Source organism: Streptomyces sp. NPDC019224 (assembly GCF_040632605.1).
In the GTDB taxonomy this organism is placed as follows: domain Bacteria; phylum Actinomycetota; class Actinomycetes; order Streptomycetales; family Streptomycetaceae; genus Streptomyces.
The window spans coordinates 1-208,557 of sequence record NZ_JBEYCF010000003.1; the positions used below are offsets into that span (position 1 = coordinate 1).

General features: G+C 72.1%; 181 protein-coding genes, 1 pseudogene and 2 riboswitches. Of the genes and pseudogenes, 111 read left to right on the forward strand and 71 right to left on the reverse strand.

Going from position 1 to position 208,557, the window contains the following annotated elements:
- Positions 1-114: 114 nt before the first annotated feature.
- The 4 genes from ABZ564_RS02665 to lipB form a co-directional block, all read right to left on the reverse strand.
- Positions 115-834, reverse strand: a complete 720-nt coding sequence (locus ABZ564_RS02665) for a DUF4191 domain-containing protein (RefSeq protein WP_360848311.1) — start codon at positions 832-834, stop codon at positions 115-117.
- Positions 835-844: 10 nt separating this feature from the next.
- The gene (locus tag ABZ564_RS02670) at positions 845-1,060 is read right to left on the reverse strand and encodes a hypothetical protein (RefSeq protein ID WP_360848314.1); all 216 of its coding nucleotides are present in this window, start codon (positions 1,058-1,060) and stop codon (positions 845-847) included.
- A 303-nt stretch (positions 1,061-1,363) separates the two neighbouring features.
- A complete protein-coding gene (gene lipA / locus ABZ564_RS02675; protein ID WP_360848871.1) occupies positions 1,364-2,299 on the reverse strand; it encodes a lipoyl synthase in 936 nt (311 codons plus the stop codon).
- A gap of 159 nt (positions 2,300-2,458) precedes the next feature.
- The gene (gene lipB / locus ABZ564_RS02680) at positions 2,459-3,271 is read right to left on the reverse strand and encodes a lipoyl(octanoyl) transferase LipB (RefSeq protein WP_360848317.1); all 813 of its coding nucleotides are present in this window, start codon (positions 3,269-3,271) and stop codon (positions 2,459-2,461) included.
- Positions 3,272-3,545: 274 nt separating this feature from the next.
- Between lipB and ABZ564_RS02685 the strand changes: the two genes are divergently transcribed.
- On the forward strand, positions 3,546-5,150 hold the full coding sequence (locus ABZ564_RS02685) for a regulator (RefSeq protein ID WP_360848320.1): 1,605 nt from the start codon (positions 3,546-3,548) through the stop codon (positions 5,148-5,150).
- A 44-nt stretch (positions 5,151-5,194) separates the two neighbouring features.
- On the opposite strand, the gene ABZ564_RS02690 is transcribed toward ABZ564_RS02685, so the two are convergent.
- Complete coding sequence (locus ABZ564_RS02690) at positions 5,195-6,541, reverse strand: NAD(P)/FAD-dependent oxidoreductase (RefSeq protein ID WP_360848323.1); 1,347 nt, start codon at positions 6,539-6,541, stop codon at positions 5,195-5,197.
- A gap of 181 nt (positions 6,542-6,722) precedes the next feature.
- Positions 6,723-7,622: a TIGR01777 family oxidoreductase gene (locus ABZ564_RS02695; RefSeq protein ID WP_360848326.1), complete on the reverse strand. Its 900-nt coding sequence runs from the start codon at positions 7,620-7,622 to the stop codon at positions 6,723-6,725.
- Positions 7,623-7,678: 56 nt separating this feature from the next.
- Here ABZ564_RS02695 and ABZ564_RS02700 point away from each other — a divergent pair, with 56 nt between their 5' ends.
- Positions 7,679-8,206: a GNAT family N-acetyltransferase gene (locus tag ABZ564_RS02700; RefSeq protein WP_360848329.1), complete on the forward strand. Its 528-nt coding sequence runs from the start codon at positions 7,679-7,681 to the stop codon at positions 8,204-8,206.
- 12 nt (positions 8,207-8,218) lie between these two features.
- Here ABZ564_RS02700 and ABZ564_RS02705 read toward each other — a convergent pair whose 3' ends face one another.
- The 7 genes from ABZ564_RS02705 to ABZ564_RS02735 form a co-directional block, all read right to left on the reverse strand.
- A complete protein-coding gene (locus ABZ564_RS02705; RefSeq protein ID WP_360848874.1) occupies positions 8,219-8,740 on the reverse strand; it encodes a DUF4240 domain-containing protein in 522 nt (173 codons plus the stop codon).
- A gap of 61 nt (positions 8,741-8,801) precedes the next feature.
- Positions 8,802-9,782 (reverse strand): WYL domain-containing protein, encoded by a 981-nt coding sequence (locus ABZ564_RS02710; protein WP_360848332.1) that lies wholly within the window; start codon positions 9,780-9,782, stop codon positions 8,802-8,804.
- 76 nt (positions 9,783-9,858) lie between these two features.
- A complete protein-coding gene (gene aceE, locus ABZ564_RS02715; RefSeq protein ID WP_360848335.1) occupies positions 9,859-12,528 on the reverse strand; it encodes a pyruvate dehydrogenase (acetyl-transferring), homodimeric type in 2,670 nt (889 codons plus the stop codon).
- A 266-nt stretch (positions 12,529-12,794) separates the two neighbouring features.
- Positions 12,795-13,418, reverse strand: a complete 624-nt coding sequence (locus tag ABZ564_RS02720) for a GntR family transcriptional regulator (protein WP_360848338.1) — start codon at positions 13,416-13,418, stop codon at positions 12,795-12,797.
- A gap of 131 nt (positions 13,419-13,549) precedes the next feature.
- Positions 13,550-15,319 carry a 2-oxoglutarate dehydrogenase, E2 component, dihydrolipoamide succinyltransferase gene (sucB, locus tag ABZ564_RS02725; RefSeq protein WP_360848341.1) on the reverse strand — a complete coding sequence of 590 codons (1,770 nt, stop codon included), beginning with the start codon at positions 15,317-15,319 and terminating at the stop codon, positions 13,550-13,552.
- Between the two features lie 60 nt (positions 15,320-15,379).
- Positions 15,380-16,768 carry a dihydrolipoyl dehydrogenase gene (lpdA, locus tag ABZ564_RS02730; RefSeq protein ID WP_360848344.1) on the reverse strand — a complete coding sequence of 463 codons (1,389 nt, stop codon included), beginning with the start codon at positions 16,766-16,768 and terminating at the stop codon, positions 15,380-15,382.
- A gap of 319 nt (positions 16,769-17,087) precedes the next feature.
- Positions 17,088-18,641, reverse strand: a complete 1,554-nt coding sequence (locus tag ABZ564_RS02735) for a leucyl aminopeptidase (protein WP_360848347.1) — start codon at positions 18,639-18,641, stop codon at positions 17,088-17,090.
- 257 nt (positions 18,642-18,898) lie between these two features.
- Here ABZ564_RS02735 and ABZ564_RS02740 point away from each other — a divergent pair, with 257 nt between their 5' ends.
- A complete protein-coding gene (locus ABZ564_RS02740; RefSeq protein ID WP_360848350.1) occupies positions 18,899-19,762 on the forward strand; it encodes an endo alpha-1,4 polygalactosaminidase in 864 nt (287 codons plus the stop codon).
- Positions 19,763-19,833: 71 nt separating this feature from the next.
- On the opposite strand, the gene ABZ564_RS02745 is transcribed toward ABZ564_RS02740, so the two are convergent.
- A complete protein-coding gene (locus ABZ564_RS02745; protein ID WP_360848353.1) occupies positions 19,834-20,613 on the reverse strand; it encodes an adenosylcobinamide-GDP ribazoletransferase in 780 nt (259 codons plus the stop codon).
- Between the two features lie 88 nt (positions 20,614-20,701).
- Here ABZ564_RS02745 and ABZ564_RS02750 point away from each other — a divergent pair, with 88 nt between their 5' ends.
- Entirely contained in the window at positions 20,702-21,463 is a 762-nt protein-coding gene (locus ABZ564_RS02750) for a hypothetical protein (RefSeq protein WP_360848356.1), read from the forward strand.
- Between the two features lie 39 nt (positions 21,464-21,502).
- Here the strand turns inward: ABZ564_RS02750 and ABZ564_RS02755 are convergent, their stop codons facing one another.
- Together ABZ564_RS02755 and ABZ564_RS02760 are read right to left on the reverse strand one after the other, a co-directional pair.
- Entirely contained in the window at positions 21,503-22,591 is a 1,089-nt protein-coding gene (locus tag ABZ564_RS02755; RefSeq protein ID WP_360848359.1) for a nicotinate-nucleotide--dimethylbenzimidazole phosphoribosyltransferase, read from the reverse strand.
- A gap of 142 nt (positions 22,592-22,733) precedes the next feature.
- Complete coding sequence (locus ABZ564_RS02760) at positions 22,734-23,936, reverse strand: bifunctional adenosylcobinamide kinase/adenosylcobinamide-phosphate guanylyltransferase (protein WP_360848362.1); 1,203 nt, start codon at positions 23,934-23,936, stop codon at positions 22,734-22,736.
- 115 nt (positions 23,937-24,051) lie between these two features.
- Here ABZ564_RS02760 and ABZ564_RS02765 point away from each other — a divergent pair, with 115 nt between their 5' ends.
- Positions 24,052-24,264 (forward strand): hypothetical protein, encoded by a 213-nt coding sequence (locus tag ABZ564_RS02765; protein WP_360848365.1) that lies wholly within the window; start codon positions 24,052-24,054, stop codon positions 24,262-24,264.
- A 158-nt stretch (positions 24,265-24,422) separates the two neighbouring features.
- Here the strand turns inward: ABZ564_RS02765 and ABZ564_RS02770 are convergent, their stop codons facing one another.
- The 3 genes from ABZ564_RS02770 to ABZ564_RS02780 form a co-directional block, all read right to left on the reverse strand.
- Positions 24,423-25,514: a trypsin-like peptidase domain-containing protein gene (locus ABZ564_RS02770; RefSeq protein WP_360848368.1), complete on the reverse strand. Its 1,092-nt coding sequence runs from the start codon at positions 25,512-25,514 to the stop codon at positions 24,423-24,425.
- Between the two features lie 59 nt (positions 25,515-25,573).
- The gene (locus tag ABZ564_RS02775) at positions 25,574-26,296 is read right to left on the reverse strand and encodes a methyltransferase domain-containing protein (RefSeq protein WP_360848371.1); all 723 of its coding nucleotides are present in this window, start codon (positions 26,294-26,296) and stop codon (positions 25,574-25,576) included.
- 119 nt (positions 26,297-26,415) lie between these two features.
- The gene (locus tag ABZ564_RS02780) at positions 26,416-27,015 is read right to left on the reverse strand and encodes a DUF3043 domain-containing protein (RefSeq protein ID WP_360848374.1); all 600 of its coding nucleotides are present in this window, start codon (positions 27,013-27,015) and stop codon (positions 26,416-26,418) included.
- Positions 27,016-27,289: 274 nt separating this feature from the next.
- Between ABZ564_RS02780 and ABZ564_RS02785 the strand changes: the two genes are divergently transcribed.
- From ABZ564_RS02785 to ABZ564_RS02805, 5 genes are all read left to right on the forward strand, one after another.
- Positions 27,290-28,066, forward strand: coding sequence for a PspA/IM30 family protein (locus ABZ564_RS02785; protein ID WP_360848377.1), 777 nt, complete (start codon positions 27,290-27,292; stop codon positions 28,064-28,066).
- Positions 28,067-28,075: 9 nt separating this feature from the next.
- Positions 28,076-28,354, forward strand: a complete 279-nt coding sequence (locus ABZ564_RS02790) for a hypothetical protein (protein ID WP_360848380.1) — start codon at positions 28,076-28,078, stop codon at positions 28,352-28,354.
- Positions 28,355-28,487: 133 nt separating this feature from the next.
- Complete coding sequence (locus ABZ564_RS02795) at positions 28,488-29,759, forward strand: sensor histidine kinase (protein ID WP_360848383.1); 1,272 nt, start codon at positions 28,488-28,490, stop codon at positions 29,757-29,759.
- Positions 29,756-30,451, forward strand: a complete 696-nt coding sequence (locus ABZ564_RS02800) for a response regulator transcription factor (protein WP_360848386.1) — start codon at positions 29,756-29,758, stop codon at positions 30,449-30,451. The genes ABZ564_RS02795 and ABZ564_RS02800 overlap by 4 nt, the downstream gene beginning before the upstream one ends.
- A 163-nt stretch (positions 30,452-30,614) precedes the next feature.
- Positions 30,615-33,770: an efflux RND transporter permease subunit gene (locus ABZ564_RS02805; RefSeq protein WP_360848389.1), complete on the forward strand. Its 3,156-nt coding sequence runs from the start codon at positions 30,615-30,617 to the stop codon at positions 33,768-33,770.
- A gap of 76 nt (positions 33,771-33,846) precedes the next feature.
- Here ABZ564_RS02805 and nadA read toward each other — a convergent pair whose 3' ends face one another.
- Positions 33,847-35,034, reverse strand: coding sequence for a quinolinate synthase NadA (nadA, locus tag ABZ564_RS02810; protein ID WP_360848392.1), 1,188 nt, complete (start codon positions 35,032-35,034; stop codon positions 33,847-33,849).
- Between the two features lie 243 nt (positions 35,035-35,277).
- Here nadA and ABZ564_RS02815 point away from each other — a divergent pair, with 243 nt between their 5' ends.
- Complete coding sequence (locus ABZ564_RS02815; RefSeq protein ID WP_018103583.1) at positions 35,278-35,634, forward strand: iron-sulfur cluster assembly accessory protein; 357 nt, start codon at positions 35,278-35,280, stop codon at positions 35,632-35,634.
- Between the two features lie 85 nt (positions 35,635-35,719).
- Here the strand turns inward: ABZ564_RS02815 and ABZ564_RS02820 are convergent, their stop codons facing one another.
- Together ABZ564_RS02820 and ABZ564_RS02825 are read right to left on the reverse strand one after the other, a co-directional pair.
- Positions 35,720-37,168 (reverse strand): hypothetical protein, encoded by a 1,449-nt coding sequence (locus ABZ564_RS02820; RefSeq protein ID WP_360848395.1) that lies wholly within the window; start codon positions 37,166-37,168, stop codon positions 35,720-35,722.
- Positions 37,169-37,295: 127 nt separating this feature from the next.
- Positions 37,296-37,493, reverse strand: a complete 198-nt coding sequence (locus tag ABZ564_RS02825) for a hypothetical protein (protein WP_360848398.1) — start codon at positions 37,491-37,493, stop codon at positions 37,296-37,298.
- A 157-nt stretch (positions 37,494-37,650) separates the two neighbouring features.
- Here ABZ564_RS02825 and ABZ564_RS02830 point away from each other — a divergent pair, with 157 nt between their 5' ends.
- Complete coding sequence (locus ABZ564_RS02830; protein WP_360848401.1) at positions 37,651-38,625, forward strand: carbohydrate kinase family protein; 975 nt, start codon at positions 37,651-37,653, stop codon at positions 38,623-38,625.
- A gap of 67 nt (positions 38,626-38,692) precedes the next feature.
- Here the strand turns inward: ABZ564_RS02830 and ABZ564_RS02835 are convergent, their stop codons facing one another.
- A complete protein-coding gene (locus ABZ564_RS02835) occupies positions 38,693-40,075 on the reverse strand; it encodes an aminotransferase class V-fold PLP-dependent enzyme (protein WP_360848404.1) in 1,383 nt (460 codons plus the stop codon).
- A 270-nt stretch (positions 40,076-40,345) separates the two neighbouring features.
- Here ABZ564_RS02835 and coxB point away from each other — a divergent pair, with 270 nt between their 5' ends.
- From coxB to ABZ564_RS02855, 4 genes are all read left to right on the forward strand, one after another.
- Positions 40,346-41,308, forward strand: coding sequence for a cytochrome c oxidase subunit II (gene coxB, locus ABZ564_RS02840; protein WP_360848407.1), 963 nt, complete (start codon positions 40,346-40,348; stop codon positions 41,306-41,308).
- The gene (ctaD, locus tag ABZ564_RS02845) at positions 41,305-43,041 is read left to right on the forward strand and encodes a cytochrome c oxidase subunit I (RefSeq protein WP_360848410.1); all 1,737 of its coding nucleotides are present in this window, start codon (positions 41,305-41,307) and stop codon (positions 43,039-43,041) included. The genes coxB and ctaD overlap by 4 nt, the downstream gene beginning before the upstream one ends.
- Positions 43,038-43,436: a cytochrome c oxidase subunit 4 gene (locus ABZ564_RS02850; protein WP_360848413.1), complete on the forward strand. Its 399-nt coding sequence runs from the start codon at positions 43,038-43,040 to the stop codon at positions 43,434-43,436. The genes ctaD and ABZ564_RS02850 overlap by 4 nt, the downstream gene beginning before the upstream one ends.
- Positions 43,437-43,559: 123 nt before the next feature.
- Positions 43,560-44,816, forward strand: a complete 1,257-nt coding sequence (locus ABZ564_RS02855; protein ID WP_360848415.1) for an Ig-like domain-containing protein — start codon at positions 43,560-43,562, stop codon at positions 44,814-44,816.
- A 47-nt stretch (positions 44,817-44,863) separates the two neighbouring features.
- Here ABZ564_RS02855 and ABZ564_RS02860 read toward each other — a convergent pair whose 3' ends face one another.
- Complete coding sequence (locus ABZ564_RS02860; RefSeq protein WP_360848418.1) at positions 44,864-45,265, reverse strand: hypothetical protein; 402 nt, start codon at positions 45,263-45,265, stop codon at positions 44,864-44,866.
- A gap of 202 nt (positions 45,266-45,467) precedes the next feature.
- Here ABZ564_RS02860 and ABZ564_RS02865 point away from each other — a divergent pair, with 202 nt between their 5' ends.
- From ABZ564_RS02865 to ABZ564_RS02890, 6 genes are all read left to right on the forward strand, one after another.
- Positions 45,468-46,088 carry a heme-copper oxidase subunit III gene (locus ABZ564_RS02865; RefSeq protein ID WP_164399455.1) on the forward strand — a complete coding sequence of 207 codons (621 nt, stop codon included), beginning with the start codon at positions 45,468-45,470 and terminating at the stop codon, positions 46,086-46,088.
- A 62-nt stretch (positions 46,089-46,150) separates the two neighbouring features.
- Complete coding sequence (locus ABZ564_RS02870; RefSeq protein ID WP_360848422.1) at positions 46,151-46,960, forward strand: c-type cytochrome; 810 nt, start codon at positions 46,151-46,153, stop codon at positions 46,958-46,960.
- Positions 46,957-48,012, forward strand: coding sequence for a Rieske 2Fe-2S domain-containing protein (locus ABZ564_RS02875; RefSeq protein WP_360848425.1), 1,056 nt, complete (start codon positions 46,957-46,959; stop codon positions 48,010-48,012). The genes ABZ564_RS02870 and ABZ564_RS02875 overlap by 4 nt, the downstream gene beginning before the upstream one ends.
- Positions 48,009-49,655 carry a ubiquinol-cytochrome c reductase cytochrome b subunit gene (locus ABZ564_RS02880; RefSeq protein WP_360848428.1) on the forward strand — a complete coding sequence of 549 codons (1,647 nt, stop codon included), beginning with the start codon at positions 48,009-48,011 and terminating at the stop codon, positions 49,653-49,655. Before ABZ564_RS02875 ends, ABZ564_RS02880 begins: the two co-directional genes overlap by 4 nt.
- Positions 49,656-49,777: 122 nt before the next feature.
- A complete protein-coding gene (gene trpD, locus ABZ564_RS02885) occupies positions 49,778-50,842 on the forward strand; it encodes an anthranilate phosphoribosyltransferase (protein WP_360848431.1) in 1,065 nt (354 codons plus the stop codon).
- 82 nt (positions 50,843-50,924) lie between these two features.
- Positions 50,925-51,042: riboswitch (SAM riboswitch) on the forward strand.
- Positions 51,043-51,216: 174 nt separating this feature from the next.
- The gene (locus ABZ564_RS02890; RefSeq protein WP_360848434.1) at positions 51,217-52,596 is read left to right on the forward strand and encodes an aminotransferase class V-fold PLP-dependent enzyme; all 1,380 of its coding nucleotides are present in this window, start codon (positions 51,217-51,219) and stop codon (positions 52,594-52,596) included.
- Between the two features lie 55 nt (positions 52,597-52,651).
- Here the strand turns inward: ABZ564_RS02890 and ABZ564_RS02895 are convergent, their stop codons facing one another.
- Both ABZ564_RS02895 and ABZ564_RS02900 read right to left on the reverse strand, forming a co-directional pair.
- A complete protein-coding gene (locus ABZ564_RS02895; RefSeq protein ID WP_360848437.1) occupies positions 52,652-52,933 on the reverse strand; it encodes an Lrp/AsnC ligand binding domain-containing protein in 282 nt (93 codons plus the stop codon).
- Positions 52,930-53,676: a rhomboid family intramembrane serine protease gene (locus ABZ564_RS02900; RefSeq protein WP_360848438.1), complete on the reverse strand. Its 747-nt coding sequence runs from the start codon at positions 53,674-53,676 to the stop codon at positions 52,930-52,932. Before ABZ564_RS02900 ends, ABZ564_RS02895 begins: the two co-directional genes overlap by 4 nt.
- A gap of 160 nt (positions 53,677-53,836) precedes the next feature.
- Between ABZ564_RS02900 and ABZ564_RS02905 the strand changes: the two genes are divergently transcribed.
- From ABZ564_RS02905 to ABZ564_RS02925, 5 genes are all read left to right on the forward strand, one after another.
- The gene (locus ABZ564_RS02905) at positions 53,837-54,079 is read left to right on the forward strand and encodes a hypothetical protein (RefSeq protein WP_111332536.1); all 243 of its coding nucleotides are present in this window, start codon (positions 53,837-53,839) and stop codon (positions 54,077-54,079) included.
- Between the two features lie 37 nt (positions 54,080-54,116).
- Complete coding sequence (locus tag ABZ564_RS02910) at positions 54,117-55,478, forward strand: NYN domain-containing protein (protein ID WP_360848877.1); 1,362 nt, start codon at positions 54,117-54,119, stop codon at positions 55,476-55,478.
- 287 nt (positions 55,479-55,765) lie between these two features.
- On the forward strand, positions 55,766-56,791 hold the full coding sequence (locus ABZ564_RS02915) for an NlpC/P60 family protein (protein WP_360848441.1): 1,026 nt from the start codon (positions 55,766-55,768) through the stop codon (positions 56,789-56,791).
- 236 nt (positions 56,792-57,027) lie between these two features.
- Entirely contained in the window at positions 57,028-58,059 is a 1,032-nt protein-coding gene (locus ABZ564_RS02920) for an NlpC/P60 family protein (protein ID WP_360848444.1), read from the forward strand.
- Between the two features lie 15 nt (positions 58,060-58,074).
- Positions 58,075-59,316, forward strand: a complete 1,242-nt coding sequence (locus ABZ564_RS02925; RefSeq protein WP_360848445.1) for a hypothetical protein — start codon at positions 58,075-58,077, stop codon at positions 59,314-59,316.
- Here the strand turns inward: ABZ564_RS02925 and ABZ564_RS02930 are convergent.
- Positions 59,273-60,541, reverse strand: coding sequence for a glycosyltransferase family 87 protein (locus ABZ564_RS02930; RefSeq protein ID WP_360848447.1), 1,269 nt, complete (start codon positions 60,539-60,541; stop codon positions 59,273-59,275). The genes ABZ564_RS02925 and ABZ564_RS02930 overlap by 44 nt on opposite strands.
- A gap of 108 nt (positions 60,542-60,649) precedes the next feature.
- Between ABZ564_RS02930 and ABZ564_RS02935 the strand changes: the two genes are divergently transcribed.
- On the forward strand, positions 60,650-61,792 hold the full coding sequence (locus ABZ564_RS02935; RefSeq protein ID WP_360848450.1) for a glycosyltransferase family 4 protein: 1,143 nt from the start codon (positions 60,650-60,652) through the stop codon (positions 61,790-61,792).
- Positions 61,793-61,860: 68 nt separating this feature from the next.
- Here the strand turns inward: ABZ564_RS02935 and ABZ564_RS02940 are convergent, their stop codons facing one another.
- Entirely contained in the window at positions 61,861-63,657 is a 1,797-nt protein-coding gene (locus tag ABZ564_RS02940) for an AMP-binding protein (protein ID WP_360848453.1), read from the reverse strand.
- Between the two features lie 277 nt (positions 63,658-63,934).
- Here ABZ564_RS02940 and ABZ564_RS02945 point away from each other — a divergent pair, with 277 nt between their 5' ends.
- From ABZ564_RS02945 to ABZ564_RS02970, 6 genes are all read left to right on the forward strand, one after another.
- Positions 63,935-64,741 carry a metallophosphoesterase gene (locus tag ABZ564_RS02945; protein ID WP_360848456.1) on the forward strand — a complete coding sequence of 269 codons (807 nt, stop codon included), beginning with the start codon at positions 63,935-63,937 and terminating at the stop codon, positions 64,739-64,741.
- A 117-nt stretch (positions 64,742-64,858) separates the two neighbouring features.
- The gene (locus tag ABZ564_RS02950) at positions 64,859-65,308 is read left to right on the forward strand and encodes an SRPBCC family protein (protein WP_093709185.1); all 450 of its coding nucleotides are present in this window, start codon (positions 64,859-64,861) and stop codon (positions 65,306-65,308) included.
- A gap of 4 nt (positions 65,309-65,312) precedes the next feature.
- Positions 65,313-66,512 (forward strand): ArsA-related P-loop ATPase, encoded by a 1,200-nt coding sequence (locus tag ABZ564_RS02955; protein WP_360848459.1) that lies wholly within the window; start codon positions 65,313-65,315, stop codon positions 66,510-66,512.
- A gap of 82 nt (positions 66,513-66,594) precedes the next feature.
- On the forward strand, positions 66,595-67,053 hold the full coding sequence (locus ABZ564_RS02960; protein ID WP_360848462.1) for a DUF5304 domain-containing protein: 459 nt from the start codon (positions 66,595-66,597) through the stop codon (positions 67,051-67,053).
- 73 nt (positions 67,054-67,126) lie between these two features.
- The gene (locus tag ABZ564_RS02965; RefSeq protein WP_360848465.1) at positions 67,127-68,068 is read left to right on the forward strand and encodes an ROK family glucokinase; all 942 of its coding nucleotides are present in this window, start codon (positions 67,127-67,129) and stop codon (positions 68,066-68,068) included.
- 78 nt (positions 68,069-68,146) lie between these two features.
- Positions 68,147-68,908 carry an endonuclease/exonuclease/phosphatase family protein gene (locus tag ABZ564_RS02970; RefSeq protein WP_360848468.1) on the forward strand — a complete coding sequence of 254 codons (762 nt, stop codon included), beginning with the start codon at positions 68,147-68,149 and terminating at the stop codon, positions 68,906-68,908.
- Between the two features lie 10 nt (positions 68,909-68,918).
- Here ABZ564_RS02970 and ABZ564_RS02975 read toward each other — a convergent pair whose 3' ends face one another.
- Together ABZ564_RS02975 and ABZ564_RS02980 are read right to left on the reverse strand one after the other, a co-directional pair.
- Positions 68,919-69,608 (reverse strand): hypothetical protein, encoded by a 690-nt coding sequence (locus tag ABZ564_RS02975; RefSeq protein ID WP_360848471.1) that lies wholly within the window; start codon positions 69,606-69,608, stop codon positions 68,919-68,921.
- Entirely contained in the window at positions 69,601-70,389 is a 789-nt protein-coding gene (locus ABZ564_RS02980; RefSeq protein WP_360848474.1) for an alpha/beta fold hydrolase, read from the reverse strand. The genes ABZ564_RS02975 and ABZ564_RS02980 overlap by 8 nt, the downstream gene beginning before the upstream one ends.
- Positions 70,390-70,605: 216 nt before the next feature.
- Between ABZ564_RS02980 and ABZ564_RS02985 the strand changes: the two genes are divergently transcribed.
- From ABZ564_RS02985 to ABZ564_RS03000, 4 genes are all read left to right on the forward strand, one after another.
- On the forward strand, positions 70,606-71,358 hold the full coding sequence (locus ABZ564_RS02985; RefSeq protein WP_360848477.1) for a lysophospholipid acyltransferase family protein: 753 nt from the start codon (positions 70,606-70,608) through the stop codon (positions 71,356-71,358).
- 38 nt (positions 71,359-71,396) lie between these two features.
- Positions 71,397-72,629 (forward strand): DUF5931 domain-containing protein, encoded by a 1,233-nt coding sequence (locus ABZ564_RS02990; RefSeq protein WP_360848479.1) that lies wholly within the window; start codon positions 71,397-71,399, stop codon positions 72,627-72,629.
- Positions 72,626-73,318: a response regulator transcription factor gene (locus ABZ564_RS02995; protein WP_360848482.1), complete on the forward strand. Its 693-nt coding sequence runs from the start codon at positions 72,626-72,628 to the stop codon at positions 73,316-73,318. The genes ABZ564_RS02990 and ABZ564_RS02995 overlap by 4 nt, the downstream gene beginning before the upstream one ends.
- Before the next feature lie 136 nt (positions 73,319-73,454).
- The gene (locus ABZ564_RS03000) at positions 73,455-74,459 is read left to right on the forward strand and encodes a 2-hydroxyacid dehydrogenase (protein WP_360848485.1); all 1,005 of its coding nucleotides are present in this window, start codon (positions 73,455-73,457) and stop codon (positions 74,457-74,459) included.
- Positions 74,460-74,483: 24 nt separating this feature from the next.
- On the opposite strand, the gene ABZ564_RS03005 is transcribed toward ABZ564_RS03000, so the two are convergent.
- From ABZ564_RS03005 to ABZ564_RS03015, 3 genes are all read right to left on the reverse strand, one after another.
- On the reverse strand, positions 74,484-76,352 hold the full coding sequence (locus tag ABZ564_RS03005; protein WP_360848488.1) for an anthranilate synthase family protein: 1,869 nt from the start codon (positions 76,350-76,352) through the stop codon (positions 74,484-74,486).
- Between the two features lie 100 nt (positions 76,353-76,452).
- Positions 76,453-76,587 (reverse strand): trp operon leader peptide, encoded by a 135-nt coding sequence (locus ABZ564_RS03010; protein WP_360848491.1) that lies wholly within the window; start codon positions 76,585-76,587, stop codon positions 76,453-76,455.
- A 15-nt stretch (positions 76,588-76,602) separates the two neighbouring features.
- Entirely contained in the window at positions 76,603-79,431 is a 2,829-nt protein-coding gene (locus tag ABZ564_RS03015; protein WP_360848494.1) for an N-acetylmuramoyl-L-alanine amidase, read from the reverse strand.
- Positions 79,432-79,599: 168 nt separating this feature from the next.
- On the opposite strand from ABZ564_RS03015, the gene ABZ564_RS03020 reads away from it, so the two are divergent.
- Positions 79,600-80,946, forward strand: coding sequence for a class II 3-deoxy-7-phosphoheptulonate synthase (locus ABZ564_RS03020; RefSeq protein ID WP_360848497.1), 1,347 nt, complete (start codon positions 79,600-79,602; stop codon positions 80,944-80,946).
- 169 nt (positions 80,947-81,115) lie between these two features.
- Positions 81,116-81,343, forward strand: coding sequence for a (2Fe-2S)-binding protein (locus tag ABZ564_RS03025; protein WP_360848500.1), 228 nt, complete (start codon positions 81,116-81,118; stop codon positions 81,341-81,343).
- A gap of 10 nt (positions 81,344-81,353) precedes the next feature.
- Here ABZ564_RS03025 and bfr read toward each other — a convergent pair whose 3' ends face one another.
- Positions 81,354-81,833, reverse strand: a complete 480-nt coding sequence (gene bfr / locus ABZ564_RS03030) for a bacterioferritin (protein WP_360848502.1) — start codon at positions 81,831-81,833, stop codon at positions 81,354-81,356.
- Positions 81,834-81,987: 154 nt separating this feature from the next.
- Here bfr and ABZ564_RS03035 point away from each other — a divergent pair, with 154 nt between their 5' ends.
- The gene (locus ABZ564_RS03035) at positions 81,988-82,620 is read left to right on the forward strand and encodes a sulfite oxidase-like oxidoreductase (RefSeq protein ID WP_360848505.1); all 633 of its coding nucleotides are present in this window, start codon (positions 81,988-81,990) and stop codon (positions 82,618-82,620) included.
- A gap of 30 nt (positions 82,621-82,650) precedes the next feature.
- On the opposite strand, the gene ABZ564_RS03040 is transcribed toward ABZ564_RS03035, so the two are convergent.
- Together ABZ564_RS03040 and tnpA are read right to left on the reverse strand one after the other, a co-directional pair.
- Complete coding sequence (locus ABZ564_RS03040; RefSeq protein WP_360848508.1) at positions 82,651-83,508, reverse strand: deoxyribonuclease IV; 858 nt, start codon at positions 83,506-83,508, stop codon at positions 82,651-82,653.
- Between the two features lie 111 nt (positions 83,509-83,619).
- Positions 83,620-84,051, reverse strand: a complete 432-nt coding sequence (tnpA, locus tag ABZ564_RS03045) for an IS200/IS605 family transposase (protein ID WP_360848510.1) — start codon at positions 84,049-84,051, stop codon at positions 83,620-83,622.
- Between the two features lie 24 nt (positions 84,052-84,075).
- Between tnpA and ABZ564_RS03050 the strand changes: the two are divergent.
- A pseudogene (locus ABZ564_RS03050) lies at positions 84,076-85,060 on the forward strand (RNA-guided endonuclease TnpB family protein).
- A gap of 13 nt (positions 85,061-85,073) precedes the next feature.
- Here the strand turns inward: ABZ564_RS03050 and pknB are convergent.
- The 4 genes from pknB to thiO form a co-directional block, all read right to left on the reverse strand.
- Positions 85,074-87,029, reverse strand: a complete 1,956-nt coding sequence (gene pknB / locus ABZ564_RS03055) for a Stk1 family PASTA domain-containing Ser/Thr kinase (RefSeq protein WP_360848880.1) — start codon at positions 87,027-87,029, stop codon at positions 85,074-85,076.
- A 184-nt stretch (positions 87,030-87,213) separates the two neighbouring features.
- Positions 87,214-88,008 carry a thiazole synthase gene (locus tag ABZ564_RS03060; protein WP_360848513.1) on the reverse strand — a complete coding sequence of 265 codons (795 nt, stop codon included), beginning with the start codon at positions 88,006-88,008 and terminating at the stop codon, positions 87,214-87,216.
- A 2-nt stretch (positions 88,009-88,010) separates the two neighbouring features.
- Positions 88,011-88,229 (reverse strand): sulfur carrier protein ThiS, encoded by a 219-nt coding sequence (gene thiS, locus ABZ564_RS03065; protein ID WP_360848516.1) that lies wholly within the window; start codon positions 88,227-88,229, stop codon positions 88,011-88,013.
- On the reverse strand, positions 88,226-89,401 hold the full coding sequence (gene thiO, locus ABZ564_RS03070) for a glycine oxidase ThiO (RefSeq protein ID WP_360848519.1): 1,176 nt from the start codon (positions 89,399-89,401) through the stop codon (positions 88,226-88,228). Before thiO ends, thiS begins: the two co-directional genes overlap by 4 nt.
- Positions 89,399-89,510: riboswitch (TPP riboswitch) on the reverse strand. Its footprint overlaps the gene before it by 3 nt.
- Positions 89,511-89,609: 99 nt before the next feature.
- Between thiO and ABZ564_RS03075 the strand changes: the two genes are divergently transcribed.
- From ABZ564_RS03075 to ABZ564_RS03095, 5 genes are all read left to right on the forward strand, one after another.
- A complete protein-coding gene (locus ABZ564_RS03075; RefSeq protein WP_360848522.1) occupies positions 89,610-90,845 on the forward strand; it encodes an FAD-dependent oxidoreductase in 1,236 nt (411 codons plus the stop codon).
- 66 nt (positions 90,846-90,911) lie between these two features.
- On the forward strand, positions 90,912-91,277 hold the full coding sequence (locus ABZ564_RS03080; protein WP_360848525.1) for an Rv2175c family DNA-binding protein: 366 nt from the start codon (positions 90,912-90,914) through the stop codon (positions 91,275-91,277).
- 109 nt (positions 91,278-91,386) lie between these two features.
- Entirely contained in the window at positions 91,387-92,040 is a 654-nt protein-coding gene (gene thiE, locus ABZ564_RS03085) for a thiamine phosphate synthase (RefSeq protein ID WP_360848528.1), read from the forward strand.
- Positions 92,041-92,168: 128 nt separating this feature from the next.
- The gene (gene metF, locus ABZ564_RS03090; RefSeq protein WP_360848531.1) at positions 92,169-93,086 is read left to right on the forward strand and encodes a methylenetetrahydrofolate reductase [NAD(P)H]; all 918 of its coding nucleotides are present in this window, start codon (positions 92,169-92,171) and stop codon (positions 93,084-93,086) included.
- Between the two features lie 50 nt (positions 93,087-93,136).
- Positions 93,137-93,967: a hypothetical protein gene (locus ABZ564_RS03095; protein WP_360848534.1), complete on the forward strand. Its 831-nt coding sequence runs from the start codon at positions 93,137-93,139 to the stop codon at positions 93,965-93,967.
- Positions 93,968-93,983: 16 nt separating this feature from the next.
- Here the strand turns inward: ABZ564_RS03095 and ABZ564_RS03100 are convergent, their stop codons facing one another.
- The 5 genes from ABZ564_RS03100 to ABZ564_RS03120 form a co-directional block, all read right to left on the reverse strand.
- Positions 93,984-95,495: an NAD(P)/FAD-dependent oxidoreductase gene (locus ABZ564_RS03100; RefSeq protein WP_360848537.1), complete on the reverse strand. Its 1,512-nt coding sequence runs from the start codon at positions 95,493-95,495 to the stop codon at positions 93,984-93,986.
- 38 nt (positions 95,496-95,533) lie between these two features.
- Positions 95,534-96,151 (reverse strand): DUF4126 domain-containing protein, encoded by a 618-nt coding sequence (locus tag ABZ564_RS03105; RefSeq protein ID WP_360848540.1) that lies wholly within the window; start codon positions 96,149-96,151, stop codon positions 95,534-95,536.
- Between the two features lie 385 nt (positions 96,152-96,536).
- On the reverse strand, positions 96,537-97,148 hold the full coding sequence (locus ABZ564_RS03110; RefSeq protein ID WP_360848543.1) for a TetR/AcrR family transcriptional regulator: 612 nt from the start codon (positions 97,146-97,148) through the stop codon (positions 96,537-96,539).
- 29 nt (positions 97,149-97,177) lie between these two features.
- Positions 97,178-99,265 (reverse strand): YhgE/Pip domain-containing protein, encoded by a 2,088-nt coding sequence (locus ABZ564_RS03115; protein ID WP_360848546.1) that lies wholly within the window; start codon positions 99,263-99,265, stop codon positions 97,178-97,180.
- Positions 99,237-100,037, reverse strand: a complete 801-nt coding sequence (locus ABZ564_RS03120; protein ID WP_360848549.1) for an ATP-binding cassette domain-containing protein — start codon at positions 100,035-100,037, stop codon at positions 99,237-99,239. The genes ABZ564_RS03115 and ABZ564_RS03120 overlap by 29 nt, the downstream gene beginning before the upstream one ends.
- Positions 100,038-100,200: 163 nt before the next feature.
- Here ABZ564_RS03120 and ABZ564_RS03125 point away from each other — a divergent pair, with 163 nt between their 5' ends.
- From ABZ564_RS03125 to ABZ564_RS03135, 3 genes are all read left to right on the forward strand, one after another.
- Positions 100,201-100,728, forward strand: coding sequence for an SAV_6107 family HEPN domain-containing protein (locus tag ABZ564_RS03125; RefSeq protein WP_360848552.1), 528 nt, complete (start codon positions 100,201-100,203; stop codon positions 100,726-100,728).
- Positions 100,729-100,828: 100 nt separating this feature from the next.
- Positions 100,829-101,587: a methyltransferase gene (locus ABZ564_RS03130; RefSeq protein WP_360848555.1), complete on the forward strand. Its 759-nt coding sequence runs from the start codon at positions 100,829-100,831 to the stop codon at positions 101,585-101,587.
- 284 nt (positions 101,588-101,871) lie between these two features.
- The gene (locus ABZ564_RS03135) at positions 101,872-102,270 is read left to right on the forward strand and encodes a DUF3040 domain-containing protein (protein ID WP_360848558.1); all 399 of its coding nucleotides are present in this window, start codon (positions 101,872-101,874) and stop codon (positions 102,268-102,270) included.
- 219 nt (positions 102,271-102,489) lie between these two features.
- Here the strand turns inward: ABZ564_RS03135 and ABZ564_RS03140 are convergent, their stop codons facing one another.
- The 4 genes from ABZ564_RS03140 to ABZ564_RS03155 all read right to left on the reverse strand — a co-directional run bounded on the left by ABZ564_RS03140 (position 102,490) and on the right by ABZ564_RS03155 (position 108,259).
- The gene (locus ABZ564_RS03140) at positions 102,490-104,901 is read right to left on the reverse strand and encodes a DUF3488 and transglutaminase-like domain-containing protein (RefSeq protein ID WP_360848561.1); all 2,412 of its coding nucleotides are present in this window, start codon (positions 104,899-104,901) and stop codon (positions 102,490-102,492) included.
- A gap of 39 nt (positions 104,902-104,940) precedes the next feature.
- A complete protein-coding gene (locus ABZ564_RS03145) occupies positions 104,941-106,314 on the reverse strand; it encodes a DUF58 domain-containing protein (protein WP_360848564.1) in 1,374 nt (457 codons plus the stop codon).
- A complete protein-coding gene (locus tag ABZ564_RS03150; protein ID WP_360848567.1) occupies positions 106,314-107,360 on the reverse strand; it encodes a MoxR family ATPase in 1,047 nt (348 codons plus the stop codon). The genes ABZ564_RS03145 and ABZ564_RS03150 overlap by 1 nt, the downstream gene beginning before the upstream one ends.
- 365 nt (positions 107,361-107,725) lie before the next feature.
- Positions 107,726-108,259: a carbonic anhydrase gene (locus tag ABZ564_RS03155; protein WP_360848570.1), complete on the reverse strand. Its 534-nt coding sequence runs from the start codon at positions 108,257-108,259 to the stop codon at positions 107,726-107,728.
- 378 nt (positions 108,260-108,637) lie between these two features.
- Between ABZ564_RS03155 and rsmH the strand changes: the two genes are divergently transcribed.
- The 16 genes from rsmH (at position 108,638) to ABZ564_RS03235 (ending at position 126,479) form a co-directional block, all read left to right on the forward strand.
- Positions 108,638-109,603 carry a 16S rRNA (cytosine(1402)-N(4))-methyltransferase RsmH gene (gene rsmH / locus ABZ564_RS03160; protein WP_360848573.1) on the forward strand — a complete coding sequence of 322 codons (966 nt, stop codon included), beginning with the start codon at positions 108,638-108,640 and terminating at the stop codon, positions 109,601-109,603.
- Positions 109,604-109,700: 97 nt separating this feature from the next.
- Positions 109,701-110,198, forward strand: a complete 498-nt coding sequence (locus ABZ564_RS03165) for a cell division protein FtsL (protein WP_360848883.1) — start codon at positions 109,701-109,703, stop codon at positions 110,196-110,198.
- A gap of 6 nt (positions 110,199-110,204) precedes the next feature.
- On the forward strand, positions 110,205-112,190 hold the full coding sequence (locus ABZ564_RS03170; protein ID WP_360848576.1) for a penicillin-binding protein 2: 1,986 nt from the start codon (positions 110,205-110,207) through the stop codon (positions 112,188-112,190).
- Positions 112,191-112,354: 164 nt separating this feature from the next.
- On the forward strand, positions 112,355-113,926 hold the full coding sequence (locus tag ABZ564_RS03175) for a UDP-N-acetylmuramoyl-L-alanyl-D-glutamate--2,6-diaminopimelate ligase (protein WP_360848579.1): 1,572 nt from the start codon (positions 112,355-112,357) through the stop codon (positions 113,924-113,926).
- 4 nt (positions 113,927-113,930) lie between these two features.
- Positions 113,931-115,337, forward strand: coding sequence for a UDP-N-acetylmuramoyl-tripeptide--D-alanyl-D-alanine ligase (gene murF, locus ABZ564_RS03180; RefSeq protein WP_360848582.1), 1,407 nt, complete (start codon positions 113,931-113,933; stop codon positions 115,335-115,337).
- Positions 115,334-116,404 carry a phospho-N-acetylmuramoyl-pentapeptide-transferase gene (gene mraY, locus ABZ564_RS03185; protein WP_360848585.1) on the forward strand — a complete coding sequence of 357 codons (1,071 nt, stop codon included), beginning with the start codon at positions 115,334-115,336 and terminating at the stop codon, positions 116,402-116,404. The genes murF and mraY overlap by 4 nt, the downstream gene beginning before the upstream one ends.
- Positions 116,401-117,828: a UDP-N-acetylmuramoyl-L-alanine--D-glutamate ligase gene (murD, locus tag ABZ564_RS03190; protein WP_360848886.1), complete on the forward strand. Its 1,428-nt coding sequence runs from the start codon at positions 116,401-116,403 to the stop codon at positions 117,826-117,828. The genes mraY and murD overlap by 4 nt, the downstream gene beginning before the upstream one ends.
- Before the next feature lie 112 nt (positions 117,829-117,940).
- Positions 117,941-119,275 carry a putative lipid II flippase FtsW gene (gene ftsW, locus ABZ564_RS03195; RefSeq protein ID WP_360848588.1) on the forward strand — a complete coding sequence of 445 codons (1,335 nt, stop codon included), beginning with the start codon at positions 117,941-117,943 and terminating at the stop codon, positions 119,273-119,275.
- Positions 119,276-119,281: 6 nt separating this feature from the next.
- Entirely contained in the window at positions 119,282-120,376 is a 1,095-nt protein-coding gene (gene murG, locus ABZ564_RS03200) for an undecaprenyldiphospho-muramoylpentapeptide beta-N-acetylglucosaminyltransferase (RefSeq protein WP_143622508.1), read from the forward strand.
- A 51-nt stretch (positions 120,377-120,427) separates the two neighbouring features.
- A complete protein-coding gene (locus tag ABZ564_RS03205; RefSeq protein ID WP_360848592.1) occupies positions 120,428-121,222 on the forward strand; it encodes an FtsQ-type POTRA domain-containing protein in 795 nt (264 codons plus the stop codon).
- 276 nt (positions 121,223-121,498) lie between these two features.
- The gene (ftsZ, locus tag ABZ564_RS03210; protein ID WP_360848595.1) at positions 121,499-122,722 is read left to right on the forward strand and encodes a cell division protein FtsZ; all 1,224 of its coding nucleotides are present in this window, start codon (positions 121,499-121,501) and stop codon (positions 122,720-122,722) included.
- Positions 122,723-122,739: 17 nt separating this feature from the next.
- Complete coding sequence (gene pgeF / locus ABZ564_RS03215; protein WP_360848598.1) at positions 122,740-123,477, forward strand: peptidoglycan editing factor PgeF; 738 nt, start codon at positions 122,740-122,742, stop codon at positions 123,475-123,477.
- A 6-nt stretch (positions 123,478-123,483) separates the two neighbouring features.
- The gene (locus ABZ564_RS03220) at positions 123,484-124,203 is read left to right on the forward strand and encodes a YggS family pyridoxal phosphate-dependent enzyme (protein ID WP_360848601.1); all 720 of its coding nucleotides are present in this window, start codon (positions 123,484-123,486) and stop codon (positions 124,201-124,203) included.
- Between the two features lie 125 nt (positions 124,204-124,328).
- Positions 124,329-124,946, forward strand: coding sequence for a cell division protein SepF (sepF, locus tag ABZ564_RS03225; protein ID WP_136206845.1), 618 nt, complete (start codon positions 124,329-124,331; stop codon positions 124,944-124,946).
- A 71-nt stretch (positions 124,947-125,017) separates the two neighbouring features.
- A complete protein-coding gene (locus ABZ564_RS03230; RefSeq protein WP_360848604.1) occupies positions 125,018-125,302 on the forward strand; it encodes a YggT family protein in 285 nt (94 codons plus the stop codon).
- Between the two features lie 49 nt (positions 125,303-125,351).
- Positions 125,352-126,479 carry a DivIVA domain-containing protein gene (locus ABZ564_RS03235; RefSeq protein ID WP_360848607.1) on the forward strand — a complete coding sequence of 376 codons (1,128 nt, stop codon included), beginning with the start codon at positions 125,352-125,354 and terminating at the stop codon, positions 126,477-126,479.
- A 168-nt stretch (positions 126,480-126,647) separates the two neighbouring features.
- On the opposite strand, the gene ileS is transcribed toward ABZ564_RS03235, so the two are convergent.
- Positions 126,648-129,830 carry an isoleucine--tRNA ligase gene (gene ileS, locus ABZ564_RS03240; protein ID WP_360848610.1) on the reverse strand — a complete coding sequence of 1,061 codons (3,183 nt, stop codon included), beginning with the start codon at positions 129,828-129,830 and terminating at the stop codon, positions 126,648-126,650.
- 575 nt (positions 129,831-130,405) lie between these two features.
- Between ileS and ABZ564_RS03245 the strand changes: the two genes are divergently transcribed.
- From ABZ564_RS03245 to ABZ564_RS03265, 5 genes are all read left to right on the forward strand, one after another.
- Positions 130,406-131,125: a TraR/DksA C4-type zinc finger protein gene (locus ABZ564_RS03245; protein ID WP_360848613.1), complete on the forward strand. Its 720-nt coding sequence runs from the start codon at positions 130,406-130,408 to the stop codon at positions 131,123-131,125.
- A 57-nt stretch (positions 131,126-131,182) separates the two neighbouring features.
- Complete coding sequence (gene lspA, locus ABZ564_RS03250; RefSeq protein WP_360848617.1) at positions 131,183-131,836, forward strand: signal peptidase II; 654 nt, start codon at positions 131,183-131,185, stop codon at positions 131,834-131,836.
- Between the two features lie 211 nt (positions 131,837-132,047).
- Positions 132,048-132,989, forward strand: a complete 942-nt coding sequence (locus ABZ564_RS03255) for an RluA family pseudouridine synthase (protein ID WP_360848620.1) — start codon at positions 132,048-132,050, stop codon at positions 132,987-132,989.
- The gene (locus ABZ564_RS03260) at positions 132,989-133,462 is read left to right on the forward strand and encodes a GNAT family N-acetyltransferase (RefSeq protein ID WP_360848623.1); all 474 of its coding nucleotides are present in this window, start codon (positions 132,989-132,991) and stop codon (positions 133,460-133,462) included. The genes ABZ564_RS03255 and ABZ564_RS03260 overlap by 1 nt, the downstream gene beginning before the upstream one ends.
- A 107-nt stretch (positions 133,463-133,569) precedes the next feature.
- Positions 133,570-135,156: a Na+/H+ antiporter gene (locus tag ABZ564_RS03265; RefSeq protein WP_360848626.1), complete on the forward strand. Its 1,587-nt coding sequence runs from the start codon at positions 133,570-133,572 to the stop codon at positions 135,154-135,156.
- A 12-nt stretch (positions 135,157-135,168) separates the two neighbouring features.
- Here the strand turns inward: ABZ564_RS03265 and ABZ564_RS03270 are convergent, their stop codons facing one another.
- The gene (locus ABZ564_RS03270) at positions 135,169-136,299 is read right to left on the reverse strand and encodes a mechanosensitive ion channel domain-containing protein (protein WP_360848629.1); all 1,131 of its coding nucleotides are present in this window, start codon (positions 136,297-136,299) and stop codon (positions 135,169-135,171) included.
- Positions 136,300-136,336: 37 nt separating this feature from the next.
- Here ABZ564_RS03270 and ABZ564_RS03275 point away from each other — a divergent pair, with 37 nt between their 5' ends.
- A complete protein-coding gene (locus ABZ564_RS03275; RefSeq protein WP_360848889.1) occupies positions 136,337-136,915 on the forward strand; it encodes a dienelactone hydrolase family protein in 579 nt (192 codons plus the stop codon).
- Positions 136,916-136,973: 58 nt separating this feature from the next.
- On the opposite strand, the gene ABZ564_RS03280 is transcribed toward ABZ564_RS03275, so the two are convergent.
- The 4 genes from ABZ564_RS03280 to ABZ564_RS03295 form a co-directional block, all read right to left on the reverse strand.
- A complete protein-coding gene (locus ABZ564_RS03280; RefSeq protein ID WP_360848632.1) occupies positions 136,974-137,936 on the reverse strand; it encodes a zinc metalloprotease in 963 nt (320 codons plus the stop codon).
- Between the two features lie 383 nt (positions 137,937-138,319).
- The gene (locus ABZ564_RS03285; protein WP_360848635.1) at positions 138,320-139,174 is read right to left on the reverse strand and encodes a thioredoxin domain-containing protein; all 855 of its coding nucleotides are present in this window, start codon (positions 139,172-139,174) and stop codon (positions 138,320-138,322) included.
- A 51-nt stretch (positions 139,175-139,225) separates the two neighbouring features.
- Positions 139,226-139,945 carry a hypothetical protein gene (locus ABZ564_RS03290; protein ID WP_360848638.1) on the reverse strand — a complete coding sequence of 240 codons (720 nt, stop codon included), beginning with the start codon at positions 139,943-139,945 and terminating at the stop codon, positions 139,226-139,228.
- A gap of 58 nt (positions 139,946-140,003) precedes the next feature.
- Positions 140,004-141,329, reverse strand: a complete 1,326-nt coding sequence (locus ABZ564_RS03295) for a DUF2252 domain-containing protein (RefSeq protein ID WP_360848641.1) — start codon at positions 141,327-141,329, stop codon at positions 140,004-140,006.
- A gap of 225 nt (positions 141,330-141,554) precedes the next feature.
- Between ABZ564_RS03295 and dnaE the strand changes: the two genes are divergently transcribed.
- The 5 genes from dnaE (at position 141,555) to glmM (ending at position 149,619) form a co-directional block, all read left to right on the forward strand.
- Positions 141,555-145,091: a DNA polymerase III subunit alpha gene (gene dnaE, locus ABZ564_RS03300; protein WP_360848644.1), complete on the forward strand. Its 3,537-nt coding sequence runs from the start codon at positions 141,555-141,557 to the stop codon at positions 145,089-145,091.
- A gap of 139 nt (positions 145,092-145,230) precedes the next feature.
- Positions 145,231-146,859: an ATP-binding cassette domain-containing protein gene (locus ABZ564_RS03305; protein ID WP_360848647.1), complete on the forward strand. Its 1,629-nt coding sequence runs from the start codon at positions 145,231-145,233 to the stop codon at positions 146,857-146,859.
- A 223-nt stretch (positions 146,860-147,082) separates the two neighbouring features.
- On the forward strand, positions 147,083-147,526 hold the full coding sequence (gene rplM / locus ABZ564_RS03310) for a 50S ribosomal protein L13 (RefSeq protein WP_328901797.1): 444 nt from the start codon (positions 147,083-147,085) through the stop codon (positions 147,524-147,526).
- Between the two features lie 105 nt (positions 147,527-147,631).
- The gene (gene rpsI / locus ABZ564_RS03315; RefSeq protein WP_360848892.1) at positions 147,632-148,096 is read left to right on the forward strand and encodes a 30S ribosomal protein S9; all 465 of its coding nucleotides are present in this window, start codon (positions 147,632-147,634) and stop codon (positions 148,094-148,096) included.
- Between the two features lie 164 nt (positions 148,097-148,260).
- Positions 148,261-149,619: a phosphoglucosamine mutase gene (gene glmM, locus ABZ564_RS03320; RefSeq protein ID WP_360848650.1), complete on the forward strand. Its 1,359-nt coding sequence runs from the start codon at positions 148,261-148,263 to the stop codon at positions 149,617-149,619.
- 36 nt (positions 149,620-149,655) lie between these two features.
- Here the strand turns inward: glmM and ABZ564_RS03325 are convergent, their stop codons facing one another.
- Positions 149,656-150,630 carry a DUF389 domain-containing protein gene (locus ABZ564_RS03325; RefSeq protein WP_360848653.1) on the reverse strand — a complete coding sequence of 325 codons (975 nt, stop codon included), beginning with the start codon at positions 150,628-150,630 and terminating at the stop codon, positions 149,656-149,658.
- An 18-nt stretch (positions 150,631-150,648) separates the two neighbouring features.
- Positions 150,649-151,644, reverse strand: a complete 996-nt coding sequence (gene coaA, locus ABZ564_RS03330) for a type I pantothenate kinase (RefSeq protein ID WP_360848656.1) — start codon at positions 151,642-151,644, stop codon at positions 150,649-150,651.
- Between the two features lie 175 nt (positions 151,645-151,819).
- Here coaA and ABZ564_RS03335 point away from each other — a divergent pair, with 175 nt between their 5' ends.
- Entirely contained in the window at positions 151,820-152,677 is an 858-nt protein-coding gene (locus ABZ564_RS03335) for a hypothetical protein (RefSeq protein WP_360848659.1), read from the forward strand.
- Positions 152,678-152,800: 123 nt separating this feature from the next.
- Here the strand turns inward: ABZ564_RS03335 and argG are convergent, their stop codons facing one another.
- Both argG and ABZ564_RS03345 read right to left on the reverse strand, forming a co-directional pair.
- Entirely contained in the window at positions 152,801-154,246 is a 1,446-nt protein-coding gene (argG, locus tag ABZ564_RS03340) for an argininosuccinate synthase (protein WP_360848662.1), read from the reverse strand.
- Positions 154,247-154,319: 73 nt separating this feature from the next.
- Positions 154,320-154,964 (reverse strand): dihydrofolate reductase family protein, encoded by a 645-nt coding sequence (locus ABZ564_RS03345; RefSeq protein ID WP_360848665.1) that lies wholly within the window; start codon positions 154,962-154,964, stop codon positions 154,320-154,322.
- A 312-nt stretch (positions 154,965-155,276) separates the two neighbouring features.
- Between ABZ564_RS03345 and glmS the strand changes: the two genes are divergently transcribed.
- The 8 genes from glmS (at position 155,277) to ABZ564_RS03385 (ending at position 162,974) form a co-directional block, all read left to right on the forward strand.
- A complete protein-coding gene (gene glmS, locus ABZ564_RS03350; protein ID WP_360848668.1) occupies positions 155,277-157,124 on the forward strand; it encodes a glutamine--fructose-6-phosphate transaminase (isomerizing) in 1,848 nt (615 codons plus the stop codon).
- 28 nt (positions 157,125-157,152) lie between these two features.
- Positions 157,153-157,524 carry a holo-ACP synthase gene (locus ABZ564_RS03355; RefSeq protein ID WP_360848671.1) on the forward strand — a complete coding sequence of 124 codons (372 nt, stop codon included), beginning with the start codon at positions 157,153-157,155 and terminating at the stop codon, positions 157,522-157,524.
- Positions 157,525-157,669: 145 nt separating this feature from the next.
- Positions 157,670-159,136 carry an NAD(P)H-hydrate dehydratase gene (locus ABZ564_RS03360; protein ID WP_360848674.1) on the forward strand — a complete coding sequence of 489 codons (1,467 nt, stop codon included), beginning with the start codon at positions 157,670-157,672 and terminating at the stop codon, positions 159,134-159,136.
- Positions 159,137-159,179: 43 nt separating this feature from the next.
- Entirely contained in the window at positions 159,180-159,566 is a 387-nt protein-coding gene (locus tag ABZ564_RS03365; RefSeq protein ID WP_360848677.1) for a DUF488 family protein, read from the forward strand.
- 52 nt (positions 159,567-159,618) lie between these two features.
- Positions 159,619-160,788, forward strand: coding sequence for an alanine racemase (gene alr, locus ABZ564_RS03370; protein ID WP_360848680.1), 1,170 nt, complete (start codon positions 159,619-159,621; stop codon positions 160,786-160,788).
- A gap of 99 nt (positions 160,789-160,887) precedes the next feature.
- On the forward strand, positions 160,888-162,129 hold the full coding sequence (locus tag ABZ564_RS03375) for an alpha/beta hydrolase (protein WP_360848683.1): 1,242 nt from the start codon (positions 160,888-160,890) through the stop codon (positions 162,127-162,129).
- A complete protein-coding gene (tsaE, locus tag ABZ564_RS03380; protein ID WP_360848686.1) occupies positions 162,098-162,649 on the forward strand; it encodes a tRNA (adenosine(37)-N6)-threonylcarbamoyltransferase complex ATPase subunit type 1 TsaE in 552 nt (183 codons plus the stop codon). Before ABZ564_RS03375 ends, tsaE begins: the two co-directional genes overlap by 32 nt.
- A 118-nt stretch (positions 162,650-162,767) precedes the next feature.
- Positions 162,768-162,974, forward strand: a complete 207-nt coding sequence (locus ABZ564_RS03385; RefSeq protein WP_360848689.1) for a hypothetical protein — start codon at positions 162,768-162,770, stop codon at positions 162,972-162,974.
- 192 nt (positions 162,975-163,166) lie between these two features.
- Here the strand turns inward: ABZ564_RS03385 and ABZ564_RS03390 are convergent, their stop codons facing one another.
- Positions 163,167-163,706 carry a hypothetical protein gene (locus ABZ564_RS03390; RefSeq protein ID WP_360848894.1) on the reverse strand — a complete coding sequence of 180 codons (540 nt, stop codon included), beginning with the start codon at positions 163,704-163,706 and terminating at the stop codon, positions 163,167-163,169.
- 206 nt (positions 163,707-163,912) lie between these two features.
- On the opposite strand from ABZ564_RS03390, the gene tsaB reads away from it, so the two are divergent.
- From tsaB to ABZ564_RS03420, 6 genes are all read left to right on the forward strand, one after another.
- Positions 163,913-164,560, forward strand: coding sequence for a tRNA (adenosine(37)-N6)-threonylcarbamoyltransferase complex dimerization subunit type 1 TsaB (tsaB, locus tag ABZ564_RS03395; RefSeq protein WP_360848897.1), 648 nt, complete (start codon positions 163,913-163,915; stop codon positions 164,558-164,560).
- Positions 164,557-165,060 carry a ribosomal protein S18-alanine N-acetyltransferase gene (gene rimI, locus ABZ564_RS03400; RefSeq protein ID WP_360848693.1) on the forward strand — a complete coding sequence of 168 codons (504 nt, stop codon included), beginning with the start codon at positions 164,557-164,559 and terminating at the stop codon, positions 165,058-165,060. Before tsaB ends, rimI begins: the two co-directional genes overlap by 4 nt.
- Complete coding sequence (gene tsaD, locus ABZ564_RS03405; protein ID WP_360848696.1) at positions 165,060-166,166, forward strand: tRNA (adenosine(37)-N6)-threonylcarbamoyltransferase complex transferase subunit TsaD; 1,107 nt, start codon at positions 165,060-165,062, stop codon at positions 166,164-166,166. Before rimI ends, tsaD begins: the two co-directional genes overlap by 1 nt.
- Positions 166,163-166,435 carry a hypothetical protein gene (locus ABZ564_RS03410; protein WP_360848699.1) on the forward strand — a complete coding sequence of 91 codons (273 nt, stop codon included), beginning with the start codon at positions 166,163-166,165 and terminating at the stop codon, positions 166,433-166,435. Before tsaD ends, ABZ564_RS03410 begins: the two co-directional genes overlap by 4 nt.
- An 83-nt stretch (positions 166,436-166,518) precedes the next feature.
- Positions 166,519-166,989: a VOC family protein gene (locus ABZ564_RS03415; RefSeq protein ID WP_360848702.1), complete on the forward strand. Its 471-nt coding sequence runs from the start codon at positions 166,519-166,521 to the stop codon at positions 166,987-166,989.
- 170 nt (positions 166,990-167,159) lie between these two features.
- On the forward strand, positions 167,160-168,119 hold the full coding sequence (locus ABZ564_RS03420; RefSeq protein WP_360848899.1) for a polysaccharide deacetylase family protein: 960 nt from the start codon (positions 167,160-167,162) through the stop codon (positions 168,117-168,119).
- On the opposite strand, the gene ABZ564_RS03425 is transcribed toward ABZ564_RS03420, so the two are convergent.
- Positions 168,110-168,565, reverse strand: a complete 456-nt coding sequence (locus tag ABZ564_RS03425; RefSeq protein ID WP_360848705.1) for a DUF6234 family protein — start codon at positions 168,563-168,565, stop codon at positions 168,110-168,112. The genes ABZ564_RS03420 and ABZ564_RS03425 overlap by 10 nt on opposite strands.
- Before the next feature lie 307 nt (positions 168,566-168,872).
- Between ABZ564_RS03425 and groES the strand changes: the two genes are divergently transcribed.
- Positions 168,873-169,181: a co-chaperone GroES gene (groES, locus tag ABZ564_RS03430; protein WP_018101172.1), complete on the forward strand. Its 309-nt coding sequence runs from the start codon at positions 168,873-168,875 to the stop codon at positions 169,179-169,181.
- Between the two features lie 103 nt (positions 169,182-169,284).
- Entirely contained in the window at positions 169,285-170,910 is a 1,626-nt protein-coding gene (groL, locus tag ABZ564_RS03435) for a chaperonin GroEL (protein WP_360848708.1), read from the forward strand.
- Positions 170,911-170,985: 75 nt separating this feature from the next.
- Here groL and ABZ564_RS03440 read toward each other — a convergent pair whose 3' ends face one another.
- From ABZ564_RS03440 to ABZ564_RS03460, 5 genes are all read right to left on the reverse strand, one after another.
- Positions 170,986-172,014, reverse strand: coding sequence for a hydroxyacid dehydrogenase (locus ABZ564_RS03440; protein ID WP_360848711.1), 1,029 nt, complete (start codon positions 172,012-172,014; stop codon positions 170,986-170,988).
- 27 nt (positions 172,015-172,041) lie between these two features.
- Positions 172,042-172,896 (reverse strand): carbohydrate ABC transporter permease, encoded by an 855-nt coding sequence (locus ABZ564_RS03445; RefSeq protein WP_360848714.1) that lies wholly within the window; start codon positions 172,894-172,896, stop codon positions 172,042-172,044.
- Entirely contained in the window at positions 172,893-173,780 is an 888-nt protein-coding gene (locus ABZ564_RS03450; RefSeq protein ID WP_360848717.1) for a sugar ABC transporter permease, read from the reverse strand. The genes ABZ564_RS03445 and ABZ564_RS03450 overlap by 4 nt, the downstream gene beginning before the upstream one ends.
- Before the next feature lie 4 nt (positions 173,781-173,784).
- Positions 173,785-175,113 (reverse strand): sugar ABC transporter substrate-binding protein, encoded by a 1,329-nt coding sequence (locus ABZ564_RS03455; protein ID WP_360848720.1) that lies wholly within the window; start codon positions 175,111-175,113, stop codon positions 173,785-173,787.
- A gap of 108 nt (positions 175,114-175,221) precedes the next feature.
- Positions 175,222-176,301 carry a substrate-binding domain-containing protein gene (locus ABZ564_RS03460; protein ID WP_360848723.1) on the reverse strand — a complete coding sequence of 360 codons (1,080 nt, stop codon included), beginning with the start codon at positions 176,299-176,301 and terminating at the stop codon, positions 175,222-175,224.
- Positions 176,302-176,529: 228 nt separating this feature from the next.
- Between ABZ564_RS03460 and ABZ564_RS03465 the strand changes: the two genes are divergently transcribed.
- Positions 176,530-178,314: a DUF2264 domain-containing protein gene (locus ABZ564_RS03465; protein ID WP_360848726.1), complete on the forward strand. Its 1,785-nt coding sequence runs from the start codon at positions 176,530-176,532 to the stop codon at positions 178,312-178,314.
- On the forward strand, positions 178,311-179,843 hold the full coding sequence (locus ABZ564_RS03470) for a right-handed parallel beta-helix repeat-containing protein (protein WP_360848729.1): 1,533 nt from the start codon (positions 178,311-178,313) through the stop codon (positions 179,841-179,843). Before ABZ564_RS03465 ends, ABZ564_RS03470 begins: the two co-directional genes overlap by 4 nt.
- 12 nt (positions 179,844-179,855) lie before the next feature.
- On the opposite strand, the gene ABZ564_RS03475 is transcribed toward ABZ564_RS03470, so the two are convergent.
- On the reverse strand, positions 179,856-180,629 hold the full coding sequence (locus ABZ564_RS03475; RefSeq protein ID WP_360848732.1) for an SDR family oxidoreductase: 774 nt from the start codon (positions 180,627-180,629) through the stop codon (positions 179,856-179,858).
- A 101-nt stretch (positions 180,630-180,730) separates the two neighbouring features.
- Here ABZ564_RS03475 and ABZ564_RS03480 point away from each other — a divergent pair, with 101 nt between their 5' ends.
- Entirely contained in the window at positions 180,731-181,621 is an 891-nt protein-coding gene (locus tag ABZ564_RS03480; RefSeq protein WP_360848734.1) for a LysR family transcriptional regulator, read from the forward strand.
- A 78-nt stretch (positions 181,622-181,699) separates the two neighbouring features.
- Here the strand turns inward: ABZ564_RS03480 and ABZ564_RS03485 are convergent, their stop codons facing one another.
- Positions 181,700-182,026 (reverse strand): WhiB family transcriptional regulator, encoded by a 327-nt coding sequence (locus ABZ564_RS03485; RefSeq protein WP_018101161.1) that lies wholly within the window; start codon positions 182,024-182,026, stop codon positions 181,700-181,702.
- A 457-nt stretch (positions 182,027-182,483) separates the two neighbouring features.
- On the opposite strand from ABZ564_RS03485, the gene ABZ564_RS03490 reads away from it, so the two are divergent.
- The 4 genes from ABZ564_RS03490 (at position 182,484) to ABZ564_RS03505 (ending at position 186,807) form a co-directional block, all read left to right on the forward strand.
- Complete coding sequence (locus ABZ564_RS03490) at positions 182,484-183,095, forward strand: response regulator transcription factor (protein ID WP_003948568.1); 612 nt, start codon at positions 182,484-182,486, stop codon at positions 183,093-183,095.
- Positions 183,096-183,372: 277 nt separating this feature from the next.
- A complete protein-coding gene (locus tag ABZ564_RS03495; RefSeq protein ID WP_018101160.1) occupies positions 183,373-183,948 on the forward strand; it encodes a sigma-70 family RNA polymerase sigma factor in 576 nt (191 codons plus the stop codon).
- 127 nt (positions 183,949-184,075) lie between these two features.
- The gene (gene guaB, locus ABZ564_RS03500) at positions 184,076-185,578 is read left to right on the forward strand and encodes an IMP dehydrogenase (RefSeq protein WP_360848739.1); all 1,503 of its coding nucleotides are present in this window, start codon (positions 184,076-184,078) and stop codon (positions 185,576-185,578) included.
- A 104-nt stretch (positions 185,579-185,682) separates the two neighbouring features.
- Complete coding sequence (locus tag ABZ564_RS03505) at positions 185,683-186,807, forward strand: GuaB3 family IMP dehydrogenase-related protein (protein WP_007453079.1); 1,125 nt, start codon at positions 185,683-185,685, stop codon at positions 186,805-186,807.
- A gap of 80 nt (positions 186,808-186,887) precedes the next feature.
- On the opposite strand, the gene ABZ564_RS03510 is transcribed toward ABZ564_RS03505, so the two are convergent.
- Both ABZ564_RS03510 and ABZ564_RS03515 read right to left on the reverse strand, forming a co-directional pair.
- Complete coding sequence (locus tag ABZ564_RS03510; protein WP_360848742.1) at positions 186,888-187,418, reverse strand: hypothetical protein; 531 nt, start codon at positions 187,416-187,418, stop codon at positions 186,888-186,890.
- A gap of 124 nt (positions 187,419-187,542) precedes the next feature.
- Positions 187,543-188,805 (reverse strand): nucleotide sugar dehydrogenase, encoded by a 1,263-nt coding sequence (locus ABZ564_RS03515; RefSeq protein ID WP_360848745.1) that lies wholly within the window; start codon positions 188,803-188,805, stop codon positions 187,543-187,545.
- A 246-nt stretch (positions 188,806-189,051) separates the two neighbouring features.
- Here ABZ564_RS03515 and ABZ564_RS03520 point away from each other — a divergent pair, with 246 nt between their 5' ends.
- From ABZ564_RS03520 to ABZ564_RS03550, 7 genes are all read left to right on the forward strand, one after another.
- Complete coding sequence (locus ABZ564_RS03520) at positions 189,052-190,758, forward strand: glycerol-3-phosphate dehydrogenase/oxidase (protein WP_360848748.1); 1,707 nt, start codon at positions 189,052-189,054, stop codon at positions 190,756-190,758.
- A gap of 110 nt (positions 190,759-190,868) precedes the next feature.
- Positions 190,869-192,794, forward strand: coding sequence for a serine/threonine-protein kinase (locus ABZ564_RS03525; protein WP_360848751.1), 1,926 nt, complete (start codon positions 190,869-190,871; stop codon positions 192,792-192,794).
- 203 nt (positions 192,795-192,997) lie between these two features.
- The gene (locus tag ABZ564_RS03530; protein WP_360848754.1) at positions 192,998-195,865 is read left to right on the forward strand and encodes a protein kinase; all 2,868 of its coding nucleotides are present in this window, start codon (positions 192,998-193,000) and stop codon (positions 195,863-195,865) included.
- A 106-nt stretch (positions 195,866-195,971) separates the two neighbouring features.
- Positions 195,972-197,612 (forward strand): serine/threonine-protein kinase, encoded by a 1,641-nt coding sequence (locus ABZ564_RS03535; RefSeq protein ID WP_360848757.1) that lies wholly within the window; start codon positions 195,972-195,974, stop codon positions 197,610-197,612.
- A gap of 133 nt (positions 197,613-197,745) precedes the next feature.
- The gene (locus ABZ564_RS03540) at positions 197,746-199,374 is read left to right on the forward strand and encodes a succinic semialdehyde dehydrogenase (protein WP_360848760.1); all 1,629 of its coding nucleotides are present in this window, start codon (positions 197,746-197,748) and stop codon (positions 199,372-199,374) included.
- 55 nt (positions 199,375-199,429) lie between these two features.
- Positions 199,430-201,268, forward strand: a complete 1,839-nt coding sequence (locus ABZ564_RS03545; protein WP_360848763.1) for a GMC family oxidoreductase — start codon at positions 199,430-199,432, stop codon at positions 201,266-201,268.
- 363 nt (positions 201,269-201,631) lie between these two features.
- Positions 201,632-203,350 (forward strand): peptidase, encoded by a 1,719-nt coding sequence (locus tag ABZ564_RS03550; protein ID WP_360848902.1) that lies wholly within the window; start codon positions 201,632-201,634, stop codon positions 203,348-203,350.
- 382 nt (positions 203,351-203,732) lie between these two features.
- Here ABZ564_RS03550 and ABZ564_RS03555 read toward each other — a convergent pair whose 3' ends face one another.
- Positions 203,733-204,041 carry a chorismate mutase gene (locus ABZ564_RS03555; RefSeq protein ID WP_360848766.1) on the reverse strand — a complete coding sequence of 103 codons (309 nt, stop codon included), beginning with the start codon at positions 204,039-204,041 and terminating at the stop codon, positions 203,733-203,735.
- 375 nt (positions 204,042-204,416) lie between these two features.
- Here ABZ564_RS03555 and guaA point away from each other — a divergent pair, with 375 nt between their 5' ends.
- The 3 genes from guaA (at position 204,417) to ABZ564_RS03570 (ending at position 208,401) form a co-directional block, all read left to right on the forward strand.
- Positions 204,417-206,003, forward strand: coding sequence for a glutamine-hydrolyzing GMP synthase (gene guaA, locus ABZ564_RS03560; RefSeq protein WP_360848768.1), 1,587 nt, complete (start codon positions 204,417-204,419; stop codon positions 206,001-206,003).
- Positions 206,004-206,232: 229 nt separating this feature from the next.
- Positions 206,233-206,988 (forward strand): class I SAM-dependent methyltransferase, encoded by a 756-nt coding sequence (locus ABZ564_RS03565; RefSeq protein WP_360848771.1) that lies wholly within the window; start codon positions 206,233-206,235, stop codon positions 206,986-206,988.
- Between the two features lie 147 nt (positions 206,989-207,135).
- The gene (locus ABZ564_RS03570) at positions 207,136-208,401 is read left to right on the forward strand and encodes a hypothetical protein (RefSeq protein WP_360848774.1); all 1,266 of its coding nucleotides are present in this window, start codon (positions 207,136-207,138) and stop codon (positions 208,399-208,401) included.
- Positions 208,402-208,557: the final 156 nt, after the last annotated feature.

A 208,557-nucleotide genomic window follows, 5' to 3' on the forward strand; every position in this document is an offset into this window, starting at 1 on the left:
CTCCCGCCTTTCTTCCCCTACGGGCGGCTCCGCGGCCTCTCTCCGCGGTTCGGGGGGGGGCTTTAAACCACGTGGTTCACGGCCCGCCCTCTTCGCGCTTCGAACGCGGTCCGGTCAGCGCATCTTGCCGCCGCGCGGCGGGCGGCCGGCGCCGCCGCGGCCGGGGATGGGCCCCTTCGGGAGGGGCATGTTGCTCATGAGGTCGCCCATCGCGCGGAGACGGTCGTTGGCGGCCGTGACCTGGGGACCGGTCAGGACGCGGGGCATCTTCAGCATCTTGGTGCGGACCTTCTTCAGGGGCACCTGGCCCTCGCCGTTGCCGACGATGATGTCGTGGACGGGGACGTCGACCACGATGCGGGCCATCTTCTTCTTCTCGGCCGCGAGGAGGCTCTTCACCCGGTTCGGGTTGCCCTCGGCGACCAGCACGATGCCCGCCTTGCCCACGGCGCGGTGGACCACGTCCTGGCTGCGGTTCATCGCGACCGCCGGGGTCGTCGTCCAGCCGCGGCCCACACGGTCCAGCACCGCGGCCGCGGCGCCCGGCTGGCCCTCCATCTGCCCGAAGGCGGCGCGCTCGGCGCGGCGTCCGAAGACGATCGCCATCGCGAGGAGGGCGAGCACGAAGCCCAGGATGCCCAGGTAGATCGGGTGATCGATCAGGAAACCGATCGCGAGGATGACACCGAAGGTGACGATTCCCACACCCGCGACCACAAGACCGATCTTGGAGTCGGTCCGCTTGGTCATCTTGTAGGTCAGAGCGATCTGCTTGAGCCGCCCCGCGTTCTCGGCGCTGTCCGCGCCTTCAGTGGTGTTTGCCTTCCTCGCCATGCAATGAAGTTTACGTGGCCCGTGAACGGCGGGCGGCCACGGCCTCCCGTTCCAGCAGGTGGTAGGACTCGGCCCGGTCCCTGGCCCGGCGGCGGTCCTCCAGGACGGCCGTCCAGGCGTTGCGGCGGGCGGTGCGCTGGCCGCCGCCGAGCAGCAGCGACTCGACGGCGCGGAGGGCATCGGTGACGGACGGGATGACGGTGGCGCGTACCGGCGCGGCCTGCATCGTGGAAGTCCCCTCGGAACGATGTGCGTGTGCTGCGCGGACTGGAGACGGGGCGCAGGGGAGGCGGTGGCGGTCGGAGTCACCGCGACACCGCGCTGCGCTTTCATCCAGGGTCACTGTTCGGTGTTACCAGCGCATGACCGGTCGGTCAAACACCAATGAAACCTTGATGCGGGCGCCGCGCACGCCGACGCGGTCCGTCCGCGCCCCGGTGGCCTCTCGGACCTGCGGGGAGCGGACGGACCGCGTCGGGGCGGGCGTCACCCGTGGGCGGCCGCTCGCGTGGGATTCACCCGGACCGCGTCACGCGGACGGCGCCGGCACCTGCGCCTCGCGCCGGTCCATCGCCTGCTGGAACAGCCGGCCCGCGCGGTACGAGGAGCGGACGAGCGGTCCGGACATGACGCCCGAGTAACCGATGGCGTCGGCCTCGTCCTTCAGCTCGACGAACTCGTGGGGCTTCACCCAGCGCTCGACGGGGTGGTGGCGCACCGACGGCCGCAGGTACTGCGTGATGGTGATGAGCTCGCAGCCGGCGTCGTACAGGTCCTGGAGCGCCTCGCTGACCTCTTCGCGGGTCTCGCCCATACCGAGGATCAGGTTCGACTTGGTCACCAGGCCGGCCTCGCGGGCGCGGGTGATGACCTCCAGGGACCGCTCGTAGCGGAAGCCCGGGCGGATGCGCTTGAAGATGCGCGGCACCGTCTCCACGTTGTGCGCCAGCACCTCGGGGCGCGAGGAGAAGACCTCCGCGAGCTGCCCGGGCTCGGCGTTGAAGTCGGGGATCAGCAGCTCGACCTTGGTGCGGCCGGCCTCCCGGTCCGCGGTGAGCGCGTGGATCTGGCGCACGGTCTCCGCGTACAGCCAGGCGCCGCCGTCCTCCAGGTCGTCGCGGGCGACGCCGGTGATGGTGGCGTAGTTCAGGTCCATGGTGACGACGGACTCGCCGACGCGGCGGGGCTCGTCCCGGTCCAGCGCCTGCGGCTTGCCCGTGTCGATCTGGCAGAAGTCACAGCGCCGGGTGCACTGGTCGCCGCCGATGAGGAACGTGGCCTCGCGGTCCTCCCAGCACTCGAAGATGTTGGGGCAGCCGGCCTCCTGGCACACCGTGTGCAGGCCCTCGCTCTTGACGAGTTTCTGCAGCTGGTTGTACTCGGGGCCCATCTTCGCCCGGGTCTTGATCCACTCGGGCTTGCGCTCGATGGGGGTCTGGCTGTTCCGGACCTCAAGGCGCAGCATCTTGCGCCCGTCAGGTGCGACAGACACTCCGGCACTCCCCTTTGCTTTCACTGCATTGGATTCTTCGGCGAACACCAGGGTACGCCCGTAGTTCATTCGGCTTTACGTCTGCCCAACCTGGGGCAGGTGGGGCCTATTCCCGGGGGCGTGTTCCGTGGGTCATGCCGTGGCCACGGCGTCCTCGGTGCGCCCGATCGCACGGGGGGCGAGTTCGGCGTTCTCCAGGATGTCCCGCAGGTGCTTCTCGACGACGGGGAGGACCTCGTCGATGGTGACGTCGCGGCCGAGTTCGTAGCTGAGCGAGGTGACGCCGGCGTCCCGGATGCCGCAGGGGACGATCCGGTCGAACCAGGTGTTGTCGGGGTTCACGTTGAACGAGAAGCCGTGCATGGTGACGCCCTTGGCGACGCGGATGCCGATCGCGGCGAGCTTGCGGTCCTCGCGGCGCTGGCCGGCGTTGGAGGGGGCGTACTCCGGGCCGTTGAGCCGGGGGTCGAACTCGTCGTCCTGCAGGCGCGGGTCGAAGTCGAGCGTGAGGCCGCCGGGGGCGGGGCGCTGTTCGACGGGGTCGCCCAGGACCCAGACGCCGCTGCGGCCCTCGACCCGGGTGGTCTCGACGCCGAACTCGGCGGCGGTGCGGATCAGCGCCTCCTCCAGCCGGCGCACATGGGCGACGACGTCCACGGGGCGCGGGAGCTTCTGGATCGGGTAGCCGACGAGCTGGCCGGGGCCGTGCCAGGTGATCTTGCCGCCGCGGTCCACGTCGATGACGGGGGTGCCGTCGAGGGGGCGCTCGCTGTCCTCCGTGCGCCTGCCCGCCGTGTAGACGGGCGGGTGTTCCAGGAGCAGGCAGGTGTCGGGGACGGTGTCCTCGAACCGTGCCGCGTGCACCTCGCGCTGCTTCTGCCAGGCCTCCCGGTAGTCGACGGCGTTCTCGCCGAATCCCATGCGGACGAACCGGAGCTCAGTCACGGCAGCAGCCTCTCTCCTCGCGGCGCCGTGGTCCCGGGGTCCCCCGGTACCGCGTCACCCTGCACGAATCGCGCCCCGGCCACTTTACGACCGGCGCCGACGCGGGGGCCCGGCAGGTCTTCCTGTCAGCGCCGCCCACAATCCTCACACGATCGGATGAATGTGGAGCGAAGGGGGCTGTGTCCGCCCCGCAGGCAGCTAAATTCGCGCCGTTCGTCAGAGGAGGCCCTGAGGGCTGCCCGCCCGGCCCCGAAGGCAGGAGATCCCACAGCTGATGTCGGAACGACCTCCGCAGCGCACGCCCAACCGGCGGCTCGCCGCGCTCATCACCGAGGCCGGTTTCTCCAACGCCGGTCTCGCCCGCCGGGTGGACCAGCTCGGCCTCGAACACGGCCTCGACCTGCGGTACGACAAGACCTCCGTGACCCGCTGGCTGCGCGGCCAGCAGCCCCGGGGCACCACCCCCGCCCTGATCGCCGAGGTCTTCACCCGGCGCCTCGGCCGCCGGCTCTCCGCCCAGGACCTGGGCCTGGACGCCTGCGCCCCGGTCTACGCGGGCCTGGAGTTCGCCGCCACCCCGGCCGAGGCGGTCGACATCGTCAGCGGGCTGTGGCGCAAGGACTCCGGCAGCCACACCGAGCTGCGGAAGATCGCCTTCACCCCGGCCGGTCTCGTCGTCCCCAGCCGGGACTGGCTGATCGGCCGGGCGGACGAGTGGGTCGGCAGGCCCGCCCCGGGCGGACCGGTCAGGGCCGGCGCCGCGAGGCACCCGGCCGGCGCCCAGATCCCCGCCGGCCCCTCCTCGTACGCGGCGCACGGCACCCTCCCCGCCATGCCCGAGCAGGCCGGGGCCCCGGGCGGGCGGCACAGCGTGCGGGGGCCCGGCCCGTCGCGGCCCGGCGGGGCGACCGCGCCGCCCGGGGCCCCGGCCGCCGCCGGGGTGCCCCGGCAGCGGCAGTCCGAGCGGGGGTCGGGGCTGCGGGTCGGCGAGGGGGACGTCGCCGCGCTGCGTTCGGTCGCCGAGCTCTTCCGTACCCTCGACCACGCCTACGGCGGCGGCCACGCCCGGCAGGCCCTCGTGCGGTACCTGGAGCACGAGACGGAGCCGATGCTGCGCGGCACGTACGGGGAGGCGACCGGCCGGCGGCTGTTCGCGGCCGCCGCCGATCTGACCAGGCTGGCCGGCTGGACCTCCTACGACATCGCGGCGCACGGCCTCGCACAGCGCTATTTCGTGCAGGCGCTGCGGCTCTCGCAGGCGGCGGGCGACCGGGCCTACGGCAGTTACGTGCTGATCACCATGAGCCGTCAGGCGGTCTACCTCACGCACGGCCGGGAAGCGGTCCAGCTGGCCCGGGTGGCCCAGCAGGGCATCGGCTCGGCCGCGCCGCACACCGTCATGGCCATGCTGCACGCGGTGGAGGCGCGCGGGCACGCGGTGCTCGGGGACGCCAAGACGTGCACGGCCTCGCTGGCGCGGGCGGAACACGCGCTGGAGGCCGCCCGGCCCGGTGACGAGGTGCCGCACTGGGCGCGCCACTTCGACGAGGCGCAGCTCGCCGACGAGTTCGGGCACTGCCACCGCGACCTCCAGCAGTACCGGGCCGCCGCGCAGTACGCGGAGCGCGCGCTCCAGTTGCGCGCCCCCGCGTACGCCCGGAGCAGGCTGTTCTGCCGGGTGGTGCTGGCGTCCGCCCGGCTCGGGCTCGGAGAGCTGGACCAGGCGTGCCGGCTGGGGGCGGAGGCCGCCCAGCAGGCGGCCGAGATGCGCTCGGTGCGCGCCACGGAGTACGTGCGGGACTTCGAGCGGCGGCTGGAGCCCTTCCGGGACGCCGCTGCCGTCCGCGGCTATCGCGAGCGGGTGGCCGCGCTGGGCTGAGCCGGCCTTTGCCCCCGGGGCCCGCCCGGACGGGCGCCAAGCCCTCAGGCCGCCTCGGGGAGTGCCGGTGCGTCCCCGGTGGCCCGGCGTACGCCGAGGTCGTCGAGGATCGAGGCGGCGGCGCGGTGGCCCGAGGCCAGCGCGCCCTGGACGGTGCCGGTGTCGCGGTGGTCGCCGCACACGTAGAGGCCCGCGAGGAGCCGGACGGGCCGGTGCGGGTCGTGCGGGGCGGGCATCGCGGGCACCGCCTCGGGGTCGTGGTGGGCGGCCAGCAGCTCCCAGTCGTCGGTGGGCATGCCGTAGAGGACGGCCAGGTGGGCGCGGACCGCGCGGTCCAGGTCGTCGGGCGGGGTGCCGAGCACCGTGGAACTGATCAGGGTCCGGCCGTGCGGGGCGCGGGCCGGGTCGACCGCGCTCATCACGGCGGTGTGGGACACGGGGCCCGACCGGTCGGCGTCCAGGAGGAGCGAGGCACCGGTGGGCGGGGGAGCGGGGGCGGTGTGGTGGAGCACCGTCACGGGGTGGAAGGACGGCAGGCGCAGGCCCGGCAGCAGTTCGGCGGCGGCACCCGCGCCGGTGGCCACCAGCAGGGAGCGGCAGCCCAGTTCGCCGTGTTCCTTGGTGCGTACGGAGGTGATGCCGGCGGAGGTGACGTGCACTCCGGTGCGTACGGTGCCGGGCGGCAGGGAAGCGGCGAGGAGCGCGGGCAGCGTGGCCGCACCGCCTTCCGGTACGCACAGCCGGCCGCTCGCGTACGTGCGCAGGGCGAGGTCGGCGCACCGGCTGGAGGTGGTGAGGCCCGGGTCGCCGAGCAGTGCGGTGAGCAGGGGGCGTACGAAGCCGTTGAGCGTACGGGCGGACAGGCGGCCGGAGAGGGCGTCGAGCGCGGCGCGTTCGGGCCGGGCGAGGAGGCGGGCCGGGGGTGTGGCGGCGAGGCGGGCCAGCGCCACGCCGAGCCGGGCGTGGTCGATCGCGCCGCCCACGGCTCCGGTGAGGGCGCCCGCCCGGGGCGGCCGGGGGGCGCTCGCGAGGGCGCGCGCCGCCTTGAACGCGCCCCGTGCGCTGCGTGCGCCCTGTGCGCCGCGGATCTCCCCGGTCCGGGTGCGGCGGCCCTCGCTGTGGACGAGGACCCCGGGATCGAAGGCGCGCAGGACGAGTCCGTCGAGCCCCGGCGTGGTGCGGAGCTCCGGATACGCGGTGTTGAGCAGCGGGCCGACGCGGTCCAGCCGGAAGCCGTCCACCTCGTCGGTGGCCATCCGGCCGCCGACGCCGGGACCGGCCTCCAGGACGCTGACACTGACCCCGGCGCTGGTCAGTCGGTGGGCCGCCGACAGGCCGGCGATCCCGGCCCCGATGATGACGACGTCCGCGTGGTGTGCCGTGCTGAGCACGTGCCCTCCCCGATTCGGCGCAAGTGGTGGGGGGCTCATGCCCTCAACAGCCCACCGGAATGCGTGAGTTCGTCAGGAGGCTAGGAGGGCCGCCCGAGCGTGCGCAGGCGCGCGCGGACCGGTGCACCGATGCACGGGGTCGCACACCCGTCCGAACGGTGCGTCGGCGGGGGCGGGACGATCAGCGCAGGGCCGCGCGGACGGCGGCGTCGATGCCGGGGAAGGCGAACGAGAAGCCGGAGTCCAGCAGCCGTGCGGGCAGCACCCGCTGACTGCCCAGCACGTCCCCGGCGAACTCGCCCAACGCGATCCGCAGCGCCGGTGCGGGCACCGGGAAAAGGGCCGGCCGCCGCAGCACGCGGCCCATCGCGGCGGTCACCTCGGCGTTGGTGACGGGCGAGGGACCGGTCAGGTTGACCGGTCCGGACAGCTCCGGGGTGTCCAGGATGTGCCGCAGCGCCGCGATGTGGTCGTGCAGCGCGATGAAACTCCAGTACTGCCGCCCGTCGCCCAGCCGGCCGCCGAGCCCCGCCCGGAACAGCGGGAAGAGCCGACCCCAGGCGCCGCCCTCCCGGGCGACCACCAGACCGGTGCGGGCGTGCACCGTACGCACCCCGGCCTCCTCGGCCGCCGCGGTGGCCTCCTCCCACTCCACGCACACCGACGGCAGGAACCCGTCACCGGGCGGGGTGTCCTCGTCGACCGGACGGTCCCCGGTGTCCCCGTAGAAGCCGATCGCGGAACCGGAAAGCAGCACGGCGGGCGGGGTGTCGAGCGAGGCGACGGCGTCCGCGATCGCGGCGGTGCCCAGCACCCGGCTGTCCCGGATCTCCTTCTTGTACGCCTCGGTCCAGCGGTGGTCGCCGACCCCGGCCCCGGCGAGGTGGACGACCGCGTCGCAGCCCACCAGGCCGGCCACGTCCACGTACTCGCGCTTCGGATCCCACTCCACCTCGTCGCCGTCCCGCGCGGGGCGGCGCACCAGGCGGACCACCTCGTGCCCGTCGGCCCGCAGCGAGCGCACCAGCGCCGCTCCGATGAGTCCGGTCGATCCGGTGACGGCGATACGGGAGTGCGGCATGGCACCCATCCTGCCCCACCCGGGCCGGCGTACACGGTCGTGGCACAGTGGCGGCCATGACCGAATCCGCCGTACCCGAAGCCCCCGTCGTCCGCCGCGCCGTTCTCGCGGACGAGCCCGCGCTCGGCGAGCTGGACCGCGCCACCTGGTCGACGCTGCACGCGGTCCAGCCGCGCCCGCAGCCGCCGTACGCGCCGTTCTTCGACGAGCGGCACCCGCCCCGGGACATCCTGGTGGCGGAAGCGGCGAACGAGGCGGGGGAGCGGGTGCCGGCCGGTTACATACGCGTGGTGCCGCCCACCCCGTTGGCCTGCAACGCGCATGTCCGGCAGATCCAGGGCCTCGCCGTGGCCCACTGGGCGCGTGGCCGGGGCGTCGGACGCGCCCTGGTCCGGGCGGCCTGCGTCGCGGCACGCGGCGAGGGGGCGAACCGGATCACCCTGCGGGTCCTCGGCCACAACGCGCCCGCCCGCGCGCTGTACGAGGCGGAGGGCTTCACCGTCGAGGGCGTGCTGCCGGGCGAGTTCTTCCTGAACGGGCGGTACGTGGACGACGTGATGATGGGCCGTTCGCTCGCCCCGTGAGGAGCGCGGGCCTCATTCCGGGCCGAACCGCTCCCAGAGCGCGGGCAGCCGGGCCGCGAGGGCCGCGTCGTCGTCCGGGTCCAGCGGGGTGCCCTCCGGTTCACCGGCCTGCGGCGGCAGCCCGAGGTCCGGGGCGACGACGCCGGTGAGCTGTTCGTACGCCTCGTCGGCCGCGTACCCCAGCTCCTCGCCGTCGCCGTCCAGCTCCTCGTCGAAGGAGTCGAGCAGCTCGGCCAGGCTGTCCGGGTCGTGCACGGCGCCCTCGAAGACCTCCCGGCCCCGGCCGATCAGCCAGCAGCGGAAGTAGTCGAAGGCGTCGTCGTCCGCGCCGCCGAGCAGCACGGCGGCGGCGCCCCACAGGTCCCAGCGGTAGGCGCGGTTGAAGCGGGCCTCGAAGTGCCGGGCGAAGTCCAGCACGGCTTCGGGGTCGAGCTCCACCAGCCGTTCGACCAGCAGGTCGGCATGGTCCTCGGGGTCGCCGTCGGCGGCCTCGCGCGTGCTGTCGATCAGCTCCCAGAACTCGGTCTCGTCCATCACGGGTCCAGCATCTGCCCTGGGGGCGGCCGACGCACGCCCAGACATCGATACGAAGCCGTCAGGGAGCGCCCCCGTAGAGGGCGTGCAGGCGGGCGGCGGCCCTCGCGAACCTCTCCCGCAGGGCGGCCGGCTCCAGGACCTCCAACTCCGGCCCGAGCCCCAGCAGCTGGCCGTAGGCGACCTCCAGGGACTCGACCGGCAGGGTGACCGTGACCCGGCCGTCGGCACCGGGCGGTCCGGCCGCCTCCAGCGCCTCCGCGGCGGCGGCCCGGTCCGTGAGGTGCGGCAGTCTCCGCACGGCCGTCTCCGAGAGCCGCAGCGTCACCTCCGTACGCAGCAGGGAGCGGGCGAACGCGGCGGAGCGCTCCTCCCAGAAGCCGGGCAGGTCGAAACCCTCGTCCCGGACGAAAGGGGTGTCCGTGACGGTCACGGCGGTGAACCGGTCGACGCGGTACACCCGGACGTCCTCGCCCGCGCGGGCGCAGAGGTACCAGACGCCCGCCTTCAGGACGAGGCCGTACGGGGCCAGCTCCCGTTCCGCGCCGATGTCCCGGCCGGCCCTGCGGTAGCGGGCGAGGACCGTGCGGTCGCGCCACACGGCGTCGGCCACGACGGGCAGCAGCCCGGGGGTGACCGGCTCCTGGTACCACCCGGGCGCGTCCAGGTGGAAGCGCCGGCCGGCCCCGGCCGGGGCGTCCCGCAGCGCGGGGGTCAGGGCCGCCGAGACCTTGAGCCGGGCGGCGGACGCGGCGTCCGCGAGCCCCATCTCGCGCAGCGCCGAGGGCAGGCCGGACAGGAACAGCGCCTCGGCCTCGTCACGGGCGAGCCCGGTCAGGCCGGTGCGGTAGCCGCCGACGAGCCGGTAGCCGCCGGCCCGGCCCCGCTCCGCGTACACCGGGATCCCGGCCTCGGAGAGGGCCTGGGCGTCCCGGGTGACGGTCCGTTCGGACACCTCCAGCTCCCGGGAGAGCTCGGCGGCGGTCATGCCGGGGCGGGCCTGCAGGAGCAGCACCATTCGGATCAGCCGGGCAGCGCGCATGCGGCCATTGTGGCCAAAGAACAAGCCCGTCCGGCGATCGAGGACGGAACCTCGAGCCGGACGGGCCTGATCACGCTCAGAGACCGTACCGGTCCCGGGCCTCCTTGACGGCCGTCGCGGGCACCTCGCCGCGGCGGGCCAGCTGGGCCAGCGTCGCGACCACGACGGACTGGGCGTCGACGCCGAAGTGGCGGCGGGCCGCGTCACGGGTGTCGGAGAGACCGAAGCCGTCCGTGCCGAGCGAGGTCCAGTCCTGCTCGACCCACTGGCTGATCTGGTCCGGCACCGCGCGCATCCAGTCGCTGACCGCGACGACCGGACCCGGTGCGCCCTCCAGCACCTGCGTCACGTACGGCACCCGCTGCTCACCGCGGAGCAGCGCCTCGTCGCACTCCAGCGCCTCGCGGCGCAGCTCGCCCCAGGAGGTGGCGGACCAGACGTCGGCCGTGACACCCCACTCGGCGGCCAGCAGCTCCTGGGCCTCCAGGGCCCAGTGGATCGCCGTACCGGAGGCCAGCAGCTGGGCGCGCGGGGCGTCCGCCGTGGCGGGCGTGCCCTCCTTGAAGCGGTACAGGCCCTTGACGATGCCCTCCTCGACGCCTTCCGGCATCGCGGGCTGCTGCTTCGGCTCGTTGTAGACCGTCAGGTAGTAGAAGACGTCCTCGGCGTCGGGGCCGTACATCCGCCGCAGACCGTCCTTGACGATGACCGCGATCTCGTAGGCGAACGCCGGGTCGTAGTTGAGCGACGCCGGGTTCGTGGCCGCGATCAGGTGCGAGTGGCCGTCCGCGTGCTGCAGGCCCTCGCCCGTCAGGGTCGTACGGCCGGCGGTCGCGCCGACGATGAAGCCCTTGCCGAGCTGGTCGGCGAGCTGCCACATCTGGTCGCCGGTCCGCTGCCAGCCGAACATCGAGTAGAAGATGTAGAACGGGATCATCGCCTCGCCGTGCGTCGCGTACGACGTCGAGGCGGCGATGAAGTCGGCCATGGACCCGGCCTCGGTGATCCCCTCGTTGAGGATCTGGCCGTCCTTGGCCTCCTTGTAGTACATCAGCTGGTCGCGGTCGACCGGCTCGTACGTCTGGCCCAGCGGCGAGTAGATGCCGGCCGAGGGGAACAGCGACTCCATGCCGAAGGTGCGGGCCTCGTCCGGGACGATCGGCACCCAGCGCCTGCCGGTCTGCTTGTCCCGCATCAGGTCCTTGACCAGGCGGACGAAGGCCATGGTGGTGGCCATCTCCTGCTTGCCGGAGCCCTTCTTCAGCGCCGCGAACGCGCGCTCCTCGGGCTCGGGCAGCGCCACCGCGTGCACCCGGCGGGCCGGGGCGGGGCCGCCGAGGGCTGCGCGGCGCTCCTGGAGGTAGCGGACCTCGGGGGAGTCGGCGCCCGGGTGGGCGTAGGGCACCAGGCCGTCGGCGAAGGCGCTGTCCGGGATCGGGAGGCCGAGCAGCTCGCGCATGCTCTTGAACTCGTCGATCGACAGCTTCTTCATCTGGTGGTTGGCGTTCTTGGACTCGAAGCCCTTGCCGAGCGTGTAGCCCTTCACCGTCTGGGCGAGGATCACGGTCGGCGCGCCCTTGTGCTCGACGGCCGCGCGGTACGCCGCGTACACCTTGCGGGCCTCGTGGCCGCCGCGGGAGGTGTAGAAGCACTCGGCGATCTTCGCGTCCGTGAGCAGCTTCGCCAGCTCGGCGAGCGCGGGCTCGGCGCCGAAGAAGTGCTCGCGGATGTACGCGACGTCGCGGGTGGCGTACGTCTGGAACTGCGCGTCCGGGACCTCGCGGAGCCGGCGGACCAGCGCGCCTGTGGTGTCGAGCTGGAACAGCTCGTCCCAGGCGTTGCCCCAGAGCGTCTTGATGACGTTCCAGCCGGCGCCGCGGAAGGCGCCCTCCAGCTCCTGCACGACGCGGAAGTTGGCGCGGACCGGACCGTCGAGGCGCTGCAGGTTGCAGTTGATGACGAAGGTCAGGTTGTCGAGCTTCTCGCGGGCCGCCAGCGCGAGGGCGGCGGTCGACTCGGGCTCGTCCATCTCGCCGTCGCCCAGGAAGGCCCAGACGTGCGAGTTCGACGTGTCCTTGATGTTGCGGTTGGCGAGGTAGCGGTTGAAGCGCGCCTGGTAGATCGCCGAGAGCGGGCCGAGACCCATCGAGACGGTGGGGAACTCCCACAGCCAGGGCAGCCGCCGCGGGTGCGGGTAGGAGGGCAGACCGTTGCCGCCCGCCTCCTGGCGGAAGTTGTCGAGCTGCTGCTCGCTGAGCCGGCCGTCGAGGAAGGCGCGGGCGTAGATGCCGGGGGAGGCGTGGCCCTGCACGTACAGCTGGTCGCCGGAGCCGTCCCCCTCCTTGCCGCGGAAGAAGTGGTTGAAGCCGGTCTCGTACAGCCAGGCGGCCGAGGCGAAGGTGGCGATGTGGCCGCCGACGCCGAAGCGCGCGCCGCGGGTGACCATCGCGGCCGCGTTCCAGCGGTTCCACGCGGTGATCTTCGACTCCATCTCCAGGTCACCGGCGAAGTCGGGCTCCGCGGCGGTCGGGATGGAGTTGACATAGTCGGTCTCCAGCAGCTTGGGCAGCGCGAGACCGGCGCCCTCGGCGTGCTGGAGCGAGCGCCGCATCAGGTACGCGGCACGGTGCGGGCCCGCGGCCTTGGTGACGGCGTCCAGGGAGGCCGCCCATTCAGCGGTCTCCTCCGGGTCGCGGTCCGGGAGCTGGTCGAGCTCGCTCGGAAGCTTTCCTACGGGGTCGGTCATGATCGCCGCCTTCCGGTGAGGAGGGGGGTGGAGAAGTCCCTGACTGGCAGGACAGGGCGATGGGGCCGGTGGGCCCGCGGAGTGAACTGTAAATCGCCGATCGATGATCGATCAAAGGATGAAAGGGAAAACTTCTCGATATGAAGAAAGTGGCATGCGGTGCCATGAAACGGGGCACCGAGTGACGGGATTTAACCGTCAAAACGGGCGTCACCTTGCACAGGTGAGCGATCCTGGCGACAGATGTGCGGTGACCGGAATCGTGCTCAGGCGCGCGGCGCGCACCCCAGGACGTGAGCCTTGACCAGTGTGCCGATGTCCGGGTCCTTGCGCAGGAACGCGTCGATGAGTGCCTCGTGCTCCTCGGCGTACGACTTCTGCACCGTCCCCAGCCAGCGGATCGACAGCGCCGTGAACACCTCGATGCCGAGCCCCTCCCAGGTGTGCAGCAGTACCGCGTTGCCCGCCGCCCGCACCAGCTCGCGGTGGAAACCGACCGTGTGCCTGACCTGGGCCTCGCCGTCCGCCCGCCGGTCCGCCTCGTACAGCGCCGCCACGTGCGGCGCCAGCAGCGAGCAGTCCTCGCCGAGCCCGGGGGCCGCCAGCTCGGCCGCGATCTGCTCCAGGCCCGCCCGTACGGGGTAGCTCTCCTCCAGGTCCGCGGCGGTGAGGTTGCGGACCCGGACGCCCTTGTTGGGCGCCGACTCGATCAGCCGCAGCGTCTCCAGCTCCCGCAGCGCCTCGCGCACGGGCGTCTGGCTGACCTCCAGCTCGGTGGCGATGCGCCGCTCCACGATCCGCTCGCCCGGCTTCCAGCGCCCGCTGACGATCCCCTCCACGATGTGCTCGCGGATCTGTTCGCGCAGCGAGTGGACGACGGGCGGGGTCATGACGGGCTCCTTCGGACAGACCGGTACGCCTGCACCGGGCACGGTGGCCGGGGCGACCGGTGGTGTCTAGACAATACGGCGGCGCCCCCGCCCGGGAGTGTCCCGGACGGGGGCGCCGCTCGTGAGGCTGGTTACAGGCCGAGCTCGACCTCGAACTCGCCGGCCTCCAGGATCGCCTTGACCGCGGTCAGGTAGCGGGCGGCGTCCGCGCCGTCCACCAGACGGTGGTCGTAGGAGAGCGACAGGTACGTCATGTCGCGGATACCGATGACGGTGCCCTCCTCGGTCTCGATGACCGCGGGACGCTTCACGGTGGCGCCGATGCCCAGGATGGCTGCCTGGTTCGGCGGCACGATGACGGTGTCGAACAGCGCACCGCGCGAGCCGGTGTTGCTGATGGTGAAGGTGGCACCGGACATGTCGTCCGGGGTCAGGCCGCCACCGCGGGCCTTGCCGGCCAGCTCGGCGGTCTTCTTCGAGATGCCGGCGATGTTGAGGTCGCCCGCGCCCTTGATGACCGGGGTCATCAGGCCCTTCTCGGCGTCCACGGCGATGCCGATGTTCTCCGAGTCGAAGTACGTGATGGTGCCTTCGTCCTCGTTGATCCGGGCGTTGATGACCGGGTGGGCCTTCAGCGCCTGGGCGGCGGCCTTGACGTAGAACGGCATCGGGGAGAGCTTGACGCCCTCACGGGCCGCGAAGCCGTCCTTCGCACGGGCGCGGAGCTTCATCAGCTTGGTGACGTCGACCTCGACGACCGACGTCAGCTGGGCCTGCGAGTGCAGCGCCTTCATCATGTTGTCGCCGATGACCTTGCGCATGCGGGTCATCTTGACCGTCTGACCGCGCAGCGGGGACGCCTCCAGCTTCGGCGCCTTGGAGGCGGCGGCCGGAGCGGCGGCGGGCGCCGGGGCAGCGGCGGCGGCCTTGGCGGCCTCCGCGGCGGCGACGACGTCCTGCTTGCGGATGCGGCCACCGACGCCGGTGCCCTTGACCGAGCCCAGGTCGACGCCGTTCTCGGTGGCGAGCTTGCGGACCAGCGGCGTGACGTACGCGCCGTCGTCACCGGAGGTCGCGACCGGGGCCGGGGCGGAGGCCGGAGCCTGGGCCGGGGCGGCCGGCGCGGGCGCCGGGGCAGCGGCGGGAGCCGGAGCAGCCGGAGCCGGGGCCGGAGCAGCGGCGGGCGTGGCAGGGGCCGGAGCCGGAGCAGCCGGGGCCGGAGCCGCGGCGGGGGCCGGGGCAGCCGGGGCCGGAGCCGCGGCCGGGGCGGCGCCGGGGGCACCGATGACGGCGAGCTTGGCGCCGACCTCGGCGGTCTCGTCCTCACCGACCACGATCTCCAGCAGCACACCGGCGACCGGGGCGGGGATCTCGGTGTCGACCTTGTCCGTGGAGACCTCGAGCAGCGGCTCGTCCTCCGCGACCTCCTCGCCGACCTCCTTCAGCCAGCGGGTGACGGTGCCCTCGGTGACGCTCTCGCCGAGCGCCGGAAGGGTGACGTCGGTGCCGGACGCGGAGGACGCGCCGGTGGTGGCCTCGGCGCTCGGCGCCTGGGCCGGGGCCTGCGTCTCGGTCGACGGGGCGGCCGGCGCCTCGGCTGCGGCCGGGGCGGGAACCGCGGCCGGCTCGGCGGCCGGGGCGGACTCGGCGGCCGGGGCGCCCGAGCCGTCGTCGATGACGGCCAGCTCGGCGCCGACCTCGACGGTCTCGTCCTCGGCGACCTTGATGGACGACAGGATGCCGGAGGCGGGGGCGGGGATCTCGGTGTCGACCTTGTCGGTCGAGACCTCGAGCAGCGGCTCGTCGGCCTCGACGCGCTCGCCCTCGGCCTTCAGCCAACGGGTGACAGTGCCCTCGGTGACGCTCTCGCCGAGCGCCGGAAGGGTTACGGAAACCGACATGGTTTCAGTTGCTCCTAACGAAAATGCGGAAGTGGTCGGTCGTCGCGCCCGGTCGACTGGTCAGTCGTGGGAGTGCAGGGGCTTGCCGGCCAGGGCCAGGTGGGCCTCGCCGAGCGCCTCGCTCTGGGTCGGGTGGGCGTGGATGAGCTGGGCGACCTCGGCCGGCAGCGCCTCCCAGTTGTAGATCAGCTGGGCTTCGCCGACCTGCTCGCCCATACGGTCACCGACCATGTGGACGCCGACCACGGCACCGTCCTTGACCTGGACGAGCTTGATCTCGCCCGCGGTCTTGAGGATCTTGCTCTTGCCGTTGCCCGCCAGGTTGTACTTCAGTGCGACGACCTTGTCCGCGCCGTAGAGCTCCTTGGCCTTGGCCTCGGTGATGCCGACGGAGGCGACCTCGGGGTGGCAGTACGTCACCCGGGGGACACCGTCGTAGTCGATCGGGACGGTCTTGAGACCGGCCAGCCGCTCCGCGACGAGGATGCCCTCGGCGAAGCCGACGTGCGCCAGCTGGAGCGTCGGGACCAGGTCGCCCACGGCCGAGATCGTCTCCACGTTGGTCCGCATGTACTCGTCGACCAGGACGTAGCCGCGGTCCATGGCGACCCCGGCCTCCTCGTAGCCCAGGCCCTGCGAGACCGGGCCGCGGCCGATCGCGACCAGCAGCACCTCCGCCTCGAAGGTCTTGCCGTCGGCGAGGGTCACGCGGACGCCGTCCTGCGTGTACTCGGCGCTCTGGAAGAACGTGCCGAGGTTGAACTTGATGCCGCGCTTGCGGAACGCGCGCTCAAGAAGCTTCGAGCTGTTCTCGTCCTCGACCGGGACGAGGTGCTTCAGACCCTCGATGATCGTCACGTCGGTGCCGAAGGAGGTCCACGCCGAGGCGAACTCGACGCCGATGACACCGCCGCCCAGCACGATCGCGGACTTCGGGACGCGGTCCAGCTTCAGCGCGTGGTCCGAGGAGATGATCCGGTTGCCGTCGATCTCCAGGCCCGGGAGCGACTTCGGCACCGAGCCGGTCGCCAGGAGCACGTGCCGGCCCTGGACGCGCTGGCCGTTCACGTCCACCGAGGTGGGGGAGGAGAGCCTGCCCTCACCCTCGATGTAGTGCACCTTGCGGGAGGCGACGAGACCCTGCAGACCCTTGTACAGGCCCGAGATCACGTCGTCCTTGTACTTGTGGACGGCCGCCATGTCGATGCCCTCGAAGGTGGCCTTGACACCGAACTGCTCGGCTTCGCGGGCCTGGTCCGCGATCTCGCCGGCGTGCAGCAGGGCCTTCGTGGGAATGCAACCGTTGTGCAGGCAGGTGCCGCCGACCTTGCCCTTCTCGATCAGAGCGACGTCCAGGCCCAGCTGCGCTCCGCGCAGGGCCGCGGCGTACCCGCCGCTGCCACCGCCGAGGATCACTAGGTCGAAAACGGTGCTGGCGTCGTTCGCCACGTCACGTCCTCCATGCATGTGCGCCGTACGCCGGGCCCCGTCCTCGGGGTGTGACCGGCCGGTCGGCTGGTGTGCGGCCGCTTTAGTCTTCGGCCCTGTGGTGGGGGCCCTGTCCTGCCGAGAACCCATCTTCGCACTTGTTGACGGTGGGCGGGACGCGGGGCCCGTGTCCGGGACGGATGATCGTCCGTCCCGGGGGATTACCGCTGCGTAGTGGACAGGTGATTTCGTCGAGAGCGAAACCGCCCGCCCCGGCCGCGGTGCCGTGGGTCAAACACATACGGCCCCGGACGTATGCCCGGGGCCGTATCGAGGCCGGTCAGCCGAGGTCGCCGGCGGCGGTGCGCTCCGCCAGCTTCACCAGCGTGCGGACCGCGGAGCCGGTTCCGCCCTTCGGCGTGTAGCCGTACGGCGCGCCCTCGTGGAAGGCCGGGCCCGCGATGTCCAGGTGGGCCCAGGCGATGCCCTCGCCCACGAACTCCTTCAGGAACAGACCGGCCACCAGGCCGCCGCCCATCCGCTCGCCCATGTTGGCGATGTCGGCGGTCGAGGAGTCCATGCCCTTGCGCAGGTCCGCCGGGAGCGGCATCGGCCAGGACGCCTCGCCGACCTCCTCCGCGATCTCGTGGATCGAGGTACGGAAGGCCTCGTCGTTGGACATGATGCCGAAGGTGCGGTTGCCCAGGGCCAGCACCATCGCGCCGGTCAGGGTCGCCACGTCGACGATCGCGTCCGGGTTCTCCTCCGAGGCGCGGGTCAGCGCGTCGGCCATGACGAGCCGGCCCTCGGCGTCGGTGTTGAGGACCTCGACGGTCTTGCCGCTGTACATGCGCAGGACGTCACCCGGGCGGGTGGCGCTGCCCGACGGCATGTTCTCGGCGAGCGCCAGCCAGGCGGTGACGTTGACGCGCAGGCCCAGACGGGCGGCCGAGACGACGGTCGCGAACACGGCGGCGGCGCCGGCCATGTCGCACTTCATCGTCTCGTTGTGACCGGCCGGCTTCAGCGAGATGCCGCCCGAGTCGTAGGTGATGCCCTTGCCGACGAGGGCCAGGGTCTTCTCCGCCTTCGGGTGCGTGTAGGCGAGCTTCACCAGGCGCGGGCCGCGGGCCGCGCCCTGGCCGACGCCGAGGATGCCGCCGTAGCCGCCCTTGACGAGCGCCTTCTCGTCGAGCACCTGCACCTTGATGCCGTGCTCCTTGCCGGCGGCCGTGGCCACGGCGGCGAAGGACTCGGGGTACAGGTCGTTGGGCGGGGTGTTGACCAGGTCGCGGGCGCGGTTGATCTCCTCGGCGAGGGCGATCGCGCGCTCGGCGGCGGCCTTGTACGCCTTGTCGCGCGGCTTGGCGCCGAGCACGGCGACCTCGGCCAGCGCCTGCTTCGCACCGGCGGCCTTCGCGTCCTTGGGGGCCAGCTTGTTCTCGCCGGCCTGGTAGGCGGTGAAGGCGTACGCGCCGAGCAGGGCGCCCTCCGCGACGGCCTCGGCGTCCTCGACGGAGCCGATGGGCAGTGCGAAGCCGGCCTTCTTCGAGCCGGCCAGCGAGCGGGCGGCCGCACCGGCGGCCCGGCGCAGCGCCTCGGCGTCGTACGCGCCGTTCTTCTCGGGGGCCGCGCCGAGGCCGACCGCGATGACGACCGGGGCCTTCAGGCCCTCGGGGGCGGGGACCTTCGTCAGCTCGCCCTCGGCACCAGAGGCGCCCAGGGTCGCCAGGACGGCGGCGAGCTTCCCGCCGAACGCCTTGTCCACGGCCTCGGCGCCCGGTGCGAGGACGAGGTCCCCAGGCTTGGATCCAGCGCCCTTGGCGACGCCCACGACGAGGGCGTCGGCGCGCAGCGTCGCCGCACCGGCAGTGCTGAGAGTGAGAGCAGTCACGGTGGTGAAATCTCGCTTCCGTTGAGTTCTTTTCCGGTCTGTGCTGGTCGAGGGGGTGGCCGACCGTGCCCGGCGCATCGTAGACGCCGCCGCGATACGCCGGGAATGAGCCTACGCGCGCCTTTGGCGACCGATCACGGCGGCGGGCCGTAGGCGGGGGGCGGCCGCCGTACGGTGGTGGCCCCGGGAAGACCGTCCCGGCGGAACGGGCCCGGGACACAACGGTGTTGACGGGGACCGGTGGACATGGGGGAACGATGCGCGACCGGACGGCCGCACGGGTGAGCGGGGCGCGCGGCGCTCTCGCCGTCACCGCACTGATGGTGCTCACGACGCTCACGGGCTGCTCCCCGGGGCATGAGAAGGCCCCGGCGGGGAAGGCGGGCGCCTCCGCGCGGCCCTCGCACACGCGCTGGCGGCCGGAGCCCGGCACGGACTGGCAGTGGCAGCTGTCGGGGAGGCCCGACACGTCGGCCGACGCCCCGGTGTACGACATCGACGGCTTCGACCGGACGGCGGCCGAGGTCGCCGCGCTGCACCGCAAGGGGCGCAAGGTCATCTGCTACCTGTCCACCGGCGCCTGGGAGGACTTCCGCCCGGACGCGGCCCGTTTCCCCACCGCCGTCCTCGGGAAGGGCAACGGCTGGAAGGGCGAGCGCTGGCTCGACATCCGGCGCACCGACGTCCTGGAGCCGCTGATGGAGTCCCGCATCGCGATGTGCGCGAAGAAGGGCTTCGACGCGGTCGAGCCGGACAACATGGACGGCTACCGCAACAGGAGCGGCTTCCCGCTGACCGCCGCCGACCAGCTGCGCTACAACCGCCTCATCGCCCGCACGGTCCACCGCCACGGCATGGCCGCCGGCCTGAAGAACGACCTGCCGCAGATCCCCGAACTGGTCGGGGACTTCGACTTCGCGGTCAACGAGCAGTGCGCCCAGTACGAGGAGTGCGAGGAGCTGATCCCGTTCGTGAAGGCGGGCAAGGCGGTCTTCCACGTGGAGTACGAGCTGCCCGCCGCACGGTTCTGCGCCCGGTCCCGGAAGCTGGGGCTCAGCTCGCTGCGCAAGGAGTACGGGTTGGGGGCGTGGCGCGAGTCCTGCGCAGCGGACCGGGGCTGACGGTCCGCAGGGCACCGGGGCCGACCGTCCGCCGGGGAACGCGGCTCACGGTCCGCCGGACGGGGAACGCCTCAGCCCAGCGCCAGGCACACCAGCGTCACCGTCGCCGCCGTCTCCGCCAGCGCCCCGAACACGTCCCCGGTCACCCCGCCGAACCGCCGCACGCAGTGCCGTAGCAGCAGTTCGGCCACCACCGGCGCGGCCACGGCCGCGAGGGCGTAGCGCAGCGCCCCGTACCCGCCGAACAGCGCGCCCGCGCCCGCGCAGGCGGCCACCACCAGAAGCGCGGCCGCCCCGGCGCCGGCCACCGGGACCGTGCCGGCGACGGCCGCGCCGAGACCCTCCGGCCGGGCCGCGGGGACACCGCGCCGGGAGGCCAGGGTCAGCGCGAGCCGGGCGACGACGGCGGAGGCGACGGCCGCCACCGCGCCGTGCGCCCAGCCCCGCGCGTACAGCTGCTGAAGGACCGCCACCTGGGCCAGCAGGACGAACAGCAGGGTGATCACGCCGAAGGGGCCGATGTCCGACCGCTTCATGACGCGCAGCGCGTCATCGGCCGGTCTGCCGCTGCCCAGGCCGTCGGCGGTGTCCGCGAGACCGTCCAGGTGCAGTCCCCGGGTGAGGGCGGCGGGCACCGCGGCCGAGGCGACCGCGGCGAGCAGCGGCCCCGCACCGCCCCACAGCAGCAGGCAGCCCGGGGCCGCCGCGAACACGCCGACGACGAGCCCGGCCGACGGCGCGCACAGCATCCCGGCCCGCGCGGCCCCCCGGTCCCAGCGGGTCACGCGGACAGGGAGCACGGTCAGGGTGCCGAAGGCGAAACGCAGGCCATGGCTGTTCAGAGAGATCACGGCGCGCAGGCTAATCGGTACGCACGCCCGCTAGATTGTCCGAAATACCGCACAACGGGGCAGAAGCGGATGACCGGGAGTGAGTGGCATGGGTCACTGGTTCGATCACAACTTCGTCGAGCCGGGGAAGCTCCCCCTGCTCCTGGCCCTGACCGCCTTCGTGCTGACCTTCGCGGTGACCCGGATCATCACCCGGATGATCCGGGCCGGGAAGGGGCCGTTCCGCAACATCACGCCGGGCGGCGTCCACGTCCACCACGTCGTCCCCGGCGTGGTGCTGAGCATCGTCGGCGGGTTCGGCGCGGTGGCCAGCGGGCGGCACGGCGGCACGGCCGCCGTCTGCGCGGTCGTCTTCGGCATGGGGGCGGGCCTGGTACTGGACGAATTCGCCCTGATCCTGCACCTGGACGACGTGTACTGGACCGAGGAGGGGCGCCGGAGCGTGGAGGTCGTCGTGCTCACGGCGGCCCTGGTGCTGCTGGTGCTCGGCGGGTTCTCCCCGCTGGGCGTCGACGACCTGAACGACGATCAGGAGCAGGGGCGGCTCGGGGCCGTGCTCACCGTCGTCGTCAACTTCTGCTTCGTGCTGATCGCCCTGTTCAAGGGCAAGGCGCGGATGGCGGTGGTCGGCACACTGGTCCCGTTCGTGGCCCTGATCGCGGCGGTGCGGCTGGCCCGGCCGACCTCGATGTGGGCCAGGCGGTTCTACCGCAACCGGCACCGCGCCCGCTCCCGTGCGGTGCTGCGGGCCTACCACCACGACGTCCGCTGGGCCGGGCCGCGCCGCAGGTTCCAGGACCTCATCGGCGGGGCACCGGACCGGGTTCCGGCCCCGCCGTCCAAGCCCTGACCCTCCGTCGCCTCCCGTACGGGACGGGACCCGTCGCCGTCAGTCCGTCGCGTCGGCCTTCTCGTCGTCCACGCCGTCCTCCTCCGCCTCCGGTTCGCGCTCGGGCAGCTCCGCCGCGAGCGCGGCCGCGGCCTGGACGAAGGGGAGGGCGAGCAGCGCCCCGCACCCCTCGCCGACGGTGATGCCGTGGTCGAGCACCGGGTTGAGCGCCATCCGGTCGAACGCCTTGGCCTGCGCCGGCTCACCGCTCAGCTGACCCGCCAGCCACCAGTCCGGTGCCCGGAACGCGGCACGCTGGCCGACCAGCGCCGCCGCCGCGCCGACCACGCCGTCCAGGACCACGGGGAGCCGGCGCACCGCGCACTGCAGCAGAAAGCCGGTCATCGCGGCCAGGTCCGCGCCGCCCACCGTCGCGAGCAGCTCCAGCTGGTCGCCCAGCACCGGCCGGGCCCGGCGCAGCGCGTCCCGCACCGCCGCGCACTTGCGCATCCACGCCAGGTCGTCGATCCCCGCACCGCCGCGCCCGGTCACCACCGAGGCGTCCGTGCCGCACAGCGCCGCGATCAGCGTGGCCGCGGCCGTCGTACCGCCCACGCTCAGGTCGCCGAGCACCACCAAGTCGGTGCCCGAGTCGGCCTCCTCGTCGGCCACCGCGATGCCGAGCCGCACCGCGGCCCCGGCCTCCTCGGCCGTCAGCGCGTCCTCGATGTCGATCCGGCCGCTGCCGCGCCGCACCCTGGTCCGCACGACCGCTTCCGGCAGCAGCTCCGGGTCGCAGTCGAGACCGGCGTCCACGATCCGCACCGGCACGGAGAACCGGCGGGCCAGGATCGCCAGCGGGGTCGACCCGTCCAGCGTGGCCCGCACCAGCTCGTGCGCGGTGCCGGCCGCCCGGCCGGACACGTCGAGTCCGGCCACCCCGTGGTCACCCGCGAACAGCACGACGCGCGGCTGCTCGACGGTCCGCACCGGCGAGGCCTGCTGCGCGGTGGACAGCCACTCGCCCAGCTCGTCCAGACGCCCGAGGGCGCCCGGGGGCACGCTGAACCGCTCCCGGCGTTCCTCGGCGTCGCGCCGGACACCCCCGTCGGGGCGTTCGATCAGGTCGGAGAAGTCGTCCAGATTCACGGGGGTCTGCCTCGCGGGTCGATACGTGGAGTGGGCCGGGGAGCCCGCCGACGGGCTCACTGCGGAACAGTACCCGCCAGGTTTTCGGGGGCCGCGCGAGCGGGTGACCCGGGCCGCCACCGCGCCCCCGGACCTGCGTGGTTCAGCCGCGCAGAGGCAGCACCTGCCCCGCCACCACCAGCAGTACCTGCTCGCACTCCCCGGCCACCGCCGCGTTCAGCCGGCCCAGCTCGTCGCGGAAACGCCGGCCGGCCGCGGTCGCGGGGACCACGCCGGAGCCGGTCTCGTTGGTCACCAGGACGACCGTGCGCCGCGTCCCGCGCACCGCCGCGACCAGCTCCGCGGTCCTCGCGCGCAGCGCGCGCTCGGCGCCCTCGGCCCACGCGGCGTCGTCCCAGGCGCCCACCCGGTCCATCAGGTCCGTCAGCCACAGGGACAGGCAGTCGATGAGCAGCGGCGGCCCGTCCGACGACAGCAGCTCCGCCAGCTCGCACGTCTCCTCGGTGCGCCAGGCGGCCGGCCTGCGCTCCCGGTGCAGCCCGACCCGGGCCGCCCACTCCGCGTCGCCCTCCCGGGCGCCGCCGGTCGCCACGTACACGACCTCCGGGTACGTCTCCAGACGGCGTTCCGCCTCGACGGACTTGCCGGAGCGCGCGCCACCGGTGACCAGGGTGCGCCGGGGGATCGCGGCCGGGGCGCGGTGGCCGCCGACCGCCAGCGTCGTGCCGTCCGGTACGGCCCGGGCCCCGGCGGCGGCGAGCCGGCGGTCCAGCTCGGGGCCGGGCGGCGCGTCGTGGTCCAGGTGGACGGCGATCAGCTCGGTGGCGGGTCCGATCGCCTCGACGGCCCGCAGCCGCGCCACCGCGTCGGGCCGCCCGACGACGTCCCCGGCGACCAGGTCGTACGGCTGCGCCACCGGGTCCGTCAGGCCGGCCGGTGCGCCGCCCGGCGGCAGGTAGAGCAGACGGGTGCCCTCCGGCGAGGTCACCTCGTACCCCGTACCGGGGGCGTCCATCGGCACGGCCCGCACCCGGTGTCCGCTGATCAGCGTCAGCACCCGCCCGTCCGGCACCCGGCCCGCCGGGGGCAGCCCGGCGGGCAGTTCGACGGCGGGCCCGTCGTGCGGGTGGGTCAGCAGTACCTGGCGTACGCCGGTGAGCGAGCGGCCCGCGCGGGCGGCGGCGAACACCGCCCCGGGCGTGAGGTCGAGCAGCAGCGCGGCGTCGATCAGGAGAGCGGTCGCGGCCCGGCTGCCGGCGCCGCGGGCGAGGGCGCACGCGGCGCAGGGGCAGTCGGGCCGCGGCAGCCCGTCGGGGGCTCCGGTGCCGAGCAGAGTCAGTTCCACGTTCCGATCCTCCCGTGTCCCCGCCCGGGTACGCGACATGGGTGCGCGACAGGGGCGAACCTTGGCTGCCGCGGCACTAGGCTGCCGAGCGGAACGACACAACCAGGAGGCGGACATGGCGTGGACGTGGCGGTTCGAGAAGTCCGACGGTACGGAGACGGAGCCGGCCCGGCAGCCGGAGGAGTTCACGACACAGGGCGACGCGGAGTCCTGGATCGGTGAGTACTGGAAGGAGCTCCTGGACGGCGGGGCGGACCAGGTCACGCTCTTCGAGGACGCGACGAAGATCTACGGCCCGATGAGCCTCCAGGCCGACGCGGCCGGCTGACGACGGCTTTCGGAACACGACGGCCGGCTGACGACGGCTTTCGGAACACGACGGCCGCCGGGGAGCCCTCACGGGCCGCCCGGCGGCCGTCGCCGCGTCGCGCGTCGCGCGTCGCGCGTCGCTCGGATCCCGCCGAGCAGTCGGATCCCGCCGAGCGCTCAGATCTCGCCGAGGGTGGCCTCGGCCGTCCTCTCCGCGTTCCCCCGCGTGTACGTCACGGTCACCTTCTGGCCCGGTTCGTCGCCGGCCAGGGCCTCGGCGAGGGACGTGATCGTGGTGACCTTCGAGTCGCCGACCTTCGTGATGATGTCGCCGACCCGCAGCCCCGCCTCGTCGGCCGCGCCGCCGTTCTGCACGCTGACGATCGCGACGCCCGCCGGCCGGTACTCGTCGTTGACGACCGTGCGGCCGGTGATGTCGAGCGCCGCCCGGCCCGAGTCGGTCACCTTGCCGTTCTCGATGATCTGGTCCGCGACCGTCTGCACCATCGAGGCCGGGATGGCGAAGCCGATCCCGGGGGCCGCGCTGTCACCCATCTCCGGGTCGGACGCGGCGAGCGTCGGGATGCCGATGACCTGGCTGTCCAGGTTCACCAGGGCGCCGCCGCTGTTGCCCGGGTTGATCGCCGCCGAGGTCTGCACCATGTTCGCGATGGTCGCGCCGGTGCCCCCGCCCGAGCGGCCCTCGCTCACGGTCCGGCCGAGCGCCGAGACGATGCCCTGGGTGACGCTGCTGGACAGGCCCAGCGGCGAGCCCATCGCGAGGACGATCTGCCCCACCGCGACCTTGTTCGAGTCGCCGAACTTCGCGGGCCGCAGCCCGTCGGGCACGTCGTCGAGCTTGATGACGGCCAGGTCCTGGTCGGGGTAGGCGGCGACGAGCGAGGCGTTCAGCACCCGCTCACCGGTGGCCACCGTGACCTTGAACGTCTTCTCGTCGCCGACGACGTGGGCGTTGGTGACGATGTGGCCCTCGGTGTCGTAGACGACCCCGGAGCCCAGGCTCTCGGAGGCGTCGATCTGCACGACCGACGGCAGCACGTTGTTGATGGCGGACTGGTACTGGCTCTGCAGATCACCGGTCGCCTTCGAGGCCGGGCCCGGCTGGGCGGAGCCGGACGCCGTCGCGTCCGGCTCCGATGAAGGGGTGTTCGAGTCGGAGCAACCGCTCACCAGCGCGATCGCGCAGACACCCGCGGACAGGGGCAGCAGCAGCCGGCGCACACGGCGGCGGGAGTGAATGGCATCCATGTCCGGATTATTGCTTTTGCCCACCCGGGTGGCCCGTCGAGCGCATCCACCGGGGGTGCCTACCCCCGCACCCCACACAGATGCAGCAGCGCCGCCACCCCGCGGTACGGGTCCGTCCGCCCGGCCCGGTCCTCCGCCGCGAGCACCTGCTCCAGCTCCGCGGCCGACGGCAGCTCCACGTCGTTGCTCACGTTGTCCGTGAAGATCCGCACCCCGTACCAGGCGTGCAGCGGCGCCGCGATCGAGGCGAGCGTCGCTGTGAGGGCGTCGAGCCGGTCCGCGCGCACGGACAGGCCGAGCCGGTTGGTGTACCGGTCGGTGTCGAACGCCGCGAGGGCCCCGTCCCAGTCCCCGGCCATGCCCGGCCGCATCGCCAGCGCGTCCGCGTTCCGTACGAGCAGGGACAGCAGCCCGCCCGGCGCCAGCATCCTGGCCAGGCCCGCCACCATGGCGTCCGGCTCCTGGACGTACATCAGCACGCCGTGGCAGAGCACCACGTCGAAGCTCCCGGGCAGGAAGTGGACGCCGGTGTCCTGGCCGTTGCCCTCGATGAGCCGCACCCGCTCACGGATGCCGGCCGGCTCGCCGCCCAGCGCCTCACGGGCGAGGCGCAGCATCTCCGGGTCGGACTCCAGGCCCGTCACGGTGTGGCCGGCCCGGGCCAGACGCAGCGCCTGGGTGCCCTGGCCCATGCCGACGTCCAGGATGCGCAGCCGCTGCCCGACCGGGAAGCGGGCCGCTATCTGCTCGTCCAGCTGCCGGGCGACCAGCTCCTGGCGCACGGTGTTGCGCAGTCCCGCGAGCCCCTTGGCCCAAACCGCCGAGGCCCCCGCGAAACCGGAGACCGCACTGGCCGGCCCGTGGGCGGACCCACCGTCGGCCGGGCCGGACGGCTCCGTACTCAGGGCCGCTCCCCGCGCTTGACCTGCGGCTTCGGCAGACGAAGCCGGCGCATCTGGAGCGTGCGCATCAGGCCGTAGGCGACCGCGCCGCGCTTCGGGGTGTCCGGGAACCGGGTGTTCAGCTGCTTGCGCAGGCGGAACGCGAGCCCGACCGAGTCGATCACGATGAGCACGATCACGACCAGCCACAGCAGCAGCGAGATGTTCTGGATGCCCTGCACCTGGATCACGCTGAGGATCAGGATGACCACGGCGAGCGGCAGGAAGTACTCCGCGATGCAGAAGCGCGAGTCCACGAAGTCGCGGACGAAGCGGCGCACCGGCCCCTTGTCGCGCGCCGGCAGATAGCGCTCGTCACCGTTGGCGAGCGCCTCCCGCTGCTTGGCCATGTCCACGCGCCGCGCTTCGCGCTGGCGCTTCATGGCCTCCTTGCGGTCGAGCGGCGCGCCGCTGGAGGCACGACGGCGCTGCGTCTGGGCCTCGCTGCGCTTGGGGGTGGGGCGACCCTTGGGAGCCTGCGGGTCGCGGGGCGTCTTGGAGAGGTCCGCCGTCACCTTGTCGGTGGGGGCCTTCTCTTCCTTGGAACGGCTACGGAACACAAGGCCCAAGGGTACGGGGTCGATCGCGGATACCCGCAGGCCGGCCGGGAACGATCCGGCAACGGCCCGCGTCCCAGGAGGTGCATGAGCGGACGATACGGGCGCCACCTACTCCCTGGGCCGGAGTGGGCCCGGCGCACAGTCGTCCTTGGGGAGGACCCCATCCATGTTCGAACAGTGCGGTAATGGAGACAGGGCCCGTACTGTGGGTTCTGTTGGAGTGCTGGAGCCCAGTTGAGTCAGAAGGGGGCGCGCGAAGCCCATGAGCGGTGTCATGAAGCGTATGGGGATGATCTTCCGCGCGAAGGCAAACAAGGCCCTTGACCGGGCCGAGGATCCGCGCGAGACCCTCGATTACTCGTACCAGAAGCAGCTGGAGCTGCTTCAGAAGGTACGTCGCGGTGTCGCCGATGTGGCGACCTCGCGCAAGCGGCTCGAACTGCAGCTGAACCAGTTGCAGGGCCAGTCCGCCAAGCTGGAGGACCAGGGCCGCAAGGCGCTCGCGCTCGGCCGCGAGGACCTGGCGCGCGAGGCGCTGTCGCGCCGCGCCGCCCTCCAGCAGCAGGTCACCGACCTGGAGACGCAGCACACCACGCTGCAGGGCGAGGAGGAGAAGCTCACCCTCGCGGCCCAGCGGCTCCAGGCCAAGGTGGACGCCTTCCGCACGAAGAAGGAGACCATCAAGGCCACCTACACGGCGGCCCAGGCGCAGACCCGGATCGGGGAGGCCTTCTCGGGCATCTCCGAGGAGATGGGCGACGTCGGCCTGGCGATCCAGCGCGCCGAGGACAAGACGCAGCAGCTCCAGGCCCGCGCGGGCGCGATCGACGAACTGCTCGCCTCCGGCGCCCTCGACGACCCGACCGGCACGGCGAAGGACGACATCGCCGCCGAGCTGGACCGGATCTCCGGCGGTACGGACGTGGAGCTGGAGCTCCAGCGCATGAAGGCCGAACTGGCCGGCGGCTCCTCCTCGCAGCAGGCGATCGAGGGCGGCCGGCAGGACGCCCAGCAGCAGAGCGACCAGTCGCACAAATTCGACAAGAACTAAGGCAGCGTCATGATCGTACGGATCATGGGGGAGGGCCAGGCAGTCCTGGCCGACAGTCATCTCGCCGAGCTCAACAAGCTCGACGACGCCCTGCTGGCCGAGATGGAGAGCGGTGACGGACAGGGTTTCCGCACCACGCTCCACGCGCTCCTGGCCCGCGTGCGCGAACTCGGCACACCCTTGCCGGACGACTCCCTGGAGCCGTCCGAACTGATCCTGCCGTCGCCGGACGCGACCCTCGAAGAGGTGCGCGCCATGCTCAGCGACGACGGCCTGATCCCCGGCTGACGCCGGCGGCTCTCCGGCACCCGCACCCTGTGCCCCGCGCCCGCCCCCCGGCGGACGCGGGGCACAGGGACGTCCGGGCCCGCTGCTCCCGGCCGGACCTGTCCGCGCGTGCCACGCCGTAACGTAGCTGGACGTGACCACCCTCGGAACCGGGGTCCTGCGCATCCGCCACTGGCTGCGCGGCCATCCCCTCGCGCTGGACGGCGCGCTCGCCCTGGCCGTGCTCGTGGCCATGATCATCGGGTCGTTCGTCGACCCGGGCGGGCCCGAGGGGCCCGCCTTCGGCGCCCGCACGCCCGCCGCGAGCAGCCTGCTGCTGATGGTGCTGAGCGCCCTCGCCCTGGTCGGACGGCGCCGCGATCCGATGGCGGTGCTCGCGGTCACCGGTGCGCTGGCCTTCCTCGAACTGGTCACGGCCGACCCCCCGGCCCCCGTGGTGATGAGCGCGGTCATCGCGCTGTACACCGTCGCCGCCCGCACCGACCGGCCCACCACCTGGCGGGTCGGGCTGCTCACGATGGCCGCGCTCACCGCCGCCGCCATGTTCTTCGGCTCGCCGCCCTGGTACAGCCAGGAGAACCTGGGCATCTTCGCCTGGACCGGGATGGCCGGCGCGGCGGGCGACGCGGTCCGCTCCCGGCGTGCGTTCGTCGACGCGATCAGGGAGCGCGCCGAACGGGCCGAACGGACCCGCGAGGAGGAGGCCCGCCGCCGGGTGGCGGAGGAACGGCTGCGCATCGCCCGCGACCTGCACGACGTCGTCGCCCACCACATCGCCCTGGTCAACGTCCAGGCCGGGGTCGCCGCCCACGTCATGGACAAGCGCCCCGACCAGGCCAAACAGGCCCTGGCGCACGTCCGGGAGGCGAGCCGCTCGGCGCTCGACGAGCTACGGGCCACCGTCGGCCTGCTGCGCCAGTCCGGCGACCCGAAAGCGCCCACCGAACCGGCCCCCGGCCTCGCGGTCCTCGGTGAACTCGTGGAGAGCGTGCGCCAGGCGGGTCTGTCCGTCGAGGTGGCCTGCGCGGCGGGGGACGGCCCGCCGCTGCCCTCGGCCGTCGACCTGGCCGCGTACCGGGTGATCCAGGAGGCCCTGACCAACGTCCGCAAGCACGCCGGCCCGGGCGCCAGGGCCGAGGTGAGCGTCGTACGGGTCGGAGCCACCGCCGAGGTCATGGTCCTGGACAACGGCCGGGGGAACGCCGGCGGCACGGAGGCCGCGGCGCCCGGCGGCGGTCACGGTCTGCTCGGGATGCGCGAACGCGTCACCGCGCTGGGCGGCACCCTCACCGCCGGTCCCCGCTACGGGGGCGGGTTCCGCGTCCATGCGATCCTGCCTCTCGAGGCCCGTGCGCAGGAGCCCGGCCGGCCGGGCACGGCGGGCCGGACGGGGGGGAACACATGACACCGGCCATCAAGGTCCTGCTCGTCGACGACCAGGCGCTGCTGCGCAGCGCGTTCCGGGTGCTGGTCGACTCGGAGCCGGACATGCGGGTGGTGGGCGAGGCGGCGGACGGGGCACAGGCCGTGGAGGTGGCCCGCGCCGAGCGGCCCGACGTGGTGCTGATGGACATCAGGATGCCCGGCACGGACGGTCTTGCCGCCACCCGGATGATCAGCGCCGACCCGGATCTCGCGGAGGTCCGCGTGGTCATGCTCACCACCTTCGAGGTGGACGAGTACGTGGTGCAGTCGCTGCGGGCCGGGGCGTCGGGCTTCCTCGGCAAGGGCGCCGAACCGGACGAACTCCTCAGCGCGATCCGGATCGCCGCGGGGGGCGAGGCGCTGCTCTCGCCCGCCGCGACCAAGGGCCTGATCGCCACGTTCCTCGCGCAGGGCGGCGGCGGGGCCGGTGAGGGGCCGGGCGCGGCCGAGTACGCGGAGCGGCTGTCGGCCCTCACCACACGGGAGCGCGAGGTGCTGGTCCTGGTCGCGGGCGGACTGTCCAACGACGAGATCGCCGAGCGCCTGGTCGTCAGCCCACTCACCGTCAAGACCCATGTGAACAGGGCGATGGCGAAGCTGGGCGCCCGGGACCGCGCACAACTCGTGGTAATAGCGTACGAATCGGGCCTGGTGCGTCCACGGGTGGAGTGAGGGTGCAGCCGGGGCGTACTCCAGCTGCGGTATGCGCGGCGCGGGAAAGCGACCCAGGGGCCGAGGACTTTCGTCCCGGGGATCGGCGATCGTATAGGTGGGCGGGTCTGTCCCCCGCGAACCCGCCCACCTGCCGCGTAAGCCACAGAAGAGAGACCCACCCATGTCCTGGCTGTCCAGATTCAGCCTCGCGCAAAGGGCCCTGATCGGGCTGATCTCGATCGTCGCGCTCGTCTTCGGAGCGATCGCGATCCCGCAGCTCAAGCAGCAGTTGCTGCCCACCATCGAACTCCCGATGGTGTCGGTGCTCGCGCCCTACCAGGGTGCGTCCCCCGACGTGGTCGAGAAGCAGGTCGTCGAACCGCTCGAGAACTCCATCAAGGCCGTCGACGGGGTCACCGGCATCACGTCGACCGCCAGCGAGGGCAACGCCGTCATCATGGCGTCCTTCGACTTCGGTGACGAGGGCACCAAGCAGCTCGTCGCCGACATCCAGCAGGCCGTGAACCGGGCCCGTATCCAGCTGCCCGAGGACGTCGACCCGCAGGTCATCGCCGGCTCGACGGACGACATCCCGACCGTCGTCCTCGCCGTCACCTCGGACAAGGACCAGCAGGCGCTCGCCGACCAGCTGGACCGCACCGTCGTCCCCGCCCTGGAGGACATCGACGGCGTCGGCCAGGTATCCGTCGACGGCGTGCGGGACCTCCAGATCTCCGTCACCCCGGACGACAGGAAGCTGGCCGCCGCCGGACTGAACGCGGCCTCGCTCTCCCAGGTGCTCCAGGCGGGCGGCGCGACCGTACCCGCGGGCGCCTTCTCTGAGTCCGGCAAGAGCCGCACCATCCAGGTGGGCGGGGCCTTCACCTCGCTGAAGCAGATCGAGGACCTGCGGGTCACCGGACAGAACCCGGCCTCGGGCAAGCCCGCCAAGCCGGTCCGCCTCGGTGACATCGCGAGGGTGGAGCAGGAGGCCGCCACCGCGAACTCCCTCACCCGCACCAACGGCCGGCCGAGCCTCGCCGTCATGGCGACGATGGACAAGGACGGCAGTGCCGTCGCCATCTCGGAGGCCGTCGAGGACAAGCTCCCGGACCTCCGTCAGGACCTCGGTTCCGGCGCCGAGCTGACGGTGGTCTCCGACCAGGGCCCGGCCGTCTCCAAGGCGATCTCCGGCCTGACGACCGAAGGCGCGCTCGGCCTGCTCTTCGCGGTCATCGTGATCCTGGTCTTCCTGGCCTCGCTGCGCTCGACCCTGGTCACCGCGGTCTCCATCCCGCTCTCCGTGGTCCTCGCGCTGATCGTGCTCTGGACCCGCGACCTGTCGCTCAACATGCTGACCCTGGGCGCGCTCACCATCGCGATCGGCCGGGTCGTCGACGACTCGATCGTCGTCCTGGAGAACATCAAGCGGCACCTCGGCTACGGCGAGGAGCGCCAGTCGGCGATCATCGCCGCGGTCAAGGAGGTGGCCGGCGCGGTCACCTCCTCGACCCTCACCACCGTCGCCGTCTTCCTGCCGATCGGCCTCGTCGGCGGCATGGTCGGACAGCTCTTCGGCCCGTTCTCGCTGACCGTCACCGCGGCCCTGCTGGCCTCGCTGCTGGTCTCGCTGACCGTGGTTCCCGTCCTGTCGTACTGGTTCCTGCGCGCTCCCAAGGGCACCGCCGAGGACCCGGACAAGGCGCGCCGCGAGGCCGAGGAGAAGGAGGCCCGCAGCCGCCTGCAGAAGATGTACGTGCCAGTGCTGCGGTTCGCCACCCGGCGCCGCGTCGTCAGCCTCCTCATCGCCGTCGTCGTGCTGGTCGGCACCTTCGGCATGGCTCCGCTGCTGAAGTTCACCTTCTTCGACCAGGGGGAGCAGGAAGTCCTGTCCATCAAGCAGGAGCTGGCCCCGGGCACCAGCCTGGAGGCTGCGGACCAGGCGGCCAGGAAGGTCGAAAAGGTCCTCACCGACGACAAGGGCGTCAAGGACTACCAAGTCACCGTCGGCTCCTCCGGCTTCATGGCCGCCTTCGGCGGTGGTACGGGAGCCAACCAGGCCAGCTACCAGATCACGCTGAAGGACGCCTCCGACTTCGAGGACGCCCAGGACCGCATCGAGAGCGCCCTCGCCGAGCTCGACGGCATCGGTGACACCACCATCTCGGCGGGCGACGGCTTCGGCAGCCAGAACCTGAGCGTCGTGGTCAAGGCCTCCGACGCGGACACGTTGAAGAAGGCGTCGGAGGCCGTACGGGCCGAGATGTCGAAGCTCAAGGAGGCCACGGACGTCGAGAGCGACCTGGCCGAGAGCGTCAAGCGCATCTCCGTCACGGCCAACGCCAAGGCCGCCGACGCCGGTTACACCCAGGCCGCACTGGGCGCGGCCGTCGCCGCGGCGGTGAAGGGCACCCCCGCCGGCAAGGCGATCATGGACGACACCGAGCGTGACGTCGTCGTCAGGTCCGCCCACCCGGCCACCACCATGGAGGAGCTGAAGAACCTCTCGCTGGGCCGCGTGAAGCTGGGCACCATCGCCGACGTGAAGCTGGTCCCCGGACCGGTCTCCACGACGCGGATCGACGGCCAGCGCGCCGCGACGATCACCGCCAGGCCCACGGGCGACAACACCGGTGACGTCAGCAAGGAGCTCAAGAAGAAGATCGACGCCCTCAAGCTCCCGGCCGGCGCCACCGCCACCATCGGCGGCGTCTCCGAGGACCAGCAGGACGCCCTGATCAAGCTCAGCCTGGCCATGCTGGCGGCCATCGCGATCGTCTTCATGCTGCTGGTCGCCACCTTCCGGTCGCTGATCCAGCCGTTGATCCTGCTGGTCTCCATCCCGTTCGCCGCCACCGGCGCGATCGGTCTGCTCGTCGTCACCGGCACCCCGATGGGCGTCGCGGCGATGATCGGCATGCTGATGCTGATCGGCATCGTGGTCACCAACGCGATCGTGCTGATCGACCTCATCAACCAGTACCGGGCGCAGGGCATGGGCGTCGTCGAAGCGGTCGTCGAGGGTGGCCGCCACCGTCTGCGCCCGATCCTCATGACGGCCCTGGCGACGATCTTCGCGCTGCTCCCGATGGCGCTCGGCGTCACCGGCGAGGGCGGCTTCATCTCGCAGCCACTGGCCGTCGTCGTCATCGGCGGTCTGATCACCTCGACGCTGCTGACACTGCTCCTGGTGCCGACGCTGTACGCGATGGTGGAGCTCCGCAAGGAACGCCGCAGGAACAAGAAGGCCGCGAAGCGGGCCGACAAGGCCGGCATCCCGGCCCCGGCCGATTCGAAGGACCCCTCCTCCGACGAACCGGAACCGGCGAAGGCCTGACACCCGAAGCGAAGGGGCTCCGACACCACGGTGTCGGAGCCCCTTCGGCGTGCCGGGAACCAGGCCCGCCGTACCCCTACGGGAGCGCGAGCATCCGTTCCAGCGCCAGCTTCGCGTACTTCTCCGTCTCCGGGTCCACCACGATCCGGTTCACCTGCTTGCCCTCGGCCAGGGATTCCAGGGCCCACACCAGGTGCGGCAGGTCGATGCGGTTCATCGTCGAGCAGAAGCACACCGTCTTGTCGAGGAAGACGATCTCCTTGCCCTCGGGGGCGAAACGGTTCGCCAGGCGGCGTACGAGGTTCAGCTCGGTGCCGATCGCCCACTTCGAGCCGGCCGGAGCCGCCTCCAGGGCCTTGATGATGTACTCCGTCGAGCCGACGTAGTCCGCCGCGGCCACGACCTCGTGCTTGCACTCGGGGTGCACCAGCACGTTGACGCCGGGAATCCGGGCGCGCACGTCGTTCACGGACTCCACCGAGAAGCGGCCGTGCACCGAGCAGTGCCCGCGCCACAGGATCATCTTCGCGTTCCGCAGCTCCTCGGCGGTCAGGCCGCCGTTCGGCTTGTGCGGGTTGTAGAGGACGCAGTCCTCCAGGGACATGCCCATGTCCCGCACGGCGGTGTTGCGGCCCAGGTGCTGGTCGGGCAGGAAGAGGACCTTCTCGCCCTGCTCGAAGGCCCACTCCAACGCGCGCTTGGCATTGGACGAGGTGCAGATCGTGCCGCCGTGCCGGCCGGTGAAGGCCTTGATGTCGGCGGAGGAGTTCATGTACGAGACGGGCACGACCTGGTCGGCGACACCCGCCTCGGTCAGTACGTCCCAGCACTCCGCGACCTGCTCGGCGGTGGCCATGTCGGCCATCGAGCAGCCCGCCGCCAGGTCCGGCAGCACGACCTTCTGGTCGTCGGTGGTCAGGATGTCCGCCGACTCGGCCATGAAGTGCACACCGCAGAAGACGATGTACTCCGCCTCCGGGCGGGCCGCGGCGTCCCGGGCGAGCTTGAAGGAGTCGCCGGTCACGTCCGCGAACTGGATGACCTCGTCGCGCTGGTAGTGGTGCCCCAGAACGAAGACCTTCTCGCCCAGCTTCTCCTTCGCCGCGCGGGCGCGCTCCACCAGGTCCGGGTCGGACGGGGAGGGCAGGTCGCCGGGACACTCGACACCGCGCTCGCTCCTGGGGTCGGCGTCGCGGCCGAGCAGGAGCAGGGCCAGGGGCGTCGGCTGGACATCGAGATCCTGGACGGGGTGGGCCGTGGTCACGTCACGCACCCTTTCTTCTGCGGACTTCTCTGTGGAGAAAGCCTTTTCGTCTAATTGACGCTATCTATCATAGCCGCTTCACGTCACTTTGACGATGCCGAAAGTGTCAATGTGACGCATCCGCCCGCAGGACGGGTGTGCGAGCATGAAGGGAACAGGCAAGCGCTCGGCCCGGAATGAATCCGCGGCCCCGACGGTTGCAACGTCGGCAAGCAGTCTCCGTACAACCCGGGAGAGAAGCAGATGTCCGTATCGGACGAGACCACCACCGTGAGCGACGGCATCCTCCTGTCCGACGCCGCCGCAGCCAAGGTCAAGGCCCTGCTGGAGCAGGAGGGCCGTGACGACCTGGCGCTTCGCGTCGCCGTCCAGCCCGGCGGCTGCTCGGGCCTGCGCTACCAGCTCTTCTTCGACGAGCGCTCCCTCGACGGTGACGTCGTCAAGGACTTCGACGGCGTCAAGGTCGTCACCGACCGCATGAGCGCCCCGTACCTGGGTGGTGCCTCGGTCGACTTCGTCGACACCATCGAGAAGCAGGGCTTCACCATCGACAACCCGAACGCCACGGGTTCCTGCGCCTGCGGCGACTCCTTCAGCTGAGCCACCGGCCACAGCCTCACCACGGCGGCCCCGGGACGAAAGCCCCGGGGCCGCCGTGGTCGTGTCCCTGGGTGTACGGGAAGGCTCAGGCGCGCGGCACCACGGACCCCGAGGCCGTGTCGACCACCTGCCGCCCGTCCAGCGGCCGCTCCAGCGCGACCGTACGGGTCAGCTCCTTCGCGATCATCACGCAGACCTTGTCCGGGTCCTTCGTCTCCCGAACGGTCACCCGGACCGTCTCGCCGTCCTCACGCGCGCTCGCCGTGTACGTACTGCACACGCCGCCCCAGAACGTCACCGACAGGGCCCGCCCGCTCGCGCTGTACGACTGGACGGCGCGGGGCTTCGTCGTACGGTCGCCGTCCGGGGGCGTGCTCGGCGACGGCTCCCGCGTCAGATACTCCGGGTCCACCGCCACCTGCGTGACCGTCTCACCCGCACCACCGGCCGGCTGCACCGAGAAGATCCAGGACGGTACGAGCAGCTGCTCGCCGCCCGCGGAGTGGGCCGCGAGGCCGAAGACCGCCTTCTTCACCGTCACCGTCGTCGCCGGCCGCTCCGCACCGGTCGGGGCGCCGCAGCCGACCCCGGACGAGTTCGTGCCGTTCTCCAGCGGGGCCGGCGAGGCGCATCCGCCGATCTCACCGCCCGCCGGCGGCTGCGCCGCGTTGAGCCGCTTCAGCGCCTCGGCCGCGCCGATCACCGGATAGGCGGCCCCCTTCTCCAGGGCCTTCAGCTTCCCGGCGCCGCCGGTCACCTGCCCGTCCGGTCCCACCTGGATCCCGGTCGCCCAGCCGTACGTGGGCAGCCCGTCCACCACCGGATCGGCGTTCACCACCCGGGCCGAGCCCATGAGCTGACGGGCGTCGAGCGCCGCGTCGTCCTGGCCGGCCGCCTTCAGCACCGGCGTGGCGGCGGCCTTCGCGGCCTTCTCGTCGACGGGCTGCCCGGAGCCGCCCGGCGCCACCGAGCAGACGGGCCCCTTCTTGCAGTTGTCCGTGCCGCCGGTGCCGTACCGGGTGAAGGTCCAGGCCCCGGGGGCCTGCTTGTTCACCCGCAGCACCGGACCCGTGCCGTCCCCGTCGGAGCCCACCTTCCAGGACGTGGCCTCGGACCGCGGGCTGCCCGTCAGCCCCAGCGCCTTCGCCAACCGGGACACCTCGGCGGCCGTGACCGGTCCCCCGGCGCGCTGGACGGAGGCCTTGTCCGGGCCGTCCGGGAGCTTGCCGGAGGCGCGGTAGACCAGCCGGCCGCCGTGCGGATCGGGCTCGCCGGGCGCGATGCCCTCGGGCGGGCCGGAGGGGGTGGGCGAGGGCACGGCCGAGGTGCCCGCGTCGTCCAGGACGAGGGGCGGGGGAGTGCCGTCACCGTCGGCCGCGGCGCTCCGCGTACCGCCGCCGCCGTCCGCCGCGGTCGCGGCCCAGTACGCGCCGCCGCCACCGGCCAGCAGTACGGCCGCCGCCACCGAGGTCGCGACCAGCGGGGAACGCCGCCGGGTGGTGGTCACGTCGTTGTCGGGTCGCTCGGTGCTCACCGGATCGCTCCTTCGCCTGCATCGCCGTCGTATGCCCGGCCGGCACACGGCCCGCCACGTCGGGCGGACACGGCTGGGACGGGGCAGCGGGGCGCCCGGTTCCCCGGGGACGCTGCGGGGGCGGCCGTCAGTCCCCGTACTCCGCCGTCGCGTCGATCAGCCGTGCGGACGCGGGCGGCACGGTCACCCCGTGGATCAGGGCGGGCGTGACGCGGGGAGGGGCGGTCTTCGCGGGGACCACCCAGTGCGGAGCCATCCGCGCGCAGTCTCCGCGCAGCTCGGCCAGCCCGGTCTCGGACTCGCTCGGGACGATGTGGTTCGACATAACGGAACCGTAGGCACCACAGAGCCCGGGAAGAAAGCCCTACTATCGGGTAGTTTTTCCGCTTCGGGGCGAGCGGGAGCGGGTAGCGTGAACTGTCACGTCACCCCTGGGACGCGGACATCCGTTCCCCCTCGACCTCCGCAGGAGACGTCTCCCCGTGCGTATCGCAGTCACCGGCTCCATCGCCACCGACCACCTCATGACCTTCCCCGGCCGCTTCGCCGACCAGCTGGTCGCCGACCAGCTGCACACGGTCTCGCTCTCCTTCCTGGTCGACAACCTGGACGTGCGCCGGGGAGGGGTCGCCGCCAACATCTGCTTCGGCATGGGGCTGCTCGGCACCCGGCCGATCCTGGTCGGAGCGGCCGGCTCCGACTTCGACGAGTACCGGGCCTGGCTCGACCGGCACGGCGTCGACACCGGCTCGGTGCGGATCTCCGAGGTCCTGCACACCGCCCGCTTCGTCTGCACGACGGACGCCGACCACAACCAGATCGGCTCCTTCTACACCGGCGCCATGAGCGAGGCCCGGCTGATCGAGCTGAAGGCCGTCGCCGACCGGGTGGGCGGCCTCGACCTCGTCTCCATCGGCGCGGACGACCCGGAGGGCATGCTCCGCCACACCGAGGAGTGCCGTACGCGCGGCATCCCGTTCGCGGCGGACTTCTCGCAGCAGATCGCCCGCATGGACGGCGACGAGATCCGCATCCTCCTCGAAGGCGCCACGTACCTCTTCTCCAACGAGTACGAGAAGGGGCTCATCGAGTCCAAGACCGGCTGGACCGACGAGGAGATCCTGGGCAAGGTCGGGCACCGGGTCACCACGCTCGGCGCCCGTGGCGTGCGCATCGAGCGGGCCGGCGAGGAGCCGATCGAGGTCGGCTGCCCCGAGGAGAACGTCAAGGCCGACCCGACCGGCGTCGGCGACGCCTTCCGGGCCGGTTTCCTCTCCGGTCTCGCCTGGGGCGTCGGCCTGGAGCGGGCCGCCCAGGTCGGCTGCATGCTCGCCACGCTCGTCATCGAGACCGTCGGCACCCAGGAGTACACCCTGCACCGCACCCACTTCATGGACCGCTTCACCAAGGCGTACGGCCACGAGGCCGCCGCCGAGGTCCGCACGCACCTCGCCTGACACACGCCGTCGGGAAGGACGCGGGCCCGCGCGGACACGGGCCCGCGTCGGCAGGCATACGCGCCTCTCAGGAGAGCCGGCGGACCATATAGGCCGCGCCCCGGTCCGCCGGCTCCTCGCCCACGTACTCCTGCTCACGCATCGCGCACCAGGCCGGGATGTCGAGCCGGGCCGCCTCGTCGTCGGAGAGCACGGTCACCGTCCCGCCCACGGGCACCCCTTCGATCGCCTTTGCGAGTTCGATCACGGGAACGGGGCACCGCCTGCCGAGCGTGTCGAGCACCAGGGAGCCGGCCGGGGCGGGGGAGGGGGCCGAGGGCGCCGGTGCGTCCAGCTGCTCGCGGACGCCGGCGACCAGGCCCGGCAGTACCGCCAGGAAGCGGTCGACCTCCTCGTCCGTGGTGCCCCGTGGCAGCGAAACGCGGACGTTGCCCTCCGAGAGCACCCCCATCGCCTTGAGCACATGGCTCGGCATCAGCGTGCTGCTCGTGCAGGACGAACCGGATGACACGGAGAAACCGGACCGGTCCAGCTCCCGGAGCAAGGTCTCCCCGTCGACATAGAGACAGGAGAAGGTCACCAGATGCGGCAGCCGCCGCACCGGGTCGCCCACCACCTCCACATCGGGTACCAGTGCGGGCACCCGGGTCCGGATCCGGTCCACCAGCGCCCGCAGCCGCACCGACTCCGCGTCCGCCTCCGCCCGCACCGCCCGCAGGGACGCCGCCGCCGCGACGATCGCCGGCAGGTTCTCGAAGCCCGGCGCCCGCCCCGACTCCCGTTCGTCGGCCGGGCCTTGGGGGGCGAACCGGACGCCCTTGCGCACCGCGAGCAGCCCGACCCCGGCCGGCCCGCCCCACTTGTGTGCGCTGCCCGTCACCAGCGACCACCCCTCCGGTGCCGGGCCCCAGGCCAGCGACTGCGCGGCGTCCACCAGGAGGGGCACCCCCGCCGCCCGGCAGGCTCCGGCCACCTCGGCCACCGGCTGCTCGGTGCCGACCTCGTGGCTGGCGGACTGCAGACAGGCCAGCGCGGTGTCCTCGCGCAGCGCCTGCCCGAACGTCCGCGCGTCCACCGCGCCGGTCCGCTCCACCGGCACCCGGGAGACCGTCCCGTCCCGGTCCTCGTGGTCCGCCGCCGAGTGGAGCACCGACGAGTGTTCGACCGCCGACACCACCAGATGGCGGCCGACACGCCGACGCCCGGCGAGCGCGCCGGAAATTCCGGAATGCACCGCCCGGGTGCCCGACGGGGTGAAGGTCAGCTCGTCGGGGCGGCACCCGACGGCCTCGGCGGCCGTCTCCCGCGCGGCGTCCAGCAGCAGCCGGGCGCGGCGCCCCTCGCGGTACAGCCGGGCCGGATCGGCCCAGCCCTCGTCCAGCGCGGCAAGCAGCGCCTGGCGGGCGACGGGATGCAGGGGGGCGGCGGACGCCGCGTCGAAGTAGGGCACCCGGCCACGCTAGCCCGGCGGGTGCCGCGGCCCGGGACCGACCGGCGCCGGGGACCGGGAGAGGGGGCGTCAGATAACGGCCGGAGGCGCGAATTCCACCCCTTCGGGGAGTCGGGCGGCGCGTTGGGCACCCTCCCCGCGCGACCCCAAATAGCGTCCAGTAGGGTTTGGTCCGCATAAACATCCAAACCCCTGCCCGTACAGGGCCGGCGACCGACCAGCGAGACGGCCGCGCCGACCGTGCGGGCGAGACTCTCGGGAAGGCGCTACGTGAGTCCCAACGGCTCCGACCGCTCGTCGCGGCGCCCGATGCGGCGGAAGCTGCCGCAGGTGCTGACTGCGGGCCTGATCCTGGCGACCGCCACCGGTTGCACGTACAAGGACTTCCCCCGCCTTGGTATGCCTACGCCGGTAACGGAAGAGGCCCCACGGATCCTTTCCCTCTGGCAGGGCTCGTGGGCGGCAGCGCTCGCCACGGGCGTGCTGGTCTGGGGCCTGATCCTGTGGAGCGTCATCTTCCACCGGCGCAGCCGCACCAAGGTGGAGGTACCTCCGCAGACCCGGTACAACATGCCCATCGAGGCGCTGTACACCGTGGTCCCCCTGATCATCGTCTCGGTGTTGTTCTACTTCACCGCACGGGACGAGACGAAGCTCCTCACGCTCTCCGAGAAGCCGGCCCACACCATCAACGTGGTCGGCTACCAGTGGAGCTGGGGCTTCAACTACATCGAGAACGTGGACGGCTCCGCCACCACGGGCAACGAGGTCCCCAAGGAGCTCGACGCCATCCCGAACAGGTTCCGTGACGCCTTCCCCAAGGGTGCGGACGGTGTCTACGACGCCGGCATCCCGGGGGACCGGAACCCGCAGACGGGCAACCCCGGCCCGACCCTGTGGCTGCCCAAGGGTGAGAAGGTCCGTTTCATCCTGACTTCGCGTGACGTCATCCACTCCTTCTGGGTGGTGCCGTTCCTCATGAAGCAGGACGTCATTCCGGGCCACACCAACGCCTTCGAGGTGACTCCCAACCAGGAGGGCACCTTCCTGGGCAAGTGCGCCGAGCTCTGCGGCGTCGACCACTCCCGGATGCTCTTCAACGTCAAGGTCGTCTCCCCGGAGCGCTACCAGGCGCACCTCAAGGAACTGGCGAAGAAGGGCCAGACGGGCTACGTGCCGGCCGGCATCGAGCAGACTGACCCGGCCAGGAATGCGGAGACGAACAAACTGTGAGCATCCTCAACGAACCTCAGGGTGCCGCGGCAGCAGACGACTCGTACGAGGACGAGCTGCCGGTCCGGCGCAAGCAGCCGGGAAACGTCGTCATCAAGTGGCTGACCACCACTGACCACAAGACGATCGGCACGATGTACCTGGTCACATCGTTCGCCTTCTTCTGCATCGGCGGTCTGATGGCGCTCTTCATGCGCGCCGAGCTGGCCCGACCGGGCACGCAGATCATGTCGAACGAGCAGTTCAACCAGGCGTTCACGATGCACGGCACGATCATGCTGCTGATGTTCGCGACGCCGCTGTTCGCCGGATTCGCGAACTGGATCATGCCGCTGCAGATCGGCGCGCCCGACGTGGCGTTCCCGCGGCTGAACATGTTCGCGTACTGGCTGTACCTCTTCGGCTCGCTCATCGCGGTGGCCGGCTTCCTCACCCCCCAGGGTGCGGCCGACTTCGGGTGGTTCGCCTACTCCCCGCTCTCGGACGCCGTCCGTTCGCCGGGTGTCGGCGCCGACATGTGGATCATGGGTCTGGCCTTCTCCGGCTTCGGCACGATCCTTGGTTCGGTCAACTTCATCACCACGATCATCTGCATGCGCGCCCCCGGCATGACGATGTTCCGCATGCCGATCTTCGTCTGGAACGTCCTGCTGACCGGTGTGCTGGTCCTGCTGGCCTTCCCGGTCCTGGCGGCCGCGCTGTTCGCCCTGGAGGCGGACCGCAAGTTCGGTGCCCATGTATTCGACGCGGCCAATGGCGGCGCTTTGCTGTGGCAACACCTCTTCTGGTTCTTCGGCCATCCAGAGGTGTACATCATCGCCCTGCCGTTCTTCGGGATCATTTCCGAAGTGATCCCGGTATTCAGCCGCAAGCCGATGTTCGGATACATCGGCCTGGTGGCCGCGACGATTTCCATCGCCGGCCTCTCGGTGACCGTGTGGGCCCACCACATGTACGTCACCGGCGGTGTACTCCTGCCGTTCTTCTCCTTCATGACGTTCCTCATCGCGGTGCCCACCGGGGTGAAGTTCTTCAACTGGATCGGCACGATGTGGAAGGGCTCGCTGTCCTTCGAGACCCCGATGCTCTGGGCGATCGGCTTCCTGATCACCTTCACCTTCGGCGGGCTGACCGGCGTCATCCTGGCCTCGCCGCCGATGGACTTCCACGTCTCCGACTCGTACTTCGTGGTCGCGCACTTCCACTACGTCGTCTTCGGCACCGTGGTGTTCGCGATGTTCTCCGGCTTCCACTTCTGGTGGCCGAAGTTCACCGGCAAGATGCTGGACGAGCGGCTCGGCAAGATCACCTTCTGGACGCTCTTCACGGGCTTCCACGGCACGTTCCTGGTGCAGCACTGGCTGGGTGCGGAGGGCATGCCGCGGCGTTACGCGGACTACCTCGCCGCGGACGGCTTCACCGCGCTGAACACGATCTCGACGATCTCCTCGTTCCTGCTGGGCCTGTCGATCCTGCCGTTCTTCTACAACGTGTGGAAGACCGCCAAGTACGGCAAGAAGATCGAGGTCGACGACCCGTGGGGCTACGGCCGTTCGCTGGAATGGGCGACCTCCTGCCCGCCGCCGCGGCACAACTTCCTCACGCTGCCCCGTATCCGCTCCGAATCCCCGGCGTTCGACCTGCACCACCCGGAGATCACCGCGCTGGAGCAGCTGGACCACGTCTCCGAGGGTGACAAGGCCCTCGCCGGTGGCAAGGAGGCGGGCAAGTGAAGATCCAGGGCAAGATGTTCCTCGGCCTGGCGCTGTTCATCCTCGTCATGGCCATCACGTACGGCGTGTGGTCGAAGGAGCCCGTCGGCACCACCGCGCTGCTCCTGGCGTTCGGCCTGAGCATGATGATCGGCTTCTACCTGGCCTTCACGGCCCGGCGGGTCGACGCGATGGCGCAGGACAACAAGGAAGCCGACGTGGCGGACGAGGCCGGCGAGGTGGGGTTCTTCTCCCCGCACAGCTGGCAGCCGCTCTCGCTGGCGATCGGCGGTGCCTTCGCCTTCATGGGCGTCGTCTTCGGCTGGTGGCTGCTGTACTTCTCGGCACCGCTCCTCCTGGTCGGCCTCTTCGGCTGGGTGTTCGAGTACTACCGCGGTGAGAACCGCACCCAGTGAGACCGGTCCGCCGGTAGCACACCGCTCCACCTGACGGGGGCCGCCACTTCCATCGCGAAGTGGCGGCCCCCGTTTGCAGTCGCCCCGCGCGCTGAAACGGACGAATGTTCTTAGCGTGATTCCATGAGCCACACGCTGCGCATCCGTCCCGTAGTGAGCTGCACTCTGCTGGCCGCGACACTGGTCGCCGGGGCGGCAGCCTGCGGGGACTCCGAGAGCCACCCCCTCTCGGCCCAGCCGTTCGACGCGGCCGACGAGATCTCCTTCAACACGCCCGACGGCGGCAAGAAGGTGGACCCCGACAGGCCCCTGGAGGTCCGGGTCGACGCCGACGAGGGCCGGATCACCGACGTATCGGCCGTGGACGCCGCAGGACGCCATCTGGCGGGCGAACTCGACGCCGACGGCCACCGGTGGCACTCCACCGCCCCGCTGGCCGCAGGGACCCGTTACACCGTCAAGGTCCGCATGGAGAACGGCGACGGGGCCCCGGGCACCCGCACGATGTCCTTCGACACCGCCAAGGCGACCAAGGTCCTCAACGTCACCTTCGGCCCCCAGGCGGGCACCTACGGCGTCGGGCAGCCCCTCACGGCCCAGCTCAGCGCCCCGGTCACCGACAACGCCTCCCGCGCCACCGTCGAGCGCGGCCTGAGGGTGCGCTCGACGCCCGCGGTCACCGGCTCCTGGTACTGGGTCGACGACAAGACGCTGCACTACCGGCCCAAGGAGTACTGGCCGGCGAAGGCCAGCATCGAGGTCAGCAGCACGCTGACCGGCATCAAGGTGACCGACGCGCTCTACGGGGCACCCGCCAAGACGCTGAAGATCGCCACCGGCGACCGCGTCGAGGCCGTCACCGACGCCGCCGAGCACTCCATGACGGTGCTGCGCAACGGCGAAGTGATCAAGACCATTCCGGTGACCACCGGCAAGCCCGGCTTCGAGACGCGCAACGGCGTCAAGGTCGTGCTGGGCAAGGAGTACTACGTACGTATGCGCGGGGAATCCATCGGGATCGCCGCGGGCTCCGCGGACTCCTACGACCTCGACGTCTACTACGCGACCCGGCTCACCTGGAGCGGCGAATACGTGCACGCGGCCCCCTGGTCCACGGGATCACAGGGGTCCGCGAACGTCAGCCACGGCTGCACGGGCATGAGCACCAGCGAGGCCGAGTGGTTCTTCAACACCGTGCGCGAGGGCGACATCGTCAGCGTCGTCGGCAGCGAGGGCGAGACGATGACGCCCTTCGACAACGGCTACGGCGACTGGAACCTGTCCTGGGCCAAGTGGCAGAAGGGCAGCGCGCTGCACAACGACACCACCGCGCCGCGCGTCGACAAGGTCCGGGCGGCGCGGCTGCGCCCCGAGGTCTGACGGCGGGGGTGCGCCGCCCCCGCCCGGACGCGTCACGCGAAGGGGGCTCAGGCCCCCACGGAGAGCCGCGTACGCAGCAGAGCGGCCAGGGAGCCGGCGAACTCCACCGGCTCCACCGGCAGCGTCACCGCGGCGTCCGCACGGCTCCAGGTGGCCAGCCAGGCGTCCTGCGGGCGCCCGATGAGGACCAGCACGGGCGGGCAGCGGAAGATCTCGTCCTTGATCTGCCGGCAGACGCCCATGCCGCCCGCCGGGGCGGTCTCGCCGTCCAGCACGCAGACGTCGACGCCCCCGCGGTCCAGGGCCTCCAGGACGGCCGGCAGGGTGGCGCACTCCAGGAACTCCACCGGCGGCACGTCCGCCGCGGGCCTGCGCCCTGCTGCCAGCCTCACCTGCTCACGGGTGTGCGCGTTGTCGCTGTAGACCAGGACCGTGGCGGTCGGCTGCATTGTTCCTCCGTGACATCCGTGTCTTCGGGGCACTCGGGGCACTCGGTGGACGAGAGCGGTCCGATGCGCGGATCGTACTCCGCCCGACAACCTGTCAGCACCGGTCCGGACGGTGCGTCCCTGGGCCGTTCGGGCAGGACACACCCCTCTGACACACCGAACGGCACCCCCCGGAGTGAGGGCGGGATAAGCGCCCGACATAATGTCGGTCGTGGCGACAGCAACGACAGTAGAAACCGGGCACGCGCACCCGTCGGTCAATCGGCCGAACCTCACCAGCGTCGGAACCATCATCTGGTTGAGCTCCGAGCTGATGTTCTTCGCGGCCCTCTTCGCGATGTACTTCACCCTGCGATCGGTGACCGGACCGGATCACTGGAAGGAAATGGCGTCCGCCCTGAACTTCCCGTTCTCGGCGACGAACACCACGATCCTGGTGCTCTCCTCACTCACCTGCCAGCTCGGCGTGTTCGCCGCGGAGCGGGGCGATGTGAAGAAGCTCCGTGCCTGGTTCGTGATCACTTTCGTGATGGGTTCGATCTTCATCGGAGGCCAGGTCTTCGAGTACACCGAGCTGGTGAAGAAGGACGGCCTCTCGCTGTCCTCCGACCCGTACGGTTCGGTGTTCTACCTGACGACCGGCTTCCACGGTCTGCATGTGACAGGCGGTCTCATCGCCTTCCTGCTCGTTCTGGGCAGGACATACGCGGCCAAGAGGTTCACCCATGAACAGGCGACCGCCGCCATCGTCGTGTCCTATTACTGGCACTTCGTCGATGTCGTGTGGATCGGCCTCTTCGCCACGATCTACATGATCAAGTAACCGGGCCCGAGCCCGAACCACATCCAGCATCGACGCAGAAGATCCTGACACCGGGGTAATCCGTGAAAAAGCTCTCCGCACGACGACGCCATCCGTTGGCGGCGGTCGTCGTACTACTCCTCGCGCTGGCGGCCACCGGGGGGCTGTACGCCGCGTTTGCGCCTGCGAGTAAGGCGCAGGCCGACGACACCGCCCAGTCCCTCGCCATCGACGAGGGCAAGAAGCTGTACTCCGTCGGTTGCGCCAGCTGCCACGGAACCGGCGGTCAGGGCACCTCCGACGGGCCGTCGCTTGTCGGCGTGGGTTCCGCCGCCGTGGACTTCCAGGTCGGTACCGGCCGCATGCCCGCGCAGCAGCCGGGCGCCCAGGTACCGAAGAAGAAGGTCATCTACAGCCAGGCCGAGATCGACCAGCTCGCGGCCTACGTCGCGTCGCTCGGCGCCGGCCCGGCCGTCCCGACCAAGAGCCAGGTCAGCCCGGAGGGTGCGGACATCGCCAAGGGTGGCGACCTGTTCCGTACCAACTGCGCGCAGTGCCACAACTTCACCGGCAAGGGTGGCGCACTGACGAACGGCAAGTACGCGCCGGACCTGGACGGCGTGGACCCGAAGCACATCTACGAGGCCATGCTGACCGGCCCGCAGAACATGCCGTCCTTCCCGGACTCGACGATGCCCGAGAAGCAGAAGCGGGAGATCATCGCCTACGTCAAGACCGTCAACGGCTCCGAAGCCGAGTCGCCCGGCGGCCTCAGCCTCGGTGGCCTGGGTCCGGTCAGCGAGGGCCTGTTCGGCTGGATCTTCGGTCTGGGCGGTCTGATCGCAGTTGCCATTTGGGTCGCGGCCCACACCGCTAAGGCCAAGAAGTCATGAGTAGCCAAGAGATTCCAGAAGAGAACCTGCCCGAAGAGCAGGCCGCCGCGCACGACGCGGTAGACAAGGCGCACGCCGACCCGTTCGCCGACCCGGGGCTGCCGGCCCACAAGCCGCGCATCCAGGACCTCGACGAGCGGGCCGCGAAGCGCTCCGAGCGCACCGTCGCGACCATGTTCCTGTTGTCCATGCTGGCGACGGTGGGCTTCATCGCCTCCTACGTCATCTTCCCGGTCGACAAGATCGTCTTCATCTTCCCGTTCGGTCATGTCAGCGCGCTCAACTTCTCCCTGGGTCTGACCCTGGGGCTGGCGCTCTTCCTGATCGGCGCGGGCGCCGTCCACTGGGCGCGCACCCTGATGTCCGACGTCGAGGTCGCCGACGACCGGCACCCGATCGAGGCGACGCCCGAGGTCAAGGCCAAGGTTCTGGCCGACTTCGCGGACGGTGCCCGGGAGTCCGCGCTCGGCCGGCGCAAGCTGATCCGCAACACCATGTTCGGCGCACTGGCCCTGGTGCCGCTGTCCGGTGTGGTGCTGCTGCGCGACCTGGGCCCGCTGCCGGAGAAGAAGCTCCGCAAGACCCTGTGGGCCGAGGGCAAGCAGCTCGTCAACATGAACACCATGGAGCCGCTGCGTCCCGAGGACGTCGTCGTCGGTTCGCTGACCTTCGCCATGCCCGAGGGCCTGGAGGAGCACGACGAGGACTTCCAGACGCAGATCGCCAAGGCCGCCCTGATGATCATCCGCATCGAGCCGGACGACATCAAGGACAAGCGCGAGCGCGAGTGGGCCCACGAGGGCATCGTGGCCTTCTCGAAGATCTGCACGCACGTCGGCTGCCCGATCAGCCTCTACGAGCAGCAGACGCACCACGTGCTCTGCCCGTGCCACCAGTCCACCTTCGACCTCTCCGACGGCGCCCGCGTCATCTTCGGTCCGGCCGGTCACGCCCTCCCGCAGCTGCGGATCGGCGTGAACAGCGAGGGCAACCTCCAGGCGCTCGGTGACTTCGAAGAGCCCGTCGGTCCTGCATTCTGGGAGCGCGGATGAGTACTGCGACGAACACACCCGGTGCCGCCGCGCCCGGAAACCGCAAGGCGCCCGCCGGCGAGCGGGTGGCCGACTGGGCGGACGGCCGGCTGGGGATCTACTCCCTCGCCAAGTCGAACATGCGGAAGATCTTCCCGGACCACTGGTCCTTCATGCTCGGTGAGATCTGCCTCTACAGCTTCATCATCATCATCCTCACGGGTGTGTACCTGACGCTGTTCTTCCACCCGAGCATGAACGAGGTCGTCTACCACGGCCCGTACGAGCCCATGCAGGGCATCCGGATGTCCGAGGCGTACGCCTCGACGCTGGACATCAGCTTCGACGTCCGCGGTGGTCTGCTGGTCCGGCAGATCCACCACTGGGCCGCGGTCATCTTCCTGGCCGGCATGTTCGTGCACATGTTCCGGGTGTTCTTCACCGGTGCGTACCGCAAGCCGCGCGAGATCAACTGGCTGTTCGGCTTCCTGCTGTTCGTCCTCGGCATGTTCACCGGCTTCACCGGTTACTCGCTGCCGGACGACCTGCTCTCCGGTACGGGTGTCCGCTTCACCCAGGGCGCGATCCTGTCGATGCCCGTCGTCGGTACGTACATCTCGATGTTCCTGTTCGGCGGGGAGTTCCCCGGCGGCGACATCATCGCGAGGTTCTACTCGATCCACATCCTGCTGCTGCCGGGCATCATGCTCGGGCTCGTGGTCGGCCACCTCATCCTGGTCTTCTACCACAAGCACACGCAGTTCGCGGGTCCCGGACGCACCAACAAGAACGTCGTCGGCATGCCGCTGCTGCCGGTGTACATGGCGAAGGCCGGCGGGTTCTTCTTCCTGGTCTTCGGCTTCATCGCCATCATCGCGGCGATCGCCTCGATCAACCCGATCTGGGCGCTCGGCCCGTACCGTCCCGACCAGGTGTCCACGGGCGCCCAGCCGGACTGGTACATGGGCTTCGCCGAGGGCTTCGTCCGTGTGATGCCGGGCTGGGAGATCAACCTGTGGGGCCACACGCTGGTCCTCGGTGTGCTCATCCCGCTGGTCCTGTTCGGTCTGATCCTCGGTCTCCTGGCGCTCTGGCCGTTCATCGAGGCCTGGATCACCGGTGACAAGCGCGAGCACCACATCCTGGACAAGCCGCGCAACGCGCCGACCCGGACGGCGCTCGGTGTCGCCTGGGTGACGATCTACTTCGTCATGCTGATCGGTGGCGGCAACGACATCTGGGCGACGCACTTCAGCCTCTCGCTCAACTCGATCAGCTGGTTCGTCCGCGTCGCCTTCTTCGTGGGTCCGGTCGTGGCGTTCGTCGCCACCCGGCGGATCTGCCTCGGCCTCCAGCGCCGCGACAAGGAGAAGGTGCTGCACGGCCGCGAGTCCGGGCTCATCAAGCGCCTGCCGCACGGTGAGTTCGTCGAGGTCCACGAGCCGCTCTCGCCGGAGATGCTGCACAAGCTCACCGCGCACGAGCAGTACAAGCCGCTCGAGATCGGCCCGACGGTCGACGAGAACGGAGTGCAGCGCAAGGTCTCCGGCCTCCAGAAGCTCCGGGCCCGGCTCAGCAAGAGCATGTACGGCGAGAACAGCCAGATCGCCAAGCCCACCGCCGAGGAGTACAAGGAGATCACCAGCGGCCACGGCCACCACTGATCACCCGTTCCGATCGCCACGGCGAGAGCCCCGTCCATTCGCCGGACGGGGCTCTTTGCCGTCTCCGGGGCTCGATAGGGTGGACCCGATCCCCTATCGGCTGTGGACCCCAGGAGCGGACCATGAACGTTGTGACCCCGGACGGCGGCGACAGCGTGGCGGCCCCCACCTGGCCCGGCGTGCTGACCCCCCTGCTGCGCGGCGAGGACCTGAGCGCCGACGCCACCGCGTGGGCGATGGACCGCATCATGAGCGGCGAGGCGACCGACGTGCAGATCGCCGGATTCGCGGTGGCCCTGCGCGCCAAGGGCGAGACGGTCACGGAGGTCTCCGGTCTGGTCCGCGCGATGTACGAGCACGCCACGACCATCGAGGTGCCCGGCCGGACCGTCGACATCGTCGGCACCGGCGGCGACATGGCCAAGACCGTCAACATCTCCACCATGTCCGCGATCGTCGTGGCCGGTACCGGCGCCAAGGTCGTCAAGCACGGCAGCCGCGCCTCGTCGTCGGCCAGCGGCTCCTCCGACGTCCTCGGGAAGCTCGGCGTCAACCTGGAGCTGTCCCCGCAGCGCGTGGCGCAGGTGGCCGAGGAGGCGGGCATCACCTTCTGCTTCGCGGTGAAGTTCCACCCCGCCCTGCGCCACGCGGCCAAGGCCCGTGCGGAGCTGGGCGCGCCGACCACGTTCAACATCCTCGGGCCGCTCACCAACCCGGCCAAGGTGCGCTCCCAGGCGATCGGGGTGGCCGATCTGCGGATGGCCCCCATCGTCGCCGGTGTGCTCGCCGAGCGCGGCAACTCCGCCCTGGTCTTCCGCGGCGAGGACGGCCTGGACGAGCTGACCACCACGGCGACCTCGCGGGTCTGGGTGGCCCGGGACGGCGTGGTGCGCGAGGAGTCCTTCGACCCGCGCGACGTCGGCATCGACCTGGTCCCGGTGGAGGCGCTGCGCGGCGCCGACGCCTCGTACAACGCCGATGTGGCCCGCCGGCTGCTGGCCGGCGGGACCGGGCCGGTGCGGGACGCGGTCCTGCTCAACTCGGCGGCGGCGCTGGTCGCTCTGGACCCGGGCGAGGGCTCGCTGACGGAGCAGATCCGGGCCGGCATGGCGAAGGCCGCGGAGTCCATCGACTCGGGGGCGGCCGGGCGGGCGCTGGAGAGATGGGTCGTCGCCAGCAACGCGTGAGCGTCACGAGGTGAGGCAGGGCGCGGTCCAGATCATGGACTGCGCCTTGCGCGTTCCCGTACGTATGGCAAGATGCTGGTCAGGTCATGAGTGACAGCGACTACGGCCCCGGCCCGCTGTCCGGCAACCCTCCGTCCGTGGCGGGGTGCCCCGGGTGAAGACCAGGCCGCAGGCAGCGAGGTCTGCGGCAAGCGCGGACCCCTCGACGTCGTGCGACGTCCACCCGTGGGGTCCTTGGTCCTCAGGGAGCCTCTTGTGAGCAAGCGAATGCGTTAGGGCCTCGGGCCCTTCTCCGCACCCCTCTTGTCCTTCCCTCCGTGCTGCCGCGTCTCCGCAGGCAGACGGAATTCGCCTGCCTGTTACGGGAGTTCGCCATGTCCGTCTTCACCGCTGCCGCCGACCAGTCCCTCTGTACGCCTCTGCCGGTTCTGGGGGAGGACGTCCTCGTCCCGCTCGTCACCGGCGGCGAGGTCGGCTACGCCGCGCTGGACTACGCGGCGAGTGCCCCGGCGCTGAAGCGGGTGTGGGACGACGTGGCCGCGTACGCCCCGTACTACGGCAGCGTCCACCGCGGCGCCGGCTACCTCTCGCAGCTGTCGACGGACCTCTTCGAGTCCAGCCGCGCCACCGTGGCGGAATTTCTGGGCTGCCGCCCCGACGACCAGGTGGTCTTCACCCGGTCCACCACCGACTCGCTGAACCTGCTGGCCGCCGTGCTGCCCGCGGACTGCCAGGTCTTCGTCTTCGAGACCGAGCACCACGCCTCGCTGCTGCCCTGGCGCGACGCCCGGGTGACCTACCTGAACGCCCCGCGCACCCCCGCCCAGGCCGTCGCCACGCTGGAGCAGGCCCTCGCCGACCGTGAGCCCCACGGCCCCGCGCTGGTCTGCGTCACCGGCGCCTCCAACGTCACCGGCGAGCTGTGGCCGGTCAGGGAACTGGCCGCCGCCGCGCACGCCCACGGCGCCCGCATCGTCCTGGACGCCGCCCAGCTCGCCCCGCACCACCCCGTGGACATCACCGAGCTGGACGTGGACTGGGTCGCCTTCTCCGGGCACAAGCTGTACGCGCCGTTCGGCTCGGGCGTCCTGGCCGGCCGGGCCGACTGGCTGCGCGAGGCCGAGCCCTACCTGGCCGGCGGCGGTGCCTCCCGCAAGGTGGCCCGGCGCACGGACGGCGGCGTGGACGTCGAGTGGCACACCACCGCCGCCCGCCACGAGGCCGGTTCGCCCAACGTCATCGGCGCCTACTCCATCGCCTCCGCCTGCAAGGCGCTCACCGAGGCCGGCTTCGACCGGCTGGTCGCCCGCGAGCAGCACCTCGTCGGCGAGGTCCTGGCCGGCCTGGCCGAGGTCCCCGCGGTGAAGGTGCTCTCGCTGTTCGGCGACGACGCGCCGAGGGTCGGCGTCATCTCCTTCGTGGTGGAGGGCTGGAACAGCTCCCACTTCGCCGCGGCCCTCTCCGCCGAGTACGGCATCGGGGTGCGCGACGGCCTCTTCTGCGCCCACCCGCTCGTGCGCACCCTGCTCGGCAGCGACCCGGGCGAGGCGGGCGAGTGCGGTGCACCGGAGGCGGAGCCGGGCGAACGGTCTCTCAACGCGATCCGGGTCAGTTTCGGCGCCGGGACGCCGGACGAGCACATCGAGCGCTTCCTGCGGGCGGTCCGCGAGCTGGTGAGCTCCGGAGCGCGCTGGAAGTACCGCACCGAGGAAGGCCGTTGCGTGCCGGACCGGGGCATCGCCGCCCAGGTCTGAGGAGGGTGGCGTGCCTGCCGGGTGCGGGGGCCGTACCCGGCGGCAGGCGTACGCCCTACGCGTCCAGGCCGATGGAGAACGCGGCCTCCAGGTCGTGCTGCGAGTACGTGCGGAAGGCCACGTGGGTGTCGGTCGCCTCGACGCCCGGGATCTTGCTGATCCGGCCGGGGATGACCTCGGCGAGGTCGTCGTGCCTGGCCACCCGGACCATGGCGATCAGGTCGTAGGTGCCGGTGACCGAGAAGACCTCGCTGACGCTGTCCAGCGCGGCGATGGCCTCGGCGATCTCGGGAATCCGGTCCACGCTGGTCTTGATGAGCACGATCGCGGTGATCACGGCTGTGTTTCTCCCTCGGTGGCCGTGGTTGGAGACTTCACTCTAGGGCCTCGGGCACCGCGCCCGTAGCGCCCCCAGGCGTAGAGGAACCCGGCGGCGAAACCGACGACATGGGCGAGGTAGGCCACCCCCGGGCCGCTTCCGGCGCCCCGGGCGGCCAGCCACTGGAGCACGAACCAGAAGATCAGCACCACCCAGGCGGGGAAGCGCAGCGGCAAGAACAGCAGGAACGGGAAGAGGCTGGTGACCCGGGCCCGGGGGAAGAGGTAGAGGAAGGCCCCCAGCACCGCGGAGATCGCCCCCGAGGCGCCGACCAGCGTCTGGTCGGAGGCGGCGTGCGCGGCGGCGTAGCCGAGCAGCGCGAGATAACCGCAGCAGAGGTAGAACAGGGCGAACTCCGTGTGCCCCATCCGCTCCTCGGCCATCGTGCCGAACACGTACAGGAACAGCATGTTGCCCAGCAGGTGCAGCCAGCTGCCGTGGACGAAGAGCGCGGTGAGCGGGGTGAGCAGAGCGTGCGCCGAGCCGTCCCACAGCTCGCTCGGGATGACGCCCCACCGTTCGAAGTAGCCGGCCTGGGCGGCGAGCAGGGCGTCCGCCCCGCCGCGCACCGGGACGAAGCCGGAGAGCGGGCTGATCACGAAGACCGCACAGCACAGGGCGATGAGGGCGTGCGTCACCGGCGACCCGCCCGAAGTGGCCGCGCGCAGGAGCCTGCCGGCCGCAGTCCGCCGATCGATCATGAACAGAGCATGACGCAAACGGAGCGAACGGGACAGACCGCCTCGCCGTGCCGGGGTGGAGCGCCGAGGCCGTAGGGTGACAGGAGGACATCCGCAGTTCGACGGCGCACCGCGAGACCCTTGTCCGGCAGCTCACGGCTCGACGAAAGAGGACGCACCGATGACGACGGTTCCCCAGCCGACCGACACGACCCGCTGGCGCTGCACGCTCTGCGGAAACCTCACGCGGTTCGACGTGACGCGCTCCTCCAAGGTCGTCGAGTACATCCACCTCGACCTGGCCGGTGAGTCGAGCGTCGAGGAACGCGAGGTGGTCAGTGAGACCATCGAGTCGGTCCGCTGTCGTTGGTGCAACGCGGTGGACCAGATCGAACTTGTCGACAGGCCGGGCGCCGACTCCTGACGGGGCCGTGCGGAGACAACACATGGGGTGACGGATGGTGGAGCAGCCCGAGGGCGGCGCCGCGTCGGCCGACGGGGCCGACGACGCCGTGGAGGCGCTCGACCGCCCGCTGCCCGAAGGGGTACGGCGCCGGGTCGTCGCGCTGGTCTCCGACGCGTTCGGCGGTCTCACGGTCACCGAACTGCCCGCCCAGCTGAGGCAGTACGCCCGCTTCACGGCGCCCCGGCGGGCCAAGTTCGCCGGGAACGCCATGGCGGCCGCCGTGGCGAACGACGCGCAGTTCCGCCGGCGCATCGGCGAGCGGCTCCGGGAGGCGCAGCCGGAGCTGGCGGCCGCGCTGGAGTCCGGGGCGCCGCCCGCCGCGGCCGATCCGGTGGACGTGGCGGCGGCGGCGTACGTGCTGCGGCCGGACGGCTGGGTGAAGCTGGTCGCCGCGGCCGGCGAGGAGGTCCAGCGGGCCGACGCCGAGCGGGCCGACGAGGAGAGCCGGCGCGAGCTGGAACGCCTGCGCGAGGAACTCGCCCAGGCCCGGGCCCAGACGAAGAGCGAGACCGAACGGCTCCGCGCCGAGCTGGACGCCGCCCGCAAGGAGACCGACTCCCTCCAGCGCAAGCTGCGCAGCGCGGTCAACGAGGTCAGGCGCGGGGAGGCGGCGCTGCGCCGGGGCCGGGCCGAGACCGAGGCCGTACGCGCCGAGGCGGCCGCCCAGGTGTCCGCGGCCGAGAGCGAGACCCGGCGGCTGCGGGCGAGGCTGGGGGAGGCCGAGGCGTCCGTCGAGGCGAGCCGCAGGGCCGCCCGGGAGGGGCGCTCGGTCGAGGACATGCGGCTGCGGCTGCTGCTGGACACGGTGCTGGAAGCGGCCGGGGGACTGCGGCGCGAACTGGCGCTGCCGCCCTCGTCGATGCGGCCGGCGGACGGGGTGGACGCGGTGGAGCCGGGCAGGATGTCTCCCAAGGACATCGCGGCCAGGGCCCTTTCGGAGACCGACCCGGCGCTCCTGGACCAACTCCTGGCGCTGCCGCAGGCCCACCTGATCGTGGACGGCTACAACGTCACCAAGACCGGTTATCCGCAGATGCCGTTGGAGAAGCAGCGGCTGCGGCTGCTCGGCGGTCTCTCGTCGCTGGCGGCGCGCACGGGCGCCGAGATGACGTGCGTGTTCGACGGGGCCGAACTGGCCGCGCCGGTGCTGCTGGCGCCGCCGCGCGGGGTGCGGGTGCTGTTCAGCAAGCCGGGGGTCACCGCCGACGAGCTGATCCGTCAACTGGCGCGCGCGGAACCGCCGGGGCGGCCCGTGGTGGTGGTGTCCACCGACCGCGAGGTGGCCGACGGGGTCGCGAAGGCGGGGGCCAGGCCCGTTGCGTCCGCCTTGCTCCTGAAGCGCCTTTCGCGGGTTTAGTGCCCCTTGTGGCGACTTCGCCCGAGATAACGGAACGGTCCGTCAAGTCGCTGCTACACGCCGTGCGGTGTGGGTAAAGAAGTGCGCCGTGTGACGAGATTTTTCCTGTGAGGATTTGAACTGATCACAAGATGGTCACTAAGGTCGGGCCTCGAACCTTCGCGCGGTCGATCACCCATCCGGGGTGGCGGCGAAGGAACCGCCGAGTCCGTGACGTGCACGGAGCCGGGGATTCATCTCCCCCCACTGGCCCGGTAGGCGGCTCGAGGAAGAAGGAGCTCGCCTTCGTGGCGTCCCACCGTCGTCCCAAGCAGCCGAGCCGCACTCGCGTGACCGTGCTCACCGCGACCGCCGCAGCAGCCGTGGCCCTGTCCTCCCAGGCCGCCCACGCCGACCCCAAGCCGACCAAGAACGAGGTCAAGGCGAAGGTCGACAAGCTCTACCACGAGGCCGGAGCGGCCACCGAGCAGTACAACGGGGCCAAGGAGAAGCAGGAGAAGCTCGAGAAGCAGATCGGCGCGATCCAGGACAAGGTGGCCCGCGGTCAGGAGGAGCTCAACCAGCTCCGCTCCGGCCTCGGTTCCCTCGCCGCCGCGCAGTACCGCTCCGGAGGCATCGACCCCTCCGTGCAGCTCTTCCTCTCCTCCGACCCGGACGGCTTCCTCGACCAGGCGTCCGCCCTCGACCAGCTGACGGCCAAGCAGGCCGAGGCCCTGTCGAAGGTCCAGGAGAAGCAGCGGGCCCTCGCGCAGCAGCGCAAGGAGGCCCAGGACAAGCTGAGCGATCTCGCCTCCGTCCGCAAGACGCTCGGCGAGAAGAAGAAGAAGCAGCAGGCCAAGCTCGCCGAGGCGCGTCAGCTCCTCAACACCCTCACCGAGGCCGAGCGCGAGAAGATGCGCCAGGACGATGCCCGCGCCAGCCGTGCGGCCAGCACCCGGGTCGAGCTCGGCAACGAGGCCCCCGCCACCGGTCTCGGCGCCAAGGCCCTCAGCGCCGCCGCCACCCGCATCGGCAAGCCGTACGTCCCCGCGGCCACCGGCCCCAACTCCTTCGACTGCTCGGGCCTGACCATGTGGGCCTACGCCCAGGCCGGCGTCAACATCACCCGCACCACGTACACCCAGGTCAACGAGGGGCACCGGATCGGCGTCAGCCAGCTGGCCCCCGGCGACCTGGTCTTCTTCAACGGCAACGAGCACGTGGGCCTCTACGCGGGCGGCGGCCAGGTCCTGCACGCCCCGTACCCCGGCGCCTACGTGCGCTACGAGTCGATGAGCACCATCGGCAGCATCTACGCCGCCGTGCGGATCTGAACCGCGCCCGAACGGGCGAATTCCCGCGCCCCGTACTGACGCCCGCCCCGCCGGAGACCACAGGTCACCGGCGGGGCGTCACTGTGTGTGGCCCCCGCCGCCCCGGCGCGTCTTTGTCCGCTCCGTGATCACGCGGCTACTGTCTGCCTGCTGTGCGGCTCCCGTACGTCGGTCCGCCCGTCCGGGCGGCAGGGGCCGTGCGCGTCTGCGTACAGCGGAAGGGAGTGCGGCGTCCTGTGGGATCCCATCGCCGTTCCACACAGCCCGGAGCCGGTCGAGGTGCCCGGGTCACCGTCCTGACGGCGGCCGCGGCGACCGCGGCCGCGACGCTCGGCGCGGCCACCGCGAACGCCGAGCCGCACGACACCCCGCAGTCCGCCGGGGCCCGCGTCGACCGTCTCTACGCCGAGGCCGAGCGGGCCACCGAGCAGTACAACAGGGCCGGCGAGGACGTGGACCGGCTGCGCGGCGAGGTGAGCCGGGCCCAGGACCGCGCCGCCCGGGGCCAGGAGCGCGTCAACCGCATGCGCGAGGAGGTGGGCTCCGCGGCCCGGGCCCAGTACCGCGCGGGCGGCATCGACCCCTCGCTCGCCCTGCTGCTCACCTCCGACCCGGACAGCTACCTCGACCGGGCCGCGGTCGTCGGCCTGGCCGACGCCCACCGGTCCACCACCCTCGCCGAACTGCGCAGGGCCCAACGGGCGCTCGCCCAGACCCGTGCCGAGGCCGCCCGTTCGCTGGCCGGCCTGGAGCGCGGCCGGGAGGCCGTCAGCCGCCACAAGCGGACCGTCGAGGGGAAGCTGGCGCGGGCCAGGCAGCTGCTGAAGTCGCTCCCCGGCTCCGAGCGGGCCGCCCTGGCCCGCGCCTCGCGCGACGGCCGCGACCCGGGCACCGGCGCCCTGGCCGGGCTGCCCGCCGGTTCCTCCCGCGCGGCGGCCGCCGTCCTGGCCGCCCGGCGTGCGCTCGGCCTGCCGTACGTGTGGGGCGCGAACGGGCCCTCCGGGTTCGACTGCTCGGGGCTGATGCAGTGGGCCTGGGCCCAGGCCGGGGTGAGCCTGCCGCGCACCTCGCAGGCCCAGCGGTACGCGGGCCGCATGGTGCCGCTCTCCGAGGCCCGCCCCGGCGACCTCGTCGCCTACCGCGCCGACGCCGGCCACATCGCGATGTACGTGGGAAACGGCCAGGTCATCCATGCCCCGTACCCCGGCGCCCCGGTCCGCTACGACCCCGTGGGCATGATGCCCGTCTCCTCGGTCACCCGCGTCTGACCGTACGCTCGTCATGTGGTCGAACAGGTGCGCACGCGTGAGGGGCGGCGGCGGGCGGCGGGTGCCGTGCTCGCCGCGCTGCTGTGCGCCGCGGGCTGCTCGGCCCCGGCCGACGGGGCGCCCGACACCACCGCCCGCGAGATCCGCGCCACCCTGGACCGGCGCGCCGCCGCCGTGCTGCACCACGACGCGGCCGCCTACGCCGCCGTCGTCGACCCGGACGCCACGGCCCTGCGCAGCGCCCAGCGCCGGGAGCTCGCCCGGCTGGCGGACGTGCCGCTCGGCTCCTGGACGTACCGGCTGACCGGCCTCTCCGCGCACGGGGGCGACCGCGCGACCGCCGACGTCCGCCTCGGCTACCGGATCGATGGCTACGACAGCGCCCCCGTCTCCGTCGACCGGATCGTCGACCTGGCCCGTGACCCCGCGGACGGCCGCTGGTACATCACCGCGGACCGGCCGGCCGACGGCAGCACCCGCCAGCTGTGGGAGCAGGGCGACGTGGAGGCGGTGCGCGGGGCGCACAGCCTGGTCCTGGGCGTGGGCCGCTCGCGCGACGAGCTGGACGCGATCGCCGGCACCGCCGACGAGGCGGTGTCCGCGGTCTCGGCCGCCTGGCCGGAGCGGTGGGCCGGGCGCGTGGTGGTGCTGGTGCCGGACAGCGTCAGGGAGATGGGCCGGCTCCTCGGGTCGCCCGCCTCGAACTACCGGGGCATAGCGGCCGTCACCACCGGTGAGACCGGCGGCTCCGGGAAGTCCCCCGCCGACCGGGTGATCGTCAATCCGGAGGCGTACGCCCTGCTCGGCGACTTCGGGCGGCGGGTCGTCCTCACCCACGAGACCACCCACGTGGCCACCCGCACCCGCACCTCGTCGGCCACCCCGACATGGCTCTCCGAGGGCTTCGCGGACTGGGCGGCCTACCGGGACCAGGAGCGCACCGCCGGCGAGATCGCCCCCGAAATGGCCGAGGCGGTCCGGTCCGGCGACGGGCCCTCCGCACTGCCCGAGGACGAGGACTTCGCCTTCGCCGGGGAGGCGGGCCGGCTGGCGAAGGCGTACGAGGGCGGCTGGCTGGCCTGCGAGCTGATCGTGGACCACTGGGGCGAGGAGAAGCTGTTCGCCTTCTACCGGGCCGTCGGCGGCCACCAGGGGCGGGACGGGGCGGTCGAGGACGCCCTGCACGAGGTGCTCGGTACGACCCCGCAGGACTTCACGGCGCGCTGGCGGGTGTATCTGCGGAACCGGCTCGGCTGAGCGCGGGTCCGGCCGGCTCCTCCCGGCCGGCGGACTCCGCCGCCGGGGTCCGTACCGTGTCCCGCCACAGCCGCACGGCCGCCAGCACACAGGCGGCGACCAGCAGCCCGTTGCGCAGGAACATCAGCGTCAGGCCGTGCGCGTCGCTCGTCACCACGTGGACGAAGCCGATCGGGAACTCCAGCTGGGTCACGCCCGTGGCCACCAGCACCAGGACGGCCGGCCACCCCATCCGGCTCTCCCGCAGCACCAGGCACACCGCGGCGAGCCCGACCAGCCACAGCATGTACTGGGGGCTGATCACCCGGCTCGTCGTGGTGAACAGCAGCACCGCCGTGAACGCCGCGTCCGCCGTCGTACTCACCCCGAAGGTCCGCGCCCGCAGCCGCCACAGCAGCAGCCAGCCGAACGCGACGACGCTCAGCCCCAGCGCCAGCGTGCTCACCAGACCCACGTGCGGGCCCAGGAACTCCAGCGAGCCGTAGTGCAGCTCCACCCGGCCCTCCCAGCCGAACTGCCGCCACACATGGAAGACCAGCGCCCCCAGCGACTCGACCTCGGTGCCCCGGTCCCGCTGGAAGCCCAGGAACGCCAGCGCCCCCGGCGCCGCCGCCACGCACACCAGGAGCAGCCCGGCCGCCACCGCGGCCGCCGTCGTCCACGCCAGCCGGGTGCGGCGCCCCCGGGCCGTCCCGGCCAGCAGCAGCACCGGCCACACCTTCAGCAGCGCCCCGAACGCGGCCAGCGCCCCCAGCACCCGGGGGTGCCGCATCCCCGCCAGCAGAGCCGCCACGGCCACGGCCGTCACCATCACGTCGTACCGGGCGTACGCGGTCGTGCCGAGCAGCGGCACGCCCGCCACCCACACCCACACCCCGGCCGTCCGCCGGCCCGGACCGCGGCTCGCGCGCAGCAGCAGGCCCATGACCAGCGCGTCGCAGAGGAACGCCAGGACGAAGAAGGACGTGGCGTAGTCCAGGAACGGCAGCAGGGCGGGGGAGAGGATCGCGAGGGCCGCCGCCGGCGGGTACTGCCAGGTGACGTCGGCCTCCGGGTAGGTGCCGGAGCGCAGCACGTCGTACCAGCCGTGGTAGATCACCGACACGTCGCTCGTCACGTCGAGTCCCGGCGGGACGAGCAGCTTGGTCACCCAGAGCAGCAGCACCGCCCTGGTGAGCGCCCACACCGCGAAGGCCGCCGGACGTGTGCCGCTGGAACCCGTCATGGCCTGCCCTCATCCGTCGTGTGCGCCGTACGAAACAGCCATGATGCCCGTACGCCCTGTGCGCGGGCCATCAGGCACGGCCGCCCGCGCCCGGTACTGTCGGCGGCGATGGACAAGACCTTGATCGTGACCAACGACTTCCCGCCCCGGCCGGGAGGCATCCAGGCGTTCCTGCACAACATGGCGCTGCGGCTCGACCCCGACCGGGTCGTCGTCTACGCCTCCACCTGGAAGCGCGGGGCCGAGGGCGCGGCCGCCACCGCCGCCTTCGACGCCGAGCAGCCCTTCACCGTCGTCCGCGACCGTACGACGATGCTGCTGCCGACCCCGCGCGTGACCCGGCGCGCCACCCAGCTGCTGCGCACCCACGGCTGCTCGTCCGTCTGGTTCGGCGCCGCCGCCCCGCTCGGGCTCATGGGCCCGGCGCTGCGCGAGGCGGGCGCCCGGCGGCTCGTCGCCACCACGCACGGCCACGAGGCGGGCTGGGCCCAGCTGCCCGCGTCCCGGCAGCTGCTGCGGCGGATCGGCGAGGGCACGGACACGCTGACCTACCTCGGCGAGTACACGCGCTCCCGGATCGCCGCCGCGCTCACCCCGGCGGCCGCCCGCCGCATGGTCCAGCTGCCCCCCGGGGTCGACGAGAAGACGTTCCACCCGGGCTCCGGCGGCGAGGAGGTCCGGGCCCGGCTCGGCCTCACCGAGCGGCCGGTCGTGGTCTGCGTGTCCCGGCTGGTGCCCCGCAAGGGCCAGGACACCCTGATCCTCGCGATGCCCGCGATCCTGGCCGAGCAGCCGGACGCGGTCCTGCTGATCGTGGGCGGCGGGCCCTACGAGGACGACCTGCGCAAGCTCGCCGCGCGCACCGGGGTGGCGGACTCCGTGCGGTTCACCGGGCCGGTGCCCTGGTCGGAGCTGCCCGCGCACTACGGGGCCGGTGACGTCTTCGCGATGCCGTGCAGGACCCGGCGCGGCGGCCTCGACGTGGAGGGCCTGGGCATCGTCTACCTGGAGGCGTCCGCGACCGGACTGCCCGTGGTGGCCGGCGACTCGGGCGGCGCCCCGGACGCGGTGCTCGACGGCGAGACCGGCTGGGTGGTGCGCGGCGGTGAGCCCGGGGAGACGGCGGAGCGGATCACCGCGCTGCTCGGCGACGCGGAGCTGCGGCGGCGCATGGGGGAGCGGGGCCGGGCCTGGGTCGAGGAGAGGTGGCGCTGGGACCTGCTGGCGGAGCGGCTGAGGGAACTGCTCTGAATACGTGGGCGGGGAGGGGCCCGCACCGCCGGTGCGGGCCCCTCCCCGTCCACGTACGGCTCACGCGGTCACGAGCGGTAGATCGACTCCACCTCGTCCGCGAAGTCCTTCGCCACCACGTTCCGCTTCAGCTTCAGCGACGGCGTGATGTGGCCCGCCTCCTCGGTGAACTGGCTGCCCAGGATGCGGAACTTGCGTACGGACTCGGCCTTGGAGACCGCGGCGTTGCCGTCGTCCACCGCGCGCTGCACCTCGGCCAGCAGCTGCGGGTCGTCGCGCAGCGACAGGGCGGTCGAACCGGCCGGCTTGCCGTGCTCCTCGGCCCAGCGGCCCAGGAACTCCTCGTCCAGTGTCACCAGGGCGCCCACGAACGGGCGTCCGTCGCCGACCACCATGCACTCCGCGACCAGCGCGTGTCCGCGGATGCGGTCCTCGATGACGGCGGGGGCGACGTTCTTGCCGCCGGCCGTGACGATGATCTCCTTCTTGCGGCCGGTGATCGCGAGGTAGCCGTCCTCGTCGAGGGTGCCGATGTCCCCGGTGTGGAACCAGCCGTCCGCCAGCGCCTCGGCCGTCGCCGCCTCGTTGTTCCAGTAGCCGGAGAACAGGTGCTCGCCGTGGAGCAGCACCTCGCCGTCGTCCGCGATGCGCACCACGGAGCCGGGCAGCGGCTGGCCGACCGTGCCGATCTTCTGCCGGTCCCAGGGGTTGAAGGCGGTCGCCGCGCAGGACTCGGTCAGGCCGTAGCCCTCCAGGACGGTGAAGCCGATGCCCCGGTAGAAGTGGCCCAGCCGCTCGCCGAGCGGGGCGCCGCCGGAGATCGCGTGCTCACCGCGTCCGCCGAGCACCGCGCGCAGCTTGCCGTAGACGAGGCGGTCGAAGACCTTGTGCCGGAACCTCAGGCCCAGCGACGGGCCCTGCGGGGTGCCCAGCGCGCGGCTGTAGGCGATCGCCGTGTTCGCGGCCCGGTCGAAGATCTTTCCCTTGCCGTCGGCCTGCGCCTTGGCGCGCGCCGCGTTGTAGACCTTCTCGAAGACGCGCGGCACCCCGAGGATCAGCGTCGGCCGGAACGCGGCCAGCTCGTCGGTGAGGTTCTTGATGTCCGGGACGCAGCCGAGCTTGATCGGCGCCATCACCGAGGCGACCTCGACCAGGCGCCCGAAGACGTGGGCGGCGGGCAGGAAGAGCAGGACGGAGCACTCGCCGGTGCGGAAGAGGGGCTTGAGCCGCTCCACCACGTTGCCGCACTCCGCGAAGAAGCTGCGGTGCGTCAGCACACAGCCCTTCGGGCGGCCCGTGGTGCCCGAGGTGTAGACGATGGTGGCCGGGTCGTCCGCCCTCGTCGCCGCGCTGCGCAGGTCCACGGTCTCGTCGGAGACCTCGGCGCCTTTGGCCCGGAGCGCGTCGACGGCGCCCTTCTCGATCTGCCACACGTGGCGCAGCGCGGGGAGCCGGTCGCGCACGGAGGCGACGCCACCGGCGTGGGTGTCGCTCTCCACCAGGACGGCGACGGCGCCCGAGTCACCGAGGATCCACTGCACCTGCTCGGGCGAGCTGGTCTCGTAGACCGGCACGGTGACCGCGCCCGCGCTCCAGATCGCGAAGTCCAGCAGCACCCACTCGTAGCGGGTGCGGGACATCAGGGCCACCCGGTCGCCCGGCTCGATGCCCGCCGCGATCAGACCCTTGGCGGCCGACCGGACCTCGGCCAGGAACTGGACAGCGGTGACGTCCGTCCAGACACCGGCCACTTTGCGGCTCATGACCGCGACATCGGGATGCTGAGCGGCATTGCGGCGGATGAGATCCGTCAGGTTGCCGTCCGAGGGAACCTCGTACAGGGCCGGAAGGCTGAACTCGCGCAAAACTGCTGCTCCTCATCGGGCTCCGGTGCCACGACTCCGTGTGACGCACCGGCGCGGTCCAAGATGGCGGGTGCTCAGTGGGGTGAGCACGACTGGACTGCCCGGACGTTACCCACCAGTACTCGGTTCCGGATAGGGGGTCCCGGCCAGATGTCTTATGCGTCACACATATCGGGCGTCCTTTCGCGCACAGTAGTCCACCCTCGCGCACACTCGGAAGTAACCGCAGGTCCGGGGCCTCTACCCAGGTGGGGGCCCTCGTTCTAGGGTGATCTTCATGCGAGCAGGAGCGAACAGCCGGGGGCCGGCCGCCGGGCGGCGCACCCGCGTCCACGTGGTCAGCGACGTACACGGCAACTCCGAGGCGCTGGCCCGCGCCGGGGACGGCGCCGACGCCCTGATCTGCCTCGGTGACCTGGTCCTCTTCCTCGACTACGCCGACCACTCGCGCGGTATCTTCCCCGACCTCTTCGGCGTCGAGAACGCCCACCGGCTCGTCGCCCTGCGCACCGCCCGCCGCTTCGACGAGGCCCGCGACCTCGCCCGGGCGCTGTGGGCGGGCATGGACCGCGACGCCGCGATCACCGGCGCGGTCCGCAGGCAGTACGCCGAGATGTTCGCCGCGCTGCCCACCCCGACGTACGCCACCTACGGCAACGTCGACATCCCGGCCCTGTGGCCCGAATACGCCGGTCCCGGCACCGCGGTCCTGGACGGGGAGCGCGTCGAGATCGGCGGCCTGGTCTTCGGCTTCGCCGGCGGCGGCCTGCGCACGCCGATGCGCACCCCGTACGAGATCGACGACGAGGAGTACGCCGCCAAGATCGAGGCGATCGGCGAGGTCGACGTGCTCTGCACCCACATCCCGCCCGAGGTCCCGGAGCTGGTCTACGACACCGTGGCGCGCCGCTTCGAGCGCGGCAGCCGGGCCCTGCTCGACGCCATCCGCCGCACCCGCCCGCGCTACTCCCTGTTCGGCCACGTCCACCAGCCGCTGGCCCGGCGGATGCGGATCGGCGCCACCGAGTGCGTGAACGTCGGCCACTTCGCCTCCACCGGCCGGCCCTGGGCACTGGAGTGGTGAGCGCCCGCCCCGGCATCGCGCACCGGACCCTGGGACGGGCCGCCGGGCGCACGCGATAGCCTTCTGGCGGCAGGCCACTGCCGACGGACCGGTACACCGCACTGGAGGGCCACAGCGATGGCTGAACACACCAGCTCGAGCATCACGATCGAGGCGGCGCCGGCCGACGTCATGGGTGTGATCGCCGACTTCGAGCGCTATCCGGAGTGGACGGGCGAGGTCAAGGAGGCCGAGGTCCTCGGCACCGACGAGCGCGGCCGCGCCGAGAAGGTCCGGCTCGTCCTGGACGCCGGCGCGATCAAGGACGACCACACCCTCGCCTACACCTGGATCGGCGACTACGAGGTCAGCTGGACCCTGGTCAAGTCGCAGATGCTCCGCGCCATCGACGGCTCCTACGCGCTCGCGCCCCTCGGCGACGGCGACCGCACCGAGGTCACCTACCGGCTGACCGTCGACGTCAAGATCCCGATGCTCGGCATGATCAAGCGCAAGGCGGAGAAGGTCATCATCGACCGCGCCCTCGCCGGCCTGAAGAAGCGCGTCGAATCCGTCCCGAAGGCCTGAGCGCGTGCGTACGGTCCTGGTCACCGGACCCGGCGGAGCAGGCCGTACCACCCTCGCGGCGGCCACCGCGCTCGCCGCGGCCCGGGACGGCGCCCGCACCCTGCTGATCTCCGCCGACCCGATACCCGGCTTCCCCGACGCCACCGCACCCACCCCGGTCGCCGACGGCCTGTGGTCCGTCCGGATCGACTCCGGTGCCCACTTCCGCAGCGAACTCCTCGCCCTCCAGGAGAAGTTGTCGTCCGTCCTCGATCTGCTCGGCGGCAACCCGCTGGACGGCGAGGAGCTGACCGAACTCCCCGGCAGCGCCGACCTCGCCCTGCTGCACGCCCTGCGCCGCGCCGCCCACGGCGACTGGTCCCGCGACGGCCACGACCTCCTCGTCGTCGATCTGCCGCCCCTGCGCGACGCCCTCGCCCTGCTCGCCCTGCCCGAACAGCTGCGCCGCTACCTGCGCCGGCTGCTGCCCCGGGAACGCCAGGCCGCCCGCGCCCTGCGCCCGATGCTCGCCCAGCTGGCCGGCGTCCCCATGCCCGCCCAGTGGCTGTACGAGGCCGCCGCCCGGCGCGACGCCGAGCTGGCCCAGGTCCAGGCGCTGATCGAGGACCGGGCCACCACGCTCCGGCTGGTCGCCGAGCCCGGCCCGGCCGCCGACGACGCCCTGCGCACCGCCCGCACCGGACTCGCCCTGCACGGCCTGCGCACCGAGGCGCCGGTGGCCAACCGGGTCCTGCCCGGCCACTCCCCGGACCCGTTCTTCGCCGCGCTCGCCGCCCAGCAGGAGAAGGTCATCGGCCACTGGGAGGACGAGGGGCCCGCCCCGGTGCGGATCACGCACCTCGGCCGCGACCCGCAGGGCCCCGCCGACCTCCTCGCCCTCGCCGGCGAGGACGGGGCGCTGGCCGTGCCCGGCATCGGCGAGGAGGGCGGACGGGCCGCGGACCCCTGGTGGATCGAGGAGGCCGGCGGCCCGGACGACGACGGGATACTCGTCTGGTGCCTGCGGCTGCCCGGCGCCGTCAAGAAGGACCTCCAGCTCGTCCGGCGCGGCGGCGAACTCCTCCTGACCGTCGGCCCGTTCCACCGCATCGTGCCCCTGGAGCCCGCGCTGCGCCGCTGCACCGTCTCCGGCGCTGCGCTCACCGACGGCGTGCTGCGGGTCCGCTTCACGCCCGACGCCGCGCTCTGGCCCCGGACGAGCTGAACGGCGTGCCCCCGTTCGGGTAACGTCGAAGGTACGTGTCCGGTATGCCGGGCCGCCGGCCACGATGTCGCAGGAGTCCGCCATGAGCGAAGCCACCGACCGTCCCGTCGACGACGACGCGTGGGCCGAGGCGTGCGCCGAGGACCTCGCCGCCGAGCAGGCCCGCCGCCGCGCCGCGTACGGCCCGCCGCCCGGCTCCGCGGCCGAGGAGCTGCGCAAACTGATGGACGCGGTGGCCGACAGGCTCGGCTCGTTCCAGGCGCCGCTCCTCGGGCTCGCCGCGCAGGGCGCCGTGCAGCAGGTCATCCAGCAGGCCAAGGCGGCCGTCGAGCCCGTGATCGAGCGCAACCCAGATGTTTTCGAGCACATCGCGGCCGCCGGCGGCGAACTGCTCGCCGCCTACCGCTCCGCGGTCCAGGGCCAGGAAGGCCGCTGGACCCGTGGGGCGGGCGACCCCGACGGCACGGAAAGGAAGGCGGAAGACCCCGCCGCCCCCCGCGACGAGGGGTCCGGCGCCGGCGAACACATCGACCTGGACTGACCGGCGCCGACAGGACGGGGCCCCGCCTCGGGTACGGTTGCCTCAGCGGGGCTCGACCGGAACTGAGGGATTCATGGGACTCACCATCGGCGTCGATATCGGCGGCACGAAGATCGCAGCTGGAGTGGTCGACGAAGAGGGCCACATCCTCTCGACCTTCAAGGTGTCGACCCCGCCGACGGCCGAAGGCATCGTGGACGCGATCGCGGCGGCGGTGTCCGGCGCCAGCGAGGGGCACGCGGTCGAGGCGGTCGGCATCGGCGCGGCCGGATACGTCGACGACAAGCGCGCCACGGTGCTCTTCGCACCCAACATCAACTGGCGCCACGAGCCGCTCAAGGACAAGGTCGAACAGCGCGTCGGCCTCCCCGTCGTCGTCGAGAACGACGCCAACGCGGCGGCCTGGGGCGAATACCGTTTCGGGGCCGGCCAGGGCCACGACGACGTCATCTGCATCACGCTGGGCACCGGCCTCGGCGGCGGCATCATCATCGGCAACAAGCTGCGCCGCGGACGCTTCGGCGTGGCCGCCGAGTTCGGCCACATCCGGGTCGTCCCGGACGGTCTGCTCTGCGGCTGCGGCAGCCAGGGCTGCTGGGAGCAGTACGCCTCCGGCCGCGCCCTCGTGCGGTACGCGAAGCAGCGCGCCAACGCCACCCCGGAGAACGCCGCGATCCTGCTGGCGCTCGGCGACGGCACCGTCGACGGCATCGAGGGCAAGCACATCAGCGAGGCCGCCCGCCAGGGCTGCCCGGTGGCCGTCGACTCGTTCCGTGAGCTGGCCCGCTGGGCCGGCGCCGGACTCGCCGACCTGGCCTCGCTGTTCGACCCCTCGGCCTTCATCGTCGGCGGCGGCGTCTCGGACGAGGGCGAACTCGTCCTCGACCCGATCCGCAAGTCGTTCCGCCGCTGGCTGATCGGCGGCGAGTGGCGCCCGCACGCCCAGGTGCTCGCCGCCCAACTCGGCGGCAAGGCAGGACTCGTGGGCGCGGCGGACCTGGCCCGCCAGGGCTGATCCGGCCCGCACACCGAAACACCGGACGCCCGTCGCGCCCCCTCGGAGGGCGGCGGGCGTCCGCCGTATCGTGAGGGCATGGCCACGATGTCGCTGCCCGATTCCCGCACCGAGCAGGACGGCTCGGCCGTCATCAGGGTGCTCAGCTACAACGTCCGGTCGATGCGCGACGACTGCGCGGCCCTCGCCCGGGTCATCCGCGCCTGCGCCCCCGACCTGGTCCTCGTCCAGGAGGCGCCGCGCTTCTTCCGCTGGCGCAAGTACGCCGCCCGGCTCGCCGCCGCCACCGACCTGGTGATCCTCGGCGGGGGCGCCACCGCCGCCGGGCCGCTGCTGCTGTGCTCGCTGCGCGCCACGGTGGAGCGCACGGAGGACATCCTGCTGCCGCGCACCCCCGGGCTGCACCGCCGGGGCTTCGCCACCGCCGTCGTCCGGTTCGCGGGCGCCCGCCTCGGGGTGCTCAGCTGTCATCTGAGCCTCCAGCGCCAGGAGCGCCTGGCCCAGGCGGAGCGGCTGGTGGAGGCCGTGGACGCGCTGGGCGTGGAGCACGCCGTGGTCGCCGGCGACCTCAACGACGTACCGAGCGGGCGGTCCTTCCGGCGGCTGGCCGGACGCTACCAGGACTGCTGGGAGGTGAAGCCGCAGGGCGGCGAGTACACCTTCCCCGCGCACGATCCGCGCCGGCGGATCGACGCCGTCTTCGCGACCGACGCCATCGAGGTCCTCGGCTGCGGGGTCCCCAGCGGGCTGCCCGGGGTGCCGGCGGCCGACCTGCGGGCCGCGACCGACCACCTGCCGGTGCTGGCCGCGCTCCGGGTGCCCGCCGCACCGGCCGGCTGAACCGGCCGGCTCAGACCACCGCGCCCCGGCCGGGGTCGTCGTCGCCCTCGTCGCCGGGGTTCATCCGCGCCACCAGCGTCACGAAACCGCCCAGGAAGCCGCCGACGCAGACCGTCGTCAGCCACCAGGTCATCTCCCACGACAGCAGCACCGCGAGCAGCATCAGCACCGGCCCGCCGACCACCGCGAGCCAGGCGAACTTCGCCGTGACGTCCGCCTCCGGCAGCGGCGGCGGCTCCGGCGGCACGAAGTGCCCCTCGTCGTCGTCGTCCCCGCCGGCGGCGTCCGGGTCGGCCGGCTCGTAGTCGCGCGGGCCGACGCCGGGCGCGAACACCACGGAGCCGCCCAGCGGCCGGTCCTGGTCCGGGTCCGGCTCCGGCTTGGGCGGCCGCTTCCCGAGGCCCTTGTCCGGGGCCGGGGCGGTCAGCGGGCCGTCGTCCGGCAGCACGAGGTCCTCGACCGACCGGAAGGGCCTCGCACCCGGCGGGTCCGGCGGCTCCTCCCCGTACCCCGCGACGATGGCCCGCCAGGCGGCCTCCTCGTCGAGCGGTCCCTCCCCCTCACCGGGCGCCGGGGCCGCCGGTGCCTCGGGTGCCTCGGGTGCCGGAGCACCGCCCTCGTCGGCGACGGCCGCCCCCTCCACGGGGAGCGGCTCGCGCTCCTCCTCGCTGCCCGCGCGTTCCGCGTCGTGCTCAGCCACCGGACGTGCTCCCCTTCTCGCCCTTTTCCTTCTCGCTCGGAGCGAGGCGGCCGATGAACGCATGGCTCTCGTCGAAGATCCGCTTCGCATCATGGTCCAACGTCGCCACGTGGTAGCTCTGTTCCAGCAGGACCTCCCGGACATCCGTCGAGGAGACGCGGCTCAGGACGCGCGCCGAGTCGGCGGGCGGCACGACATGGTCCTGCGGGCTGTGCAGCAGCAGGAGCGGCTGGGTGACCTGGGGCAGGTCGCCGTCGACCAGCCGGAAGAACGTCCGCACCGAGTGCGCCGCGTGCAGCGGCACCCGGTCGTACCCCACCTCGGCCACGCCCTCCAGCGCGATGTCGCTGACCAGGCCCTTCGTCGTCGGCACCAGATGGCGGACCACCGGCAGCGCGGGCGCCGCGAGGCCGTGCACCTTGGTGGCCGGATTGACGAGCACCAGACCGCTGACCGCCTCCCCGTGCTTCGCGGCCAGCCGCAGCGCCAGCGCGCCGCCCATGGAGAGCCCGAAGACGAAGACCCGCGCGCAGCGCTCCAGCAGACCGCGCAGCTCCCGGTCCACCTCGGCGTACCAGTCCTGCCAGCCGGTCACCTGCATGTCCTGCCAGCGGGTGCCGTGCCCGGGAAGCAGCGGCAGCGAGACCGTGAGACCGCGCTCGGCCAGATACTCGGCCCAGGGGCGCAGCGACTGCGGGGAACCGGTGAATCCGTGACAGAGGAGGACGCCGACCTCTCCGCCCTCGTGGCGGAACGGCTCGGCTCCGGGAAGGACCGGCACCGGGGTCTCCTGTTCGTGAGGCTCACGGGGGAGCGTAAGGGGGAGTGCGGAAGGACGTACGGGAGTGCGCGAGGATTACTTCACCGTACGCGACCGGGCCGACACCGACCAGGGCCGTCACCGGCCGAGGCGGCGGACACCCGCCCGCCCGGGGAAGGAGGGCGCGGCGACACCTCGGGTTAAGGTCTGTCGGACAGCACACAGGAGGCACCCGAGTTGATCTACGGCGCAATGAAGTTCGCCATCGGCGGGTCTCTGAAGCTCGCCTTCCGGCCGTGGGTGGAGGGCCTGGAGAACATCCCCGCGCGTGGGCCCGCGATCCTCGCCAGCAACCATCTGTCGTTCTCCGACTCCTTCTTCCTGCCCGCCGTCCTGGACCGCAAGGTGACCTTCATCGCGAAGGCCGAGTACTTCACCGCGCCCGGCGTCAAGGGCAAGCTCACCGCCGCGTTCTTCAAGGGCGTCGGCCAGCTCCCCGTCGACCGCTCCGGCGCGCGCGGCGCCGGCGAGGCGGCGATCCGGGCGGGCATCCAGGTCATCGAGAGCGGCGGCCTCTTCGGCATCTACCCCGAGGGCACCCGGTCGCCCGACGGCCGGCTCTACCGGGGCAAGCCGGGCGGACTCGCCCGGGTCGCGCTCGCCACCGGGGCACCGGTCGTCCCCGTCGCGATGATCGACACGGAGAAGATCCAGCCGCCCGGCCAGGTCGTGCCCAAGCTGATGCGTCCCGGCATCCGGATCGGCAAGCCGCTCGACTTCAGCCGCTACCACGGCATGGAGGGCGACCGTTTCATCCTGCGCTCGGTCACCGACGAGGTGATGTACGAGATCATGAAGCTCTCGGGCCAGGAGTACGTGGACATCTACGCGACCGCCGCCAAGCGGCAGATCGCGGACGAGAACAAGCGGCGGGCCGAGGCCGCGAAGAAGACGCAGCCGGGCACGGAAGCGGACCACGACGGCGCCTGACCGGGCGCGGCGGTCCGCCGGGGGCGGGGGAGAACAGCATGGTCAAACGCGTACGCGTGGTACGGATGTCGGTGGAGCAGCCGCTGTGGCGCGCCCTGACGGCGTACCGCGTGCTGACGATGCTCTACGCGGTCCTGATCGCCGTCTTCGCCCGGCACGACTACGAGCGGCCCTGGATAGCGATCGCGTTTCTGTCGCTGATGGCCCTCTGGACGCTCGCCACCCTGCCGAAGGTGGGCAGCGCCGCCACCTGCACCAAGCGCTTCCTGGGCGCCGACCTGGCCATCGCCCTCATCGGGATCGTCGTCACCCCGCTCGCCGACCTCCAGGCGCAGCACGTCGACGGGCCGACCCTGCCGTCCATCTGGACCGCCGGCTCCGTCCTGGCCTTCGCGATCAAGGGCGGCTGGCGCTGGGCCGGCTTCGCCTCCAGCCTCGTCGCCGTCGCCAACCTCATCGAGCGCGGCGAACCCAGCCGCGACACCCTGCACAACGTGATGCTGGTCTGGGTCGCCTCCATCGCCATCGGGTACGTCGTCGAGGTCGCCCGCGCCAGTGAGCGCACCCTCGCCCGCGCCCTGGAGATCGAGGCCGCCACCCGCGAACGGGAACGCCTGGCCCGGGACATCCACGACAGCGTGCTCCAGGTCCTCGCGATGGTGCAGCGGCGCGGCGCCGCGATCGGCGGCGAGGCCGCGGAGCTGGGCCGGATGGCCGGGGAGCAGGAGGTCGCCCTGCGCACCCTGGTCTCCAGCGGCCTCGTGCCCCCCACCCGGGTCTCCGAGGACGCCTCCGAGGGCGCCGTCGTGCGGACCGTCGAGGCGGACGAGGACGAGCCGGACGCCGGGGACGGCGGCGAGACCGATCTGCGGACGCTGCTCACCCCCCGTGCCGGGGCGCGGATCAGCTTCGCGGAGCCGGGCGCGCCGGTACTGCTGCCGTCCGCGGCGGCCGCGGAACTGGCGGCGGCGGTCGGTGCCGCCCTGGACAATGTGCGGGTGCACGCGGGAGCGGACGCCCGGGCGTGGATCCTGCTGGAGGACTGGCCGGACGAGGTGATCGTGACGGTCCGGGACGACGGACCCGGCATCCCCGAGGGGCGGCTCGCGCAGGCCGAGGGGGAGGGGCGGCTCGGGGTCGCCCTGTCGATCCGCGGCCGGCTGCGCGACCTGGGCGGTACGGCAGAACTGATCTCGGTGCCCGGCCAGGGCACCGAGGTCGAACTGAAGGTTCCTAAGGTTTCACGGGGGAAGGCGGGTTCGGTCCGATGAGCGCGACACACGAAGAGGGCACCGGGCAGCGGGCGATCAGGGTGATGGTGGTCGACGACCACCCGATGTGGCGCGACGCCGTGGCCCGCGACCTCACCGAGGCCGGCTTCGACGTGGTGGCCACCGCCGGGGACGGGCCCCAGGCCGTCCGCCGCGCCGGCGCCGTCACTCCGGACGTCCTGGTCCTCGACCTCAACCTGCCCGGCATGCCCGGGGTGCGGGTCTGCAAGGAACTCGTCGGCACCCAGCCCGGGCTGCGGGTGCTGGTGCTCTCCGCCAGCGGTGAGCACGCCGACGTCCTGGAGGCGGTCAAGTCCGGCGCCACCGGCTACCTGATGAAGTCGGCGAGCACCCAGGAGCTGACCGACGCCGTCCGCCGCACCGCCGCCGGCGACGCGGTCTTCACCCCCGGCCTCGCCGGTCTGGTGCTCGGCGAGTACCGCAGGCTGGCCTCCGAGCCCGCACCGGCCGCCTCCGGCGAGCCGAAGGCGCCGGAGCTGACCGACCGGGAGACCGAGGTGCTGCGGCTGGTGGCCAAGGGGCTCTCGTACAAGCAGATCGCCGAACGGCTCGTCATCTCGCACCGCACCGTGCAGAACCACGTCCAGAACACCCTGGGCAAGCTCCAGCTGCACAACCGGGTGGAGCTGGTGCGGTACGCCCTAGAGCGCGGGCTCGACGACGCATAGGGTCTGTCGTTCGGATCATGCCGGGCTCGCGGGATCCGGCCTGATCCGAACGACAGGCTCTGAGCGGCGCGGCGGGGCACGCGGCCGTATATTCGCGATGACCGGCCGCGCGCGGCACGCAGACAGGGGAGACGTCGTGGAGATCCTGGCCTTCGGAGTGCAGTCCGACGAGAAGCCGCTGATCGAGAGGGCCTTCGCCGGGAAGCACGAAGTCCGTTGCCTGGACGTCTTCCTGAACCGCGACACCGCGCCCATCGCGGCGGGCTACGAGATCGTCTCCACGAGCGTCAACGCCGACCTGGGCGGCGCTGTCCTGCAGACGCTCGCGGCCGGCGGCACCCAGCTGATCGCGCAGCGCTCCACCGGCTTCAACAACATCGACCTGGACGTCGCCGAGCGCCTGGCGCTGCGCGTCTCCCGGGTCTCGTACTACTCGCCGTACTCGGTCGCGGAGTTCGCCTGGACCCTCGCCATGGCGGTCAACCGCCGGGTGATCCGGGCGGCCGGCCGCACCCGCGACTTCGACTTCCGGCTCGACGGACTCCTCGGCCGCGACATGCACGGCCGCACGGTGGGCGTCATCGGCACCGGCAAGATCGGCGAGGCGTTCACCCGGATCGCCCACGGCTTCGGCATGAAGCTCCTCGGCTGGGACGTCGCCGAGAACCCGGCCTGCGTCGAGCTGGGCATGCGCTACGTCGACAAGGAGCGACTCCTCGCCGAGTCCGACCTGGTCAGCCTGCACGTGCCGCTGCTGCCCCCGACCCACCACCTCATCGACAAGGACGCCCTCGCCCTGATGAAGGACGACGCGATCCTGGTCAACTCCAGCCGGGGCGGCCTCGTCGACACCTCGGCGCTGGTCGGTGAGCTGCGCGCGGGCCGGTTCCTGGGCGTCGGACTCGACGTGTACGAGGCGGAGGCCGGGCTGTTCTTCCTGGACAAGTCCCTGGAGGGCGTCGACGACGACACCCTGGCCCGGCTCGTCACCTTCCCGAACGTCATCGTCACCTCGCACCAGGCGTACTACACCGAGGACGCGGTCGGCCAGATCATCGACGCCACCGTCCGGAACGTCGACGACTACCTGGCCGGCCGCCACAGCGACAACGTCCTGGTCCCCGCCCGTCCCGGGCCCTGACACCGCCAGGACCCGGGCCGCGCCTCAGCCGCGCACCGGGAGCCCCGCCAGCAGCTCGGACACGATCGCCGCACCGCGCAGCGTCAGCACCGACTCCGGGTGGAACTGCACCGAGGCGAAACCGGCCCCGCGCAGCGCGTGCAGCTCCCCGGACACCGCGTCCCGGCTCGCCTCGATGCCGTGCGCCGCGAGCTCCGCCGCCCCGGAGTCGTCGCAGCGCGCGGTGAAGCTGTTGTAGAAGCCGACCGTCTCGGGCCGCCCGAACAGGTCGATACGGGTCTGCGCGCCCTGGTACGGCACCGTCTTGCGGACGATCTCCAGGCCCAGCTCCGCCGCGATCAGCTCGTGGCCCAGGCACACCCCGAGCAGCCCGTGCCGGTGCTCGCGCACCAGCTCGGCGGCCATCGCGCGCAGCAGCCGCATCTTCGGGTCGGCCGCGTCCCCCGGATTCCCCGGCCCCGGCCCCAGCACCACGGGCCCCTCGTGCGCCCGCACCGCCTCGCGCAGCCCCGGCTCGTCGTAACGGCGCACGGTGACGTCGAACCCCGAGGCGCGCAGCAGGTGCCCGAGCATCGCGGTGAACGTGTCCTCGCCGTCCACCACCAGGGTGTGGCCCCGGCGGTCGGCGGCGCGCTCCTGCATCCGCAGCCAGAACGGGGCGAGCCCGTCCCGCCGGGCGTCCAGGGCCGCCCGCACCCGGGGATCGGCAACCAGCAGGGGCCGCTCCCGCTCCGCCTCGGGGCGGGCCGGGCGCACGCCGAGGGCGGCCAGCACCCCGGCCGCCTTGGCGTGGGTCTCGGCGACCTCGCTCTCCGGGTCGGAGTGGCGCACCAGCGTCGCCCCGACCGGTACCCGCAGCGTGCCGTCCGCGTCGATGTCGGCGGTCCGGATCAGGATCGGCGAGTCCAGGGTCTGCGTGCCGTCCGGCTCCCGGCGCAGCAGGGCCAGCGCCCCCGCGTAGTAGCCGCGCCCGCCGGTCTCGTACCGCTCGATGACCCGGCAGGCGTTCTGCACGGGGGAGCCGGTGACCGTCGCCGCGAACATGGTCTCCTTCAGCACCTCCCGCACGTCCAGCGACGAGCGTCCGCGCAACTCGTACTCGGTGTGCGCGAGATGGGCCATCTCCTTCAGGCGCGGGCCGATCACCACCCCGCCCATGTCGCCGACCGTGCACATCATCTTCAGCTCCTCGTCGACCACCATGGAGAGCTCCTCGGTCTCCTTGCGGTCGCCGAGGAAGGCCAGCAGGCTCTCGGGGGTGGGCCCCTCGGCGGGATAGCGGTAGGTGCCGCTGATCGGGTTCATCACGACCGTCCCGCCGGACATCCGCACGTGCACCTCGGGGCTGGCGCCGACGAGCACCCTGTCGCCGGTGTGCACCACGAACGTCCAGTACGCTCCCCGCTCCCCGGCCAGCAGCCGCCGGAACAGGGCCAGCGCGTCCGCCCGGCCGAACCCCGGGATCTCGCCGCGGAACGTCCGCCGGATGACGAAGTTGGCCCCCTCGCCCCGGCCGATCTCGTCCTCGATCACCCGTCGCACGGTGCCGGCGTACTCCTCGTCGGTGACGTCGAACTCCCCGTCCTCCACGCGGACTTCATGGCGTGGAAGCAGATCCATCGCCTCGCCGAGGGGCATCGTGTACGACTCGTCGGCGACCAGGACCGACAGCGGCGTCCCGTCGTCGCGTACGTCGAAGCCGCGCTCCGCGATCTGCCGGAACGGCACCAGTGCGAGCGACGGCTGCTCGCCGACGGGGATGTCGGCGAGACGGTCGGCCTCGCGCACCCGGCCGATCAGCACCTCGACGGTGTCGTGGTCGTGGCCGGGGGTGCGGCGGCGCAGCAGGGCGAACGGCGGGCAGTCGTCGCGCAGGAGTCGGTCGATGCTCATGGGGTTCGGTTCCTTCCAGGTGGATCAGCTGGGAGGAACGACCCGTGGACACGGAAAAGGCCGCCCCTCGGGCGGCCTCTGCGTCAGTGTGTACGCGCGATCAGTGGGCCGCCGGATGAGCGGTCCACCACCAGTTACGGGTCGAGTGCGCGAACATGCCCCGTACCCTAACCCACGCCGGACGGCGGCGGGGCCCTTTCCCACCCGGCCGGGTGGGAAAGGGCCCCGCACGCATCAGGACGCCTGTCGGCTAGAACAGGGTGTCGTAGATCTGCCAGCCGTCCCCGACCTGCGACTTTGCCGCGAACGGGGCCGTCACGTTGCCGGTGGAGTGGTAGAACCAGAAATCTCCGGCCGAGTCCACGCCGACCAGGTCGCCGCGGCCGTCACGGTCCAGGTCGCTCGGGCCGAGCAGCAACTTGTACGCGCCCCAGCCCGAACCGATCTGGACGCGCTTGGCGTACGGAGCGGTGGCCGAGCCGGTGCCCGTGTAGATCCACAGGACCCCGGCCTTGTCCCGGGCCACGAAGTCCGCCTTGCCGTCGCCGTTCAGGTCGCCGGTGGAGACGATCGCGTTGTAGATCTGCCAGCCGGTGCCGATCTGTGCCTTCGGCGCGAAGGGCTTCGACGGCTCGCCGGTGCCCTTGTAGAAATAGATCACGCCGGAGCTGTTGCGGGCGATCATGTCGGCCTTGCCGTCACCATCGAGGTCGCGCATGCCGATGAGAATGTTGTACTGGTTCCAGCCGCTACCGACCTTGAGCCGGGCCATGTACGGCTTGTCCGGGTTGCCGCTGCCCCGGTAATACCAGAGGACGCCGTCCTTGTCGCGGGCCACGAAGTCACCCGTGCCGTCCGCCCGCAGCGCGGTCATGGCGGTGAGCGCCGTGTAGCCGCCCCAGCCGTAGCCCGCCTGGTAGCGACGGTAGTACGGGGAGGAGGCACTGCCGGTGCCCTGGTACTGCCAGATGCGCCCGGCGCTGTCCCGGCCGATCATGTTGTACCGGTCGGTCCCGGCGTCCGGGACCGTGCTGTTCGCCTGCTGGACGTCGCTCGCCTTCACCCAGGCGATGCGGTGGTTGTAGCGGATCGGGTAGAAGAGGTTCGTGGTCCCCTTCACGAGTGTGCGGTCGTTGTCGGCCGTGCCCGCGAACGTGCCCGCGAACCAGTAGTCACCCGCCTGCGCCGGACCGGCCTGCGCGTACGCCTGGCCCGCCGGGACGCTGTACTTCGTCAGCGAGTCGTTGTTCTTCGTCTGCACCGGAACCCCGGTGCCCGCGTACGCCGCGTCCTCCGGGTAGGCGCGCCCGTACACCGGGACGGACGTCGCGCCGGCCTTGGCCTTCAGCACCGGCTGCGCGGTCTTGGCGGCGGGCGCGGTGAACTGGCCGCCCGGGTTGTAGAACCAGGCCTTCTTGCCGCCGTACCAGATGGCGGTCCAGTCGGTCTTCGCCTCCGCGACGACGTACTCACCGCCGGCGACGACCTTGTTGCCCCAGTTCGGACCGTCGGTGGACCTCACGTTCGGCATGTACGGGTCGACGATCTTCGACGCCGTCGTGGAGGGCGAGGTGTAGAGGTAGCCGAAGTTCGCCGGCTGCTTGGCGACGTCGCTGCCGCCGTACGTCAGTGCCGGCTGGTTGGCCGTGGTGAACGGGGGCACCACCCGGACCAGCTCCCCGGCCTTGACCGGGCCGCCCGCCCCACTGGCACCGGTCGGGGCACCGATCAGGGACATGTAGTGGTTCCAGTCCCAGAAGGGGCCCGGGTCCCAGTGCTGGCTGGCGACATTGGCGTCCAGGACGCCCGGTACCTCGTCGTGGCCGATGATGTGCTCGCGGTCCAGCGGGATGCCGAACCTGCCGGCGAGGTACTTCACCAGGGCCGCCGAGGACTCGTACTGCGGCTCCGTGTACCAGCTGCCCGACTTGATCGCGTAGCCCTCGTGCTCGATCCCGACCGAGTGCATGTTCACGGTCTTGTTGGCCGCGTGCCACGCCTCGTTCTTCGTCTGCACCATCTGCGTGACCAGGCCGTCACTGGCCCGGATCAGGTAGTGGGCACTGGCGTAGGAGGCCGGGTTCTGGAAGGTCGCCAGTGAGCCGGTGTAACCGCCCTCGGTGTCGTGGATGACGATGTAGCGGATGTCCTCGCCACTGTCCGGGCGGTTCGCCTCGTTGTAGTTGCCGAAGTCGTCCGGGGTGCTGCTGTTCTGCTTGTAGCCGGCCGGCCGGAAGTCGCAGTTCAGCCCGGAGGGGCACTCCGGGGTGGGCGTCGCGGTGAGGCTCACGTTCGTCGCGGCCAGCGGCATCTTCGCGGGTTTGACCGGGGCCACCGACGGATCGGCGGGCAGGGACAGCTGCTGGCCGTCCGCCGTCACCCGGCTCTCACCCTTCTTGACCGACTCGAAGACCCGGTTGGCGAAGAGCGTGGCGCCCTTGGTGTCCGGAGCCTGGCTGTAGCGCGCCACGGCGGGGTACCACGTGCCGGCGTCCTCGGACAGGGACCCGGTCGCTTCCTTCTGGTACTTCGCGAGCAGCGCGGCGCCCGCGCGGATGCTCTGCTCGGTGTCGTCCTGCACGGACCCGGCCGGCTGGTCGATCAGCTCGGCCGCTTCGTCGAGCGTGTGCAGGACGGGCGTGTCGGTGTCCGTCTTCTTCGGCAGCTCGCGCAGCGCGCGCTCGGCGTCGAAGTGCTTCGTGACGGCCGGGTCGCCGCTCATGTTGAGGTGCGCGAGCCGCTCCGCGTCGGTCGGCTGCTCGACGTCGTCCTCGGTGACCGACGTGAGCCCCATGACGTTGTACGCCCCGCTCGTGCTCGGCTCGCCGTCGTGGCTCTCCCAGCGCGTCTGCCGGAAGGAGACCGCCATCAGCACGCTCTGCGGCACGTCGAACTCGCGGGCCGCGTCCTCGAACTGGGCCTGGAGCACGGCGGACGGCGAGGCGGGCTTGGCGTTCCCTGTGCCCGGGTCCTGCGACGCCATGGCCAGGGTGCCGATCGTCGCGGTCGCGACGACGGCGGCGCCCGCGCCGATCAGCAGCCGTCTCTTCTTGAGGTCCCTACGGTGATTCCGCTTCAAGTCCCCACCCTCAGTGTCCACTTGTCCAACGTTGTTCAACGCTGAAAGGCGTGAGGCTAGCAGGCCGTTCGGACAGCCCCGGCGCCGGCCGAGCCGAGACGTCCGTCTCAGTCACTGGGCAATCCGGAAAAGCAGTGGACGCGACCCCGTAATGTGGAGGCCGTGACCGTGAACGCCAATACCTCCGTCGCCGGTGGCAACACCTGGCGAGACCTTCCCGCGGCGCAGCAGCCCGAGTACCCCGACTCCGAGGCCCTGCGCGATGTACTCGCGGACCTCGCGTCGTATCCGCCGCTCGTCTTCGCGGGCGAGTGCGACCAGCTGCGTGCCCGTATGGGAGCCGTCGCCAAGGGCGAGGCGTTCCTGTTGCAGGGCGGCGACTGCGCCGAGGCCTTCGACGCCGTGTCGGCCGAGCACATCCGGGCCAAGCTGAAGACGCTGCTCCAGATGAGCGCCGTCCTGACCTACGCGGCCTCCGTGCCCGTCGTCAAGGTCGGCCGGATCGCCGGGCAGTACTCCAAGCCGCGCTCCAAGCCCACCGAGACCCGCGACGGCGTCACCCTGCCGACCTACCGGGGCGACTCCGTCAACGGCTTCGCCTTCACCGAGGCCGACCGCGTCCCCGACCCGGAGCGCCTGAAGCGGATGTACCACGCGTCCGCCTCCACGCTGAACCTCGTGCGCGCCTTCACCACCGGCGGTTACGCCGACCTGCGCCAGGTGCACGCGTGGAACCAGGACTTCGTGAAGTCGTCCCCGTCCGGCCAGCGCTACGAGGCCCTGGCCCGCGAGATCGACAACGCGCTGAACTTCATGAAGGCCTGCGGTACCGACCCGGCCGAGTTCAAGGCCGTCGAGTTCTACGCCTCGCACGAGGCGCTGCTCCTCGACTACGAGACGGCGCTGACCCGCATCGACTCGCGCACCGGGCACCTGTACGACACCTCGGCCCACATGGTGTGGATCGGTGAGCGCACGCGCCAGATGGACGGGGCGCACATCGAGTTCGCCTCGAAGATCCGCAACCCCATCGGCATCAAGCTCGGCCCGTCGACCACCGTCGACGAGGCCCTGGGCTACATCGAGCGCCTCGACCCCGAGCGCGAGCCCGGCCGGCTGACCTTCGTCGTCCGGATGGGCGCCGACAAGGTCCGCGACAAGCTGCCCGAGCTGGTCGAGAAGGTCACCGCCTCCGGCGCCACCGTCGCCTGGGTCACCGACCCGATGCACGGCAACACCTTCGAGGCGGCCTCCGGCCACAAGACGCGCCGCTTCGACGACGTCCTGGACGAGGTCAAGGGCTTCTTCGAGGTGCACAAGGGCCTCGGCACGCACCCCGGCGGCATCCACGTCGAGCTGACCGGCGACGACGTCACCGAGTGCGTCGGAGGCGGCCACGAGATCTTCGTGGACGACCTCCACCAGCGCTACGAGACGGCCTGCGACCCCCGGCTCAACCGCAGCCAGTCGCTCGACCTGGCCTTCCTCGTCGCCGAGATGTACCGCGACCAGTAAGGGCCGCGGCAGGCGGCACCGTACGGCTGTGGGGCACGGATCGATGTGATCCGTGCCCCACAGGGCGTTCCCGGGCTTTCACCACCTCCGGGCGGCGGGTAAGGTTAGGTTAGCCTCACCGATCATCGGGACGGCGCTCCACGATCCGTCCGACCGGGAGGTGAACCGCATGTACGTCTGCTCGTGCTTCGGCGTTACGGAGCAGCAGGTCAAGGACCATGCGGCAGCCGGGGCCTGCACGCCCCGCCAGATCGCCTCGGCCTGCAAGGCGGGGACGGACTGCGGCGGATGCGTCCGCACCATCCAGGCGATGCTCGGGCGCGGCGCCTGCTCGCGCCGCGAGCTCCTGGACCGGAAGCGGGCGCCCGCCGCCGAAGGGCTCCCCGAAGCCGCCTGAGCGCGGCCCGTCAGCTCTCCGGCTGCTCGATGAGCTGCGCGATGTACAGCGGCTCGCCCAGCTTCTCGACCAGCTCCAGCTGGGTGTCGAGGTAGTCGATGTGGTGCTCCTCGTCCGCGAGGATCGACTCGAAGATGTTCGCCGACGTGATGTCGCCCTTGCCCCGCATCAGCTCGATGCCGCGCTTGAGGCGGTCGATCGCCTCCACCTCGATCTGCCGGTCCGCCTGGAACATCTCGGTGACCGTCTGGCCCACCCGTACGTGGAAGAGCCGCTGGTAGTTCGGCAGGCCGTCGAGGAAGAGAATGCGGTCGGTCAGGATCTCGGCGTGCTTCATCTCGTCGAAGGACTCGGCGCGCGTGTATTTCGCGAGCTTCGTCCAGCCGAAGTTGTCCTGCATCTTGGCGTGCAGGAAGTACTGGTTGATGGCAGTCAATTCGGCGGTCAGCTGTTCATTGAGGAACTCGATGACCTCGGGGTCGCCCTGCATTGCAGAGGCTCCTTCCAACCGGTGAACTGGGCACGTTGGCGGCATCCTCGCACCGCACCCGGTGGCCGTCCAGTAAGTGCATGCTTAGTATGAGTTGCCTGAATTATCTCCGCCCTGGTCACGACCACCCCTGCCTGTCTGTCACCATGGAGTCATGGGTCAGCCGGAAAGCCGGGAACACCGCGCGTCAGAGCAGTCCGAGCTTCCGCCGGGCCAGCGGCTGCAGCGCGGGTGGCCGGTCACCCACTACGGGCCGGTGCCCAAGTTCAAACCGGACCGCTGGGAATTCCGGGTCTTCGGCGCGACCGCCGACGGCGAGAAGCACTGCTGGAACCACGAGGAATTCTCGGCGCTGCCGTTCTCCTCGGTCGTCGCCGATCTGCACTGCGTGACCAAATTCAGCATGCTGGGCGCCGAGTGGGGCGGTGTACTCGCCCGCGATGTCGTGGCCCTCGCCCCGCCCGCCCCTCAGGTCACCCATGTGATGGTCTGGGCCGAGTACGGCTTCAGCTCGAACCTCCGGCTCGACGACTTCCTCTCCGACCGGACCCTGTTCGCCACGCACAAGGGCGGCGAACTGCTCACCGCCGAGCACGGCTTCCCGCTCCGCCTCGTCGTCCCCCACCTGTACGCGTGGAAGGGCCCCAAGTGGGTCCGGGGCATCGAGTACATGACCGCCGACCGCCGCGGTTTCTGGGAGGAGCGCGGCTACCACAACATCGGCGACCCCTGGCGGGAGCAGCGCTACTCCTACCAGGAGGAGCCCGGGGACGGCCCCGAGCTCTGACCGGGGCGCGCCGCCCGCGGAGCCGCCGGGTCAGCCGCCGTCGCGCAGCGCCTGGAGCCGGGCCACGTCCGCCGCGTGCCCCTCCTTGCCGCCCGGCGTCTCGATGACCAGCGGCACGCCCTCGGTGGCCGGATGGCCGAACAGCTCGCGGAACGGCTCCTCGCCGATGTGGCCGGAGCCGATGTTCTCGTGCCGGTCCTTGTGGGCGCCGGCGACGTCCTTGGAGTCATTGGCGTGGATGAGCTTCAGCCTGCCCTCGCCGACCGTCTCCACCAGCAGGTCCAGCGTCTCCTTCATCCCGCCCGGCCCGGCCAGGTCGTGCCCCGCCGCGAAGATGTGGCAGGTGTCCAGGCACACCCCGAGCTTCGGGTGGGCGTCCAGCGCCTCGAAGTACGGGCCGAAGTCCCAGGTCCGCGAGCAGAGCGAGGAACCCTGCCCGGCGGTGGACTCCAGCAGCAGGAACGGGTCGTCGTCGTGCGTCAGCTCGTCCAGCAGCGGTCGCAGGTGTGTGCGCACCTGGGCCAGCGCCTCCTCGCGGGGCCGCCCGCCGGTCGCCGAACCGGTGTGCACCACGACGCCCAGGGCCCCGATCTCCCGCGCCCGGCGCAGCGAGTGGCGCAGCGACTCCACGGACCGCTCCACCGTCGCCGGGGTGTGCGAGCCGAAGTTGATCAGGTACGGGGCGTGTACGTACGCCGGTACGGACTCGGCGGCGCACTGCTCCCGGAACAGCGCGTCCTGCGCCGGGTTCCCGGCCGGGGTGGCCCAGCCGCGCGGGTTGGCGACGAAGACCTGGACGGCCTCGGCGCCCATCTCGCGGGCATAGGGCAGACCGGCCTTGGCGAGGCCGCCGGCCACGGGTACATGGCCGCCGACGGGGTTGCGCATACGGATTTCTACCTTTGATCTTGGCTGGTGCTCCGGCGTTTGCGCCGGGGGTGAGGGCCGTCTCGGAATTGCTCTGCCCCGCACCGGAGGCACGGGTCCGCAGTGTTCTCCTCAGCCCATGGGGTGCTTCTGGTTCTCGATGTACTGCTTGACCGCGGTCAGGGGTGCCCCGCCGCAGCTTCCGGCGAAGTACGAGCCGGACCAGAAGTGTCCCTTCCAAAGGTATCGCCGGACATGTGCGTCGTGCTCCTTGCGCAGCAGTCGAGCGGATACGCCCTTGAGGGAGTTGACCAGTTTGGAGAGCTGGACTTTCGGCGGGTAGTGGACCAGAAGGTGGACGTGGTCGTCCTCGCCGTTGAACTGCTTGAGTTCGGCCTCGAAGTCGGTGCAGACCTCCCGCATGATCTCTTCGCAGCGCGTGAGCATGGCGTCGGTCATGGCCTCACGGCGGTACTTCGTGATGAAAACCAAGTGAACGTGCAGGTTGTTGACGACATGACGGCCGGTGCGTACATCGGGATCGGGATTCCACCGTGGTGACATAAACCAAAGAGTATAGTGATCAACGTGCAGCTTCGGTACAGCTTCCGCGTGTACCCGAGCACCGGTCAGCGCGTGGCGTTGGCGAGGGCGTTCAGGTGTGTGTGGGTTGTCTTCAACGACGCGCTTCGTGTCCGTGAGACCGCCCGCGCCGCCGGGCTGCCGTTCGTTCCGTCCGGGGAGTTGTCCAAGCAGCTCACCGCCGCGAAGAAGACCCCTGAGCGGGCATGGCTCACCGAGGTCTCATCGGTCGTGCTGCAGCAGTCCCTGCGGGACCTGGACACCGCGTACCGGAACTTCTTCGACGGCCTCAAGGGCAAGCGCCCCAAGACGGGTGCGCCACGCTTCAAGTCCCGCAAGGACAACAGGCAGGCCATCCGCTTCACCGCGAACGCCGGATGGAAGATCACGCCGGCGGGTGGCACTTCGCGAGTTTCGTCGTGGAGACCGATCCGGGAGCCGACAAGGTGAAGGGGTCGAAGAACCGGGCGAAGGCCCGGATCAAGGTTGCGCGTGCTCACGCACGGACCGCCGATGCGCGGCGCGAGGTCCATCACCAGCTCTCCACGAAGATCATCCGCGAGAACCAAGCGGTTGCGGTGGAGGACCTGGGGGTCAAGGGACTCGCGCGTACGCGCCTGGCCAAGTCCGTCCACGACGCCGGATGGTCGGCGTTCGTGAACATGTTGGAGTACAAGGCCGCTCGGTACGGGCGCACCTTCGTGAAGATCGGCCGGTTCGAGCCGACCTCCCAGGTGTGCTCGCAGTGCGGCGTCAAGGACGGCCCCAAGCCCCTGACATCCGTACGTGGACGTGCGGGGCCTGCGGGGCGCACCTCGACCGGGACATCAACGCGGCGGTCAACATCGCCAAGGCGGCCGGACTGGCCGTGACAGCCTGCGGAGCGCGGGTAAGACCGGGACTCGTCCCGGCACAGCGCGAAGAAACAGGAACCCACCCGAAGCACCAGCCGGTGACCACCGGCAGCCAGGCGGGAATCTCCGTCCTTTAAGGCGGAGAGGATGTCAAAGTCCCTTGGTCTTGATGGTGATGGTGCTGCCCTCGGGGGCCCGGTCGCCGCCGTCCACGGACTGGCTGGAGACCTTGTCGCTGAAGGAGAGGAACCCGCGATCGAGGTGGACCTCGAAGCCCGCCGCCTCCAGTTCGTCGCTGGCGTCGTCCACGTCCTTGCCGACCACGTCCGGCACGTCGATCATCCGCGGCCCGTCGGAGACCGTCAGCTTCACGGTGTCGCCCTCGGCCGCCTCGGTGCCCTCGGCCGGCGACTGGCGGGCGATGTCGCCCTCGTCCTCGGGCGAGTGCACCCGCCCGGGCTCCACCTCCGCCTTCAGGCCCTCGTCGGCCAGCGCGTCGGTGGCGTCGTCGACGGAGAGCCCGGTGACGTCCGGGACGGCGACGGGGCTGCCCTTGGAGACCACGATCGCGACCGCAGAGTCCGGGTGGCGCTCGGTGCCCGCCCCGGGAGCCGTGCGCACCACCTCGCCGGCCGCCATGTCCTCGCTGAACTCCTCGGTGACCATGCCCGGGAGCAGGCCCGCCTCCTTCAGCTGCCGCTTGGCCTCCGCGAGCCGGACGCCCACCACGTCGGGCACCTCGACGATCTCGGGGCCGCGCGAGACGACGAGCGAGACCGAGCCGTTGTCCCTGATCCGCGCGCCCGACTCGGGGTCGCTGTCGATCACCTTGCCCCGGTCGACGGTGTCGCTGAAGGCACGCTTCACACCCTTCAGCTCCAGACCGGCGTCCGAGAGCCGCTCCTCGGCCGCCTTCTCGGTCTGGCCCAGCAGCGAGGGGACCTTGGTGAACTGCCCGGAGTTGATGTACCAGACGCCGCCGCCGACTCCCAGGACCAGCAGCACCGCCAGGACCGCCGCGATCAGCCCGCGCCGCGGACCGCCGAGCGGCCCGGTCCGCCGTGGCGGCAGCGGGTGCTCCGGCGGCGGGGGCATCTCCAGCCGGTTGGTGTGGTGGGCGGTGCCCAGGTCCGTGGGGAGCGCCCGGGGGATCACCGTCGTCCGGGCGTCGCTCTGCTCCGCCTCCCCGTCCCGGCCCTCGCCCCCGGCCTCGTCCCGCGTCCCGGTCAGGGCCCGCGGCGGTACGGCGTCGAGCTGCTCGTCCGTGAGGGCGGCGCGTGCCCGGCGGGCCTCGGCGAGCAGCGCCACCGCGTCGAACGGGCGGGCTTCGGGAGAACGGGCGGTGGCGCTCGCCACCAGCTCGTCGAGCTCGGGCGCGAGGCCGGGGACGACCGCCGACGGGGGTGGCACGTCCTCGTTCAGATGCTGGTAGATGACCTGGGCGGGGGACTCCCCGTCGCGCGGCTTGTCGCCGGTCAGCATCTCGTACAGCACGACCCCGCAGGCGTACACGTCGGCGCGGGTGTCCGCCGTGCCGCGCTCGATCTGCTCGGGGGCCAGGTACGAGACGGTGCCGAGGATCGTCCCGGTGGTGTTCGTCACCGCGTCCACGGCCCGGACCAGGCCGAAGTCGGCGACCTTGACCCGGCCGTCGTCCCCGATCAGCACGTTCTCCGGCTTCATGTCGCGGTGCACGAAGCCCGCCCGGTGCGCCGCGCCGAGGGCGGCGAGCACCGACTCCAGGATGTCCAGCGCGGCCCGCGGCTGGAGCGCGCCGCGCTCGCTCAGCACATCGCGCAGCGTGCAGCCGGCGACGTACTCCATCGCCAGGTAGACGTACTGACCCTGGGCGCCCTGGTCGAAGACCCCGACCACGTTGGGGTGGTCGAGACGCGCCACCGACTTGGCCTCGCGGATGAAGCGCTCGACGAACGAGGCGTCGGTCGCGAGCGCCGGGTGCATCACCTTGAGGGCGAGCACCCGGTCGAGCCGCGTGTCCATGGCCCGGTAGACCGTGGCCATGCCGCCCACGGCGATGCGGGCATCGACGCGGTAGCGGCCGTCGAGCAGCTGCCCGACGAGGGGGTCCTGGAGGGTCGTATCCACCATGCGAGTCTACGAGCCGCCGCGGACAGGCCCGCCGCCGTGGAGCGAACCCGGGGCAGTACTGCAGCCGAGCCGTGACAGGGGCGCGCGGCCCGGGGCCGGAATCCCGGCCTCCAGCGGTCCCAGGACCCCGGAACTGTGGATTCCGGCACGTCGGCCCGGACCGGGGCGGCCCGGGCGGCGTTCAGAACGCCGGGCGCTCCGGATCGAGCACCGCCCGCCCGGCCGTCGGCGACGACGCCTCGGCGAAGTGGCGGCGCGGGATGCGACCGGCCCGGTACGCGAGCCGCCCGCCCTCCACCGCGTGGCGCATCGCGGCGGCCATCAGCTCCGGCTCCTGGGCGCGGGTCACCGCCGAGGCGAGCATCACGGCCGAGCACCCCAGTTCCATGGCGAGCGCGGCGTCCGATGCCGTCCCGGCGCCCGCGTCCAGGATCACCGGCACCCGGGCCCGCTCGGTGATCAGCTGGAAGTTGTGCGGGTTGCGGATGCCCAGGCCGGAGCCGATGGGGGAGCCGAGCGGCATGACCGCCGCGCACCCCACGTCCTCCAGCCTCCGGGCCAGGACCGGGTCGTCGTTGGTGTACGGCAGCACGGTGAAACCGTCGTCCACCAACGTCTCGGCGGCCTCCAGGAGCTCGACGGGGTCGGGCAGCAGGGTGCGCTCGTCGGCCACCACCTCCAGCTTGACCCAGTCCGTGCCCAGCGCCTCGCGGGCGAGGCGGGCGGTGAGCACGGCCTCGCCGGCGGTGTAGCAGCCGGCGGTGTTCGGCAGCACCCGGATGGACAGCTTCCGCAGCACGGAGAGCACCGAGCCCTGCACGGTCGGGTCGAGCCGGCGCATGGCGACGGTGGTCAGCTCGGTGCCGGACGCGGTCAGGGACCGCTCCAGCACCTCCAGGCTGGGCGCCCCGCCGGTGCCCATGATCAGCCGCGAGGTGAAGTCGGTGCCGCCGAGGGTGAAGAGGTCGTCGGACACGGTCAGCCCCCCTGGACCGCGGTCAGGACCTCGACCCGGTCGCCGTCGGCGAGCGCGGCGGCGGGCCACTGGCCGCGCGGCACGACGGTCTCGTTGAGCGCGGCGGCCACCCCCGTCGGCGCGTCGGTCAGCGTCGCGACGAGGGCGTCCAGGGTGGTGCCCGCGGCGACGGCGACCGGTGCGCCGTTCACGGACACGGTGAGCGGGGTGGGCTCGGTCATGCGGGCTGCTCCTGGGGTGCGGGGGCGGGTGGGAACCGACCGGGGGAGAAGGGGCGGGCCGCCTCGGGCAGCTCGCCGTCGGCCAGCAGCGAGGCCATGGCGTCCCCGGTGACGGGGGTGAGCAGCACGCCGTTGCGGTGGTGACCGGTGGCGAGGTGGAGGCCGGGCAGGGCGGTGCGGCCGAGCAGCGGGGCGTTGTCGGGGGAGGCGGGGCGCAGCCCGGCACGGGTCTCGGTCAGCGGCAGTTCGGTGATGCCGGGCACCAGATCGTGGGCGTCGCGCAGCAGCTCGTAGACCCCGCCCGCCGTGACGGTGGTGTCCCAGCCCATCTCCTCGGTGGTGGCGCCCACGACCAGCTCGCCGTTCTCGCGCGGCACGAGGTAGACCTGGCTGCCCCGGACCACCGCCCGCACGGTGCGGGAGAGGAAGGGGGCGTAGGCCTGGGGCACGGTGAGGCGCAGCACCTGGCCCTTGACGGGACGGACCGGCGGCAGGGCGTGGGCGGGCACCCCGGCGAGCCGGCCGCTGAGACTGCCCGCCGCGAGCACGACCTGGTCGGCGGCCACCTCCGTACCGTCGTCGAGCACCGCCCCGGCGGCCCGGTCCGCGACCACCGAGAGGCGGTCGGCGCGGCGGCGGTGGAAGACCACCCCGGCCCGTTCGCACGCGGTCAGCAGCGCGGCGGCCAGCCGGCGCGGGTCGACCTGGTGGTCGCCGTCCACCCGCAGCCCGCCGCGCACGCCCGGGGCGAGCATCGGCTCCAGGCGGCGGCACTCGCGCCCGGTCAGCCACTCCGACTCCAGGCCCGAGCGGCGTTGCAGCTCGTGGAGTTCGCGCAGATGGGCGCGGTCGTCGGCGTCCAGCGCGACGGCCAGGGTGCCGCAGGCGCGGAAGCCGATGTCCCGCCCGCTCGCCTCCTCCAGCTCGGCCGTGAACGACGGATAGCGCCGGGCCGACGCGAGGTTGAGCCCGAGCAGCGTCTCCTCGCCGTAGTGCAGCTCCGTGACGGCGGCCAGCATCCCGGCCGCGACCCGGGCCGCCCCGCCGCCCGGCTCGGGGTCGGCGAGCGCGGTGGACAGGCCGCGCTGCGCGGCCCGCCAGGCGGTCACCAGGCCGATGATGCCGCCCCCGACGACGAGGACGTCGGCCCCCTCGGTGCGATGGGTGCGCATGTGCGTCCAGCCCCTCCCTTCGCCGGCATGACCCGGATCAGGTTCGTACGGTCGGAGGCCGCCAGCCTCCCTCTCAGCCCGGTGCGTCCGGGCTCCCGCGAGTGTCTTACGGTGGCCACCCTAACGACCTCACCCGCGGCGCGGGCAGGGAGGGCGGTGGATGCGCGGCCGCTTCTCTGACGCGCCGTCAGGTACGTAAGGTGGACAGGTGAGCGAGCAGCAGCGGGCAGAGCGGACGGAGCGCCGGGTCGTCGTCGCCGGGGCGGGCATGGCGGGCGTCCAGACGGCGGTCGCCCTGCGGGAACAGGGCTTCACCGGCCCCGTCACCCTGATCGGCGCCGAACCCCACCAGCCCTACGACCGGCCCCCGCTGTCCAAGGCGGTGCTGCTCGGCAAGGCCGAGGAGTCCGCCTTCGACATCGACTTCGAGGCGCTCGGCATCGCCCTGCGCCTGGGCTGCGAGGTCACCGGCGTGCGCGCCGGGGACCACGAACTGGACACCACGGCCGGCCCGGTCCCCTACGACGTCCTGGTCCTCGCCACCGGCGCCGAACCCGTCGCCCTGCCCGGCTCCGACGGCGTGCCCGGCGTCCATCTGCTGCGCACCCTCGACGACGCGGCCCGGCTGCGGCCCGTCCTCGAAGCGGGGCACCCCGTCGTGGTCGTCGGCGCGGGCTGGATCGGCGCCGAATTCGCCACCGCCGCCCGTGCCGCCGGCTGCGAGGTCACCGTCGTGGAGGCCGCGGACCGGCCACTGGCCGGCGCCCTGCCCGCCGAGGTCGCGGCCCCGATGGCCGACTGGTACGAGCAGAGCGGCGCCCGGCTCCTCACCGGCGCCCGGGTGGCCCGCGTCGAGCCCGGCGCGGTGGTCCTCACCGACGGCCGCACCCTCCCGGCCGGCGCGGTCGTCGTCGGCATCGGCGCCCGTCCCGCCACCGGCTGGCTCGCGGGCTCCGGTATCGCGCTCGGCCCCGAGGGATCGGTGACCGCCGACGCGGCGCTGCGCACCTCGCTGCCCGATGTGTACGCCGTCGGCGACTGCGCCTCCTTCCCCTCCGCGCGCTACGGCACCCGTCTGGTCGTCCACCACTGGGACAACGCCCTCCAGGGCCCCCGGACCGCCGCCGCCCACATCGCGGCGGAGGACGCGGCGGACATCCCGCCCTACGACCCCGTGCCCTACTTCTGGTCCGAGCAGTTCGGCCGGTTCGTGCAGTACGCCGGCCACCACGCGGACGCGGACGCCCTGTTGTGGCGCGGCGACCCGGCCGGGCCCGCCTGGTCCGTGTGCTGGCTGCGCGAGGGGGTCCTGGTCGCGGTGCTCGCGGTCGGCCGCCCGCGCGACCTCGCCCAGGGGCGCCGGCTCGTCGAGGCGGGGGCCCGGATCGACGCCGAACGGGCCGCGGACCCCTCCGTACCGCTGAAGTCGACGGTCCTGCCGTAGGCGGTTCGCCCCTGAAGGGCCGCGTCCGGGTTTCAGCTGTCAGTCCGGGATGGCAGGCTTGTCCCCGTGACCGAGATTGACGCAAAGATCGATGCTCTCGTCCCTGCCTGGCTCCACCTGCCCGACATCGCGGAAATGCTCGATGTCGAGGTGACGCGTGTGCGGCAGCTGGTCAAGGAGGGCCAGCTCATCGCCGTACGCCGTGGTGAGAACCGGGCGCTCCAGGTGCCGGCCGCCTTCATCGACGGCAGCCGGGTGGTCAAGGGCCTCGCCGGGACCCTGACGCTCCTGAGGGACGACGGCTTCTCCGACGAGGAGATGCTCGAATGGCTTTTCACCCCCGACCCGACCCTGCCGGGCACCCCCGCGCAGGCGCTGAGTGAGAATCGCGGCACGGAGGTGAAGCGCCGCGCCCAGGCGCTCGCCGTCTGACCGACCGCACCACCGGGGAAGCGGGCCGCGCCGCGTGAGCGAGCGGCCCGCTTCCCCGTGCCGCACCACCGATCCGCCGTCCACCGTCTTCCCCGGGGGGAACCGCACCATGTCCACGCCTCGCGCGCAGCTGTCCGACGCCCGGCTCTACCTGTGCACGGACGCCCGCAGGCGCCAGGGCGACCTGCCCGAGTTCCTCGACGCGGTGCTCGCCGGCGGCGTGGACATCGTCCAGCTGCGCGACAAGGGCATGGAGGCCGCCGAGGAGCTCGACCACCTCGCCGTCCTCGCGGACGCCTGCAAGCGCCACGGCAAGCTCCTCGCCGTCAACGACCGGGCGGACGTGGCCCACGCCATCGGCTCCGACGTGCTGCACCTGGGCCAGGGCGACCTGCCGGTGCCCGCGGCCCGCGCGATCATCGGCCGGGAGCCGCTCATCGGCCGCTCCACGCACGCCGAGTCCGAGGTCGACGCCGCCGCCGCCGAGCCCGGCGTGGACTACTTCTGCACCGGCCCCTGCTGGCCCACCCCCACCAAGCCCGGCCGGCCCGCCCCCGGCCTGGACCTCGTGCGCTACGCCGCCTCGCTCGCCCCCGCACGCCCCTGGTTCGCCATCGGGGGCATCGACGCGGGCAACCTCGATCAGGTGCTGGACGCCGGAGCCCGCCGGATCGTCGTCGTGCGGGCCCTCACCGAGGCGTCCGATCCCGGCACCGCCGCCGCCGAGCTGGCGCGCAGGGTCCGCGAGCGCGCCGGGGTCTGACCGGAGGGGCGGGCGGGGTGCGGCCACCCTGGGACGGATTGTCCGAGGGGTGGACAAGAATCAGATCAATTCCGGCAAATGACTCCTCTTCGGTGGGGAGTCCGCCCCGCCCTGGTTAACCTGCCCGTATGGCCCTTGGCACACCCTCCACCAGGACAGATCACGCGCGCACCGTGCGTGAGATGCTCGCGACCGGCGAGACCTCGTACTCGTTCGAGTTCTGGGCGCCCAAAACCGAGAAGAGCGAGCGCAACCTGTGGAACGCGCTGCGCCGGGTCGAGGCCGTCGCGCCGAGCTTCGTCTCCGTGACGTACGGGGCCGGCGGCTCCACCCGCGCCGGCACGGTGAAGGCCACCCAGGACATCGCCGCCGAGTCCACGCTCACCCCGGTCGCGCACCTCACGGCGGTCGACCACTCCGTCGCCGAACTGCGCAACATGGTCGGCCAGTACGCGGACGCCGGCATCCGGAACATCCTCGCCGTGCGCGGCGACCCGCCGGGCGACCCGATGGGCCCCTGGGTCGAGCACCCGCAGGGCGTGAAGTACGCGGCGGACCTGGTCCGGCTGATCAAGGAGGCCGGCGACTTCTGCGTCGGCGTCGCCGCGTTCCCCGAGCGACACCCGCGCTCCACCGACTGGGACACCGACATCCGGCACTTCGTGGACAAGTGCCGCGCGGGCGCCGACTACGCGATCACGCAGATGTTCTTCGATCCGGAGGCATATCTCCGGATGCGTGACCGGGTGGTCGCCGCCGGTTGCGACACGCCGATCATCCCCGAGGTCATGCCGGTCACCAACGTCCGGCAATTGGAGCGGTTCCCCCAGCTCAGCAACGCGACGCTGCCCGCCGAGCTGAAAGAGCGCATCCTCGCCGCCAAGGACGACCCCGCCGCTGTACGCTCCATTGGCATCGACTTCGCAACGCGGTTCAGCGCGAAGCTGCTCTCCGAGGGTGTGCCCGGACTGCACTTCATCACGCTGAACAACTCGACTGCGACGCTCGAGATCTACGAGAATCTCGGACTGCACAAGCAGTCGTGACCGGCCGTACCCGCCATGATCCGGGGCGGTGGCCGTAGAAGGGGGCGGGCATGGGCTGGACGGTCCTCTACATCGCGTTCGGTGTCGTCGCGCTGTGGCTGCTCGGTGAGGTGCTGCTGCAGTACAAGGCGCGGCTGCGCTGGCGGCTCCTCGCCTTCACCGGCTTCGTCGGGGTGGTCATCGGCGTCCTGATGCCGTCCGTGCCCGTCATCGCCCTCGGCGCGGTCGCCTTCGCCACCGGCCAGACCTACGTCACGCTCTCGTTCCGCAAGGGCTTCTCCACCGGCTGGGCGATAGGGGGCAGGCCCGGCGAGAGCCGCCGCCGCAGGCGCGGCGGGGGCGACCGCAAGCCCACCCTGGAGGTCTCCGGCCTGGAGGTGGAGTACGAGGGCGGCGCCCCGGCCGCCCCGGCCGCGGTCTACGAGACCGAGCCGATGCCCGACGACACCGGCCGGTACGGCGTCTACACCGATCCCGCGCCGCAGCGGCCCGCCCAGGAGCCCCAGGGCGCGCCGGGCTACGACCCGTACCCGGCCCAGCAGTCCCGGAACGAGGACGGCTACGCCGGCGCCGGGCAGTACGACTACGGCACGGACCCGCAGAGCTACGCCGCCTACTCCGACCCGTACATCGGCACCACCGCGAGCGCCCCGCAGTACGGCTCGTACGAGGGCTACGGCACCTACGACGGTTACGGCGACCGGCAGCAGCACAGCGCCCCGTACGGGCAGGCCGACGCCTATGGGGCGGAGACGCCGCCGGGCGGTGTCTGGGTGCCGCAGCAGCGCGAGGGCGAGCAGTACCCGCCGCGGCCCGCCGCCCAGCCGGCCCCGTACCCCAACGGCTACGACACCGGCCACAACGAGCAGTACCGCTACTGACGGCTCACCCCACCGCTCACCGCGAGCCGCGGAAGCCGTCCCCCTCCACCACGGTCCCCGCGACCAGCGCACCGGACATGCCCGCGTGCGCGAGCCCGCCGCCCGGATGCGACCAGCCGCCGGCCAGCAACAGACCCGGCAGCCGGGTCCGGTTGGCGGCGCGCAGGAACGCGCCCCCGGCCCCCGCGAGCGCCGGGGCCGGGACGGCACCGCCCTCGGCGCCGGTGTCCGCCGCGGTCTCGGCGGGCGTCCGCACCCGGGTCCGCAGCACCCGCTCGCGCAGGTCCGGCACCGCCGCGCACGCCACCTCGGTCAGCGTGTCCGCGTACCGCGTCCGCAGCGCCTCGTCCGTCCAGTCCACCGGGCCGTGCGGGGCCACCGTCGCGATCAGCGTCACCGCCTCGTGCTCCGCGCCGGGGCGGGTCGACGGGTCGTCGGGGCGCAGCACGGTCACCGTGGGGTGCGCGGCGGTCCGGCCCCCGAACACCGCCTCGCGCTCGGCCGCCCCGTCGGCCGGGTGCACCACGGTCCGGTGCACGGCGTCCGCGGGCCGGCCGCCGCGCAGCGACAGCATCACCACGAACCGGCCGCTCGCGCCGGTTCCGTCCGCTCGCGGCGCCACGTCCCCCTCGGCCCACAGCTCCCGCCCCGGCACCAGACCGGGCCACGGCCGCGCCCCCAGCACCACGTGCTCCGCCTCCGCGACCGTTCCGTCCGCCAGCTCCACGCCCGCCGCGCGGCCGTCCTTCTCGACGACCCGGACCGTCTCGGCGCCGAAGACGAACTCCACCCGCCGGGTCAGGCACCGCTCGTACACCGCCCGGGCCAGCGCCCGCATGCCGCCCATGACGTACCAGCTGCCGAACGTCTCCTCCATGTACGGCAGCAGGGCCGCACCCGCCGGGGCACGCAGCGGGTCCAGGTCGTACGCCAGGGCGTACCCGTCGAGGAGGGCGGCCAGCCGGGGGTCCGCCAGCTCCCAGGAGCCGATCTCCGCCACCGTCCCCGCCCGCCGCGCCGGGCGCAGCAGCCGCCGGCGCTCCTCGGCCGGATACGGGTCACGGCCCAGCACCTGCCAGTCGGGGCGCAACGGCTCCTCCAGGAGCGGCCGCCGCGAGCGGTCCCAGGCGTCCCTGGCCCGGTCCAGGAAGGCACCCCACTTCGCGCCCGCCCCACCGCCGAGCGCGGCGTCCAGGGCGGCGACGGTGCCGGCGCGCGAGGCGTTCGGCAGCGAGACGGCGGTGCCGTCGGCGAAGACGTGCCGGCTCGCGGGGTCCACCTGGGTCAGCGTGACGCACCGCTCCAGCGGCTCCTTGCCGGTCTTCACGAACAGGTCCCGGTAGACCGCGGGCAGATGGAGCAGCCCGGGCCCCGTGTCGAACGAGAAGCCCTCCTCGGAGTGCTGCCCGAGCGAGCCGCCGTACGTACCGGACCGCTCGTACACCGTCACCCGGTGGCCTGCCACGGCCAGCCGGGCCGCCGCCGCCATCGCGCCCATCCCGGCGCCGATCACCGCAATTCGTGCCATGGATGCGACCTTAACGGCCGCCCCCGGCACCCCGGCCGTCAGGTCGGCGGCGCCGGGAAGGCCGGCCGCGCCCGGCGCTTCTCCTCGCGGCGCTGCGCCCTGCGGCGCCGGAACCGGCGGATGCGGGAGGCCAGGAAGACCACGAGCACCAGGCCGAGGACGAGGAGCGTCCCGGCGAGGCTCGCCGCGATCCAGGGATGGAAGATCGCGAAGGTGATGATCCCCGCGACCCCCAGATCCTCGGCGACGCTCAGCGCGATGTTGCTGAACGGCTCGGGGGAGGTGTTGACCGCCATGCGCGTACCGGCCTTCACCAGATGGCTCACCAGTGCGGTGGAACCCCCGAGGGCACCGGCCGCGACCTCCGGCAGTGAACCGCTCTCCCCGGCCAGCAGCGCCGCCACGACCGCGCCCGCGAGCGGCCGGACGAACGTGTGCACCGCGTCCCAGGCGGTGTCCACGTACGGGATCTTGTCCGCGACCGCCTCGCAGAGGAAGAGCACCGCGACGACCGCGAGCACGTCGGTGCGCTGGAGCGAGGCGGGCACCTCGTCGCTGACACCGGTCGCGCCGAACACGCCGAGCAGGAGGACCACCGCGTACGCGTTGATCCCGCTCGCCCAGCCGCTCGTGAACACCAGAGGGAGTACGGACACGGACGCGATGGTAGCCAGGGGGACCGGCATCGCGGCAGGGCGCGGGCGTGCCGGCTCTGAGTACCCGTACTCAGGATGCGGGATGAGTAGCCGCACGGATGGGCCGCGACCTGCCCGGACGGCAGAGTGGTCGGCACGGAAGGGGCACCGCCCCGCCACCGCCGGCACGGGGCGGCGGTGAAGCGGCGGCGCCTCCTTCCGAACGGGGGTGCGCGGCGGAGGACTTCGGGACCACGGGGGACACGGGGTCACGGGGGAAGGTCCTCCGGCAGCACGGAAGGCGCCGGTCGGGCGGGCTCGGAAATCCGGGCCCGCCCGGCCGGCGCCTTCGTGCGTAGGGCGTCGCGCTTCCGTACAGCGGTGCTTTCCGCGTACGGGGCGCGGCTCAGTGCCCGCTGACGCGGCCGCGCAGCAGCAGCGACAGCGCCGAGTGCACGTCGTCGATCGAGCGCTCCGGCTGGAACGCCTGCCAGTCCAGGGCCGCCACCAGCACCATCCCCACCAGCGCCGCCGCCGTCAGCGGGACGTCGATCTCCTCGCTCAGCTCGCCGTTCACCACCCCTTCCGCGATGACGCCCTCCACCACGGCGACCGCCTCGCGGCGCACCACCAGCAGGGTGGACTGCCAGGCCCGGTTGGTGCGCCACAGCTCGGCCACGTACAGCTGGGTGAAGGCGGGGTAGCGGTCGATGAAGACCAGGCCGGCCCGGATCATGGCGTCCAGCGCCTCGACCCGGCTGCCGCCGCGTGCGCCGGTCTCCTCGGCCGCCGTGCGCAGGGAGGCGGCGAGCAGTCCGACGCCGTGGCGCAGCAGCTCCTCGAAGAGTTCGGTCTTGCTCTTGAAGTTGTAGTAGACCGTGCCCTTGGCGACCCCGGCCCGGTCGGCGATCTCGTCCACCGTGGTCCCCGAGAAACCCTTCTCGGCGATGAGGGTGACGGCCGCTTCGTAGAGCCTCTGCCGGGTGGCCTGGCGGCGCGTGCTGCTACTGCTTTCCATGCTCCTGATTCTCACAGGTCCGGGCCGGCTCACAGGCTCAGCTCCGGATGCAGCCGCTCCAGGGTCCACATCTGCTTGCGGCGGGCCGACAGGGCGGTCAGCGCGAGCGCCCCGGCGGTGAAGGCCACGAGGACCACGCAGCCCTGCCGGACGGGGCCGGGTCCGCCGCCCGTGATCAGCCGGCGCAGCCCCTCGACGACGTAGCTCATCGGCAGGTAGGGGTGGATCGCGTTGAAGAAGCCGGGACTGGTCTGGACGGGGTAGGTGCCGCCGGCCGAGGTCAGCTGGAGCATCAGCAGCGCGAGGACCAGGATGCGCCCGGCCGCCCCGAAGCAGGCGTTCAGCCACTGCACGATCGCCGCGAAGCAGCAGGTGACCAGCGCCAGGAAGCCGAGCGTGCCCGCCGGGTGCGCCATGTCGAGGCCGGGACCCCAGTGCAGGACGGACATCAGCGCGGCCACCTGGAGCAGCCCGATCCCGGCCACCGGCAGCCAGCCCGCGAGGGCGATCCGCCGGGCCGGCGCCCCGGCGGCCAGGGCGCGCCGGCTGAGCGGCTGGATCAGCATGTACGCCACCATGGCGCCGACCCAGAGCGAGAGCGGGATGAAGTAGGGCGCGAAACCCGTGCCGTAGTTCGGGGCGGAGTGCAGCGACTGGGAGGCCAGCCGTACGGGATCGGCCATGACCGCCGTACGGGCGTCGCGGTCCTTCTTGCCGTAGTCGGGGATCTTGTCGACGCCCTCGCCCAGGCCCCGGGCGAGCGTGGCGGAACCGTCGCCGAGCCGGACCATCCCCTTGTCCAGGCCGACGGCGCCCTTCCTGAGCTTGCCGACACCCGTGTTCAGGTCGGCCGAGCCGGTCCTGGCCGTACCCAGCCCGGTGTGCAGCCGGTCCGCGCCTCCGGCGACCCGGTGCGCGCCGGTGTTCAGCGCGTTGATCTTCTTGACGGCGGCTTCGAGGTCCTCGTCCAGGTGCGGGGAGCGTGCGGCGAGGTCCTTCGCCTGCTTCTCCAGGGTGGTCAGCCGGCCGCGCAGCTTCCTGAGGTCCCCGTTCTGGTTCCTGACCAGCACGTTGACGTCGTCGGCCACGGCGGCGACGTCCGCCGCCGCCGTCACGGCCCGCTTCAGGGGCGGGCAGACGGTGGGGTCGGGGAGCGGCTGCTCCGCGCAGCGGGTGCGGTGGATCCCGGTGAGGTCGTCGGCGGCGGTGTGCGCGGCGGTGGCGGCGGTCGGCGCCGTCTTCACCAGCCGGTCCAGGTTGTCCCGCACGGTCTTCGACGAGGCGGCGACCAGCCGGGCGGTGTCGCCGATGGTCTTCCCGTTGTCCTTCAGGAACGGGCGCACGTCGGCGGCGACCCCGTTGACCTTGTCGGCGAGGAGCTGGGTGCCGTCGGCGACCTGGCGCGAACCGGTCTCCAGGTCGCCCGCGCCCTTGTCCAGCTTCACGATCCCGCCGGCCAACTCGCTGCTGCCGGCCTTGGCGTCCTTCAGCCCGTCCGCGAGGTCCTTCGAGCCCTTCTCCGCCCTGGCGATCCCGCTCTTCAGGCCGGCCGCGCCCCTGGCCGCTTCCGCCGTCCGGTCGTGCAGGTCGGAGAAGCCGATGAAGATCCGGTCCAGGAACCCGCGCGAGGCGTCGGCCGACGCGGCCGTGCGGACCTCGGAGAACACCGTCCGGGAGATCTGCCCGACGATGTAGTTGTTCGCGTCGTTCGTGCGCACCTGGAGCGCGCCGGTCCCGGGGGAGTCGCCCGCGCTGGAGGCGATGCGCTCGCTGAAGTCGGCGGGCACGCGCAGCGAGAGGTAGTACGTGCCGTCCTCGACGCCCTTGTCCGCCTCCTCGGCGCTCACCTCGTGCCAGGCGAAGACCTTGGACTCGAGCAGCTTGCCCGTGATCTCGTCGCCCGCCGCGAGGTGCTTTCCGGCGGCGGTGGCGCCCCTGTCGTCGTTGACCAGGGCGACCGGGATGCGGTCCAGACGGCCGTACGGGTCCCAGAAGGACCACAGGTACAGGGCTCCGTAGAGCAGCGGGAGCAGCAGGAGCGCGGCGAGGGCGGCGCGCGGGAGCCGCCCCCTGCCGAAGCGCCTCAGCTCAAGCGCGGCCAGTCTCGGCGAACGCATCGGCCGGTTCCTCCTCGTGCGGGGTCGCTGTGGACGGGGCCCGCCCCGGTTCGGCGGTGCCGGTGGTTCCCGGGTGCGTGGCGCCCGTGCGGACGGTGGCGGCGTCCCCGGGAGCCTCGCTGCAGACGGCGAGCACGGTGGTGCCTGCGGCGGCCACGGAACGCAGCAGCTCCCAGACCTCGGCCCGCTCGGCGTCGGACAGCTTCAGATCGGTGTCGTCGACCGCGAGCAGCCGGGGCCGGCCCATCAGCGCGAGGGCGACGGAGAGCCGCAGCGCCTCCGGCCGCTCCAGGTCGCGCACGGCGGTGCGCTCGGCCTTGGGCAGCGTGGCGGGGTCGAGTCCGGCGGCGTCCAGGGCGGCCTCGATCCGGGCCCGCGCGGCGGCGGCCCGTTCACGGGGCGGGCGCAGCAGGGCGCGCGGGGAGCCGCCGTAGCGGCGCTGGAGCAGGGCCCGTTCGCGCAGGTGCTCGGCGACCGTGAACGCCGGGTCCAGCTCGCTGACCCCGGGCACCGGGCCCAGGGCCGTCATGCGGCGGACTGCGGCAGCCCGGCGCGGCAGCGCGAGGCCGCCCGTCGCCGCCGCGCCCTCGGTGGGGCGCATCCGGCCGGTGAGAGCGAGCAGCAGGCAGGTGCGGCCGGAGCCGGACGGGCCCTCGACGGCGATCAGGGAGCCGGGGCCGGCGCTGAACGTCACGTCGCGGAAGGCCCAGCCGCGCGGTCCTTCGAGTCCCAGGTCCTCGGCGGTGACGGATGCCCCGCGCGGACTCTCCACGGCCCCTCCTTTTTTGAACTGACTGGTCAGTCCAAAAAGTAACCCGAACTTGCGATCGAGGCAAAAGCCCAGGCCAGAGGCTGATCGAGGTCGATTGTCAGTGGGGGCCGTCACGATGGACACAGACGGCCACGAAGCCGTTACCGAGACAGGAGGTTCTGTCATGGCCCACTCGTCCGCAGCCGCCGCCCCGCGACGCCGCGCAGACGGCCCTGCTTCCTCACCGACCGGCCCGGCCCGCGATGTCCACCCCGTCGTCCGGCGCACCACCGCGCCGCCCGCCGCCCTCGATCTCCTCGTCCAGGCCCGTGCCGGCCTGGACGAGGCGGCTGTCCTCGCCGTCCCCAACGAGCGGTACGCCACCGCACACCTCGCAGCCCTGCGCACAGCCGCCGCCGTGCTCGCCGCGCGGGCCCGCCCCGAGCCCACGCGCCGGCGCCGGGGGCCGATCCGCAGCGCCTGGGAGATCCTTCCGGAGCTGGCCCCCGAGCTCGCCGAGTGGAGCGCCCTGTTCGCCTCCGGCGCCGCCCGGCGGGCCCGCGCCGAAGCGGGCATACCCGGCGCCGCCAGCCGACGCCAGGCCGACGACCTGCTGCGCGACGCGGCCGCGTTCCTGCGCCTCGTCGAACGGCTGCTCGTCCTCCAGCCGGTGCTCCCGCAGCCGCGTGGGGAGCGGCCCGACGCGGGATGACCGCGGGGGCGGCGCCAGGCAATAGGGTGTGGACAGGACCTGTTACCTGCGCTGTTCACGCTCCGCCCCCGCGGCGGCCCGTGCCGAGGAGTCAACTGCCGTGTCGGACCCGCTGCGCCCCCGCGCCTCCCTCCGTACCGCTGTGGTCTGGGAGGTTCTCAAGGACGCCCTCGACCGCCGGGTGAAGGTGACCGGCCGGGACGCCCTGGACGTGCTGGACACAGGCGGCGGCACGGGCAACTTCGCCGTGCCCGCCGCCCGTCTGGGCCACCGGGTCACCGTCGTCGACCCCAGCCCCAACGCGCTGTTTGCACTGGAGCGCCGGGCCGCCGAGGCGGGGGTCGCCGACCGGGTCCACGGGGTGCAGGGCGACATCCTCGGCCTGTTCGACGTGGTGGAGCGCGGGGGGTACGACGCGGTGCTCTGCCACGGCGTCCTGGAGTACGTCGACGACCCCGCCGAGGGCGTACGGCACGCGGTGGAGGCCCTCCGCCCGGCCGGGGCGCTGAGCCTGCTCGCCGCCGGGCTGGGCGGCGCCGTCCTGGCCCGCGCCCTCGCCGGCCACTTCAACGAGGCGCGGCACGCGCTGGGCGACCCGGAGGGCCGCTGGGGCGACGGCGACCCGATGCCCCGGCGGTACACGGCGGAGCAGCTCACCGAGCTGGTCGCGGCCGCGGACGTCGAGGTCGGCGCCGTGCACGGTGTCCGGGTCTTCGCCGACCTCGTCCCCGGAGTCCTGGTGGACACCGAGCCGGGCGCGATGGAGGCCCTGCTCAAGCTGGAGGCCGCCGCCGCCGAACTGCCCGCGTTCCACTCGGTGGCCACCCAGCTGCACGTCCTGGGCACCAAGCGCGGCTGAGCCTTTGCAGGGTTACCTGCGGCAGTGCGGCTGATCAGCGACGCAGCGGCAGACGGAGTACGCACCGACAGCCCCGTTCGGGGCTCCGGCCCCGTATGATCGGGGGACACCATCCGGCATGACGGATCGGAGGTTGGGGAATCAACGCCTCAGCAGCTGAGCCGTCGTGGCGGCCCGGACTGGCTGATTGGCAATGAGGGCGGGTTTCACGGGGGCGATTCCCTGCCTATCCTGGAAGGGCCGCATACCGGCCGCCCCCCGCGGCCGACGACGAGGAGGACTCCGTGCCGCTCTCGGAGCACGAGCAGCGAATGCTCGAGCAAATGGAGCGAGCGCTGTACGCCGAAGATCCCAAGTTCGCGACAGCGCTCGAGGGAAGTGGGCTGCGTACGTACACCCGGCGACGGGTCTACCAGGCAGTTGCTGGCTTTCTGGTGGGTATCGCGCTCCTCATGGCCGGAATGGTCGCTCAGCAGATCTGGATCAGCGTGGTGGGCTTCCTCGTCATGCTGGGCTGCGCGGTGCTCGCGGTCACGGGATGGCGCAAGGCGCCCAAGCCCGGCGAGCAGCAGGCGGTGCGCACCGGTGGTTCGGGCGACCGCAGGCAGCCCCGGCAGCGCCGGTCGGTGATGAACCGTATCGAACAGCGGTGGCAGCGCCGCCGCGACGAGCAGGGACAGTAGACAGCACGTACGGGTGAGGGGCGGCCGCGCATGACGCGGCCGCCCCTCACGCGCGCGGTGGCCTCTCGAAGGCGAGCCGGGCCACCCGGACGACGGCCTTGACCGCCCCCTCACGCCCGCGGTGGCCTCCTGGGACGGGGCGATGCGCCCCCGGGCGCGGCCGGCCCCGCCACGCGCGGGGACCGGACCGTCCTGAACGCTCAGGCCCGCCCCCCGCCCTCAGCCCTTCTGGCGGGACGGGCGGTGGGACCAGGCCGGGCGGGCGGGCAGACGGAAGCGGCCCGTTACGGCCGCGCGGCGCTTCGAGAGGGACCGGACCATCCGTACGGCCGAGCGGGGCGCCACGAGCGCGCGGAGGCGGGCGGGCCGGCCGGCCGCGAGGCCCAGGCCGGCGCGTACCGCCCGTGCGTCCTCGGCGAGCCCCGATACCGGGCGCGGCTCCGGGGCGTAGAGCACCTGCTCCACCGCTCCCGCTGCCCGGTGGACCGCCTCCGACGCCTCCGTGTCCAGGCGGCCCAGGCGCACCAGCCGCTCGGCTGCCCGGCGCGGGGTCAGGGCCTCGTCCGGGGGGATGCCGTGGTCCCACGCCGTATCGGTGATCTCCTGCCACACCGCCAGCGTCCGCGCCGTCGTGTCGGCCGGGGTGCGGCCGCCCGGGGAACCCAGCCTGCGGGCCCGAGCCCGTAGCCGCCAGCACATCGGCAGCAGCGGCAGCAGAAGGACGAGCACGACCGCGGCGACCACGCCGAGCACGGTGCCTGTCGGTGGCCCCGGGTCCGCCGGCGCGGCCGTCCCGGGCGCCGCCGACTGCCCGCACTCGCCCTGCTTGCGCATCTGCGCCGGGCAGCTGTCCGACGCGGCCGGCGCGGGGGCGACCGACGCCGAGGTGTCCGCCTCCGGCCGGGCCGGGTCCGCCGTGTCACCGGACGGCGCGTCCGGCAGGGTGTACGACGGCACCGAGCCCCGCGTCGGCGTCGGCTCGAAGCGCGTCCAGCCGATGCCCTCGAAGTACAGCTCGGGCCAGGCGTGCGCATCGCGCAGCCCGACCGAGTACGAACCGTCCGCCTGCGCGGTGCCCGGTGTGAAGCCCACCGCCACCCGGGCCGGGATCCCCAGCGTCCGGGCCATCGCGGCCATCGTGAACGAGAAGTGGACGCAGAAGCCCCGCCGGGCCTTCAGGAAGCGGGCGATCGCCGCGCTGCCGGTGCCCGAGTCGACCGAGGTGTCGTAGGTGAACCCGCCGTTGGTGGCGAAGTAGTCCTGGAGCTTCACCGCGCGCTCATAGGGATTGGCGGCGCCCTTCGTGACCTCGTCGGCCGTGCGCGCGACCACCTGCGGCAGCGACTCGGGCACCTCGGTGTACTCGCGCAACAGGTCGGGCGGCACCGCGCCCGCGCGGGCGAGCAGGCCGGCCGTCGGCTGCACGTCGAGGCTGGTCACCGTGTACTGCGCGCCACCGGTGGTCTCCCCGTCGTCACCCACGAGGGTGCGGCCCTCCGGCTCGTAGCGCCACCGGCCGCCCACCCGCACCTCGGCCGCCGGATAGGGCAGCGGCAGATAGGTCTGCTTGTACGAGGGGGACGCCGAGACGGTCGTCCTGACCTCCGTCACGGAGAGGGAGGAGGAGAGACCGGCCGGCGTCGGGAACCGCTTCGGAACGTCCTGCAGGCGTCGTGTCGAGGCACGCCACTCGTTCCCGTTGAACTGGTCCAGGGCCAGGATGCGCAGATAGAAGTCACCGGGGCTTTTCGTGTCGGTGCGGTACGACATCACCTGCCGGTTCTCCGGCTGGTTGAGGTTGTCCTGGAGCGAGACCAGCGGGTTCACCGCGGAGATGGTGCCGCCCCCGCCCCCTCTGCCGCCCCCGCCGCTCGTACCGGCCAGCAGGCCGCCGTCGAGCGCGGGCAGCGCCGCGGGCACGACCAGCGCGATCCCGAGGGCCAGGGCGCCGATCCGCCGCCCCGTGCGCACCGGGGCGAGTGCCCTGCCGCCCGAGGCGTCGAGCCCGGCGGCCGTGCCGCCCCGGGGCCGTGCCGCCCCGGCGAACACCCGGCCCCACTGGGAGAGCCGGTCCCGCCCCTCGGCCAGCAGGAGCAGCAGATAGCCGCACGCGGCCAGCAGGAACCACAGCCAGTCCGCGCCGCCCTCCGTCAGCCCGGCGGCGACCGAGTAGAGCGCCAGCAGGGGCAGACCGGCGGGCGCCGCGCTGCGGAACGTCACCGCCAGCGTGTCCACCGCCAGCCCGACCAGCAGGACACCGCCCACCAGCATCAGCCGGATGCCCGGGGTGGCCGGCGCCGGAATCGCGTACTGCCCGACGTCGTCCCCGCCGGCCGTCAGCAGGTCCGCGAGCTGCCGCACGGCCTGCGGTCCGGGCAGCACGCCCGCCACCGCCTGCTCCCGGGCGAACGCCACGGTCAGCAGCACCACCATGACCAGCGCCTGGGCGGCGACCGTCAGCAGCCGGGGCACCGGTACCCGGCGGCCCAGCGCACCCACCCCGCACTGCACGGCCAGCAGGAACGCCGCCTGCATGATCCAGCTGCTCGCGTCCACCAGCGGCAGCATCGAACAGGCCGCCATCAGCGTCGCCGCGAAGGCGCCCAGCGTCAGCCGACCACGACCGCTCATGACCGCCCCCTCATGCCCAGCCCCCTCATGACCGCCCCCTCATGCCCAGCCCCCGGAGAATCCCGTCGGGCCGGCCGCGGCACCGGACCCGGTCGGCGCACCCTGCCGGCCCGCCAGCTGCCACAGCGCGGCCAGCTGCGCGCCGGGTTCCACCGGCACCACCGTCCACCCCGCCTCGCGCAGCCGCCGCAGCCGCCGCCCCGCCGCCTCCCGGGTGGCGGGCGATTCGTCGTTCACCCAGGCGGCGCTGTCCAGGACGAAGGCCACGGCCCCGCCGCTGCGCTGCCGCATCCGGGTGGCCACACCGGTCTGCTCCTCGTCCAGATCGCCGAGGAAGGCGATCAACAGCCCCTCGCCGCCCCCGCGCAGCACGTCGTAGGCGCGCGACAGACCCCCGCCGTCGGAGTGGTCGATCACCGCGAGGGTGTCCATCATCAGCCCCGCCGCGTCCGCGGTGGCCTGGGTGGCGCCGGCGAAACCGCCCTCGCTCTCGCCCGGCATCGCTTCCCCCACGTCCGTCAGCAGCCGGACCGCGAAGCCGCGCTCCAGCATGTGCACCAGTGCGGAGGCCGCCCCGGAGACGGCCCACTCGAACGCCGAGTCCGGCCCCGTCCCCAGGTAGGCGGTCCGGCGGGTGTCGAGCAGGACCGTGCACCTGGCGCGCTGTGGCTGCTCCTCGCGGCGCACCATCAGCTCGCCGTAGCGGGCGGTGGAGCGCCAGTGGACCCGGCGCAGGTCGTCCCCGTAGCGGTAGCCGCGCGGGATCACGTCGTCCTCACCGGCCAGTGCCAGGGACCGCTGGCGCCCCTCGCCGTATCCGGAGGCATCGCCCGCCAGTCGCACGGGCGGCAGCGGCTCGGTGCGCGGGACCACGACCAGCGTGTCGTAGGCGCTGAACGAACGGGTCAGTTCGCACATGCCGAAGGGGTCGCTCAGCCGCAGTTGCAGCGGGCCGAGCGGGTAGCGCCCGCGCAGGTCGGACCGGACCCGGTAGGACACCTCGCGCCGCCCGCCCGCCTCCACCCGGTCCAGGACGAACCGCGGCCGGGGCCCGAGGACGTACGGCACCCGGTCCTGGAGCATCAGCAGACCGGTGGGCAGTCGCGAGACGTTGTCCATGCGCAGGTGGACGCGGGCCTCGGAGCCGGCCGGGACGCGCGAGGGGGAGAGCTTGCGGGTGCCCGTGACCCGGTAGCGGGTCCGGTAGAGCACCGTCACGCACACCAGCGGCAGCACGGCGAGCAGCAGACCGACCCGCAGCAGGTCCCCCTGGCCCAGCACGTAGGCGCAGACCGCCGCGGCGGTCCCGGCCGCGAGGAAGGACCGTCCGCGGGTGGTGAGGCCGCCGAGCGCGGCCCGTACACCGCCCTTGTCGTCGCTGCCGTCCATCGCGACGGACCCCGCCGGGGCCATCACGGACGCCGTGCGCCGGGCTGCTGCGGGCCGCCGTACACCGGGCCCGCCTGGGGCGGGGGAGCGTGGACGGCGCCGCCCGCGGCCGTGGGCACCGGGGTGTGCTGGAGGATCTCCAGCACCACCTGCTCGGCGCTGCGGCGGTTGAGCTGGGCCTGCGCGGTGGGCAGCAGCCGGTGGGCGAGCACCGCGACGGCCAGCGCCTGCACGTCGTCCGGGAGGCAGTAGTCCCGGCCGGCCAGCGCGGCGGAGGCCTTGGCGGCGCGCAGCAGGTGCAGCGTGGCACGCGGCGAGGCGCCGAGCCGGAGGTCGGGGTGGTTGCGGGTGGCGCCGACGAGCTGGACGGCGTATCTGCGGACGGCCTCGGCGACGTGGACCGCGCGCACCGCGTCGATGAGCTTCACGATGTCGTGCGCGTGTGCCACGGGCTGGAGGTCGTCGAGCGGGGAGAGCCCGCCGTGTACGTCGAGCATCTTGAGTTCGGCCTCCGCGCTGGGATAGCCGATCGAGACCCGGGCCATGAACCGGTCGCGCTGGGCCTCGGGCAGCGGATACGTGCCCTCCATCTCCACCGGGTTCTGCGTCGCCACGACCATGAAGGGGTCGGGCAGCTCGTAGCTGTGCCCGTCGATGGTGACCTGGCGCTCCTCCATCGACTCCAGCAGCGCGGACTGGGTCTTGGGGGAGGCGCGGTTGATCTCGTCGCCGATCACGATCTGGGCGAAGATCGCACCGGGCTTGAACTCGAAGTCGCGGCGCTGCTGGTCGTATATGGACACACCGGTGATGTCCGATGGCAGCAGGTCGGGCGTGAACTGGATGCGCCGCACCGAGCAGTCGACGGACCGGGCCAGCGCCTTGGCCAGCATGGTCTTGCCCACCCCGGGGACGTCCTCGATCAGGAGGTGCCCCTCCGCGAGCAGCACGGTCAGCGAAAGCCGTACGACCTCGGGCTTCCCCTCGATCACGGCCTCCATCGACCTGCGCACCCGTTCGACGGTGCTGGTCAGATCTGTGAGGCTCGCTCGATCGTCATAGGTCGTCACCCGGCCCTCCTCGGCCCTGCCCCACGCTCACCAAGGAGCACGGGATTCCCCAGTCACGGGCCGACGCCGTCGTGCGGCCCGGCCCACCCCGAAATGCGGACACCGCGCCGGAAACGAGGTCCGACGGGGTGCCACTCACGCATTCTTGTTGCCGTTACCGCTTCGTGTCACTCGCCTGTGGAGAACCAGGGGTGATATGTCGGATTGGGTGAGGATTTCATCACCGGAAGGTGGTCATCCGCTCCCTGCGGGCGGTCCCGGCCGGGCCGACCGGGCCGAAAATCCGATCCACCGGTCGGGAAAATCCGGCACGGAAAATCCGGCACGGAGGACCCGGCGCGGAAGGCCCGGCGCGGAGAATCCGGTCAGGAGGCCGGCAGGACCTCGCGCAGCTTGCCGGTGGTCACGTCGAAGACGAAACCGCGCACGTCGTCGGTGTGCTTGAGGAACGGCGAGGTCCGGGCCCGCTGCATCGACTGGCGCACGTCCTGGTCGGCGTCCGTGTAGGCCTCCACGGCCCACGAGGGCCGCTGTCCGACCTCCCGCTCCAGCTCCTGGCGGAAGTCCTCCGTGATCGACTCCATGCCGCAGCCCGTGTGGTGGATCAGGACGATGCTGCGCGTGCCCAGCGCCCGCTGACTGATCGCCAGCGAACGGATGACGTCGTCGGTGACCACGCCGCCCGCGTTGCGGATGGTGTGGCAGTCGCCCAGCGACAGGCCGAGGGCCTGGTGGAGGTCGAGCCGGGCGTCCATGCAGGCGACCACGGCCACCCGGAGCACCGGCTTGGCGTCCATGCCGGGGTCCTTGAACTCTGCGGCGTAACGGTCGTTCGCCTCGACCAGGCGGTCGGTGACCGTGGCGGCGGGTTCGGCGGGGGAGTGAGAGGAAGTCGACATGCTCAAGACGTTAGCCCCCGCCACCCGCCCCGGTGCGAGGGGGAAGCGGACAAAAAACGTCAGCGGTGCTTGTTGTGAGGTAATCCACAGGTGTGTCTCCGGTCGCCCGCGCGGGTGAACGGACAGGGGTCGACGCGCTGCCGGGTTGATTGATCGGGAATCAATCGAGTGGCAGGGTGGACTAAAGTGACGGGAAGTTACCGACACCCTGCACATTTCGAACTTTTACCCGTGTGCGCGGCGTACGTACGGCCCGGCCCTCTCCCGCTCGCCGGTCGGCTGACGCCCCTTCCCCGGCGCCGGCGGACCTCCCCTTCGCGAGCGGGCGGGGACCAGGCCGTACGTCCCGCCACCCGGGAGCTGAGCCTGAGAGGGCGCATGAGCCAGACCCGACACGTCCCGGTGATGCTCCAGCGATGCCTGGACCTGTTGGCACCGGCTCTGGAGGCGCCGGGCCCCCAGCCCCCCGTGGTCGTCGACTGCACCCTCGGCCTGGGCGGACACAGCGAGGCACTGCTCGCCGCCTTCCCCACCGCCCGGCTGATCGCCCTGGACCGGGACAAGGAGGCCCTGCGGCTCTCCGGCGAGCGGCTCGCGCCCTACGGCGACCGCGCGACCCTGGTGCACGCCGTGTACGACGAACTGCCCGAGGTGCTCGACCGGCTCGGCATCCCCAAGGTGCAGGGCATCCTGTTCGACCTCGGCGTCTCCTCCATGCAACTGGACGAGTCCGACCGAGGCTTCGCCTATGCCCGCGACGCGCCGCTCGACATGCGCATGGACCAGACGACCGGTATAAGCGCCGCCGAGGTCCTCAACACCTACCCGCCGGGCGAACTGGTGCGCATCCTGCGCGCGTACGGCGAGGAGAAGCAGGCCAAGCGGATCGTCTCCGCCGTCGTGCGCGAGCGCGAGAAGGAGCCCTTCACCAACAGCGCCCGGCTCGTCGAGCTGATCCGCGAAGCCCTGCCACAGGCCGCCATGCGCACCGGCGGCAACCCCGCCAAGCGCACCTTCCAGGCCCTGCGCATCGAGGTCAACGGCGAGCTGACGGTCCTGGAGCGGGCCATTCCGGCCGCCGTCGCCGGCCTTGCCGTCGGCGGGCGCATCGCGGTCCTCTCGTACCAGTCGCTGGAGGACCGGCTGGTCAAGCAGGTGTTCGCGGCGGGCGCCGCCAACACCGCCCCGCCCGGCCTGCCCGTCGTCCCCGAGCGCTACCAGCCCCGGCTGAAGCTGCTCACCCGGGGCGCCGAACTCCCCACCGAGGAAGAGGTCGCCGAGAACCGCCGCGCCGCCCCCGCCCGGCTGCGCGGCGCCCAGCGCATCCGCGAGGACGAGCGGTGAGCCGCCGGCGCACGGCCGCGCCCGGCGGGGACGGAGCGGCGCGGTGAGCAAACCGGCCGGGCAGCGACAAGGACGCGCCGCACGGCTCACCCGGCTGATGCCCGCCGGGCCGAGCACCGCGGCCCGGGCCCCGTTCGTCCTGCTGGTCGTCCTGCTCCTGGGCGGCGGCCTGATCACCCTGCTCCTGCTCAACTCCGCGCTCAACGAAGGCTCCTTCCGGCTGAGCGAGCTGAAGAAGCGGACCACCGAGCTGACCGACGAGCAGCAGGCCCTCCAGCGCGACGTCGACGCCTCCTCCGAGCCCGACGCCCTGGCGCGCCGCGCCCGTGAGCTGGGCATGGTCCCCGGCGGCAGCCCCGCCTTCCTCGGCCCGGACGGCAGGATCCGGGGCATTCCCTCCAAGGCCGCGCCGGCCCCGGTCACCGCGCCCGCGCCGACCACGCCCGCCGCCCCCGCCGAAGCCCCCGCACCGGCCGCGTCCCCGTCCGCCGGCACGCCCGCGCCCACCCCCACGGGCACCGCGGCGACCGGACCCGGTGGGCCCACGGCTTCCGGCACCCCGGCAGCCCAGCCCTCCACGAGCCCCGGCAGGTGACACGCAGTGCCCTCCAAGGAACCACCGCGCCGCCGGGTCCCCGGCCCCGCGCGTCCCCGTAACGCCGCCGCGGCGTCCGGCCGGCCCCGCCCCCAGCAGCGGCGGCGCCCGTCCGCCGCGCCGCGCGGACGGGCGCCGCGCGGACGCACCGGCCGGACGCTGCGGCTGGGCAGTCCCCGCCCCAGGCTGCGGCTGATCAGCCTCGCCCTGACGCTCGTCATGGTCGCGTTCGTCGTGCGGCTCCTCCAGGTCCAGGCCGTCGACGCGCACGCGTACGCCGCGAAGGCCGAGAAGAACCGCTACCTGAGCTACACCGTCGCCGCGGAGCGCGGTGAGATCACCGACCGCAGCGGCATCGCGCTGGCCACCAGCGTGGACGCGTACGACATCACGGCCGACCCCAAGATGTTCACGCCGGCCGACAGCAAGGCGCCCGACGCCCCCCAGCAGGCCGCCGCCCTGCTCGCGCCCATCCTCGGCGTCGACGCGGACGGACTGGTCAAGAAGCTCTCCAAGCCCAAGAGCCGGTACGCGGTCCTGGCCCGCAGGCAGACCCCGCAGGTCTGGAAGCAGATCAAGGACCTCAAGTCCGTCTTCGCCGAGAAGGCCGCGAAGGACGAGGCGGCCGGCGGACCCGGCGCGAACGTGCTGGCCGGCGTCTTCCAGGAGGCGACCACCAAGCGGATCTACCCCAACGGCGCCCTGGCCGCCGGGATACTGGGTTACGTCAATGCCGAGGGCAAGGGCGCGGGCGGCCTCGAATCCCAGCTGGACAAGCAGCTCGCGGGCGAGGACGGCACGATCAAGTACGCCCAGTCCGGCGGCCGACGGGTGCCCACGGCGGGGACCAAGGAGGTCCCGGCGGTGGCCGGCTCCGACATCGAGCTCACCATCGACCGCGACATCCAGTGGGCGGCCCAGAAGGCCATCTCCGACCAGGTGGCGAAGTCGAAGGCCGACCGCGGTTACGTCATCGTGCAGAACACCCGCACCGGCGAGGTCCTCGCCATGGCCAACGCCCCGGGCTTCGACCCCAACGACCTCTCGCAGGCCGACGCCGCCTCACTGGGCAACGCGGCCCTCCAGGACGTCTACGAGCCCGGCTCCACGAGCAAGGTGATGTCCATGGCCGCCGTGCTGGAGGAGGGCGTCGCCACCCCCCGTACGCACGTCACGGTCCCCAACCGGCTGCACCGGGGCGACCGCCTCTTCAAGGACGACATCGACCACCCCACCTGGCAGCTGACGCTCAACGGCGTGCTCGCCAAGTCCAGCAACATCGGCACCATCATGGCCACCGGTCAGCTGGGCGGGACCCAGGCCGAGGCGAACAAGGTGCTGTACTCCTACCTGAGGAAATTCGGCATCGGCTCGCCCACCGGCCTCGACTACCCCGGAGAGACGCCCGGCCTCCTCGCCAAGCCGCAGGACTGGTCGACCTCGCAGCAGTACACGATCCCGTTCGGCCAGGGCCTCTCCCTCAACGCCATGCAGGCCGCCTCGATCTACTCGACGATCGCCAACGGCGGCGTACGGATCGAACCGACCCTCGTACGCGGCACCAGGGGGCCGGACGGCCGCTTCACCCCGGCCGACGCACCCGAACAGACCCGGGTGGTCAGCGAGAAGACCGCCAAGACGCTCGCCACCATGCTCGAATCGGTGGTCAGCGATCAGGAGGGCACGGGTACGAAGGCCCAGATCCCCGGCTACCGGATCGCGGGCAAGACCGGCACCGCCAACCGCGTCGACCCGGTGCGCGGCGGCTACCACGGCTACACCGCGTCCTTCGCCGGTTTCGCGCCCGCCGACGACCCGCAGGTCACCGTCTACTGCGCGATCCAGAATCCCACCAAGGGGAGCCACTTCGGCGGCCAGACCTGCGGTCCCGTCTACAAGCAGGTCATGGAATTCGCCCTCAAGACACTCCAGACACCCCCGTCCGGCCGCCCGCCGGCCAAGCTGCCGGTCTTCTTCGGAACCGGCGAGTGAACTCGCGGAGACCACCAGTGACAACCATCACCCCCGACCCCGGAAACCGGAACGAGAACGTCCGTTCCGGTGCCCCCTCACTTCGCGAGAGGCCGGGTGCGCCCGGTACGCTCACCGCCGTGCCCCACGCTGAACAGTCCCGAACGACCCAGAAGGACGCGCCTGTGAACTACCCGGGAGCGCCCCGCCCGGACCGGCTGCGGCCGACGTCCCTGGCCACGCTCGCAGACCGGCTGGGAGCCGAACCGCCGGGTACCGGCGACGTCACCGGCATCACCCACGACTCCCGGGCCGTGCGCCCCGGAGACCTGTACGCGGCCCTGCCGGGCGCCCGCCTGCACGGTGCCGACTTCGCCGCCCAGGCGGCCGGTCTCGGCGCGGTGGCCGTCCTCACCGACCCGTCCGGCGCCGAACGCGCCCGGGCCACCGGGATCCCGGTGCTGGTCACCGACGACCCGCGCGGCCGGATGGGCGAACTCGCCGCCGAGATCTACGGCCGCCCCGGCGCGGACCTCCTGCAGGTCGGCATCACCGGCACGTCCGGCAAGACCACCACCGCCTACCTCGTCGAGGGCGGCTTCCGCGGCGCCGGACGCTCCACCGGGCTCATCGGCACCGTGGAGACGCGGATCGGCGACGAGCGCATCAAGTCCGAGCGCACCACGCCCGAAGCCACCGACCTGCAGGCCCTGTTCGCCGTCATGCGCGAACGCGGTGTCGACGCCGTCACCATGGAGGTCTCCAGCCACGCGCTGGTCCTCGGCCGGGTCGACGGCTGCGTCTTCGACGTCGCCGTCTTCAACAACCTCAGCCCGGAGCACATGGAGTTCCACTCCGGCATGGAGGACTACTTCCAGGCGAAGGCCCGGCTGTTCACCCCGCAGCGCAGCAGGCGGGGCGTCGTCAACCACGACGACGAGTACGGCCGCAGGCTCGTCACCGAGGCCTCCGTGCCCATCACGACCTTCTCCGCCGAGGGCCACCCGGACGCCGACTGGCGCGCCGAGGACGTCGTCGTCGGCCAACTCGGCTCCACGTTCACCGCCGTCGGGCCCCAGGGCGAGCGGGTCACCGCCAAGGCCCCACTGCCCGGCCCGTTCAACGTCGCCAACACCCTGGCCGCGATCGTCGCCCTCGCCGTCGCCGGCGTCGACCCGCAGACCGCGGCGGACGGCATCGCGGCCGTGCCCGGGGTGCCCGGCCGGCTGGAGCGGATCGACGCCGGACAGCCCTACCTCGCGCTCGTCGACTACGCGCACAAGACCGACGCCGTCGAGTCCGTGCTGCGCTCCCTGCGCAAGGTCACCAAGGGCAGGCTGCACGTCGTCCTCGGCTGCGGCGGCGACCGCGACACCACCAAGCGCGGCCCGATGGGCGCGGCGGCGGCCCGGCTCGCCGACACCGCCGTACTGACCTCCGACAACCCCCGCTCCGAGGACCCCCTCGGTATCCTCGCCGCCATGCTCGCCGGCGCCGCCGAGGTGCCCGTCCACGAGCGCGGCGACGTGCTCGTCGACGCCGACCGGGCCGCGGCCGTCGCCGCCGCGGTGAGCCGGGCCGAGCCCGGCGACACCGTGCTCGTCGCCGGCAAGGGCCACGAGCAGGGCCAGGACGTCCACGGTGTCGTCCGCCCCTTCGACGACCGGGTGGTCCTGCGCGCGGCCATCGAGCGGTCCCTGGGGCACGACGGCGCCGACCGGAGTGCCTCCCACCACGAGAACAACAGTCAGGGATGACCAAGTGATCGCCCTTTCCCTCGCCGAGATCGCCGAAATCGTCGGCGGGCAGACGCACGACATACCGGATCCGGCAGTAACCGTCAGCGGGCCGGTCGTCATCGACTCCCGCAAGGTGACGCCCGGCAGCCTGTTCGTCGCCTTCGCCGGCGAACGGGCCGACGGCCACGACTACGCCGAGCGCGCCGTCGAGGCGGGCGCGGCCCTCGTCCTGGCCACCCGTCCCCTCGGCGTGCCCGCGATCGTCGTCGACGACGTCGTGGCGGCCCTCGGCGCGCTCTCCCGCGCCGTCGTCGGCCGCCTCGGCGCCACCGTCGTCGCCCTCACCGGCTCCGCGGGCAAGACCTCCACCAAGGACCTCATCGCGCAACTCCTGGAGCGCAAGGGGCCCACCGTCTACCCGGAGGGCAACCTCAACAACGAGATCGGCCTGCCGCTCACCGCGCTGCGCGCCACCGACGAGACCCGGCACCTGGTCCTCGAAATGGGCGCCCGGTACATCGGGGACATCCGCTACCTCACCGGACTCGTCCCCCCGCGCATCGGCCTCGTGCTCAACGTCGGCAGCGCGCACATCGGCGAGTTCGGCGGCAAGGAGCAGATCGCCCAGGCCAAGGGCGAGATGGTCGAGTCGCTGCCCGAGGACGGCGTCGCGGTCCTCAACGCCGACGACCCCCTGGTACGCGCCATGTCCTCCCGTACCAAGGCCCGGGTGGTCCTCTTCGGCGAAGCCGCGGATGCGGACGTACGGGGCGAAGACGTGCGCCTCACCGCCGACGGACGCCCCGCGTTCCGCCTCCACACACCCACCGGGTGCAGCGAGGTGACCATGCGCCTGTACGGTGAGCACCACGTGTCGAACGCGCTCGCCGCGGCCGCCGTCGCCCATGAGCTGGGCCTGTCCGCAGACGAGATCGCCGAAGGGCTCTCCGAGGCGGGCACCCTCTCCCGCTGGCGCATGGAGGTCACCGAGCGTCCGGACGGCGTGACGTTCGTCAATGACGCCTACAACGCCAACCCCGAATCCATGAAGGCCGCGCTCCGCGCGCTGGTCGCCATGGGAAAGGGGCGTCGTACGTGGGCGGTGCTCGGCCTGATGGCCGAGCTCGGCGACGCCTCGCTCGCCGAGCACGACGCGGTCGGACGGCTCGCCGTCCGGCTCAACGTCAGCAAGCTCGTCGCGGTCGGGGGCAGAGAAGCCTCCTGGCTGCAACTGGGCGCATACAACGAGGGTTCGTGGGGTGAGGAGTCGGTGCACGTGTCCGACGCACAGGCTGCCGTCGACCTGTTGCGCAGGGAACTGCGCCCGGGAGACGTGGTGCTGGTGAAGGCGTCCCGGTCGGTCGGCCTGGAGCAGGTCGTCACAGCACTGCTGGAGAACGCGACCGAGGGCGAGGTCGCGGGCCGATGAGGCAGATCCTCTTCGCGGGAGCCATCGGGCTCTTCCTGACCCTGGTCGGCACGCCGCTGCTGATCAAGCTCCTGGCCCGCAAGGGATACGGGCAGTTCATCCGGGACGACGGCCCGCGCACCCACGGGTCCAAGAAGGGCACGCCCACGATGGGCGGCATCGCCTTCATCCTGGCGACGCTCATCGCGTACTTCCTGGCGAAGGTGATCACCGGCGAGGAGATGCGCTTCTCCGGTGTGCTGGTCCTCTTCCTGATGACCGGCATGGGACTCGTCGGCTTCCTCGACGACTACATCAAGATCGTCAAGCAGCGCTCGCTCGGTCTGCGGGCCAAGGCGAAGATGGCCGGCCAGCTGATAGTCGGGATCGCCTTCGCGGTGCTCTCGCTCCAGTTCGCCGACGCCCGCGGCAACACCCCGGCGTCCGACAAGCTCTCGTTCGTCGAGGACTTCGGCTGGTCGATCGGCCCGGTGCTCTTCGTCGTCTGGGCGCTGTTCATGATCCTCGCCATGTCCAACGGCGTGAACCTGACGGACGGTCTGGACGGCCTGGCCACCGGCGCGTCGGTGATGGTCTTCGGCGCGTACACCTTCATCGGGCTCTGGCAGTTCCAGGAGTCCTGCGCCAACGCCACCACCCTCACGAACCCCAGCGCCTGTTTCGAGGTGCGCGACCCGCTCGACCTCGCGGTCGTGGCCTCCGCGCTGATGGGCTCCTGCTTCGGCTTCCTGTGGTGGAACACCTCGCCGGCCAAGATCTTCATGGGGGACACCGGCTCGCTCGCCCTCGGCGGCGCGCTCGCGGGCCTCGCGATCTGCTCCCGCACCGAATTCCTGATGGCGGTCCTCGGCGGCCTCTTCGTGATGATCACGCTGTCCGTCGTCATCCAGGTCGGCTCGTTCAAGATGACCGGCAAGCGCGTCTTCCGCATGGCCCCCCTCCAGCACCACTTCGAACTCAAGGGGTGGTCCGAAGTCCTTGTCGTGGTCCGCTTCTGGATCATCCAGGGCATGTGCGTGATCGTCGGACTCGGCCTCTTCTACGCAGGATGGGCAGCCAAGAAGTGAGCAACGTGGACTGGCAGGGCAAGCACGTCACGGTCGCCGGACTCGGCGTCTCCGGAATCCCGGCGGCCCGGGTGCTGCACGGCCTCGGCGCCGTCGTCACCGTGGTCAACGACGGCGACGACGAGCGCTCCCGCGCCCAGGCCGCCGAGCTGGAGGCGCAGGGCATCGCCGTGCGCCTCGGCGACGGCGACACCCTGCCCGCGTCCACCGAACTCGTCGTCACCGCCCCCGGCTGGAAGCCCGGCAAGCCGCTGTTCGCCGCGGCCGCCGAGGCGGGCGTCCCGGTCTGGGGCGACGTCGAACTCGCCTGGCGGCTGCGCGGGCGGGACGGCCGGGAGCCGGCACCCTGGCTCGCGGTCACCGGCACCAACGGAAAGACCACGACCGTACGGATGCTCGCCTCCATCCTGGAGGCCGCCGGGCTGCGCACCGCCGCCGTCGGCAACATCGGGGTCTCCCTGCTGGACGCCGTGCTCGGCGAGGAGACGTACGACGTGCTCGCCGTCGAACTGTCCAGCTACCAGCTGCACTGGGCGCCCTCGCTGCGCGCCCACTCCGCCGTCGTGCTCAACCTGGCCCCCGACCACCTCGACTGGCACGGCTCCATGGAGGCGTACGCCGCCGACAAGGGCCGGATCTACGAGGGCAACCGCGTCGCCTGCGTGTACAACGCCGCCGACCCGGCCACCGAGGACCTGGTGCGCGAGGCGGACGTCGAGGAGGGCTGCCGGGCCATCGGCTTCACCCTCGGCACCCCGGGGCCCTCGCAGCTCGGTGTCGTCGACGGCATCCTCGTCGACCGGGCTTTCGTGAAGAACCGCCAGAAGCAGGCCCAGGAGCTGGCCGAGGTCGCCGACGTCAACCCGCCGGCCCCGCACAACATCGCCAACGCCCTGGCCGCCGCCGCCCTGGCCCGCGCCTTCGGCGTCGAGCCCGCCGCCGTGCGCGACGGGCTGCGCGCCTTCCGTCCCGACCCGCACCGCATCGAGCACGTCGCGGACCTCGACGGCGTCGCGTACGTGGACGACTCCAAGGCCACCAACACGCACGCCGCCGAAGCCTCGCTCGCCGCCTACGACTCCATCGTCTGGATCGCCGGCGGCCTGGCCAAGGGCGCCACGTTCGACGAGCTGGTGACCGGTTGCGCCAAGCGGCTCCGGGGCGTCGTGCTGATGGGCGCGGACCGGGCCCTGATCCGCGAAGCCCTCGCGCGACACGCGCCCGAGGTCCCGGTGGTCGACCTCGACCGGACCGACACTGGGGCGATGTCCGAGGCGGTCGCCGAGGCCGCACGGCTCGCCCGGCCGGGAGACACCGTACTGATGGCCCCGGCCTGCGCCTCCATGGACATGTTCGTCAACTACAACAAGCGGGGCGAGGCCTTCGCGGATGCCGTCCGCGCCCGCGCCGCCGAGAGCGCCTGACGGGCCCGGCCGCCGCGCCGTACCGTCCCGGAGCACCGGGGCGCGTACGGCTGTGCCGGGGCGGGGCCCCGGCGCCGGGGCCCCGGGCACGAGCAGTGGAGGGGACAGGGACATGCCGGCCGAAGAGAGCGTGCGGGTACGGCCCGCTGCCAAGGCCCGGCGGCCCGCGGCGGTGCGGGCCCGGAACGCGGGCAGCCCCCGCAGCCCGCGCGGCGGCGGTGCGCGGCGGCTGTACGAGCGGGCCCGGCGGGCCTGGGACCGCCCGCTGACGGCGTACTACGTGATCCTGGGCGCCGGACTGCTGATCACCGTGCTCGGACTGGTGATGGTCTACTCCGCCTCGATGATCAAGGCCCTGGAACTGGGCAAGCCCGGGACCTACTTCTTCCGCAAGCAGTTCCTGGCCGCCGTGATCGGGGCCGGGCTGATGGCGGCCGCCGCCCGGATGCCGGTCAAGCTGCACCGCGCGCTGTCCTACCCGCTGCTCCTGGGCGCCGTCTTCCTGATGGTCCTGGTCCAGGTGCCGGGGATAGGGATGTCGGTCAACGGCAACCGCAACTGGCTCTACCTGGGCGGGCCCTTCCAGCTCCAGCCCAGCGAGTTCGGGAAGCTGGCCCTCCTGCTGTGGGGGGCCGACCTGCTCGCCCGTAAACAGGACAAACGGCTGCTGACCCAGTGGAAGCACATGCTGGTGCCGCTGGTGCCGGTCGCCTTCATGCTGCTCGGACTCATCATGCTCGGCGGCGACATGGGCACTGCGATCATTCTCACTGCCATCCTGTTCGGGCTGCTCTGGCTGGCCGGCGCGCCCACCCGGCTGTTCGCCGGCGTGCTCGCCACCGCCGGTCTCATCGGCTTCCTGCTGATCAAGACCAGCCCCAACCGCATGTCCAGGCTGGACTGCATGGGAGCCAGCGAGCCAGGCCCCGGCGGCTCCTGCTGGCAGGCCGTGCACGGGATCTACGCTCTGGCGTCGGGCGGATGGTTCGGATCGGGCCTCGGTGCAAGTGTGGAAAAATGGGGCCAACTGCCCGAACCTCACACCGACTTCATCTTCGCCATCACCGGGGAGGAACTGGGGTTGGCGGGGACGCTGTCGGTGCTCGCCCTCTTCGCGGCTCTAGGCTATGCGGGTATCCGCGTGGCGGGACGCACGGAGGACCCCTTCGTGAGGTACGCAGCGGGAGGTGTGACCACCTGGATCACGGCGCAGGCCGTGATCAACATCGGTGCGGTGCTCGGCCTGCTGCCGATCGCCGGTGTCCCGCTCCCGCTGTTCTCCTACGGCGGGTCGGCCCTGCTGCCGGCCATGTTCGCCGTCGGGCTGCTGATCGCGTTCGCGCGGGACGAGCCCGCCGCGAAGGCGGCCCTGGCCGTGCGGAGGCCCGGGGTGAGATGGAAGACGATGAGACGGCGCGTCAAGAAGCGTTCGTCCGGAGAGCGGTGAATTTCGGTGCATGTCGTACTCGCCGGCGGGGGGACCGCCGGCCACATCGAGCCCGCGCTGGCCCTCGCGGACGCCCTGCGCAGGCAGGACCCGAGCGTGGGGATCACCGCTCTCGGCACGGAGCGCGGACTCGAGACCAGGCTCGTACCCGAGCGGGGGTACGAACTGGCCCTGATCCCGGCCGTACCGCTGCCGCGCAAGCCCACCCCCGAACTCATCACCGTCCCGGGCCGGCTGCGCGGCACCATCAAGGCCGCCGAGCAGGTCCTGGAACGCACCAGGGCCGACTGCGTGGTCGGCTTCGGCGGTTACGTGGCCCTGCCGGGCTATCTCGCCGCCAAGCGCGCGGGCGTCCCCATCGTGGTCCACGAGGCCAACGCCCGGCCCGGTCTGGCCAACAAGATCGGCTCGCGCTACGCGCACGGCGTCGCCGTCTCCACGCCCGACAGCAAGCTGCGCGGCGCCCGCTACATCGGCATCCCGCTCCGCCGCACCATCGCCACCCTCGACCGGGCCCGCGTCCGCCCCGAGGCGCGCGCGGCGTTCGGCCTCGACCCCAACCTGCCGACGCTGCTGGTCTCCGGCGGCTCGCAGGGCGCCCGTCACCTCAACGAGGTGGTGCAGCGCGTCGCTCCGCTGCTCCAGCGCTCCGGCATCCAGATCCTGCACGTGGTCGGTCCGAAGAACGAATTGCCGCGCGTGGACAACATGCCCGGGATGCCCCCCTACATCCCGGTACCGTACGTGGACCGGATGGATCTCGCGTACGCCGCGGCCGACATGATGCTCTGCCGCGCGGGCGCGATGACCGTCGCCGAACTCTCCGCCGTCGGACTGCCCGCCGCCTACGTCCCGTTGCCCATCGGCAACGGCGAACAGCGGCTGAACGCCCAGCCGGTGGTCAACGCCGGCGGCGGCCTGCTGGTGGACGACGCCGCGCTCACCCCCGAGTGGGTGCAGGGCAACGTCCTCCCGGTGCTGTCCGATCCGCACCGGTTGTATGAAATGTCCCGCGCCGCCGCCGAGTTCGGCCGCCGGGACGCCGACGATCTGCTGGTCGGCATGGTGTACGAGGCGATTGCCGCACGCCGTAACGCGTGAGGCGGGCGGGTCCGGGGGCGATGGCCCCCGGACCCGGCGTAAGGAGCGAGCGTGGCCGGACCGACGACCGCCCAGCGCGGTGCAGGGAAACAGGAGGACGCCCCGAACCGGCCGCCGCGCCCACGTCCCGAGGGGCGCCGCGTTCCCCGGCGACGGCTGCTGATCCTGATCGGCGCGGCCGTGCTGCTGCTCGGCTCCGGCGCGGTCTGGGCGCTGTACGGTTCCTCCTGGCTGAGGGTCGAACAGGTCAGGATCACCGGAGTCCGGGTGCTGACGCCGGCCGAGGTGGAGCGCGCGGCCGCGGTGCCCATGGACGCCCCGCTCGCCTCCGTGGACACCGGCGCGATCGAGAAGAGGCTGCGCCGGAAGCTGCCGCGTATCGGCTCGGTGGATGTCGTTCGGTCATGGCCGCACGGCATCGGACTTAAAGTGACCGAACGAAAGCCGGTCCTGTTGGTGAAAAAGGGCGCGAAGTTCATTGAAGTGGACGCCGAGGGCGTGCGCTTCGCCACAGTGGGCAAGGCGCCCGCGCACGTGCCCCTGCTGGAATCGGCCGCCGGCCGCTCCGCCGGTCTGCGCCGCTTCGGCAGTGACCGGCTGGTGCGCGAAGCGGTCCGGGTCGCGGGCGATCTGCCCGGCGGTGTCGCCGAGGACACCCGGGTCGTCCGGGTCGCCTCGTACGACGCCATCTCCCTGGAACTCAGCGGGGATCGCACGGTGATGTGGGGAAGTGGTGAAGCGGGCGCGGTGAAGGCGAGAGTTCTCACCGCGCTCATGAAAGCCGCACCCAAAGCGGGACACTTCGACGTGAGTGCCCCCACCGCTCCTGCGGTGTCGGGTGGTTGACGCACATTTGGCCTGGCCAGCACCCTGGTTGGTCAGCGCTACGGGTGATCACATAGGGTGAAAAGAAAAACGGGAGGTTCGGCGTGTTCGTTGAACGGGCGCCGCTTGTCGACTTAGTGTCCTGTGCGGAAGAGTCCATGAAGCAGACACACTGGTAACCCTAAACTTGAACGTTAGGGTTCGGGTCGGCGTTCGGACCGTCCCAATCGGCATCCGTCGTCGCGGCGGCATCACCGTCAAGCGACGACACGTAACTCGAGGCGAGAGGCCTTCGACGTGGCAGCACCGCAGAACTACCTCGCAGTCATCAAGGTCATCGGTGTCGGCGGCGGTGGTGTCAATGCCATCAACCGAATGATCGAGGTCGGCCTCAAGGGCGTCGAGTTCATCGCGATCAACACGGATGCGCAAGCCCTGTTGATGAGCGACGCCGACGTCAAGCTCGACGTCGGCCGCGAACTCACCCGCGGCCTGGGCGCCGGGGCGAACCCGGCCGTCGGTCGTAAGGCGGCAGAGGACCACCGTGAGGAGATCGAGGAGGTCCTCAAGGGGGCCGACATGGTCTTCGTCACCGCAGGCGAAGGCGGCGGCACCGGCACCGGTGGCGCACCCGTCGTCGCCAACATCGCGCGCTCGCTCGGCGCCCTCACGATCGGTGTGGTCACCCGCCCGTTCACCTTCGAGGGCCGGCGTCGCGCGAATCAGGCGGAGGACGGCATCGCCGAGCTCCGCGAAGAGGTCGACACCCTCATCGTCATCCCCAACGACCGGCTGCTGTCCATCTCGGACCGCCAGGTCAGCGTGCTCGACGCGTTCAAGTCGGCCGACCAGGTCCTGCTCTCGGGTGTCCAGGGCATCACCGACCTCATCACCACCCCGGGTCTGATCAACCTCGACTTCGCCGACGTCAAGTCGGTCATGTCCGAGGCCGGGTCGGCGCTCATGGGCATCGGCTCCGCCCGTGGCGACGACCGCGCGGTGGCCGCCGCGGAGATGGCGATCTCCTCGCCCCTCCTGGAGGCGTCCATCGACGGCGCCCGCGGTGTCCTGCTCTCCATCTCCGGCGGCAGCGACCTCGGTCTCTTCGAGATCAACGAGGCCGCCCAGCTGGTGAGCGAGGCGGCGCACCCCGAGGCGAACATCATCTTCGGCGCGGTCATCGACGACGCCCTCGGCGACGAGGTGCGGGTCACCGTCATCGCGGCGGGCTTCGACGGCGGACAGCCGCCGGCCCGTCGGGAGATCGCCCTGGGAGGCAACACGGCCAAGCGCGAGGAGCCGGCCCCGACGCCGGTCCGGGCCGCTCCCGAGCCGGTGCGCCAGTCGGGCGGACTGGGTTCCGTCCCGCCGCGCGAGGAGCCGCCGGTGCAGGCCGAGCCGGCTCCGGTTTCGGGTGAGACCCACCTTCCGCCGGTCGCCGTTCCGCCGCACGTCCCGCCGGCCCGTCCCTACTCGGACTCCCAGGCCGAAGAGCTGGACGTACCGGACTTCTTGAAGTGATAGATCCGCACGACGCAGTGAGCTCGAAGGTTTCTGTCTTTTCGCGGGGCGGCGCTCACTTCTCCTTCACCGACAGGTGGGGCGGAGTGAGCGCCGCCCCGTACGCGGAGCTCAATCTCGGCGGCGCGGTCGGTGACGACCCCGCCGCCGTTCTCGCCAACCGCGAGCGCGCCGCGCGTGCCCGGGGGCTCGATCCGGCGCGGGTCGTCTGGATGAACCAGGTCCACGGCCGTGACGTGGCCGTGGTCGACGGCCCCTGGGGTGACGCCCGGGAGGTCCCCGCCGTCGACGCGGTGGTGACCGCGCGGCGCGGGCTCGCCCTCGCCGTGCTGACCGCCGACTGCACGCCCGTCCTGCTCGCCGACCCGGAGGCGGGCGTCGTCGCGGCGGCGCACGCGGGCCGGCCGGGGCTGGTCGCCGGGGTCGTGCCGGCCGCGGTCGAGGCCATGGTCCGGCTCGGCGCGGAGGTCTCCCGGATCACCGCCCGTACCGGACCGGCCGTCTGCGGGCGGTGCTACGAGGTACCGGCCGCGATGCGGGACGAGGTCGCCGCGAGCGTGGCCGCCTCGTGGTCCGAGACCGGCTGGGGCACCCCGGCGGTGGACGTCACCGGCGGGGTGCACGCCCAGCTGGCGGCGCTCGGCGTCACCGACCGGCACGCGTCGCCCTTCTGCACCCTGGAATCGGGCGACCACTTCTCGTACCGACGCGACCGCACCACCGGGCGGCTCGCCGGATATGTCTGGCTGGACTGATAGGGCATGACGGAACGCAAGGAACAACTCGCCGCGAATCTGGCGCGGGTGGAGGAACGGATCGCTTCGGCCTGTGTCGCGGCCGGGCGCAAGCGGGAGGAGGTGACCCTGATCGTGGTCACCAAGACCTACCCCGCGAGCGATGTGCGGATTCTGCACGAACTCGGTGTGCGTCAGGTCGCGGAGAACCGCGACCAGGACGCCGCCCCCAAGGCCGCCGCTTGCGCGGATCTGTCTCTTTCCTGGCACTTTGTCGGTCAGTTGCAGACGAACAAGGTTCGTTCCGTGGCCGGTTATGCCGATGTCGTGCAGTCGGTGGACCGTACGAAACTGGTGACCGCCCTCTCGGCGGCGGCCGGGCGCGGGGGCCGCGAACTCGGCTGTCTCGTCCAGGTCGCGCTCGACGCGGAGAGCGGTGAGCGGGGCGCCCGTGGCGGTGTCGCCCCCGACGGGATCGAGGAGTTGGCCGACGCGGTCGCCGCCGCGCCCGGGCTGCGGCTGGACGGGCTGATGACCGTCGCGCCGCTCTCCGGCCCGTTCGCCGGGCGGCAACGGGCCGCGTTCGACCGGCTGATGGAATTCTCATCCCGGCTGCGCGGGAACCATCCGGCTGCGAACATGGTCTCTGCAGGGATGAGCGCGGACCTCGAGGACGCGATCGCGGCCGGAGCGACACATGTGCGCGTCGGTACTGCGGTACTCGGAGTCCGCCCCGGGCTCGGGTAACGTCGCCAAGCAGGTCGGACCACAGTAGAAAATATGGTCATTACCGCCCAGGGCGGGCAGGCCGGAGTGGATCGCGGGCACTTGGTGACAGATGCCGATCCACCACAGAGCGGAGGACTCGGAGCATGGCCGGCGCGATGCGCAAGATGGCGGTCTACCTCGGCCTCGTGGAGGACGATGGGTACGACGGTCCGGGGTTCGACCCCGACGACGAATTCGAACCCGAGCCGGAGCCCGAGCGCGACCGGCGCCGGCATCAGCCCGCGCATCAGGTGGAGCGGGACCGGGAGCGTGACGAACCGGTCCGCGCGGTACAGCCGCCGGCGCAGCGGGAGCCGGTCCAAATCCCCGTGGAGCGCGAGCGACCCGCCCGGATCGCACCCGTGGCATCCATCACACCTGAACGCCCGAACATGGAGAAGAACGCACCGGTGATCATGCCCAAGGTCGTGTCCGAGCGGGAGCCCTACCGGATCACCACGCTGCACCCCAGGACCTACAACGAGGCCCGTACCATCGGGGAACACTTCCGTGAGGGCACTCCGGTGATCATGAATCTCACGGAGATGGACGATACGGACGCAAAGCGACTTGTCGACTTTGCCGCGGGACTCGTCTTCGGTCTCCATGGCAGCATTGAGCGAGTGACACAGAAGGTGTTCCTGTTGTCGCCTGCTAACGTCGATGTCACGGCGGAGGACAAGGCCCGCATCGCAGAGGGCGGATTCTTCAACCAGAGCTGAGAACACGACACCGGGAACGACCCGGCCGCGAGGCCGGCGCTACGAGAGCCAGGGGAGAGGGAAGCGCGAGGATGGGCGTCGCACAAAGTGTTGTCTACATCGCGTTGATGTGTTTCCTCATCGTGCTGATCTTCCGGCTCGTCATGGACTACGTCTTCCAGTTCGCACGTTCATGGCAGCCGGGCAAGCCGATGGTGGTCGTCCTTGAGACGACCTACACGGTCACCGATCCACCGCTCAAGCTCCTGCGGCGGTTCATCCCGCCGCTGCGTCTCGGGGGCGTGGCACTCGACCTGTCCTTCTTCGTTCTGATGATCATCGTTTCCATCCTGATCAGCGTCGTGACCAGGCTGTGAGCGATACGGTCCTGCCGACTGCCGACGACTACGTAGAGGTGAAGAAGAGATGCCGCTGACTCCCGAGGATGTGCGGAACAAGCAGTTCACGACGGTCCGCCTCCGAGAGGGCTACGACGAGGACGAGGTCGATGCCTTCCTCGACGAGGTCGAGTCGGAGCTGACCCGCCTGCTCCGTGAGAACGAGGACCTGCGTGCCAAGCTGGCCGCCGCCACGCGTGCCGCCGCGCAGAACCAGCAGCAGGGCATGCGCAAGCCGCCGGAGCAGCAGGACCGGCCGGGTGCCCCGGTGCCCGCCGCCATATCGGGCCCGCCGGTCCAGCAGCAGCCCCCGCAGATGGGTCCCCCCCAGCTGCCCGGTGGTGCTCCGCAGCTGCCCGCCGGTCCCAGCGGCCACGGCCCCCAGGGCCCGCACGGTCCCGGTCCGCAGGGCCCCCACGGCCCCGGCCCGATGCAGGGTGGTCCCATGGGCGGACCGATGGGCGGCCCCATGGGCGGTCACAACCCGCAGCAGCAGCAGATGCAGCAGATGCAGCCGCCGCCGCAGATGCAGCAGCAGGGCCCCGGTGGCGACAGCGCCGCCCGTGTCCTGTCCCTGGCCCAGCAGACCGCCGACCAGGCGATCGCGGAGGCCCGTTCCGAGGCCAACAAGATCGTCGGCGAGGCACGCAGCCGCGCCGAGGGCCTGGAGCGGGACGCCCGGGCCAAGGCGGACGCGCTGGAGCGGGACGCGCAGGAGAAGCACCGCGTGGCGATGGGCTCGCTGGAGTCGGCCCGCGCGACGCTGGAGCGCAAGGTCGAGGACCTGCGTGGCTTCGAGCGTGAGTACCGGACCCGTCTGAAGTCCTACCTGGAGAGCCAGCTGCGTCAGCTGGAGACCCAGGCCGACGACTCGCTGGCTCCGCCGCGTGCGCAGGCCACCCCGTCGCTGCCGCCGTCGCCCTCGCTGGCTCCGGCCGGTGCGGGTGCCATGGGGCACACCATGGGCGGCAACCACGGCGGCCAGCCGATGGGCGGCAACCCGTCCATGGGCGGTGGCCCGTCCTACGGCGGTCAGCAGCAGATGTCCCCGGCGATGACGCAGCCGATGGCGCCGGTGCGGCCGCAGGCGCCGCAGCCGATGCAGCAGGCGCCGTCGCCGATGCGGGGCTTCCTGATCGACGAGGACGACAACTGAGCGGGACGCGCTCGTTGAGCGCGTAGCCGTCGGCAGGCTGAGGGCCGGGCCCCGGGGAATCCCCGGGGCCCGGCCCTTTTGCGCGGGTGCGGGGCCGCCGCGGGGTGGGGAAACGGAAGGGGCCCGGCCGCCGGAGACGTTCGGCGGCCGGGCCCCTCGGGGCAGGGGTTACGCCTCCGTCTTGCGGAGGCGGAACGTCAGGGACAGACCCTCGTCCTCGAACGGAGCGCCGTACGCCCCGTCCGCCTCGCCCTCCGCGTAGTCCAGGGCCAGAACCTCGTCCGCGATCAGGCTCGCGTGCTCGGTCAGGGCCTCCGTCGTCGCGGGGGACGTGGAGGTCCAGCGGACGGCGATGCGGTCCGCGACGTCCAGGCCGCTGTTCTTGCGGGCCTCCTGGATCAGGCGGATCGCGTCACGGGCCAGGCCCGCCCGGCGCAGCTCCGGCGTGATCTCCAGGTCCAGCGCGACCGTCGCGCCCGAGTCGGAGGCCACCGACCAGCCCTCGCGCGGGGTCTCCGTGATGATGACCTCCTCGGGCGAGAGGGCGACCGGCTCGCCGTCCACCTCCACCGACGCCGTGCCTTCGCGCAGGGCCAGCGACAGCGCCGCCGCGTCCGCGTTCGCCACGGCCTTGGCCACCGCCTGGACGCCCTTGCCGAACCGCTTGCCCAGCGCCCGGAAGTTCGCCTTGGCCGTGGTGTCGACCAGCGAGCCGCCCACCTCGGACAGCGAGGCCAGTGAGGAGACGTTCAGTTCCTCCGTGATCTGGGCGCGCAGCTCCGGGGAGAGGGACTCGAAGCCCGAGGCCGCGACCAGGGCGCGGGACAGCGGCTGGCGGGTCTTGACACCCGACTCGGCCCGCGTGGCCCGGCCCAGCTCCACCAGGCGGCGCACGAGCGCCATCTGCGCCGAGAGGGCGGGGTCGATCGCCGCCGGGTCGGCCTTCGGCCAGGAGGACAGGTGGACCGACTCCGGCGCGTCCGGGGTGACCGGCACGACCAGGTCCTGCCAGACCCGCTCGGTGATGAACGGGGTCAGCGGGGCCATCAGCCGGGTCACCGTCTCGACGACCTCGTGCAGCGTGCGCAGCGCCGCCTTGTCGCCCTGCCAGAAGCGGCGGCGGGAGCGGCGCACGTACCAGTTGGACAGGTCGTCGACGAACGCGGACAGCAGCTTGCCTGCGCGCTGGGTGTCGTAGCCCTCCAGCGCCTGCGTGACCTGGTCCACCAGCGTGTTCAGCTCACCGAGCAGCCAGCGGTCCAGGACCGTGCGGTCGGCGGGCGCCGGGTCCGCGGCCGAGGGCGCCCAGTTCGACGTACGGGCGTACAGGGCCTGGAAGGCGACCGTGTTCCAGTACGTGAGGAGCGTCTTGCGGACGACCTCCTGGATCGTGCCGTGGCCCACGCGCCGGGCCGCCCAGGGGGAGCCGCCCGCCGCCATGAACCAGCGCACCGCGTCGGCGCCGTGCTGGTCCATGAGCGGGATCGGCTGGAGGATGTTGCCCAGGTGCTTGGACATCTTCCGGCCGTCCTCGGCGAGGATGTGGCCCAGGCATACGACGTTCTCGTACGACGACTTGTCGAAGACCAGCGTGCCGACCGCCATCAGCGTGTAGAACCAGCCGCGGGTCTGGTCGATGGCCTCCGAGATGAACTGCGCCGGGTAGCGGCTCTCGAAGATCTCCTTGTTCTTGTACGGGTAGCCCCACTGCGCGAACGGCATCGAGCCCGAGTCGTACCAGGCGTCGATGACCTCCGGGACGCGGCGCGCCTCGTGCCCGCAGCCCTCGTGCGTGCACGCGAAGGTGACGTCGTCGATGAACGGCCGGTGCGGGTCCAGACCGGAGAGGTCCGTGCCGGCCAGCTCGCCCAGTTCGGCGCGCGAGCCCACACAGGTGAGGTGGCCGTCCTCGCAGCGCCAGATCGGCAGCGGGGTGCCCCAGTAGCGGTTGCGGGACAGCGCCCAGTCGACGTTGTTGGTCAGCCAGTCGCCGAAGCGGCCGTGCTTGACGGAGTCCGGGAACCAGTTGGTCTTCTCGTTCTCCTGGAGCAGCCGCTCCTTGACCGCCGTCGTGCGGATGTACCAGGACGGCTGCGCGTAGTACAGCAGCGCGGTGTGGCAGCGCCAGCAGTGCGGGTAGCTGTGCTCGTACGGGACGTGGCGGAAGAGCAGGCCGCGGTCGTTCAGGTCCTCGGTCAGCGCCTCGTCGGCCTTCTTGAAGAAGACCCCGCCGACCAGCGGCAGGTCCTCCTCGAAGGTGCCGTCGGGGCGGACCGGGTTCACCACCGGCAGGCCGTACGCCTTGCAGACCAGGAGGTCGTCGGCGCCGAAGGCGGGGGACTGGTGGACCAGACCCGTACCGTCCTCGGTCGTCACGTACTCGGCGTTGACGACGTAGTGCGCCTCCGCCGGGCTGTGCCCATCGCTTCCCTCGCTTGCGCTCGGGAAGTCGACGAACGAGAACGGGCGCTCGTACGTCCAGCGCTCCATCTCGCGGCCCGTGAACGTCCGGCCGGTGAGCTCCCAGCCCTCGCCGAGGGCCTTCTCGACCAGCGGCTGGGCGACGACGAGCTTCTCCTCGCCGTTCGTCGCGACGACGTAGGTGACGTCCGGGTGCGCGGCGACGGCGGTGTTCGAGACGAGGGTCCACGGGGTCGTCGTCCAGATCAGGAGCGCCGCCTCGCCGGCCAGCGGGCCGGAGGTGAGCGGGAAGCGCACGAAGACCGACGGGTCGACGACCGTCTCGTAGCCCTGGGCCAGCTCGTGGTCGGACAGGCCGGTGCCGCAGCGCGGGCACCACGGGGCGACGCGGTGGTCCTGGACGAGCAGGCCCTTGTTGAAGATTTCCTTCAGCGACCACCACACGGACTCCACGTACTCGGGGTCCATCGTGCGGTACGCGTCGTCGAGGTCGACCCAGTAGCCCATGCGGGTCGTCAGCTCGGCGAAGGCGTCGGTGTGCCGGGTCACGGACTCGCGGCACTTGGCGTTGAACTCGGCGATGCCGTACGCCTCGATGTCCTTCTTGCCGTTGAAGCCCAGCTCCTTCTCGACCGCCAGCTCGACCGGCAGGCCGTGGCAGTCCCAGCCGGCCTTGCGGCCCACGTGGTAGCCCTGCATGGTCCGGAAGCGGGGGAAGACGTCCTTGAAGACGCGGGCCTCGATGTGGTGGGCGCCGGGCATGCCGTTGGCGGTCGGCGGGCCCTCGTAGAACACCCACTCGGGGCGGCCCTCGGACTGGTCGAGGCTCTTGCCGAAGACCTTGTTCTCGCGCCAGAAGTCGAGCACGGCGTGCTCAAGGGCGGGCAGGTCGACCTGGGCGGGTACCTGGTGGTACTGCGGCGATGTCATGTGCGGGCTTCCTCCGGCGGACGTCTTCCACTTCCGTCGGAGGGACGAGAACCGACGCCGGTCCCCGCGGTACCACCCTCCTTGGCCCCGGGCGTGCGCCCCGGGCCCCCTCATTGGGGTGCGATGCCGGTTCTACTTGCCCTCAGGCCCGTGGGCGGAGCCCACTGACCGAGCTTTCTTCCGGCGGCTCAGGGGTGATCTTCACGACGCGCTCGCCCCCGGGCTCCCACCGTCCCCGGGTCGCTGCTGGCTGCGTACGACGCTACTCGTCCCATCCACGCCTCTCGCTGGGGCCAGTGTACGGGCCCCGGGGCGTGTCGTCCGACCGGTTTGCGAAGGGGCCGCGCGTGACCCGAATGGCCACCCGGGCCGTACCGAGTCGGGGCACGGCCCGGCGCGCGGCCGAAAGGCGGATTACCCGGCGGCGAGCTGGGCACAACGGATGCAGGCGCGCGGTGATCCGGAGACGGGGAGGGGCGGTGCGGCGGCGTGCCCCGTTGCCGCGGGGCCGGGGTCGACTTATCGTCCCAGCACGACTCGCGAGCAAGATCACAATGCGTGAAGGGGCCGCGGCCATGGTGGAGAAGAAGGCGCCCGGGAAGAAGGCGCCGACGAAGAAGGCCGTGGCGAAGAAGACGGCCTCCGCCGGGAGGAAGAAGACGACGTCCGCCGGGAAGAGTGCGGCGAGCAGCCGGACCGCGCCGGAGAGGACCGGGGCCGGATCGCCGGCCGCGGGCGAGGAGACCGGGGCCCCCACGGCCTCGGTGAACACGGGGGCGGCGGAGGCCGCCGAGCAGACGGGAGCCCACACGGTGGTAGCCAAGAAGAGCGCGGCCAGGACCCGGACCGTCGGCGAGGACGCGGCACCCGTGCCGCCCGCCCGGGTCGCCACGGCGCCGGGGGAGCTGGCCGTACGGCCGGGCGAGGACCCCTGGACGCCGGAGGAGGTCGCGTCCGCGCGGAGCGAGCTGACCGGTGAGGTCACCCGCCTCCGCGACGAACTGGAGGCGTCCGGTCTCGCGCTGGCCGGGCTGATGCGGGACTCCGGCGACGGGGCCGGTGACGACGAGGCCGACACCGGCACCAAGAACATCACCCGCGAGCACGAGATGCAGCTCGCCGCCAACGCCCAGGAGATGCTGGACCAGACCGAGCGCGCCCTGGCCCGGCTGGAGGCCGGCACGTACGGGCTCTGCGAGGTCTGCGGCAAGCCGATCGGCAAGGCGCGGATGCAGGCGTTCCCCCGCGCCACCCTGTGCGTCGAGGACAAACAGAAGCAGGAGCGCCGCGGCTGATCCGCACACCTGTGCCGTACCCTCGTCCTCAGTCGGGAACTAGGTTGAGGGACTCACGTGGCAGAGGCGGAGCGCATCATCGGTACGCCGGACATCACCGGGGCTGAGGGAAGCGGAGAGACCGGGCCGGACGGCGCGGCCGCTTCCCCGGACTCCGGCGCCCCGGACGGACAGGACACCGGCGCCACCGCCGCGGACGCGGCGGTCGACCGGTCGCCGGCCACCCGCCGGCGCCGGGTCATCCTGCTCTTCTGCGTCGCCGTCGTCGCCTACCTGCTCGACCTCGGCAGCAAGATGCTCGTCGTGGCGAAGCTGGAGCACCAGGAACCGATCGAGCTCATCGGCGACTGGCTCAAGCTCGACGCCATCCGCAACGCGGGCGCCGCGTTCGGCTTCGGCGAGGCGTTCACCATCATCTTCACGGTCATCGCGGCGAGCGTCATCGTGGTGATCGCACGGCTCGCGCGCAAGCTGTACAGCCTGCCGTGGGCCATCGCGCTCGGCCTTCTGCTCGGCGGAGCGCTGGGCAACCTCACCGACCGCGTCTTCCGCGCGCCGGGCGTGTTCGAGGGCGCGGTGGTGGACTTCATCGCCCCCGCCCACTTCGCCGTCTTCAACCTGGCCGACTCCGCGATCGTCTGCGGCGGCATCCTGATCGTCCTCCTCTCCTTCAAGGGCCTGGACCCCGACGGCACCGTGCACAAGGACTAGTGCCGAGGCGGCCGGGGTTCGCTCCGTCGCGCCGCCCCGCACGCGCACTCTTGCCGTGCCGGCCGGAAGCCCGAGTACGTCCGGTACGAGGGCTTCCGGCCGGCCCGCCGGGAAGTATGGGGATGTATGTGACGCCGCTCCTTCCGGGCGGACCCCGGCTGCCGCGCCACTGGGGGAACAAGGACCGGCGGGGGCAAGGCATACTCGACTGGTGAGTACGCAACCCGAGGTCCGCACCCTGCCCGTACCCGATGGCCTGGAGGGCGAGCGCGTCGACGCCGCCATCTCCCGGATGTTCGGTTTCTCCCGCACCAAGGCCGCCGATCTGGCCGCAGCCGGCAAGGTGCAGGTGGACGGCTCGGTGGTCGGGAAGTCCGAGCGGGTGCACGGCGGCGCCTGGCTCGAAGTGGAGATGCCGCAGGCGCCCGCCCCCGTGCAGATCGTCGCCGAGCCCGTCGAGGGCATGGAGATCGTGCACGACGACGACGACATCGTGGTGATCGTCAAGCCGGTCGGCGTCGCCGCGCACCCCAGCCCCGGCTGGACCGGCACCACCGTCATCGGCGGCCTCGCCGCCGCCGGGTACCGGATCTCGACCTCCGGCGCCGCCGAGCGCCAGGGCATCGTCCACCGGCTCGACGTCGGCACCTCCGGGCTGATGGTCGTCGCCAAGTCCGAGCGCGCCTACACCCTGCTGAAGGCCCAGTTCCGCGACCGGGTCGTCGAGAAGAAGTACCACGCGCTGGTCCAGGGCCACCCGGACCCGATGAGCGGCACCATCGACGCGCCCATCGGCCGCCACCCCAACCACGACTACAAGTGGGCGGTCGTCGCGGACGGCAAGCCCTCGGTGACGCACTACGACCTCATCGAGGCGTACCGGGCCGCCAGCCTTCTCGACATCAAGCTGGAGACCGGCCGCACCCACCAGATCCGGGTGCACATGTCCGCCCACCGCCACCCCTGTGCCGGCGACCTCACCTACGGCGCCGACCCGACCATGGCCAAGCGCCTCGGCCTGACCCGCCAGTGGCTGCACGCGGTCAGGCTGGGCTTCGAGCACCCCTCGGACGGACGCTGGGTCGAATTCACCAGTTCCTACCCCGAGGACCTCCAGCAGGCGCTGGACCGTATCGCCGCGGAGAGCCAGTGATGCCCGGGCCCCTCGCGTACACCACCCGGACCGTCACCGACGAGCAGGACCGCGCCGCGTGCTTCCAGCTGCGCAAGGACGTCTTCGTCGGTGAGCAGAACGTGCCCGAGGAGATCGAGTACGACGCCTACGACGCGGACGCGGTGCACGTCATAGCCGTCGCGGCCGACGGCACCGCGCTCGGTACCGGCCGGCTGCTGCACGGCCCCGCCGCCGCGGCACACACCGGCGGGGACCTCACGGTCGGCTCGCTGGGCCGGCTCGCGGTGAGCAAGGAGGCCCGCGGCCTCGGTGTCGGCGCCGCGCTGGTGCGGGCCATCGAGGACGCTGCCCGGGACCACGGCCTGGCCGCCGTCGACCTGCACGCCCAGACGCACGCCCTCGGCTTCTACGAGCGCCTCGGCTACGAGCCGTACGGCCCCGAGTTCATGGACGCGGGCATTTCGCACCGGGCGATGCGCCGGACGATCTGACGCCCCGCCGCGCCCCTGACCCCGGCGGACGGGGAGTGCGTGGCAGGGTGAGGGGCATCGGCCGGGCGTGCGACGGGCCCGGCCGGAGCGCTTCGGAAGGCACCCCCGTGGACCAGATGTCACTGCTGCTCCTGCTGCTGCTCGGAGCCGTGGTCACGGTTCCGCTGGGGGACCGGCTGAAGTTGCCGGCGCCGGTCCTGATGACCCTCTTCGGCGTCGTGCTGGCCTTCCTCAGCTTCGTGCCGAACGTGGACATCCCGCCGGAGATCATCCTCCCCGCGCTGCTGCCGCCGCTGCTCTACGCCTCGGTGCAGCGCACCTCCTGGCGGCAGTTCGCCGCGAACAAGCGGCCCATCCTCCTGCTGGCCGTCGCGCTGGTCTTCCTGACCACGGCGGCCGTCGCCGCGGTCGCCGACGCGATCGTGCCCGGCCTGCCCCTCGCCGCCGCCGTCGCGCTCGGCGCGCTCGTCGCCCCGCCGGACCCGGTCGCCGCCACCGCCGTGGCGGGTTCGGTCGGGCTGCCCCGCCGGCTGATCTCCATCCTGGAGGGCGAGGGGCTGTTCAACGACGTCACCGCGATCGTGCTGTACCACGTGGCCATCGCGGCGGCCGTGAGCGGGACCTTCTCGCTGCCCGAGGCGTTCGGGCTGCTGGTGCTGTCCGCCGTGGTCGCCGTCGCCGTCGGCATCGCGCTCGGCTGGCTCACCATCAAGCTGATGGGGCTGCTCGGCGACGCCACCCTCCAGGTCGGCCTGACCCTGCTGGTGCCGTTCGTCAGCTACGTGCTCGCCGAGGAGCTGATGGGCTCCGGCGTGCTCGCCGTCCTGATGACCGCGATGTTCCTCGCCGAGCACACCGCGGACGCCGACGACGTCCTCGGCCGGCTCACCGGCCGCACCTTCTGGGAGATCGTCGACACCCTCGTCACCGGTATCGCCTTCGGGCTGATCGGCCTCGAACTGCACAACGTGTTCGGCACGGCCGACGGCCGCGAGGCGGAGATGGCCGGCTGGGGCCTCGCGGTCGTCGCGGTCGTCGTCGGCGTACGGCTCCTCTACCTGCTGCCGGCCACCTGGCTGGCCAAACGGCTGCACACCCGGCGGGACGTCAGCGAGGAGATCCCCGCCGGGTGGCGGGAGACCGTGATCATGTGGTGGGCCGGGATGCGCGGGGTGGCCTCCGTCGCGCTGGCCCTCGCGATCCCGCTGGAGACGGACGACGGCAAGCCCTTCCCCGGCCGCGACGAGATCGTCTTCATCGCGTTCTCCGTGATCATGGTGACCCTGGTCTTCCAGGGGCTGACACTGCCGTGGCTGGTGCGGCGGCTGAGGGTGCGCGCGGACACGGACGCCGAGGCGGCCCTGGAGCGGGACCTCGCCATCCGGGCGGCCACGGCGGCCCGGCAGCGGCTCAAGAAGATCGAGGAGACCGAGGAGCTCCCCGAGGACGTCGCCGAACGCCTGCACCGGCTGGCGTACGACGTGGGGGCGCGGATCAGTCCCGAGATGGTCGACGACGAACGGCGCGAGGCCTACGCCAGACGCGCCGAGCGGTTCCAGGTGGTCAGCCGCATCCAGCGCGAGATGATGTCCGCCGCCCGCCACGCGGTGCTCTCCGCCCGCAGCGAGCCCGGCGCGGACCCCGAGGTCGTCGACCGGGTCCTGCGGCAGCTGGACGTACGCAGCCTGCGCTGAACGGCGGGGTGGTCAGCCGCGGCCCGTGCGCGGTGCCCCGCCCCCGCTCGCGGCCCTCTCGTCGTGGCCGTTCACCGACACCGGCGGCCACGCGTCCCCGGGCGGGAGCGGCGCGGGGGCCGTCGCGACCCGCGGCAGCGCGTACGGGTGGTGGTCGCGCAGCCAGCCGATCAGCTGCTCCCGGACCGTGCAGCGCACCGTCCAGATGTCGTCCGCGTCCTTCGCCGTGACCACCGCGCGCACCTGGATCGTCGAGGGCGTGGTGTCCGTGACCGCGAGCGACCAGTCCCGGCCGTCCCACGCGGCGCACTCGCCCAGGATGTCCCGCAGCCGGTCGCGCATCGCCGCGATGGGTGCCGAATGGTCGAGGTGGAAGAAGACCGAACCGGTCATCTGCGCACCGCCGCGCGACCAGTTCTCGAACGGCGTGCCCGTGAAGTACGAGACCGGCATCGTGATCCGGCGCTCGTCCCACGTACGCACCGTGAGGAAGGTCAGCGTGATCTCCTCGATCGTGCCCCACTCACCGTCCACCACCACGGTGTCACCGATCCGCACCATGTCACCGAACGCGATCTGCAGACCCGCGAAGAGGTTGCCGAGCGTGGACTGGGCGGCGACACCGGCGACGATGCCGAGGACACCGGCCGACGCCAGCATCGAGGTGCCGACCGTCTGCATCGCGGGGAACGTCAGCAGCATCGCCGCCACGGCCACCGTCATCACGATCGCGATGACCACCCGCTGGATCAGCGTCACCTGCGTCCGCACCCGCCGCACCCGGGCCGGGTCCCGGTTGTGGGCCGCCGCGTAGCGCGCGTACACCGAGTCCACCACCGCTATGGCGCACCGGACCACCAGCCAGGCCGACGCGCCGATCAGCACCAGCGTCAGCAGCCGGCCGATGCCCACCCGGTGGTCCCGGACCGCGCCGAGCCCGGTGTGGGCGTACGTACCGCGCAGCAGCGCCGCGCACAGGACCAGCTGGAACGGAATCCGGCAGCGCCGCAGCAGACCCCACAGAGGGGTTTCGTGGTGCCGGGCGTCGGTGCGTCTGAGCAGCAGGTCGAAGAGCCAGCCCGCCGCCAGGGTGATCACGATCGAACCGCCGAGGACGATCAGCGGCCGCAGAACGTTCTCCATGCTGTCGCTCTCCATCCCCTCGAACGCAACTGGCACCATGGGCCTCATGAACATCATGCTTTTCCACTCGATGTACGGTCTGCGCCCCGCCGTGCACGCGGCAGCCGACCGGCTGCGCGCCGCAGGGCATGAGGTGCGCGTGCCCGATCTGTTCGAGGGCCACACCTTCGGATCGGTGGAGGAAGCGGAGGCGTTCCGGGAGGAGACGGGGAAGGAGGAGCTGCTGAAGCGGGCCGTGCTGGCCGCGGCGCCCTACTCCGACCAGGGCCTGGTGTACGCCGGCTTCTCGCTCGGCGCCTCGGTCGCCCAGACGCTGGCGCTCGGCGACGAGAAGGCGCGCGGGCTGCTGCTCCTCCACGGCACCTCGGACATCGCCGAGAACGCCTCGGTCGACGAGCTGCCCGTACAGCTGCACGTCGCGGACCCCGACCCGTACGAGACGCCCGACTGGCTGAACTCGTGGTACCTGGACATGCAGCGGACCGGGGCGGACGTGGAGATCTACCGCTACCCGGGCGCCGGCCACCTGTTCACCGACCCGGAGCTGCCGGACTTCGACCGGGCGGCGGCGGAGCTGGCCTGGAAGGTCGCGATCGGGTTCCTCGCCACGCTGTGACGCGCGGAGGGCTCCGCGCGCCGGGTCGCGCGGAGCCCTCCGGGAGGAGCGGGGCGGGTCAGCCGCGGTACGCGGCCCAGCTGTCGCTCATCCGCTTCACCTGGCCCGGCGTGAACTGGTACATGCAGGCGTCGTACGTGTAGTCCATGAAGTTGTGGACGGGGTCGACGCCGCTCTTGTTGGTGCAGGTGTCGCGACCGGTCGGGCACTCGTACGCGGGGCTCTTCTCCGCGGGGGTGTCCGCCACGTAGTCGCCGTTTCCGTTGCAGCCGCCCTGGAACGTGTGGTAGAGCCCCATCCAGTGGCCGACCTCGTGCGTCGCGGTGTCGCCCTCGTCGTAGTGCGTCGCGGGGCCGCCCGGCAGTGAGGCGTCGAGGATGACGACGCCGTCCATGGACGGGCTGGAGGCGTAGGAACTCGGGAACGTCGCCCAGCCGAGCAGGCCCCCGCCGAGGTTGGCGGTGTAGATGTTGAGCGCGTTCTTGCCGCCCTTGCGCAGGGCCGTCTTCATCGCCTTCTCCGCCGACGAGCCGGAGGAGAGATTGTACCAGGCGGCGTTGTCGGTGTAGTCGGTGCCCGCCAGGGTGAACTGGAAGCCGGTGGCGGTGTTGCCGGTGCCCTGGCCGGCGTACGCGGCGTTCAGCACGCTCAGCTGGCTGCTGATGTCGGCCGAGGTGAGCTTGCCCGTGGTGCCGGAGTGGATGACGTGGAAGTAGACGGGGACGGTCGCGCCGACGGCGAGCGCGGGGCCGGTGAGGCGGCGTTCGGCGAGCTTCTGTCTCGTCTGCTTGTCGATGGCCGCGGCCTGGGCGCTGGTGAGTTCGTTGGGGTCGGCCGCGTGCTGGGGGCCGGAGGGGCGGGACTGGCGGGCCGTGGCGGAGGCCGGGGCGTCCGCGCAGGCTTCGGCGGACCCGGCCGCCTTGGCGCCGCCCGACGCGGCGGTGGCGCCGGAGGGAACGGTGAGGGGCGCCAGGGCCAGGGTTCCGGCCAGGGCGGCGATGCCGATCGCACGGTGGCGCATACGCGGTGATATACGGGCAGGAGTGCGCACGGAGGCTCCTCGCGGACGTGGGAAGGGGAGGGAGTTCCTCGCCTGTCGCCGGAGATTACGTGCGCATGTCACGCCGGGGGAGAGGTGATCCGGTCCAATCATCCGAGGTGCAGACCGGGTTGAAAGGGAGAAATCTTCTCCTCGTTCCGGAGTTTGAGACGCGAACGTCATGTATCGGCGCGTTCCGGTGGCCGGTGTGTCCGGATTGCGTCCGCGCGGAAAGCCGTTCGAAACGGAGCCGTCATCCGCCGGCGACACACCCTCGATGGCTGGATCACAACGGCCGTGCGTGCCCCGACGCGGACGGGGGGCGGACCCGGCAGGCCCACCCCCCGTCCGACGGGAGCCGGAGATCAGCCCTTCAGCGCGGCCGTGACCGCCGCGTTGAACTCGTCGACCGTCATCGGCGCGTTCTTGCCGTCGCTGCCGGTGACCTTCTTGCCGTCCATGACGAGGGTCGGCGTGCCGGTCACCTCGTCCTTGTTCTCGTCGAAGGCCTGGGACATCTTCAGGGCCCAGGCGTCGTACGTGCCGTCCTCGACGGCCTTCTGGAACTCCTTGTTGCCCTTGAGCTCCTTCACGGAGTCGGCCACCTTGATCAGGTAGCTGTCGTCCTTGAACTTGTCGTCGGACTCCTCCGGGTGGAACTTCGCCGAGTACAGGGCGCTCTTGTACTCCAGGAAGGCGTCGGGGCTCACGTTCAGCGCCGCGCCGAGCGCGCTCAGGGCGTTCTTGGAGCCCTCGCCCCGGTTGCCGATGACGGGGTCGTCGCCGCCGAGGCTGTCGCCGTCGATGAACGACGCGCCTATGTACTGGATCTTGTACTTGCCGTCCTCGACGTCCTTGGAGATGGTCGAGCCGACGGTCTGCTCGAACGAGGCGCAGATCGGGCAGCGGGAGTCCTCGTACAGCTTCAGGGTCTTCTTCGCGCTGTCCTTGCCGATGACGACGGTGGTGCCGTTCTCGCCCGAGGTGTTCCTGGGCGCGACCACCGTCTTCGTGTCGTCCTTGACGGACTGCCAGTGGGACGGCTTGTTCATCTCCATCACGGCGTAGCTGATGCCCGCGACGACGGCGAGGCCGGCCACGACCGAGACGCCGACGACGACCTGCCGGCGGGCCTTGTCCTTCTTCGCCTGGCGCTCGCGCTCCGCGCGCAGCCGCTCGCGCGCGGCGGACTTGTTGGCCTGGGTGTTGCGCTTGCTCATGGTGATGTTCTCCGTGGGATGCGGGTCGTACGGTCCGGGGTTCGCGTGTGCTCAGAGGGCACAGGCCCGGAGCGGCGGACCCCGCCGTCCCACGGAGTGCACGAGCAGGCGGGGGCGGACCGGCGGACGCGGCCCGGACGCGGTGGCGGGCGCCTCGCGGTGTACGGAGCGGCCGGCCGTGCCCACCACGGCCACCGCGATCAGCAGCGGCCGGAACGCCAGCAGCGCGCACGCCCCCAGCACCCCGGCGAGCGCCAGCTCCCCGCGGTGCAGCCAGGCGGCGGCGAGCAGCCCGACCGTGACGTGGGCGGCCAGCAGCAGCCAGGGGACCAGCGGGCCGGGGGAGGCGAACAGCGCGGCGGCGCCCTGGCCGCCCGCGGTCACCGAGGCCAGCGGGGTGCCGACGTCGCCGAGCTGCGCGGCGCCGGGACCGAGGTCACCGCCCCCGCACAGGACGTCGACGCCGACCGAGCGCAGGGGGCCCGCTATCGGGCCGCCCGCCGCCCCGTAGCAGAGGTGCTGGCCGCTGGTGAAGAACGTGTCGGCGGCCAGCTCCAGCGGGACCAGCAGCCCGGCGATCGCCCCGAAGCCGCGCTGGCGTCCGGCCAGGGCGTAGGTGACCGCGAAGACGGTCACGGCCAGCACGGCGACGGGGACCAGTGGCAGCGGGACCTGCGAGAGCAGGACGTGGGACGCGGCGGAGAGCGTCACGACGAGCGCTGTGAAAAGCGCCGCGCGTGCCGCTCTGAGCTGGGTCCCGGATATGTCCATCGCCCAGGAGTGTCGCATGCGAACCTGTAAGCGACCCCTAAAGGTTCCGTTTCGCCTGCTACAGCCCCGGGATGCGGCCGTTGCGGAAGAGGTCCACGAAGATCTGGTGGTCCGCGCGGGCCCGGGCCCCGTAGCTGTGCGCGAAGTCCACCAGGAGCTCCCCGAAGCCGTCCTCGTCGGCCGCGATGGCGGCGTCGATCGCCCGCTCCGTGGAGAACGGCACCAGCGAGTGCCCGCTCTCGTCGTCCGCCGCCGAGTGCATCGTGGCCGTCGCCCGGCCGAGGTCGGCGACGACCGCCGCGATCTCGTCCGGTTCGTCGATGTCGGACCAGTCCAGGTCGACCGCGTACGGCGACACCTCGGCGACCAGCTGGCCGGCCCCGTCCAGCTCGGTCCAGCCCAGCCACGGGTCGGCGTGGGCCTGGAGGGCGCGCTGCGAGATCACCGTGCGGTGGCCCTCGTGCTGGAAGTAGTCGCGCACCGCCGCGTCCGTGATGTGCCGGGAGACGGCCGGGGTCTGCGCCTGCTTGAGGTAGATCACCACATCGTTCTCCAGGGCGTCGCTGGTGCCCTCCAGGAGGATGTTGTACGAGGGCAGGCCCGCCGACCCGATGCCGATGCCGCGACGGCCCACGACGTCCTTGACCCGGTAGGAGTCCGGCCGGGTCAGGCTCGCCTCCGGCAGCGTCTCCAGATAGCCGTCGAACGCGGCCAGCACCTTGTAGCGCGTCGCCGCGTCCAGGTCGATCGCGCCGCCGCCCTCGGCGAACCGGCGCTCGAAGTCACGGATCTCGGTCATCGAGTCGAGCAGCGAGAACCGGGTCAGCGAGCGGGCGGTCCGCAGGGCGCCGAGCAGCGGGCCCTCGGCCGTGTCCAGGGTGAAGGGCGGGACCTCGTCGTTCTTGGCGCCCGTGGCCAGGGCGTGGATGCGCTCGCGGTAGGCGGCCGCGTAGATCCGGACCAGCTCGGTGATCTGGTCGTCGCCCAGCGCCTTCCCGTACCCCAGCAGGGCGACCGAGGCGGCGAAGCGCTTGAGGTCCCAGGTGAAGGGAGCCACGAAAGCTTCGTCGAAATCGTTTACGTTGAAGACGAGGCGCCCGTTGGCGTCCATGTACGTGCCGAAGTTCTCGGCGTGCAGATCGCCGTGCACCCACACCCGGCTGGTCCGCTCGTCCAGGAACGGGTCCCGGGCCCTCGACGAGGCCAGGTCGTCGTAGAACAGGCAGGCCGTGCCCCGGTAGAACGCGAAGGCCGACGCGGCCATCTTGCGGAACTTGACCCGGAAAGCGGCCGGATCGGCCGCCAGCAGCTCCCCGAAGGCGGTGTCGAAGACCTCCAGAATCTGCTCCCCGCGCCGCTGTGCGCCGGTCTGCGTGTCCGACATCTCTGGGTGCCTCCTGGTACCTGGCCTGGGTGATGACGTGCATGACAAAAGGGACGAGTGGTCCAGCCCTTACAACGCGCGACCGTATCGCGGAGTGCCCGTCGTCGTGTCTCCCGGAGACGTAGACTTCCACGCTGTCCCCTTCAGACACCCCCGCCCTCCCACCCCCATCCCCCTCGGACACCCCGCCCTCTCACCCCCCTTTCCCTCCGGAGGCACAGCGCCGTGACCAAGCCGCCCTTCACGCACCTTCACGTCCACACCCAGTACTCGCTGCTGGACGGTGCCGCGCGGCTGAAGGACATGTTCAAGGCGTGCAACGACATGGGCATGTCGCACATCGCCATGACGGACCACGGCAACCTGCACGGGGCGTACGACTTCTTCCACTCGGCGAAGAAGGCGGACGTGACGCCGATCATCGGCATCGAGGCGTACGTCGCGCCCGAGTCGCGCAAGCACAAGCGGAAGATCCAGTGGGGGCAGCCGCACCAGAAGCGCGACGACGTCTCCGGTTCGGGTGGTTACACCCACAAGACGATCTGGGCGGCCAACGCGAAGGGGCTGCACAACCTCTTCAAGCTGTCGTCCGACGCCTACGCCGAGGGCTGGCTCCAGAAGTGGCCGCGTATGGACAAGGAGACCATCGCCCAGTGGTCCGAGGGTCTGATCGCGTCCACCGGCTGCCCCTCCGGCGAGGTCCAGACGCGGCTGCGGCTCGGCCAGTTCGACGAGGCGGTCAAGGCGGCCTCCGACTACAAGGACATCTTCGGCGAGGGACGCTACTTCCTGGAGCTGATGGACCACGGCATCGAGATCGAGCGCCGGGTCCGCGACGGGCTCCTGGAGATCGGCAAGAAGCTCGGCATCCCGCCGCTCGTGACGAACGACTCGCACTACACGTACGCCTCCGAGGCGACCGCGCACGACGCCCTGCTGTGCATCCAGACCGGCAAGAACCTCTCCGACCCGGACCGCTTCCGCTTCGACGGCACCGGCTACTACCTCAAGACCACCGAGGAGATGTACGGCGTCGACTCCTCCGACGCCTGGCAGGAGGGGTGCGCCAACACCCTCCTGGTCGCCGAGCAGATCGACACCACCGGGATGTTCGAGAAGCGCGACCTGATGCCGAAGTTCGACATCCCCGAGGGCTACACGGAGATCACCTGGTTCCAGGAGGAGGTCCGGACGGGGATGAACCGCCGTTTCCCGAACGGCATCCCCGAGGACCGGCAGAAGCAGGTCGAGTACGAGATGGACATCATCATCCAGATGGGGTTCCCGGGGTACTTCCTGGTCGTCGCCGACTTCATCATGTGGGCCAAGAACAACGGCATCGCGGTCGGCCCCGGCCGAGGCTCCGCGGCCGGTTCGATCGTCTCGTACGCGCTGGGCATCACCGACCTCGACCCGATCGAGCACGGACTGATCTTCGAGCGCTTCCTCAACCCCGAGCGCGTCTCCATGCCCGACGTCGACATCGACTTCGACGAGCGCAGGCGCGTCGAGGTCATCCGGTACGTGACGGAGAAGTACGGCGCCGACAAGGTCGCCATGATCGGCACCTACGGCAAGATCAAGGCCAAGAACGCGATCAAGGACTCCGCCCGCGTCCTCGGCTACCCCTACGCCATGGGCGACCGGCTCACCAAGGCCATGCCCGCCGACGTCCTCGGCAAGGGCATCGACCTCAACGGCATCACCGACCCCAGCCACCCGCGCTACAGCGAGGCGGCCGAGATCCGGGGGATGTACGAGAACGAGCCGGACGTCAAGAAGGTCATCGACACCGCCAAGGGCGTCGAGGGACTGGTCCGGCAGATGGGCGTGCACGCCGCCGGCGTCATCATGTCCAGCGAGCCGATCGTCGACCACGCCCCGGTCTGGGTCCGGCACACCGACGGCGTCACCATCACGCAGTGGGACTACCCGCAGTGCGAGTCGCTCGGCCTGCTGAAGATGGACTTCCTGGGGCTGCGCAACCTGACGATCATGGACGACGCCATCAAGATGGTGAAGTCCAACAAGGGCGTCGACCTGGAGATGCTCGCCCTCCCGCTCGACGACCCCAAGACGTACGAGCTGCTCTGCCGCGGTGACACGCTCGGCGTGTTCCAGTTCGACGGCGGGCCGATGCGCTCCCTGCTGCGCCAGATGCAGCCCGACAACTTCGAGGACATCTCCGCCGTCTCGGCCCTCTACCGGCCGGGCCCGATGGGCATGAACTCGCACACGAACTACGCCGAGCGCAAGAACGGCCGCCAGGAGATCACCCCGATCCACCCGGAGCTCGAGGAGCCCCTCAAGGAGGTCCTCGGCCTCACCTACGGCCTGATCGTGTACCAGGAGCAGGTGCAGAAGGCCGCCCAGATCGTCGCCGGCTACTCGCTCGGCGAGGCCGACATCCTGCGCCGCGTGATGGGCAAGAAGAAGCCCGAGGAGCTGGCGAAGAACTTCGTGCTCTTCGAGGCCGGCGCCAAGAAGAAGGGCTTCTCGGACGCGGCGATCAAGGCGCTGTGGGACGTGCTGGTCCCGTTCGCCGGGTACGCGTTCAACAAGGCGCACTCCTCTGCGTACGGCCTGGTCACCTACTGGACCGCGTATCTCAAGGCGAACTATCCCGCCGAGTACATGGCCGCCCTGCTGACCTCGGTCAAGGACGACAAGGACAAGTCCGCGGTCTATCTGAACGAGTGCCGGCGCATGGGCATCAAGGTGCTCCCGCCGAATGTCAACGAGTCGGAGTCCAACTTCGCGGCCCAGGGTGACGACGTCATCCTGTTCGGGCTGACGGCCGTCCGCAACGTCGGCCAGAACGTCGTGGACTCGATCATCCGATGCCGCAAGACGAAGGGGAAGTACAGCTCCTTCCCCGACTTCCTGGACAAGGTCGAGGCGGTCGTCTGCAACAAGCGGACCGTGGAATCGCTCATCAAGGCCGGCGCCTTCGACGAGATGGGCCACACCCGCAAGGGGCTCGTCGCCCACCACGAGTCCATGATCGACAACGTCGTGCAGGTCAAGCGCAAGGAGGCCGAGGGCCAGTTCGACCTCTTCGGCGGCGGCGAGGAGGACAGCGACGAGCCGGGCTTCGGGCTCGACGTGGAGTTCTCCGACATCGAGTGGGAGAAGTCCTACCTGCTGGCCCAGGAGCGCGAGATGCTCGGGCTCTACGTCTCCGACCACCCGCTGTTCGGCATCGAGCACGTCCTGAGCGACAAGTCGGACGCCGCGATCTCGCAGCTGACCGGCGGCGAGCACAGCGACGGCGCGATCGTCACCATCGGCGGCATCATCTCGGGCCTCCAGCGCAAGATGACCAAGCAGGGCAACGCCTGGGCCATCGCCACGGTGGAGGACCTGGCCGGTTCCATCGAGTGCATGTTCTTCCCGGCCACCTACCAGCTGGTCTCCACCCAGCTCGTCGAGGACACCGTCGTCTTCGTCAAGGGGCGCCTCGACAAGCGCGAGGACGTGCCGCGCCTGGTGGCGATGGAGATGCAGGTCCCCGACCTCTCGTCGGCCGGCACCAACGCGCCGGTCGTGCTGACCATCCCGACCGTCAGGGTCACCCCGCCCATGGTCAGCCGGCTCGGCGAGGTGCTCGCCAGCCACCGGGGCGACACCGAGGTGCGCATCAGGCTCCAGGGCCCCCGCAAGACCACGGTGCTCCGGCTCGACCGGCACCGGGTGAAGCCCGACCCGGCGCTCTTCGGTGACCTGAAGGTGCTGCTCGGCCCGTCCTGCCTGGCCGGCTGAGCGCAGACGTACGAGAGGGGCGGCCCCGCCGCCCCCCCGCCCCCCCCCCAGCCAGGGTCCGCCCCGTCGCGGACCCCGGCTGCCGCGGTACCGGTGCCGACCGTAAACCGGTTGGGTCGTCGCTTCGCGGCCCGGGACAATGCTGTGCATGGGACATCTCGAAGCAGGCCATCTTGAGTACTACCTTCCGGACGGGCGGGTGCTGCTCGGCGATGCCTCGTTCCGGGTGGCCGACGGTGCCGTTGTCGCGCTCGTGGGGGCGAACGGCGCAGGCAAGACCACGCTGCTGCGGTTGCTCGCCGGGGAGCTCCAGCCGCACGGCGGCTCGGTGTCGGTGAGCGGCGGGCTCGGCGTGATGCGCCAGTTCGTCGGCTCGGTGCGCGACGATCGCACGGTCCGTGACCTGCTGGTCTCCGTGGCGCAGCCCCGTATCCGGGAGGCCGCCCTCGCCGTCGACCGGGCCGAGGAGCGCATCCTCACCCTGGACGACGAGGCCGCGCAGATGGCGTACGCGCAGGCGCTGAGCGACTGGGCGGAGGTGCGGGGGTACGAGGCCGAGACGCTCTGGGACATGTGCACCACGGCCGCGCTCGGTGTCCCGTACGAGAAGGCGCAGTGGCGCGAGGTGCGCACGCTGTCCGGTGGTGAGCAGAAGCGGCTGGTCCTGGAGGCCCTGCTGCGCGGGCCCGACGAGGTGCTGCTGCTGGACGAACCGGACAACTATCTGGACGTCCCCGGCAAGCGGTGGCTGGAGGAGCGGCTGAAGGAGACCCGTAAGACGGTCCTCTTCGTCTCCCACGACCGGGAGTTGCTGTCCCGGGCCGCGCAGAAGATCGTCAGCGTGGAGCCCGGCCCGGCCGGCAGCGACGTATGGGTGCACGGTGGCGGCTTCGACACCTACCACCAGGCCCGCAAGGAGCGGTTCGCCCGTTTCGAGGAGCTGCTGCGCCGCTGGGAGGAGGAGCACAAGCGGCTGAAGGCGCTCGTGCACCGGCTGCGCCAGCAGGCGGCGATCAGCCCCGACATGGCGAGCCGCTACCACGCGATGCAGACCCGCTTCCGGAAGTTCGAGGAGGCGGGCCCGCCGCCGGAGCCGCCGCGCGAGCAGGACATCCGGATGCGGCTGCGCGGCGGCCGGACCGGGGTGCGGGCGGTGACCTGCGCGAACCTGGAGCTGACCGGCCTGATGAAACCGTTCGACCTGGAGATCTTCTACGGGGAACGGGTCGCGGTCCTCGGTTCCAACGGTTCGGGCAAGTCCCACTTCCTGCGGCTGCTGGCGGGCGAGCCGGTGGCGCACACGGGGGAGTGGAAGCTCGGTGCGCGGGTCGTCCCCGGCCACTTCGCGCAGACCCACGCACACCCGGAGCTGCTGGGCCGGACGCTCGTCGACATCCTGTGGACGGAGCACGCCAGGGACCGGGGCGCGGCGATGTCCGTGCTGCGCCGCTACGAGCTGGAGCGGCAGGGGGACCAGCCGTTCGAGAAGCTGTCGGGCGGGCAGCAGGCCCGGTTCCAGATCCTGCTCCTGGAGCTGTCCGGTACGACCGCGCTGCTGCTCGACGAGCCGACGGACAACCTGGACCTGGAGTCGGCGGAGGCGCTGCAGGACGGGCTCGAGGCGTACGAGGGCACGGTGCTCGCGGTGACGCACGACCGGTGGTTCGCGAAGAGCTTCGACCGCTATCTGGTCTTCGGTTCGGACGGGGTCGTACGGGAGACGTCCGAGCCGGTGTGGGACGAGCGGCGGGTGGAGCGGGCGCGGTAGGGGCGCGTTTTGACCCGCCCGGGGCCGGGCGGGTACTGTCGAGGATTGTTATGCGTATGGGCTGCGTCATCATGGCACGAGGAGCCCCTACGTAAGTTCTCTGGAGCAGTTACCAGTGGCTCGCATACGGGCAGCGTCCCGGCATTGTGCGCCCCAGCTGCATGATCGCTTCAGAGGTGTCGTGTGTCTGGACCCCATCCACTGAAGAAGCGAAGGCTACGAAGTGCGTACGTACAGCCCCAAGCCCGGCGATGTGACTCGCCAGTGGCACATCATTGACGCGCAGGACGTCGTCCTGGGTCGTCTCGCCACCACGGCTGCGAACCTCCTCCGAGGCAAGCACAAGGCGATCTACGCCCCCCACATGGACATGGGCGACTTCGTCATCATCATCAACGCCGACAAGGTTCACCTGTCCGGCAACAAGAGGACCCAGAAGATGGCGTACCGCCACTCCGGGTTCCCGGGCGGTCTGCGCTCGGTGCGCTACGACGACCTCCTCGCGAACAACCCCGAGAAGGCCGTCGAGAAGGCCATCAAGGGCATGATCCCCAAGAACACCCTGGGCCGCCAGATGATCTCGAAGCTGAAGGTCTACGCGGGCGACCAGCACCCGCACGCTGCGCAGCAGCCGGTCCCGTACGAGATCACCCAGGTCGCGCAGTAGTTCCGGCCTCCCCCCAAAGACATAAAGAAAGATCTGAGGAGAATCGTGGCCGAGACCACTGTTGAGACCGCCGAGGGCACCGAGGGCGAGGAGACCTACGCCGAGGTGACCACCTTCGAGTCGGAGGTCCCCGTCGAGGGTGAGTACACCTCCGAGTCGCTCGCGGGCCGCTTCGGCGACCCGCAGCCCGCCGCCGGCCTGGGCCGTCGCAAGAACGCCATCGCCCGCGTCCGGATCGTTCCGGGCACCGGCAAGTGGAAGATCAACGGGCGCACCCTCGAGAGCTACTTCCCGAACAAGGTGCACCAGCAGGAAGTCAACGAGCCCTTCAAGGTGCTCGAGCTCGACGGCCGTTACGACGTCATCGCCCGCATCGCGGGTGGCGGCGTCTCGGGTCAGGCCGGCGCCCTGCGCCTCGGCGTGGCCCGCGCGCTGAACGAGGCGGACGTGGACAACAACCGCCCGGCCCTGAAGAAGGCCGGCTTCCTCTCCCGCGACGACCGTGCGGTCGAGCGCAAGAAGGCCGGTCTCAAGAAGGCCCGTAAGGCCCCGCAGTACAGCAAGCGCTAAACCGCCTGCTCACCCGCGTTACACGTTCGCCCCGGCGGCACACCTCGTGCTGCCGGGGCGTTCGTTTATCGACATCCTCGGGCATATAACGACATAAGGCGTTCATAGGCTTGTTGGTTGCATGATCTGACTTTTGCGTTTCGGAGCACTTTCGGAGGACACCAGTGGGACGACTCTTCGGCACGGACGGCGTGCGCGGCGTCGCCAATGCGGACCTGACGGCCGAGCTCGCGCTCGGCCTCTCGGTGGCCGCGGCGCACGTACTGGCCGAGGCGGGCACCTTCGAGGGCCATCGGCCGAAGGCCGTGGTGGGCCGCGACCCACGCGCCTCCGGAGAGTTCCTGGAGGCCGCGGTGGTGGCCGGCCTCGCGAGCGCGGGCGTCGACGTCCTGCGGGTCGGCGTGCTGCCGACCCCGGCCGTGGCCTACCTCACCGGCGCCCTGGGCGCCGACATCGGGGTCATGCTCTCGGCCAGCCACAACGCCATGCCGGACAACGGTGTCAAGTTCTTCGCCCGGGGCGGCCACAAGCTCGCCGACGAGCTGGAGGACCGCATCGAGACGGTGTACGAGCAGCACCGCACCGGTGAGCCGTGGTCCCGTCCCACCGGCGCCGGCGTCGGCCGCGTCACCGACTACGCGGAGGGCTTCGACCGTTACGTCGCCCACCTCATCGGCGTCCTGCCGAACCGCCTCGACGGCCTGAAGGTCGTCCTCGACGAGGCCCACGGCGCCGCCGCCCGCGTCTCGCCCGAGGCGTTCGCCCGCGCCGGGGCCGAGGTCGTCACGATCGGCGCCGAGCCGGACGGGCTGAACATCAACGACGGCTGCGGCTCCACGCACCTGGCGCTGCTGCGCGCCGCCGTCGTCGAGCACGGCGCGGACCTGGGCATCGCGCACGACGGCGACGCCGACCGCTGCCTGGCCGTGGACGCGGCCGGCGAGGAGGTCGACGGCGACCAGATCCTCGCCGTGCTGGCCCTCGCCATGCGCGAGGCCGGACAGCTGCGCCGGGACACCGTGGTCGGCACCGTCATGTCGAACCTCGGCTTCAAGATCGCCATGGAGCGGGAGGGCATCCAGCTCGTCCAGACCGCCGTCGGCGACCGCTACGTCCTGGAGTCGATGAAGGCCGAGGGCTACGCGCTGGGCGGCGAGCAGTCCGGCCACGTCATCGTCCTGGACCACGCCACGACCGGCGACGGCACGCTGACCGGCCTGATGCTGGCGGCCCGGGTCGCCGCGACCGGCCGCTCGCTCGCGGAGCTGGCCGGGGTCATGGAGCGCCTGCCGCAGGTCCTCGTCAACGTCCCGGACGTCGACAAGTCCCGCGTGCACACCTCGCAGGAGGTGTCCGCCGCCGTCGCGGAGGCCGAGCGCGAGCTGGGCGCGACCGGCCGCGTGCTGCTGCGCCCCTCGGGCACGGAGCCGCTGGTACGGGTCATGGTCGAGGCGGCGGACATCGAGCAGGCGCGCGCGGTGGCGGGTCAGCTGGCGGACGTCGTGAAGTCGGCGCTGGGCTGATCGCCGTGAGGGGGCGGGCGGTGGGCGCCCGCCCCCTCAGCGTGTCGGGGCGGTGGGCTTCGTGTGGGCCCGCTGGTGCGCCCGCTGGTGGTGCCGGGTCGTCCGCCACAGGGCCTTCTGGAGCAGCAGGGTCAGCGTCCCCGCCAGCACGATCCCGCCGAGGTTCGCCAGCAACTGCTGGATCGATCCCGTCATCTGGCTGTAGTCGCGGTAGCTGAAGGCCACCGCCGCGTTGGCCGCCGCCGGCACGGTCGTCACCGAGATCGCGACCCCGATCAGCGCACCGGACTTCGCCGAGGTCAGGGAGAGCGTCCCCGCGATGCCCGCGAGGAAGGCCACGACGAACGACATCCAGTCCGGCTGCCAGACGAACGCCGTGTTGGGCCGGTCCCCCTCGATCATCCCCCTGTCGAACAGCCCGAAGGCGTCCATCAGCCAGGCGAAGCCGACCGTCAGCAGCATGGCCACGGCGAAGCCGCCGATCAGCGCCCACAGCGAGCGCCACACCAGGCGCGGGGCACGCTGCACCAGCGCCGTCGAGATCCCCGCGAGCGGGCCGAACTCCGGGCCCACCGCCATCGCGCCCACGATCAGGATCGCGTTGTCGAGCATCACACCGCAGGCGGCGAGCATCGTCGCGACCGCGAGGAACGCCACATAGGTGGCGCTGAACGTCGAGTCGTCGTTGGTGGCCTCCACCAGCTCTTCCCACAGGACCGCGTCCGCGCCCTCGCCCGGCGCCTCCTCCTCCGCCCGGTCGGCGCGCGCGGAGAGCGTCAGGTCCACGTTCTCGACGGTGATCGCCCCGTACTCGTCCAGCCCCATCCGGCGCAGCGCCGCGATCAGCTCGTCGCCCGCCTCGCGCGCCACGTCGCAGAGCACGAGGTCGCCGGCCGGGTCGCGGGCGACGCCGGGCAGCACGGCGAGGTGGGCGGTGCCCACGGTCCGCTCCAGCAGGCTCACCACCTCGTCCGTACGGCCGGCGGGCACGATCAGGCGCAGATGCAGCACGGTGCACCCTTCCAGGAGTCAGAGTTTGCGCAGGGACAGCCGCTGGACCTTGTGGTCGGGCCCCTTGCGCAGCACCAGCGTGGCACGTCCGCGCGTCGGCGCCACGTTCTCCACGAGATTGGGCCGGTTGATGGTGCGCCACATGGTCGCCGCGTACTCCATCGCCTCCGCCTCGGAGACCTGGGTGTACTTGCGGAAGTACGAGGACGGGTCCTGGAACGCGGTCTCGCGCAGCTTCCGGAAGCGGCTGAGGTACCAGGTCTCGATGTCCTCCGGCCGGGCGTCCACGTACACGCTGAAGTCGAAGTAGTCGGCGAGCCCCACCCTGGTGCGGCCGTCCTTGCCGGGCAGGGCGGGCTGGAGGACGTTCAGCCCCTCGACGATCAGGATGTCCGGCCGCCGCACGGTGAGCCGTTCACCGGGAACGATGTCGTAGATCAGGTGCGAGTAGACGGGCGCGGTGACCTCGTCCTTGCCCGCCTTGATGTCGGCGACGAAACGGGTGAGGGCGCGCCGGTCGTACGACTCCGGGAACCCCTTGCGGGACATCAGGCCGCGGGCGTGGAGCTCCTTCATCGGCAGCAGGAACCCGTCGGTGGTCACCAGTTCCACCCGGGGGTGCTCAGGCCAGCGGGCCAGCAGCGCCTGGAGGATGCGGGCGGTGGTGGACTTCCCCACGGCGACACTGCCCGCGACCCCTATGACGAACGGCGTCCCGCGCTGCGCGCCCTGCCCGTTGCCCGCGTCCCCGAGGAAGGTGTTCAGGGCGCCGCGCAGCCCGGAGGTGGCCTGCACGTACAGGTTCAGCAACCGGGAGAGCGGCAGGTAGACGTCCCGTACCTCGTCGAGGTCGATGACGTCCCCGAGCCCGCGCAGCCGCTCCACCTCCTCGGCGGTCAGCGGCAGCGGCGTCTTGTCGCGCAGCGCGCTCCACTCCGCCCGGGAGAGGTCGACGTACGGCGTCGCCGCGTGTTCGGCGCGTCGGTTCGTGCTCCGTATCGGCGAAGTGATCACGCCTTCATTGTCGCGGGAGACGGGCGCGCGTGGGGGGTGGGGTCGGTCACGTGGGGGAGGGCGGGGGCACCGCCCGGCCGGTTCCGGTCCGCTGGTAGCCTGCCGCCCCGCCGTCCGGCTGATCTTGGTCGGGCGCGGGGGTACGCCTTTCCTCCTACGCAGCAACGAGGTGCGCATGAAAACAGGCAGAACCGGGGCCGTGGCCGCGCTCGCGGGGGCTCTGGCCCTCACGGCGCTCACGGCTCCGACGGCGCGGGCCGCCGATACCGGGATCACGGTGTCGCGGGTCGTCGTCAACGGGGGGAAGCCCATCGTGGTGGGCACCACGGAGGTGAAGGAGCCCTCGGTCACGTTCCGGGTCACCCTTCCCCCGGGTTACAGCACGACCGATCCCTTCGCGTACGACGCGGAACCGTTCCTGTACCACGGGACCACGCCGGCCGAGGGGATCGACCACGGCGGGCTGCAGATGGGCATCTACACCTGCTACGAGAAGAGCGACTGGATCGCGGACTGCGAGGGGACCCTCTACGTCGACCCGTACTACCGCCTGGACTCCAACAACGACGCGACGACCTGGAAGGTCGGCTTCGTGGGGCGGCTCTTCAAGGGGGACTACGACCTCGTGGCCGAGGAGTACGGCACCACCTCCGGCAGCGTGCAGATCCGGCGCTACGCCAAGGCCACCGTCAACGCCGCGCCCGAGCCGGTGGCGAAGGGCAAGCCGGTCACCGTGACCGGCAGTCTCAAGCGGGCGGACTGGGTGAAGCACGCGTACACCGGTGTGGCGGACGCGTCCGTGCAGCTGCAGTTCCGGCCGAAGGGGACGACCTCGTACAACACCGTGAAGACGGTGCGGTCCAGTTCCACGGGCGCGCTGAAGGCCACGGTCACCGCGTCGCTCGACGGTGACTGGCGGTGGAACTTCGGGGGCTGGTCCACGACGGGCGGCGCGGTGTCGTCCGGGGACTACGTAGACGTGAGCGGGGCCGGCGGAGTGGTCCGGAAGATGAGCGCCCGCCAGGGCTGGTGACCGGAGCACGACGAAGGGCCGGGCACCCCTCGGGGTGCCCGGCCCGGTGCATTCGCGCCGCGGCGATCAGTGCCGCGGCAGCCGGGGTCTGCCCGACGGGGTCGAACCCTGGCTGTCGCGGCCCTAGTCCGTGCCGGACTCCATCGCCGCGCGGTCCAGCATCTCGTCCTGGTCCGAGACCTCGCCGCGCGAGGCGATGGCCTCGGCGCCGCCCTCGGGGAGCGAGCCGATCAGGCCGGTGGCGGCGGCCTGGGCCGCGCCGATGGCCGGGTTGGCGTTGCCGATCAGGCCGAGGCCCGCGTACTGCTCCAGCTTGGCGCGGGAGTCCGCGATGTCGAGGTTGCGCATGGTCAGCTGGCCGATGCGGTCGACCGGGCCGAACGCGGAGTCCTCGGTGCGCTCCATGGACAGCTTGTCCGGGTGGTAGCTGAACGCCGGGCCCGTGGTGTCGAGGATCGAGTAGTCCTCGCCGCGCCGCAGCCGCAGGGTGACCTCGCCGGTGACGGCCGTGCCGACCCAGCGCTGGATCGACTCGCGGACCATCAGCGCCTGCGGGTCCAGCCAGCGGCCCTCGTACATCAGGCGGCCGAGGCGGCGGCCCTCGTTGTGGTACTGGGCGAGGGTGTCCTCGTTGTGGATCGCGTTGACCAGGCGCTCGTACGCGGCGTGCAGCAGGGCCATGCCGGGGGCCTCGTAGATGCCCCGGCTCTTGGCCTCGATGATCCGGTTCTCGATCTGGTCGGACATGCCCATGCCGTGGCGGCCGCCGATGGCGTTCGCCTTCATGACCAGGTCGACGGCGGTCTCGAACTTCTCGCCGTTGATCGTGACCGGGCGGCCCTGGTCGAAGCCGATCGTGACGTCCTCGGTCTCGATCTCGACCGACGGGTCCCAGAACCGCACGCCCATGATCGGCTCGACGGTCTCCACGCCGGTGTTCAGGTGCTCCAGCGTCTTGGCCTCGTGGGTGGCGCCCCAGATGTTGGCGTCGGTGGAGTACGCCTTCTCCGTGCTGTCCCGGTAGGGCAGGCCGTGGGCGACCAGCCACTCCGACATCTCCTTGCGGCCGCCGAGCTCCGTCACGAACTCGGCGTCCAGCCAGGGCTTGTAGATGCGCAGGTGCGGGTTGGCCAGCAGGCCGTAGCGGTAGAACCGCTCGATGTCGTTGCCCTTGAACGTGGAGCCGTCGCCCCAGATCTGGACGTCGTCCTCCAGCATCGCCCGGACCAGGAGCGTGCCGGTGACCGCGCGGCCCAGCGGCGTGGTGTTGAAGTACGCCCGGCCGCCCGAGCGGATGTGGAACGCCCCGCACGTCAGCGCGGCCAGGCCCTCCTCGACGAGCGCGGCGCGGCAGTCGACCAGACGGGCGAGCTCGGCGCCGTACGCCTTGGCGCGGCCCGGCACCGAGGCGATGTCGGGCTCGTCGTACTGGCCGATGTCGGCGGTGTAGGTGCACGGGACGGCACCCTTGTCGCGCATCCACGCGACCGCGACCGAGGTGTCGAGGCCGCCCGAGAAGGCGATGCCGACGCGTTCGCCGGTGGGCAGGGAGGTGAGGACCTTAGACATAGGAAGAGTATGCATGATTGCGCATGGTCATGCAACGTGTCTCGCTTCCCGGCACCTCGGAGGGGCCGGACCCTCACTTTCGCCAGAACAGGTGGTGCGTCATCCCGCTCGGGCTCGGCACGACGTCCAGGTGGAACCGGTCGCGCAGGTCGTCCGGCGAGTCCCAGAGCCGCAGGCCCGGCCCCAGCTTCACCGGTGCCACCGCCACGTGCAGGGTGTCGACGAGGCCGGCGTCCAGGAACTCCCTGATGGTCGTGACCCCGCCGCCGAGGCGTACGTCCTTGCCCTGCGCGGCCTCCCGCGCCCGGGCGAGCACCTCGGCGGGCTCGCCGGCCACGAAGTGGAACGTGGTGTCGGAGAGCGTGAAGGAGGGGCGCTCGTGGTGGGTCAGGACGAACACCGGCGTGTGGAACGGCGGCTCGTCGCCCCACCAGCCCTGCCACTCGTGGTCCTCCCAGGGTCCGCGCTGCGGGCCGAACTTGTTGCGGCCCATGATCTCGGCGCCGATGTTGTGCGCGAAGTCCCGCGTCATGTAGTCGTCCAGGCCCCGGCTGCCGCCCGGGTCGGTCCGGTTGGGCCAGCTCGCCGTCGCCCCGGCCCAGGAGAACAGCCGCCCCGGGTCGACGTGGCCGAAGGGCCGCTCCAGGGTCTGGTCCTCCCCGCAGGCGACGCCGTCGGCGGAGACGGTGAAGTTCTGGACCTTCAGCAGTTGAGTCATGGGTGCTCTTCTCCCGGTGGTGGGTGACGACACGAGGGGTGACTCCTCGGGCGGGCCGGACTCATCGCCGTGCGCCGTCCCGATGCCTCATCCCACCGCAAGCACCGCGTGCTTCGGTACCCGGCGCGCCCGGATGTCCGCGAGGGCGTCGCCCGTGCGGGACCGGTCGCGGACCGAGGCCGTCTCCGGGTGTGAGAGGTGACGCGGGGGCCGGGGTGAGGGTGTGGCGGCGCGGTGTCCTCAATCGGTTGATAGGCCCGTTTTTCTGCGATTATGCGAAGAACAGGGGCTGATGATCGGGAAAGGATCGCTATGTGCGGAATCGTGGGTTACGTCGGCGGGCAGTCGGCGCAGGACGTCGTCGTCGCGGGCCTCAAGCGGCTGGAGTACCGGGGGTACGACTCCGCCGGGATCGCCGTCCTCGCCGACGGCGGGCTGGCCGCCGCCAAGAAGGCCGGGAAGCTCGTCAACCTGGAGAAGGCGCTGAGCGAGCGCCCCCTGCCGGCCGGCACCGCCGGCGTCGGGCACACCCGCTGGGCCACCCACGGCGGACCCACCGACGTCAACGCCCACCCGCACCTCGACAACGCCGGCCGCGTCGCCGTCGTCCACAACGGGATCATCGAGAACTTCGCTTCCCTGCGCGCCGAACTCGGCGAGCGCGGCCACGACCTGCTCTCCGAGACCGACACCGAGACGGTCGCCCACCTCCTCGCCGAGGCGTACAGCCGGAGCGGGGAGCCGGCCGAGGCGATGCGGCAGGTGTGCCGCCGCCTCGAAGGGGCGTTCACGCTCGTCGCGGTCTTCGCGGACGCCCCCGACGTCGTGGTCGGGGCCAGGCGCAACTCACCGCTCGTCGTCGGGGTGGGCGACGGCGAGTCCTTCCTCGCCTCCGACGTCGCCGCGTTCATCGAGCACACCCGGGACGCGATCGAACTCGGCCAGGACCAGGTGGTGGAGCTGAGCCGGGACGGCGTCCTCGTCACCGGGTTCGACGGCGAACCCGCCGAGGTGCGCGAGTACCACGTGGACTGGGACGCCTCGGCCGCCGAGAAGGGCGGGTACGCCTCCTTCATGCTCAAGGAGATCGCCGAGCAGCCGAAGGCCGTCACCGACACCCTCCTCGGCCGCATCGACCCCGAGGGCATCCTCCACCTCGACGAGGTGCGCATCACGCGCGGCGAGCTGCGCGAGGTCGACAAGGTGGTGATCGTCGCCTGCGGGACCGCGTTCCACGCCGGGATGATCGCCAAGTACGCCATCGAGCACTGGACCCGCATCCCCTGCGAGACGGAGCTGGCCAGCGAGTTCCGCTACCGCGACCCGATCCTGGACCCGCACACCCTGGTCGTCGCCATCTCGCAGTCCGGCGAGACGATGGACACCCTGATGGCCCTGCGGCACGCCCGCGAACAGGGCGCCAAGGTGCTCGCCATCTGCAACACCAACGGCTCCACCATCCCGCGCGAGTCCGACGCCGTGCTCTACACGCACGCCGGGCCCGAGGTCGCCGTCGCCTCCACCAAGGCGTTCCTCACCCAGCTCGTCGCCTGCTACCTCGTCGCCCTCTACCTGGGCCAGGTGCGCGGCACCAAGTGGGGCGACGAGATCCGGACCGTCATCCGGCAGCTCTCCGAGATCTCCGGCTCCGTCGAACGGGTCCTGGAGACCATGGAACCCGTCCGGGAACTGGCCCGGTCGCTGGCCTCCCACGACACCGTGCTCTTCCTCGGCCGGCACGTCGGCTACCCGGTCGCCCTGGAGGGCGCGCTGAAGCTGAAGGAACTCGCGTACATGCACGCCGAGGGGTTCGCCGCGGGCGAGCTCAAGCACGGGCCGATCGCGCTCATCGAGGACGGCCTGCCCGTCGTCGTCGTGGTGCCCTCCCCGGCCGGCCGCTCCGTGCTGCACGGCAAGATCGTGTCGAACATCCAGGAGATCCGGGCCCGCGGCGCACTCACCGTCGTCATCGCCGAGGAGGGCGACGACGAGGTCGTCCCGTACGCCGACCACCTCATCCGGATCCCCGCAACGCCTACGCTGCTTCAGCCGCTGGTCGCCACCGTGCCGTTGCAGGTCTTCGCCTGCGAACTCGCGACGGCCCGCGGCAACGAGGTGGACCAGCCGCGCAACCTGGCGAAGTCCGTCACCGTGGAGTGAACCGTGGACGAGCAGTGAAGGTGAATACGTGATCATCGGGGTCGGGATCGACGTGGCGGAGATCGACCGGTTCGACGCGGCGCTGGAGCGCACACCGCAGCTCGCGGCGCGCCTCTTCGTCGAACGGGAACTGCTGCTGCCCAGCGGCGAGCGGCGCGGCATCGCCTCGCTGGCCGCCCGGTTCGCCGCCAAGGAGGCCCTGGCCAAGGCGCTCGGCGCCCCCGCCGGGCTGCTGTGGACGGACGCCGAGGTGTACGTGGAGGACAGCGGGCAGCCCCGGCTGCGGGTGAGCGGCACGGTGGCCGCCCGCGCCGCCGAACTGGGCGTCCGGCACTGGCACGTGTCGCTCAGTCACGACGCGGGGGTGGCCTCCGCGGTGGTGATCGCGGAGGGCGCGTAACCGGTCCGGGGCGCGGTGCTCCGGTGGGCCGGTTCCGTCCTCGACCGCCGGACGGGCTTGAGAGGGCCTGCCGCCGGACGGGCTTGATCCGGACGGGTACGGGTGAAGCCTGCGCGGGTCGCTGAACGTGCGTACGTTGGAGGGCATGCGTACCGCCTACAGCGTCGAGACCGTACGGGCCGCCGAGCGGGCCCTCATGGAACGGCTCCCCGAAGGTGCGCTGATGCAGCGCGCCGCCGCCGGACTCGCCGCCGCCTGCGCCGACCTGCTGCGCCGCAGCGGCCGGGTCTACGGCTCCCGCGTCGTCCTCCTCGTCGGCACCGGCGCCAACGGCGGCGACGCCCTGTACGCCGGCGCCCGGCTCGCCCGGCGCGGCGCGGGCGTGGTCGCCGTACGGGTCACCGCCGGCCGCGCCCACGAGGGCGGCACCGCCGCCCTCCGCGCAGCGGGCGGACGCGTCGTCGACGGCGAGGAGAGCACCGCCCACGAGGACCGGGCCGGGCGCGTCGACCTCGTCGTGGACGCCGTCACCGGCATCGGCGGGCGCGGCGGACTGCGGCCCGGGGCGGCCGAACTGGTCCGGCGGTACACCGCGCACGGCGCGCCCGTCGTCGCCGTCGACCTGCCCAGCGGCGTCGAGGCGGACACCGGCGAGGTGACCGGCGACGCGGTGCGCGCGGACGCGACCGTCACCTTCGGGGCGTACAAGCCGGCGCTGCTCGTCGACCCGGCCGCCGAACGGGCCGGCGCGCTGCGCCTCGTCGACATCGGGCTCGGCGCCGAACTCCCGGCCGTCCCCGACCTGGAGGCCCTGCAGTACGCGGACGTCGCCGCGCTGCTGCCGGTGCCGGCCGCCGAGAGCGACAAGTACCGGCGCGGTGTCGTCGGCATCGCCGCCGGATCGGCCCGCTACCCGGGCGCCGCCGTGCTCGCCGTCTCCGGGGCGCTGCGCGGCGGGGCGGGGGCCGTGCGCTACGCGGGCCCCGGCGGCGAGGCGGTCATCGCGCGGCATCCGGAGACCCTGGTCCACGCGGGCCGCCCCTCCCGGGCCGGGCGGGTGCAGGCGTGGGTCGTCGGGCCCGGGCTCGGCGACGGCACCGAGGCCGTGGAGGCCGTCTCCGACGTGCTGGCCACCGAGGTGCCGGTGCTGGTGGACGCGGACGGACTGCGGCTCCTCGACGCGGACGTGGTCCGGGGACGGGGCGCGCCCACCGTCCTCACCCCGCACGCCGGGGAGGCCGCCGCGCTGCTCGGCGTGGCGCGCGAGGAGGTCGAGGCGGGGCGGCTCGCCGCCGTACGGGAACTCGCCCGCCGGTTCGGCGCCACGGTCCTGCTCAAGGGCTCCACGACCCTGATCGCCACCGACACCCCGCACACCCCGGTCCGGGTCAACCCCACCGGCACCCCGTGGCTGGCCACCGCCGGCAGCGGCGACGTCCTCTCCGGCCTGACCGGCTCCCTGCTGGCCGCCGGACTCGTCCCGCGCGACGCGGCCTCCGCCGGGGCCTATCTGCACGGGCTCGCGGCCCGCCGCGCGGCGGACGGCTCCCCGGTCGCCGCGCTGGACGTCGCCGACGCGATCCCCGCGGCATGGCGGGACGTCCGGGGCTGAGCGAAGCTGGGGGAGAGCATCCGCACACGAGAGGTGACCGGCCGTGGGCAGCAGCGGTGAGGTGCGCGTACGCCGGGTCCAGGACGGGGCGGAGGACGGCGACGGCACCCGCGTCCTCGTCGACCGGCTGTGGCCGCGCGGGGTGCCCAGGGAGCGGGCCGCGATCGACCGCTGGCTCAAGGACCTCACGCCGTCGGACGAGCTGCGCTCCCGGTACCACGAGGACCGCTCCGCCACCCGCTACGACGCCTTCGTCGAGCGCTACCGCGCCGAACTCGCGGGACCGGTGCAGGCGGCGGCCGTCGACGAGCTGGCCGGGCTGGTCCGCGCGGGCGGCCCGGTGACGCTCGTCACGGCCGTCAAGGACGTCGAGCACAGCCACGTACCGGTCCTCGCCGACCACCTGGAACACCAGCTGCGCCACCGCTGAGGCGCCCCGCCGGACAGGCCCGCCCGGACGGCTCTGAGACACTGGGCGCGATATGAACGAGACAGCGTCCTTGCGAGCCCGTGCCGAGATCGACCTCGCCGCACTCCGCGCCAACGTGCGCGTTCTGCGCGCCCGGGCGGCCGGGGCGCAGCTCATGGCCGTGGTCAAGGCCGACGCCTACGGGCACGGCGCGGTGCCCTGCGCGCGTGCCGCGCGGGAGGCGGGCGCCACCTGGCTGGGCACCGCGACCCCGCAGGAGGCCCTGGCCCTGCGCGCGGCCGGGCTCGACGGCCGGATGCTGTGCTGGCTCTGGACGCCGGGCGGGCCCTGGCGCGAGGCGATCGAGGCCGACGTCGACGTGTCGGTGAGCGGCATGTGGGCGCTGCGCGAGGTCACCGGGGCGGCCGCGGCGGCGGGCCGGACCGCCCGGATCCACCTCAAGGCCGACACCGGACTCGGCCGGGCCGGCTGCCAGCCCGCCGACTGGCCCGAACTGGTCGCCGCCGCCCGCACCGCCGAGCGCGCGGGCACCGTCCGCGTCACCGGTCTGTGGTCCCACTTCGCCTGCGCCGACGAGCCGGGCCACCCCTCGATCACCGCCCAGCTGGACACCTTCCGCGACATGGTGGCGTACGCCGAGAAGGCCGGCGTCGAGCCCGAGGTGCGGCACATCGCCAACTCGCCGGCGACCCTGACCGTCCCCGAGTCCCACTTCGACCTGGTGCGCACCGGGATCGCCATGTACGGCATCTCGCCGAGCCCCGAGCTCGGCACGCCCGCCGACTTCGGGCTGCGCCCCGTGATGACGCTCGCCGCGTCCCTCGCCCTGGTCAAGCGGGTCCCGGCCGGCCACGGCATCAGCTACGGCCACCACTACACGACACCCCGCGAGACCACGCTCGGCCTGGTGCCCCTCGGTTACGCCGACGGCATCCCGCGCCACGCGTCCGGCCGGGGCCCGATCCTGGCCGGCGGGGCGCGGCGGACGATCGCGGGCCGGGTCGCCATGGACCAGTTCGTCGTCGACCTCGACGGCGACGAGCCCGCGGCGGGCAGCGAGGCGGTGCTGTTCGGTCCCGGCGACCGGGGCGAGCCGAGCGCCGAGGACTGGGCCGAGGCCGCCGGCACGATCGCGTACGAGATCGTCACCCGGATCGGCGGCCGGGTGCCGCGCGTCCACCTGGGCGCCGCGGCGACGGACGACGCCCCGGCCGGGTCCTGACCGGGAAAGCTCCCCTGACCAGGCACGATCTGAACATGTACGGAACGGTCCCGGTGCGGGCCGAGGCGGACCGGAACGATTCGTGAGGAGCACGGCACGGTGAGCGAGATCAGCACGGGTGACGCGGTGGCGACGGCCGCTTCGGCGGCCGGCTGGCGCCGGGCGGGAATCGCCGGCGCCGCCATAGGCGTGATCGCCGCCGGCGCGGCGGCCGGGGTCGCGGTGGAACGGCTGACGGTCGGCCGGAGCATGCGCAAGCGCGCCCGGCTCGCCCTGGACGCCACCGGCCCGTACGGCTCGCTGCGCGGGCGGCCCGGCCGGGCCACCGCCGACGACGGCACCGAGCTGTACTACGAGGTCGACGAGACCGACGAGGGAGCCGATCCGGAGTCCGCCGGTGCGGGCCCCCGCAGGCGCCGGCTCTTCGGGCGCAAGGCGCCCGCCCCGGTCACCGTCGTCTTCAGCCACGGCTACTGCCTCAGCCAGGACTCCTGGCACTTCCAGCGGGCCGCCCTGCGCGGGATCGTGCGCACCGTCCACTGGGACCAGCGCAGCCACGGCCGCTCCGAGCGGGGCCGTGCCCAGGCCCGCGCCGGGGGAGGGGTGCCCGTCGGCATCGACCAGCTCGGCCGCGACCTCAAGGCCGTCATCGACGCCGCCGCCCCCGAGGGGCCGCTCGTCCTCGTCGGCCACTCGATGGGCGGCATGACGATCATGGCGCTGGCCGACCGGTACCCGGAGCTGGTCCGCGACCGGGTCGCCGCCGTCGCCTTCGTCGGCACGTCGAGCGGCAGGCTGAACGAGGTCAGCTTCGGGCTGCCCGTCATGGGCGTCAACGCGGTGCGGCGGGTGCTGCCCGGGGTGCTGCGGGCACTCGGCTCGCAGGCGGAGCTGGTGGAGCGGGGGCGACGGGCCACCGCCGACCTGTTCGCCGGGCTGATCAAGCGGTACTCGTTCGGCTCGCGGGACGTGGACCCGGCGGTCGCGCGGTTCGCCGAGCGGCTCATCGAGTCCACCCCGATCGACGTGGTCGCGGAGTTCTACCCCGCCTTCGCGGAACACGACAAGAGCGCGACCCTGCAGCTCTTCCGCGGCCTGCCGGTCCTCGTCCTGGCCGGCGACAAGGACCTCGTGACGCCTAGCTCGCACAGCGAGGCCATCGCGGACCGGCTGCCGGACGCGGAACTGGTCATCGTCCCGGACGCCGGACACCTGGTGATGCTGGAGCACCCCGAGACGGTGACCGACCGGCTCGCGGACCTGCTGGTGCGGGCCGGAGCCGTACCGGAGTCCTCTAACGTTGGCGGGCATGGAACCGCAGAACAGCCCGGCGGCCGCTGAGGCCGCCGCGTACGAGAACGTCCCCGGCGCCGTCACCGTGGAGCTGGCCGTCGACTCCCCCGAACAGATGCAGGCCCTGGGCCGCCGGCTCGCCTCCGCGCTGCGCCCCGGCGACCTCGTGATGCTCACCGGTGAGCTGGGGGCCGGCAAGACGACCCTGACCCGGGGACTCGGCGAGGGTCTGGGCGTACGGGGCGCGGTGACGTCCCCCACCTTCGTGATCGCCCGCGTCCACCCCCCGCTCTCCGGGGGCCCCGCGCTGGTCCACGTCGACGCCTACCGGCTGGGCGGCGGGCTCGACGAGATGGAGGACCTGGACCTCGACGTCTCCCTGCCGGAGTCCGTGGTCGTCGTCGAGTGGGGCGACGGCAAGGTCGAGGAGCTGGCGGAGGACCGCCTCCAGGTGCTCATCGACCGCGCGGTCGGGGACACCGACGACGAGCGGCGCACGGTGACACTGGTGGGCGTGGGGGCGCGCTGGGCGGGGCTGCGGAACGAGTCCTGGGCGCCCTGGGGCTGAGTTTCCGACGCGGTGTCGGCAAAATGTTGCGCGGGACGGGGCAGGCGTGGTGACATGGGGGACGAGAGCGGGTTAGGTCTGCCTAACCACGCCTTCCACCGGAGCCCAGGAGGCGTTCATGCCGACATCCGAGCGCACACCGGAGCCGCCGCGAGCGGCGGTATCGATGACTGCCCTGCTGGCCGCGGGCGCGGCGGCGAACGCGGTCTCCACGCCCCCGGCACCACAGCCGGAAAAGAAGCGGGCGGAAAAGAAACGGGCGGTGAAGCCGCGCCGGGCGGACACGTCCGGCCGTGCGGCCCACTCGAGCCGTTCCGGCGATTGAGGCCGTCCTCGGCGGGGCCGAGGGCGCCCCGCGGCTGACCCCGGCCCGTCCGGCGGCCGAGGAGGCTCCGCGGGGGAACCCGGCCCGTCCGGCGGTCGAGGAGGTCCTGCGGCGAACCGCCCGTCCGGCGGCCGAGGAGGCCCCCGCAGCGAACCCCGCCCGTCCGTCCGGCGGTCGAGGACGCCCCGGGGCCTACGGGACGACGACCACCTTCACGCTCACCGTGGCGAACCGCCACAGCGCGTCGCCGTCCGCACGGGACATCCGCACGCCGCCCGCCTTCACCGTCGGGTCCGGCTCCTCCATCGCCCCGTCCTGCGCGGCGCTGAAGCCGATCGTCACATCGTTCACCGCGGCGAACCGCACGACGTGCTCGATCGGCACCCCGTCGGAGCCCGTCCCGCTGCCCGACCGCGAGGTCACCGCGTAGCTCCCCGGCACGGCGCTCACCGAGCCCGGCATCACCTTGAACGTCCGCGACGCCTTGCCCTTCGCGTTCACCAGCCACACCCGGCGGTCCTTCAGCGCGTACACGACCCGCGTCCCGGTGCCGGAGTCGGCGGGGACGGCGAGCGGGTTCTTCTTCGGCTCGGGCGCGGCGTGCTTGCCGGCCGGCGCCGAGGCACTGCTGGACGCCTTCGGCTTCGCCGCCAGGCCGTCCGGCACGTTGGCGGAGGCCTGGTAGGCCAGGAAGCCGACCACCGCGACGGCCGCCGCGGTGAGCGCGGCCACGATTCCCGAGCTGCCCCTTGCCACCGTGCGTGCCTCTTTCGCTGTCGTGTGCCGTAAGGCGCGAACCGTAAGTCGTACAAGCGTTTACACGTACTCCGCGTATACCCGGTGACGGTAGCAGCCGGGACCGCCCGGTCCGGGACGCCGTACGGGGCGCGGGGCGGGCCGCGCCGGAGCCGTAGGCTGTTTGCGTGCTCTTGCTCGCAATGGATACCGCCACCCCCGCCGTCACCGTCGCCCTGCACGACGGGACCCGCGTCGTCGCCGAGTCCGCCCAGGTCGACGCCCGCAGGCACGGGGAGCTGCTGCTGCCCGCCGTCGACCGGGTCCTCGCGGAGGCCGGGGTGAAACTCGACGCGGTGACGGACGTCGTCGTGGGCGCCGGCCCCGGCCCGTACACCGGACTGCGCGTCGGCCTGGTGACGGCCGCCACGTTCGGCTCGGCGCTCTCCGTGCCCGTGCACGGGCTGTGCACCCTGGACGGCCTCGCGTACGCCGCCGGGCAGGCCGGGCTCGAAGGCCCCTTCGCCGTCGCCACGGACGCCCGCCGCAAGGAGGTCTACTGGGCGCGGTACGAGGACCCCCGCACCCGGACCGGGGGGCCCTCGGTCGACCGGCCCGCCGACATCGCGGAGCAGCTCGCCGGCCTGCCCGTCGTCGGCGCGGGCGCGGTGCTCTACCCCGACGCCTTCCCGGACGCGCGCGGCCCCGAGCACCTCGCGGCGGGCGCCCTGGCGGGCCTCGCGGCCGAGCGCCTCGCCGCCGGTGAGGAGCTGCTGCCGCCGCAGCCGCTCTACCTCCGCAGGCCCGACGCGCAGGTCCCGAAGAACTACAAGGTGGTCACCCCGAAGTGACCGTCACGACCGCGGTGCTGCGCGAGATGCGCTGGTGGGACATCGACCCGGTGCTCGCCCTGGAACACGAGCTGTTCCCGGAGGACGCCTGGTCGGCCGGCATGTTCTGGTCCGAGCTGGCGCACGCGCGCGGCCCGGCGGCGACCCGCCGTTACGTGGTCGCCGAGGACCCGGTCACCGGCCGGATCGTCGGGTACGCGGGCCTCGCCGCCGCCGGTGACCTCGCCGACGTGCAGACCATCGCCGTGGCCCGCGACCACTGGGGCGGCGGGCTCGGCTCCGAGCTGCTGACCGACCTGCTCAAGCACGCCACGGCCTTCGAGTGCGCCGAGGTGCTGCTGGAGGTCCGCGTCGACAACACCCGCGCCCAGAAGCTCTACGAACGCTTCGGCTTCGAGCCGATCGGCTTCCGCCGCGGCTACTACCAGCCGGGCAACATCGACGCACTCGTCATGCGCCTCCACGTACACGAAGACGTACAAGAAAACGAGACTGACTGATGGCTGACGAACCCCTCGTACTCGGTATCGAGACCTCCTGCGACGAGACCGGCGTCGGCATCGTCCGGGGCACCACGCTCCTCGCGGACGCCGTCGCCTCCAGCGTCGAGACGCACGCCCGCTTCGGCGGCGTGGTCCCGGAGATCGCCTCCCGCGCGCACCTGGAGGCGATGGTCCCCACCATCGAGCGCGCCCTGAAGGAGGCCGGCGTCAGCGCCCGGGACCTCGACGGCATCGCCGTCACCGCCGGACCCGGCCTCGCGGGCGCCCTGCTCGTCGGCGTCTCCGCCGCCAAGGCGTACGCGTACGCGCTGAACAAGCCGCTGTACGGGGTCAACCACCTGGCCTCCCACATCTGCGTCGACCAGCTGGAGCACGGGCCGCTGCCCGAGCCCACCATGGCGCTCCTGGTCAGCGGCGGGCACTCCTCGCTGCTGCTCGCGCCCGACATCACCAACGACGTGCGGCCCCTCGGCGCGACCATCGACGACGCGGCCGGCGAGGCGTTCGACAAGATCGCCCGGGTGCTGGACCTCGGCTTCCCCGGCGGCCCGGTCATCGACCGGCTCGCCAGGGAGGGAGACCCGGCCGCCATCGCCTTCCCGCGCGGTCTGACCGGCTCGCGCGACCCCGCGTACGACTTCTCCTTCTCCGGCCTGAAGACGTCCGTCGCCCGCTGGATCGAGGCCAAGCGGGCGGCCGGCGAGGAGGTGCCGGTGCGGGACGTGGCCGCGTCCTTCCAGGAGGCCGTCGTCGACGTGCTCACCCGCAAGGCCGTCCGCGCCTGCAAGGACGAGGGCGTCGACCACCTGATGATCGGCGGCGGCGTCGCGGCCAACTCCCGGCTGCGCGCGCTCGCCGAGGAGCGGTGCGAACGGGCCGGCATCCGGCTGCGCGTGCCCCGCCCGAAGCTGTGCACCGACAACGGGGCGATGGTCGCCGCCCTCGGCGCCGAGATGGTGGCCCGCAACCGGCCCGCCTCCGACCTGGAGCTGTCCGCCGACTCCTCGCTGCCGGTCACCGAGACTCACGTCCCGGGCGCCCACGGCCACGCGCACGACCACGACCACGTGCACGAGATCAGCAAGGACAACCTCTACTCATGAGCGCCCCGGTCACCGCCCTGATGTGGGAGGCCCGCGCCGCCGAGGGGCGGGGCGGCGAGCTCCTGGAGTGGGCTCGTGCCCGCGCCGCCGAGCTGCCCGGCTCCCCGCTCCGCAGCGAGCTGCTGCGCGCCCCGCAGGACCGGGTCCTGGTCATCACCTGGTGGCAGGGCGGTCACGCCGACGAGCTGCCGGAGCTGCCCGAGCCGGACGCGGACCTGGTCACCCGGGCGGTGCACCGCTGGCGCTTCGAGTCGCTGGGCCCTGCCTGAAGGCCCCGGCGGGGCGATGAGTCCGGGGCGCTCGCGCGGTCTACCCTTCACGACACTTTGTCCCCGTATGTGAGGAGAGGGCCATGCAGAAGGTCACCACGTTCCTGTGGTTCGAGAAGGACCGGATCGAGGAAGCCGCCGACTACTACGTCTCCGTCATCGGCGGCGACTCGCGCGTCCTCGACGTCACCCGCTGGACCGCCGCCTCCCCCGGCGAGGAGGGCAAGGCGATGACCGTGCGGTTCCAGCTGGACGGCGCGGAGTACGTCGCGTTCGACGGCGGGCCCGAGTTCCCCTTCACCGAGGCCGTCTCGCTCTCCGTGGAGTGCGACTCGCAGGAGGAGGCGGACCGGCTGTGGGACACGCTCACCTCCGACGGCGGCCAGGAGAGCCAGTGCGGCTGGCTCAAGGACAAGTACGGCCTCTCCTGGCAGATCGTCCCGCCGGGCCTCGATGACGCCCTGACCGACCCGGACCCGGAGAAGGCCGCCCGCGCGATGAAGGCGATGCTCGGCATGAGGCGCCTGGACGTCGAGGCCCTGCGCAACGCCTGAGACCCGCGCGGCCCTGTTCGGCCCCGTCCCTGTGCGCCACCCGGGGGAGCGTGCGGCCCCGGGTGGCGGTGTCGGGGCCGCGGCCCTTGTTCGTACTGGCAGGATCCGGCGCCATGCAGCCAGTACGACAAAAGGAAAAAATGACCATGAATGGTCGCGAGCCGGGTGCGTTGACGGGCGGGTGGCAGCGGGTGCGGCGGGGGCGCGGCCGCCCGCGGCGCCGGCCGGGTTGCGCGGTGCTGGCCGCGCTCCTGGTCGCCGCCGCGGCGTCGGGTTGTGCGGCCGGGGACGGAGACCCGGGCGCGGCCCGGGGCGCGAAGCCCCAGGCGGGTCGGGAAGGCGGGCCGGCGGAGCCGGTGGCCGGGGCGCTGGGCACCCGCGCGGCGCAGGCGGAGAAGGCGAAGCTCGCCCAGGCCGCCCGCGCGGTCGCCGCGAAGAAGTGGGGCCTGGCGGGCCCGCCGCTCGCGGCGCCCGTCCCGCCCGCGAAGAAGCCGCACCTCACGACCCGTAAGGGCTTCGAGGTCGAGGGTCAGGACGACTCGCTGCCGCCGGTCTTCACCAGGGTCCCCACCAAGGACAAGGTCGTCTTCCTGACGATGGACGACGGGGGTGACAAGGACCCCGAGCTGCTGAAGATGATGTCGGAGCTGAACATCCCGTACAGCGCCTTCCTCAGCGACTACCTGGTGCGCGACGACTACACGTACTTCAAGGACGCCCAGGCCCGCGGGGTCGCGCTCCACAACCACACGCTCAACCACCGCTACCTGCCGGGCCTGTCCTACGAGGAGCAGAAGCACGAGATCTGCGGCCAGCAGGACGTCATCGAGCAGCAGTTCGGCAAGCGGCCCCGGATCTTCCGGCCGCCGTACGGCAACTACAACACCGACACCCTGAAGATCGCCAAGTCCTGCGGCATCACCGCCGTGCCCCTGTGGGAGGCGGAGGCGTTCCCCGACCGCATGGAGTGGCGCGGGGAGGACCAGGACCTGCACCCCGGCGACATCATCCTCACCCACTTCCGCGGCAAGGAGGAATGGAAGGGCAGCATGCCCGACCTGATCCGGTCCGTCATGAAGGTCGTCACGGACAAGGGGTACGCCGTGGCCCGCCTGGAGGACTACGTGTAGGGAAGGGCGCACCCGCCGCCGGCCGGTGCGCTCCTGCCCGCCGGGGCGCACACGCGGGTGGCCCCGGGCGCGGAGTCCGCCTCGCCGGGGGCGTTGTGCCAGGTCATCAGGGTCAGGACGCACAGCAGGAACGCGCCGATCAGCTGGATGACGCCCGCGATCGGCAGCCCGTGGCGCAGCAGCACCATCCCGATCAGGCAGGCCACCGCCGTGCCGGTGGCGAGGACGAGAGTGCCGGACCAGTCCATCCCGGACGGTCCGGCCTCCGCCGTGTCCGGGTTCGGGGGCCGGGGTTCGGAGCCCGCGTACACGTACACGAAGACCGCGCAGAGCACCGCCTCCAGGGCGATGAGCAGCAGGCCGAGCACCACGTCGAGGCAGCCGGTCAGTACCGCCCCCGGACGCGAGGGGGCCGGGCGGTCCGTGCCGGAGATCCGTATGCGCATGCCACCACCGTCCACCGGAACGGACCGGGCGGGCCCCGTGTTGTCCCTACGGTGTCCGGAACGTTGCGCAGCCGCAGCCGCAGCCGTACGGGCCGGAGGTCCCGCGTACGCCATGAGGGGCGGGAATTGGCACTCCGCTTGACCGAGTGCTAATCGCGGTCATAGTCTCAGTGCTGGCACTCCCCACTGGAGAGTGCCAGCAGTACTGTGCGACCGGCAGGTCCGGCACCCGCGACGACGGGCCCACCTGGTCGCCATCCCAAAGACTGTTAAACCCCGTGAGATCTCCGAAGGGGGAGACCGGATCGTGTCGACCGCCAGCTCCAAGGTTGCGATCAAGCCGCTCGAGGACCGCATCGTGGTCCAGCCGCTCGACGCCGAGCAGACCACGGCCTCCGGCCTGGTTATTCCGGACACCGCCAAGGAGAAGCCCCAGGAGGGCGTCGTCCTGGCCGTGGGCCCGGGCCGCTTCGAGAACGGCGAGCGCCTGCCGCTCGACGTCAAGACCGGCGATGTCGTGCTGTACAGCAAGTACGGCGGCACCGAGGTGAAGTACAACGGCGAGGAGTACCTCGTCCTCTCGGCCCGCGACGTGCTCGCGATCATCGAGAAGTAATTCACCCACGTTTGCTTCTGTTCTGCGCCCCTGGCCCCCTGTGCGAAATGACTAGCCGGGCGGCAGGGGCGCAGTTCTTGTTTTGAGAGGACAGTTCAGCTCCATGGCGAAGATCCTGAAGTTCGACGAGGACGCCCGTCGCGCCCTCGAGCGCGGCGTCAACAAGCTTGCCGACACGGTGAAGGTGACGATCGGCCCCAAGGGCCGCAACGTCGTCATCGACAAGAAGTTCGGTGCCCCCACCATCACCAACGACGGTGTCACCATCGCGCGCGAGGTCGAGCTGGACGACCCGTACGAGAACCTCGGCGCCCAGCTGGTGAAGGAGGTGGCGACCAAGACCAACGACGTGGCCGGTGACGGCACGACCACCGCCACCGTCCTCGCCCAGGCGCTCGTCCGCGAGGGTCTGCGCAACGTCGCCGCCGGCGCCTCCCCGGCCGCCCTGAAGAAGGGCATCGACGCCGCGGTCAAGGCCGTGTCCGAGGAGCTCCTCGCGACCGCCCGCCCGATCGACGACAAGTCCGACATCGCCGCCGTCGCCGCGCTCTCCGCGCAGGACGCCCAGGTCGGCGAGCTCATCGCGGACGCCATGGACAAGGTCGGCAAGGACGGTGTCATCACCGTCGAGGAGTCCAACACCTTCGGTCTGGACCTCGACTTCACCGAGGGCATGGCCTTCGACAAGGGCTACCTGTCCCCGTACATGGTGACCGACCAGGAGCGTATGGAGGCCGTCCTCGACGACCCGTACATCCTGATCCACCAGGGCAAGATCGGCTCGATCCAGGAGCTGCTGCCGCTCCTGGAGAAGGTCATCCAGGCCGGTGGCTCCAAGCCGCTGCTGATCATCGCCGAGGACGTCGAGGGCGAGGCCCTGTCGACCCTGGTCGTCAACAAGATCCGCGGCACGTTCAACGCCGTCGCCGTCAAGGCGCCGGGCTTCGGTGACCGCCGCAAGGCCATGCTCGGCGACATCGCCACCCTCACCGGTGCGACCGTCATCGCCGAGGAGGTCGGCCTCAAGCTCGACCAGGCCGGTCTGGACGTGCTGGGCACCGCCCGCCGCGTGACCGTCTCCAAGGACGACACCACCATCGTCGACGGCGGCGGCAAGGCCGACGAGGTCGCCGGCCGCGTCAACCAGATCAAGGCCGAGATCGACGCCACGGACTCCGACTGGGACCGCGAGAAGCTCCAGGAGCGCCTGGCGAAGCTGGCCGGCGGTGTCTGCGTGATCCGCGTCGGTGCCGCCACCGAGGTCGAGCTCAAGGAGAAGAAGCACCGTCTGGAGGACGCCATCTCCGCGACCCGCGCCGCGGTCGAGGAGGGCATCGTCTCCGGTGGTGGCTCCTCCCTCGTCCACGCCGTCAAGGTCCTGGAGGGCAACCTCGGCAAGACCGGCGACGAGGCCACCGGTGTCGCGGTCGTCCGCCGCGCCGCCGTCGAGCCGCTGCGCTGGATCGCCGAGAACGCCGGCCTCGAGGGCTACGTCATCACCTCGAAGGTCGCCGAGCTCGACAAGGGCCAGGGCTTCAACGCCGCGACCGGCGAGTACGGCGACCTGGTGAAGGCCGGCGTCATCGACCCGGTCAAGGTCACCCGCTCCGCCCTGGAGAACGCCGCGTCCATCGCGTCGCTGCTGCTCACGACCGAGACCCTGGTCGTCGAGAAGCCGGCCGATGAGGAGCCGGAGGCCGGCGGCCACGGCCACGGTCACTCCCACTGACGCACGGCTGACCGCGTGAAGCGGTGAAGGCCCGGTCCCCCGCGCGGGGGACCGGGCCTTCGCGTTGCGCGGACGCTACGCGGAGCGGCCGAGCGCCGCCGGGTGCACCGGGTCCGCGAACGGCCGGCCCTGCGCGTACCGCTCCAGCTCGTCCAGTGCGTGGTCCGTCATCCGGTGCAGTTCGTTGCCGAGGGAGCCCGCCACATGCGGGGTCAGAAGCACATTCGGCAGCTCGTACAACGGGGATTCGGCGGGCGGCGGTTCGGGGTCCGTCACATCCAGTACGGCGTGCAGCCGGCCCGGGACCAGTTCCCGCAGCAGGGCCGCCTCGTCGATCAGGGAACCGCGGGCCGTGTTGATCAGCGTCGTCCCGGTGCGCATCAGCGACAGCTGGCGGGTGCCGATCATGTGGTGGGTCTCGGGGAGTTGGGGAGCGTGCACCGAGACGACGTGGGCGCGGGCGCACAGCTCGTCCAGGGTGACCGGTTCGACGCCCAGCCGAGCCGCCTCGTCGGCGGTGACGAAGGGGTCGTACAGCAGGACCCGCAGGTCGAAGGGGCGGAGCAGTTCGATGACGCGGCGGCCGATGCGGGAGGCGCCGACGACGCCCACCGTACGGTGGTAGTTGCCCGCCCCGTCCAGTTCGGCCCGCCAGTCGTGGTCGGCGCGGACCTCGCGGTAGACGTGGGCGGAGCGCAGGACGCGCTTGTTGGCGAGCAGGATCGTGGCGAGGGTGTACTCGGCCACGGGCAGGGCGTTGGCCCCGGCCGCCGAGGAGACGGCCAGGCCGCGTTCCCAGCAGGCGTCCGTGACGTGGTGCTTGACCGAGCCCGCCGCGTGGACGACCGCCTTCAGCCGGGGCGCGGCGGCGAGGACCTGAGCGGTGAGCGGGGTGGCGCCCCAGCAGGTGAGGAGGACGTCGGCCTCGGCCAGGGCGGCGGCGACGCGGGGGGCGGGGGCGGCCAGGTCGTGGGCGACGAGGGTGGGGTCCGTACGGGCGAGGGCGGTGAGCCGGGCGCGGTGGCGCGGCTCGAAGAGGCGCTCGTAGATGTCCGGGCCCATCGCGAGCAGGACCGACGGCCGGTGGTCAGGTGTGGGCTGCATGGGTGGCTTCCTCGTAGACGCGGTGGGCTACTTGACGCTGCCGGCGGTGAGCCCGGCCTTCCAGTGCCGCTGCAGGGAGACGAAGGCGACGATCAGGGGGATGACGGCGAGGAGGGACCCGGTGACCACGAGCGGGTAGAAGCTGGGCTCGCTGTGGGTGTTGGTGTTCCAGGAGTACAGGCCGAGGCTCAGCGGGAAGAGCTCGCGGTCCGAGAGCATCACCAGCGGGAGGAAGAAATTGTTCCAGATTCCGGTGAACTGGAAGAGGAAGACGGTCACGAAGCCCGGCATCATCATCGGCAGACCGATGGAGAAGAAGATGCGCAGTTCGCCCGCTCCGTCGATGCGGGCGGCTTCCAGCGCCTCGGCCGGGATGTAGCCGGCGGCGAAGACCCGGGCGAGGTAGACGCCGAAGGGGTTCACGAGGACGGGGATCAGCACCGACCAGTACGTGTTGACGATGCCGATCTTGCTGGCCAGCAGGTACATGGGCAGGGCCATGGCCGTCGTGGGGACGAGCACACCGAGCAGCACCAGGCCGAAGAGCTTCTCCTTGCCCCGGAACTCGTACTTGTCGAAGGCGTATCCGGCCGCGACGCAGATCAGCGAGCAGACGGCGGCCCCGACCCCCGCGTACAGCAGGCTGTTCCCGTACCAGCGGAAGTAGACGCCGTCCCCGTACGAGGCGATGTCCGAGAGGTTCTTCGAGAGGTCGAAGCCCTTGAAGGAGAAGGTGTCCCCGGAGAGCAGCGAGCCCGTGTCCTTGGTGGCGGCGGTGAGCAGCCAGACGAGCGGGAAGAGCATGTAGAGGACGGCCAGGAGCAGGGCTCCGTTGACGGCCGCCTTCGACAGCCAGAGGTTCTTGCGGGTCGTGGTGCTCATGCGTGTGCGCCCTTCCGGCCGGTGAGGCGGGTGACGACGAAGGACAGCAGGGCGGCGGTGAGCGCGAGGAGTACGGAGGCGGCGGCCGCGAGTCCGAAGTCGTTGCGGGAGAAGGCCGCGGTGTAGGCGTACATGTTCGGTGTCCAGGAGGAGGAGACGGCGGACCCGGAGCCGGTGTTGAGGATCAAGGGTTCGGTGAACAGCTGGAGCGAGCCGATGATCGTGAAGAGCACGACCATCAGGACCGAGGTGCGGATCAGCGGGAGCTTGATGCTGAACGCGATGCGCGGGCCGCTCGCCCCGTCCACCGTGGCCGCTTCGAGCACGGAGCGGTCGATGGCCTGCAGAGCGGCGTAGAAGATCACCATGTTGTAGCCGAGCCACTCCCACAGCGCGATGTTCACGATGGACGGCAGCGCGCCACTGGGCGAGAAGAAGTCGAAGCCGATCCCGCCGGAGTGCATCGCGGAGACGACGGGGCTGAGGCCCGGCGTGTAGAGGTACAGCCAGACCATCGCGGCGATGATGCCGGGCACGGCGTGCGGCAGGAACAGCGCGAGCTGGAAGAAGCGCTTGGCGCGGGCGAGCGCCGAGTCGAGCAGCAGTGCCAGGGCGAGGGCTCCGCCGACCATCAGCGGGATGTAGATGACGCAGTAGCCGAGAAGGACGAGGAAGCCCTCGCGGAAGACCCGGTCACCCAGCGCCGCCGTGTAGTTGCCGAGTCCGGTGAAGACCGTCTCGGATCCGCCGAAGCCGAGCCCCGACTGCTGTTCGGTGAAGAGGCTGAGCCAGACCGCGTAGCCGATCGGGATCAGCATCACGGCGGTGAACAGGACGAAGAACGGGGTCAGCAGGGTCGCGGCGGCGCGGGTGCGGGCTTTCATCCGGTCAGCCCTCGACCTTCAGGCCGCGCTTGGTCAGCTCCGCGACGGTCGCGTCATGGGCGGCCTTCACCGCGTCGGGGATGGTGGAGCCGCCACCGGCGACCTTGCCGAACTGGTCCTTCAGGGTGGTGTTGGTGGTACCCATCGAGGGGCCCCAGGTCCAGCCCTGCTTGATGGCGGCGCCGCCGTCCTCGAAGACCTGGTAGATGTCCTGGCCGCCGTAGAACTTGGTGTCGAAGGCGTTCTTCGCGGCCGGGCGCAGGGCGAGCGCGGCCGGGAACGCGCTGGACGTTCCGGAGGAGATACGGGCCTTGATGCCGTCCTCCGTGGTGGTCATCCAGGTGGCGAACTCGACGGCCGCCGCCGCCTTCTCGCTGTTCTTCGGCACGGCGAAGGTGGTGCCGCCGAGCATGCCGCCGGCCGGCTTGCCGTCCCACGTCGGTATCGGGGCGGCGGCCCACTTCCCGCTCTGCTCGGGCAGCGTCCCGCCGAGGACGCCGCCGCCCCAGGAGGCGCCGAGGTAGCCGATGGTGCCGCCGGTCTTCAGGGAGTTGGTCCAGGCGGGGGAGAAAGAGGCGTCGGTGCGGACCAGGCCGTCCTTCACCAGGCCTTGCCAGTAGTCGGCGACCTTGGTGGTGGCGGCGTCGGAGGTGTTGACCTTCCAGGTGTCGCCGTCGGCCTTGAACCACTGGGCGCCGGCCTGCCAGACCATCGCCTCGAAGGTGGTCGGGTCATCGGGGAAGAAGGTGCCGATGCGGGCCTTGGAGTCGGCCTTCTTGACCTTCTCGGCGGTGGCCTTGAAATCGTCCCAGGTCTTGGGCACCGCGATGTCGTACTTGGCGAACAGGTCCTTGCGGTAGAAGAAGGCCTGCGGCGCGGCGTCGAAGGGTACGGCCCAGCTCTTGCCGCCGAGCGTCGTCTGCTCGATGGCCTGCGGGAGGAACTTCTTCTTGACGTCGTCGGTCAGGTACTCGCCGATGTCCTGGAACCCGCCCTGGCTGACGTACTCGGGGAGCGTCGGGTACTCGACGGAGACCAGGTCGGGGGCGTTGCCCGCCTTGATCGCGTTGGAGATCTTGGCGTAGCCGCCGGCGGTGCCGGACGGGGTCTCCTCGAACTTCACCCGGATGTTCTTGTGCGAAGCGTTGAACGCGTCCACGACCTCCTTGGTGCCCTTGGCCCATCCCCAGAAGGTGATGGTCACGGGCTTGGCGGCGGTGCCCGTGCCGCCGCCGGAGGAGTCGTCGTCGCTGCCGCCGCAGGCCGTGACGACGGCGAGGGCGGTGACGGCCCCGGCTATGGAAAGAGTCGTTCTGCTCCAACTGCGGTTCACGGCGAAGCTCCTGAATCAGCGGCGACATTGACGTTGGGCGTGATCCTTGGCCCAGCGATGTCCGAAGTCAAGAGCGAAAGATTGATTGATCGAGAAAAGATCAGAACGTTATCGAGTGGTCGAAGCTCGTACCCGCAGACGCGGCAGCAGCGCAAGATGCCGGCCGGGCTCGTCGCCGTCCTGTCCGGAGCCGAGTCGGCTGACCAGCAACTCCGTTGCGTATCGCCCGATGTGGCGCTTGGGTGGGCTGACCGCGGTGAGCGGGATGTCGCCGAGGGCGGCCACCTCGTCGTCGTACGCGATCACTGCCAGGTCATCGGGGACGCGCACGCCCAGGTCGGACAGACGCTGGATCAGGTGGATCGCGTCCACGTCGTTGTGCACCAGCGCGGCCGTGGCCCGGCCGGAGACCACCGCGTCGCGCACCTCCCGCACCGCCTCGTCGAAGCGGGCCGGGTCGACCTCGGGGCCGGACGTCCCGATCATCGCCGGCGCACCGGTGTGCCCCAGCACCGCCAGCGCGTCCTCGTAGCCCGACCGCACCGCCAGCGCGGTCGGGCTGTCGGCGCGGGCGACGAGCAGCGGGGTGCCGTGGCCCAGGCCGACCAGGTGGCGCACGGCGAGCAGCACCCCGTGCCGGTGGTCGGAGCAGACCCGGTCCAGGTCGTCGAGGGGCGATCCCGGCGCCGGGGTGCGCTCCAGCAGCACGGTGGGCACCGGCAGCCGGGCCATCCAGTCCCCGTACGCCGCCTGGTCCTCGGCGCCCCGCCAGGCCGGGGCGATGAGCAGCCCGTCGGCCCCGGAGGCGAGCAGTCCCTCGGCGCGCGCCCTGTCCTCCTCGGGGCGGTAGTCGGAGATCCGCAGCACCAGCCGGGCCCCGGCGCGCGCGGCGGCCTCGTGCGCGCCGCGGATGACCTCGGCGAAGTAGTACGTCGCCGAAGGCGCGATCAGCCCGATCACCGGGCCCCCGGCCGGTCCGGACACAGCCGGGGCGGACGCGTCCCGGGGCCAGGAGACCGACCCGTGGACCCGGTCGAGCAGCCCGCGCTCGGACAGCGCCTCGACATCGCGGCGCACCGTGACGGGGGAGACCCCCAGCCGGTCGGCCAGGTCCGAGACGCGGGCCGAGCCGCGTTCCCGTACCAGGGCCAGAAGTCGGTCGTGACGTTCAGCGGCACTCTCACGCACGGCGGCAGTCCCCTTGCAAATCGCGATGTGATGGCTCGGCCGGCCGGACCCCAGGGCTTTCGGCGCGGGTCGGGCGGATCAGGGAGCGGGTCGACCCGCACCAGGGACCCTAATGCAGCGTGATCGATTGACGGAAGTTTCGATCATTCGCTACTTCCCCATTGACGTTCGATCAACCCGCGGTTCAGGATTCCCGGCGACGCCGAAGTCCGCCTCCAGGGGAGCATCATGCCCACGACGAGTCCGTACACGGGCCGTATCCGTGCCGATTGGGAGCAGGCGGCCGACCGACTGCTGTTCGCGGTACGCCCCTACGCCTCGCCCCGGCACAGCCGCATCGACCTCCCCGGCTCCCGCCCCAGCTGGTCAGGACCTCTTTCCGACGGTCTCGAAGGCTATGCCCGCACCTGGTTGCTCGCCTCGCTGCGGATCGCCGGAGCACGGGGCGAGGACCCGTGCGGCCACCTCGGCCGCTACGCCGAAGGACTCGCCGCCGGTACGTCGGACCCCGCGGGCAGCCCCGACGCGTGGCCCCGGATGGTCGGCACCCCCCAGGCCGTCGTCGAATCCGCCTCCGTCGCGCTCGGTCTGCGCCTCACCCGCCCCTGGCTCTGGGAGGCCCTCGACGACCGCACACGGCAGCGCGCCGTCGACTGGCTGCTCCCCGCCCTCGCCCCCTCCCCGGTGAACAACAACTGGTGGCTCTTCGGTCTCACCGTCGCGGGCTTCCTCCAGGAGGCGGGCATCGAGACCGACCGGGCCCGGCGGACCATCGACCGCGCGCTGGAACGCATTGAGGACTGGTACCTGGGCGACGGCTGGTACAGCGACGGCCCGAACCGTTCCTTCGACCACTACAACGCCTGGGCGATGCACTTCTACCCGGTCCTGCACGCCCACCTGGCGGGCGACCGGGACCTCCTGGACCGCTACGGTCCCCGCCTGCACCGCCACCTCGACGACTACAGCCGCATGTTCGGCGCGGACGGCGCCCCGGTGCCGTTCGGCCGTTCCCTCACCTACCGCTTCGCCGCCGCGGCCGCCCCCTGGCTCGGCGCGCTGACCGGCCACACTCCGCTCACCCCGGGCGCGACCCGCCGGCTCGCCTCGGGAACCCTCCGCTACTTCCTCGACCGCGGTGCCGTCGACCGGGACGGCCTCCTCACCCTCGGCTGGCACGGCGCCCACGAGCCGATGATCCAGCCGTACTCGGGCCCCGCGTCTCCGTACTGGGCCTCCAAGGGCTTCCTCGGTCTGCTGATGCCACCGGACCACCCCGTCTGGACGGCCGACGAGGAGCCGCTGCCCGCCGAGACCGAGGACGCCGTGACCACCCTCGGGCCGACCGGGATGCTCCTCCAGTCCACCGCCGCGGACGGCCTGGTCCGCCTCCACAACCACGGCTCGAACCACGTGGGCGACGACGAGGACCCCGGCTACGCCCGCTTCGCGTACTCCACCCGCTCCGGCCCCACACACGGCGACGCCGAGCGGGACAACCACTTCGCGCTGATCCTCGACGGCGAACCCACCCGCCGCCTCACCGCCGACCCCCTTGGCACGGGCCCCGGCCGCGCCGTCTCCGCGCACACCCCGCACCCCGGCGTCCGCGTCGTCTCCGCCATCCTCGTCCACGGCCGCGCGGAGGTCCGCGCGCATCTGGTCACCGACGCCCCCGACGGCACGCCCGTACGCCAGACGGGCTGGGCCCGGTGCGACCGGACGGTCACCGCCCAGCTCCACCCGGTCCACGGCTACGCCACCGGCGTCCGCCGGCTCCCCGGCGGACCGACCATGTTCGGCGAGACCTCCGAACTCCTCGCCGTCGACGGCGTCACCACCGGGCCCCGGTCCCTCTTCGTGGCCCTCGCCTCCCTCACCGGGGAGGCCGACCCGGCCCCCGTCTCCACCCTCGCGGACATCCGCGTCCACAGCCCCCACGAGATCCATGTGACCTGGCACGACGGCACCACCGCCGTGCTCCGCATCCCGGAGGAATCAGAGGAATCATGAGCCGCCGACACACCCTCCTTGTGACCGCAGCCCTCACCGCTCTCGCGGCCACCGCACTGGCCACCCCCGCCCAGGCCGCCCACCCCCGGCCGGGGGGAGCCTTCTACGTCGACTGCGCGGCCACCGCCCCCGGCGACGGCTCCCGCCACCACCCCTGGACCACCCTCGACGACGCCAACGCCCACACCTTCGGCCCCGGCGACCGCCTCCTCTTCCACCGCGGCTCCACCTGCACGGGCACGCTCACGCCCCGGGGCGCGGGGTCGGCCGCGGCGCCCGTCACCGTCTCCGACTACGGCAGCCGCAGCGCACCGCGCGCCGTGCTCGACGGGGCCGGCGCGCACGACGTGATCCTCCTCGCCGACACCCAGCACTACCGCGTCTCGAACCTGGAGATCACCAACCCCGCCGCCCCCGGCACCGAGCGCAACGGCATCCGGCTGCGCCTCACCGACTACGGCACGGCCCGCGGCTTCGAGCTCGACCACCTCTACATCCACGACGTCCGCGGCGGCGACTTCAAGACCCTCACCGGCTCCAGCGCCATCCACATCGCCGTCGAGGGCACGACCCGGGCCAGCAGCTACGACGGCCTGGACATCCACCACAACCTCATCGAGGACGTCGACCGCGAAGGCGTCTACTTCAAGTCGACGTTCTCCAAGCGCGACCTGGTCGGCAATCAGCAGGACCCCCAGGCGTTTCCGGGCGACTGGACGCCCTCCACGCACGTCCGGATCTCGTACAACACCCTGAGGTCCATCGGCGGCGACGGCATGAAGCTCGACACCACCGCCGGCGCCCGCGTCGACCACAACCGGGTCGACGGCTTCCAGCTGCGTTCGCCCTCCGCCAACGCGGGCATCTGGACCTTCAACACCGATGACACCACCGTCGAGTACAACGAGGTCTCGGGCGGCGGCAACACCCACGACGGCATGTCCTTCGACGCCGACGGGGCCTCGCGGCGCACGGTCTTCCAGTACAACTACAGCCACGACAACAAGGGCGGCTTCCTGCTCGTCTGCCCGTACAGCGGAGCCAAGACCGTCGACACGGTCGCCCGCTACAACGTGAGCCGCAACGACGGGGAGCGCCTGCTGCAGAACTGCTGGGGTCCCATCCTCAACACGCAGGTGTACAACAACACCTTCGTCAACTCGAAGGACACCGTGCCGAAGTACCTGGTGCAGGACGACAACAGCAGCCCGGCCACCACCGTCCACGAGCAGCACATCACCAACAACCTCTTCGTGAGCGAGGACACCGGCGGCTACGGCTTCACCCACCCGACGTCCGGTCTGGCCTTCGACCACAACGCCTTCCACGGTGTCACGATGACCCGCCCGAACCCGGGCGGCATCACCGTCGACCCGCTGCTGCGCGACGACTTCAGGCTCGGCGCGGGCTCGCCGGCCCTCGCCGCGGGCGCGGTCGTCGAGAACAACGGCGGCAAGGACTACTTCGGGAACCGGCTGAAGCCCGGCGCCCCCAACATCGGCGCCTACGCGGGCCGCGGCGTGAAGTAGCCCCGGCCCCCTCTACTGCGGCCCGTACTTGCGGCCTGTTCGCGAGGTGAGCCCGCCGAGCAGGCCGCGAGGCGCCAGCTTCACCGCCCCCATCAGGACCTTGTAGCGCGGGTCCGGGATCGACACCGACTTCCCGCGCGCCAGGTCGGTGAGCGCGGCGCTCACCAGCTTGTCCGCGTCGAGCCACATCCAGCCGGGGATGTTGCCCGTGCCCATCCCGGCCCGCTGGTGGAACTCCGTACGCACGAAGCCGGGGCACAGCGCCATCAGCCGCACCCCGGACCCGGCCAGGTCCTTCGCCGCGCCCTGGCTGAACTGCACGACCCACGCCTTGGACGCCCCGTACGTGCCGCGCGGCACGAACGCCGCGACCGAGGCCACGTTGACGATGCCGCCCCTGCCGCGCTTCCGCATCCCGGCCGCCGCCGCGGAGGTCAGCCGCAGCACCGCCTCGCAGTGCACCTTCAGCATCGCCAGCTCGTCGGCCATCGGGACTTCCAGATAATGGCCCTTGTTTCCGAAGCCTGCGTTGTTCACCAGGAGGTCGACCGGCCGTCTGGCGTCACCGAGGCGTTCCTCGACCGCGCCGATCCCCTTGTCCTCGGACAGGTCGGCCCTCAGCACCTCGGCCTCGATGCCGTGCCGGTCGTGCAGCTCGGTCGCCTGTTCGCGCAGCCGCCCGGTGTCCCGGGCCACCAGGACCAGGTCGTACCCGTCGGCGGCGAGCCGCCGGGCGAAGGCGGCGCCGATGCCCGCCGTCGCGCCCGTGATCAGTGCAGTCGTCATACGCGGCACGTTAGTGCCCCGCGCGGGGAGCCGGACCCCCCGCTCTCAAAGCCGGTACGTGACAACTCGCCGCTTCCCCAAGACTCGCTTATGCTGGGCAGGTGATCGAAGCCCGCCACCTCCGCGTCCTGCGCGCCGTGTCCGCCACCGGCTCCTTCTCCGCCGCCGCCCGCGAACTGGGCTGCACCCAGCCCGCGGTCAGCCAGCAGATGAAGGCGCTGGAGTCCTCCGCGGGAACCCCGCTGCTGATCCGTACGGGCCGTGAGATGCGGCTGACGCAGGCGGGCGAGGCGCTGGTGCGGCACGCGTCCGGCATTCTCGCCGGACTCACGGCCGCCGAGGAGGAGGTGGCCGCGATCGCCGGACTGCGAGCCGGCCGGGTCCGTCTCGTCTCGTTCCCCAGCGGCAGCTCGTCCCTGGTCCCCGGCGCCCTCGCCGCGCTGCGGGCCGCCCACCCCGGGACGCGGGTCTCCCTGGTGGAGGCCGAGCCGCCCCGGTCGGTGGAGATGCTGCGCGACGGCGACTGCGACATCGCCCTCGCCTTCCGGTACGGCGAACCGGGCACCGAGTGGGACGACCTGGTGGTGCGCCCGCTGCTCACCGACCGGCTGACCGGCCTCGTCCCCGAGGGCCACGCCCTGGCGGACCGGGACTCGGTGGGCATCGCGGAACTCGCCGGGGAGTCCTGGATCGCCGGGTGCCCGCGGTGCCGCAGGCAGCTCGTGGAGGTGTGCGAGGAGTCCGGCTTCACCCCGCGCATCGACTTCGCCACCGACGACTACCCGGCGGTGATCGGGCTGGTCGGCGCGGGCCTGGGTGTGGCCGTGCTGCCGGCGCTGGCCGTCGAGTCGGTACGCCCGCGGGGGGCCAGGAGCGTCACGGTGGAGCCGGCCGTCGAGCGCGAGATCGTCGCGCTGACCCTGCCCGATCTGGCGCGGGTCCCGGCCGTCGCGGCCACCCTGGACCAGTTGGCCCTGGCGGCTGCCCGCTGAGGGGTGCGCGCCTGCGTGAATGCGTGGGCGGGCGGGTGATGAAACGTTTTTGTGCCGGTGTGGGGGGCGGGCTGCCGGTCAGCCGTGTCCGGGCGGGGACGCGGGAGCCGCGGCCGTGATCAGCCGGTTGCGGGCGCGTCCCATCAGCTCCTCGCGCTCGTCCTCGGTCAGTCCGCCCCACACGCCGTAGGGCTCGCGGACGGCCAGGGCGTGGGCCGCGCACTCGGCGCGCACGGGGCAGCGCATGCACACCTCTTTCGCGGAGGTCTCGCGGGCGCTCCGGGCGGCTCCGCGTTCGCCCTCGGGGTGGAAGAAGAGCGAACTGTCGACCCCGCGGCAGGCTGCCAGCAGCTGCCAGTCCCACAGATCGGCGTTGGGTCCGGGAAGGCGGGAGAAATCGGCCATTGCTTGTCCCCTCGAAACCGTGCTGAGTCGGAAACGTCGTCGTTCGTCGTGGACCGTGTGCGTCGTGACCGTGTCCGTCGTGGGCGGGTGCTCGTCGATGACCGTGTACAAGACCGTACATCTACGGTGCTAGTAGATGTAAATATGACTGATTGCGAATCTAGCCACAGACACCACCAAAAGGGAAGAAATCCCGCTAAATGGGGCATGGGTTCACCAAAAGTTCCGGTTGACGGCCGGGCGACCCGTGGCGCTCTCCTCCGTGAGCGCTTACTCACGTAGAGTGCCGAACTCGGTCTTCCGACCCGTAACTCTTTCGAGTGACCATCGTTGAGAGGGCGGAGGCGGTTGACAGAAAGAGCGATCGGGCAGATGTCCGAGAGCGTCAACCGCACAGGTGACGACTTGTAACAGCCTGGAGGCTCAAGGTGACGCGCATCAGCTGCGGAGGGCGGTCATGACATCCGTCCTCGTCTGTGACGACTCCCCGCTTGCCCGAGAAGCGCTCCGTCGCGCGGTCGCGACCGTGCCCGGCGTCGAGCGTGTGACGACGGCCGCCAACGGCGAGGAAGTCCTCCGCCGCTGGGGGGCCGACCGTTCGGATCTGATTCTCATGGACGTACGCATGCCCGGTCTCGGGGGGGTGGAGACGGTCCGTCGGCTGCTCTCCGCCGACCCGGGCGCCCGGATCATCATGCTGACCGTCGCCGAGGACCTGGACGGCGTCGCGCTCGCGGTCGCCGCCGGCGCCCGCGGCTATCTGCACAAGGACGCCTCCCGGGCCGAGCTCCGGGCGACCGTCACCCAGGCCCTGGCCGACCCGACCTGGCGGCTCGCCCCGCGCCGGCTGCGGTCGGCCGAGATGGGTGCGGCGCCCACGCTCACGGCCCGCGAGATCCAGGTCCTCGAAGGGATGAGTCACGGCCGCTCCAACGCGGAGATCGGCCGTGAGCTGTTCCTCTCCGAGGACACGGTGAAGACGCACGCCCGGCGGCTGTTCAAGAAGCTCGGCGCATCGGACCGGGCCCACGCGGTGGCGCTCGGCTTCCGGTGGGGCCTGGTCCGCTGACGCCAGCCCCGGGGCCTGCCCGGCGGGCCGGGGCCGGCGGCCCGGGCGGGGGTGCGGCGCGAGCCGTACCCCGCCGACGGAGCCCGCCGATCCGGCGGTATGTGACGCTTCCCGGCCGATGCCGCATCCTTGAGGCGTGGAGTTCCTCGGGAACGATTCGGTCGAGCGGAAGGGGAGGGCGCAGGACATGACTTCCGGCGCACCCGCTCATAACGCTTCGGTGCACAACTACGGACGCGGTGCCGCGGATGAAGCGGGGCCGGGGCACCATGGTCCGATGCGCGACGACGGAACGACGGTGATCGGTGCCCTGGTGCACCGCGCCGTCGAGGGCGACGCGCAGGCCACCCACGATCTGCTGGCCCACGTCCACCCGCTGGCCCTGCGCTACTGCAGGTCCCGGCTGAACCGGCTGCCGGGTGACGCTCGTCACTTCGTCGAGGACCTGGCACAGGAGGTCTGCGTGGCGGTGCTCATGGCGCTGCCGCGCTACAAGGACACGGGCAGACCCTTCGAGGCCTTCGTCTTCGCCATCGCCGGTCACAAGGTGGCCGACCTCCAGCGCGCCGCGATGCGGCACCCGGGGTCGACCGCCGTGCCCTCCGACGAGATGCCGGAGCGGCCGGACGACTCGCTCGGGCCCGAGGAGCGCGCGCTGCTCAGCAGCGACGCCGCCTGGGCCAAGAAGCTCCTCGCCAACCTGCCGGAGAACCAGCGCGAGCTGCTCGTGCTGCGCGTCGCCGTCGGGCTGACCGCCGAGGAGACCGGGCAGATGCTGGGCATGTCCCCGGGCGCCGTCCGGGTCGCGCAGCACCGGGCGCTGAGCCGGCTGCGGGCCCTCGCGGAGCAGTGAGCCGGAAAGCCGGCCGTTCCGTAGGAAGCTACAGAACCTGCGGGTGACCCTGCTCGTGGAATGAGACGCCTCCAGAGGCCGTTAGCATGGACATCCGCACCGATCAAGGCCATTTGGGGAAGGTGTCATGACTGCAAACGTCGACGGAGTGCCCGAGAAATTCGCGACGCTCGGGCTGACGTACGACGACGTGCTGCTGCTGCCGGGCGCATCCGAAGTGCTGCCCAACGCGGTCGACACCTCGACGCTCATCTCCCGCAACGTACGCGTGAACATCCCGCTGCTGTCCGCGGCGATGGACAAGGTGACCGAGGCCCGCATGGCCATCGCCATGGCCCGGCAGGGCGGCGTCGGCGTGCTGCACCGCAACCTGTCGATCGAGGACCAGGTCAACCAGGTCGACCTGGTCAAGCGGTCCGAGTCCGGCATGGTCAGCGACCCGATCACGGTCGGCCCGGACGCCACGCTCGCGGAGGCCGACGCGCTCTGCGCCAAGTTCCGCATCAGCGGTGTCCCGGTCACCGACCCGGCGGGCAAGCTGCTCGGCATCGTCACCAACCGCGACATGGCGTTCGAGTCCGACCGCACGCGCCAGGTGCGCGAGGTCATGACGCCGATGCCGCTGGTCACGGGCAAGGTCGGCATCTCCGGCGTGGACGCCATGGAGCTGCTGCGCCGCCACAAGATCGAGAAGCTTCCGCTGGTCGACGAGGCGGGCCTGCTCAAGGGCCTCATCACGGTCAAGGACTTCAAGAAGGCCGAGCAGTACCCGAACGCGGCCAAGGACGCCGACGGCCGGCTGCTCGTCGGTGCCGCCGTGGGCGCCAGCCCGGAGGCGCTCGACCGCGCCCAGGCGCTGGCCGGGGCGGGCGTGGACTTCCTGATCGTCGACACCTCGCACGGCCACAACAGCAACGCCCTCAACTGGATGACCAAGATCAAGTCGGCCGTGAACGTGGACGTCATCGGCGGCAACGTCGCGACCCGCGACGGCGCCCAGGCCCTGATCGACGCCGGCGTGGACGGCGTCAAGGTCGGCGTCGGCCCCGGTTCGATCTGCACCACCCGCGTGGTCGCCGGCATCGGCGTCCCGCAGGTCACCGCGATCTACGAGGCCGCGCTGGCCGCCCGCGCGGCGGGCGTCCCGGTCATCGGCGACGGCGGCCTGCAGTACTCCGGCGACATCGGCAAGGCGCTCGCCGCCGGCGCCGACAGCGTGATGCTGGGCTCGCTCCTCGCGGGCTGCGAGGAGTCCCCGGGCGAGCTGCTCTTCATCAACGGCAAGCAGTTCAAGTCGTACCGCGGCATGGGCTCGCTGGGCGCGATGCAGTCCCGCGGCCAGGGCCGCTCGTACTCCAAGGACCGCTACTTCCAGGGCGAGGTGTCGTCCGACGAAAAGCTGATCGCCGAGGGTATCGAGGGCCAGGTGCCCTACCGCGGCCCCCTCGCCAACGTGCTGTACCAGCTCGTCGGTGGTCTCCGCCAGACGATGGGGTACGTGGGCGCGGCCTCCATTGGCGAGATGGAGAGCAAGGGCCGCTTCGTGCGGATCACCTCGGCGGGTCTCAAGGAGAGCCACCCGCACGACATCCAGATGACGGCCGAGGCACCGAACTACAGCAAGAAGTAACGCGACAGCGCAGGTGAGGGGCGGTCCGGGGTTCCCGGGACCGCCCCTCACCCATGTGTCGGGGATACTGGACACGCAGACGCAGAGGGAAAGGCCACATCATCGTGACTGAGATCGAGATCGGGCGCGGCAAGCGCGGCCGCCGGGCATACGCATTCGACGACATCGCCGTCGTCCCGAGCCGCCGGACCCGCGACCCGAAGGAGGTCTCGATCGCCTGGCAGATCGACGCCTACCGCTTCGAGCTGCCGTTCCTGGCCGCCCCCATGGACTCCGTGGTGTCCCCGCAGCACGCCATCCGCATCGGCGAGCTCGGCGGCCTCGGTGTGCTCAACCTGGAAGGGCTGTGGACCCGGCACGCCGACCCGCAGCCGCTGCTCGACGAGATCGCCGAGATGCCCGTCGAGTCCGCCACCCGCCGGCTCCAGGAGATCTACTCCGCCCCCATCCAGGAGGAGCTGATCGGCCAGCGCATCAAGGAGGTGCGCGACTCCGGTGTCGTCACCGCCGCCGCGCTCTCCCCGCAGCGCACCGCCCAGTTCTCCAAGGCGGTCGTCGACGCGGGCGTGGACATCTTCGTCATCCGCGGCACGACGGTCTCCGCCGAGCACGTCTCGGGCGCGGCCGAGCCGCTGAACCTGAAGCAGTTCATCTACGAGCTGGACGTCCCGGTGATCGTCGGCGGCTGCGCCACGTACACCGCGGCCCTGCACCTGATGCGCACCGGCGCGGCCGGTGTCCTCGTCGGCTTCGGCGGCGGCGCCGCGCACACCACGCGCAACGTGTTCGGCATCCAGGTCCCGATGGCGACCGCCGTGGCCGACGTGGCCGGCGCCCGCCGCGACTACATGGACGAGTCCGGCGGCCGGTACGTGCACGTCATCGCGGACGGCGGCGTCGGCTGGTCCGGCGACCTGCCGAAGGCCATCGCCTGCGGCGCGGACGCCGTGATGATGGGCTCCCCGCTGGCCCGCGCGACGGACGCGCCGGGCCGCGGCCGGCACTGGGGCATGGAGGCCGTCCACGAGGACGTGCCGCGCGGCAAGCTGGTCGACCTCGGCTCGGTCGGGACGACGGAGGAGGTCCTCACGGGTCCCTCGCACACCCCGGACGGCTCGATGAACATCTTCGGCGCGCTGCGCCGGGCGATGGCGACCACCGGCTACAGCGACCTCAAGGAGTTCCAGCGCGTCGAGGTGACGGTCGCGGACTCCCAGCACCGCCGCTGAGCGCCTCGCCGCACGACCGGAGGGCCGGCACCGCGACCGCGGTCCCGGCCCTCCGGTGTGTCCGGACGGATCGTCCGTGACTAGTCGGCCGTCTTGCGGGCCGTGGAGAACGCCACCACGGCGGCGATCGCGAAGAAGACGAAGCTCAGGAAGTCGGCCTCTTCCTTCCACGCCGTGTTCAGGTCGCCGAAGTGGTCGAACAGGATCTCCGTGACCGACAGCGGGAACTCGTTGCTGATCATGATCGCCGCGCCCAGCATCTGGCCGAGGTAGACGCCGAGCAGCGCGAAGACACCGCTGATGACCGGCAGGGCGGGGTTGCGGCCGCCGAGCTTGCCGGCCGCGAAGCCGACGAGGGCGCCGACACCCACGGCCGCGTAGCCGATCTCGTGCTCCGTGGCGCCGATGATCGCGCCGTAGATCCCGGCCGCGACGAGGGCCGCGACGAGCGCGACGACGGCACCGAGCGCGACGTTGTTGCGCGCCGGCGGGGCCGGGGTGAACGGGGCGGGGGCGCCGAACGGGGCGCCGGGCTGCTGGCCGGCGAACGGGTTGCCGCCCTGGGGCTGACCGCCGTAGGGCTGGTTCGGCGGCGGTACGGACTGACTCATGCTGGGATCTCCCCCTGGGGACGTTCTCACGCACTGCTGTGCGAGGAGTGACGCCGCAGGCTAGCAGTCGGTTCCGACATGGGCCCACCGAAATCCTTGGGAGAACTGGGCTGAGGGCCTGTCATCAGAGCCGGTGCGCGGCTCCGGCGGGGGTCGCGCCGCGGGTGTCGAGCAGGAGCTGCGCCTTCACGGCGAGGCCCTGGAGGTCGTACGTACGGTGGTGCTGGAGCAGCACGGTGAGGTCCGCGCCGGCCGCCGCCTCGTAGAGCGAATCGGCACGGGGGACGGGGAGTTGGCGGACACGCCAGTCCAGCACGTGCGGGTCGTGGAAGCCGATCTGGGCGCCCATGTCCATCAGCCGGGTGGCGATCTCGCGGGCGGGGGACGCCTCCTGGTCGGCGAGGTCGGGCTTGTAGGTGACGCCGAGGAGAAGGATCCGGGCGCCGCGCACGGCCTTCCCGTGTTCGTTGAGGAGGGTGGCGCAGCGCTGGATCACGTACTGCGGCATCCGGTCGTTGATCTCCTGCGCCAGCGAGACCATCCGCAACGGCGGGCCGGGGATACGGCTGTTGTACGGGAGGTGGCCCGGGTCGACCGGGGCGCCGTGGCCGCCGACGCCGGGGCCGGGGCGGAAGGGCTGGAAGCCGAAGGGCTTGGTCTCGGCGCACCTGATGACGTCCCAGAGGTCGACGCCGAGGTCGTGGCAGAGCACCGCCATCTCGTTGACCAGGGCGATGTTGACGTGCCGGAAGTTGGTCTCCAGGACCTTCGTCATCTCGGCCTCGCGCGGGCCCTTGGCGCGGACCACCTTGTCGGTGAGCCGGCCGTAGAAGGCGGCGGCCGATTCGGTGCAGGCGGGGGTGAGGCCGCCGATGACCTTGGGGGTGTTGGCGTAGACGTGGGTGCGGTTGCCGGGATCGAGCCGGCTGGGGGAGTGGGCGAGGTGGAAGTCGCGCCCGCCGCGCAGCCCGGAGCCCGCCTCCAGGATCGGGAGCAGCAGGTTCTCCGTGGTGCCGGGGGGCACGGCCGATTCGAGGAGCACGGTGGTGTGCGGGCGCAGCCGGGCGGCCAGGGCGCGGGCCGCGTCGCCGACGGCGCTCAGATCGAGGGTGCGGTCGGGGCCGAGGGGGGTCGGCGCGCAGATCACGGCGGTGCGGACCCGGCCCAGCTCGGCCTGGTCGGTGGTGGGCCGGAAGCCCAGGGAGAGCATGCGGCGGATGTCGGACGCCGGGAGCGATCCCTCGACCGGGGCGCGGCCCGCGGCGACCTCCGCGAAGGCCCGGGGGTCGGTGTCGTAGCCGATGGTCTGGACGCCGGCGTGGACGGCGGCCTGGGCGAGGGGCAGGCCGAGGTGACCGAGTCCGATGACGGCGAGGTCTGCAGGCACGTGGGTGGCCGTCCTTCCCTTAAGACCAGGAGACAGAAAGCGCAACCGCTGTGGACAGCGCCATGTCAGGTTAGGCGTAAATATGACCTATATGTCGCATTCTGCGGCCTTGTCGTCCGGGTGTTGTCCACAGGCGGTGGCTGAAGTCGCCGAGCCCGGACAGAATCGGTCTGTGGGCACAGGCGCCGAACGCACGGTCGGGGCCGCATTCCGTGCCGGACCACCCCGATCCACCGGGAGGCAGCAGTGAGGACAGCCACACTGGGACCCGCGGAACGCGCCGAGGCGCTCGCCGCCATGGCCGAGCGCGAACTGGACGTGCTGGTCGTGGGGGCGGGCGTGGTCGGTGCCGGCACGGCGCTGGACGCGGTCACCAGAGGACTCTCGACCGGGCTGGTCGAGGCGCGCGACTGGGCGTCCGGCACGTCGAGCAGGTCGAGCAAGCTGATCCACGGCGGGCTGCGCTATCTGGAGATGCTCGACTTCGCCCTCGTCCGGGAGGCGCTGAAGGAGCGCGGGCTGCTGCTCGAACGGCTCGCCCCGCACCTGGTGAAGCCGGTGCCCTTCCTCTACCCGTTGCAGCACAAGGGCTGGGAGCGGCTGTACGCCGGTTCCGGCGTAGCGCTGTACGACGCGATGTCGGTGTCCTCCGGGCACGGCCGGGGCCTGCCCGTGCACCGCCACCTCTCCCGCCGCCGGGCCCTGCGCGTCGCGCCGGCCCTGAAGCGGGACGCCCTGGTGGGGGCCCTGCAGTACTACGACGCCCAGATGGACGACGCCCGCTACGTGGCCACGCTGGTGCGCACCGCCGCCGCGTACGGCGCGCGGGTGGCGAACCGGGCGCGGGTGACCGGCTTCCTCCGGGAGGGCGAGCGCGTCGTCGGCGCCCGGGTGGAGGACGTCGAGGCGGGCGGCGAGTACGAGGTCAGGGCCAAACAGGTGGTCAACGCGACCGGGGTCTGGACGGACGACACCCAGTCGCTGATCGGGGAGCGCGGCCAGTTCCACGTCCGCGCCTCCAAGGGCATCCACCTGGTCGTCCCCAAGGACCGCATCCACTCCTCCACCGGCCTGATCCTGCGCACCGAGAAGTCCGTGCTCTTCGTCATCCCCTGGGGCCGGCACTGGATCGTGGGCACCACGGACACCGACTGGGACCTGGACAAGGCGCACCCGGCGGCGTCCAGCGCCGACATCGACTACCTGCTGGAACATGTGAACGCGGTCCTGTCGACCCCCCTGACCAGGGACGACGTCGAGGGCGTCTACGCGGGCCTGCGGCCCCTGCTGGCCGGCGAGTCGGACGCCACCAGCAAACTCTCGCGCGAGCACACGGTCGCCCATCCGGTGCCCGGCCTCGTCGTCGTGGCGGGCGGCAAGTACACGACGTACCGGGTGATGGCCAAGGACGCCGTCGACGAGGCGGTGCACGGTCTCGACCAGCGGGTCGCGGACTGCGTCACCGAGGACGTCCCGCTGATGGGCGCCGAGGGATATCGCGCCCTGTGGAACGCCCGCGCCAGGATCGCCGCCCGCACCGGCCTGCACGTCGCCCGGGTGGAGCACCTGCTCAACCGGTACGGCTCGATGACCGAGGAGCTCCTGGAGCTGATCGTCGCCGACCCGGTGATGGGCGAGCCGCTGCCGGCCGCCGACGACTATCTCAAGGCCGAGATCGTGTACGCCGCCTCGCACGAGGGGGCGCGTCACCTGGACGACGTACTGACCCGGCGCACCCGGATCTCCATAGAGACCTTCGACCGGGGCACCCGCTCGGCCAGGCTCTGCGCCGAGCTGATGGCGCCGGTCCTCGGCTGGGACGCCGGCCAGATCGACCGGGAGGTCGCGCACTACGAGAAGCGGGTGGAGGCGGAACGCGAGTCGCAGCGCCAGCCGGACGACCTGACGGCGGACGCGGCGCGGCTGGGGGCCCCGGACATCGTCCCGCTGTGATCCGGGACTCGGGCCCCGTCATGACCGTCTCTCACCCCGGCCCCCGGGCCGGTCCCGGGGTAGGGGACAATGAACGCTCTGCCAGGGCGGGTTGATCGCAGAGGGGACGCATGTCGGAGGCGGAGCAGGCACGGGAGCCCCAACGGGACAAGGACGGACGGCTCCTTGCGGGGCGGTACCGGCTGGGGGAGGTGCTCGGCCGGGGCGGTATGGGCACGGTCTGGCGTGCTGTCGACGAGACGCTGGGCCGCACGGTCGCGGTCAAGGAACTGCGATTCCCCTCGGCCATCGACGAGGACGAGAAGCGCCGGCTCATCACGCGTACGCTGCGCGAGGCCAAGGCGATCGCGCGCATCCGGAACAACGGCGCGGTCACGGTCTACGACGTGGTCGACGAGGACGACCGGCCGTGGATCGTCATGGAACTCATCGAGGGCAGATCGCTGGCCGAGGCGGTGCGCGAGGACGGTGTCCTGACGCCGAAACGGGCGGCCGAGATCGGCCTCGCCCTCCTCGACGTGCTGCGCTCGGCGCACCGCGAGGGCATCCTGCACCGTGACGTGAAGCCGTCCAACGTGCTGATCGCCGAGGACGGCCGGGTCGTGCTGACCGACTTCGGCATCGCGCAGGTCGAGGGCGACCCGTCGGTCACCTCCACCGGCATGCTCGTCGGCGCCCCCTCGTACATCTCGCCGGAGCGGGCGCGCGGGCACAAGCCTGGCCCGCCCGCCGACCTGTGGTCGCTGGGCGGCCTGCTGTACGCGAGCGTCGAGGGCAGCCCGCCCTACGACAAGGGCTCCGCCATCGCGACCCTGACCGCCGTGATGACCGAGCCGCTGGACCCGCCGAAGAACGCGGGCCCGCTGGAGGAGGTCATCTACGGGCTGCTCGCCCGTGACCCCGAGCAGCGGCTCGACGACGCGGGGGCGCGCGCCCTGCTCAACGACGTGATCAGCTCCTTCGAGCAGCCGGAGCGCCCGGTCCCGCCCCCGGCCGACGCCACCCAGGTGATGGCGCTGCCCAAGAGCGGCGCCGGGGCCGGGTCCGGTGAGACGGGCGAGGGCACCCGGGACCGGTTGCGCGGCGCGCTGCGCTCCGTGCGGAACGCCAGGACGACGCCCGCCGCCGATGCGGCCGCCGCCCCCGTCACCGCACCGCCCGTGCCGGGTCGGCCGGCCCCCGCCTCCGCGTCCCCCGCCCGGGCCGTACCGCCGCAGCGCCCGGCCTCCTCGCCGGTCACCGCGCCCCGGGCCTCCCTCACGGACGTGGTGTCGCGCCGCACCCTCGCGGTCATCGCGGCCGTCATCGTGCTCGCCGTCCTCGGCGTGGTGCTGGCGCTCACGCTCGGCGGCGACGACAAGCCGGACGACTCCGGCGCGAAGGGCACCGGCGCCTCCGCCCCCGCCGGGGCGCCGAGCACCGGCGCCTCGGCCGGCTCGTCCGACGCCGCGCAGGGAGACGGCGGCAAGGAGCAGGACACCGGCCAGGACGAGGGCAAGGGCAAGGGCAAGGGGCAGGACGACGACGCCGACAAGCAGGACGAGGACGGGAAGAAGGGCGGCAAGGCCGAGGACGCCGTGCCCGCCGGCTACCGCACGGTCACCAACAAGCGGTTCCACTTCTCCATCGCGATGCCCAAGGGCTTCCGCTTCGACACCACGTCCGGTCAGGGCGCCGGCGCCATCTACGACGCCGACGGCGGCTTCCCCCGCCTCCAGGTCGACTACACCTCCTCGCCCGGCAACGACGCCGCCGCCTCGTGGAACTCCGCCCGGGGCGGGGTCGCCGCCTCCAGCACGAACTACCACCACCTGGGCATCGAGAAGGTGCAGTACAACGGCTACCCGACCGTCGCCGACTGGCAGTTCGAGCGTACGCAGCACGGACAGCGGGTCCGGGTGCTCAACCGGGGCTTCAAGGTCGACGGCGACCACGGGTACGCGATCATGATCAGCTGCAAGGCCGACGAGTGGGACGGCAAGGAGTGCCGGACGCTCCGCAAGACCGCGTTCGGATCGTTCGAGCCGGTCGACTGAGGGAGGGGCCGGCCGCATTCGGGGGGTAGCCGGGCGGCCGGGTTGCGCCGACCCTGCGGCGCGGCCGCCGTAGGCCACGTATGGTGAGAGCCCGGAGACCGTACGCAGCCGAAACACACGGTCGATTGCACCGCAAGCGACTGTGATCGACCCATTCGACGCGGTCTTCGTGACCGGGGGACAGCGCGCTCTGGGGAGGTGGCGTGGACGACTACGCGGGTCGGGTGCTCGCCGACCGCTACCGCCTTCCGCTGCCTCCGTCCGACGCGTACGAACTCGTCGAGACGCGGGCCTTCGACACGTACAGCGGACAGGAGGTCCTGGTCCGTCAGGTGCCGCTGCCCGAGGTCGTGGACGCGGAGTTCGTCGAGGGCGACGGCCGGACGTCCGCCGCGACGCGCGCGGTCCGGCGGCCCGCGGACCCCGCCGTGCGGCGTGCCGTCGAGGCCGCCCAGGCGGCGGCCCAGGTGCCCGACCACCCGCGCCTCGACCAGGTCTTCGACGTCTTCGCGGAGGCGGGCTCGCTCTGGATAGTGAGCGAACTCGTCGCGTCCCGCCCGTTGGCGGCCCTGCTCGCGGAGCGCCCGCTCAATCCCTACCGGGCCGCGGAGATCGGCTCGGACGTCCTCACCGCGCTGCGCGTGCTGCACGCGCACGGCTGGACCCACCGCAACATCACCGCACGCACGGTGCTCGTCTGCGACGACGGACGCGTCGTCCTGACCGGCCTCGCCGCCGGAGCGGCCGAGGAGGCGCTGTGCGGTTACAGCCCGGTGCCGCGCCCGGAGGACGAGGAGCCGGACGAGGACGGGTACGGCGGCCCCGCCGTCGAGACCGGGCCCACCGGCCCCTACGTGCCGCCCGCCTCCGACGCCGGCCGGCTGCCCGCGTCGCGCGGCCCCGCCGCGATCGAGTCCCGCCCGTACGGCGAGGCGGTGCCCGCCCCCGGCACGGACAGCGCGGCCCGCGCCCGGGCCGGCGCGATCGCCGCGTACCGCGCGGGCACGCGCGCGGGCGCCCGCGCCACGGGGGCGGCGCTGCCGCCGGGGGCGCGTGAGGGCGCGGGTCCGCAGGGAGCGGACGACGAGTACGGGGACGGCCCGGATGCGGCGTCGGACCCCGGCCGCCCGTGGTGGGACGGCCCGCAGGCCCAGGACGACGAGTACGGGGACGGCCCGGAGGCCCAGGAGGACGAGTACGGGGACGGCCCGGACCCGGCGTCGGACCCCGAGCCCGAGCCCTGGAGCGTCCTTCCGCCGGCACGGGACGACGAGTACGGCGACGGCCGGGACGAGGCGTCGGTGCCTGGCCGCTCCTGGAGCACCCCGCCGCACCCCCGCCCCGAGCTGCCGCAGCTGCCCGGTGGCTGGGTGCGCGACCCCGACGCGCCCGGACCGTACGGCCAGGTGCCGCCCTACGACGCCGACCCCTACGACGACGAGGGCGACGAGGACGACGAGGACGACGACGGCGGGCCGCCGCCGCGGCGGTTGCACCTGACCGGTACCTGGGACGACGGCCCCGCCGCCGGGCGCCCCGTACCGGCGGGCGGCTCCCGCGAGGACGCGCTGCGCGCCGACGCCGCACGGCGGGGGGCGGCCCCCGGCGGGCGCGCCGAACTGCCGCCGGCCGGCCGGGACGCGTACGGCCGCGACGCGTACGACCCCGACGCCGCAGGGCCCGAGGCGCCCGCCGCGCGGTGGGACGACGACGCCGAGGGCCCCGGCGGGCCCGGCGGCTACCGGGGCCCCGCCACCGCCCTCGCCGCCGAGCGGGCGCGGCAGGCGCGGATCGCCGTCGTCGGCGCGGTCACCGAGCGCTGGGCGCCCGAACAGGCCGGGCCCGTCCACGGCAACTGGCAGCTCGCCCCGCCCATCGGTCCCGCCACCGACCTGTGGGCCCTGGGCGCGCTCCTCTACCGGGCCGTCCAGGGGCACGCGCCCTACCCGGAGGACAGCGCGCCCGAGCTGGTCCAGATGGTCTGCGGCGAACCGCCCGCCTTCGCCGAGGAGTGCGGTCCGCTGCGTCCGGTCGTCGAGTCGCTGCTGCGCCAGGACCCCACCGAGCGGCCCGACGTCGAGGAGCTGAGCGGCTGGCTGCGCTCCCTCGTACGGTCGGCGCCGGAACCGGAGGCCGGGTTCGACGTCGTGCCGCTGCCCGCCGAGGACGCCACGCGGCTGCCCGTCGTACGGCGGCGCGGCGAGCTCGTCCGCAAGCGGCGGGCCCGTCGCGGCGGCGGGACGCACGCCCGGCACCGGCAGACCCGGGACACCGTGGACCGGACCGCCGTCACGCACCACGAGCCACGGCTGAAGGCGCCCCGAGAACCCCGCGAGCCCCGCGCGCTGCGGCAGGACGGGGAGCCGCGCCGGCTGGGCCGGACACTGCTCGTCCTGATCCTGCTGGTGCTCGTCGCGGCGATCGCGTACGCCGTGCTGTTCATGCCCAAGGCCGACGAGGGCGAGGGGACCGGCGCCGCCCCCTCCCGTACCGCCTCCGCGCCGCCGGCCTCCGCGGCGCCCGAACCCGCGCCGAGCGCGTCGAAGCCGAAGAAGCCGTCACCGGCCGGGTCCTCCGGGGCGCAGCAGCCGCAGACCAGCCGGTCCGCCGCCGCGCTCGCACCCGGTTACACGCTGCGCAAGGACGCCGAGGGCTTCGAGGTCGGGCTGCCCCGGGGCTGGCAGCGCAGCCCGGCCAACGCGGAGCGCCAGGTCCGCTACGGCAGCGACGGGTTCAGCGTGCTCATCGTCCCCGGGCGCGACACCGCGAAGGCCAACGGCGGCGACCCGCTCGACTACCAGCGGGACAAGGAACCGGAGCTGAAGCCGTTCCGCGACTCCAGCTGGTCGTCGGCGAGCGGGCTGCGCCGTACGGACGTGGGCCGACAGGCCATGGCGGAGGGCCAGTTCACCTGGCAGGACGCCAACGGCCGCGAGGTGTACGTCCGCAACCTCGTGATGCTCGTCGGCGGCCGGTACCACATCCTCCAGGTCATCGGCCCCGAGGACGAGCGCGACCGGATCACCGAGATCTACCAACAGGCCAGCCTCTCCTACCGCGTGACGGGCTGAAGCACAGGATCTGCGTCACAGTGCGGTCTCGTGGGCGGTGCGAGGTTCCGTGGCCGCGCGTCCGCTCCGTAACCTGTCTTCCGGAGCAACGGGGGCGGGGACACAGGTGGATCGATCACAGGGCGCGGAAGCGGGGCTGTTGCTGGCCGGGAGGTACCGGCTGGGCGACGTCCTCGGACGCGGCGGGATGGGCAAGGTGTGGCGTGCCCACGACGAGGTGCTGCACCGCACGGTGGCCGTCAAGGAGCTGACCGCCGGCCTCTACGTGGCCGAACCGGACCGGGTCGTGCTGCACGCCCGGACCCAGAAGGAGGCCAGGGCGGCGGCCCGGATCACCCACCCCGGTGTCGTCACCGTCCACGACGTCGTCGAGTACGACGACCGGCCGTGGATCGTCATGCAGTACGTCGACGGCCCGTCGCTCGCCGACCGGGCGAAGGAGTCCGGCGAGCTCGACGCGCGCGAGGCGGCCAGGATCGGGCTGCACGTGCTGGGCGCCCTGAGTGCCGCGCACCGGGCCGGTGTGCTGCACCGCGATGTGAAGCCGGGCAACGTGCTGCTCGCCCGGGACGGCCGGGTCCTGCTCACCGACTTCGGGATCGCCGCGATCGAGGGCGACTCCACCATCACCAGGACCGGTGAACTCGTCGGGTCCATCGACTATCTGGCGCCCGAGCGGGTACGCGGCGGCGACCCGGGCCCCGCGTCCGACCTGTGGTCGCTGGGCGCCACGCTGTACACGGCCGTCGAGGGGCGTTCGCCGTTCCGCCGGACGTCCCCCATATCGACGATGCAGGCCGTGGTCGCCGAGGAAGCGCCGCCGCCCGCCAGGGCCGGGGCACTCACCCCCGTCATCGTCGCGCTGCTGCGCAAGGAGCCGGAGGACCGACCGTCGGCGGCGGAGACCGAGCGGATGCTCCTTGAGGCCATGGAGGGCCGCACGCCCCGGGCCGCCCAGGCCTTCGTCCCGACCCAGCAGGTCTCCGAGGAGATGCTGCGCGGGGGTCCGGGCGGGGCCCCCGGCGGCACCGCCCGGCTGTCCCGGCCCGGACCCGCCGCGCCGCCCGCGCCCGGCCCGGCCGCCCGCCGCGGCCGGTGGCGTACGACCGTCCTGGTCCTCGTCCTGGCCGCGCTGCTCGGCGGCGGCGCGGGGATCGCCGCGATGCTGTACGCGCACCGGACGGAGGCGGCCGGTGCCACGAGTGGCGGCACGGGCTCACCGAACCCCCGTACCCCGGGGCCGGCCACGCCGACCCCGACGGGCTCGCCCTCGGGGGACACGGTGACGCAGGAGGTGCCGGACGGCTGGCGGCGCGTGGTGGACCCTTCCGGGTTCAGCGTCCTGCTGCCGGAGGGCTGGGAGCGCGAGGTCAACGAGAACAACATCGACTACAGCCCCGACGGGGGCGTGCACTACTTCCGGGTCAGCGCCGACCCGGCCCCCGACCACGACCATCCCTACGACCACATGATCGAACTGGAGAAGAGCCTCGGCGCCCGCCTGCCGGAGTACCGGAGGCTGGAGCTGAACAGCAACGTCTACCGCGAGTACACCGGATCCATCTGGGAGTTCACCTGGACCGAGAAGGACGGCGAGGCGCGGCACGCCATCGACCAGATGTACTTCGCGCAGGACGGCGGCCCGGAGTACGCGCTCTACATGACGGGCCCGGCGGACGACTGGGACGAGACCCGCGACCGGTTCCACGCGATTCTCCGCAGCTGGCGCCCGCCGGCCGATGAATAGCCCCTGATCAGGGCTTATGCCGCCAGTGATCACTGGCTGGGTCGGCAGGCGTGTGGCGGGACTCCGGGAGAGTCGGTGAAAAGGTGTTACCCACGGGTACCCAAAGCCTTCCGGCCGACGTACTCTCGCCCCCATGACGGACTCGCAGGCCTCCACGTCCCCCTCCGCCGCCGCTGTCGGCACCAATCCGGTGGCCCCCGCGCCCGCGGGCGTGCGCACGGCCGCCGACGTCGTGACGCCCGAGGTGATCGCCCGGCTGACGCGCGGCGTCAACGGCTCCGGCTGTACCGCCAACCACACGCCGTTCACCGGTGAGAAGCTGGCCGACCTGCCGGAGTCCACCCCCGAGGACGTGGCCGGCGCCTTCGCGCGCGCCCGCGCCGCCCAGCCCGCCTGGGCCGCTCTGCCGGTCCGGGCCAGGGCCGCCGTGCTCCTGCGCTTCCACGACCTGGTCATCGGCCGCCAGTCCGAGGTGCTCGACCTCATCCAGCTGGAGACCGGCAAGGCCCGGCTGCACGCCCACGAGGAGGTCCAGGCGGTCGCGGTCGCCGCCCGCCACTACGGCCGCAGCGCCGCCGCGTACCTGAAGCCGAAGCGGCACACCGGTGTCGTGCCGACCCTCACCAAGGTCACCGAGCTGCGTCAGCCGCGCGGGGTCATCGGCCAGATCGCGCCGTGGAACTACCCCTTCGAGCTGTCCGTCGGCGACGCGCTGCCCGCCTTCGTCTCCGGCAACGCCGTGGTGATGAAGCCCGACACCGAGACCGCGCTGACCGCCCTGTGGGCCCGCGACCTGCTGATCGAGGCGGGGCTCCCGCCCGAGGTCTTCCAGGTCGTCCTCGGCGAGGGACCGGTCGTCGGCCCGGAGGTCGTCGAGCACGCCGACTACGTCTCGTTCACCGGCTCCACCCGCACCGGCCGCGAGGTCGCCCAGGGTGCGGCTGCCCGGCTCGTCGGCGTCTCGCTGGAGCTCGGCGGCAAGAACGCCATGCTGGTCCTGGCGGACGCCGACGTGGAGAAGGCCGCCGCCGGCGCCGTCCGCGCCTGCTTCTCCTCGGCGGGCCAGCTCTGCATCTCCATCGAGCGGCTGTACGTCCACGAGTCGGTCGCCGACGACTTCGTGGAGCGGTTCGCCGCCCGTACGAAGGCGATGCGGCTCGGCAGCGCCCTCGCGTACGGCGCCGACATGGGCTCGCTGGTGGGCGAACGGCAGTTGGAGACCGTCAGCCGGCATGTCGCCGAGGCCGTCGAGAAGGGCGCCGAGCTGGTGGCCGGCGGGGTCGCCCGCCCGGACATCGGCCCGCTCTTCTACGAGCCGACGATCCTGGACGGCGTCGAGGCGCCCATGGCCGTCTGCACCGAGGAGACCTTCGGCCCGGTCGTCTCGATCTACCGCTTCCGCGACGAGGACGAGGTCGTGGAGCTGGCCAACGCGACCCCGTACGGCCTCAATTCCAGCGTCTGGACCAAGGACGGCCGGCGCGGCCACCGGATCGCCGCCCGGCTGCGCACCGGCACGGTCAACATCAACGAGGGGTACGCCCCCGCGTACGGCAGCGTGCAGTCCCCGATGGGCGGCATGAAGGACTCCGGTCTCGGCCGCCGCCACGGCTCCGAGGGCATCCTCAAGTACACCGAGGCCCAGACCGTCGCCCAGCAGCGGCTGATCCCGCTCGCCCCGTCCTTCGGGATGGACGACGAGAGGTACGCGGCGTTCATGACCCGCAGTCTGAAGGCGATGAAGGTGTTCCGCCTGCGCTGAGCCCCTCCGAGGGCGCCCCCGCACCACTTCTGTCCTTTTCGTACCGAGGAGTGCCATGTCCCAGGACAGCCCTGCCCAGAATCAGGACCGGCCGACCGGTGCGGCCGACGACGACGCCGCGTACGACTACGACGTGATCGTCGTCGGTTCCGGCTTCGGCGGTGCGGTCTCGGCGCTGCGGCTGACCGAGAAGGGGTACCGGGTCGGCGTCCTGGAGGCGGGCCGCCGCTTCACCCCGGGCACCCTGCCGAAGAACTCCTGGGACCTGAGGAACTACCTCTGGGCGCCCGCCCTCGGCCTCTTCGGTATCCAGCGCGTGCACCTGCTCGGCAAGGTGATGGTGCTGGCCGGCGCCGGGGTCGGCGGTGGCTCGCTGAACTACGCCAACACGCTGTACGTGCCGCCCGCGCCGTTCTTCGAGGACCGGCAGTGGGCGCACATCACGGACTGGCAGGACGAGCTGAAGCCGTACTACGACCAGGCCGAGCGGATGCTCGGGGTCCGGCTCAACCCCACGACGACCCCTTCCGACGTCCACCTCAAGGCGGCCGCCGAGGCCATGGGCGTCGGCGACACCTTCCACCTCGCCCCGGTCGGCGTCTTCTTCGGCGACGGCGAGGACGCGGACGGCTCGGCGCGCGCCGAGCCCGGCGGCACGGTCGCGGACCCGTATTTCGGCGGCGCGGGCCCGGCGCGCAAGGCGTGCACCGAGTGCGGCGAGTGCATGACGGGCTGCCGCCACGGCGCGAAGAACACCCTCAACGAGAACTACCTCCACCTCGCCGAGAAGGCCGGCGCGGTCATCCACCCCATGACCTCCGTCGTCGCCGTCACCGAGCACCCCGAGGGCGGCTACCGCGTCGTCACCGTGCCCACCGACCGCCGCAGGAAGGCGAGGACCACGAACCTGCGTGCCCGCGAGGTGGTCGTCGCGGCGGGCACGTACGGCACCCAGACCCTGCTGCACACGATGAAGGACAAGGGGCTGCTGCCCCGGCTCTCCGCGAGGCTCGGCGAGCTGACCCGGACCAACTCCGAGGGCCTCGTCGGCGCCCAGACCTCCGACCGGCGCTACCGCAAGAAGCACGGTACGAAGCCCGACTTCACCAGGGGCGTCGCCATCACCTCGTCCATCCACCCCGACGAGAACACCCACATCGAACCCGTCCGCTACGGCAAGGGCTCCAATGCCATGGGCGGCCTGACCATCCTCCAGGTGCCCCACAGCGCCCACCGGGTCCTCGCCTGGTTCGGGAACCTGGCCAAGCACCCCACGCTCGCCGTCCGCTCGCTCTCCAACCGGCGCTGGTCGGAGCGGACCATCATCGGCCTCGTCATGCAGTCGCTCGACAACTCCCTGACCGCGTACCGCAAACCGCGCGGCATCGGCAAGGGCCTGCTCACCGCCCGGCAGGGCCACGGTGCCCCCAACCCGACACAGATAGCCGAGGCGACCCGAAGCGCCTCGCTGCTCGCCGAGGAGATCAACGGCTTCCCCGGGTCCAACATCGGCGAACTGATGGGCACTCCGCTCACCGCCCACTTCCTCGGCGGCTGCCCGATCGGCGCCAGCGCGGCCGAGGGCGTCATCGACCCGTACCACCGGCTGTTCGGGCACCCGGGCATTTCCGTCGTCGACGGCTCGGCGGTCTCCGCGAACCTCGGCGTCAACCCGTCGCTGACGATCACCGCCCAGGCGGAGCGCGCCATGTCGTTCTGGCCGAACAAGGGCGAGCCGGACCCCCGCCCGGCCCAGGGCGAGGCGTACGAGCGGCTGGCGGCGGTGGAGCCGCAGGCTCCGGCGGTCCCGAAGGAGGCGTTCGGCGCGCTGAGGCTGCCGTTCCTGGGGATGCCGGCGGTGCCGCCGAAGAGGACGACGCCCGACAAGGCTTGACGCCGAAGAGGACGGCGCCCGAGAAGGCACAGGACCCGGGCACAGGACAGCAGAAGGGGCTGCACCCCCCTCCCAGTGCAGCCCCTCACGCTGTAACCGGTCCGTCGCACAACAACCGACAACCGGTGTTCCGCATGCATGACCTGCCGGAGGCCCCGATGGTTGTCCCCCCACCGACGAGATTCCCGTGTGAGGTGCGTCACTTCACTCACCGTGCCCGATCCGTGACCTGATCACGGGCAACTTTTCCCTCCTGCCCCCGGTCGTACCCCCTGTCGCTGCCACAGCGGTCACACAGCTCCCGACGACCCCAAAGGGCCCGAGATGAGAAGCACGACCCCGAGAGCCGCGTTCCACGGAGTGATGGGCATCCTGGCCTCGGCCGGCCTGCTGGCCGCCGGGCTGTTCACGCTGAGCAGTCCCGCGCAGGCCGCCGACCCCCGGTTCACGCTCGGCGGCCCCGCCGAGACGGCCCTGCACCCTTATCCGGCCACGGGCTCCCCGCAGAAGGCGAGCTTCGGCATCACGGTCACCAACCCGTCCGAGGACAAGGAGAACGGCGCCTTCCAGGGCTCCTACACCGTCCGCCTCGACTTCGGGAAGCTGGCCGGCGTCGCGGACGTGTCCTTCGGCGAGGACGGCGGCCTCGACTGCGAGCGGACCGGGACCATCGCCGTCTGCCGCGACTACGGGATCCGGCCCGGCCTGAACACCCTGGCCGAACTCGACGTCAGCGCCGCCCCGGGCAGCGAGGACGGCGACTCCGGCACCATCGAGGTCACCGCCGAGGCGGAGGGCGCCACCTTCAGGCCGTTCACCGCGCACGTCTCCATCGGAGGACCCGACCTGTCGATGAAGCGGCTGCCGTTCAGGACGGAGCTCGAGCCCGGCGACAGCCAGCCGGTGCCCGTCACCTTCACCAACAACGGCACCCGCGCCGCCCGGGGCGTCCTGCTCACCCTGCGCAACACGCGCGGCCTGGAGTTCGCCGAGCGCTACCAGAACTGCGAGTACGGCGAGGACGACCTGGGCATGGGGAGTGCCGGCGCCTGGACCACCGCGCTCTGCACCTTCCCCGGCAGCTACGAACCCGGTGCCACCTACACGCTGGCCGAGCCGCCCGTCCTGCGGGCCACCGGCCACGCGTTCCACGACTCCTTCCTCTACCGGGTCGACGAGGACGGCACCGACGCCCGCGCGGCGCTGCGGGCCGGCGCCCGCTTCAGCCCCGGCAAGGGCGCGACGCTGGCCCTGCGCAAGGCCCCGGCGGTCCGCTCGGCCGACCTGGAGCCCGGCGACAACCAGCAGGAGGCCGACTTCCGAACCGCGAACACCGCCGACTTCGCGGCCTACGGCGACCAGGCCGGGGGCAAGGCGGGCGACACGGTCGAGGTGACCCTGGGCTTCCGCAACCGGGGGCCCGCCTGGGTCGGGTACATCCGCTCCGGCGAGGACGTCGCCACCGTCGACTTCACCGTGCCCCACGGCAGTTACGTCGTCTCCAAGCCGGACATCTGCCGGGGTGTGACCACGGACGGCGAATACCGCGAGAACCAGGAGAAGGCCCCGCGCTACTTCTGCTCCACGCCCATGTCCGTCCGCAAGGACGCCGACTTCGCCCTGCCCTTCCGGTTGAAGCTCGTCTCGGCTGACCCCGGGACGACCGGTGAGGTCGTCGTCCGCCACACCCACCTCCAGGCCCCCGATCTGCCCTTCGACCCCGTGGCCGCCAACAACCGGGCGTTCGTGGAGCTCAACGGCGAGGACTCCGGCGCCGTGAGGGGTCAGTCCGGCTCCGGCGGCTCGACGGCCACGGGCGGTTCCACCGGCGGCTCCGGCGACACCGGCGCCACGACCGGCTCCGGCGACATCGGCGCCACGAGCGGCTCCGGTTCGGGATCGGGCGGCTCGTCCTCGTCGGGCGTGACCGGGACGACGGGCTCCGGTTCCGGTTCCGGCGGCTCGGGCGGCGCGCTCGCGTCCACCGGGACCGCCGCGTCCGCCGCGTCCGGTGCGGCCCTCGTCGCGCTCGTCGCGGGCGGTGTCCTGTTCACGGTGGCGCGGCGGCGCGCGACGCGCTGAGGCGGTACCGGCTGAGGCCGTACCAAGAGAAGCGGCCGGCCCCGGGCGTCCCCGGAGCCGGCCGCTTCCTGGAGCGACCGGATGACGGTCCCTCCGAGTGACCGGGCTGCTGTCCCCTGCCGACCGGTCACGCACGCCGGTGCGTGGTCCCACGGCGTACACGCGGTACGCCACACACCCCGGCGGAGCCACATGTGGTCCCCATCGAGAGCCGCCCCTGGCTGGCACGGACACCGGGACCAACGAAGCCGCGCGGCGCCCGGTCACGCGCCGTACGGGTGAGATTCCGCCCGAACTGGGATGCGGCTCCCCGGCCCGGATCGGGATGCGCCTCCGCGGTCCGGGCCGGGATGCGCCTCCGCGGCCCGGCGGAGCCCCGGGGTCAGACCCGGCCGCGGCACAGCTCCAGGAGCGTCATCGCCAGCGAGGTGCCCGGCTTGCCCAGCGCGTCCCGGTAGTGGCCCAGGATCTCCATCTCGCGGGACAGGTTGACCCGGCGGCCGCCCGACGTCATCCGGGCCTCCTGGATCACCGCGGAGACGGCCATCCGCTCCTGGACGAGTCCGATGATCCGGTCGTCGAGGGTGTCGATGCGGGTGCGGGCGTCGCCGATCAGGGACGCGGCCTCGTCGGTGCGGGCGCCGGTCGCCTCGACGGCGGTCCTGGCGGCGGGGGTGCTGGTGCTGCTCATGACGGGTCTCCCGGTGAGGTGCGGCTCCCCGGGCCGACAGGCCCCGGAACGCCAGAACGCCCCGGGCCTGTCGGCCCGGGGCGCCTGGAACGTTGCTTGTCAGTTGCTCAAGCAGCACGACCATGGCAGCCGGCGGGCCGGATGCCATAGGTAAAGACGAAGGTCGTGTGCTGACGCATGGGGACAGTATGGCCCCATCCCGGCCCCGGGCCGACGCCGGGCCCGGATCGTGAGACGGCGCGCGCTCGGGGCGCGAGGCCGCGCGGGCCTCGCGCCCGCAGCGGGCCCGGGCCCCGCCCGTCGTCCGGCGAGGGACACTTCCGGCCGCCGGTAGAATTGGAGGACCGACCCCTCTCCACCGCCGGAAGGCCGCCCGTGCCAGCAGCACCCCCCGCCGCCCCCGACACCGCCACCGACGTGGTTCTCGTTGTCGACTTCGGCGCGCAGTACGCCCAGCTCATCGCCCGCCGCGTCCGTGAGGCCCGGGTCTACAGCGAGATCGTCCCGTCCACGATGCCGGTGGCCGAGATGCTGGCCAAGAACCCCCGGGCGATCATCCTGTCCGGCGGCCCCTCCTCGGTCTACGCCGAGGGCGCGCCCTCGCTGGACCGCGCGCTGTTCGAGGCCGGGGTCCCCGTCTTCGGCATGTGCTACGGCTTCCAGCTGATGGCGACCACGCTCGGCGGCACCGTCGACGACAACGGCGCCCGCGAGTACGGCCGTACTCCGCTCACCGTCTCCAAGGCCGGCTCCACCCTTTTCGAGGGCACCCCGGTCGAGCAGTCGGTGTGGATGTCGCACGGCGACGCCTGCTCCGCCGCCCCCGAGGGCTTCACCGTCACCGCGTCCACCGACGTCGTCCCGGTCGCCGCCTTCGAGAACGACGAGAAGAAGCTCTACGGCGTCCAGTACCACCCCGAGGTCATGCACTCCACGCACGGCCAGCAGGTCCTGGAGCACTTCCTGTACCGGGGCGCGGGCATCGAGCCCACCTGGACCACGGGCAACGTGATCGAGGAGCAGGTCGCCGCGATCCGCGCCCAGGTCGGCGACAAGCGCGCCATCTGCGGGCTGTCCGGCGGCGTGGACTCCGCCGTCGCCGCCGCCCTCGTCCAGAAGGCCATCGGCTCCCAGCTCACCTGCGTGTACGTCGACCACGGCCTGATGCGCAAGGGCGAGACCGAGCAGGTCGAGAAGGACTTCGTCGCCGCGACCGGCGCGAAGCTCAAGGTCGTCGACGCCGAGAAGCGCTTCCTCGACGCCCTGGCCGGCGTGTCCGACCCGGAGCAGAAGCGGAAGATCATCGGCCGCGAGTTCATCCGCGTCTTCGAGCAGGCCCAGCTGGAGATCCTCCAGGAGGACGGCCCCGAGGTCGCCTTCCTCGTCCAGGGCACGCTCTACCCGGACGTCGTGGAGTCCGGCGGCGGCACCGGCACCGCCAACATCAAGTCCCACCACAACGTGGGCGGCCTCCCCGAGGACATCGAGTTCCAGCTCGTCGAGCCGCTGCGCCAGCTGTTCAAGGACGAGGTCCGGATGGTCGGCCAGGAGCTCGGCCTGCCCGAGGAGATCGTCCAGCGCCAGCCCTTCCCCGGCCCCGGCCTCGGCATCCGCATCGTCGGCGAGGTCACCAAGGACCGGCTCGACCTGCTGCGCGAGGCCGACGCCATCGCCCGCGAGGAGCTGACCGCCGCCGGCCTGGACCGCGACATCTGGCAGTGCCCGGTGGTCCTGCTCGCGGACGTCCGCAGCGTCGGCGTCCAGGGCGACGGCCGCACGTACGGCCACCCGATCGTGCTGCGCCCGGTCTCCTCCGAGGACGCCATGACCGCCGACTGGTCGCGGCTGCCGTACGAGACCCTGGCCAAGATCTCCACCCGGATCACCAACGAGGTCGCCGAGGTCAACCGCGTGGTGCTCGACGTGACGAGCAAGCCGCCGGGGACCATCGAGTGGGAGTGACCGTTCCCGCGGGGCCCTGACGATGCCGCCGCCCGGCGTACCGGGCGGCGGCATCGCCGTGTCCGGGGCCGGCAGGTGGTATTGCCGTGTCCGGGGTGGGGTGGTGGCATCGCCGTGTCCGGGGTGGGGAGGCGGCATCGCCGTGTCCGGGGTGGGGAGGCGGCCGGCGGCACGTACCGGCGGGAAAACGCGTGGCGGGCGCCCGTCGCCCGTGGCAGGCTCCGCCTCCATGTCGTCCGATGAGATCCGCGCCCTGATGTCCGCCGCCCGCAACGACCGCCTGACCTGGAACACCCCGCTCTCCGATGAGCACGGCGCCCGGCTCGTCGCCGCCTGCGACCCCGCGCCCGGCGCGCGGATCGTGGACCTCGGCAGCGGCTGGGGCGAGTTGCTGATGCGCCTGGTGGAGTCGGCGCCCGGCAGCACCGGCGACGGCGTCGAGACCGACCCGGAGGCCGTCGCGCGCGGCCGGGCGCTCGCCGGGGAGCGGGGCCTCGCGGAGCGCGTACGGTTCCACGAGGTGCCCGCCGCCGAGTGGCCGGAGAAGGGCTACGACCTGGCCGTGTCCATCGGTGCCTCGCACGCCTGGCCCGGCGGAACCACCGAGGCGCTGACGGCGCTGCGCGCGGCCGTACGGCCCGGGGGACGGGTGCTGTTCGGCGAGGGCTTCTGGGAGCGGGAACCCGACGAACGGGCGCTGGCCGGGCTCGGCGCCGAGCCCGGGGACTTCGGCTCGCTGCTCGACCTGATCCGGCGGGCCGAGGCGGCGGGGCTGCGGCCGCTCCAGGTGACCGCCGCCGACCAGCGCGAATGGGACCTCTTCGAGTCGGACGCCAACATCGGCCGGGGCGAACGCTGGGCGCTCGCCCACCCGGCCCACCCCCTGCACGACGGGGTCGTCGCCGCCGTCGACGAGCGGCGCACCGGCTACTACGGCGGCTACCGGGGCACCCTCGGCCTCGCCTACCTCGTCCTCAGCGCCTGAGCAAAGGTTCGAACGTGTGGGCGAACCGGTCCGCCCGGCATGCCCCGATGCGGCAACCAGCGGCCCGGTACGGCACAATTCGCAGCGATCACAGACGAGTTGGCCGACCGATGGCGGCAACAAGGGCGGGGAAGGGCGGCGTTCTCGGTGGCGTTGGACGAGGCACGACAGGGTGCGCACGGCGGCGGCTGCACCTGCGGCGACTGCCCGCACGGGGCGCGCCAGGGACACCGGCGCGCGGTGGCCGCCTTCCTGGCCAAGCGGGACGAGTTCGCGGCGGGGCAGGGGCTGCCCCCCGGGGTGGCGCAGTCCGCCTCCGCGACCAGGCAGTGGGTCTCCGACGAACTGACCGAGTCCGCCCGCCAGGTGGCCGACCGGGGTCGCGAGGCCGGGGACGCCTGGTTGTACCGGGTGTGGCAGCGCACCCTGGTGATCGTCTGGGGCGGCCTCGTCGTGCTGGCCCTCGCCGAGGCGGCCACCGCGATCGGGGCGGGCTGGACCCACGCCCGTACCGCCGGGCTGGTCGCCGGACTGGTCACCGCCGGGCTGCTGACCGCCGCCGCCCACGTCCACCGGGCACGCGGCGGTCTCCTCGCGCCGCTGATCGGCGAGGACAACCGGCTCTCCACCTCGCGCGCCGTCGCCGCGTCCTGGGTGCTGCTCGCCGTCTTCTCCGTGCTCGTCCTCGCCCTCCAGCTGGCCGCCGCCTCCGGGCACGCGCGGCGCGACGAGCTGATCGAGGGCCTGGACCTGGCACGCGGCGCGGGCGTGGTGTCCGTGCTGGCGCTGGTGTGCGCCGTGGCGGTGGCCGTGCGCCGGGTGGTGAGCGTACGGGTGCTGTCCGGGCGGCTGCAGAAGCTGCGGGCCGACCGGCCGCGCGCGGCGGACCTGCTGACCGACGACTCGGGGCGCGGCGGCTTCACCGATGTGCAGTACGTGCTGGTGTCCACGGTCGCCGTGGTGTTCGCCGCCGTCCGGCTGGCCCGCAGGCCCGAGCAGCTGCCCGACCTGCCGTGGGGTCTGGCCCTCCTGGTGGCCGTCTCCGCGGCCGTCTACTTCGCCGGGAAGCACGGCGAGGGCGGCCGGCCCGTCGTGCTCTCCGTCGTCCGGTCCCGGGAGGCGGGCGACCTGGACGCGCCGATCCGGACCGGTGACGACATCGAGATCCGGGGCGCGGGCTTCGTGCCGCCCGGCGCCGGGGCCCCGGACCGGCTGGCCCGGCTCGTCGTGCGGATCGGATCGGTCCACGTCCACGTCCCGCTGGTACCGGTCACCGGGGGCTTCGCGAACCCCTCCGACACGCTGCTGACCGTGCCGGTGCCGGTCGAGGTGGAGCCCGGTGTGGTCGAGGTGCAGGTCGTGACGGCCGCGGGCACGGAGTCCAACCGCGTCGCGATCGACGTCACCGACTGACCGCTCCTGGTCTGCGGACCTGGGCCGCGCCGTGTTCCCCGGCCTGCGGCCCCGGCCCGTGCCGTGTTCCCCGGCCTGCGGCCCCGGCCCGTGCCGTGTTCCCCGGCCTGCGGCCCCGGCCCGTGCCGTGTTCCCCGGCCTGCGGCCCCGGCCCGA

Excerpts from the sequence above, each read along its gene's own strand:
- ABZ564_RS02665 (WP_360848311.1), bottom strand. The coding sequence starts at position 834 with ATGGCGAGGAAGGCAAACACCACTGAAGGCGCGGACAGCGCCGAGAAC.
- ABZ564_RS02670 (WP_360848314.1), bottom strand. The coding sequence starts at position 1,060 with ATGCAGGCCGCGCCGGTACGCGCCACCGTCATCCCGTCCGTCACCGAT.
- lipA (WP_360848871.1), bottom strand. The coding sequence starts at position 2,299 with ATGCTGCGCCTTGAGGTCCGGAACAGCCAGACCCCCATCGAGCGCAAG.
- ABZ564_RS02685 (WP_360848320.1), top strand. The coding sequence starts at position 3,546 with ATGTCGGAACGACCTCCGCAGCGCACGCCCAACCGGCGGCTCGCCGCG.
- ABZ564_RS02695 (WP_360848326.1), bottom strand. The coding sequence starts at position 7,622 with ATGCCGCACTCCCGTATCGCCGTCACCGGATCGACCGGACTCATCGGA.
- ABZ564_RS02700 (WP_360848329.1), top strand. The coding sequence starts at position 7,679 with ATGACCGAATCCGCCGTACCCGAAGCCCCCGTCGTCCGCCGCGCCGTT.
- ABZ564_RS02705 (WP_360848874.1), bottom strand. The coding sequence starts at position 8,740 with ATGGACGAGACCGAGTTCTGGGAGCTGATCGACAGCACGCGCGAGGCC.
- ABZ564_RS02710 (WP_360848332.1), bottom strand. The coding sequence starts at position 9,782 with ATGCGCGCTGCCCGGCTGATCCGAATGGTGCTGCTCCTGCAGGCCCGC.
- aceE (WP_360848335.1), bottom strand. The coding sequence starts at position 12,528 with ATGACCGACCCCGTAGGAAAGCTTCCGAGCGAGCTCGACCAGCTCCCG.
- ABZ564_RS02720 (WP_360848338.1), bottom strand. The coding sequence starts at position 13,418 with ATGACCCCGCCCGTCGTCCACTCGCTGCGCGAACAGATCCGCGAGCAC.
- sucB (WP_360848341.1), bottom strand. The coding sequence starts at position 15,319 with ATGTCGGTTTCCGTAACCCTTCCGGCGCTCGGCGAGAGCGTCACCGAG.
- ABZ564_RS02740 (WP_360848350.1), top strand. The coding sequence starts at position 18,899 with ATGCGCGACCGGACGGCCGCACGGGTGAGCGGGGCGCGCGGCGCTCTC.
- ABZ564_RS02750 (WP_360848356.1), top strand. The coding sequence starts at position 20,702 with ATGGGTCACTGGTTCGATCACAACTTCGTCGAGCCGGGGAAGCTCCCC.
- ABZ564_RS02765 (WP_360848365.1), top strand. The coding sequence starts at position 24,052 with ATGGCGTGGACGTGGCGGTTCGAGAAGTCCGACGGTACGGAGACGGAG.
- ABZ564_RS02770 (WP_360848368.1), bottom strand. The coding sequence starts at position 25,514 with ATGGATGCCATTCACTCCCGCCGCCGTGTGCGCCGGCTGCTGCTGCCC.
- ABZ564_RS02785 (WP_360848377.1), top strand. The coding sequence starts at position 27,290 with ATGAAGCGTATGGGGATGATCTTCCGCGCGAAGGCAAACAAGGCCCTT.
- ABZ564_RS02790 (WP_360848380.1), top strand. The coding sequence starts at position 28,076 with ATGATCGTACGGATCATGGGGGAGGGCCAGGCAGTCCTGGCCGACAGT.
- ABZ564_RS02800 (WP_360848386.1), top strand. The coding sequence starts at position 29,756 with ATGACACCGGCCATCAAGGTCCTGCTCGTCGACGACCAGGCGCTGCTG.
- ABZ564_RS02805 (WP_360848389.1), top strand. The coding sequence starts at position 30,615 with ATGTCCTGGCTGTCCAGATTCAGCCTCGCGCAAAGGGCCCTGATCGGG.
- ABZ564_RS02815 (WP_018103583.1), top strand. The coding sequence starts at position 35,278 with ATGTCCGTATCGGACGAGACCACCACCGTGAGCGACGGCATCCTCCTG.
- ABZ564_RS02825 (WP_360848398.1), bottom strand. The coding sequence starts at position 37,493 with ATGTCGAACCACATCGTCCCGAGCGAGTCCGAGACCGGGCTGGCCGAG.
- ABZ564_RS02855 (WP_360848415.1), top strand. The coding sequence starts at position 43,560 with ATGAGCCACACGCTGCGCATCCGTCCCGTAGTGAGCTGCACTCTGCTG.
- ABZ564_RS02860 (WP_360848418.1), bottom strand. The coding sequence starts at position 45,265 with ATGCAGCCGACCGCCACGGTCCTGGTCTACAGCGACAACGCGCACACC.
- ABZ564_RS02865 (WP_164399455.1), top strand. The coding sequence starts at position 45,468 with ATGTCGGTCGTGGCGACAGCAACGACAGTAGAAACCGGGCACGCGCAC.
- ABZ564_RS02875 (WP_360848425.1), top strand. The coding sequence starts at position 46,957 with ATGAGTAGCCAAGAGATTCCAGAAGAGAACCTGCCCGAAGAGCAGGCC.
- ABZ564_RS02880 (WP_360848428.1), top strand. The coding sequence starts at position 48,009 with ATGAGTACTGCGACGAACACACCCGGTGCCGCCGCGCCCGGAAACCGC.
- trpD (WP_360848431.1), top strand. The coding sequence starts at position 49,778 with ATGAACGTTGTGACCCCGGACGGCGGCGACAGCGTGGCGGCCCCCACC.
- ABZ564_RS02890 (WP_360848434.1), top strand. The coding sequence starts at position 51,217 with ATGTCCGTCTTCACCGCTGCCGCCGACCAGTCCCTCTGTACGCCTCTG.
- ABZ564_RS02900 (WP_360848438.1), bottom strand. The coding sequence starts at position 53,676 with ATGATCGATCGGCGGACTGCGGCCGGCAGGCTCCTGCGCGCGGCCACT.
- ABZ564_RS02905 (WP_111332536.1), top strand. The coding sequence starts at position 53,837 with ATGACGACGGTTCCCCAGCCGACCGACACGACCCGCTGGCGCTGCACG.
- ABZ564_RS02930 (WP_360848447.1), bottom strand. The coding sequence starts at position 60,541 with ATGACGGGTTCCAGCGGCACACGTCCGGCGGCCTTCGCGGTGTGGGCG.
- ABZ564_RS02935 (WP_360848450.1), top strand. The coding sequence starts at position 60,650 with ATGGACAAGACCTTGATCGTGACCAACGACTTCCCGCCCCGGCCGGGA.
- ABZ564_RS02945 (WP_360848456.1), top strand. The coding sequence starts at position 63,935 with ATGCGAGCAGGAGCGAACAGCCGGGGGCCGGCCGCCGGGCGGCGCACC.
- ABZ564_RS02950 (WP_093709185.1), top strand. The coding sequence starts at position 64,859 with ATGGCTGAACACACCAGCTCGAGCATCACGATCGAGGCGGCGCCGGCC.
- ABZ564_RS02960 (WP_360848462.1), top strand. The coding sequence starts at position 66,595 with ATGAGCGAAGCCACCGACCGTCCCGTCGACGACGACGCGTGGGCCGAG.
- ABZ564_RS02965 (WP_360848465.1), top strand. The coding sequence starts at position 67,127 with ATGGGACTCACCATCGGCGTCGATATCGGCGGCACGAAGATCGCAGCT.
- ABZ564_RS02970 (WP_360848468.1), top strand. The coding sequence starts at position 68,147 with ATGGCCACGATGTCGCTGCCCGATTCCCGCACCGAGCAGGACGGCTCG.
- ABZ564_RS02990 (WP_360848479.1), top strand. The coding sequence starts at position 71,397 with ATGGTCAAACGCGTACGCGTGGTACGGATGTCGGTGGAGCAGCCGCTG.
- ABZ564_RS02995 (WP_360848482.1), top strand. The coding sequence starts at position 72,626 with ATGAGCGCGACACACGAAGAGGGCACCGGGCAGCGGGCGATCAGGGTG.
- ABZ564_RS03005 (WP_360848488.1), bottom strand. The coding sequence starts at position 76,352 with ATGAGCATCGACCGACTCCTGCGCGACGACTGCCCGCCGTTCGCCCTG.
- ABZ564_RS03010 (WP_360848491.1), bottom strand. The coding sequence starts at position 76,587 with ATGCGTGCGGGGCCCTTTCCCACCCGGCCGGGTGGGAAAGGGCCCCGC.
- ABZ564_RS03025 (WP_360848500.1), top strand. The coding sequence starts at position 81,116 with ATGTACGTCTGCTCGTGCTTCGGCGTTACGGAGCAGCAGGTCAAGGAC.
- bfr (WP_360848502.1), bottom strand. The coding sequence starts at position 81,833 with ATGCAGGGCGACCCCGAGGTCATCGAGTTCCTCAATGAACAGCTGACC.
- ABZ564_RS03035 (WP_360848505.1), top strand. The coding sequence starts at position 81,988 with ATGGGTCAGCCGGAAAGCCGGGAACACCGCGCGTCAGAGCAGTCCGAG.
- ABZ564_RS03040 (WP_360848508.1), bottom strand. The coding sequence starts at position 83,508 with ATGCGCAACCCCGTCGGCGGCCATGTACCCGTGGCCGGCGGCCTCGCC.
- tnpA (WP_360848510.1), bottom strand. The coding sequence starts at position 84,051 with ATGTCACCACGGTGGAATCCCGATCCCGATGTACGCACCGGCCGTCAT.
- thiS (WP_360848516.1), bottom strand. The coding sequence starts at position 88,229 with ATGACCGAGCCCACCCCGCTCACCGTGTCCGTGAACGGCGCACCGGTC.
- thiO (WP_360848519.1), bottom strand. The coding sequence starts at position 89,401 with ATGCGCACCCATCGCACCGAGGGGGCCGACGTCCTCGTCGTCGGGGGC.
- thiE (WP_360848528.1), top strand. The coding sequence starts at position 91,387 with ATGTCCACGCCTCGCGCGCAGCTGTCCGACGCCCGGCTCTACCTGTGC.
- metF (WP_360848531.1), top strand. The coding sequence starts at position 92,169 with ATGGCCCTTGGCACACCCTCCACCAGGACAGATCACGCGCGCACCGTG.
- ABZ564_RS03095 (WP_360848534.1), top strand. The coding sequence starts at position 93,137 with ATGGGCTGGACGGTCCTCTACATCGCGTTCGGTGTCGTCGCGCTGTGG.
- ABZ564_RS03100 (WP_360848537.1), bottom strand. The coding sequence starts at position 95,495 with ATGGCACGAATTGCGGTGATCGGCGCCGGGATGGGCGCGATGGCGGCG.
- ABZ564_RS03110 (WP_360848543.1), bottom strand. The coding sequence starts at position 97,148 with ATGGAAAGCAGTAGCAGCACGCGCCGCCAGGCCACCCGGCAGAGGCTC.
- ABZ564_RS03115 (WP_360848546.1), bottom strand. The coding sequence starts at position 99,265 with ATGCGTTCGCCGAGACTGGCCGCGCTTGAGCTGAGGCGCTTCGGCAGG.
- ABZ564_RS03125 (WP_360848552.1), top strand. The coding sequence starts at position 100,201 with ATGGCCCACTCGTCCGCAGCCGCCGCCCCGCGACGCCGCGCAGACGGC.
- ABZ564_RS03140 (WP_360848561.1), bottom strand. The coding sequence starts at position 104,901 with ATGAGCGGTCGTGGTCGGCTGACGCTGGGCGCCTTCGCGGCGACGCTG.
- ABZ564_RS03145 (WP_360848564.1), bottom strand. The coding sequence starts at position 106,314 with ATGGCCCCGGCGGGGTCCGTCGCGATGGACGGCAGCGACGACAAGGGC.
- ABZ564_RS03155 (WP_360848570.1), bottom strand. The coding sequence starts at position 108,259 with ATGTCGACTTCCTCTCACTCCCCCGCCGAACCCGCCGCCACGGTCACC.
- rsmH (WP_360848573.1), top strand. The coding sequence starts at position 108,638 with ATGAGCCAGACCCGACACGTCCCGGTGATGCTCCAGCGATGCCTGGAC.
- ABZ564_RS03165 (WP_360848883.1), top strand. The coding sequence starts at position 109,701 with ATGCCCGCCGGGCCGAGCACCGCGGCCCGGGCCCCGTTCGTCCTGCTG.
- mraY (WP_360848585.1), top strand. The coding sequence starts at position 115,334 with ATGAGGCAGATCCTCTTCGCGGGAGCCATCGGGCTCTTCCTGACCCTG.
- ftsW (WP_360848588.1), top strand. The coding sequence starts at position 117,941 with ATGCCGGCCGAAGAGAGCGTGCGGGTACGGCCCGCTGCCAAGGCCCGG.
- ABZ564_RS03220 (WP_360848601.1), top strand. The coding sequence starts at position 123,484 with ATGACGGAACGCAAGGAACAACTCGCCGCGAATCTGGCGCGGGTGGAG.
- sepF (WP_136206845.1), top strand. The coding sequence starts at position 124,329 with ATGGCCGGCGCGATGCGCAAGATGGCGGTCTACCTCGGCCTCGTGGAG.
- ABZ564_RS03230 (WP_360848604.1), top strand. The coding sequence starts at position 125,018 with ATGGGCGTCGCACAAAGTGTTGTCTACATCGCGTTGATGTGTTTCCTC.
- ABZ564_RS03235 (WP_360848607.1), top strand. The coding sequence starts at position 125,352 with ATGCCGCTGACTCCCGAGGATGTGCGGAACAAGCAGTTCACGACGGTC.
- ileS (WP_360848610.1), bottom strand. The coding sequence starts at position 129,830 with ATGACATCGCCGCAGTACCACCAGGTACCCGCCCAGGTCGACCTGCCC.
- ABZ564_RS03245 (WP_360848613.1), top strand. The coding sequence starts at position 130,406 with ATGGTGGAGAAGAAGGCGCCCGGGAAGAAGGCGCCGACGAAGAAGGCC.
- ABZ564_RS03260 (WP_360848623.1), top strand. The coding sequence starts at position 132,989 with ATGCCCGGGCCCCTCGCGTACACCACCCGGACCGTCACCGACGAGCAG.
- ABZ564_RS03270 (WP_360848629.1), bottom strand. The coding sequence starts at position 136,299 with ATGGAGAACGTTCTGCGGCCGCTGATCGTCCTCGGCGGTTCGATCGTG.
- ABZ564_RS03275 (WP_360848889.1), top strand. The coding sequence starts at position 136,337 with ATGGGCCTCATGAACATCATGCTTTTCCACTCGATGTACGGTCTGCGC.
- ABZ564_RS03280 (WP_360848632.1), bottom strand. The coding sequence starts at position 137,936 with ATGCGCCACCGTGCGATCGGCATCGCCGCCCTGGCCGGAACCCTGGCC.
- ABZ564_RS03285 (WP_360848635.1), bottom strand. The coding sequence starts at position 139,174 with ATGAGCAAGCGCAACACCCAGGCCAACAAGTCCGCCGCGCGCGAGCGG.
- ABZ564_RS03290 (WP_360848638.1), bottom strand. The coding sequence starts at position 139,945 with ATGGACATATCCGGGACCCAGCTCAGAGCGGCACGCGCGGCGCTTTTC.
- ABZ564_RS03295 (WP_360848641.1), bottom strand. The coding sequence starts at position 141,329 with ATGTCGGACACGCAGACCGGCGCACAGCGGCGCGGGGAGCAGATTCTG.
- ABZ564_RS03305 (WP_360848647.1), top strand. The coding sequence starts at position 145,231 with ATGCTGTGCATGGGACATCTCGAAGCAGGCCATCTTGAGTACTACCTT.
- ABZ564_RS03335 (WP_360848659.1), top strand. The coding sequence starts at position 151,820 with ATGAAAACAGGCAGAACCGGGGCCGTGGCCGCGCTCGCGGGGGCTCTG.
- argG (WP_360848662.1), bottom strand. The coding sequence starts at position 154,246 with ATGTCTAAGGTCCTCACCTCCCTGCCCACCGGCGAACGCGTCGGCATC.
- ABZ564_RS03345 (WP_360848665.1), bottom strand. The coding sequence starts at position 154,964 with ATGACTCAACTGCTGAAGGTCCAGAACTTCACCGTCTCCGCCGACGGC.
- glmS (WP_360848668.1), top strand. The coding sequence starts at position 155,277 with ATGTGCGGAATCGTGGGTTACGTCGGCGGGCAGTCGGCGCAGGACGTC.
- ABZ564_RS03360 (WP_360848674.1), top strand. The coding sequence starts at position 157,670 with ATGCGTACCGCCTACAGCGTCGAGACCGTACGGGCCGCCGAGCGGGCC.
- alr (WP_360848680.1), top strand. The coding sequence starts at position 159,619 with ATGAACGAGACAGCGTCCTTGCGAGCCCGTGCCGAGATCGACCTCGCC.
- tsaE (WP_360848686.1), top strand. The coding sequence starts at position 162,098 with ATGGAACCGCAGAACAGCCCGGCGGCCGCTGAGGCCGCCGCGTACGAG.
- ABZ564_RS03385 (WP_360848689.1), top strand. The coding sequence starts at position 162,768 with ATGCCGACATCCGAGCGCACACCGGAGCCGCCGCGAGCGGCGGTATCG.
- tsaB (WP_360848897.1), top strand. The coding sequence starts at position 163,913 with ATGGATACCGCCACCCCCGCCGTCACCGTCGCCCTGCACGACGGGACC.
- tsaD (WP_360848696.1), top strand. The coding sequence starts at position 165,060 with ATGGCTGACGAACCCCTCGTACTCGGTATCGAGACCTCCTGCGACGAG.
- ABZ564_RS03410 (WP_360848699.1), top strand. The coding sequence starts at position 166,163 with ATGAGCGCCCCGGTCACCGCCCTGATGTGGGAGGCCCGCGCCGCCGAG.
- ABZ564_RS03415 (WP_360848702.1), top strand. The coding sequence starts at position 166,519 with ATGCAGAAGGTCACCACGTTCCTGTGGTTCGAGAAGGACCGGATCGAG.
- ABZ564_RS03425 (WP_360848705.1), bottom strand. The coding sequence starts at position 168,565 with ATGCGCATACGGATCTCCGGCACGGACCGCCCGGCCCCCTCGCGTCCG.
- groL (WP_360848708.1), top strand. The coding sequence starts at position 169,285 with ATGGCGAAGATCCTGAAGTTCGACGAGGACGCCCGTCGCGCCCTCGAG.
- ABZ564_RS03440 (WP_360848711.1), bottom strand. The coding sequence starts at position 172,014 with ATGCAGCCCACACCTGACCACCGGCCGTCGGTCCTGCTCGCGATGGGC.
- ABZ564_RS03445 (WP_360848714.1), bottom strand. The coding sequence starts at position 172,896 with ATGAGCACCACGACCCGCAAGAACCTCTGGCTGTCGAAGGCGGCCGTC.
- ABZ564_RS03450 (WP_360848717.1), bottom strand. The coding sequence starts at position 173,780 with ATGAAAGCCCGCACCCGCGCCGCCGCGACCCTGCTGACCCCGTTCTTC.
- ABZ564_RS03465 (WP_360848726.1), top strand. The coding sequence starts at position 176,530 with ATGCCCACGACGAGTCCGTACACGGGCCGTATCCGTGCCGATTGGGAG.
- ABZ564_RS03470 (WP_360848729.1), top strand. The coding sequence starts at position 178,311 with ATGAGCCGCCGACACACCCTCCTTGTGACCGCAGCCCTCACCGCTCTC.
- ABZ564_RS03475 (WP_360848732.1), bottom strand. The coding sequence starts at position 180,629 with ATGACGACTGCACTGATCACGGGCGCGACGGCGGGCATCGGCGCCGCC.
- ABZ564_RS03485 (WP_018101161.1), bottom strand. The coding sequence starts at position 182,026 with ATGGCCGATTTCTCCCGCCTTCCCGGACCCAACGCCGATCTGTGGGAC.
- ABZ564_RS03490 (WP_003948568.1), top strand. The coding sequence starts at position 182,484 with ATGACATCCGTCCTCGTCTGTGACGACTCCCCGCTTGCCCGAGAAGCG.
- ABZ564_RS03495 (WP_018101160.1), top strand. The coding sequence starts at position 183,373 with ATGCGCGACGACGGAACGACGGTGATCGGTGCCCTGGTGCACCGCGCC.
- guaB (WP_360848739.1), top strand. The coding sequence starts at position 184,076 with ATGACTGCAAACGTCGACGGAGTGCCCGAGAAATTCGCGACGCTCGGG.
- ABZ564_RS03510 (WP_360848742.1), bottom strand. The coding sequence starts at position 187,418 with ATGAGTCAGTCCGTACCGCCGCCGAACCAGCCCTACGGCGGTCAGCCC.
- ABZ564_RS03525 (WP_360848751.1), top strand. The coding sequence starts at position 190,869 with ATGTCGGAGGCGGAGCAGGCACGGGAGCCCCAACGGGACAAGGACGGA.
- ABZ564_RS03540 (WP_360848760.1), top strand. The coding sequence starts at position 197,746 with ATGACGGACTCGCAGGCCTCCACGTCCCCCTCCGCCGCCGCTGTCGGC.
- ABZ564_RS03545 (WP_360848763.1), top strand. The coding sequence starts at position 199,430 with ATGTCCCAGGACAGCCCTGCCCAGAATCAGGACCGGCCGACCGGTGCG.
- ABZ564_RS03550 (WP_360848902.1), top strand. The coding sequence starts at position 201,632 with ATGGGCATCCTGGCCTCGGCCGGCCTGCTGGCCGCCGGGCTGTTCACG.
- ABZ564_RS03555 (WP_360848766.1), bottom strand. The coding sequence starts at position 204,041 with ATGAGCAGCACCAGCACCCCCGCCGCCAGGACCGCCGTCGAGGCGACC.
- ABZ564_RS03565 (WP_360848771.1), top strand. The coding sequence starts at position 206,233 with ATGTCGTCCGATGAGATCCGCGCCCTGATGTCCGCCGCCCGCAACGAC.